The following is a 228737-nucleotide window of genomic DNA, read 5'->3' on the forward strand; positions in this document are numbered from 1 at the left end:
ATCCACGAGGCTCTTTTCGGGCCGCAGCCCTCGGTGTACGCGCACGTCGCAGAGGAATCCGGAGAGGACGGCACCGAAGGCCGGGTCGTCGGGGTGGCGTTGTGGTTCCGGAACTTCTCCACGTGGGACGGCGTGCACGGGATCTACCTCGAAGATCTGTTCGTCCGTCCCGAACACCGCGGCAAGGGACACGGACGGGCACTGCTCGCGGCGCTCGCCCACGAATGCGTGGAGCGCGGTTACACCCGCCTGAGTTGGTCGGTGCTGGACTGGAACGAGCCGTCCATCGGTTTCTACCGATCCCTCGGTGCCGTCGCGCAGGACGAGTGGACGACCTTCAGGCTCAGCGGCCCCGCCCTGCAAGCGCTCGGCAGCTGAGCCGGATCACTCGTCGACGTCGGGCGCGTACTCGTGCGCGAGCCACCGCGACGTGGGCGGGCTGAACAGCAGCACGAGCGTGGGGACCACGACGAGCGCCAGCACAGTGCCGATGACCGGCTGGTGGGAGTCCGTCAGCAGCGACCACACCACGGGCAGCAACAACAGCTGCGCGAGTATCGCCACGGCACGTCCCCAGCGCACACCGCGCACGAGCGCGATCCCGCCGGCCAGGACCCCGCCGAACAGGATGAACAGCCACAGCGCGAAGCCGTAGCCATTGGTGACCGACTGATCGTGTTCGCCCGAGGCGGCGCGGATGATCGAGTACACCGCGAATCCCATCGCGACGACGCCCTCGAGGACGACGAGCCAACCGGCGGCACGCACGGTCGACGGAACGCTGCTGCGAGGTGTTTCGAGAGGCACCCGTCCAGCGTAGTGGACCCGCCGGGCACCACTTAGGCTGATGTTCCGTGCGCGCCCTGCTGATCGTGAACCCGAATGCGACGACGACCACCCCGGCCGGTCGCGACCGCCTCGCTCACGCCCTGAGAGGCCGGCTCGCGCTGACCGTCGCGCACACGACCCACCGCGGGCACGCCGCAGAACTGGCGCGTTCGGCGCACGCCGACGGGATGGACGTCGTCGTCGCGCACGGTGGCGACGGCACCGTCAACGAGATCGTCAACGGCCTCCTCGGCCCCTCCCCCTACCGAGGCGCCGATCCGACCCTGCCGCGACTCGCGGTGGTGCCCGGCGGCTCGGCGAACGTGTTCGCGCGATCCCTGGGACTGTCCGCCGATCCACTCGAGGCCACCGAGCAGGTACTCGAGTCGTTGCAGGAGGGCAGGACCAGCCGGATCGGCCTCGGCCACTGCGACGGGCGGTGGTTCACCTTCAACGCGGGCCTCGGTCTCGACGCCCAGGTGTGCGAGGCCATAGACCTGAGCCGCGCCGAGGGCAAGAAGGTGACGACGGCGCGCTACGTGCGGCACGCGGTGGCCCGGTTCTTCGCGTCGAAGCGGGCCGAACCGGCGCTCACGCTCGAGATGCCCGGATCCGAACCTGTTTCGGGGGTGCACTATGCGTTCGTGTCGAACTCGAGTCCGTGGACCTATCTCGAGTCCCGGCCGGTGCACACGAATCCCGGCACCTCGTTCGACACCGGTTTGGGCGTGTTTGCTATGACGACGACCCGGGTACTTCCGAGCCTGCGGGTGGTGAGACAACTTCTGGCCGCCCGCGGCGAGCCGGCGTCGCCGCATCTGGTGCGTGCGGACGATGTCGCGCGCGTGCGCGCCCGGGCCTCGCGCCCGATCGGACTTCAGGTCGACGGCGACTATCTCGGACTCCGGACCGAGGTCGAGTTCGTGTCCGTGGCGTCGATCCTCGATGTCGTCGCGCCCCGCTGACGATCCCCCCAGCGGGACAGCGACAGAAAGAGAAGCACGAATTCTGTGATTGCCACTACCTTCTCGGCTCGAGGGGAGTAGAAAGAGGGATCGGCGAACTCGTAGCCCACACCAGCGTGAGCTTCCCCACGATCGTGGTCGATTCTATTGACTCCACGCTCGTTCGTGAAAGCATTCACAAGTAACCGCGCGGAAACACTCCGTGCCACAGGCGTGAACACGCATTGACCAATCAGCCGGTGCACACGCACCATCGAAGGAGAGTAGAAGCATGGACTGGCGCCACAAGGCCATCTGCCGCGACGAGGATCCGGAACTGTTCTTCCCCGTGGGAAACAGCGGCCCGGCTCTCGCGCAGATCGCGGATGCCAAGCTCGTGTGCAACCGTTGCCCCGTCACCGCCGAATGCCTCTCCTGGGCGCTCGAATCCGGCCAGGATGCCGGCGTCTGGGGCGGTATGAGCGAGGACGAGCGCCGCGCCCTCAAGCGTCGCAACGCCCGCACCCGCGCTCGTACGGCGGTCTGAGCAACTCCGATAGACGTTCGAAGGCCCGGCTCCCCTACGGGGGAGGCCGGGCCTTCTTACGTGCACGGTCGAAAGGACGATCAGGCGACCGGCACCTTGCCCAGCGGTAGTTGCAGGCGTGCATCGGTCCCGCCGACCTCGTTGGACGTCAACTCCAACGATCCGCCGAGCTCGGCAGCCACGAGGGTCCGGACGATCTGCAGACCGAGCCGGTTCGACGCCTCGAGGCTGAACCCCTCGGGAAGACCCTTCCCCTCGTCGCGGACCACGACGTCGAGCATGCGGGCCGAACGCTGGGCATTGACGGTGACCGTGCCGTTCACGCCCGGATCGAAGGCGTGCTCGACGGCGTTCTGGACGAGTTCGGTCAGCACCATGACCAGAGGCGTGGCGCGATCCGCGGGGAACACGCCGAGATTCCCCTCCCGCACCACCCGGATCTGGCTGCCGACCGTCGACACGTCGACGACGATGGGGATCAGCTGGTCGAACACACCGTCGAGATCGACCTCCTCGTCCACTGACATCGACAGCGCCTCATGGACCAGGGCGATGGATGTCACGCGACGGACCGCCTCCCCCAGGGCCTGCTGGGCTTCCGCGTTCCCGGTTCGGCGCGCCTGCAGTCGCAGCAGCGCGGCGACCGTCTGCAGGTTGTTCTTGACACGGTGGTGGATCTCGCGGATGGTCGCGTCTTTGCTCAGCAGTGCCCGGTCGCGTCGCTTGACCTCGGTGACGTCGCGGACGATCACCGCGGCGCCCCGAATCTTCCCTCCCGGGTTCAGGACCAACGCACGGATCAGAACGGTGGCCCCGAGTGCCTCGATCTCCATGCGCTGCCCCAGACGGCCCTCCACGGCCCCGCGGAGGTAGTCGGTGACGTCGCGACTCTCGAAGGGATCGGTGACCAGTGCGCGGGTCGTCTCGACGAGATCCTGACCGATCAGGTCGGAGTTCAGACCCATCCGGTGATAGGCCGACAGCGCGTTGGGGCTCGCGTAGACGACCTTGCCCTTCCGGTCGAGCCGGATGAATCCGTCGCCCGCACGCGGACTCGACTTGGTGTCCGAGCGCGCCTCGGGCGTCGGGAAAGTGCCCTCGCTGATCATCCGGTAGAGGTCGTCGGCGCATTCGAGATAGGCCGTCTCGAGCGCGCTGGCCGACCGCCGCGACACGCGGGCGGCGTCGCGGCTGAGCACCGCGACGACCCGACCGTCCCAGCGCACCGGCACGGCCTGACGGATGTTGATCCCGGCGCCCGGGGACGACTTGACGTCGACGATCTCTCCGGTTTCGAAAGCCTTACGGACGTAAGGATGTTCGTTGTCGGAGACGAGCGTGCCGACGGCGTCCTCGGGGATCACCGTCGAGGCGGTGGTGGGTCGGCACTGTGCGACGCACACGATTCCGGACGGCGCCGCGTCGACCCACAGGAGGACGTCGGCGAACGACAGGTCGGCGAGCAACTGCCACTCGCCCACGACACGTTGGAGGTGATCGACGGCCGCGCCCGGAAGATTCGTGTACCTCGCGAGCAACGAACTGAGTGTGGACACGGGAACCGCTTTCGTACTCAGGAGATACCCGCTGTCAGGAGATCACGGCGATGAGGTCGCCCTGCTGGATGACATCCCCGACCGAGACTCCGACGGAGGTCACGGTGCCCGCCGACTCGGCGAGCACGGGAATCTCCATCTTCATCGACTCGAGGATCACCAGCGTGTCGCCCTCGGCCACCACGTCACCCTCTCGCACGACGACCTCGAACACGGTCGATACCATCTCCGCGCGTACGTCTTCCGCCATCGAACACCTCGTTTCACGCTCCGGCGGCGGACCTGCCGACAGGACCACTCGACCGCACGTGAAACACTGTAATGAACGAGAAAGGAGATCCCACCATGGGTAAGCGAGGTCGCAAGAAGCGCAGCCGCAAGGGTAACGCCGCCAACCACGGCAAGCGTCCCAACGCCTGAGACGCGGACAGGGGCCGGAAAGCAGCAGCTTTCCGGCCCCTGTCACGTTCGGGGGTCTCACCCAGGACTCGGTACGAGTGAACTCGCCTACGACTCGGCGCTGTCCGTCTCGGTGATCACCACGGTGCGGCGGATCTGCAGCATGAGCCGCTCCCGCAGGCCCTCGGGTGCGTGTTCCCCGCCGCACTTGCGGCTGAGCAGCGATTTGATCTTCTCCTCGATCCCGTAGGCCTCGAGGCAGGTGCCGCACTCGTCGAGGTGCCGCTGCAGCTTCTCGCGGGAACCGGCGTCGCATTCGGAGTCGAGAAGCAGGTAGACGTCCGCGATGACCGCCGAGCAGTCGAGTCGATCGAAGTCGGGTTCGCTCACTGCGGTGCTCCCTTTCCGCTCTCGGGCTGATCCGATGTTCCGGTTGTGGCGTCCACGGCCTTCTCCCGCATGAAACCGCGATCGCGCGCCACGTCGGCCAACAGGCCCCGCAGCTGCTTGCGACCCCGGTGCAGTCTCGACATCACGGTGCCGATCGGCGTCCCCATGATCTCGGCGATCTCCTTGTAGGGGAACCCTTCGACGTCGGCGTAGTAGACGGCCATGCGGAACTCCTCGGGAAGTTCCTGCAACGCCGCCTTGATGTCGTCGTCGGGAAGCGCGTCGAGTGCCTCGACTTCCGCGGACCGCAGACCGGTCGACGAATGCTCGGCCGTGGCGGCGAGCTGCCAGTCGGTGATCTCGTCGGTCGGGTACTGCGCGGGTTGCCGCTGACGCTTCCGGTACGAGTTGATGTAGGTGTTGGTGAGGATCCGGTACAGCCAGGCCTTGAGGTTGGTGCCCTCGCGGAACGACCGGAAGGCGGAGAACGCCTTGATGTAGGTCTCCTGTACGAGGTCCTCGGCGTCGGAGGGGTTGCGGGTCATCCGCAGCGCAGCGCCGTAGAGCTGATCGAGCAGGGGAAGCGCGTCCCGCTCGAACCGCTCGGTCAGTTCTTCCACAGACTCCTCGATCACACCGATCCCTTCATCGACGCCTGTCGAGAAGGCTACCGGTCCGACGGCGTCCGGATCGGGGGGACGTCCGATGGCGTCCGGTCGAGGCGGGCACAGCACTGCCACGAATTCTCCGATCGTCGGGTCTCGGGTGGCCGGTGGATCCACCCGTCGGTGTGCAACGCCGTGCCCACCGCGCTTGTTCCCCACCTCCGGTTCTCTAGAGTGATCGGATGGCCTCGACATCCACTCCCGCGACGGTGTTGTTGAAGCGCGAGAAGGTCGCGCACCGGGTCCACGAATACGCACATGACCCGAGGTCGTCGTCCTTCGGCGCCGAAGCCGTCGAGGAACTCGGCACACACCTCGGGGTTTCCGCCGAACAGATCTTCAAGACGCTGGTGGTGTCGCTGTCCGACGGCAAGCTCGCCGTCGCGGTGATCCCGGTCCCGGCGACGCTGTCGCTCAAGGCCGCAGCCGGGGCGCTGGGCGGCGGCAAGGCCGTGATGGCCGATCACACCGCCGCCGAACGCGCGACCGGGTACGTCGTCGGCGGCATCTCCCCGCTCGGGCAGCGCAAGCGTCTGCGCACCGTGGTCGACGTCTCCGCCGAGCAGTGGGACCGGGTGCTGTGCAGCGCGGGTCGGCGAGGGCTCGAGATCGAACTGGATCCGCACGATCTGATCCGGCTGACCGGTGCCGTCGTGGCACCGATCACGGCCGGTCCGTAGGGCCCGTCCGCTCCGGCAGCGCCTACAACAGCACCATCTGATCGCCGGCGCCGTCGTCGGGTTGCAGCAGTTCGGGGCCGTTGTTGCGGATGCTGTTGACCTTCGCGGACACGCGGCGGATCTCGATCGCCGAGATCGCCTCGACGCTCGGCACGATCAGATCCGGATGGCCGAGGCTGTCGGGGTCGAGCCACGCATCCCACCGCTCCGGCGGGAGGATCAGCGGCATCCGTTCGTGCACGTTGCCGAGTTGCTCGACCGACTGAGCGGTGAGGATCGCCGTGCTCGACAGCGGCGGTGCCTTCGGGTTCCGCGGATCGCGCCACTCCGCCCACACCCCGGCCATGCAGATCCGCGAGCCGTCGGCCGGCGCCATGAAGTACGGCACCTTGCGAGGCTTGCCGTCCGGCGCGGGTTCGACCTGCCATTCGTACCAGCCGTCCATCGGGACGAGGCACCGCTTGTAGCGCAGCGACCGCGCGAAGCTCGGCTTGGTGGCGACCGATTCGGATCTCGCGTTGATCAGTGGTGCGCTTCCGCCCACCTCTTCGGCGAAGTGCGGCACGAGTCCCCATCGCATGCGGCGGATACGGCGGCGGACGGGACCGTCGGGATATTCCCCGTCGTGCCGGGCGACAACGGTGAGCACCTCGGTCGTCGGCGCGACGTTGTAGTCGGGCTCCCGCCCGTCCCGGCTGCTGTCGTCGCCGGTCTCGTCGAGTGCGTCGAGTTCGACGGCGAGCGTCGCCGGGTCGGCGGTGGAGACATACCTTCCGCACATGCCGTCGAGTGTGGCATCGCCGGGTGACGGAACCGACACCGGCGCGCACCGGGTGGGCGAGGGTGCCCGCACCGGTCCGGATGGGCGAAGATGGTCGGGTGAGTCTGTGGAGAGCACCCCGCGCCGTGTCCCCGGTTCGAGCGTCGGTGACGCTGCCGGGATCGAAGTCGATCACCAACCGTGCCCTGATCCTGGCCGCACTCGCCGACGGGCCGTCCACCCTGACCGGCGCGCTGCGCAGCCGCGACACCGACCTGATGATCGGGGCCCTGCGCACGCTCGGCACGACCGTCACCGAGCGCGACGGCGGCACCACCCTCGACGTGACCCCCGGCCCCCTGCGCGGAGGCGAGGTCGCCTGCGGATTGGCCGGCACCGTCATGCGGTTCGTACCGCCGCTGGCCGCACTGGCCGACGGCGACGTGCGGTTCGACGGCGACGAACAGGCCCGCGTCCGCCCGATGAGCACCGTGCTCGACGCCCTGCGCGCCCTCGGCGCCGACATCGACGGCGACCGGCTGCCCTTCACCGTGCACGGCCGCGGTGCGGTGCGCGGCGGTTCCGTGACCATCGACGCTTCCGCGTCCTCGCAGTTCGTCTCGGGTCTGCTGCTGTCCGGGGCCGCCTTCGACGAGGGCGTGGTGGTCCGCCACGCCGGTGAACCGGTGCCGTCGATGCCGCACATCGAGATGACGGTCGAGATGCTCCGAACGGCCGGGGTCCCCGTCGACACCTCCGAGACCGACACCTGGCGGGTGCCCCCGACGACGATCAAGGCCGTCGACGTCACCGTCGAGCCCGACCTGTCGAACGCCACGCCCTTCCTCGCGGCCGCGGCGGTCACCGGTGGTGTCGTCTCGGTGCCCCTGTGGCCCGAGTCGACCACCCAGGCCGGCGACGCGATCCGCGGCATCCTCGAGCAGATGGGCGCCGAGGTGACGTGGGCCGACGGGACGCTGACCGTGCACGGCCCGGGCGAATTGCGAGGCATCGACGTGGACCTGCACGACGTCGGCGAGCTGGCGCCGACCGTCGCGGCCCTCGCCGCGGTCGCCGCCTCGCCCTCCGACCTGCGCGGTATCGCGCACCTGCGCGGTCACGAGACCGACCGGCTGGCGGCGCTCGCCACCGAGATCGGTCGTCTCGGGGGTTCGATCACCGAGACCGAGGACGGTCTACACATCGAGCCGACGCCGCTGCACGGTGGTATCTGGCACTCCTACGCCGACCACCGGATGGCCACGGCCGGTGCGATCCTCGGGCTCGTCGTCGACGGGATCGAGGTCGAGGACATCGGCACCACTGCCAAGACGCTCCCCGATTTCGAAGGCCTGTGGGAGTCGCTGCTGACGGGGAGCGACTCCTGAGGCGGCGGGAGTACGACGAGTCCGACGTCCGGGTCCGCCCCGGGCGCGGCTCGCGGCCGCGCACGAAGGACCGCCCGGCCCACCGCAATGCCGAGGAGGGCATGGTCGTCTCCGTCGACCGCGGGCGGTGGGGTGTCGCGCTCGGCGGTGATCCCGACCGGATCGTGACGACGATGCGGGCACGCGAGCTCGGCCGGACCCCGATCGTGGTGGGCGATCAGGTGGGTGTCGTCGGCGATCTCTCCGGTCGCCCCGACACGCTCGCGCGCATCGTGCGGGTCGAGGACCGCAGCACCGTCCTGCGGCGCACGGCCGACGACACCGATCCGTTCGAGCGCATCGTCGTCGCCAATGCCGAACAGCTGCTCATCGTGGTCGCGCTCGCCGATCCCCCACCACGGACCGGACTCGTCGAACGCGCACTCGTCGCGGCCTATGCCGGCGGTCTCGCTCCCCTGCTGGGACTGACCAAGAGCGACCTCGCCGATCCCGACGAGTTCGCCGCGCACTTCGCGGATCTCGACATCCCGGTGCTGCTCGTCGGTCAGGACGACGATCTCACCGCCCTGCACGAGCGGATCGACGGTCGCGTGACCGCCCTGATCGGGCACTCGGGGGTCGGCAAGTCGACACTGGTGAACAGGCTCGTCCCCGACGCCGACCGCGCCACCGGCGAGGTCTCCGGGGTGGGCAAGGGACGTCACACCTCCACCCAGTCGGTGGCCCTGCATCTGCCCGAGGGCGGGTGGGTGGTCGACACCCCGGGCATCCGGTCGTTCGGGCTCGCGCACATCGGGCCCGACGACGTCGTCGCGGCGTTCGGGGACCTGGCCGAAGCGGTCGAGGACTGCCCGCGCGGGTGCACGCATCTCGGCCCGCCCGCCGATCCCGAATGTGCCTTCGACTCGTTGGAGGGCAAGTCGCACAACCGGGCGATGGCCGTGCGCGAACTGCTCACGGCGCTCGCGTCCAACGACCCCTGGTGAACCGACGAACCCCGGCCGACCGCACGAACCCCGGCACCTGTAGGTGCCGGGGTTCGTGCTCGTTCTCGTGACCGTCAGCGCATGCCGAGCGCGCGGCGGACGAATCCGCGCTTGCGTGTCTTCTCGATGGTGGTGGCCAGACCCACGCGGCGGCCGGTGGCCGGATCGATCTCCGGCGCTCCGCCGAAGCCCCGCTCGGAAGCGGTCTCCGGGGCGGCGTCGCGGTCGTCCTTGAGGTACTTGTCGGGCAGCGACAGCTTGGCGATGGTGCGCCAGGACTTCCAGTACTGCACCGCGAGCGGGCCGGTGGTGTACGGCAGGTCGTACTTCTCGCACAGCTCACGCACGCGCACCGCGATCTCCGCGTACCGGTTGGACGGCAGGTCGGGGTAGATGTGGTGCTCGATCTGGTAGCTCAGGTTGCCGGTCATGAAGTCCATGACCTTACCGCCGGAGATGTTCGCGGAGCCGAGCATCTGACGCAGGTACCACTCGGCACGCGTCTCGGTCTCGATGTCCTGCTTCGTGAACTTCTCCGCACCGTCCGGGAAGTGACCGCAGAAGATCACCGCGTTGGTCCAGATGTTGCGCACGAAGTTGGCCGTGGCGTTGGCCCTCATCGTGGACTTCCACGACTTGCCGGTGAGCGCCGGATAGATCACGTAGTCCTTGAGGTGCTGTTTGCCGAGCTTGGCGAGCACCTCCTTGCCGCGTGCCTTGGTGAGCTCGCGGTCGTCGCGCCCCTGGATGACCTTGCCGAGCTCGAGCAGCTGGATGGCGATGCCGTACTGGAACAGCGCTGCGAGGATGGCGTTGTACGCGACGTTGCCGAGGTAGAACGGCTTCCATCGCTGGTCGCGGGTGACGCGCAGCAGGCCGTATCCCACATCGTCGTCCATGCCGAGGATGTTGGTGTACTTGTGATGCAGGTAGTTGTGGGTGATCTTCCAGTGCGCCGACGGGTCGACGTTGTCCCACTCCCAGTTGGCCGAGTGCACCTCGGGGTCGTTCATCCAGTCCCACTGCCCGTGCATCACATTGTGCCCGAGCTCCATGTTCTCGATGATCTTCGACAGGGAGAGCATGCCCGTGCCCAGCAGCCACAGCGGACGCTTGTTCGAGCCGAGCAGCACGAGGCGCCCGCCGATCTCGAGGCCGCGCTGCAGCCGGATCGTGTTGCGGACGTACCGAGCGTCGCGCTCACCGCGGGACTCCTCGATATCGTGCCGGATGGCGTCGAGTTCGCGGCCGATGGCCTCGACGTCCGCCTCCGTCAGGTGCGCGTACTCCTTGACATCCGATATCGCCATGCGGGCTACTCTACCGTAGGTTACGGTCCCGTAGGTTAGCCGGATTCGGAGCTGTGGCGCGAATCACAGAGTGACGGAAGGTCGCCGGTGACCCGATTCACCAGGCGACGACGACGTTCTGCTACCGCATGCTCGGCATGGACCCGCAGCGCCGTGAGCAGACCCCGGTGACGTCCGGTGGACGCCTCGGTGACCACCGCGGGCGCCTCCGGGCGCCACCTGTCGAACTTGCGCTCGGAGGAGGTCTCGGGGGCGTCGTCGGCCGTCGCCTTGAGGAATCGGTCGGGCAACGCGAGCTTGTGGATCGTGCGCAGGGCGAGCCAGTACTGCCGGGCGAGCGAACCGGTCGTGTACGGCAGGTCGTACTTGCCGCACAGCGCCCGTACACGGGCGGCGATCTCCGGGTAGCGGTTGCTCGGCAAGTCCGGGAACAGGTGATGCTCGATCTGATAACTGAGATTCCCGGTGAGGAAATCCATCGCACGCCCACCGGAAATGTTTGCGCTACCGAGCAACTGGCGCAGATACCACTCTCCGCGCGTCTCGTTCTCGTAGTGCTCGGTCGTGAACTTCTCTGCGCCGTCGGGGAAGTGGCCGCAGAAGATCACGAGATACGCCCAGATGTTGCGGATCACGTTCGCGGTGAGGTTCGCCGACAACGTGCTGCGCCAGGCCGGCCCGGTGAGCGCCGGGAAGAACACCAGGTCCTTGACGACCTGCCGGCCGGCCTTCGCTGCGAATTCCTTGTTGGGCCCCGAATTCCACTGCACGGGCGGGACGCCCTCGAGTTCCTTCTTCGCCGAGAGGTCGTGCAGCGCGATCCCCCACTCGAAGGTCAGCGCGAGGACGATGTTCGCGATCGGCTGCGCGAGATTGCGCGGACGCCACTTCTCGTCGCGCGTCATCCGCAGGATGCCGAATCCCACGTCCTCGTCCATGCCCACGATGTTCGTGTAGGTGTGGTGCGCGTAGTTGTGGGCGCGCTTCCAGTGCTCGGACGGACCGGTCTGATCCCATTCCCACGATGTCGAGTGGATCTCGGGGTCGTTCATCCAGTCCCACTGCCCGTGCATCACGTTGTGCCCGAGTTCCATGTTCTCGATGATCTTCGCGAGCGACAGCGCAGCGGTACCGATGATCCAGCGCGACCGTCGACGCGAACCGAACAGCGCGCAGCGTCCGACCACCTCCAGCACACGCTGCGCACGGATGACGGAATGGATGTAGCGGGCGTCCCGCGGGCCGCGCGAATTCTCCACATCCCGTCGAATCGCGTCGAATTCGTTTGCAAGAGCAACGATGTCGTCTTCGGTCAGATGAGAGAACGCGCGGATGTCGGTGATGGCCAAGCGGGATCCTTCGGAGGTTTGCTGTCGGTGTCTACACGTCCAGTGTGCAGTCGCCGGCAGCGGCGGAGATGCAGGTCTGGACGCGTTCGCCTTCTGCGTGCTCCTTGCCGGATCGCAGATCGACGACGTGCCCCTTCTCGAGCGGCACAACACAAGTCTGACAGATTCCCATGCGGCAACCGAAAGGCATCAGCGCACCGACGCTCTCACCGGCCTCGAGAATCGTCGTGGCGCCGTCCACAGTGACGGTCTTGCCGGACTTCGCGAACGTGATCGTTCCGCCCGAGCCAGAGGTGTCGGCGCGGCTGACGGCGAAGCGCTCGAGGTGGACCTGATCCTCGATGCCCTCCGCGGCCCAGTGCGCGGTGATGTCGTCGAGCATCTGCTGGGGACCGCACGCCCAGGTCTGACGCTCGCGCCAGTCGGGGCACACCTCGTCGAGCTCCGAGAGCGCGAACTTGCCCTTCTCACGGGTGTGACGCACGTGCACGCGGAAGCGATCGTGGGTGGCGTCGAAACGCTCGAGTTCGGACCGGAACATCACGTTCTCGGCCGTCGGCGCGGAGTGGAGGTGCACAACGTCGGGCAGGTCGAGTTCGCGCTCGACCGCACGCCGGTCGAGCGTCCGCAGCATCGACATGATCGGCGTGATGCCACTGCCGGCCGTGAGGAAGAGGATCTTCGCCGGCGGCGGGTCGGGCAGGACGAAATCGCCCTTCGGGGCGGCGAGGCGCACGACGGTGCCCTCGGGAACCCCACCGACGAGGTGGCTGGACAGAAAACCCTCGGGCATCGCCTTCACGGCGATGGAGATGACCTTGTCGCCCCAGGTGGGCGAGGAGGTCAGCGAGTAGGAGCGCCAGTGCCAGCGACCGTCGACATGCAGACCGATGCCGATGTACTGGCCGGGCGCGTATCCGAAGTCGAAGCCCCAGCCGGGACGGATGACGATCGTCGCGGAATCGGGGGTCTCCTGGCGCACCGAGACGATGCGCCCGCGCAGTTCACGGGCGGACCACAGCGGGTTGACCAGATGCAGGTAGTCGTCGGGGAGCAGAGGGGTGGTCAGCCGGGCCACCGCGCCACGCAGGACGTTGGAGAGCGACTTCTCCCCTGGCGCGACGTGTGCCGCAGGCTTCTCGATCCATTCCTTCAGGCCCATCCGACCGTTTCTCCTCACTCCGGTTACGGCTCCGTAGGTTATCAGAGGTTACGGAAGCGTAGGTTGAGCAAGAGACGGTCGTCACACCTATGACGTGGCGATATGCGAGGTCAGAGCAGTTCGAGGAGGAAGGGCAGTTCCTGGGCCGCGTACCACGCCAGTTCGTGGTCCTCCGCGTCGCCGAGGACGAACTCGGCCTCCTCGTCGCCCAGTTCGGCGGCATCGACGATCTCGCGTGCCCGCGCGACGTCGGCCTCCGCCTCCTGCAGGTCGATGTGCACCGACGCGACCGCACGCATCGTGATCGGCCCGGCGAGCTTGACGACCGCATCGTCGAGATCCGGTCGCGGCTTCACCTCGTCGACGTCGGCCGCGATCACCACCCGACGCGACGCGAAGGACGGATGATCGTTCGGCTCCTCCGACCCGAGCAACCGCAGCGACGCGCGTGCCGCCTCGGCCATAGCGACCTCGGCGAGCTCCTCGTCGTCGCCCGCCGTGTAGGCCTCGCGCAGAGCGGGGGTCACCGCGAAGGCCGTCCGGCCCACCGCGTCGACCTCACCGTCGGCGACGAGGCCCTGCAACATCGCGAGCGTTGCCGGTACATAGACACGCGTCACTTCTCACCTGCCGGCATCCGTCAACTCCTCGAGAGATTCCTGGATCAGCGTCGCTGCCACGTCCACATCGGGCATCGCATCACGATCCGCATTCAAACCGTAGTAGATCTTGCCGTCGTAGGACGTCAACGCGATGCTCAGGGCCTGATTCTTCAGCAGCGGCGAGACCGGGAAGATCTCGAGCAGCCGGGCTCCGGTGAGGTAGAGCGGGTGCTGCGGACCGGGCGCATTGGTGATCATGAGGTTGAACATCCGCTGCGAGAAACCCATCGCGACCCGGGCTCCCACCGCGTGCATCGTCGCCGGGGCGAAGCCCGACAAGCGGACCATCGTCTGCGCCGCCACCCGCCGCCGCTGCCGCGAGTAGGCCTCGCCCGCATGCGCGATGTGCGACAACCGGACCACCGCGTTCGGCTCCCCCACCGGCAGATCCAGCAGGAAGGACGACACCTCACCCTGCGGGTGCACCTGGATCGTGTCGTTGTCGCCGCAGTCGTCCGGATCCTGGGTGTACACCGACATCGGGACCATCGCCCGCACCACCGTCGCCTCGGTGACCGGCTCCCCGCGGGAGAGCAGCCAGTACCGCAACGCGCCGGCGAGGACCGCGAGCACCACGTCGTTGATCGTGCAGCCGTAGCGGGAGTGGATCTTGCGGTAGGGCTCCAGATCGGAGCGCACCACGGAGAACCGACGGCTCCTCGAGATCTGCGTGTTCAGCGGAGTCTCGGGCGCCGACTGCGCTGCCGTGCGGGCGATCCGGCCGACGGCGTCGACGGTCTCGGTGAGGGTCGCCGTGAGATCGCCCACGGCCGATCGCACGGCGGCGATCCCCTCCCCCGGGCGCGCGACGAGTTCGGCGAGCGCTCCGACGAGCAGAGCGGACTCCGACGGTTCGCGTTCGGGCATCCACAATTCCTCGGGGACCTCACGCGGCACCGGCTCCTTGTCGAAGAGCACCTGGACGATGTCGAGGGCCTCCTCGCCGTCGACGAGCGCCGAATGCGACTTCGTGAACAGCGCCACCCGATCGTTCGCGAGCCCCTCGACGAGATACATCTCCCAGAGCGGTCGCGTGCGGTCGAGCGGTCGCGAGACCAGACGCGCGACGAGGTCGTGCAGCTGTTCGTCGGAGCCGGGTTTCGGCAGCGCGGAGCGCCGCACGTGGTAGGTGATGTCGAAATCGCGGTCGTCGACCCACACGGGTCGCGAGAGCCCGAATGCGACCTCACGCACCTTCTTCCGGTAACGGGGCACCTCGGGCAGTCGCTGCTCGACCAACCGCAGCACGCTCTCGTAGTCGAGACCGCCCTCGGGGGGTTCGAGGATCGCGAGCGACCCGACGTGCATCGGCGTGTTGCTCGTCTCCAGGTAGTAGTACGACGCGTCCTGCGCCGTCATCCGGCTCGTCATCGACCCCGTTCCCCCTCCTGACCCGAACCTCCCGAACATCGCCACCACGACTCGGCGCCGTCCGTGGCTCCGCTCCCGATCTCCTCGGGATCGAGATCGAAGAGTACGGCCAGTTCGCCCGGCGCGTCGTGTGAACCATCATGGTGTACGCCGACCATCCCCGCAGCGGCGGCGCCTCGCACATTGCCGACCGAATCGTCGACGAAGACGCACTCGCCGGGTTCGAGGTCCAGCAGCCGGGCGACCAGCAGGTAGCTCTCGGGGTCGGGTTTGGCGACACGTGCGTCACCCGAGAGCACCACGCGGTCGACGAACGGACCCTCGAGATCGCGCAGCCACTGCGCTCCGGGCCCACCGGGATCGTTGCTCAGCAGGGCGGTCCGCACCCCACGCGCGCGCAGGACCGTCACGGCCGCGCCGAAGGTGTCGGGGTCGCTTCCCGGCCCGACCAGGACGCCACCGACGTCGAGTACGAGTCCTCGCATCACGACACCACCGTAGGTCCTGGACGTCCTGCTCGCGCAGCGCATCCCGCGCGCGTCGAACCGGGACCGTCGCCCGGAGATGTGGCATCATGTGCGCGGTTCGTCCTCTCCCGAACCGATCCGCCGTCACGGTGTCACCGTGACGATCCGTCCTCATGCCCTTCGGGAGAGCCCATGTCGCATCACACCGGGCGCTACGTGCGCCGCCTCACCCGCCTCGAACCTCCGGTCGAGGAGAGCTGCCACCGTCCCCGCAGCCACGTCGCCCGTCGGCCCACGCCGCACGACGGACGCTCGGGACGCGCCACGCTCCGCCGCGACGGAACCGGACGTCCGGCCGAGGGCCCGAGCATCGAAGGTCCGGCCACAGAGCCGAGCGACCGACCCGCGATCGTGCTCGATCCGGGTGTCGTGCGGGTCGCGGAGACGGCGGTGCGCCTGGTCCTCGAGGTCGTCGACGGCCGCCGTCCCGCGGTGCAGTCCACCACGGTCCTCGATCCGCGTCTCGTCGCGACGATCACCGCGGGCCGGCCTCCGCGTGCCGGACGCAGCACCGCGATACTGCTGCGGACGCGGGTGCGTCCCGTCGACGCCGACACCGTGGAACTGTTCGGCAGCTACGGTCGCGGGGACCGGGTGTTCGCCTTCGCCGGCCGGATGGTGCGCAAGCGTCCCCGTCCTCGTGCTCCGCACCGCTGGACGATCACGACCCTGTGGCTCGGGTGAGCCACAGGGTCGTGGGGTGATCGTGAGTCCTCGACTCAGCGCCGATGTGAGTCTTCGACTCAGCGCGTTCAGCGTCGCCGGTTGGTCTTCGCATCGCGCCGGGCCGCGGCACGACGCTCCTTGCGAGTGCCCGCCTGCCTGGGCGCGGAGCCCGCGTCGGAACCGGCGGTCGTACGCGCGACGTGGGCGCGGCCGTCCTCGTCGGGACCGGTGTAGGTCAGACGCCGCTCGGTCTCGTCGAGACCCTTGGCCCGCAGCGCGGCCGGTGCGGGCTCCGCCTGCGCCGCCGGAGCCGGCTGTGCCTGTTGTGCCGTCGGGGCCGGCTGTGCGGGTCGCGCGGGAGCAGCCTTGGCGAGGCTCGGGGACGCCTGCGCGGCGGCCGCCGCAGAGGCCGGCGTGACCGCCACACCCGCGGACTGCTGCTGTTGCGCGGCCTCGACCTGGAGGTTGAACAGGAATCCGACCGATTCCTCCTTCAGGCCCTCGAGCATCGCGGTGAACATGTCGAAGCCCTCGCGCTGGTACTCGACGAGCGGATCACGCTGCGCCATCGCGCGCAGGCCGATGCCCTCCTTGAGGTAGTCCATCTCGTAGAGGTGCTCGCGCCACTTGCGGTCGAGAACCGACAACAGCACGCGACGCTCGAGTTCGCGCATCGCGTTCTCACCGGCAATGGCCTCGAGTTCGGCCTCGCGACGTGCGTAGGCGGCGCGGGCGTCCTCGAGAAGGACCTCGAGCAGACCGTTGCGGTCGAGGTCCTCGTTCTCGGCGACGAGCGTCTTGTGGTCGACACCCACCGGGTAGAGGGTCTTGAGCGCCGTCCACAGCTGCTCGAGATCCCAGTCCTCGACGTAGCCCTCGGCGGTCGCACCGTCGACGTAGGCGGTGATCACGTCGGTGAGCATGTGCTGCACCTGACCCTCGAGGTCCTCGCCGCGCAGGATCCGGCGACGCTCCTCGTAGATGACGGTGCGCTGCTGGTTCATCACCTCGTCGTACTTGAGGACGTTCTTGCGGATCTCGAAGTTCTGCTGCTCGACCTGCGTCTGCGCGCTCTTGATGGCCTTGGAGACCATCTTCGCCTCGATCGGCACGTCGTCGGGCAGGTTCAGTCGCGTCATGATCGACTCGAGCGCGGCGCCGTTGAAGCGTCGCATCAACTCGTCGCCGAGCGAGAGGTAGAACCGCGACTCGCCCGGATCGCCCTGACGACCGGAACGGCCACGGAGCTGGTTGTCGATACGACGCGACTCGTGCCGTTCGGTGCCGAGCACATACAGGCCACCGGCCGCTCGCACCTTTTCGGCGTCGGCCTTCGACTCGGCCTTGATCCGCTCGAGGGTCTCGTCCCAGGCCGCCTCGTACTCGTCCGGCGTGTTGACCGGGTCGAGGCCGCGCTTGCGCAGCTCGATGTCGGCGAGGATGTCGGGGTTGCCGCCGAGCACGACGTCGGTACCGCGACCGGCCATGTTCGTCGCGACCGTCACCGCGCCGGACCGGCCGGCCTGCGCGATGATCTGCGCTTCCTGCTCGTGGAACTTCGCGTTGAGCACGCTGTGCGGCACACCGCGCTTGGTGAACTGCCGCGACAGGTATTCCGACCGCTCGACGCTCGTCGTACCGATGAGGACCGGCTGGCCCTTCTCGTGACGCTCGACGACGTCGTCGACGACGGCCGCGAACTTCGCTTCCTCGGTCTTGTAGATCAGATCGCCCTGGTCGACGCGCACCATCGGGCGGTTGGTCGGGATCGGGATGACACCCAGGCTGTAGATCTGGTGGAGCTCGGCGGCCTCGGTCTCGGCCGTACCGGTCATGCCCGACAGCTTGTCGTACAGGCGGAAGTAGTTCTGCAGCGTGATCGTGGCGAGCGTCTGGTTCTCGGCCTTGATCTCGACGCCTTCCTTTGCCTCGATCGCCTGGTGCATGCCCTCGTTGTAGCGGCGGCCCGACAGGACGCGGCCGGTGAACTCGTCGACGATGACGACCTCGCCGTTGCGGACGATGTAGTCCTTGTCCTTGGCGTAGAGCTCCTTGGCCTTGATGGCGTTGTTGAGGTAGCTCACCAGCGGCGAGTTGGCCGCCTCGTACAGGTTGTCGATGCCGAGCTGGTCCTCGACGAACTCGACGCCGGCCTCGTGCACACCGACGGTCCGCTTGCGGATGTCGATCTCGTAGTGCACCTCGGGCTTGAGCAGCTTGGCGATGCGCGCGAACTCGGAGTACCACTTGCTCGACGCGTCGGCGGGACCCGAGATGATCAGCGGGGTCCGGGCCTCGTCGATGAGGATCGAATCGACCTCGTCGACGATCGCGAAGTTGTGGCCACGCTGGACGAGATCGTCGAGCGAGTGCGTCATGTTGTCGCGCAGGTAGTCGAAACCGAACTCGTTGTTGGTGCCGTAGGTGATGTCCGCGGAGTAGGCCGCGCGGCGCTGGGCCGGGGTCATGCCGGACAGGATCACGTCGGTCTCGAGTCCGAGGGAACGGTGCACGCGGCCCATCCACTCGGCGTCGCGCTTGGCGAGGTAGTCGTTCACGGTGACGACGTGGACGCCGTCGCCGGAGATCGCGTTGAGGTAGGCCGGCAGCACGCAGGTGAGGGTCTTGCCCTCACCGGTCTTCATCTCGGAGATGTTGCCGAAGTGCAGCGCCGCGCCACCCATGATCTGGACGAGATAGTGCTTCTGGCCGAGCACACGGAAGGACGCCTCCCGGGCGGTCGCGAAGGCTTCCGGAAGCAGATCGTCGAGCGTCTCGCCGTCCTGGTAGCGGCTCCGGAACTCGTCCGTCTTGGCACGGAGCTCGGCGTCGGTCAGGGCCTCGAAGTCCGGGGAGAGGGAATCGACATGCTCGGCGATGTGCTTGAGCCGCTTGACCATGCGACCTTCACCGATCCGGAGCAGCTTCGTCAGCGACAGCACTGGTGTGTTCGTCCTCAATCTCGGGTACCTGCACGGACAAGAAATCCGGCCGAGGCCTTGTCGGACCCCGGCCGGATTCCATGGTAGGCGCTGCGCGGGAGTGACCGCGATGGCGAGGTGCCTTCGGTCACTCCCTGCAGTGTCACACGAGCCTGATCAGACCGTAGTCGAAGGCGTGTCGCCGGTAGACCACGGACGGCTTGTCCGTCTCCTTGTCGTGGAACAGGTAGAAGTCGTGACCGACGAGTTCCATCTCGTAGAGGGCGTCGTCGACGGTCATCGGCGCAGCGTTGTGTTCCTTCGTCCGGACGATGCGACCGGGACCGTCCTGAGGCTCCTTCTCGCTGTCGCCGAGCGACAGGTCGGGCGAGATCGCGAGCTCGTCATCCTGGGCGAGGGCCGCGGTGGCTTCCGCCACGGACACGGGCGTCTTCTCACCGTAGGAGACCTTCCGGCGCTCCTTCGTCCGTCGCAGGCGCGATTCGAGCTTGCTGATCACAGACTCGAAGGCAGCGTAGAAGCTGTCGGCACTGGCCTCGGCGCGTACGACAGGTCCCTTTCCGCGGGCAGTGATCTCGACCCGCTGACAACTCTTCCTCTGACGCCTGTTGCGTTCGTGTTGCAACTCGACGTCGAAGATGAAGATCGTCGGATCGAAACGTTCGAGCCGAGCGAGTTTCTCGGAGACGTAGATCCGGAAGTGATCGGGGACCTCGACGTTGCGTCCTTTCACGACAACGTCGGCACGTGGGCCTTCCGTGGCTGCATCGGCCTCTGCAACGGAACCTCTGGACTTCGAAGGGGTCGTCACGCGTACCTCCCGAGTTACGGCCGGCGCAGCCCGCGCGCCGGCATGATGTATGAGCGCGAGAGCGCGCTCACCCGGAATCGGAAGAACAGGCGTTTCCACCCGTCTACCTTGTTGTTTCCGGGTCTGATGGCGACGGTAGTACGTAACGCGGAGGTGTGCCACCGTTCCCGCGCGATTTCCCATCGCGTCGCCTTCCGGTCACTCGGTGAGGTACTTTCCGGGCCCGTCCGCGGGCTCACGCGTGGGCGATCACGAGCACTCCGAGAGGGTCGAATCCGGCGCGTCGGAGTGCCCGCACCGACTCGCGCGCGGTGGTTCCGGTGGTGAGCACGTCGTCGACGACGAGGACCGGGATCGTGCGCGGCAGACCGTCGGCGCGCACCCCGACACGGCCGGCGAGGTTGCGCTGCCTGTCGGCTGCCGAGAGCCCCACCGAATCACGCACCCCGGCCGCCACACTCAGGATCGGATGCACGTGGAGGCGACGGTCGTGGGTCGCGGCGGCCCGGGCGGCACGCGTGACGGGATCGCCTCCGCGTGCCCGCGCCGCACGCGTCCGGGTGGGGGCGGGCGTCACGATCAAGGGACCCTCGGGCAGCTCGCTCCATCGGCGCAGCCGCGCGATCGCGACGGCCCACGCGAGCCCGAGCGGCTCGGCGAGATCCCGGCGGGCACGCTCCTTCGCGACGATCACCGCGCGGCGCCTGGGGCCGGTGTACGGGCCCAGGCTCCACACCGGGGTCCCGGGGTCGACGCGCGGCGCGACGGCCACGGGGTGATCGGAGAGCTCGCGTGCGCACGCCCGGCACCAGCTCGCTCCGGGAGCGGCGCACCCACCGCACCGGGCGGGCAGGACGAGATCGAGAAAGGCGGTGAGCACACCGGGAGTGTGCCCGAAGTCACCGACGCCTGGGCGTCACCGTCGGCACGCTCTAGCCGGGAAGGACCGGGATCGCCGCCATCCCGGCCAGTCCGGGTACCTCGCGCCAGTACCGGTCGCCCGCGGGATCGCGGTTGTTGAGCTGGAAGACCGTCCGGGAATCGGCGACGAACTCGCTGGCCGTCGACGCCTCCACGGCCACCACCGGAGGGGTGAGATTGCGGCTCGGGAGTGCGTCGATGCGTGAGCCGTCCACCGCGACCTGCACGACGGGCACGTCGGCCGACGCGCGGGAGACGACGATCGTGTCGGCCGTGCTCCAGTCCAAGGCGAGCGCGGGACCACCGAGACCGAAGCCGATCTCGCGCGGATTGGTGAGCGAGTACTCGCCGGTCGTGGTCGGCACGACGGTCGCGACGAAGACCCGCCCGTCGATGATCATGGCGGCGCGGACACCGTCGCGCGACAGGCGCAGTTCGGTGATGCGGTCGCCGAGACCGCGGACCGCGCCCGCCTCCACCCCGACGACGGTGACCCGCCCGGTGCCGGGTTCGCGCACCGCGCGCACCACCGAGGTCCCGTTGACGACCGCCCACACCGAATTGTTGTTGGGAGACCAGGACGGCCGGGTGATCGACTCGCCGTCGACCGCCGGCTCGGCACCGCCCTCGCTGTAGGCCCCCACCATGAGTTGCACGGCCGGTTCCGGTGCCGGTTTGCCGGTGTTCTCGACTGCGGCGACGAGCTCTCCGTCCAGCGACAGGGCGACGGACTGCAGATCGTCGGACATGCCGAAGAAGCTGCGGACCGGTGTCACGCCGGTCTCTGCGACGCTCACCAGCGCGCCGTCGAGCAGCGCGTGCAGGCCCACCGTCACGCTCGATGCGGCAAGGGGGTTCATCGATGCCACGTCGGCGGTGGTCCACCCGTTCGGGAACCGTTCGTCGAGGGGCTGGCCGTCGGCGAGGAGCTGGTACGGGCCGCTGATGTCTGCGTTGGCGAGGGTCCAGATCACCTGCGCGGCGAGCAGTTCGCGATCCTGCCGGCCCATCGAGCCGACCCCCTGGAAGTCGATGCGGATACCGCCGAGTCCGACGCCGACGTCGGTCGTGCGGCCGTCCGCCTTCGTCACCGAGCCGATGACGGTGACGTCCTCGAGGAGATTCTTGACCGCAGGCGCGAGGACCTCTTTCGGCCCTTCGACGAGCAACCCGATCAACTGCGACGCCGTCTGTTCGGGGGTACCCGTGATCCAGCGGGGGTCGGGGACGACGGCGGTGCCGGTCGGGTCGAGGAAGTACAGCGAGCGGCGCTGATAGGTGTTGAGGAAGCGCGGGCGGTCCATGATGACGCCGGCCGGCAACCGGTCGATGCGCCACTCCCCGTCCGTGCGGACCAGGGAGAACCGCGCCTCGAACTCCCCGTCGGCGGGACGGTAGATGCCGCCCTCCTCGAGGTAGCCGACGGTGCTGGCCCGCACCACGTAGGTGGCGCTGTCGCCGTCGCGTTCCTCGACGAGGACGTCGACCTTGTCGACGATCGTCGCGCTCGCCGCGTCGTCCCAGGACTCGGACATCGTGGGGGTGAGGAACTGCCGGGCCGCGCGGTGGCGGTTGGTCGGATCCGTGCTCGCCTGCAGGAAGTCGCGCAGGAGCAGGTCGGGTTCGCGACCGGGCACGGGAGCGGCGACCTCGGTGGTCGCGGGGCCGCGTTCAAGGGTTCCGATGGCCTGCGGTGACGACGAATCTGGCAGCGTGGCGCATCCCGACAGCACGAGTCCGGCCACGGTCAGGAGTACGACGAGCACGCCCGCTGCACGCGGAGTCGAGCGGCTCATGTATTGGCTCCTTCGGACGATGTGCTCGCAGGGTCGGTCGGGATCTCTCCCGTCGAAGGCCGCTCCGGGGTGTCGTCACCCGGCGGGGGCTTGCCCTGCACGGCCTTCGCGGCGCTGGGTACGAGAGGCAGGGGGCTGCGACCCACCTTACGTCCGCGTTCGCGCGGGAGGGTGAGCCGGAAGCTGGCACCTCGTCCCGGTTCGCCCCACGCTTCGAGCTTGCCGTTGTGCAGGTTGGCGTCCTCGACGCTGATCGCGAGACCGAGGCCGGTGCCGCCGGAGCGCCGGACCCGCGACGGATCGGAGCGCCAGAACCGGTTGAAGACGAGTTTCTCCTCCCCCGGTCGCAGGCCCACGCCCTGATCGCGCACGACGAAGGCCGCGGCCGCGTCGTCGGCGCGCAACCGCAGCAGGATGGGTTTGCCCTCGCCGTGATCGATCGCGTTGGCGAGCAGGTTGCGCAGGATGCGTTCGACGCGGCGCGGATCGACGTCGGCCTCGACGGACTCGTCCGGAAGGTCGACGATGAGCTCGGTGGCGGTCTCGCGGGCGAGGTGCCGCACGGTCGAGACGGCGGCACGCGCGCACATCCGCAGATCGAGTCGTTCGGAGGCGAGTTCGGCGACACCCGCGTCGTGCCGGCTGATCTCGAGCAGATCGTTGAGGAGGCTCTCGAAGCGGTCGAGTTCGGCGACGAGCAGTTCGGAGGACCGCTTGAGGACGGGGTCGAGCTCGTCGCTGCCGTCGTGGATGAGGTCGGCGGCCATACGGACGGTCGTGAGCGGGGTGCGCAGTTCGTGGCTCACATCGGAGGTGAACCGTTTCTGCAGGTTGCCGTACTCCTCGAGCTGGGTGATCTGCCGCGACAGGCTCTCGGCCATCTCGTTGAACGACATCGCCAGGCGCGCCATGTCGTCCTCACCGCGGACCGGCATGCGTTCCTTGAGCCGTCCGTCGGCGAAGCGCACGGCGATCCGGGAGGCCGACCGGATGGGCAGCACGACCTGCCGCGCGACGATCATCGAGATCGCGGCCAGCAGCACGAGCAGGACCACGGCACCGACGAGCAGGGTGCCGCGGACGAGGGCGAGGGTGCGTTCCTCACCGCCGAGCGGGAAGACGAGATACAGCTCGAGTGTCGAGATGTCGGAGTCGGTGGGGCTGCCCATGATCAGGGCCGGCCCGGTGTAGCCGTCGGGATCGGCGACCGTCGCGAACTGGTACGCGATCTGCCCGTTCTGGACGAAGGCACGCAGGTTCTGCGGGATCTGGTCGGCGGGCCCGCTCGAGGTGGGGGCCCGCGGACCGTCGCCGGGAACGATCAGGACGGGGTCGAAGGTTCCGGCGACGCCGGTGTCCTGTCCCCCGTCGCTGCCACGGCTGGTGAGGATCGCCGCGGCACCGTCGAGGCGGACCGCGAGCGAACCGGAGTCGTCGGCGCCCGCGAGTTGTCCCTCGACGAGTGCGCGCGAGCGATCCATCTCCTCGGTCGCCGCGTCGATCTTCACTTCGAGCAGTCGGTCGGTGATCTGGCTCGTGAGTACCACTCCGAGCACGAACATGACGATCAGCGACAGCGTGAGGGTCGAGGTCACGACCCGGAGCTGCAGGGATCGTCGCCAGGTGTGCGCGAGTCGGCTGCTCATCGACCGCGACCACCTCACCAGCGGCAGCGTCCTACGCGTGATACGCCGCCGAAGCCGGTAGGTTCGAATCACGGCGGTCCGGCCTTGTAGCCGACCCCCCGCACCGTGAGCACCGCCTCGGGATTCTCGGGATCCTTCTCGACCTTCGCGCGCAGACGCTGGACGTGGACGTTCACGAGCCGGGTGTCGGCGGCGTGCCGGTAGCCCCAGACCTGCTCGAGCAGGACCTCACGGGTGAACACCTGGCGCGGCTTGCGTGCGAGCGCCACGAGCAGGTCGAACTCGAGGGGCGTGAGCGAGATCGCCTCGTCGCCGCGGGTGACCTTGTGGGCGGGGACGTCGATGGTGATGTCCCCGATGTTCAGGACCTCCGCCGGTTCCTGCTCGGTGCGACGCAGCCGGGCCCGCACGCGTGCGACGAGCTCCTTCGGCTTGAACGGCTTGACGATGTAGTCGTCGGCGCCCGATTCGAGGCCGAGCACGACGTCGACGGTGTCGGACTTGGCGGTGAGCATCACGATCGGCACACCGGAATCCGCGCGGAGCACACGGCACACGTCGATGCCGTTCATGCCGGGGAGCATGAGATCGAGCAGGACGAGGTCGGGCCGGATCTCGCGCACGGCACCCAGCGCCTGAGTGCCGTCCCCCACCACGAACGGTTCGAATCCCTCGCCGCGCAGCACGATCGTGAGCATCTCGGCCAGCGCGGTGTCGTCGTCGACTACCAGAATCCTCGGCTTCATAGCCTCTATCGTGTCACCCCTCGAGCGTCGTGAAGCAGATTTGAGATGTCAACGGCGAGTTGTCGCGGGGAGGTCTGCGGGCCTGCGACCTCCCACGGAGACATCCACTGCTGCTGCGCGAGCCCGTCGTAGACCGCGCCGGTGCGCTCCTGCAGACCGGCATCGCGCTCGTAGGCGTCGCGATCGCGGTCGACCTCGGTCGCGGCGCGGTTACGGGCACGCTCGGCGGCGAGGGCGACCGGAACGCGGAGCAGCACCTGCAGATCGGGCACCGGAAGCCCGAACCGTTCGAACTCGAGACGGCGGATCCACTCCACCGCCGGGCCGGTCGCATCCTGGTTCCGGCGCGCCGCGGTGTACGCGGCGTTGGACGCGACGTACCGGTCGAGCAGCACGATGTCGTTGTCGGCGAGCAGCTTCCGCAGCTCGTCGGCAGCATCGCGTCGGTCGAGCGCCCACAGCAACGCCATCGCCTCGACGCTCGAGGCGGTGTCGCCGTGCTGCCCGCGCAACGCCTCCGCGCCCAGATCGGCGTGGATCGACTGCCCGTACCGCGGGAAGGCCAGCGTCGCGACCTTCCGTCCGGCCTCGCGCCAGGTCTCGACGAGACCGGCGGACAACGTCCGCTTGCCGGCCCCGTCGAGACCCTCGACGACGATCAGATCACCCATGTGCCCTGTGATTCCCGTCGAATCAACGGGATCAGTACCGGTAGTGCTCGGGCTTGTACGGGCCCTCGACGTCGACACCGATGTACTCGGCCTGCTCCTTGGTCAGCTTCGTGATCTGTCCACCGAGCGCCTCGACGTGGATCTTCGCGACCTTCTCGTCGAGGTGCTTGGGCAGGCGGTAGACCTCGTTGTCGTACTCGTCGGGCTTGGTCCACAGCTCGATCTGGGCGATCACCTGGTTGGCGAACGAGTTGCTCATCACGAAGGAGGGGTGGCCCGTGGCGTTGCCCAGGTTGAGCAGGCGGCCCTCCGACAGGACGATGATCGAATGGCCGTCGGCGAAGGTGAACTCGTCGACCTGCGGCTTGATGTTGATCCGCGTGACGTCGGCGGCCCGCTCGAGGCCGGCCATGTCGATCTCGTTGTCGAAGTGGCCGATGTTGCCGAGGATGGCCTGGTGCTTCATCGCCTTCATGTGCTCGAAGGTGATGATGTCCTTGTTGCCGGTCGCAGTGATGACGATGTCGGCCTGGCCGATGAAGTCCTCGACCGTCACGACGTCGTAGCCGTCCATCATGGCCTGCAGGGCGTTGATCGGGTCGACCTCGGTGACCGAGACGCGTGCGCCCTGGCCGCGCAGGGCCTCGGCGCAGCCCTTGCCGACGTCGCCGTAGCCGCACACGAGCGCGGCCTTGCCGCCGATGAGGACGTCGGTGCCGCGGTTGATGCCGTCGAGCAGCGAGTGCCGGGTGCCGTACTTGTTGTCGAACTTGCTCTTGGTGACCGAGTCGTTGACGTTGATCGCGGGGAACGCGAGCTCGCCGGCTGCGGAGAGCTGGTACAGGCGCAGGACGCCCGTGGTGGTCTCCTCCGTGACGCCCTTGACGGACTCGGCGACGGTGGTCCACTTCTTCGAGTCGGCCGCGAGCGAGCGGCGCAGCAGCTCGAGGAAGACCTTGTACTCTGCGGAGTCCTGCTCTTCGTCGCTCGGCGGGACGACGCCGGCCTTCTCGAACTGGGCGCCCTTGAGCACGAGCATCGTGGCGTCGCCGCCGTCGTCGAGGATCATGTTGGCGGGTTCGCCGGGCCAGGTGAGCATCTGCTCGGCCGCCCACCAGTACTCTTCGAGGGTCTCGCCCTTCCAGGCGAACACCGGGACGCCCTTGGGCTCCTCGGGGGTGCCGTGCGGGCCGACGACGACGGCCGCGGCGGCGTGGTCCTGGGTGGAGAAGATGTTGCACGACGCCCAGCGCACCTGCGCGCCGAGGGAGACGAGCGTTTCGATGAGCACAGCGGTCTGGACCGTCATGTGCAGCGAGCCGGAGATCCGTGCGCCCTTCAGCGGCTGCACCTCCGCGTACTCGCGACGCAGCGCCATCAGGCCCGGCATCTCGTGTTCGGCGAGCCGGATCTCCTTGCGCCCGAACTCGGCGAGGGACAGATCGGCGACCTTGAAATCGAGACCGTTGACCCGGTCGGCTACGAGCGTGGTGTCAGACACGTGCAGATGCCTCTTCCTGTCGGCAGACGATGTTGGTTCCAGGCTATACAACCTGCGCAAGAAGAGGCCCGGCAGATCGTCCCCCGACGGGATCCGTCCGCCGCACCTTCCGGTACGACGCCCGGACGTCAACCGCGTATGGCGGCCCGTTCGACGAACGGCACGAGCAGATCGGCGAGGTCGGCGGCGACATCACGCCCCGAGGCCGGGGGCATCGAGACGAAGCTCAGCGCGACCCGCACGACAGCGCGCGCGAGGATCCCCGCGTCGGATTCGGACGCCGCGATCCAGCTGTGGTGGAAGGTCTCCGTGAGGCGACCCGCGCCCCGCTCGAGGATGGGGGCGGCGTCGGTGGTGATCAACCGCAGCAGGTCGGGTTTGGCCTCCCCGCTCAGCAGCGACTGCACCAGGGGGTCGGCGGCGGACGCCTCGAAGAAGAAGGTGAATCCGTCCACGAGCGCGGCCCGCGCGTCGCCGACGTGGGCGTACACCGAATCGGCCACCGCATCGACGAACTCGTCGACCAGACGCAGCGCATATCCCTGGGCGAGCCCCTGCCGGGAGGAGAACTCCTTGTACAGGGTCTGCCGGCTGATACCGGCGGCTCGGGCGACGTCGCTCATGGTGACGGCCGACCAGTCGCGTTCGTGTAGCAGCTCGCGCATGGCGTCGAGGATCGTCGAGCGCAGCAGCACCCGACTTGCCTCGTGGAAGGGAACCCGCGCGTTCGGCATGGTGGGAACGCTCTCACGCACGGATGTGCTCGTCAAAGCAAGACGGGTAGTGATCCCCCGTGCAGCGGTTCACCGGCGGACGATCTCGACCATCTCGAAGTCGGCCTTGGCGGCGCCGCAGTCCGGGCACGACCAGTCGTCGGGGATGTCCTCCCACCGGGTGCCGGGTCCGATGCCCTCGTCGGGCCACCCTTGGGCCTCGTCGTATTCGAATCCGCAGACGAGACAACGGAACAGACGGTAGTCGGCACTCACTGGGTGTACTCCTCGAAATCGGTCTTCTCCCGGACTCCGCAGTCGGGACACGGCCAGTCGTCGGGCACGTCGGACCACGGGGTGCCGGCCGGAAAGCCCTCACGGGGAACGCCGGCGGTCTCGTCGTACACGAACTCACAGACGGGACAGCGGTAGGACGCCACGATCACTCCCCTTCCGCAGTAGTGGGATCCGATGCTCCGTAGCGGGTCAGGATCTTCTCGCGTCGACGCGGTTCGATGTTGACGCGGGTGATGTCGCCGTCGTAGTGGTCGAGCACGCGGTGGTCCATGACCTTGCGCCACAGCGGCGGGATGTAGGCGAGGGTGATCATCGTCGCGTAACCCGCGGGCAGTTGCGGTGAGATCTCCATGCTGCGCAGGGTCTGGTAGCGCCGCGTGGGGTTGGCGTGATGGTCGCTGTGCCGCTGCAGGTGGTACAGGAAGATGTTCGTCACCAGGTGGTCACTGTTCCAGCTGTGCGCGGGCGAGCAGCGCTCGTAGCGCCCCTTCGCGGTCTTCTTCCGCAGCAGACCGTAGTGCTCGAGATAGTTCACGGCCTCGAGCAACGAGAACCCGAACACCGCCTGGATCACGAGATACGGCGCGATCGACAGACCGAAGACACCGAGGAGCACCGCGTACAGCGCGACGGAGATCGCCCACGCGTTGAGGACGTCGTTGTGCACGCTCCACACCGGCTTGTCGAGCCGTTCGAGGCGNGCTGCCGACGACGCTGCGGGGCAGGAATCGCCAGAAGCTCTCCCCGAACCGGGCAGAGGCCGGATCCTCCGAGGTGGCGACCCGCACGTGGTGGCCGCGATTGTGCTCGATGTAGAAGTGCCCGTAGAACGACGGGGCGAGCGCCCACTTCGACAGTCGCCGTTCGAATTCGATCTTCTTGTGGCCGAGTTCGTGTGCCGTGTTGATACCGATGCCCGCGACCACGCCGACCGAGATCGCGAGTCCGATCTTCGACATCACGCCGAGCCCGCCGTCGATGCCGAGCCAGGACAGGTCGCCGGCCGACCAGAGGTAGCAGGCGAAGACCAGCGACGCGAACTGGAAGGGCAAGTAGAGGTAGGTGCAGTAGCGGTAGAAGCGGTCGTTCTCGAGTTGCTCGAACAACTCGTCGGGTGGGTTCTCGCCGTCGGGGCCGACGAACAGGTCGAGCAGCGGGACGAGGACGTAGACCAGCAGGGGGCCTATCCACCACAGGACCGGGGTGACGCTCTGCAGACCGAGTTCGTTACCGCCCCACACCAGGGCGGCGGCGACGAACAGCGCCGTCGGGGGCACCAGCCCCAGAAGCCACAGATGGCGTTTCCGGTCGCGCCACTGAAGGTCGGGTCGATCCACCGAATCCGCGGATGCCGTACTCATGTCGGGTCTCCTTCATCACCGTTGATGGCGCCGGGCACGCCACCGAACGGTGACGCACACCACTCATATCTTGACTCTAGGCCACTGTTCGTCCTAGGTCTAGACATATAGCAGATTTTGTAAATCTCACGAAGATGCGTCCGGAAACGACGAAGGCGAGCCCGTGCGGGCTCGCCTTCGGTTCGATTCCGTCCCTACCGGGACTCTGCTTCAGGACTCGTCGGTCGCCGATCCCGGTATCTCCCCGAGCCGGGCCCGGAAGACCTGGGTGTCCGCGGCACAACCGTGGACGGTCGGATTCCGGTCGCACGCCGACAACCACGCCGAGTCGCCGGGCCTCAGCGTCACCGACTCGCCGTCGCACTCGACGCGGGCATCGCCTGCGGTGCACAGCAGGATCTGTGGTCCGTCGGCACCGACCCCGAGGGCGTCGCCCGCGCCGAGATCGATGCGGGACAACGCGAACTCCGGTGCCGGGGTGCGGTAGCGGCGTTCGATCGGACTCTGCCCCGACCCGGTCTCCGCCGAGGCCTCCGGCACGGCTTCGAGAATCGGCACCGAGGCCGCACCGAAGTCGAGCACCCGCAGCAGTTCGGGCACGTCCACGTGCTTCGGGGTGAGACCACCGCGCAGCACGTTGTCGGAGTTCGCCATGACCTCGACACCCATGCCGTGCAGGTAGGCGTGCAGATTTCCCGCGTCGAGGTACAGGCCCTCGCCCGGCTGCAGGGTGATGCGGTTGAGCAGCAGCGAGGCGAGCACTCCGGCGTCGCCGGGATAGAAGTCCGCCAGCTGCAGGGCCGTGCGTACCTCCGGAACGAAATCGCGTTCGCCGTCCCGTCCGGCCGCGAGATAGGTGACGCAACCGTCGAGCACACGCGGCAGCAACGCTGCGAGAGCGGGCGGGGGCAACGTGATCCAGGTGGTGAACAGCGCCCGCAGACCGCTCGAATCGGGTTGGCCCGCGAGCAGTCCCACATAGGGGTCGAGTTCCGGCACGGCCAGCGCCTCGAACAGCTCCACGGTCCGTTTCGGGTCACGGAAGCCGGCCAGGGCCTCGAACCGGGTCAGCGCCACCACGAGTTCGGGCTTGTGGCTGGCGTCCTTGTAGTTGCGGACGGGCGAGTCGATCGGGATGCCGAGTGCTTCCTCACGAGCGAAGCCCTCGGCCGCCTGGCCGGCGCTGGGATGCGCCTGCAGCGACAGCGGCTCCTCCGCCGCCAGTAGCTTGAGCAGGAAGGGCAGGCGGGGACCGAACGCCCCCACCGTGCGATCACCGAGGTGTCGCTGCGGATCGGCCGACAACACGTCGAGCAGCGAGTGCTCGTCGCCGTCCGGATCCACCAGCCTGGCGGGATCGGCCGGGTGCGCACCGAGCNCCTCGGGATGATGGGACGGCACATTGCGGCCACGCAGGGTGGCGATCGCGGTCCGCGATCCCCAGGCGTACGAGCGCACCGCACCTTCGAGTCGGTGCACTATCTCCCCCCTGCCAATCCGAGATATGCGGCCGCCATCTCTGTGCGGACGGTCAACACTGCCACCTGTTCCAGCACGGTCGGAACCGTGCTCGATTCGAATTCTCCGATCACGGACATCAATTCCACATCCGGAAGTGCCGCCGTCCTGCGCTGCGCCGCCGAGCGGTCGGGGTCGGTGCTGAGCACGAACACCCGTGCCGGTGCGATCGGCGCCGGTCCGTCCAGCTCCTCGTCGTGGAAGAACGGGTCGTAGTTCTCACCGCTCGCGGTGACCACATTCGTGAGCCGGTCGCGCGCGACCAGCACGTCGCTCAGTGCCGCAGCGCCGGCGACCACACCCGCCTCCTGGAGCAGGGCCTCCGACGCGTGCCGTGCGAGCACCGTCGTCGCGGCGGAGTCTCCCGCGAACGCCACGCGACGCGACTGCATGCGCACCGCGAGCGACTTTGCGGGATTGTGGAAGACCTCGTTCGCCGGATGATTGCGCGCCGCTTCCTCGTCGGCCGTGTCGGCGACCTCGGCGAGCGGAGGGACACCGGTGATCCGGACGGCGCGCTGCAACACGCCGAGCACCGCACAGAACACCGCGACGTGCCGGGCGAGCACGTACCGGGTCTGGACCCGGACGCGCGGCGGCAACAACATCGCGCGACCGGCCGAGACCGCCCGCACCGGACCTTCGTCGGGGGCGTCGACGACGACCTCAGCGCTGCGACGCAGTCCGGCGTCGATGCTGCGCGCCAGCTCTGGATCGCCGGCGTCGTTTCCCGAGACCACCACGACATCGAGCGCGCCGACCCACGGCGGTGTGGTCGGCGCGGAGATCAGCGGTACACCGGCCTGCCCACCGAACATCGCGACGACCAGTTCCGCGGCCGAGCGGGCGCGGGCGTCGGTGCCGACGAAGACCACACTGCGGGGGTGCATGTCGGTGAGCCGGCCGAGCAGACCTTCGTCGACCGCCGCGGCGACCGCGCGGATCTGGGCGCCGCCGAGGGCCGCGCTCCTGAGGATGCCGTCGACATCGGCGGCGAGAACACCGCCCGCATCGTCGAAGTCGAACAGCGGTGAGGGTGCCGTCACGACCGCATCACCTTCCTTCCGCCGCCGCGACCTCGGCGGGCCGGCTGACAGGGCCCGGTGGGGCCACCGACCCGAGATCGGTGCTCCGCCGAACCGACACCGGCACGACCTGTCCCGGCACTTCGATTATTCCCGTTGTCCCTCCGCCTACGCACGAACGACGGAAAGGATCTCCTTCACCAATGCCTCGACCTCACCGTCCGTGCGGGCCTCCACGTTGAGCCGCAGCAACGGCTCGGTGTTGGACGCACGCAGGTTGAACCATGCGTTGTCGGGCAGGTCGACGGTGACACCGTCGAGCCGGTCGATCGATACCGCGCGGTCCTCGAACGCCGCGACGACGGCCTCGGTGCGCTCGGCAGCATCGGCGACCGTCGAGTTGATCTCGCCCGACGCCGCGTACCGGTTGTAGGAGCTCATCAACTCGGAGAGCGGACCGTCCTGCGAGGCGAGTGCGGCGAGGACGTGCAGCGCCGCGAGCATGCCGGAGTCGGCACCCCAGAAGTCGCGGAAGTAGTAGTGCGCCGAGTGTTCCCCGCCGAAGACGGCACCGGTCTCGGCCATCTGCTGCTTGATGAACGAATGCCCGACCCGGGTGCGCACCGGCTTGCCGCCCTGCTCGGCGACGAGTTCGGGCACCACGCGCGAGGTGATGAGGTTGTGGATGATCGTCGAGCCGGGTTCCTTGGCGAGTTCGCGGGCGGCGACGAGCGCCGTGACCGCGGACGGGGTGACCGGCTCGCCGCGCTCGTCGACGACGAAGCAGCGGTCGGCGTCGCCGTCGAAGGCCAGGCCCACGTCGGCACCGGACTCGACGACCAGACGCTGGAGGTCGACGAGGTTGGCGGGGTCGAGGGGGTTGGCCTCGTGGTTCGGGAAGGTGCCGTCGAGTTCGAAGTACAGCGGCACGAGATCGACGGGCAGGGCACCGAAGACGGCGGGGACGGTGTGGCCTCCCATGCCGTTGCCGGCGTCGACCGCCACCTTCAGCGGACGCATCTCCGCGAGATCGACCAGGCCGCGGACGAACGAGGCGTAGTCCTCGAGGACGTCCTGCTCGGTGATGTTGCCGCGCTCGCCGTCGTAGGCGGGCACCCCCTCGACGAGGTCGGCGGAGATCTGCGCCAGACCGGTGTCCTGACCGACGGGCTTGGCACCGGCACGGCAGAGCTTGATGCCGTTGTACTTCGCGGGATTGTGGCTGGCCGTGAACATCGCGCCGGGTGCGTCGAGCAGGCCCGACGCGAAGTAGAGCTGGTCGGTGGATGCGAGGCCGATCAGCACCACGTCGAGTCCCTGGGCGGTGACCCCGTCGGCGAAGGCCTGCGAGAGCGAGGGGGACGAGGCGCGCATGTCGTGCCCGATCACCACACGGTCCGCGCTGCCCTCACTGCGCAACAGGCGTGCGAACGACGCTCCGACCTCGCGGACGAACTCTTCGTCGATCTGCTCTCCGACGACACCCCGTACGTCGTAGGCCTTGATGACTGCTGACACCGACTCGGCAGCTCTCGCCACTGTATTAGCTCCTGAACTCGACTCGTGCGATACCGTCCTCCGCGACATCGCACTCGCTCAGCCTAGTGCGAACGGCTCAGGACGTGGGATCGGGAAGAACACGCAGGTGACCGCGTCGGCCGGTGCGTGCGGTGGGAGGCACGACGGCCCGTTGGGGTTGCTCGGCGTCGTCGTCGCTCGCGTCGGAACGGGAACGCTCCCCCAGGCCGGCCTCGCGTACGGCCTCGGCGAGGGCGGTCATATCGTCCTCGTCGGGGGTGGCCGACGAGAACGCTCCCTCGTATCGGACGAGTTCCCAGCCCTTGGGTGCCGTGATGCGCGAACCGTGCATCTCGCAGAGATCCCACGAGTGCGGTTCCGCGACGGTCGCCAGGGGACCGACAACGGCAGTGGAGTCCGAGTACACGTAGGTCAGCGTCGCAACAGCAGGGTTCTTGCACCCAGGCCGGCAGCATCGACGCAGTGTTCTCACGACTGGGAGCGTAGCGCGCCGGACGCGCCAGGACTATTCGGACACACCGAAAGGGTGGAGCGATTTTCGTGTCGTAGTGTCCATGGCATGGTCCGCGCACGACGTTCCCGCCCTGTGTCGTCCCGTGCTGTGGCACGCCGCGGCAGGGGAATCCGCGGTCCCCTGTTCCCGCAGAGCCTGCCGGCGTGGAAGACACGCGCAGAGAAATTCGACCTGCTCGTATTGGGGGCGTTCGCGCCGATCGACGCGCGCTGGCACGACCGCCTCACCAAACTCGACATCGCCGTCGACGAGGTCCCGAAGATCCGGGCACGCGACCCCGACTCGGTCAACTGGCCGGACGAGGTGGTTGCCGACGGGCCGGTGCCGCTGTCCCGGCTCGTGCCGGCGGGGATCGATCGACGAGGCGCTGCCACCCGGGCGCGGATCGTGTTGTTCCGCCGACCTCTCGAGGTGCGCGCGAAGGATCCGGACGATCTGACGGATCTGGTGCACGACGTCCTCGTGCACCAGGTGGCCACCTATCTCGGCGTCGAACCGGAAGTGGTGGATCCGACACTCGACGAGGACGACGAGGACTGAGAAACGTTCCGGATACATGACGAAGGCCGGGTTGCTCGTCCCCCACGGCCGCAACCCGGCCTTCGTCATCCGATTCGGTGTTTCACTCGGTCCCGCACTCCCCGTACCGGGCCGAACTCCTCGTCAGACTATTCCGCGCTTGAGGCGACGGCGTTCCCTCTCGGAGAGCCCGCCCCAGATACCGAACCGCTCGTCGTGAGCGAGAGCGTATTCGAGACATTCGTCCCGGACCTCACACCCCATGCAGATGCGTTTGGCCTCTCTGGTGGAGCCACCCTTCTCGGGGAAGAATGCCTCCGGATCGGTCTGCGCACAGAGCGCACGCTCCTGCCACTGCTCCTCGCCGTCCGCTGGGTCACCGAATCCCGAGATCAAACTCAGGACGGGCACCCCGACGTCCGGGTAGTCACAGACAGCCTCGACTGCAGTATCGCTTCGAGTGAGCTCGAAGCTGTCGCGCTCGCCGGCCATTGTCCCTCCTCACCTGCAGCGCCGAATCATGACCGGGGATCAACCCGCTGCCATCCTTCGAATACTCGTTCGAATGCGGGTTCACCGCAAGGGATCTCGAATTCGATTATCGAATGACATGTATGTGATTAGACACTTCGGGTGTGTCGCGGTCAAGCGGAGCGGCGTTGTTCACATATCATCGGCCGCTTTGCCGAAACGCGTTTCGGACGGTGCGCGACCGGGTAGGCGACGCACCGCTTAGGCTTGGGCCGTGAATGTGACTGTATTGGTCGGAGGTGTCGGTGGGGCGCGTTTTCTCTCAGGTTTGCGCCGGCTTCTCGATATTTCTCCGGGCGTGGAGCCGAATCCGGACGCGGCACACCGCATCACCGCGATCGTCAACGTCGGCGACGACGTGTGGATGCACGGCCTGAGGATCTGTCCGGATCTCGACACCTGCATGTACACCCTCGGCGGTGGGATCGACACCGAACGCGGCTGGGGCCGCGCCGGTGAGACCTGGAACGCCAAGGAGGAACTCGCCGCCTACGGGGCGATCCCCGACTGGTTCGGTCTCGGCGACCGCGACATCGCCACCCACCTCATCCGGACGCAGATGCTGCGGACCGGCTATCCGCTCTCCGCGATCACCGAAGCACTGTGCACGCGGTGGAAGCCGGGTGTGACCCTGCTGCCGGTCTCCGACGACCGCAGCGAGACCCACGTCGTCATCACCGATCCTGAGGACGGTGAACAGCGGGCCGTGCACTTCGAGGAATGGTGGGTCCGCCACCGCGCCCAGGTGCCCACCCACAGCTTCGCCCACATCGGCGCGGAAGAGGCAGAGCCCGCTCCCGGTGTGCTCGAGGCGATCGAGAACGCCGATGCCGTCGTTCTGGCCCCGTCGAACCCCGTCGTGAGCGTCGGAGCGATCCTCGCGATCCCCGGTATCCGTGGGGCGCTGCGCACCACGTCGGCGAAGGTCGTCGGCCTGTCCCCCGTCATCGACGGCAAGCCCCTGCGCGGCATGGCCGATGCGTGCCTGGACGTCATCGGAGTGGAGACCACCGCCGAGGCGGTCGGCCGGTACTACGGCGCCCGCTCGGGCACAGGCATTCTCGACGGCTGGCTCGTGCACTCGACCGACAACGCCGAGGTGCCAGGCGTCGAGGTCCGATCCGTTCCCCTGCTCATGACCGACACCGACGCGACGGCCGAGATGGCCCGCGCCGCCCTCGACCTCGCCGGAGTGACCCTGTGATGCCGGACGCCGTCGCCGACCCTGCAGTGCGCGACCACGCGCCGGGCGGCCCGATCGAGATCCTGCCCGTCGCCGGGCTTCCCGAATTCCGGCCCGGCGACGACCTGGCCGCAGCCGTCGCTCAGGCCGCACCGTGGCTGGCCGACGGGGACGTCCTCGTCGTCACCAGCAAAGTGGTCTCGAAGGTCGAGGGACGGATCGTGGCCGCGCCCACCGATCCCGACGCCCGCGACGCGCTCCGCCGGCGCCTGGTGAACCAGGAAGCGGTGCGCGTGCTGGCACGCAAGGGCCGCACCCTCATCACCGAGAACAAGCTCGGCATCGTGCAGGCAGCCTCCGGCATCGACGGATCCAATGTCGACAGCGCCGAACTCGCGCTGCTGCCCGAGAACCCCGATGCGAGCGCAGCGGCGCTCCGCGAACGGATCGGTGCGCTGCTCGGCGTCCGGGTCGCCGTGGTGGTCACCGACACCATGGGCCGCGCCTGGCGCAACGGCCAGACCGACGCCGCGATCGGCTCGTCCGGGCTTCCAGTCCTGCACGGCTACGCCGGCTCCCACGACTCGCAGGGCAACGAACTGCAGGTGACGTCCGTGGCGGTCGCCGACGAGATCGCCGCCGCAGGCGATCTGGTCAAGGGCAAGCTCGGCGGTGTGCCCGTCGCCGTGGTACGCGGACTCGGCCTGCCCGACGACGGATCCACCGCCCGCGCCCTGATCCGCAGCGGCGAGGACGACCTGTTCTGGCTCGGCACCGAGGAGGCTCTCGAACGCGGTCGGCGCGAGGCGCTGCTGCTGCGCCGGTCGGTGCGGCAGTTCGCCTCCGAGCCCGTCGATCCCGAGGATCTGCGCGAGGCGGTCGCCGAGGCCCTCACCGCACCCGCACCTCATCACACCCGTCCGGTCCGGTTCGTGTGGGTGCGCACCGAGCAGGTGCGCCGCCGGCTCCTCGACCGCATGCGCGACAGGTGGGCCGAGGATCTCCACGGCGACGGACTCGACCCGGTGGCCGTCGAACGCCGGATCTCCCGCGGCGCGATCCTCTACGACGCACCCGAGGTGATCGTCCCCTTCTGGGTGCCCGACGGCGCACACCACTATCCGGATGCCCGTCGCACCGCGGCCGAGTCGACGATGTTCACCGTCGCCGCCGGCGCCGCGGTGCAGGGCCTGCTCGTGTCCCTGGCCACCCGCGGGCTCGGCAGCTGCTGGATCGGTTCGACGATCTTCGCTCCCGAGGTGGTCCGCGAGGAACTCGGTCTTCCCGCCGAGTGGTCGCCGCTCGGGGCGGTCGCCGTCGGTTACCCGCTCACCGAGCCGGAACCGCGCGAACCCGCGGACCCGGGCGACGCCCTCGTGGAGCTGTAGTCGTGTCGGCGCGTTCCCTGCACGCCTCGGCGATCGACCGGCTCACCGCCTGGCGCACCGACTCGGAAGACGCCGAATCGCTGCGGCATACGATGCTGGCGTTCCTCGATTCGGCGCCCGACGGGTGCCTGCGCGAACACGTGCCCGGCCACATCACGGCGTCGTCGATCGTGCTCGACGCCGACCACCGCAACGTGTTGCTCACCCTGCATCCGCGGGTGGGGCGGTGGATCCAGCTCGGCGGTCACTGCGAGCCGTCGGACGACACGGTCGTCGACGCGGCCCTGCGCGAGGCCACCGAGGAATCCGGCATCGCCGATCTGGTGATCGATCCGGAACTGCTGTCGGCGCACACGCATCCGATCACGTGCTCCCTCGGCGTGCCCACCCGTCACCTCGACCTGCGGTTCCTGGTGACCGCACCCGTCGGTGCCCGGCCGGTGCGCAGCGACGAATCCACCGACCTGCAGTGGTGGCCCGTCGACGCGCTTCCGTCGGAGGCCGAGCACGAGACCATCGCGCACATGGTCCGGCTCGCCGCGGCCCGACGGGCCTGAGACGACGCGGCCCGACGGGCCTGAGACGACCACGCTCGTCCCGGTGGGTTGCCGGGACGAGCGTGAGGTCGGAACCGGGCCGTGAGGTCAGAACCGGACAGGGCCGAGGTCGGGGTATTTCGGGGTGATGCCGTCGCCGGAGGATACTCCGCGCAGCCGCCGGCCCACCCAGGGGACGAGGAACTCGCGCATCCACGCGCGGTCCGCGGCGCGTTCCTGGGCCCGTGTGAGGACGGGTGCCTCGTCGAACTCCACCGGTCCGAGACCGTGTGCGACGCCCAACAGATCGAGCACGCGGATCGCCATGTTGTGGTGGCCGGCCGCGGACATGTGCAGCCGGTCGAAGTCCCACATGCGCAGATCGCGGTACTCGTCGAACCGCCAGAAGTCGACGATGGTCGCCCCGTGTCGATCGGCGATCGCCCGGACGAGTTCGTTGTACACGGCCCAGCGGCCGCGCAGCATCCCGAAGACCGGCGCCCAGCTGCCGTCGTAGGCCGTCCACATCAGGATGCGGGCGCCGGTCGCGGCGAGCTTGCCGATCGCCTCGTCGTATTCCGCCGCGAGCGCGTCGAGGTCGAGCTTCGGACGCATGAGGTCGTTGCCGCCGGCATAGATCGTCACGAGATCGGGACGCATCGCCACGGCGGTGTCGAGCTGCTCGTCGATGATCGGTCGCAGCAACCGGCCCCGGATGGCGAGGTTCGCGTACGCGAAGCTCTCCGAGTGCCGCGCCAGCTCACCGGCGACGAGATCGGCCCAACCGCGCAGCCCGTTGGCACGCGCCGGATCCGGGTCGCCGACTCCCTCGGTGAACGAATCACCGAGGGCCACGTATCTTTCGAAACCCACTTCGACCTCTCGACTCACACGTCGGTACTGAACCGGATACCGCCGTCGGGGATCTTCACTCCCGGCCACACCCGGGCACCGCGCAGCAGCTCGCATCGCGCACCGATATCGGCGCCGTCACCGATCACACCGTCGCGGATCAAGGCCCGCGGACCGACCCGTACACCGAAACCGATGATGCTCCGTTCGACCACCGCACCGGCCTCGACCCGCGCACCGTCGAAGATCACCGCGCCGTCCAGGCGGGCACCCGCACCGATCTCGGCGCCGCGGCCGACGACCGTGCCCCCGATGAGCAGGGCGCCCGGGGCCACGGAGGCACCCGGATGCACGAGCGACTCGCCGCGCTGCGGCGGGAGCGCCGGGGACGGAGCGATACCGCGGACCAGATCGGCCGAGCCGCGGACGAAATCCTCCGGGGTTCCCATGTCGCGCCAATAGGCCGCGTCGACGTGCCCGAACACCTTCTTGCCCTCGGTCAGCAGCGCCGGGAACACCTCGCGCTCCACCGACACCGGACGGCCTTCGGGGATCTGCTCGATGATCTCGCGGCGGAAGACGTAGCAACCGGCGTTGATCTGATCGGTCGGCGGATCCTGAGTCTTCTCGAGGAAGGCGGTCACCCGGCCGTCCTCGTCGGTCGGCACACAGCCGAAGGCACGCGGATCGCTCACCCGCACCAGGTGCAGGGTCACGTCCGCCTCGGTCCGCACGTGGGTGTCGAGCACCGCACCGAGATCGGTGCCACCGAGCACGTCGCCGTTGAAGACCATCACGTTGTCGGCGCGCAGCCTCGGCAGCACGTTGCGGATACCGCCGCCGGTGCCGAGCGGCTCGGTCTCGGTGACGTACTCGATCTCGAGCCCGAAGTCGGAACCGTCGGCGAAGTGCTGCTCGAAGACCTCGGCCTTGAACGAGGTGCCGAGGACGACGTGTTTGATGCCTGCCTCACGGATCCGTGCGAGCAGATGGGTGAGGAAAGGCACCCCCGCGGTGGGCAGCATCGGCTTGGGTGCCGACAGCGTCAACGGGCGTAGCCGCGTGCCCTGTCCGCCGACCAGAATCACCGCATCGGTGTGCGGTGCCGACTCACTCGTCATCGTCTCCCCTGTTCACTGTCGTGCCGACCCGAATGTTCCGGTCGGTCCTCCCGTTCCGACGCTCCCGCACGGCCGCTGCGACCGCCACTCGCGATCGCACCGCGAGCCCGGCCCGCAGAGCCCACCGCAGCGGTGCCTGCCACCCGTGGGGGTGACGGTCCGCCTGGAAGCGGTAGGCACTCTCATGATGTGCCGGAAGCATCAGTTCGGGATGCCGTCCGGCCGCGTGGCCCTTGGCGTGCGTGACCACCGCGGACGGCACGTACACGTTGAGCCAGCCCGCTCGTCCGAGCCGGTCGCCCAGGTCCACGTCCTCCATGTACATGAAGTACCGCGAATCGAAGCCGTCGATCGAATCGAAGGCCGCTCGCCGTAGCAGCAGGCACGATCCGGACAGCCAGCCCACGGGGCGTTCGCTGATCTCCTCGTTCTCCTGCCGGTAGCGACGCGTCCACGGATTGGCCGGCCAGACGGTGCCGAGCAGCGCGTGACCGGCACCGGAGGCGAGGGTGGGGACGGTGCGTGCCGAGGGGTAGACGCTTCCGTCGGGTTCGTGGATCAGCGGCCCGAGCGAGCCGGCTCGCGGCCAGCGACGCGCCGCCTCGAGCAGTTCGTCGATCGAACCGGGGTGCCACCGGACGTCCGGGTTCGCGACGATCACGAACTCCGCGGACGGGTCGATCTCGGCGACCGCGCGATTGATCGCCCCGCCGTATCCGATGTTTCCCCCGGTCCGGAGCAGTCGCACGTTCTGGTGTGCCGCGTCGGCGGCCTCGGGAGCACCGTCGATCGAACCGTTGTCGGCCAGGATCACCTGCGTCGGCAGAACGGTCGCGGAGGTGAGCGAGGTGAGAAAGTTCTCGAGGTGCTCACCGGGCGAATAGGTCACCGTCACCACGGCCAGCGTCGAATCCACGCCGGTCACCTTAGCGACCTCGACGGTGTGCGACACCTCACGGGCCGTTTCCTCCCACGTCATCGCGCGGGCGGCACGGTTCCGCTACCGGCGATCGCCTCGTGCAGTGCCTCCCGCCACGGACGGAAGCGCGTCAGGCCGGCACCGATCCAGGCACTGTCGTCGAGCACCGAATAGGCCGGCCGCGGCGCGGGGCGGACGAACTCGTCGCTGCCACAGGGTTGCACCCGCTCCGGGTCGGCGCCGATCTCCTCGAAGACCGCCCGGGCGACGTCGAACCACGTCGCTTCTCCGGCGTTCGTGGCATGCAGAATCCCACCGGGGATCCGGTCACCGTGCTCGGCGAGTTCGATCAGTCCGTCGGCCAGGTCGCGCGCGTAGGTGGGGCAACCGCGTTGGTCGTCGACGACGCGCAGGGTCTCCCGCTCGCCCTCGAGTCGCCGCATGGTCGCGACGAAGTCGTTGCCGTCGCCGGTGTACACCCAGGCGGTGCGCACGACGTGCGCGGTGGGCAGCACCTCCAGCACCGCCCGTTCACCGGCGAGTTTGGTGCGGCCGTAGGCCGTGCGCGGGCCGGTCGGCGCGTCCACGCAGTAGGGCTCGGTCGCGTCGCCGGCGAAGACGTAGTCGGTGGAGACATGGACGAGACGGGCACCTTTGTCGGCACAGACGGCGGCCAACACGCCCGGGCCCGTGCCGTTCACCACAGCGGCCCGGTCCTCGTCGGTCTCGGCCGCGTCGACGGCGGTGTACGCGGCGGCGTTGATCACGACGGATCCCGGTTCGACCGCGGCGGCCACGGCCTGCGGATCGGTGATGTCCACCTCGGACGATCCGACACCGCGGATCGGTATCCCCGCCGCGGTGCCGCGGTTCACGAGATGACGGCCGAGCTGGCCACGGGCTCCGGTGACGAGAACGCTACGCACTCGGAGAAGTCTGGCACGCCGGAGTGGTGCGCGCCGGGCGAGCGTCCCCACCAGTAGCCTTCAACCGAGAGCTACATCCACAGACCCCGTACCACCCACAGGAGGAGTACCAGGTGCCGCCAGAGCCGCGTCGCCGCACCGGCCGACGTCCCGCCCCCACGGGACGTCGCACCCGCGCGGGCGATCCGACAGCTGCCGACGGCAGGTACGGGTCGGATCCCGGTCCCCGGCAGTCCCGGCGTTCCGCGCGTCGCGAGCCGCCCTCACGCAGCCCCGGAGCACCGGCGGAGGCACGGGTGTACAGCGGAAGGCCGTGGCAGATCGCCGTCGCGATCGCGGCGTGCCTCGTGCTGGTCGTCACCGGTGCGGCGTGGCGCAGCGTCGACGCGCTGCAGTCGTCGCTGGCCTCGGTCCGCGGCCTGGCCCTCGGCGACGGCGAGGACGGCGCCGTCGACATCCTGCTGGTGGGCACGGACAGCCGCACCGACGCGCACGGCAATCCTCTCTCCCAGCGCGAGCTCGACGCGTTGCGCGCCGGCGAAGAAGTAGCGAACAACACCGACACGATCATCCTGATCCGCGTGCCGAACGACGGCCGGTCGGCCACTGCGATGTCGATCCCCCGCGACACCTACGTCGAGGTGCCCGAGATCGGGATGTCGAAGATCAACGCGGCCTACGGCGCCACGAAGGCGAACCGGCGCGCCGAGCTCGTCGAAGCGGACGCCGACGCGACCGAGGCCGAACTCGAGAAGGAATCGACCCAGGCAGGCCGGGAGGCGCTCATCGAGTCGGTCGCCGACCTGACGGGTGTGACGGTGGACCACTACGCCGAGGTCGGACTCCTCGGCTTCGTGCTGCTCACCGACGCCGTCGGCGGTGTCGAGGTGTGCCTGAACGCACCGGTCGACGAGCCGCTGTCGGGTGCCCGTTTCGATGCCGGTGAGCAGACCCTGCAGGGTTCGGACGCACTGAGCTTCGTCCGCCAGCGTCACGACCTGCCGCGCGGCGATCTCGACCGGATCGTGCGGCAGCAGGTGTTCATGGCGTCGCTGGCACAGAAGGTGCTCAGCGCCAAGACGTTGTCCAACCCGTCGAAGGTGAGTCAGCTGACCGCCGCAGTGCAGCGCTCGGTGGTGCTCGACTCCGATTGGGACATCATGGCGCTGGCGACCCAGCTGCAGGGCCTCGCCGGTGGCGACGTGACCTTCTCGACGATCCCGGTGCAGGACATCAACGCGATGACCGACTACGGCGAGTCGGTCGTGCAGGTCGATCCGGACGAGGTGCGCTCCTTCGTCGCCGAGTTGATCGGCCGCGAACCGGACGGCAGCGAGACCACCTCGACCCCGGTGCCCGCTCCCGACATCGACGCGTCGACCGTTACGGTCGACGTCGCGAACGCCGGATCCGTGTCCGGCCTGGCCTCCCAGGTCTCCACGGCTCTGTCCGAGGAGGGCTACGTCGAGGGCGAGGTGGGCAACTACACCGGTTCCGGTGTGGGCACGTCGACGGTCTTCGGTGCCGATGAGGACTCCGACGAGACCCGCGCGGTGGCCGCGGCGCTCGGTGGTCTCGCCACCGAGTCCGATCCCTCGCTCCCGGCCGGCACCGTGCGGGTCGTGCTCGCCGGCGACTACACCGGCCCCGGCTCGTCGTCGTACTCCGGTTCGTCCACCGCCGCATCCGCCTCCGACATCGGCGTGAGCCCGGCCGGTGGCACCGCCACCCCGGCTCCCGCCGCACCGCCCATCGATGCGGGCTCCGACGGCCCGCGCTGCGTGAACTGACACCTGTGTGAACCGACAGTCGCGCGAACAGAATCCGAGAAGAAGGACATCGTGACCACCCTGACCGACGCACTGCTCGACCCGATCCTCGCCGAAGATCCGGCGGGTCCGCGGATCACCTGGTACGACGACGCGACCGGCGCGCGGATCGAACTGTCGGCGCTCACCCTCGCCAACTGGGCTGCCAAGACGGCCAATATGATTCGCGACCAGTTCGGAGTCCTTCCGGGAGGTCGGGTGGCGGTGCTGCTTCCCGCCCACTGGCAGAGCGCCGCGGTCCTGCTGGGCGTGTGGTGGGCAGGGGCCGAGGTCGTCCTCGACGCCGACCCGGATGCCGATCTCGCTCTCGTCACCCCCGACCGGTTGGACGAGGTCGACACGGTTGCCGAGGTCGCGGCGTTGTCGCTCGACGCCTTCGGTGCCCCCGTGCGCGACCTGCCGCCAGGGATCACGGACTATGCGACGGACGTGCGGATGCACGGCGACCAGTTCCGATCCTCCGGTGCGGGCGACGCGGTGCTCGCCGGACGTTCGCAGTCGGACGTGCTCGCTGCCGCCACGGAGTCGGCGTCGGCGGCGGGTATCGGCAGCGGCGACCGCGTGTTGTCGTCCCGGTCCTGGTCGCAGCCCGACGCTCTCGTCGCCGGACTGCTCGCGGTGCTCGCGGCCCGGGCGTCGCTTGTACAGGTGAGCAATCCCGACCCGGAGGCCACCGAACGCCGCGTCGCGAGCGAGAAGATCACGGTTCGTCTGGACGGGTGATCCCGCGCGCCGCGCGGTAGCCGCCATCGGCGAGTCCCGCCTCGATCTCGAACCTGTTGCGGGACCCCGGGTTGCGGAGTTCCTCCCACAGATAACGCACCGCGAAGCCGATGCCGTAACGGGCCCACTGGTCCGCGTGCACGGATTCGTGGCGCAGCAGCGCCCGCGTCGGTGGCCTACGGGTGAGGAAGACACCGCCGACGGTGGTGCCGCCGCGCGCGAAGCCACCGCGCATACCGCTGCAGACGAACAAGCCGAACTCGTCGTCGAAGGACACCGAGCCGCCCCAGGCCCTGCCCCACACCGTCGCGAGCGCGGTGACGAACCGCACCGACGGGACCCCGCGCGACACCCGTATCGCCCTGGCACGCTTCCGGTCCCGTCCCGACACGGCTCGAGCCTACGCCGACTCGATCGGTCCGATCCTCTGCCGACTTCGTCGGCCTGATTCTCTGCCGACTTCGTCGGCCTAGTTCTCGGCCGGTCGTCTCGAACCGCCGATTCGACGACGAACGCCCCCGAGCCGCGGAAGGACTCGGGCGCGTTCCGGTCGACCGGGAGTACCGTCGGGCGGAGGACCGACCGTCACCCCGCCATCGCCGCGACCGGCGACACCCGGCTCGCGCGCTGGGCGGGGACGAGCGAGGCGACGACGCCCGCCACACCGCCCACCAGGACGATCGCCGCGAGCTGCCACCACGGCACCGAACCTGGTGCGATGTGGCCCGGGCCGATTACCGAGGCCGTGCCGGCCGCCCCGAGCAGCAGGCCGAGCACCACGCCGAGCAGCGACGCCACGCCGGCTATGATCGACGCCTCCCGCACGAGCAGACTCCGCACACCGGCCCGCGAGAGACCCACCGAGCGCAGCATCGCGGTCTCCCGTCGCCGCTCGAGCACGGACAACGCCATCGTGTTGCCCACGCCGATCAGGGCGATCACCACGGCCACGGACAGCAGCCCGCCGACGATCAGCAGCATCGTGTCGAGGATCTTCTCGAGCATCTGCCGCATCTGCACCGCACCGACCACCTCGCTGCCCGGAACCTCGGCCGCGGCGACCCGAGACAGGTCGTCGGTAACGGCGACGAGGTCCTCGTCCGACATTCCTCGATCGAGTTTCAGCCACACGGTGTCCGCCGTGACGGGGCCGGCGACGGCGGTCAGGTCGCTCCACTCGATCATGTCGGGCATCCCCGGCTCGGTCGTGGCGACGGTCAGCTCGCGGGTGCCCACCGGGCCGCCGACGGTGATGACGGCTCCGTCGTCCACGCCCACCGACCTCGCCAGAGAGCGTTCGAGCACGATCGTCCCGGCCTCGGGCAGGCGCACGTCGGTCCGGACGGTCGAGGCCATCGCCGCGGGATCGACGCCGAGGACCGACGCCTCCGTGCCGCCGATCGTGAGGTCGACCGCCGCGAGCTCGGCGCCGCTGCTCACCCGGTCGACCGCCGTCAGCCGCTCGGTCACCTCCGGTGCGAGCCCGTCGCGTTCGGGCGCGGTCACGGCCATGTCGACGGGGAACTGCTCGTCGATCACGTCCGGCGCCCCGGCCTCGAGCGTGCCGATCCCCACGACGAGGGTCGAGGTCAACGTCACGCCGATGAACAGCGCGGTGGCCGTCGACGCGGTGCGGCGCGGATTGCGCCGGGCGTTGCCGGCGGCGAGCACCGCGAGCGGGCCACCGGCACGGGCGAGCACGTCCCCCACCGCACCGACCGCGGCGGGCACGAGACGGCGGGAGGCGAGCACCACACCGACGAACAGCAGCAGTCCACCCGGGCACGCGACGAGCACGTTCGCCATGACGACCCCGAGACCGAGCAGGGCCGTGCCCCCGACGATCGCCAGCGCGGCACAGATGCGGCGCACCCACGAATCGCGCACCGGTTCGGGGCGGGTCTCGAGGGGCTGCAGGGCCGCGAGCGCCCGCACGCGGGTCGCCGCCCGCGCGGCACCGTTCGCGGCGACCACCGTCATGCCCGTTCCCACGATCAGACCCGCGATCACCGTGGTGGCCGTCACCGAGACCGACGTGAGCGGGATCGGGGCGTCCACGGCCCGCGCCGCGGACACCACGGCCGCGGCGAGTCCGGACCCGCCGAGCACGCCGAGGACGGCCGCGACGAGGCCGACGACGAACGCCTCGCCGCGGACACTGCGGCGGACCTGGGTGGACGTCACGCCCACGCAGCGCATCAGGGCCAGTTCGCGGGTGCGCGCGGCGAGCAGGACGGAGAAGGTGTTGGCGATGACCAGGCCGGCCACGACCACCGAGATCGCCGCGAAGCACAACAGGACGTTGCGCAGCAGGGCGACGTCCCCGACGTAGTCGTCGGCGACCGCCGTGGCGCGATCGGCACCCGGCACGACGTCGACGCCCGGCACCGGCGCGAGTGCCGCTCGCACGGCGTCGGCGTCACCGACTGCACGGACCTCCCAGTCCGTCGTGTCCCCGGACCACGACCGCACCTGCGCGGCGTCGCCGAAGACCGATCCCGGGCTCAGGGCGAGCGGTGATCCGTCGAGATCGACGACACCGACGACCTCCACGGTGGTCGGGGGGACAGAACCCGTCGGGCCGGCGACGGTGATCTCGTCACCGATCGCCCGGCCGGACGACGAGCCGACGGCGACCTCACCCGGGTTCGACGGCCAGCGTCCGTCCCCGAGCTGCTGCCACCGCAGGGCGCCCTCGGGTGCGATGCTCGTCGCGGTGCCGTTCGAGGACGACCCGTCGGCTCCGATCAGCCGGACGGGACCGCTGACGTCGAGCGCCGCCGCCTCGACGCCCGGCGTCGTAGCGACCAGCGTGAGCACCTCGTCGGGTGCGACGGTGGAGTCGGCGGGAAGAGCGACTGCCGCGACCCCCTCGTACCGGGCCGCCGTGGATTTCGAGACCGACGCACTCACCGTGTCGCCGAGCACGAGGGTGGTGACGACGAACGCGACCGCGACGAAGACCGCCAGCACGGAGGCGACGTACCGCCCCCGATGGGCGCGGGCCTGGGCCAGGACGAGATGCCTCATCGGACCGGCACCACCGTTCGGGAGGTGCGCAGGTCGCGCATCGCATCGATCACCGAATCCGCTGTGGGTTGCGCGATCTCACCGGCGAGCCGGCCGTCGGCGAGCAGCACCACCCGATCGGAGTAGGAGGCCGCGACCGGATCGTGCGTCACCATCACCACGGTCTGACCGGTCTCCCGCACGCTCGACCGGAGCATCGAGAGCACCTCCCCGCCGGACTGCGAGTCGAGGTTTCCGGTGGGTTCGTCGACGAAGATCACGTCGGGCTGCGGCAGGAGCGCCCGCGCGACGGCGACGCGTTGCTGCTGACCGCCGGACATCTCGTGGGGAAGGTGGTCGAGCCGGTCGGTCAGACCGAGCCGGCCGGTCACCTCGTCGAACCACTCGGGCGTCGGGCGCGAGCCGGCCAGCCGCATCGGCAGCAGGATGTTGTCGCGGGCGGTGAGCACGGGCAGCAGATTGAACGCTTGGAAGACGAATCCGATGCGGTCGCGGCGCAGTTCGGTGAGCACCGCATCGGGGGCGGTGCTGATCTCGACGTCGGCGCGGCGGCCGTCGCCGTGGAGGATCACGCGCCCGGAATCGACACCGTCGAGACCGGCGAGGGTGTGCATGAGTGTCGACTTGCCGGATCCGGACGGTCCCATGATCGCGGTGAAGCGTCCCCGCGCGAAGGCGACGGACACCCCGTCGAGGGCACGCACCTCGGCGTCGCCGCGCCCGTAGACGCGGGCGACCCCCTGAGCCGAACATGCCGGTACGAAAGAGCTGATCGAAGTCATGCTTCGACGCTAGAAACGATGCGGCGCACGCACATCGACCCGCGAGTCGATCTTCGCCGCCCCGGTGTCCTACCCCGGGAGGACCGGTCGTCTCCGGGATGGCACCACGGTCCTACTCCCCCGAGCCGAGCAGATCGTCGGGATGCACGAGACCGGCGCGGAAGGCGAACAGCACCGCCTGCACGCGGTCGCGCGATCCCGTCTTCGCCAGCACCCGGCCCACGTGGGTCTTGACGGTCGTCTCGGAGAGCACGAACCGCTCGGCGATCTCCCCGTTGGTCAGGCCGTGTGCCATCGCGACGAGCACCTCGAGTTCGCGTGGAGTCAGATCCTCGGGCACCGCGACCGGCACCGCGCGCCGCTCCGCACCGTCGAGCAACGGCGAGACATGGTGCAGCAGTGAGCGGGTGGCGCGCGGGGCCATCACGGCGTCACCGCGGTGCACCGTCCGTACCGCGGCCAGCAGGTCCTCGGGCGGCGCGTCCTTGAGCAGGAAGCCGCTCGCACCGGCGGCGATCGCCTGGACGATGTAGTCGTCGTTGTCGAAGGTTGTGAGCACCACGACCTTCGGCGCGTCGGCCGAGCGCAGCAACGACCGCGTCGCCGAGATCCCGTCGACCCGCGGCATCTGCACGTCCATCAGCACGACGTCGGCGCGGACCCGTTCGAGTTCGGCGACGGCGGCCTCGCCGTCGGACGCCTCGACGACGACCTCGATGTCCGGCTGCGATTCGAGCACCATGCGGAAACCGGCGCGCACGAGTTGCTGGTCGTCGACGAGCCCGATACGGATGGTCGTGTCGGATCGGGTGTCGCGGGCGGGTTCGGTCACGGACGCCACCCTAGGGGGGAGACCGCCGGTGCGGGCAGTTCGGCACGGACCCGGTAGCCGCCACCGTCCCTCGGACCGGCCGCCGCGCGACCGCCGTGCAGCCGGGCCCGCTCCTCGATACCGGTCAGCCCCTGCCCACCCGGGCGGGCCTCGACGAGCGCCGCCGCTCCCCTGCCGTCGTCGACGATCTCGACGACGAGCGTGTCGGGCCGCCAGTCGAGACGGACGTGGGTGCGGGCGCGGGGACCCGCGTGCTTGAGGACATTGGTGAGCGATTCCTGCACGATCCGGTAAACCGACAGCCCCAGTCCCTCGGGCACCTCGCGGCTCTGCCCGTCGACCGAGAACTCGACCTCGAGCCCGCTCGTGCGCATCTGCTCGACGAGCGCCGGCACGTCGCCGACGCCTGGTGTGGTGGTGAACTCGCGCGGCGTGTCCTCACGGAGCACCGACAGCAACCCGCGCATGTCGGTCAACGCGCGACGCCCGGTCTCGGCGATGGTGGTCAACGCCCCTGCGGCCGCCTCCGGGTTCGTCGCGGCGGCGTAGCGACCACCGTCGGCCTGCGCGATGATCGCCGTGAGCGAGTGCGCGACGATGTCGTGCATCTCCCGGGCGATGCGGGTGCGCTCCTGGGTGGCGGCCAGTTCGGCCTCCTTGAGGCGTTCGAGTTCGAGCAACCGGTTGCGCTCGGTGAGCGAATCCATCTCGCGCAAACGCAACCCGCGGACCCGGCCGAACGCCCACACACCAGCGAGGAAGACCGCGACGAAGGTGGCCGTCACGAACGCTTCGAGCGCGGTGCGGCCGTCGTAGCCGAAATAGAGCACTCCGGCGAGTGCGCCCCCAACCACCGCGACGGGCAGCGCGGTGTTGGCGGCCCACCGCGGAGCGTAGGCGGCGAGCGCGTACACCGCGATCGGCACCGCGATCGCCGCGATCGGCAGGACCTCCGGCAGGACGAGCAGGTGCGCGTAGGCGGCGAGCGCGACGAGCGAACCCGCCACCACCGGGCGGGTCCTGCGCCAGGCCAGCGGCAGCGTGAGCGCGAGGGTGACGAACAGACCCGCCACCGATCGCGCGTCCGCCACGTGCAGGGCGACCCCGAACAGGGCGAGCACCGCGGCCAACGCCCCGTCGATCACTCCGGTGTGCCCGCGGGCCCACCGGTTCCAGCGTTCGAGCAGCGGGGTCGTCTGCACGGCGACGCTCCGTCAGCCGAGCAGCTTCTGCCGCAGCGCCTCGTCCTTCTCGAGCACCATCTGCTCGAGACCCGCCTGGAACTTCTCCATCTGCTCGCGCAGCGCCGGATCGGAGGCACCGAGGATGCGCGCGGCGAGCAGACCCGCGTTGCGGGCGCCGCCGATCGAGACAGTGGCGACGGGGACACCGGCGGGCATCTGCACGATCGACAGGAGCGAGTCCATACCGTCGAGGTACTTCAGCGGCACCGGAACGCCGATCACCGGCAGCGGGGTCGCCGAGGCGACCATGCCGGGTAGGTGGGCGGCGCCGCCGGCGCCCGCGATGATGACCTTGATCCCGCGGCCGGCGGCGTCCTTGGCGTAGTCGAGCATCCGCTGCGGCGTGCGGTGCGCCGAGACGACACCCACCTCGAAGCGGATCCCGAACTCGACCAGCGCCTCGGCCGCGGCCTGCATGGTCGGCCAGTCCGAGTCGCTGCCCATGATCAGGCCGACCTGTGCACCCTGTGCCACGTCACTCACCGATTTCTCCCGTGTGTTCGTTCCAACCGTCGGTCCACACCGCGTGCGAGAGCCAGTGCGCCGCGCGTTCCGCGCGTTCGCGCACGGCGGCGACGTACTCGGGATCGACGATCGACCCGGACGGCGCGCCGAGCACGTTGACGTGGCCGATCTTGCGGTCCTTGCGCTCACCCTTGCCGTAGAGGTGCACGTGCACGTCGGGCATCCGGGCGAACAGGTGGTGCAGTCGCTCGTCCATGCTCATCGCCGGCGCCTCGGGCGCGCCGAGCACGTTCGCCATCACTGTCACCGGCGCGATCGGGCTCGTGTCGCCGAGCGGGTAGTCGAGCACGGCGCGCAGGTGCTGTTCGAACTGGCCGGTGCGGGCACCGTCCATGCCCCAGTGACCGGAGTTGTGCGGACGCATCGCCAGTTCGTTGACGATCAGCTCACCGGAGCGCGTCTCGAACAGCTCGACCGCCATGACACCGACGACGCCGAGCTCACCGGCGATGCGCAGCGCGAGCTGCTCGGCGGCGGTGGCGACGTCCTCGGGCAGGTTCGGGGCGGGTGCGATGACGACGGCGCACTGGCCGTCGCGCTGGACGGTCTCGACGACCGGCCACGACGCGCCCTGGCCGAACGGGGACCGCGCGACCATCGCCGACAGCTCGCGCGTCCACTCGACCTTCTCCTCGGCGAGGAGCGGGACACCGGCAGCGAGCTGGTCGGCGACGACCCGCTCGAGTTCGGCGTGGTCGTCGAGAATCCACACGCCACGGCCGTCGTAGCCACCGCGTGCGGCCTTGAGCACGTACGGATCGCCGAGCGCGTCGAGGGCGGCGCGGGCATCCTCGACGGAGGTGATCTCCGCGAACTTCGGCATCGGTGCGCCGAGCTCACCGAGCCGCTTGCGCATCGCGATCTTGTCCTGGGCGTAGATCAGGGCCTGCGGGGGCGGCAGCACCGCGACGCCTTCGCGCTGCAGGACCTCGAGATGTTCGGTCGGGACACCCTCGTGATCGAAGGTCAGCGCGTGCGCGCCGGTCGCGGCGCGGCGGAGGGCGTCGAGGTCGTCATGGCTGCCGAGCACCACATTCGGGCTGACCTGCGCGGCGGGTTCGTGGGCGCTCCCGGCGAGCACGCGGAGCGTCTGGCCGAGCGCGATCGCCGCCTGATGGGTCATCCGCGCGAGCTGTCCACCACCGATCATCGTGACGACCGGCATGCCCGTCGTCAGGGTGCGGGGCGTATCGGATCTGGGGGACGATTCAGGTCTGCCTGTCACGGCTGTCCATGGTGTCACAGCATGTCGTGACGTCGTTCCGCTGCTCCCCCGCCGAGCGTCGAGGGACCTCCCACCGGCCCGCCCAGCGGTGTGGGAACGCCGACATGTGCGGTCGGGTTTCGGAAATTCACCTCTTCGTTTCGTACACTTCTCCAAGTGACAATCGTCGATGAAGCGTTGAGCAGAGTTCCCCAGCCTTTCCGGGGGCTGTTGCTCCGGCATCGCGAATTGATCAAATTCGCCATCGTCGGCGGCACCACCTTCGTGATCGACTCGGCGATCTTCTACACGCTCAAGCTCACAGTTCTGTCCGAGAAGCCGGTGACCGCCAAGATCATCGCCGGTGTCGTCGCGGTGATCTGCTCGTACATCCTCAACCGCGAATGGTCCTTCCGTAATCGCGGCGGTCGCGAGCGCGCCCACGAGGCGTTCCTGTTCTTCTTCGTCAGCGGTATCGGCGTCGTGCTCTCGTTCATCCCGCTATGGATCTCGAGTTACGTCTTCGACCTGCGCGTACCCGAGGTGAGCCTCGCGACGGAGAACATCGCCGACTTCGTCAGCGCGTACATCATCGGCAACCTGCTGCAGATGATCTTCCGCTTCTACTGCTTCAAGAAGTTCGTCTTTCCGGAGGAGATGGTCCCGGACGCCCCCCTGGGCGAGCCCAGCGAGCAGCTCGACCGCTCCTGACGGGAAGACGGTCTAGCGGGGTTCGCGCGTGCCGGTCGGCGTACAGGTGTCCCGATCGCGGGGCGCGCCGAGGAACAGCGCAAACAGTGCCGGCCGGCGTCGCTGCAGTTCGAGGCGACCGCCGTCGGCCTCCGCGAGGGCACGTGCGAGCGCCAGTCCCACCCCGGTCGACCCGCCCCCGGAGAAGCCGCGGTCGAAGACGTACGGCGCGACCTCGTCGCTAACACCCTCTCCCTCGTCGGCCACCTCGACACACACCGTGACGTCGCCGCGGGTCGCGACCTGCCGCACCGAGACCGTGCACGTGCCTCCTCCGTGCACGAGCGCGTTGTCGACCAGCACCGCCACCGCCTCACGCAACCGCGAACCGGTCACCGCCGCCCGCAACGACGGATCGCCGCGCAACACCAGTTCCCGTCCCGCCTCCTCGTAGGGACCGCGCCAGTCGGCGACGACACCGGTGAGTTCGCCGACCACCGAGACGTCGGTGCGCTGGTCGGCACTGCTGTCGCGGGACTGGCGCACGAGACCGTCGATCGCGGTGGTCAGCCGGTCCACCTGTGCCATGGCCGCCTCGGCCTCCTCCACCACGGCAGGATCCTCGTGGGTGGACAACTCGTCGAGCCGCAGCCGGATCGCGGTCATCCGGGAGCGGAGCTGATGCGAGACGTCGCCGACGAGCGCGTGCTCGCGCTGCAGGCGGTGCGAAATCTCGACGGCGGCCGAATCCAGCACGTCGGAGACGCGATCGAGTTCGGGGATACCGTGCCGCCGGGCCACCGGGCGGAAGTCGCCCTCGGCGAGACGGGCCGCCCGGTTCGCCACGTCGCGCAGCGGGTCGGCGAGTCTTCGGGCGGTCGCCACCGCGACCAGCGCCCCGGCCGCGACGGACAGCAGCACCAGCAGGCTCACCGCGGCGAGCACCTGCTGCTGCAGAGTTCGCATGCTCTCCGAGGGCACCTCGATGAGCAGCGAGCCGGACGTCCCCATCGACAACGACTCGACGATCGACGCCCCGAGCACCGGCGTGCCGATGTCCAGCCGCGCCGCGACGTTCTCGGGTGTCGGGTAGACCACGACAGCCCGCCCGTCGGTGGGGACGAGCAGACGCAGGGAACTCGTGTCGAGACCACCGACGACGAATCCGTCGGTGCCCTCCTGGGCGATGATCTCGTCGGCCATGCGTTCGAGCCGGTTCTGCAGGTCGCGGCGGGCGGTGTCCTCGACGAACAGGAACGCCGTGTAGGCCAGCGGAATGCCGAGCAACAGCGCGACGAGCAGCACGGTCGCCAGGACGGCGTTGAGGATGCGGCTGCGCACGCCGGAGACGCTAGTCGGTGTTCAGCCGGAAACCGACACCGCGCACCGTGGCGATGCGACGTTCCCCGGCCGGCCCCTCGTCGCCGATCTTGCGGCGCAACCACGACATGTGCATGTCGAGCGTCTTCGAACCGCGCAGGTCGGCGTCGCCCCACACCTCCTCGAGGATCGCGTCGCGGGAGACGACCTGCCCCGCGTGCTCGAGCAGCACACGCAGGAGCTCGTACTCCTTGTTGGCGAGCGTCACCTCGGAGCCGTCCACGAGGACACGGCGCGCGGCACGTTCGAGCCGGATCCCGGCGACGTCCACGATGTCGTCGTTCTCCGGGCCGCCGCGCCGGCGCAACAGCGCGCGCACACGCGCCATGAGCTCAGCGAGACGGAACGGTTTGCCGACGTAGTCGTCGGCGCCGGCATCGAGACCGACGACGAAGTCGACCTCGTCGGTGCGGGCGGTGAGCATGAGCACGGCCAGATCGGAGCGGCTCGCCCGGATCTGGCGACACACTTCGAGTCCGTCCATCCCAGGTAGACCGAGGTCGAGGATGAGCAGTTCGAACCTGCCCGACAGTGCCTGTTCGAGCGCGGCCGGACCGTTGTCCTCGACGGTCACGTCGTACCCTTCGCGTCCCAGCGCGCGGGACAGCGGTGCAGCGATTGCGTCGTCGTCTTCGGCGAGTAGAACGGCAGTCACCACGCCAGCGTACGGATCGCGGTTCGCTTTGTCGGGATTACCGGCGGGTCGTGTCGGCGCACCTGCGACTCGCGTCGGCGCACCTACGACTCGCGTCGGCGCACCTACGACTCGCGTCGGCGCACCTGCGACTCGCGGTCACCACCCCTTGCGGTGCTCATGCCCGTGCTCGTCGCGCCGGTAGCGGGTGGTGTGACGGTCACCGGGGCGCTGGTTCTGCGCGTCGAAGGCCTGCCGGTAGAGCAGGGCGTGCACCTGCTGGACGTCAGGGATGTCGTCGAACTCGATGGGATCGTCGGCGGCGGACACCACGACGAGCGTGCCGGTCCGGAGCATCCGGTCGACGAGGCCGTGCCGGAACTGGACGTTGCTGATCCGGCCCATCGGGATGTCGATACCCGTGTGGGTGAGCACACCGGTGCGGACGAGGACGCGCCGGTCGGTGACGATGAAGTGCGTGGTGAGCCACCCGACGAAGGGAGGGACGCACCGCCAGCCGACGAGGCCGATCCACGCCGCGGCCACGGCGAGGCCACACCAGGTCGCGGCGGCACCGTCGAGCCGCGCCTGGACGAGTCCCACCAGGAAACCGGCGACCATCGTCGACACGAGGAAGGTGGCCGTCGGCAGTACGAGAGACTTCCAGTGCGGATGCCGGTGCAGCAGCAACTCTTCCTCGGGTGCGAGGGCGTCCTCCGGGTATCCCATACCGCCCACGATGGCATATGTCGGTCTTGTACCGATGCGAGCAGTCGCAGGGTGCTCAGACCGGTCGCAGATGTGTGATGTCGCCCGCAGCGACCGCCACGGACTCTTCCCCGCCGTCGGGGCGGATCACGATCCGTCCCTGGTCGTCGACGTCGGTCGCGACGCCGTGCAGTTCGGTGTCGCCGGGCAGGATCGCACGGACGCGCTGCCCGACCGTGCCGCATCGTTCGCGGTAGGCCGCGGCGAGTTCGGTGGTGTCCCATCCCGCCCGGGCCCACGCCCGGATCCGCTCGCCGAAGCCGGCGAGCAGCGCCTGCGCGAGCGGCGTGCGATCGAGTTCGGTGGCGTCCTCGAGCAGCAGCGAGGTGGCGGTGGGGACGGGCAGTTCGTCGCGTCCGAGGGTGGCGTTGATGCCGATGCCAGCGACGACCGTGGGCACCGGCGAGGTGGCCGCGACCTCCACGAGGATCCCGGCGAGCTTGCGTCCGTCGACGAGGACGTCGTTGGGCCACTTCAGTTGTGCCGCAACGCCGGTCACGGATCGCACAGCGTCGACGGCGGCGATGCCGCACAACAGCGGGAGCCAACCGAGGTTCTGCAGGGGGCACTCGGGCAGCCGCAGCAGGACCGACACGATGACCTGCGCGCCGGGCACACCGTTCCAGGTGCGGGAGTGGCGACCGCGGCCGCCGTGCTGGAACTCGGCGAGCAGCACGCGACGGTCGTCGCCGGTCGCGGCGACGGCGAGCAGATCCGCGTTCGTCGAGGCCGTGTCGGCGACGACGTCGAGACGTGTGTAGAAACCTTCGCGCTCGACGCCGACGAGGGCATCGCGCAACGCCGCCTCGTCGAGCGGTGTGCGGAGGGCGAGGAGATCGGTCGTGGGCCGGTCGGATGCCATGTACACAGCCTAAAGTGGGCCTTCGCCACCTACCCGCCGGTAGGTCCGGAGCGGTGGTCCGGCCTTCGGGACCTCGATGCAGCGGCCTTGTATGACGATCGCTAAGCTGACTGGCCATGACCACTGTCCAGGAGCCGTCCGCGCCCGAGGCGGCGAGTACGCCCGATATCCACACCACCGCCGGCAAGCTGGCCGACCTGCGCAACCGTCAAGCACAGGCCAAGGTCCCGGTCGGTGAGGCCGCAGTCGAGAAGGTTCACGCCAAGGGCAAGCTGACCGCTCGCGAGCGCATCCAGGCGCTCCTCGACGAAGGATCGTTCGTCGAACTCGACGCCCTCGCTCGCCACCGCAGCACCAACTTCGGCCTGGCCGACAACCGTCCGCTCGGCGACGGCGTCGTCACCGGCTACGGCACGATCGACGGCCGCGACGTCTGCGTCTTCTCGCAGGACGCCACCGTCTTCGGCGGCAGCCTCGGCGAGGTCTACGGCGAGAAGATCGTCAAGGTCATGGACCTGGCCCTCAAGACCGGCCGTCCGCTGATCGGCATCAACGAAGGCGCCGGCGCGCGCATCCAGGAAGGTGTCGTCTCCCTCGGCCTCTACGGTGAGATCTTCCACCGCAACGTGCAGGCCTCCGGTGTCATCCCGCAGATCTCGCTGATCATGGGCCCCGCGGCCGGTGGTCACGTCTACTCCCCCGCTCTCACCGACTTCGTCGTGATGGTCGACCAGACCAGCCAGATGTTCGTCACCGGCCCCGACGTCATCAAGACCGTCACCGGCGAGGACGTCACGATGGAGGACCTCGGCGGCGCCCACACCCACATGGTCAAGTCGGGTGTCGCGCACTACGTCGCCGACGGCGAGCAGGACGCCCTGGACTACGTCAAGGACCTGCTGTCCTACCTGCCGAGCAACAACCAGGCCGCTGCACCGCGCCTCGCGCCGAGCGACCCGATCGAGGGTGCGATCGAGGACTCCCTCACCGCCGAGGACATCGAGCTCGACACGCTCATCCCGGATTCGCCGAACCAGCCGTACGACATGCACGAGGTCATCCGTCGTCTGCTCGACGACGACGAGTTCCTCGAGGTCCAGGCCGAGCGCGCCAAGAACATCATCGTCGGCTTCGGTCGCGTCGACGGCCGCAGCGTCGGCATCGTCGCCAACCAGCCCACGCAGTTCGCCGGCTGCCTCGACATCGACGCGTCCGAGAAGGCCGCGCGCTTCGTCCGCACCTGCGACGCGTTCAACGTGCCGATCATCACGCTCGTCGACGTTCCCGGCTTCCTGCCCGGCACCGAGCAGGAGTACAACGGCATCATCCGCCGCGGCGCCAAGCTGCTCTACGCCTACGGCGAGGCGACCGTCGGCAAGATCACGGTCATCACCCGCAAGGCCTACGGCGGCGCGTACGACGTCATGGGTTCCAAGCACATGGGTGCCGACGTCAACCTCGCGTGGCCGACCGCGCAGATCGCCGTCATGGGTGCCTCCGGCGCCGTCGGCTTCGTCTACCGCAAGCGCCTGCTCGAGGCCGCCAAGAACGGTCAGGACGTCGACGCGCTGCGCCTCGAGCTGCAGAACGAGTACGAGGACACCCTGGTGAACCCGTACGTCGCCGCCGAGCGCGGTTACGTCGACGCGGTGATCCCGCCGTCGCACACGCGCGGTCAGATCGTCTCCGCGTTGCGCCTGCTCGAGCGGAAGATGGTTTCGCTCCCGCCGAAGAAGCATGGAAACATTCCGCTGTGACGCTCGGCGGCAGGACCGGGCGCAGCTCGGTCCTGCCGCGACCGTACGGCGTAGCACGTCGCCGACGACGTGCGATGAACCCGAGAGAGGGATCGACATGACAGCGACCCGGTGGGCATCCGATGCCCGTGTGGACGCGTACCCGGGGGGTGCCCTGTGACAGCGACGGCAGAGGACAAGATCATCACCGAGTTCGAGGTCGAAGAGCAGTCGCCCGCGGTCGAGGCCACGGCCGCCGACGACGCGACCGAAGCCGCCCAGGAGAGCACCGCGGTCGCCGAGACCGCGGCCGCCATCCGCATCGTCAAGGGCAACCCCGCCGACGAGGAGATCGCGGCTCTCGTCGCCGTGCTCGCCGCTGCCGCTGCGTCGGCAGGCGACGAGGTGGTCGACACCCGCCCGCCCGAGACCTGGGGTGATCCGACGCGGATGCACCGGCAGTGGGCGCCGTTCTCGCCGTATTCGTACCCGAACCGCGGCTGACATGCCCCGGCTCGTTCTGGCCTCGGCTTCACCCGCCCGCCTCGCGGTTCTCCACGCGGCGGGCGTGAAGCCGCTGGTGCAGGTGTCGGAGGTCGACGAGGACGCACTCATCGCGTCCCTCGGCCCCGGCACGCCGCCGGCGCAGGTGGTCACCGAGCTGGCCCGCGCCAAGGCCACCGACATCCTGCCCGTTCTGCGCGAGCAGAAGCTCCGCGACGCCGTCGTCATCGGCTGCGACTCGATGCTGCTGATCGACGGCGCTCTGCAGGGCAAGCCCGGCACCGTCGAAGCGGCCCGCGAGCGCTGGCGGACGATGGCCGGCCGCAGCGGCGAGCTGCTCACGGGCCACGCCGTGCTCCGTATCCGCGACGACGAGGTCGTCGCGGAGGCCGCCGACCACAGCGGCACCGTGGTGCACTTCGGCACCCCCACCGACGAGGAACTCGAGGCCTATCTCGACAGCGGTGAGCCGCTCGAGGTGGCCGGGGCCTTCACGCTCGACGGTCACGGAGGCTGGTTCGTCGAGCGCATCGAGGGCGATCCGTCGTCGGTGATCGGCATCGGGCTCCCGCTGGTGCGGCGCCTCCTCGCCGAGGTCGGCATCTCCGTCGCACGCTTGTGGGCCGAGAACGCCGCGATCCCCGTCGAGGCGCTCGAGAACTGAGCCGTACCCGGCACTATCGAGCCGTGCCGCCGTACAGGGTCTTCTGCAACGAGCCCACCATCGCCTCGGCCTTGGTCTTCGCACGCTCGGCATCCACGCCGTGGAACATCTCGTCCACGGTCCCGCACCACAACTGCAACCACCGCTCGAACCGGGCGGGGGTCAGTCCGTGGTGTCCGTGCAGCGCCCGGTGCACCGGAACGAACGCTCCGCGATAGCGGGTCGTGCGGAAGAGGATCTGCTCCCAGAAGTCGCCGACGACCACCAGATGGTCGTCGAGTCCGACCACCGCGAGGACGTCGAAGACAGGCGCGAGCACGGGATCGTCGAGGGCCCGTTCGTAGAACCGCCGGACCAGCAGGTCGATGTGCTCCCGCGATGCGAGCTCGACCGGGGCCGGTCGGTCGCCGTGGGTGTCACTGCGGGTCACGTCCCGTCACGGTACCGCCTAGAATCGACGGCGCACCTGCCACCACAGCCTCAGGAGCCCATGTGCCCGTCGCACCCGATAGCAACCCTTCGTTCGCGGTATACGCCGATCCCAACCGTCTCGTGTCGACGGAGTGGTTGTCCGCTCATCTCGGTCATCCCGAAGTGAAGGTCGTAGAGTCCGACGAGGACGTCCTGCTCTACGACGTGGGGCACATCCCCGGTGCGGTGAAGATCGACTGGCATCTCGATCTCAACGACCCCGTCACCCGCGACTACATCGACGGCGAGCAGTTCGCCGCGCTCATGGATCGCAAGGGCATCCGCCGCACCGACACCGTGATCATCTACGGCGACAAGTCCAACTGGTGGGCCGCCTACGCACTGTGGGTCTTCACCCTCTTCGGCCACGAGGACGTCCGCCTGCTCGACGGTGGACGCGACGCGTGGATCTCCGAGAACCGCGACACCACCCTCGACATCCCCGCCGCCACGACGAGCGGTTACCCGGTCGTCGAGCGCAACGACGCCCGGATCCGCGCATTCAAGGACGATGTCCTCGCGCACCTGGGCAAGGGCCCGCTGGTCGACGTGCGGTCGCCGCAGGAGTACACCGGCGAGCGCACCCACATGCCCGACTACCCGGAGGAAGGCGCCCTGCGCGGTGGCCACATCCCCACCGCGGTGTCGATCCCGTGGGCGAAGGCAGCGGCGCCCGACGGCCGGTTCCGTGCGCGGCCCGAACTCGAGGAGATCTACGGCGACATCGACCAGGACGCCGACGTGATCGCCTACTGCCGGATCGGCGAGCGCTCGAGCCACACCTGGTTCGTCCTCACCTACCTGCTCGGATACTCGAACGTGCGCAACTACGACGGTTCGTGGACCGAGTGGGGCAACGCCGTCCGCGTGCCCATCGCCAAGGGCGACGAGCCCGGAGAAGCGCCGGCCGCATGAGCATTCCCGCCCCCCTCGCCGAGATCGTCGACGACTTCGCTGCCGTCGAAGGTCAGGACAAGCTGCAGTTGCTTCTCGAATTCAGCCGCGAGCTCCCGCCGCTTCCCGCCGAACTCGAGGAAGCGGCGATGGAGCCGGTGCCCGAGTGCCAGTCGCCGCTGTTCCTGTCCGTCGACGCATCCGACCGGTCGCAGGTGAAGCTCCACTTCAGCGCACCCGCCGAAGCCCCGACCACCCGCGGATTCGCATCGATCCTGCAGCAGGGACTCGACGGTCTCAGCGCACAGGAGATCCTCGACGTGCCCGACGACTTCTATGCCTCGCTCGGTCTCGCCGAGGCGGTCAGCCCGCTGCGGCTGCGAGGGATGAGCGCGATGCTCACGCGCATCAAGCGGCATCTCCGAACCTGACGCGGTCATGGAGTTCACCGAGCTCGCCGACTACCGGATCCCCCCGGGCGTTCTCACCGAATGGCTGCCGTGTGCGGCCGAGGACGACTGGCGCGAGGACCCTCGTCCCGCCTCGTACATCCACGAGGCGCATCTCAGGCGCACCTCGGGGGTCCGGTACGGCGGGGGCCGCGACTCCTGGCTCGGCACGGCCTTCGAGGTCCCCGGGCCCCTCGACACCGAGCGGTTCCGGCGGGCCCTGCAGCGCTGGATCGATCGGCACGAACCGCTGCGCAGCCACGCGCACCTCGACGAGGAGCAGAGCGGCGGCGGTCTGGTGCGGCGCACCGCTCCCCCCGGCCGGGTGTCGGTGCGACCCATCCGGCACGATCCCGCCGATCCCGACACCATCCACGAGCACCTGCTCGGTCTGTTCGACGACTACACGACCCCGCACTTGTGGCCGTCCTACGTCTTCGCGACGCTCGAGCGGACACCGGACGGGGATCCCGACAGCGCAGAAAGCGCGAAGGACACCGACGAGCGGTTCACAGTCTTCTTCGGCGCCGACCACTCCATCATCGACGGGTACTCGGTGGTGCTCGTGGCGCACGAGATCTCGGCGCTCTACGAGGAGGAGCGCACCGGTCGCGCCGCCGACCTGTTCCCGGTGGGCAGCTACATTGACTTCGGCGCCGCCGAACGCGACGAGTCCGCGCATCTCGACGACGACGACGAGGCCGTGCAGATCTGGCGGCGGACCCTCACCGAATGCGGCGGCGAACCGCCCGCCTTCCCCCTCCCGATCGGGGCGCGACCCGCGCACGCCACACCCCAGCAACGACTGTCGGAACGCTGGTTCGACGACGACGAGGCGAGCGCCTTCTCCGCGTGCTGCCGACGCGCCGGGACGGGATTCTTCGCCGGCGTGCTGGCGTGCTTCGGCCGGGCGACGGCCGAACTCACCGGTGCGGATCGGTTCCGGACCGTCGCGCCCGCGCACACCCGCGCCGGGCCGATCTGGGCGGGTTCGCTCGGATGGTTCGTCGGTCTGCGTCCGATCGATCTGAAACTCACGGACACAACGGATTTCGAGACCCTGGCGATGCGGGCCGGCGACGAACTGCACCGCACCCGCGCGAGCGCACGAGTGCCGTTCGCGCGGGTGGGCGAACTCCTCGGCGTGCCCATCCGTCCACGTTTCGTCGTCTCGTACATGGACGTGCGGTTCGTACCGATGGCCGCCCAGTGGCCCGAATGGAACGCTCAGGCGCTGCGCAGCCGCAGCTTCACCCACGACGTCTACGTCTGGATCAACCGCACGCCCGAGGGTGTGAACATGTCGGCGCGATTTCCAGACAATACGGTCGCGGACAAGAACGTCCCGAGCCTTCTGACGCGCACCCGCGAACTGATGCACGAGGTCGCGGTGGGTGGACCGTGGATCGCACGGCCGGAAACGGCGGCAGTCCCACCTACCGGTGAGTAGCATTGTGCGCTCGAACGGCCGCCGTAATGTATACGGGCATCCGGTTACATCGTCGATCCGAATGGCGCTTAGACTGCCCGTCGACGGAAATAACCTAACGATCGATCAACAGGAGGCTCCGTGCCCAGTCATGCCAGCGCGCAGATCACGAAGGTGCTCGTCGCGAATCGCGGCGAAATCGCTGTGCGGGTCATCCGAGCCGCCAAGGACGCGGGCTACGGCAGTGTCGCCGTCTACGCCGAACCGGACGCAGACGCACAGTTCGTGAAGCTCGCCGACGAGGCGTTCGCACTGGGCGGCAACACCTCGGCCGAGTCCTACCTGGTGTTCGACAAGATCCTCGACGCCGCGGCCAAGTCCGGCGCCGACGCCATCCACCCCGGCTACGGCTTCCTCTCCGAGAACGCCGACTTCGCCCAGGCCGTGATCGACGCCGGCCTCATCTGGATCGGCCCCTCGCCGCAGTCCATCCGCGACCTCGGCGACAAGGTCACCGCCCGCCACATCGCCGAGCGCGCCAAGGCTCCGATGGCGGCCGGCACCAAGGACCCGGTCAAGAACGCCGACGAGGTCGTCGAGTTCGCCGAGAAGTACGGCGTGCCGGTCGCGATCAAAGCCGCCTTCGGCGGTGGTGGACGCGGCATGAAGGTCGCGCAGACCATCGAGGAGATCCCCGAACTGTTCGAGTCGGCCACCCGTGAGGCCGTCGCCGCCTTCGGTCGCGGCGAGTGCTTCGTCGAGCAGTACCTCGACAAGGCCCGCCACGTCGAGGCCCAGGTCATCGCCGACCAGCACGGCAACGTCATCGTCGCCGGCACTCGCGACTGCTCGCTGCAGCGCCGCTTCCAGAAGCTCGTCGAGGAGGCCCCCGCGCCGTTCCTGACCGACGAGCAGCGCAAGCGCATCCACGACTCCGCCAAGGCCATCTGCCGCGAGGCCGGTTACTACGGCGCCGGCACGGTCGAGTACCTCGTGCAGGGCGACACCGTCTCCTTCCTCGAGGTCAACACCCGCCTGCAGGTCGAGCACCCGGTCACCGAGGAGACCGCCGGCATCGACCTCGTGCGTCAGCAGTTCCGCATCGCCAACGGCGAGAAGCTCGAGCTCACCGAGGACCCGACCCCGCGCGGCCACTCCTTCGAGTTCCGCATCAACGGTGAGGACGCCGGTCGCGGCTTCCTCCCCGCTCCCGGCCCGATCACCGTCTACAAGGAGCCCACGGGCCCCGGCGTGCGTGTCGATTCGGGTGTCGTCGCCGGCGACGTCATCGGCGGTCAGTTCGACTCGATGCTCGCCAAGCTGATCGTCACCGGTGAGACCCGCGAGCAGGCGCTGCAGCGTGCTGCCCGCGCGCTGGCCGAGTTCGAGGTCGAGGGCCTGGCCACGGTCATCCCGTTCCACCGCCACATCGTCGAGAACCCGGCGTTCGTGGGCGACGGCGAGAAGTTCGACGTCTACACCAAGTGGATCGAGAACGAGTGGGAGAACACCATCGAGCCGTACACCGGTGGTGCCCCGATCGAGGACGAGGACGAGGCCCTGCCGCGGCAGAACGTCGTCGTCGAGGTCGGCGGACGCCGCGTCGAGGTGTCGCTGCCCGGGCAGTTCTCGCTCGGCGGTAACGGCGGCGGCGCCGGCGTGATCCGCAAGAAGCCGAAGCCCCGCAAGCGCGGTGGCGGCGGCGCCGGCAAGGCGTCGGGCGACGCGGTGACCGCACCCATGCAGGGCACCGTCGTCAAGGTCGCGGTTGCCGAGGGCCAGGAGGTCGCCGAGGGCGAGCTCATCGCCGTGCTCGAGGCCATGAAGATGGAGAACCCGGTCAACGCCCACAAGGCGGGCGTCGTCACCGGCCTCGCGGTCGAGCCGGGTGCCGCGGTCACCCAGGGCACCGTGCTCACCGAGATCAAGTAGGACCCCGCCCGAGCAACGCTCGAGCAGTACGGCCGACGGTCCCCCGCATCGCTCACGATGCGGGGGACCTCGCCGTATCGGGCCCCCGTGACCGGCTCATGCGCGCGAAAAACCACTAGCCTGGAGTCATGGCCGACCGCCCCGACATCCGCATCGGCACCGCCGAGCGTGAAGAAGCCGTAGCGCTGCTCGGCGAGCACTTCGCCGCGGGCCGTCTCAGCCTGGCGGAATTCGACGAGCGGGTCGCACTCGCCACGCAGGCCACGGTGCGTGGCGACCTGATCCCCTTGTTCGCCGACCTGCCCTCGGCGCCGGCCGCGATGGCCACCACCGGGCCACGCGATCTGGCGGAACAGCTGCTCACGTTGGTTCCGTTCATCCTGGTCGCGCTGCTCGTGGTCGTCGTCTTCCGGCACCCGATCGCGCTGCTCATCGCCTTCGGTGTGCTGTTCGTCGCGGGTCGCCGGGCCTACCGGCTCCTCGGCGAGGGCCGCGGGCCGTCCTGACCTCGCGGTACCCGGCCGCGTCCTTCTGCTGTTGCAGAGATCCTGTAGCGGATATCACAGCTCTTCGAGAGGTGCCCGTGGCTGTTGCCGGTCCGACGGCACAGGTTAGTGTGGCCGGCATGCCCGAACACCCCGACGTCCGGATCGGCAACGCAGAACGCAGTGAGGCTCTCGACCTGCTCGGCGAGCACTTCGCGCTCGGCCGGCTGACGCTGTCGGAGTTCGACGAACGCAGCGCGATGGCGTCGGCGGCCGGGACGCGCGGTGATCTCGACGTGCTGTTCACCGACCTGCCCGCCCACCTCACCGATAGCTCGGCCACGACCCGGGACGATCTTCCGGTGATCATCCCGAAGAGGGATCCCGAGCGGTGGCGCGAGGTCGTGATGGGCCTGACGCCGCTGGTCGCGCTCGTGCTGTTCTTCACCTTCGACACGTGGTTGTTCTTCCTGCTGATCCCCGCCGTGGGCATCGTCCTGTTCGCCGGTCGCGACCGGGACGGGCACAGCACCGACGACGCCGACACCCACCGTGGTGAGAAGAAGAACGCCTGAACCGTGCCGTCCACGCTCCTCCGGCATCGTGCACTGCCCCTGATCCTCGCGGTCGTCGTCATCACCGCGATGCTGCTCTCCCCCGGCAGCACGGTGCCGAGCGGCCCGCCGCACGCCGACAAGGTCACACACGCGCTGATGTTCCTGGCGCTCGCGCTCTGCTCCCGCTACGCACGGATCTCCCCCGTCGTCACCGTGGTGTGGCTGGGTCTCTACGGCGTGCTGACGGAGATCCTCCAGGCCACCGTCGCGGTCCGGCGCTCCGGGTCGTTCTGGGACTGGTGCGCCGACCTTGCCGGTGTCGCGATCGGTCTCGCCGTCGCGGCGGTCGTCGGCTCACGTTCTCGCACGCGGTCGAAACCGTAAGCATCAACCCGTGATTCGTCACAAACCCTGATGCTGGTAGCCTCCTCTGCGCCGACAGTCCGACGGGGGATCGGACAGGCTGTTCACGGGGGAACGAATGTCGCAGGAACAGGTCGCGGACGCACTACCGACGGTGCTCCCGCCGTATCTCTATCTACCGTGCGCGGACGCGGTCCCGGATCCGGCCGATGCCACCGTCGACTATCGGTATCTCAGCGACGGCCGCATCGCGCTGCTCGCCTACACGGCGCTCGACCGTCTCCACTCCTGTTGCGGCGCCGGGCAACCGTGGCTGGTGCTGCCCACGCACATGCTCCCGCGACTGCGGGAGGCACAGCCGTGGGATTCGCTGCTGCTCGACGTCCCGATACCCGAAGCGGAACGTCGGCACCCGGCCTCCGGAGACGCGAGATGAGCCTGTACGTCGATCCCGACGAACTCGATCGGGCCGCAGGCATCTACACGGGTGCGGCCACCGACACCGCGGATCTCGTCGACACCTGCCCCACGAGTGTGGACGCGGGTCTCGCGACCGGTCCGCTCACCGGCATGCTGGCGCAGATCGTCACCGACCTCGCCGGCATGGTCGAGGTGCTCGGCGGAACGGGTGGCCTGCTGACGACCACAGCGCAGACGTACCGGGAAGCCGACGACGAGGCCGCCGCCGCGCTCGTCCGGACCTGGTCGGAGTGACCGTGCCGATCGACACCTTCATCGCCGGCAACCCCACCGATATCCGACGGGTCGAGGACTGGATCCGCACGACGCTGGGCACCACGATCGGGAACGTCGCCGACGCCGCAGCCCGGGCGCGCCGCATCGCCGACGACGCTTGGGAGGGCGACGCTTCCGAGACCTATCTCGGCAGGTCGAGCGAACACGTCCACGCCATCGACGATTTCCACGCGCGGACATCGAAGACCGCCGATGTCTTCGCGGGCCTGGCGGGCGAACTGTCGCGCGCCCTGTCCGACATGGCCGACATCCGCGCTCGTGCCTTGGCCGCGGGATTGCCGGTCGTATGCAACACGATCGGTAATCCTCCCCCGGGTGACGACGAAGCCGCTTTCCGGAGGACCTCGGCATATCAAGAAGCGAGTGACGCCGCCGAGGCGGTGCACGCTCGCTGGTCCGTCGCAGTCGCAACCGCCACGAACACCTGGACCGGACACCCGTGGTCCGCGTCCTTCCTCGTGAGCACCGCGCTCGACTACGTCGACAAGAACCTGCAAGGCAGGATCGCGGACCTCCTCACCATGCAGCAGCACCTCCAGACCGAGGCGATCCGTGAGATGGAGCGATTTCTCTCGCTTTCGCCGGACACACCCTACGACGAGTTACGACGTCTGTTCGGTTCTGCGCGGGAACCACTCGACGATCTGGTGGCGACCACCGGACGCCTCGACGACATGGCATCGATGTCCCGGACCGCCGGCCGGGCCGCGGGGACCATAGGTCTCGTCGCCGGTGTCGGGCTCGACTATTTCGCGGGTGGTGAGTCCCTCGAACAGGCCGTGGTATCCAACGGCCTCGGTCTCGGAGCATCGATAGCCGCCGGTTCCGCGGCAGGTGCGATGGTCGGGTCGATCGTTCCGGGCGCCGGCACGGCGTTCGGAGCGGTGGTCGGCGCAGCAGCAGGGACGGTCACCGGAATCTTCACCTCCGGCGCGGTCGACAATCTCTACGAGTCGAGCACGAAATCGATCGGTGGATCCTTCAGCGCTGGCCTGGCCGAAGTCGGAAGTGCTGCAAGCGCAACCAAAGAACTCGCCGGTGCCTCCATCGGAGGATTGGCCAGGCTGGGACGAGGAGCATTCGATGCCATCTTCTGACGACCACGGTCTCCGCACCTACGGCGACTCGCGTGCCCCTTTCGTCGTTCTCGGGACCGGAATCGTCGGTCTCGTCTTCCTGCTGCTCGTCCCGGCAGTGTTGATCGAGCAGGCAGCACAGGGGGCTCCCCTCGAACTGCCCAGGGGCTGGCCGGTGATCCTGGCGCTGAGCGCCACGATCCTCATGTATCCGGTGCTCGGCTTCCTCATGTACAGCCCTCGCACGAAGGCGGACCACATCACGGCGGACACCGGATCCACGGCACCGGCGCTGGTTCTGCGGCAGTCGTCCTGGGTGTTCCGGATCGCTTTCGTCCAGATCGGAGCGTTCACGCTCATGCTCCTCGGGCTCATCTGGCTGACGGGCGAGCCCGACGAACAGCGGCTGGACATCAACGTCGTCCTGGCCGTCCTCGCCTGCGCGTGGCAGGTCGGCTACTGCTTCCTCATCGTCCGACACAAACTACGCCCCGGTTACATCACACTCTCCGCCGAGGGAATCCGCTTCAGCGATCACGCCACGGACACCTGGATCCCCTGGGAAGCAACGGCGTCCGGAGTACTGGCCGATCCCCTCTATGTCGTCGTGCCGGCCCTACCGGCGCGTGGCGCCACCACGAGTTCGCGGGTTCCACTGCCGTGGCGGATCATCGACGACCGCAAGGACGGCGACCTACGTCCCTCATCCCGGCGCCGCCCCGGGCACACTGCCCGCATCGACCGGCGCCGGTTCGAGATCGCTCCCGAACTCCTCGACGCCGTGCTCGACCACTATCTCCGCGACCCCGACGCCCGTGCCGAACTCGCCGATCCCGACGCTGTCGCACGCCGAGTCGACGAGCTGCGCTCCTACGCACCCGGACCGCGGTGGCGACGCTACGGTCCGGTCCCCGTGCCGACCCTGAGCACGCCGGCGCCGAGGTGACGGTCAGGCGGTCACGTTCGAATCGACGAGCCGGATCCGCAGGGACTGCAGGGTGTCGTCGTCGAGACCGAGTCCGGCAGCGAAGTACTGCTCGATGGTTCCGTAGCGCGACAGCGCCTCCTCGATCGCCACCTCGAGGTACTCGCGACGCACACCGAGCAGGGGTGTGATCAGTTCCGGATCGCCGCCGAGCGATGCGAACCGGGCGAAGAAGTCGTCGAAATGCGGGAGCAGTTCGTCGTTCGTGCGCAGGTAGTCGGCAAAGACGGCTTCCTGGTCGGCGCCGGCGAACAGGAGCAGCGAGGCCGCCGCCCAGCCGGTGCGGTCCTTGCCGGCACTGCAGTGCACGAGCCCTGGAACGTCTCCGTGGGCGACGGTGCTCGCCAGGGTCCGGTACGACGCCACGGCACTCGGCAACGTGACGAACTCGCGGTAGCTCTGCCGCAGGTACTCGACAGCACGACCGTCCCCGAGTGTCTGCGCCACCAGCTCCGGGTTGGATACGAGTTCCGGCAGCGCGGCCGCGATCGATCCGCTCTGCCGGTCGGCGAGGACGTCGAGCCCGAGGTGCCGGGCACCGTCGGGGACACGATCGGGACGGCGCTGCTGTTCCTCGAGCGTGCGCAGGTCGAAAACCGTCGCGATGCTCAGGGCCTCGAGGGTCTCGACGTCGGTGTCGGTCAGGCGGCTGAGGTCCGTGGAGCGGAAGACCACCCCGGTGCGGACCACGCCGCCGAACGAACTCCGGCAACCGCCGATGTCCCTCAGGTTGACCAGCGACGGAATCGCGAAGGATTCGCCGCCGGTTACGGTCTCGTCCAGTGCATCGGCCATATCCGACAAGCTACCGTCGTCCGGCCGCGAACAGGGGGACCCGCCCCGTCATTCGTACTGCGAGGTCACCCTGTCGAGTGCGGCGACGGTCTCGTCGAGCTCGTGGGTGGTGACGACGAGCGGTGGCCGGAAGCGGATGCCACGCGTGCCCGTCCCGATCACGAGGACGTGCTCGTCGCGGTACAGCCGTCTCAGCACCTCGTCGCGGATCTCCGGAGTCGGGAGATCGACCGCGCACATCAGTCCGCGTCCCCGCGGCTCGGTGACGACCGGTCGTCGCGCGGCGATCTGCTGCAACCCCGACAGCAGGTGCGCTCCGCTCAACCGGGCGCGGTCGATCAGCCGGTCGTGCTCGACGACCTCGAGGATGCGACGGGCCCGCACCATGTCGGTGAGATTGCCGCCCCACGTCGAGTTGATCCGCGAACTCACGGCGAACACGTTGTCGGGCACCTCGTCGATACGTTCGCCGGCCATGATCCCGCACACCTGAGTCTTCTTGCCGAAGGCGACGATGTCGGGGGTGACGCCGAGCTGCTGGTAGGCCCATGCGGTGCCGGTCGTGCCGGCGCCGGTCTGCACCTCGTCGAAGATCAGCAGGGCGTCGTTCTCCCGGCACAGCTGCGCGATCGCCCGGAAGAACTCGGGACGGAAGTGGTGGTCGCCGCCTTCCCCCTGGATCGGTTCGGCGATGAAGCATGCGATGTCGTGGGCGCGTTCGGCGAAGGCTCGTCGGGCCTGCTCGAGGGCCTTCTCCTCGGCCGCGGCGACATCACGGCCCTCGACAAGATAGGGCGCGTCGATCCGCGGCCAGTCGAACTTGGGGAACCGATCGGTCTTGACCGGATCGGTGTTGGTCAGCGACAGGGTGTACCCGGTGCGGCCGTGGAAGGCCCCGGTCAGGTGCAGCACCGAACCGCCCGGGTGGGCGGACAGACCGCGGGACTCGTTGAGGCGGCTCTTCCAGTCGAACGCCACCTTGAGCGCGTTCTCCACGGCGAGCCCGCCGCCGTCGACGAAGAACAGGTGCGGGAGCGCCGGGTCGCCGAGGACGCGCACGAAGGTCTCGACGAAGCGTGCCATGGGCACGGTGTAGATGTCGGAGTTGCTGGGCTTGTTCGCCGCGACGGCGCCGAGTTCGTGCGCTGCCTCCGGATCGGTCAGCGCGGGATGGTTCATCCCGAGCGTGGACGACGCGAAGAACCCGAACATGTCGAGATAGGTCGTTCCGTCCCGGGCGTCGACGAGGCGGACTCCGCGGGAGCGGTCGAGATCGAGGACGAGGTCGAAACCGTCGGCGAGCATGTGCCGGCCGAGGATGCTGTGTACCCGGTCGGGGGCGAGATTCTCGGCACCGTCCGGGTTTCGGAATGCAGTGCTCATAACCCCACCGTACGCGAGACTCAACGGGACAAACCCGGTATCACAGCAACATTTACGGCGCAGAGGCCTATCGTTCGTAAAATGTTTGCAGAACGACGGTGCTGCGGGTGGCGACATCGGCGGTCGCCCGGATCTCCTGCAGCAACCGCTCGAGAGCGCGAGGAGACTCGACACGCACGAGGAGGATGTAGCTTTCGTCGCCTGCCACCGAATGACACGATTCGATCGCGGAGATGTGCCGGAGGCGGGCCGGCGCGTCGTCGGGTTGCGACGGATCGAGAGGGGTGATCGCCACGAACGCCGACAGCATCAGCCCGAGCGCTTCGGGATCGACGCGCGCACTGTATCCGCGGATCACGCTGCGCGCTTCGAGCCGGCGCACCCGCGACTGCACGGCCGAGACGGACAGCCCTGCCTTCTCGGCGAGCGCCGCGAGTGTCGCGCGACCGTCGGCGACCAGTTCGCGCAGCAACATCCGATCGATGTCGTCCAGCGACTCCTTCGACGAGTCGTTTCTCGAGGATTCGGGCACCAGCGCAGGGTATCCGAGCAGCAAAGGAGCTCACCGATGAATGCGACCACCGATCTCGCCGACCGCGCGGCGACCGCGCTGAGGCAGTGCGGCGCCGACGCCGTGCCCGACAGCGCCCTGCCCGCCGGCGTGACACTCGCGGTGACCAGCCCGATCGACGGCAGCGTGCTCGGGCACGTACCCGTCCACTCGGCCACCGAGGTCGATGCGACGATCACCGCGGCGGCACGGGCCTTCGAGCAGTGGCGCCACGTCCCCGCCCCGGTGCGCGGCCGCGTGGTGCGACGGCTCGGCGAACTGCTCGTCGAGCACAAGCGGCATCTCGCCGAGCTCGTCACCCTGGAGGCGGGGAAGATCCCGTCGGAGGCCGCGGGCGAGGTGCAGGAGATGATCGACGTCTGTGAGTTCGCCGTCGGTCTGTCGCGACAGCTCTACGGGCGGACGATGCCGTCCGAGCGGCCCGGGCACCGGCTCATGGAGATCTGGCATCCGCTCGGCGTGGTGGGCGTGATCTCCGCGTTCAACTTTCCCGTGGCGGTGTGGTCGTGGAACACCGCGATCGCGCTGGTGTGCGGCGACCCGGTGGTGTGGAAACCGTCGGAGACCACCCCGCTCACCGCCCTCGCCTGCGACGCGCTGCTGCGCCGCGCCGCCGCCGACGTCGGCGCCCCCGGCGGTCTCCATCACCTGCTCCTCGGCGACCACAGGGTGGGTGAGGCGCTCGTCGACGATCCCCGTATCGCCCTGGTGAGTGCGACCGGCTCCACCCGGATGGGGCGGATCGTCGGGCCGCGGGTCGCGGCGAGGTTCGGTCGCTGCCTGCTCGAACTCGGCGGCAACAACGCGGCGATCGTCGCTCCGTCCGCCGATCAGGACCTCGCCGTCCGGGGCGTCGTGTTCGCCGCAGCCGGCACGGCGGGCCAGCGCTGCACCAGCCTGCGCCGGCTGATCGTGCACCGATCGATCGCCGACGAGTTCGTCGAGCGCATCGCGGAGGCGTACTCGCGTCTGCGGGTGGGGAATCCGCTGGACGAGGGTGTCCTCGTGGGTCCGCTCATCTCCGAACGGTCCTACGAGGCGATGACCGCGGCGCTCGACCGCGCGCAGACCGACGGGGGCACGCTCGTCGTCGGCGGCGAACGGGTGGAGGTCACCGGTGGTGGCGTGTACGTCTCCCCCGCACTGGTCCGGATGCCGGCGCAGACCGAGGTGGTGCGCGAGGAGACCTTCGCCCCGATCCTGTACGTCCTCGACTACGACGACCTCGACGAGGCGATCGCCTTGCACAACGGTGTACCACAGGGCCTGTCGTCGGCGATATTCACGCTCGACCAGCGCGAGGCCGAATTGTTCCTCGCCCGATCCGACTGCGGCATCGCGAATGTCAATATCGGCACCTCGGGGGCCGAGATCGGCGGCGCCTTCGGCGGGGAGAAGCACACCGGCGGCGGGCGCGAATCCGGATCGGATGCGTGGAAGGCGTACATGCGGCGGGCGACTAACACCGTCAACTACTCGACGGAGCTGCCGCTCGCCCAGGGTGTCGAGTTCGGCTGATCCCGAACGACGTTCGTACGCCTGAACGACGACGTTCGCGGGCGGCTAGTGGTTGCGCAGTGCGTCGATCAGTTCGTCCTTCTTCATGTCGGAGTAACCGGTCATGCCCAGTTCCTTCGCACGCTTCTTCAGGTCGTCGACCGTCCAGTCGTCGTAGGAGCCGGACTTGCCACCCTTCTTCCCGACCTGCGACTTACCCTCGTTCGCAGCCGCGTTGGAGATCCGGGCCGCCTTCTCCTTGGAGGCACCGTCCTCGCGCAGGTCCTCGTACATCTTCTCGTTCTTGATCGACGGATTCGGCATCGTCTTCTCCTTTCCGTGTCCTGCGGAAGGGGTACCCGACGACACTTCACCCAATCAGAGGATCTGTGGCCTGTGACACATCCTGTGGTAGACCTGGGGCGTGTATCCAGGGAACCTGCTCGACGAACTCCGCGGGCAGCTGCCCGCCGGCGCACTGATCATCGATCCCGACATCCTCGCCGGCTACCGGCAGGACCGGGCGCAGGACCCGGACGCCGCGGTTCCCCTCGCGCTCGTACGGGCCACATCCACCGCGGACGTGCAGGCGACACTGCGGTGGGCGAACGCCCACCGGGTGCCGGTAGTGCCCCGCGGTGCCGGCACGAGTCTGTCCGGCGGGTCCGGCGGGCTCGCCGACGGGATCGTGCTCAGCACCGAGAAGATGCGGGCGATCACCGTCGACACCGCGACCCGCACCGCCGTCGCCCAGCCCGGTCTGCTCAACGTCGAGGTGAAGCAGGCCGCGGCCGAACACGGACTCTGGTATCCGCCGGATCCGTCGTCGTTCGAGATCTGCACGATCGGCGGCAACGCGGCCACCAACGCCGGTGGGCTGTGCTGCGTGAAGTACGGGGTGACGACCGACTACGTGCTCGGACTCGAGGTGGTCCTCGCCGACGGCACCGCGGTGCGACTCGGCGGTCCGCGGGTCAAGGACGTCGCGGGGCTATCGCTGACGAAGCTGTTCGTCGGCAGCGAGGGCACTCTCGGGGTCATCACCGAGGTGACCCTGCGACTCGTCCCCCCGCCGCCACCGGCGTCCACGATGGTCGCGACCTTCGCCACCGTGCAGGCCGCCGCCGACGCGGTCGTCGCGATCACCGCGGTCCTGCGACCGGCGATGCTCGAATTCATGGACAGGGCGTCGATCGGCGCGGTCGAGGACATGCTGCGCATGGGACTCGACCGCACCACCGAGGCCATGCTCATCGCACGCTCCGACGCACCCGGCAACGCGTCCGCGGAGGAGATCGAGATCATGGTGCGGGCCTGCCGCGAGGCCGGCGCCGACGACGTCTTCGCGACCGACGACCCCGAGGAGGGTGAGGCGTTCACCGTCGCCCGCCGCATGGCGATCCCGGCCGTCGAGCGCACCGGCAGCCTGTTGCTCGAGGACGTCGGGGTGCCGATCCCCGCACTGCCGGAACTGGTGAGCAGAATCGCCGATCTCGCAACCCGACACGACGTCACCGTCGCCGTGATCGCCCACGCCGGGGACGGCAACACCCACCCGCTGATCGTCTACGACCCCGCCGACGAGGACATGACGGCGCGGGCGCAGACGGTCTTCGGGAAGATCATGGATCTCGCGATCGAACTCGGCGGCACCATCACCGGTGAACACGGTGTCGGCCGGCTCAAGAAGGCCTGGCTACCCGATCAGGTGGGACCGGACGTGATGGCGTTGACCGAGCGGATCAAAGCCGCGCTCGACCCGAACGCGATCCTGAATCCCGGCGTGGTGATCTGATGACCCACACCACATCGGCTGCGGTCATAATCGTCGCGTGAACACCCGTGTGCCCCCGTCAACGACCGCCCTGCCGCTGCGCGAGACCAAGTACCGCGAGCTCGAACAGTATCCCGAGTTCGGCTCCGTCACGGCCTGGCTCCGCGACGTCGTGTCGTCGATCGTGCCCAACGCCCGCATGAGCGAATGCGAGTACTGGTCCGTCGTGTGTCTTCCCGCCGGCGAGCCGGACGACCCGCGGAAGCCGCTGGTGTCGGTGCACGCCGGCAACATGGCGGTCGCAGGGATGTTCCTCGACCTCTCCGACGGGCAGCGGAGCCTCGCCGGCTACGTCCGTGTGTCGGGGGCCGAGCTGGAGAAGGCGTCGGGTTCGACCCGCGAGCAGCTCGCGGCGGACTCCCCCGGCCTCTCCTTCATCGACGAGGGCTCCGTGGTGTCCGTGGTGTGGAGCGACGAACCCGCCGCGCGGGAGCAGTTCGAGGCGCTGCCGTGGCGGGCCCCGGCGCGGGCGCTCGTGACGGAACTGATGCGCGGCGGCCGCAACTCCTGGGCCGACGATCACTGCCGGCAGATCGCCCGGTTCGCGTACGACGACTGAGCGGGTTCACGTGCGGCGACTGAGTGGGTTCACGTGCGGCGACTGAGTGTGTCGGTCGGCGGGTAGACGATGGGATGGTGACCGACATCCTCGATCGTTTCTCCGCGCCGACCCGGGCGTGGTTCGCCGGGGCGTTCGAGTCCCCGACCCCGGCCCAGCTCGGCGCGTGGGATTCGATCTCCTCGGGAGCCCACACGCTCGTCGTCGCCCCCACCGGCTCGGGCAAGACCCTGTCGGCGTTCCTGTGGTCGCTCGACCGGCTCTCGTCCACCCCGGCCGACGAGCACGCCGCGCGCGAGCACCGCACCCGCGTGCTGTACGTCTCGCCGCTCAAGGCCCTCGCCGTCGACGTCGAGCGCAACCTGCGGTCTCCGCTCGTCGGCATCACCCAGACCGCGAAACGGCTCGGTCTGACGCCACCCGACATCACCGTCGGTGTGCGTTCCGGCGACACCTCCCAGGCCGATCGTCGCGCCATGGCGCGCACGCCACCGGACATCCTCATCACGACGCCCGAGTCGCTCTTCCTCATGCTCACCTCGTCCGCGCGGGAGAACCTCGTCGGTGTCGAGACGGTGATCGTCGACGAGGTCCACGCGGTGGCGGGGACGAAACGCGGGGCGCATCTCGCGCTGTCGCTCGAGCGTCTCGACCAGCTCCTGCGCGCGCCGGCCCAACGCATCGGGTTGTCGGCCACCGTGCGACCGCACGAGGAGGTCGGCCGGTTCCTCGCCGGTTCCGCCCCCATCCGGATCGTCGCGCCGCCCTCGGCGAAGACGTGGGATCTCGCGGTGCGCGTACCGGTCGAGGACATGACCGAACTCGGGGTTTCCGAGCCCGACGAGGAATCGTTCTCACCCACACCGCAGGCCGGGTCGATCTGGCCGCACGTCGAGGAGCAGATCGTCGATCTCATCACCGAGCACCGGTCGACGATCGTGTTCGCCAATTCCCGGCGACTGTCCGAACGTCTCACCGCCCGGCTCAACGAGATCCAGGCCGAACGCCTCGGCGAGCAGGTGGACCGCGAGGGCGCACCGCCTTCGCAGCTCGGATCGCCCACCGAGACCACCGCCGGCGCTGCACCCGTGCTCGCTCGCGCCCACCACGGGTCGGTGAGCAAGGACCAGCGCGCTCTGATCGAGGACGATCTCAAGTCGGGCCGGTTGCGGTGCGTGGTGGCGACGTCGAGTCTCGAACTCGGCATCGACATGGGTGCGGTCGATCTCGTGATCCAGGTCGAGGCTCCGCCCTCGGTGGCCAGCGGTCTGCAGCGCGTCGGTCGCGCCGGGCACCAGGTGGGCGAGACCTCACGCGGCGTGCTGTTCCCCAAGCACCGCACCGATCTCGTGCACTGCGCGGTGACCGTCGAGCGGATGGTCGAGGGACACATCGAGGCGCTGCAGGTCCCGGCGAATCCACTGGACGTGCTCGCCCAGCAGACGGTCGCGGCCACGGCCCTCGAACCCGTCGACGTCGACGACTGGTTCGACACGGTGCGGCGCAGCGGATCGTTCGCGACGCTCTCCCGCGGCGTCTACGAATCCGTCCTCGACCTGCTCGCCGGCCGCTATCCGTCCGACGAGTTCGCCGAGCTCCGTCCCCGGGTGGTATGGGACCGCACGGCCGGCACCCTCATCGGCAGGCCCGGCGCCCAACGGCTCGCCGTCACCTCCGGCGGCACGATCCCCGACCGCGGCCTGTTCACCGTGTACATGGTCGGCGAGAAGAACACGCGGGTGGGCGAACTCGACGAGGAGATGGTCTACGAGTCGCGAGTGGGTGACGTCTTCGCGCTCGGTGCCACCAGCTGGCGGATCGAGGAGATCACCTTCGACCGGGTGCTGGTCTCCCCCGCCTACGGCCGGCCCGGCCGGTTGCCCTTCTGGCACGGCGACAGTCAGGGTCGACCCGCCGAACTCGGTGCCGCGCTCGGCGCATTCCTGCGCGAGATGGGCCACGCCTCGCCGGAGGACGCCGAGACCCGCTGCCGCAAAGGTGGTCTTGACGACTACGCCACCGGAAATCTCATCCGTCTGCTCGACGAGCAGCGCACCGCCACCGGTCACCTGCCCACCGACCGAACACTCGTCGTCGAACGGTTCCGCGACGAACTCGGCGACTGGCGGCTGGTGCTGCACTCGCCGTTCGGGTTGCGAGTGCACGCACCGTGGGCGCTCGCGGTGGGCGCGCGGCTGCTCGAACGCTACGGCATCGAATCGCACCCCACCCCGTCCGACGACGGCATCATCGTCCGACTGCCCGACACCGACGACGCCCCGCCCGGCTCGGAGATCTTCGTCTTCGACACCGAGGAGATCGACGACATCGTCACCGAACAGGTCGGCGGCTCCGCGTTGTTCGCGTCCCGCTTCCGGGAGTGCGCGGCGCGGGCCCTGCTCCTGCCCCGCCGCAACCCGGGCAAGCGCGCCCCGCTGTGGCAGCAGCGCCAACGATCGGCGCAACTGCTCGACGTCGCTCGCCGCTTTCCCGACTTCCCGATCCTGCTCGAGACGGTGCGCGAGTGCCTGCAGGACGTCTACGACCTGCCTGCTCTGCGCGACATGCTCGGCAGCATCGCCCAGCGCAAGATCCGGCTGGTGGAGGTCGAGACCCCCACGGCCTCACCGTTCGCGACGTCGCTGCTGTTCTCCTATGTGGGTGAGTTCCTGTACGAGGGCGACAGCCCGCTCGCCGAACGTCGGGCCGCGGCACTGTCGCTCGACTCGACGCTGCTCGCCGAACTTCTCGGCCGGGTCGAGCTGCGCGAACTGCTCGACGCCGACGTCATCACCGAGGCCGAGCACGAACTGCAACGCCTGACCCCGCAGCGACGCGCACGCGACGCCGAGGGCGTCGCCGATCTGCTGCGTCTGCTCGGTCCGCTCACCGAGGCCGAGCTGCGCGAGCGCACCACCGACGACCCGACGTCCTGGATCGAGGATCTCGAAGCGCAACGCCGCGCGTTGCGTGTCTCGTACGCGGGTGAGCACCGATGGGCGGCGGTCGAGGACGCCTCACGCCTGCGCGACGCGCTGGGCGTGCCCCTGCCGATCGGGGTCCCGACGGTGTTCGTCGAACCGGTCCCCGACCCGCTCGGCGATCTGATCGCCCGGCACGCCCGCACCCACGGCCCGTTCACCACCGCGCAGGCCGCCGCCCGGTTCGGACTGGGCACGGCGGTCGTCGAATCCGTCCTCGGCCGGCTCGCGTCCGAGAAGCGCGTCACGGCAGGCGAATTCCGCCCGGGTGCGAGCGGATCGGAATGGTGCGACACGGAGGTGCTCCGAAGGCTGCGGCGCCGGTCGCTCGCCGCCGCCCGGCAGGACGTCGAACCCGTCAGCACCACGACCCTCGGACGATTCCTGCCCGACTGGCACCACCTCGGCACCGGCCCGGGCACGAGTGCGCTCTACGGCATCGACGGTGTCCTCACCGTCGTCGAACAACTCGCCGGGGTACCGGTGCCCGCGAGCGCCCTCGAACCGCTGATCCTCGCTCCCCGCGTGCGCGACTACACCCCGACGATGCTCGACGAACTCACCACGACCGGTGAGGTCCTGTGGTCGGGTGCCGGGTCCATCTCCGGGAAGGACGGCTGGGTGGCACTGCATCCGGCCGATCTGGCCCCGGCGAGCCTCGCTCCGGTCGACGACATCGAGCTGGGGCCGGTGCACCGGGCGATCCTCGAGTCGCTCTCGGCCGGCGGCGCGTACTTCTTCCGGCAACTCGTCGACGCCGTCACCGTCCTCCACACCACGGCGAGCGACACGACGGTCGCCGACGCCCTGTGGGAGCTGGTGTGGAGCGGGCATATCGCGGGCGACACCCTCGCCCCGCTGCGCGCCCTGATCGGCGACACCTCCCGTGCCCACCGCACCCCGCGCCGGGCGCCGCGCGCCCGGATGTACCGGGCCCGGCCCACGCTGCCGAGCCGCACCGGGCCACCGACCGTGAGCGGGCGCTGGTCGATGCTGCCCGAACGCGAGACCGACGCGACGGTCCGCGCACACACCACCGCCGAGCTGCTGCTCGAGCGGTACGGCGTGGTCACCCGCGGTGTCGTCGTCGGCGAGGGTGTGCCCGGCGGATTCGCGACGATGTACAAGGTGCTCAGCCGGTTCGAGGAGACGGGCCGGTGCCGCCGCGGTTACTTCGTCGATTCGCTGGGCGGAGCGCAGTTCTCGACACCGTCGGTCGTCGACCGTCTCCGGTCGTTCTCGGATTCGATCGAGGGCCGGCACTCGGAGACCGCGGCCGTCACCCTCGCGGCGTGCGATCCGGCCAACCCGTACGGTGCGGCACTGCCGTGGCCGAAGTCGTCGGCCGACGACGACGCGCCGCGGCACCGGCCGGGCCGCAAGGCCGGTGGACTCGTGGTGCTCGTCGACGGGGCGCTCGTGCTGTTCGTCGAACGCGGCGGACGCACGCTGCTCACCTTCGACGACGATCCGGGCCGGTTGCGCAGCGCATGCGCGTCGCTCGCTGCGAGCGTCAAACGCGGTGGTGTCGACAAGATCGTCGTCGAGAAGGTCGACGGTGAGACGATCCATGGGCACGAGTTCGCCGGATATCTTGCCGAAGCGGGATTCTCGGCGACCCCGCGCGGCTACCGGCTGAGGTTCTGACGTGCCCGAGGGAGACACCGTGTTCCGCGCCGCGCACCGCCTCCGAACGGCACTGGAGGGAAAGGTGCTCACAGAGACGGACTTCCGTGTTCCGCGTTTCGCCACGGCCGATTTCACCGGGTGCACGGTCGACGAAGTGGTCTCGCGGGGCAAGCACCTACTCGTCCGCGTCGCCGACGTCTCGATCCATTCGCACCTGAAGATGGAAGGCGAATGGCACGTCTATCCGCGCGGAACACGGTGGCGCAAGCCCGGATACAAGGCGCGCATCGTGCTCGGCACCGAGGACGTGCAGGCGGTGGGTTTCGAACTCGGCATCGTCGAGGTGCTCGCCCGTGACCGGGAGGACGACGCCGTGGGCCATCTCGGGCCGGATCTGCTCGGTCCCGATTGGGATCCCGAGCGTGCGGCGGCGAATCTCGTGCGCGACCCGGACCGTCCGATCGGGGTGGCCCTGCTCGATCAGCGCATCATGGCCGGCGTCGGGAACGTGTACCGCTCCGAATTGTGCTTCCTGCGGGGCGTCGATCCGTGGACCCCGGTCGCGCAGGCCGGGGATCCCGCTGCGTGGGTCGACCTCACGCATCGGTTGCTGGTCGCGAACCGCGACCGGACGACCCGTATCACCACCGGCGACCGTCGTCCGGGCCACAATCTGTGGGTCTACGGGCGTCGCGGGAAGCCGTGCAGACGCTGCCATACCCCGATCCGGTTCGGCGAGATCGGCACCGCGACCGATCCCGAGCGGGTGGTCTACCGGTGCCCGCGATGTCAGCCGCGCCCGGAAGGATCCCCGCCCTGATCGCCCTGTAGACACGCCGCCCTGCCGGCGTCCTCGACGAGCGCGACGCAGTGCCGGACGAGGGTGTCTCGCGACACGGCGAGGTCGCCTTCGAGGTACCTCATGAACAGGCTGGTGAGGGCGCCGACGGCACCCACGGCCACCATGTGGCGCTGTCCCTCGTCGCCACCCGGGGGTAGTTGGTCGCGGACCAGCGCGACGAAGGCCGGGGCGAGTTCGATACCGCGCCGACTGATTGTGGGTTCGCGCAGCGGGGCGAGGAGGAGCACGCGTCCCTTCGCGGGGTCGTCGACCATGAGCTCGACGAACGCCCGCACCGCGGCCTCGGCCCGGCCGAGGGTGGGGGCGGACAGTACCGCCTCGGTCAGCGCGTCGCGGGCGCGGTCGGCGACGTGGTCGTAGACCTCGCGGACGAAGGTGTCGCGGTCGGTGAAGCTCTCGTAGAAGTACCGTTCGGTGAGTTCGGCGGCCCGGCACACGGCCCTGACGTTCGCTGCCGCGCCGTCGGGCGGTCAGCCCGAAGGTGACGGATCGCCACCGTCCCACTTCTGTTTCACCCTGACGCACCCTTCCGGTAGCGGCGTCGACGAGGGCGTTCTGTGTCACGCTAGCGAGGTGTCCACGCCCTCGTACCTGTCGTCCGGACGGCGCCGCCCTCTGTCCCCGGAGTCGGCGGCCTCCCGCATCAGCGCCTACGTCTACGGCAACATCCTGGTGCTGGCCGCGCTCGTCCCCATCACGACCTCGCCCGAGTACATCGGGATCGCGATCGTGATCGGCACCGCACTCTCGACGTTCATCGCCCATGTCTTTGCGGAGTCCGTCGCCCAATCCGTTCGTTCGGGTGAACAACTCTCGCGTAGCGAACGCATCGAGGAACTCCGCGACTCCGTTCCCATCCTGTCGTCGGCGGTGTTGCCCTGTCTCGTGCTCGCCACGGCCTGGATCGGCTGGCTCGAACCCCGTACGGCCCACATCCTCGCCGAGGTCGCCGTGCTGATCCGTATCGGCTCGACCGTGTTCGTCGTGCGCCGGTTGCAGAACCGCAGACCGAATCACCGGACCGTGATAGCCGCGGTGGGAGTGGCTCTGATCGCGACGATCGTGGTCGTCGTGAAGGTCGTGCTCACGCACTGACCGTGGAAGCGGTGCCCACGCACCGAGCCCCGTCAGGCGCCGCCCGCGGCTAGGTGATGGGCACCGGCTCGAGGATCTCCGGCCGGGCCTCGGGGGCCGCCGCCCTCAGTGCGTCCGCCGATTCGTCGTCGGGTCGGTTCTGCGACTCGATCTCGGCCTCGACGCGCGCCCGGTACGTCGCGACCTCCCGGTCGATCATCGCGTCGTCCCAGCCGAGGACCGGAGCGACCAGCCGAGCCGTCTGCTCCGCGCAGTGCAGACCGCGGTGCGGGTACTCGATCGAGATGCGGGTCCGGCGCGCCAGCAGGTCCTCGAGATGCAGAGCGCCCTCGGCAGCCGCACCGTAGACCACCTCGACCTGCAGGTACTGCGGGGCATCGGTCAGCGGTTCGAGCAGTTCGGGCCGGCCCTTCGCGAGACTCAGCACGTCCTCGACGAGGGAGCCGTAGCGGTCGAGCAGATGCTTGACGCGGTAGGGATGCAGGCCGTACTGCTCGGCGAGGTGCATGGTCTGGTTGACCAGCGCGAAGTACCCGTCGGCCCCGACGAGGGGCACCTTCTCGGTGATCGACGACGCGATCCGGGCCGGGATGTCCTCGGCTGCGAGATCGACGGCGTCCTCGGCCATGACGCGGTAGGTCGTGTACTTGCCGCCCGCGATGGCCACGAGCCCCGGCGCCACCCGCGCGACGGCGTGCTCACGCGAGAGCTTCGACGTCTCGTCGCTCTCCCCCGCCAGCAACGGTCGCAGACCGGCGTAGACACCGTCGATGTCGTCGTGGGTGAGCGGGACGACGAGTACGCGGTTGACGTGGTCGAGGATGTAGTCGATGTCGGCCTTCGTCGCTGCCGGGTGCGCCAGGTCGAGATTCCAGTCGGTGTCGGTGGTGCCGATGATCCAGTGGTTGCCCCACGGGATGACGAACAGCACCGACTTCTCGGTACGCAGGATGATCGCCGAATCGCTGACGATCCGGTCGCGGGGCACGACGATGTGCACGCCCTTCGACGCGCGGACCCGGAATCGGCCGCGCTGCCGCGACAACGACTGGATCTCGTCGGTCCACACACCGGTTGCGTTGATCACCGCGTGCGCCCGCACCTCGGTGACCGAACCGTCCTCGCTGTCGCGCACCCGCACACCCGACACGCGGTCGGCCTCGCGCAGGAAACCGACGACCTGCGTCGACGTACGCACCACCGCACCGTAGTGCGCGGCCGTCCGCGCGACGGTCATGGTGTGCCGGGCGTCGTCGACGACCGTGTCGTAGTAGCGGATTCCGCCGACGAGCGAATTGCGCTTGAGACCGGGAACCATCCGCAGGGCGCCCGAGCGGGTCAGGTGCTTCTGCGCCGGAACGGACTTCGCGCCGCCGAGACGGTCGTAGAGGAAGATACCCGCCGCGACGTAGGGCCGCTCCCACACCCGATGGGTGAGCGGGAAGAGGAACTTCAACGGCCTGACCAGGTGCGGGGCCAGGGTCGTCAATGCGAGTTCGCGCTCGCGCAAGGCTTCTCGCACCAGACCGAATTCGAGCTGTTCGAGATAGCGCAGGCCGCCGTGGAACATCTTCGACGACCGGCTCGACGTGCCGGACGCGAAGTCGCGGGCCTCGACGAGAGCGACTCGCAGGCCCCGGGTTGCGGCGTCGAGCGCTGCTCCCGCCCCGACGACACCACCGCCGATGACGACGACGTCGAACTGTTCGGTGGCGAGACGACGCCAGGCGTCGGCGCGCTGTTGCGGTCCGAGGAGTTGCACACCCGATTGGTTGGTCACCGCACCTGCTCCCGTGAGTCGTCGACGTATCCCGATCAAGGGTAGTAGCTTCGGACCCGCAGCGCGCAGCGGAAGCGTTGCCGAACCGAGCCGTCCCCTTCACCCGAGGATCACCTGTGAACCAGTTCATCGCGGCGATCGACCAGGGCACCACGTCCAGCCGGTGCATCATCTTCGACCACGACGGGCGCATCGTCTCGCTCGCGCAGAAGGAACACCGCCAGTTCCTCCCGCGGTCGGGATGGGTCGAACACGACCCGGAAGAGCTGTGGCTCAACACCCGTGAAGTGGGCGCCGCAGCACTCGCCAAAGCGGATCTGCGACGCAACGACGTCGCGGCGATCGGCCTGACGAACCAGCGCGAGACCACGGTGGTGTGGGACCGCACCACCGGAAAACCGGTGTACAACGCGATCGTCTGGCAGGACACCCGCACCGACAGGCTCGTCGAGGAGCTTGCCGGCGACGCCGGGCCCGACCGCTACCGCGAGATCACCGGACTACCGCTGTCGACCTATTTCGCCGGACCGAAGGTGCGGTGGATCCTCGACAACGTCGACGGTGCCCGAGAGCGCGCCGAGGCCGGCGACCTCGCGTTCGGCACCATCGACAGCTGGATCCTGTGGAATCTCACCGGTGGTGTCGGCGACGAGGGTCAGCCCCCCGGACTGCACATCACCGATGTGACCAACGCCTCCCGGACGCTGCTGATGAATCTCGGGACACAGCAGTGGGATCCGGCGATCTGTGCCGAACTCGGCATCCCGGAGTCGATGCTGCCGGAGATCCGCAGTTCGTCGGAGGTGTACGGGCACGCCCGCGAGCGCGGACCGCTCGCCGGGGTCCCGGTCGCCGGCATCCTCGGCGACCAGCAGGCCGCGACCTTCGGCCAGGGCTGCCTGTCCCCCGGCGAGGCGAAGAACACCTACGGCACCGGCAACTTCCTGCTGCTCAACACCGGCACGACCCCGGTGCGCAGCGAGCACGGCTTGATCACCACCGTCTGTTATCGCATAGGTGACGCCCCCGCGGTCTACGCCCTCGAAGGTTCGGTGGCCGTGACCGGTTCGCTCGTGCAGTGGCTGCGCGACAATCTCGGGTTGATCCGGTCCGCCGACGAGATCGAAGCGCTCGCCACGAGCGTCCCCGACAACGGCGGGGCGTATTTCGTGCCGGCCTTCTCGGGATTGTTCGCGCCGCGCTGGCGACCCGACGCCCGCGGCGTCATCGCCGGCCTGACGCGCTTCGTCGAGAAGGGCCACCTCGCGCGGGCGGCGCTCGAGGCGACGGCCTACCAGACGCGGGAGGTCATCGAGGCGATGAACGCCGACTCCGGGGTCGACCTGCGCACCCTCAAGGTCGACGGCGGCATGGTCGCCAACGATCTGCTCATGCAATTCCAGTCCGACATCCTCGGTGTGCCGGTGGTACGACCCACCGTTTCCGAGACCACCGCACTCGGCGCCGCCTACGCGGCCGGTCTCGCCGTCGGCTTCTGGGAGGACGAGGAGGACATCCGCCGCAACTGGACCGCGGACCGCACGTGGGAGCCGGCGATGCCGGTCGACGAACGCGAGCGCCTGTTCGGCGAATGGAACAAGGCGGTCGAACGCACCTACGACTGGGCCTGAGCAGGGCGGGATCGCCGCGAATCCCGCCCCGTCCGGTGCCTAGTCCAGATCGTCGTGGCGCATCAGCTGGCGGGCGGCCTCGGTGACCGATCCGCTCAGCGACGGGTAGACCGAGAAGGTCTGCGCGAGGTCGTTGACCGACAGGTTGTTCTGCACCGCCAACGCTACGGGAAGGATGAGCTCGGACGCGGTCGGGGCGACGACCACACCGCCGATGACCACACCGGTCGCGGGACGGCAGAAGATCTTCACGAAACCGCGCCGCAGGCCGGACATCTTGGCGCGCGGGTTGGTGTTGAGCGGGAGCATGACTGTGCGGGCGGGCACCTCGCCCTTGTCGATCGTCGCCTGACTGACACCGACGGCGGCGATCTCGGGACGCGTGAACACTGCGGCCGCAACGGTTTTCAGCTTGATGGGGCTCACGCCTTCGCCGAGCGCGTGGTAGATCGCGATGCGGCCCTGCATGGCCGCGACCGACGCGAGCGGCAGCAGTCCGGTGCAGTCGCCCGCGGCGTAGATGCCGGGGACGGCGGTACGGGAGACGCGGTCGACGGGAAGGTAACCGCCCCGGTCGAGTTCGAGCCCGACCCTGTCGAGACCGAGATCCCGGGTGTTGGGCACCGAGCCGACGGTCATCAGCACATGGCTGCCCTCGACGATGCGGCCGTCGGCGAGGAGCACGCGGACGCCGTCCTCGGTGCGTTCGACCCGGTCGGCGCGGGCGTGCTTGACGAGGGTCACACCGCGCTCGGTGAGGACGTCCTCGAGCACGAGAGCCGCGTCCTCGTCCTCGTGCGGCAGGATCCGGTCGCGGCTCGACACGACGGTGACCTGCACGCCGACCTCGGTGTAAGCGGAGACGAACTCGGCGCCGGTGACACCCGAACCGACGACGACGAGGTGCTCGGGAAGCTTCTCGAGGTCGTAGAGCTGACGCCAGGTGAGGATCCGCTCACCGTCCGGCTCCGCGCCCGGCAGGACACGCGGGCTCGCGCCGGTGGCGATCAGCACGACGTCGGCGTCGAGCACCTTTTCCTCGCCGGTCAGCAGCTTGGCGCGCACCTGATGGGCGGCCATGCCGGGCTGCGCGTCGACGAGTTCGCCGTAACCGGAGAACAACTTCACCCCGGCGGCCTCGAGCTTGGTGCGGATGTCGGAGGACTGCGCGCGGGCGAGGCTCTTCACACGGCCGTGCACCTGCGGCAACGACACCTCGGCACGGTCGAGTTCGATGCCCAGGTCGGCGGCGCGGCGCATGTCGGTGCGCACGCCGGTCGAGGCGATGAAGGTCTTGGAGGGGACGCAGTCGAAGAGCACGCAGGCGCCACCGATCCCGTCCGAATCGATCAGTGACACCGTCGCGCCGTACTGGGATGCCACCAGCGCCGCCTCGTATCCTGCGGGGCCGCCGCCGATGATGACGATCCGGGTCATTGTTCTCCTCTGTATCGATTCCGAAGGGTGCCGGGTCGGGCTGCACGTGAGCGCCTGGTGGGCACACACGTGGTCTCAACGCTATGCCAATGCCCCCACCTCGCGCACAGGGACCGGTGGACCCGGCACGCAACGGCCCCCGATAACTCCTCGTCCGTCCCTGCGCCGCCCCTCCGACGACTCCGGTGGACGACGGGTTAGCCTTATCCTCGTGCCGATCTACGCCGCCTACGGGTCCAACATGCATCCGGAGCAGATGCTGACGCGCTGCCCGCATTCGCCGATGGCGGGAACCGGGTGGTTGCACGGTTGGCGACTGACCTTCGCCGGCGCCGACATCGGCTGGGAGGGCGCCCTCGCGACGGTCGTCGAGGATTCGGACGCGAAGGTGTTCGTCGTGCTCTACGACGTGCCGGAGGACGACGAACGCAGCCTCGACCGCTGGGAGGGAGCCGAACTCGGTTTCCACCGCAAGATCCGCGTGCGCGTCGACACGGCCGACGGTCCGGTCCTCGCGTGGCTGTACGTCGTCGACGGATACGAGGGCGGCCTGCCGTCGGCACGCTATCTGGGCGTGATGGCCGACGCGGCCGAGATCGCCGGGGCCCCCGCCGAATACGTTCGGGATCTGCGTACCCGCAACAGTCGCAATGTGGGTCCGGGGCGTCCCGACGGCTTCTAGACGCCGGCCTTCCTACCCTCCGGGATAGAAGGGCACCGGTCGCCGGACGCTCACCGTCACCGGGTCGCCCGCCTGCAGACCGTGCAGGGTGGTGCACAGGGCACGGACGGCGATTCCCATCCCCTCGACCCGCACTTCGCTGTGTGCGCCGCCGAATGCCGTGTCGCGCACAGTGAACGATCCGGCAGCAGGGCACTTCGTCGGCGCTGCCCCGACTTCGATCTGTTCCGGTCGCAGCAGGACGCGGCCCACGCCGTGTCCGGGTGAGACGAGCTGAACCTTCCCGAGCGGGGTCTGCGCGCAGTCGCCGAACGCCTCGGCCTCGAGTACGATCGCCTCCCCCACGAACTCGCCCACCGCGACGGATGCCGGCCTCCCGTAGACCTCCTCGGGCGAGCCCACCTGGGCGATCCGGCCGTCGAGCATCACCGCCAGCCTGTCGGCCATGGCCAAGGCCTCCGTCTGGTCGTGGGTCACGAGCACCGCCGCGACCGACTGTTCGCGCAGCAGCGTACGGACATCCGCGCGCAGACTCGCGCGCAGACCGGCGTCGAGCGCGCTGAACGGCTCGTCGAGCAGGACCACGGACGGTCGCGGTGCCAGTGCACGAGCCAGAGCGATCCGCTGCTGTTGCCCGCCGGAGAGCGCGCTCGGCTTACGGTGCCCGACTCGCGGAAGACCGACGAGATCCAGTAGCTCCTCGACCCGGCGTCGATGTTCCTCCCGCGCACCTCCGCGCCACGGCCGGTTCGCTCGCCCCAGACCGTAGCCGATGTTGCGCGCCACGTTCAGATGCGGGAACAACGCGCCTTCCTGTGGCACGAGGCCCACCCCGCGACGTTCGGGTGGCACGTCGGTCACGGTCACGTCGTCCACGGAGATCCGTCCCGACGCTGCGGGATGCAGCCCAGCCGCCACTCGCAACAGCGTGGTCTTGCCGCCACCCGACGGTCCGAGGACGGCGAGCAGATCGCCGCGCGGCACGTCGAGGGTCACATCGGTGACGACTTCGGCGGCGCCGTATCGCGCGGATACATTCTCGATGGTCAGACCGGTCACTCTTCGCCTCCACTTTCCGCGCCGACCCGGCCGCGCAACAGACGTCCCAGCACGAGCGACGGCAGTGCCGCGATGAGGACGAGGATCACCGCATAGGGTGCTGCCGAGCCGTACGCGAGGGTTTCGGTATGTCGCCACATCCCAGTCGCGAGGGTGTCGTGCCCGATGGGGACGAGCAGCAGCGTCGCAGGCAGTTCCTTGGCGATGGTCAGGAATGCCAATGCCGCACCGGCGACCACGCCGGGTGCGGCGATCGGGATCGTCACCCGCAGTCCGGTGAGCAATCGTCCGGAACCGAGAGTCGCGGACGCATCTTCGAGACCCCGGGGGATCGCGGCGATTGCCGCATGGATCGACCCCACCGCGAGAGGGAGGAACAGGACCGCGTAGGCGATCACCAGCATCGGGGTCTGCTGATACCACTGCGGGAGCAGTCGGATGCCGAAGAACACGAGCGCCAGACCGACGGTGATGCCGGGCAGCGCGAAGCCGATGTAGGCGGCGCTCTCGGTGAAGCGCGACAATCGGGAGCGCGACCGTGCGGCGTAGATGCCCACCGGAAGTGCGAGCACCGTGGTCAGCAACGCACCGAGCGCGGACACCCACAGAGTGTAGGTGGTGGCGGTCCAGATACCGGACCAGTCGACCGCGATCTGCTGTGACCTCCACAACCAGCGGGCCAGGCCCGCGACCGGAACTCCCACGCTCACGACGAGCAGAGCGGCGAGGAAGCCGATCGCCGGCCATCGCCGTGAGCCGAGCATCACGGGTTCGGCCGTGCGCGCGGTACCGGATCCGATCCGCGCGGTGGCGCCGCGGCGCGCGCTCCGTTCGGCGACCGTCAGCACCACGGCGATCGCGACCAGCACGAGGCCGAAGACAGCGGCGGGCGTGCGATCGAGAAGTCCCCGGTAACTTCCGTAGATCGCCAGGGTGAACGCTTCGTAGCGCATCAATGCGACGGCGCCGAAATCGCTGAGCGTGTAGAGCGCGACGAGCAGTCCGCCCGCCGCCGCGGTCGGCCACACCTGCCGCAAGGTGACGGTGAGGATGGCGGTCAGCCGGGACCGGCCGAGAGTGCGGGCCACTTCCTCGAGCCCCGGGTCGGCCGAGGCGAGTGCCGCCGCCACAGGCAGATAGACGTAAGGAAAGGACGCGCAGGTCAGGACGAGGGCAGCACCGACGAAACCTTCGAGCGCGGGGAACTGGGCGATCCAGACGAAGCCCGACACGTACGAGGGGATCGCCAAGGGCAGACTCAGGGCCAACGCGAACCAGCGACGGCCGGGGAGATCCGTGCGGGTCGTCAACCATGCGGCGGCGAGCCCCAGGATCAGGCATGCCACCGTGACCGTCACGGCGAGCGCGCCGCTGCGCCACACCAGTTCGAGAGTGCGTGGACGGAACACGAGCGAGACGACCCGTTCGGGTCCGTCCGCGAACGCGCGCATCACCAGGTGCGCGACGGGTGCGAGCGCGAACACGGCAACACCCAGCGCGGCCGTGGCCAGGATCGGCCGGCCGCGTCGGGTACCGACGCGCGGCGTCGCGAGGGTGATCAGATGAATTCCAGTTCCTGCAGGAGCGCCTGTGTTTCGGCCAGGGACGCCAGTTCGGCCAGTTCGATGTCGGAGGTCCCGATCTCGGAGAGCGGGCGCAGGTCGGTCTGGGTTTCGGTCCCCTCGACGACCGGATACTCCGCGGTCTCGTCGGCGAAATAGGTCTGCGACTCGGGCGAGAGCAACGCTGCCACGAACTGCTCGGCCTGCTCGCGCTGGTCGGTAGTGGCGAGCACCGCGGCGCCGGCGATGTTCACCAGGGCACCGGGATCGCCCGCGTCGAAGAAGTGGAGCTGCACGGCAAGGTTGTCGGCGCCCTTCTCGTCCGCGAGCCCGTACCAGTAGTAGTGATTGGTGAGGCCGAGGGTCACCTGGCCGGTGTCGACGCCCTCCATGAGAGGTCCGTTGCCTTCGAAGGCGACCGGTTCGTTGGCCTTGAACGCCTCGAGCCATTCGCGGGCACCGTCCTCGCCCCGGGAGACACGGAGTCCGGTCACGAACGACTGGAACGACGCATTGGTCGGCGCGAAGCCCACCTGGCCCTTCCACTTCGGGTCGAGGAGCCCGTCGATCCCGCTCGGCAGGTCCTGCGGCTGCACCTTGTCGTCGTTGTAGACCAGGACGCGAGCCCGTGCAGAGGTGGCGACCCAGGTGCCGTCCTCCGCGCGGTAGTTCTCGGGCACCTGATTCGTCACACTCGCGGGCAGCTGCTCGAGCAGACCCGAACGGTCGAGCAGACCGAGCGCGCCGGCATCCTGGCTGAAGACCACATCGGCGGGCGATGCGGCACCTTCTTCGACGAGCTTGCCCGTGATCTCCGGCGTGCCGCCGTAGACGACGTCGATCGGGAAACCGAGAGTGCCTTCGAGTTGTTCGACGAGCGGGCCCACCAGGTTCTCGCTACGCCCGGAATAGAGCGTGAGCGCCTCCCCGTTCGAAGCGTCCGGGGTGGTGTCGTCCGAGCCGCTGTCGCTGCACGCGGCGAGAACGGCGAGAACGGCGACGAGCGTGGCTGCCGTCAGCCCTGCGCCGATCCGGTGTCGAAGGGACATCGATTCCTCCTGGTATGGGTGAGCTCACACATCCTACCGTTCAGGTAAGCCTGAGCTTATTTCGGGCTGCGTCACGCAGCGCCGAGAACCAGATTCGTCATCACCCGCACACCCACGGCCAGCGCCCGCTCGTCGAGATCGAAGGTGGGCTGGTGGATGTCGAGTTCGGGCCCGACCCCCGGCCACACCCCGAGCCGCCCCATGGCGCCGGGGACGTGTTCGAGATACCACGAGAAGTCTTCTCCCCCACCGGATTGTGGGGTGTCCGCGAGGGCGTCGGGGCCGGTCGCGCGGATCGCGTCCTCGAACATGCGCGCCGACACCTCGTCGTTGACCACCGGCGGCACGCCGCGGCGATAGTTCAGTTCGTAGCTGACACCGGTGGGCGCGAGCAGACCGTGCACGATCTCGCGGACCATCGGTTCGAGCAGCTGCCAGGTGTCGTGGTCGCCGGTGCGGACGGTGCCCGCGAGCATGCCGGTGCGCGGGATCGCGTTCGGTGCCTTGCCGGCGCTGACCGCACCCCACACCATGACGGTGCCGGTGCGCGGATCGATGCGACGGCTGAGCATGCCGGGAAGACCCGTGATGACGGCACCGAGGCCGTAGACGAGATCGCCGGTCAGGTGCGGCCGGGAGGTGTGCCCACCGGGTGAGTCGAGGACGAGTTCGACAGTGTCGGCCGCCGAGGTGATCGCCCCGACCCGCATACCGACCTTGCCCGCCTCGAGACGCGGGTCGCAGTGCAAGGCGAAGATTCGCGCGACCCCGTCGAGTCCGCCCGCCGCGACGACGTCGAGCGCCCCGCCCGGCATGACCTCCTCCGCGGGCTGGAAGACCAGCCGGACACCGATCGGCAATTCGGGCATCGAGGCCAGCGCCAGACCTGCACCGAGCACGACGGTGGTGTGGGCGTCGTGCCCACACACGTGCGAGACACCGGGGACGGTGGATTCGAACGGCAGGCCGGTGGCCTCCTGCATCGGCAGGGCGTCCATGTCTGCACGCAGGGCGATGCGCGGTCCGCCGGTCGGACCGAGATCGCAGATCAGGCCGGTGCCGCGAGGCAGGACCTTCGGCTCCAGTCCGGCCGCGCGCAGGTGCTTCGCGACGAACTCGGTGGTGGCGTACTCCTGCCGGGCGAGTTCGGGATTCGCATGGATGTGACGGCGCCAGAGCGAGAGGTCCTCGGTGTGGCGGTCCAACCACTTCTCGACGTAGGGGTTCATCGACGGCCGGCCTGTTCGAGGAGCCGTGCCCGGTGGACCGGATCGGTCGCCGCGCGTACGGCGGTCGCTGCGAGCGCACGCGCTCCGTCGAGTACTGCCCGATCGGCGGACTCGGTGACACACGCGGCCGCGAATGCAGCCTGATGTGTCACCGCGCCACCGGAGTCGAGTCCGATGACCGGATGGATTCCCGGCACCACGTTCGTCACGTTTCCCATGTCGGTACTGCCCAGGGGGCGCGCTCCTTCCTCCTCGACGGGCAGCGGTCGGCGCCCGAGATCGATGATCTCCTCACGATATGCCTGCACCAGCCACGGATCGGGAGTGAGTTCGGTATAGGTCGGCGAGACCGTCCGGATCCGGTGGTTGCATCCGGTGGCCAGCGCCCCGGCGGCGAAGCAGTTGCGTGCGCGGTCGACGAGGTCGTCGAGGAGTTCGCTCGTCCCGGCCCGCAGGTAGTACAGCAGTTCGGTGTGGCTGGGCACGATGTTCGGTGCCGTCCCGCCCTGCGCGACGATGCCGTGGATCTGTTGCCCGGGATGCAGGTGCTGCCGCAGCAGTCCGACCGCGACCTGGGCGACGGTCGCAGCGTCGGCAGCGTTGAGCCCGTATTCGGGGGCCGCGGAGGCGTGCGCCTCGCGGCCGTCGTACTCGACGGCGATGTCGGCGAGGGCGAGCGACGTCGCCCCGGTGATGTCGAACGGGCCGGGATGCACCATCATCGCCGCACCGACGCCGTCGAAGACGCCGCGTTCGAGCATGAGGACCTTGCCGCCGCCGGTTTCCTCCGCGGGGGTTCCGACGACGCGGACGGTCACGTCGAGTTCGTCGGCGAGCGCAGCGAGACCGATCCCGGCGCCCACGGCCGACGCCGCGATGATGTTGTGGCCGCACGCGTGCCCGATGCCCGGCAGTGCGTCGTACTCGGCGCAGAACGCGAGGACGAGTTCGCCGCTGCCGAACCGCGCATCGAAGGCGGTGGGCAGGTCGGCGATGCCGGTGGTGACCTCGAAATCGTGGTCGCGCAGCACCTCGACGATCTTCGCGGCGCTCCGGTGTTCCTCGAACGCGAGTTCCGGTTCGGCGTGGATGGAATGCGACAGGCCGACGAGGGTGTCGGAAGCAGCCTCGATCGCCGTGGCGTAGTCGGTCGTCACGGGGTCCAGTCTGTCATGCTCACCGCGTCCCGATCGATCGGCGCGTACGACCGGTTCGTCGACTTCGCGGCGGGGCGATCAGCCGAACCGGAAGTTCGACGCGTCGGTCCGGATCTCCAGTGCCGAGATCAGCGGCGCGTGCAGACCGCGCTTGATGCCCGACAGATTCGGCCCGCGGGTGGCGGTGAGCGCCGCTGCGCGCTCGACCGCCGTTGAGAGCACGGCGTCACCGGTGACGGCCTGCTCGGCGATGCCCGCGGCCACGGCGTCCTCACCGCCGTAGCGACGGCCGGTGGTGATGGCCTCGACCGCCGTCTGGATCGGCAGGCGGGAACGGATCAGCGCGGACATCCCGACGGTGAACGGCATGTTCAGCTGCACCTCGGGCAGACACCAGTAGCCGCGGTCGCCGCGCATCACCCGGAAGTCGTGCACGAGCGCGAGCATCGCGCCGGCACCGAAGGCGTGCCCCTGCACGGCCGCGACCGTCGCCGCCGGGAAGGTGAGCAGCCGCACATAGAGGGCGTGGACGGAGTCCAGATAGCCCGGCAGATCCGGCAGGTTCGCGCCGACCCAGTCGATGTCGAGTCCGTTGCTCCAGAACTTTCCGGTCGCCGCGGTCACGAGGGCGGCGGGTCCGTCGTGCGCTTCCACCTCGTCGAGGAGGGAGTGGATCGCGGCGAGACGATCGGGGNTCGGAGACCTCCGCGTCACGGTCACCGAGATGCAGGACGAAGACGTCGCCGTCACGTTCGAGGTAAGGCATGCGCGTCAGCATACCGCGCCTACTTACCCACGAGTAACAAGCTGTGAGCGATTAGGGTCCGATGCCATGGGAGAACCCGATCACGTCTTCGACCCCACCGCGGCCGCCGACGCCGCAGCCGCCGCTCTCGCCGAACGGACGGGGGTCGCCGAACACTCCGTCGCCGTCGTCCTCGGGTCCGGCTGGCGGGCCGCAGTCGAGAGTTTCGGCATCCCCGTCGCCACGATCCCGATGAGCGAGCTGCCCGGCTTCGCACCGCCGACGGCGGCAGGGCATGCCGGTAACATCCACTCCGTGCGCGCCGGTGACAACGCCGTCCTCGTCCTCGCCGGCCGCATCCACGCCTACGAGGGGCACGACCTCGCCCGCGTCGTCCATCCCGTGCGCACGGCAGTCGCAGCGGGTGCCCGCACCGTCGTCCTCACCAATGCGGCGGGCGGCATCGATCCCGAGTTCTCCGTGGGACAACCGGTTCTCATCTCGGACCACCTCAATCTCACCGGTCGCTCGCCGCTGGTGGGTGCCCAGTTCGTCGACCTCGTCGACGCCTACTCGCCGGATCTTCGTGCACTCGCCTGCGAGATCGATCCGTCGCTGCGCGAAGGGGTCTACGCCGGTCTGCCCGGGCCGCACTACGAGACCCCGGCGGAGATCCGGATGCTGCGCACCCTCGGCGCCGACCTCGTCGGCATGTCCACGGTCCACGAGACCATCGCGGCGCGCGCGGCCGGAGCGCGCGTGCTCGCGGTCTCGCTGGTGACCAACGCCGCGGCCGGCATCACCGGCGCTCCCCTCGACCACACCGAGGTACTGGCCGCGGGTCGTGCGGCCGCGACCCGGATGGGCGATCTTCTGCGCGATCTGGCGGCCCGGCTGTGACGCTGCGATTCGGCACCGCGGGGTTGCGCGGCCCGGTCGGCGACGGACCGGACTGCATGAACGTACCCGTCGTCGTCCGCACCACCGCCGGACTCGCGGCGTGGCTCGAGGCGAACGGGCAGGGCGACGGTACCGTCGTCGTCGGCCGCGACGCCCGTACGGGCTCAGCGGAATTCCACACCGCCGCGGCAGAGGTTCTCGCCGCGGCCGGCTTCGAGGTCGTCGCGTTCGGAGAGCCGCTCCCCACCCCGGTGACCGCCTTCGCGGTACGGGCGCTGGGCGCCGTTGCGGGCGTGCAGATCACGGCATCGCACAATCCTGCCGCCGACAACGGGTACAAGGTCTATCTCGCCGACGGAGCGCAACTGGCCGCACCCGCCGATCGGGAGATCGAAACGGCGATCGACGCCGTCGGTTCCGCCGCGGACGTGCCCCGGATGCCGGTCGCGCCGTCGGGTGACGACCTCGTCGACCGCTATCTCGCCCGGGTCGCGTCGCTCCCCCGCTCACCGCACCGAGGCATGCGCATCGCCCTGACGGCACTGCACGGTGTCGGCGGCGAGACGGCAGTCGCGGCCCTGCGTTCCGCGGGATTCGACGACATCCACGTCGTGGCGTCCCAGTTCGCACCCGACCCGGCGTTTCCCACCGTCGCCTTCCCCAACCCCGAGGAACCGGGCGCAACAGAGGCTCTGCTCGCGCTGGCGGCCGAGGTCGACGCCGACATCGCCCTGGCGCTCGATCCCGATGCCGATCGTTGCGCCGTCGGTGTCCCGGGCCCGCGGGGATGGACGATGCTGCGCGGCGACGAGACCGGGGTCCTGCTCGGCGACCGGATCCTCGCGTCGTCACCGCCCGGCTCACTGGTCGCGACCACCATTGTCTCGTCGACCATGCTGGGGCGACTCGCGACCGCACGCGGCGCGCGATATGCGCAGACGCTCACGGGTTTCAAGTGGCTCGCCCGCGCCGGTGACGGCCTCGTCTACGCGTACGAGGAGGCGATCGGGCACTGCGTCGATCCGGACGCTGTGCGCGACAAGGACGGCATCGCGACCGCCGTAATGGTCGCCGACTACGCGGCCGATTTGAAGCAGGCCGGCCGGACACTGCTCGACGCACTCGACGACCTGCATCGCGAACTCGGTGTCCACGTCGGCGATCAGGTGTCGATCCGCGTCGACGACCTGCAGCGCATCGGCACCGTGATGACGCGACTGCGTGCGGAGCCGCCGACGACCCTCGCGGGTCTGGAGGTGACCGCGACCGATCTCGCCGAGAGCCCGGGACCGATGCACACCGACGCTCTCGTCTTCGAGAGTCGCGAGGACGTCGCGGGCGGGCCGAGGGTGCGCGTGGTGGTGCGCCCCTCGGGCACCGAACCGAAGCTCAAGGTCTACCTGGAGGTGGTCACGGAGCGGGACCGCCCGGCGGCGGAAGCGATACTCGACGCCCTGCGCGGATGGGCGGCCTCGCTCGGTGACGAGAACCCCTGACCCGGCCGGATCCGGCCGGGCCAGGACCCGATTCGATCAGACCTGCTGCTGCAATCAAACCTGCTGCGGCACACCGTAAGTGACGACGGTGTTCCGGTCGGCGGTGACAGCCTTCAGGTACGGACGGATCATCACCGGCCCGATGGCTCCCGAGACCGAGCCGTGCACGCCGGCGATCCGGATGGTCGTCGAGCTGCCGTCGAACTCGAAGCCCTCGACGATCGGGACGGACGTGATGCCGCCCGGCTCGAGCGGGATCTCGATCTCCTGGGACGGGATGATGTCGCCGCTGAGCGAACCACCCGCCTCCAGGCCGAGATCGAGCGAGGCACCACCTTCGTTGTCGAGCGAGAGGCCGATGGCCGCACCGTTGTCCACACCCCAGGACAGGCTCGGAGTGATGACGGTGACCGTCGCCCCCGGCAGCGCGACCGGGTAGCCGACCTGGAAACCGACCTCCACCGCCGTCCCGACGAAGTTCGCCGCATTCGGACCGGTGATCCGAACGGTAGCAATCTCGTCGTGGAAGAACTCGACACTCAGCGGTGAGCTGTCGAGCGGCGGCACCGACTGTGTCGAGGTGTCGGCCTGGATCACTTAGATCGCGTGCCCTCCGTCCAACGGGAGGATACGCGAGTTGTCGACAGCAGCCGCAGCCGTGCCGTGACTCGTCACTGCGGCGAGGACGGCGACCGCGCCCACCGAAGCCGCTCTGACACTTCCACGAATCAGATTGCGGGAGAAGATTCTTGCCATTCCGCCGACCCCATCTCCGGCTGTACCTACGCAGTGGACTTCACACGGAGCACACCGAGCGTAAGAAGAAATCGAGACCTGCGGGTTGTTTTTCGATAACGAGATGACTGCGGTCGGGTGTCACATCCGTATCGTCAGTCACACGAGTAACACACGACGCGCGGTTTATCGCGGCCCGAACTGCCTGTCCCCCGCATCGCCGAGACCCGGCACGATGTACTTGTTCTCGTTGAGACCTTCATCGACCGACGCCGTGACCAACCGGACCGGATGACCCGAGGCAGCAAGGGCCTCGACGCCCTGCGGCGCCGCGACCACACAGATCGCGGTGATATCCGTGGCACCGCGCTGGGCGAGGATGTCGAGGGTGTGCACCATCGACCCCCCGGTCGCGAGCATCGGGTCGAGCACGAAGACGGGAAGACCCGACAGGTCCTCCGGCAACGACTCCAGATAGGGCACCGGCTCGAAGGTCTTCTCGTCACGAGCGAGACCGACGAAACCGACCTGCGCCTGGGGAATCAGGGCGTGGGCCTGTTCGACCATGCCGAGGCCGGCGCGAAGAACCGGGACGAGCAGCGGAGGCTGCTGCAACCGTACCCCCGTCGTCACCGCGACCGGCGTCTTGACGTCGAACGTCTCGGTGGGCGCATCGCGCACCGCCTCGTAGACGAGCATCTGGGTGAGCCGCCTCAACGCGTGCCGGAAGGCAGCGTTGTCGCTGCGTTCGTCGCGAAGGATGGTCAGGAGCGAAGCAGCGAGCGGATGGTCGACGACGAGCGAATCCATGTCCGAAGGATAGAACGACGGAACCGATCGGCAGTCGGGTGCGTCGAACCAGGCAGGGACGGAACCCTCCGAAGGTGCCGAATCCCACATCAACGACGCGAGAGGCGACGAGGTGACCGAGAACTCCGGTAGGGACGCGATACGGATCGACACGAGTGCCGTCGGGAGGTTCGGCGACGACGCCGTCGAACTCGCCGCGCGCCTGCACGAGGCCGCCGAACGGACACGGCACGGCGACCCCTCGACGCTGAGCGCCGCACTGGGTCCGATCGGGGCACCCGTGCTCGCCGCTCTCACCGCGACCCACTCCGCGCACGTGCGCGATCTCGGCCGGCTCGGCGACCTGCTCGGCGGAATGGGAGACGCCGCGAAGGCCTCCGCGGCCGCCTACGAGCACACCACCGACGACACCGCCGCACGACTCGACTCCGTCGTGGAGTCACTGTGATCGGAGGGGATCTGCTCGTCGCTCCGCTGACCGGCCTGCTCGACGCGTTCGGCACCGCGCTGCCACCCGGCGTCGATCCGGGCGAGATGGTGCGCATCGGTGCGCAGTGGGCCGAGGAGGTACATGCGACCGGGCGCGACGCTGTCGCCGAGCTCGCCTGGGCCTGGGGTGGCCCGGCCGCCTCGCAGGCGATCGCGAGTGCCGAGCAGGTCCTCGCCGACGTCCTCGCGGCGGCCGATCGTGGGTCGGCACTGGCCGGGATCGCGCTCGAGGCGACCGTCACGGTGGTCACCGGTGCGGCCGAGATCGCTCGCCTCGTCGACTCGTTCGTCACCTTCGCCGAGCAGGCCGCACCCGCGACGTCGCTTCCACAGGGGCAGCTCGCGCTCCTCGCAGTGGCGATCGACCACCTCGTCGCCGGGCTGGACGTGCTGACACAGGTGACCGGAACGCTCGCGGAGCTGACCGATCGGGCGTCCGCACTCCTTCCACCCGAGCCCTCCGCTCCCCCGATCGACTCCGGCCACCATCCCGGCCCCGACCCGGCCGGCGACGAGCCACGTTCGCTCCACACCTTCGGTGGAGGGCTCTCGACGGGCGTGGAGGTGCGGCTTCCGGACGGCAGCGTCAGCCTGGCACCGAACGAGACCGCTGCGGCAGCGGTGCGTCACGCCCTCGCCCAGCAGGGCACCCCGTACGTGTGGGGCGGCACGAGTCCCGGCTCCGGCCTCGACTGCAGCGGACTGACGCAGTACGCCTACGCGCAGGCCGGGGTCGAACTGCCGCGGTTGGCCCACGAACAGGACGTCGGCACACGGGTGGATCCTGCGGCCGCCCTGCCCGGAGACCTCGTCGTGTGGGACGGGCACGTGGCGATGGTGGTGGGCAACGGCCTCATGGTCGAGGCGGGCGACCCCGTCTCCGTGACGCCGATGCGCACCAGCAACGGTGGAATGGCCTTCCACGGTGTCTACCGCCCGACCGCCGGCTGATTCCGGAGAATCTCCGCACCGGGCGGGAACCGGCCGGACTCGCGCTGCGTCCAACCCGATATGGACAGCACAACGACGGAACCGATCACGGCCACCGCCCACAACCGGGCCGGGACGATCTCGGTGCGCACGACGGACGGTGGACTACCCGTGGACCTTCGCATCGACCCCCGCGAGTTACGTTACGGAGCACGGCAACTGGCCGATCAGATCCTCGCCCTGAACCGGCAGGCCGCTCTCGAGGCCGCGGTGGTCCGCGGCGAACGCCTCGCCGCCGAAGGTGTCCCCCGCGAGATCCTCGACCGGATGCGGCTGCCGTCCCGCGCCGACCTGGCGGACGGACCGACCGATCGTCGTGGAAGTCTCGTTCGATGAGCGAACCGATGGTGGAGGCGATCGTCGACCGAGCCCACGTCCGGCTCGATGCGCTCGAACGCACGGTGGAGAGGCTCGGCGCGGTCCGGGGCACCGCGAGCAGTCCCGACGGACGCGTGACCGCCCGTGTGGACGGTTCGGGAGCGCTCGAAGGACTCGAGCTGGCCGAGCCGATCGGCGGCACCGACCCCCGCGAACTGGCCGCGGTGATTCTCGCGACCGTGCACGACGCCGCACGGCAGGCCGCTGCCGCGCGCGTCTCCGCGATGGACGAGCTCCGCGCGGCCCTCGACGCGAGCGACGCCGGTCCGGTCGCCGTCGGTCACCACCCGGTCACCGTCGGCGACCGTCCGGTAACGCGATGAAACCGATAGCGAGCCGCCCCCGGCTATATTCTCGGCGCCGACATGGCTAGGCTTCGCGCCATGGCTGGAGACATCGTCCCGATCGAGCTCGGTCTCACCGACGGCAACCTCGTGACGCTCTGGGCGCCGCGCTGGCGCGAAGGCGACGACGAGTGGGAGGCATTCCTCGGCCACGGCGACGATCTGTACGCCTTCCCGTCGGTCCCCGAGCTCGTCGCGTTCGTGCGTTCGGCTGCCGACAACGACCTCGTCGAGCACGAGGCGTGGCCGATCGTGTCCAAGCTTGCGGCCTCGGAGTTCGAACCCGACGAACCGCACACCTACGACCTCGTCGGCGTCCCCGAACTCGTGGCCGACGATCCGGATCCCGTGTCGGTGTCCGAGCTGCAGGACACCTTCGACATCGTGAGCATCCTCGGCGACGTCTGCGATCTCGACGTCGTGACGAAGTTCTTCGAACGCGAGGAGATCGACCTCCTGTTGCAGCACGGTGTCTCGGCCTTCCGCACGCGTGAGGGCCTCGACCTGTGGAATCGCGTCGGGACCGCGGTCGCGCAGGATTGGGACGGCGTGATCGACGCGCTCGACGCCGTGATCTCCACTCCCGACGTCGATGCTGCCGTGGTCGCCGAGATCGAATCCGAGCTCGTCGCGGTCGACGAGAACGAGGTCGAGGCCGACGACACGGTCGAGGACGTCGACGCCGACGACGAGTACGAGTTCATCGACACCGATGACGAGGACGACGGCTACGAGTTCTGGGCCCGGGTCGGCATCGATCCCGTCCGGATCATCACGACCGACGGCACCTGGTACTCGCTGCGGTGCTACGTGAACGACGACGCCGTCTTCCTCGGCCACGACGGCACGATCGACGTCTTCCCGTCCGAGCGCGCGCTGGCCCGCCACCTCGCCGACAACCACGACCACGACCTCGCGACGCTCGAGCCGTACACGGAGATCCAGCTCGCCGCCGTCGACGGATCGCTCGACGTGACGGTCACCGACGACAACGTCTATGTGCTCACCGGGATCGCCGACGACATCGCTCAGGGTGTTGCGGCCGTCGACCCCGACCAGCTCGAACTCGCGGTCGAGTTGTTCGTCGACGCAGCGAACTTCGCGGACGATGACTCGACGGAGGCCGCGCTCGCCGCGTCCACGGAACTCGGCTGGTTCGTCAACCACGTGATCGAACCCGACTCGGGACGCACGGCACCCAAGCCGCCGTTCGACACCGAATCCCTCGCCTGGCGCGAGCTCGAGCGCGAGTTCGAAGCGCGACTGCGTCGGCACTGACGCGCGTCGCGTCGGGTCGGCACTGACGGCAGCTCCACTTGGGCACTCCGGCGCGCGAAGTGGTCACAAGAGCGCGTTGTAACGCGCTCCGATGACCATTTCCCGCCCCGCGCACCCATAGAGGTATCTGCGGGTCGCGGTCTCTACCCGACGAGGACGGCGTATCCAGGCTTGATGACGTCGTCGATCAGTTCCAGTCGCTGGTCGAACGGGAGGAAGGCCGACTTCATCGCGTTGATCGTGAACCGTTCGAGGTCGACCCAGCTGTAGTCGAAGGTCTCGACGAGCCGCACCATCTCCTGCGTCATCGTGGTGTCGCTCATCAACCGGTTGTCGGTGTTGACGGTGACGCGGAAGCGCAGGCGGGCCAGCAGGTCGAAGGGATGCTCGGCGAGCGTGCGCACCGCGCCGGTCTGCACGTTCGACGACGGGCACAGTTCGAGGGGGATGCGCTTGTCGCGGATGTAGTTCGCGAGCCGGCCCAGAGTGGCGGTTCCGTCGTCGTGCACTTCGATGTCGTCGACGATGCGCACACCGTGGCCGAGTCTGTCGGTGCCGCAGAAGGCGACCGCTTCGTGGATGGACGGGAGCCCGAACGCCTCACCGGCGTGGATCGTGAAGTGCGCGTTGGCCGCGCGGGTGTACTCGAAGGCGTCGAGATGACGGCTGGGCGGGTTGCCCGCTTCGGCGCCGGCGATGTCGAATCCCGCCACGCCGCGGTCCCGGAAGCGCACGGCGAGTTCGGCGATCTCCAACGAGCGTGCAGCGTGCCGCATCGCAGTGAGCAGGCAGCGCACCCGGATGCGACGACCACCGGCGGCCACCTCCGATTCCCCGGCTCGGAAGCCTTCGAGGACGCGCTCGACGACCTCGTCCAGAGACAGTCCCTTCTCCAGGTGCTGCTCGGGCGCGAACCGCACCTCGGCGTACACCACGCCGTCGTCGGCGAGGTCGAGGACGCACTCGCGTGCGACGCGTTCGAGTCCTTCTGCCGTCTGCATCACGGCGACGGTGTGCTCGAAGGTCTCGAGATAGCGCTCGAGCGACCCACTGTCGGCGGATTCGCGGAACCAGCGGGCGAGATCCGCTTCGGTGTCCGCGGGCAACGACCACCCGCACGCGTCCGCGAGTTCGAGGACCGTCCGGGGACGGAGTCCGCCGTCCAGGTGATCGTGTAGGACCACTTTGGGTGCGGTGCGAACGAGTTCGGGAGTCAGACGGCCGTTCATGATCGGGACGGTAGTCGGCGGCGGCCGGTTCCGCTCGGTCTCCGGCCACCGAGCCCCTACGCCCGGATCCGTTCGATCACGAGCGGCTGCCGAACGGGGGCCGTGTCGGAGATTCGGACACCGCCGCGGAGGGCGGCGAGCGCGTCGGGGATACGTCCCGGGGTGTCGGTGTGCAGCGTCGCGATCGGCTGCCCCGCGCGGACGCGATCACCGAGGACCGCGTGCAGTTCGATACCGGCCCCGGGCTGCACGTCCTGACCCTGCCGTTCGCGACCGGCTCCGAGCCGCCAGGCGGCGATACCGACCTTGTACGCGTCGAGTTCGGAGACCACCCCGTCCGCGTCGGCGTGGAAGGTCTCGGTGTGGGTCGCGACCGGCAACGGCGCCGCGGGGTCGCCGCCCTGGGCGGCGATCATCGCGTTCCACCGGTCCATTGCGGTGCCGTCGCGCAGTCGGTCGGCGGGATCGACATCGTCGACACCGGCGGCGGCGAGCATCTCGCGGGCCAGGGCCAGGGTCAGCTCGACGACGTCGTCGGGTCCGCCGCCGGCGAGCACCTCGACGGCCTCCCGGACCTCGAGCGCGTTGCCCGCCGTGCGCCCGAGCGGGCTGTCCATGCGGGTGAGCAGGGCCGTCGTGGGCAGCCCTTCGTCGGTGCCGAGTTCGACCATGGTGCGCGCCAGCTCGCGGGCCTCGCCGAGTTCCTTCATGAAGGCGCCGCTGCCGACCTTCACATCGAGGACGAGGGCTCCGGTGCCCTCGGCGATCTTCTTGCTCATGATCGAGCTGGCGATGAGCGGGATCGACTCGACGGTCCCGGTGACGTCGCGCAGCGCGTAGAGCTTGCGGTCGGCGGGGGCGAGATCGGCACTCGCCGCGCACACGACCGCACCGACGGCCGGGTCGCTGAGGATCTCGGCGATCTCCGCGGTGGTCAGATCGGCCTTCCAGCCGGGGATCGCCTCGAGCTTGTCCAGGGTGCCGCCGGTGTGACCGAGACCGCGGCCCGACAATTGCGGGACCGCGACGCCGCAGGCCGCGACGAGCGGTGCGAGCGGCAGTGTGATCTTGTCCCCCACACCGCCTGTCGAGTGTTTGTCGACGGTGCGCAGGCCGAGAGCGGAGAAATCGAGACGACGACCGGAGTCGATCATGGCGGTGGTCCAGCGTGCTGTCTCGGCCCGACTCATGCCGCGGAACCAGACTGCCATCGCCAGGGCCGACATCTGGGCGTCGGAGACGATCCCGTGGGTGAACGCCTCGATGACCCAGTCGATCTCGGCGCCGGAGAGCTCGTGTCCGTCGCGCTTGCGGCGGATGACGGTGACGATGTCAGGCACGGCGGTCCTCGTTCTCCCGCACGGCCGCCAGATCGTCGGGGCCGAACGCGTCGGGGAGGAGCTCGCAGAGGCGACGCGGGCCACCCTGGGCGTCGACCTCGAGATCGGGACCGCCGTGTTCGAGGAGCACCTGCCGACACCGGCCGCACGGGGTCAGGACGTGGCCTCGGGAGTCGCAGACGGCGACGGCCCGCAGACGCCCTCCACCCTGGGCGAACAAGTTACCGACGAGTACACATTCGGCACACAGCCCCAGTCCGTGTGAGACATTTTCCACATTGCACCCGAGGACCATCCGACCGTCGACGGTGAGGCCGGCAGCCCCCACCGGGAACCCGGAGTAGGGGGCGTAGGCTCGACCCATCACCTCATGTGCTTTGGCGCGCAACATTTTCCAGTCGATGTCCGGCATGGTTCCCCATCCTGTCACGGTGGCGTGGACGACGGTAGGCGACCCCCACTGCGCCAGATCACAGTTGGAAAGGCAAACCTAACTTCGCTTTTGGGGCCTGTACGAATGGCGCAGGAGATTGGTTCCCGAGTTTGGGATGGGTCTAGAGTCGATCCAAGTCGGTTCAGGTTCACGTCGGGCCCGTACTGCGGAATCCCCCACAGGTAGGAGCAGCTCGACGCGTCCACCATTGACGTTGGAGGCACAGCACTCGATGAGCAGCACGACTGAAGCCGCCCCCGCAAAGGCGGGGCGCACACGGTCGCTTTACCGGGGAGACCCCGGCATGTGGTCCTGGGTATTGCACCGGATCACGGGCGTGGCGACATTCTTCTTCCTTTTCGTCCACGTCCTCGACACCGCACTCGTCCGGGTCAACCCCGAGACCTACGACGCGGTGATCGATACGTACAAGAACCCGATCGTCGGCCTCATGGAGCTCGGCCTGGTCGCGATGGTCCTGTACCACGCACTCAACGGCCTGCGGGTCATGCTCGTGGACTTCTGGTCGAAGGGCCCGAAGTACCAGCGCGTGATGCTCTGGACGATCCTCGCGATCTGGTTCGTGGTGATGATCCCCGCGGCCGTTCGCATCCTCTTCAACACGTTTGCGGGGCACTGACATGACCGAAGCGAAGACTCTGGGTAAGGAATACGACCGGCCCGCAGGCCTCGACAACCCGCGCACGCCGCGGCGTGCCGCGAAGAACAACTTCGAGCTCTACGCCTGGTTGTTCATGCGCCTGTCCGGCCTGGCCCTGATCATCCTGGTCCTCGGTCACCTCTTCATCATGCTGATGCTCGATGACGGCGTGCACCGCATCAACTTCGCGTTCGTCGCAGGCCGCTGGTCCAGCCCGTTCTGGCAGTTCTGGGACCTGTCGATGCTGTGGCTCGCACAGCTCCACGGCGGTAACGGTCTGCGCACCGTCATCGCGGACTACGCACGTAAGGACTCCACCCGGTTCTGGCTCAACACGATCCTCGTCGTGTCGATGATCCTGATCATGGGCCTGGGCACCTACGTGATCTTCACCTTCGACCCGAACATCACGGCGAGCTAGGGGAGCCGAACCTTCATGCAGGAACATCGTTACGACGTAGTCATCGTCGGCGCCGGCGGCGCCGGCATGCGTGCGGCCATCGAAGCCGGCCCGCGTGCGCGCACCGCAGTGCTCACGAAGCTCTACCCCACCCGCAGCCACACCGGCGCCGCTCAGGGTGGCATGTGCGCCGCCCTCGCGAACGTCGAAGAGGACAACTGGGAGTGGCACACCTTCGACACCGTCAAGGGTGGCGACTACCTGGTCGACCAGGACGCTGCGGAGATCATGGCCAAGGAGGCCATCGACGCCGTTCTCGACCTCGAGAAGATGGGTCTTCCGTTCAACCGGACGCCCGAGGGCAAGATCGACCAGCGTCGCTTCGGTGGTCACACCCGCGACCACGGTAAGGCCCCGGTCCGTCGCGCGTGCTACGCCGCCGACCGCACCGGCCACATGATTCTGCAGACGCTGTACCAGAACTGCGTCAAGCACGACGTCGAGTTCTTCAACGAGTTCTACGCGCTCGACATCACCCTCACCGAGACCGAGAACGGTCCCGTCGCGACGGGTGTCGTCGCGTACGAGCTCGCGACCGGCGAGATCCACGTCTTCCACGCCAAGGCCATCGTCTTCGCGACGGGCGGCTCGGGCCGTATGTACAAGACGACGTCGAACGCCCACACCCTCACCGGTGACGGCCTCGGCATCATCTTCCGCAAGGGCCTGCCGCTCGAGGACATGGAGTTCCACCAGTTCCATCCGACGGGCCTGGCCGGTCTCGGCATCCTCATCTCGGAGGCCGTGCGTGGCGAGGGCGGCATCCTCCGCAATGCCGACGGCGAGCGGTTCATGGAGCGCTACGCCCCCACCATCAAGGACCTCGCGCCCCGCGACATCGTCGCCCGCTCGATGGTGCTCGAGGTGCTCGAGGGTCGCGGCGCCGGACCGAACAAGGATTACGTCTACATCGACGTGACCCACCTCGGCGAGGACGTCCTCGAGGAGAAGCTCCCCGACATCACCGAGTTCTCCCGCACCTACCTCGGTGTCGACCCCGTCACCGAGCTCGTGCCCGTGTTCCCGACCTGCCACTACGTCATGGGCGGTATCCCGACCAACGTCGACGGCGAGGTCCTCCGCGACAACGAGAACGTCGTGCCCGGCCTGTACGCGGCCGGCGAGTGCGCGTGCGTGTCCGTCCACGGCGCCAACCGTCTCGGCACCAACTCGCTGCTCGACATCAACGTCTTCGGTCGTCGCGCCGGCATCGCCGCCGCGGAGTACGCCAACAGCACGAAGCACGTCGAGATGCCCGAGCAGCCGACGAAGTACGTCGACGACTGGCTCGATCTGATCCTGCACCAGGGCGGCAAGGAGCGGGTGGCCGACATCCGCACCGAGCTGCAGCAGACGATGGACAACAACGCGTCGGTGTTCCGCACCGAGGAGACGTTGACGCAGGCGCTCAACGACATCCACGAGCTGAAGAAGCGCTACAAGGAGATCACGGTCCACGACAAGGGCAAGCGCTACAACAGCGACCTGCTCGAGGCGCTGGAGCTCGGCTTCCTCCTCGAGATGGCCGAGGTCACCGTCGTCGGCGCGCTGAACCGCAAGGAATCGCGTGGCGGACACGCCCGCGAGGACTACCCGAAGCGCGACGACGAGAACTTCCTCAAGCACACCATGGCGTACAAGGTGGGCGAGGAACTGATCTCCGACATTCGCCTGGACTACAAGCCGGTGGTCCAGACCCGGTACGAGCCCATGGAGCGTAAGTACTGATGACAACCATCGAGAAGACCGACACGGGCGCGTCGACACTGCCACCCGTGCCCGAGGGCGCGACGATGGTCACCCTCAAGATCGCCCGGTTCAACCCGGAGGACGACAAGGGTCAGCACTGGGATTCGTTCCAGGTGCCGGCGCTGCCGTCCGACCGTCTGCTCAACCTGTTGGGCTACGTCAAGGGTTACCTCGACGGCACGCTCACCTTCCGTCGCAGCTGCGCCCACGGCGTGTGCGGCTCGGACGCGATGCGTGTCAACGGCGTCAACCGTCTCGCCTGCAAGATCCTCATGAAGGACATGCTGGACAAGAACGGCAAGGACGTCACGATCACGATCGAGCCGATCCGTGGCCTTCCGGTCGAGAAGGACCTCGTCGTCGACATGGAACCCTTCTTCGACGCCTACCGCGCCGTGAAGCCGTTCCTCATCGCCTCCGGCAACGAGCCGACCCGCGAGCGTATCCAGTCGCAGGCCGACCGTGCCCGGTTCGACGACACCACCAAGTGCATCCTGTGCGCGTGCTGCACCACCTCGTGCCCGGTGTACTGGAGCGACGGCAGCTACTTCGGTCCCGCCGCGATCGTCAACGCGCACCGGTTCATCTTCGATTCGCGTGACGAGGGTGCCTCCGAGCGGCTGGACATCCTCAACGACAAGGAAGGCGTGTGGCGCTGCCGCACCACCTTCAACTGCACCGACGCGTGCCCCCGTGGCATCCAGGTGACGAAGGCGATCCAGGAGGTCAAGCGCGCGCTCATGTTCGCTCGCTGATCACCTCGCACGACAGCAGGTCCGTCCCTTCGGGGACGGGCCTGCTGTCGTCGGTGCCCACTCCGCTGTGCCCACTCCGCTGTGCCCACTCCGCTGCGCCCACTCCGCTGTGCCCACTCCCCTGTGCTCCGTTGCCGGTGGCCGAACCGATGCGGATCAGCGTCCGCGTGCGAACAGGAAGCCCGCGACCCACCCGACCGCGAAGATGATGACGAGCACCAGCCACAGCGGTGCCTGCAGCGAGATCCAGAAGAGGTCGATGCTCGTACTGTTGCGGTTCTGGAGAACGAACAGCGCAGCGAGCAGGACCAGGACGGCCGCGAGCGCTCTGCGCGGAGTCACCCGGAACGCGCGTTGGGGCGCGGCGGATCGCGTCTGTTTTGCCACGCCTCCATCGTCGCCCGTCCGCGGCACGATCGGCACCCCCGAACCGAGTTTTCACCCCGGGAGTTCGCTCATTTCCTCCGGAAGCGCAGCCCGGCGAGGAGTCCACCGACCAGGCCCGCACCGAGGATTGCGGCGCCGCGGCGCGCGTCGAGACCCTCGTGCACCTCGAGGCGAGGCGTGATGACCGCCCCTGTGGGCGCGGGATGGTGTGCGAGTGCGAGGCTCGCTCGGGACGTCGCTGCGAACGCGGTGCAGAAGAGCACCAGGCGGGCCGTGAGGTTACCGAACACGAGGATGCCGAGGATCGGGCCGAAGGCGACGCCCGCCGGGCCGTTGAGCACACGTTCGAGGTAGATCGAACCCGTCTGCTTGAGCAGTTCGAAACCGATCCCGGCGATCGCACCCGCGACGAGCGCGCTGCGGAACGGAACGGGTTCGCGGGGCAGGCGAGCGATCACCCAGGTGAACACCAGACCGGTGGCGGCAGTGGCCGCCACCAGAGCCAGAATTCGCAGACCCACGCCGATGCCGACGAGATTCTCCATGTTGAGCAGCTCGACGATCCTGCGCGCGATCGGCCCGCTGCTCAGCGCCGAGAGCCCCAACGACACGGTCATCGCGAGTCCGAGACTGAGAAGTGCGCCCCCGTCGCGCAACTTCACTACGAGGAAGTTGCCCTTGTCGCGCGGGTGCTCCCACATGGCGGTGAGGGCTTCGCGAAGATTCGTGATCCAGCCCAGACCGGCATACGAGGCGGTGAGCAGGCCGATGAGGCCGACCGCGCCGCGGGATTCGATCGCCGAGTCGATCAGGCTCTGCACGGTGCCGCCGAGCTGACCGGGAATGTTCTCGGAGATGATCTGCCGGATCTGGTCGAGCAGTTCGGGTCGCCCGGCGAGCACGAAACCGGCCAGCGAGAACACGACCATGATGATCGGGACGATCGCCAGCACCGTGAAGTAGGTCAGACCGGCCGCGTAGTAGTCGCCCTTGTTCTCCTGGTACCGAACCCCGGCCCGGAGGATGCGGTCGAGCACGGGATGGGCCGCGCGTTGACGTTCGAGAAATCCCGGCTTCTCGTCGGGTTCGCCGGCCATCCGGGTGCTCCTTCGTCTAGGTCCGCGGCAGGAAACCCACCTTGTCATAGACCTGCGCCAAGGTGCGGGATGCGACCTCGCGAGCGCGGTCCGCGCCGCCCGCGAGAATGCGGTTCAGTTCGGCCGGGTCGGCCAGGTACTCGTCGACCTTGGTGCGGATCGGGGTGACGAACTCGGTGAGGACCTCTGCGGTGTCGGCCTTCAGATCGCCGTAACCCTTGCCCTCGTAGCCGGCGACGAGTTCGTCGATGCTGCGACCCGACAGCGCCGACTGGATGGTGAGCAGGTTCGACACTCCGGGCTTGTTCTCGCGGTCGAAACGGATCTCCCGCTCGTTGTCGGTCACCGCGGAGCGGATCTTCTTCGCCGACACCTTCGGATCGTCGAGGAGATTGATCAGGCCCGCGTCGGTCGCCGCGGACTTGCTCATCTTCGACGTCGGATCCTGCAGGTCGTAGATCTTCGCGGTCTCCTTCACGATCGTCGGCTCGGGGACGACGAAGGTCTTGCCGAAGCGGGAGTTGAAGCGCTGCGCGAGATCTCGCGTGAGTTCGAGGTGCTGACGCTGGTCCTCCCCCACCGGCACGTGGCTCGCGCGGTAGAGCAGGATGTCGGCGGCCATGAGGATCGGATAGGTGAACAGGCCGACGCCGGCGTGCTCGGTGCCCTGCTTGGCCGACTTGTCCTTGAACTGCGTCATCCGGCTGGCCTCACCGAAACCGGTGATGCAGCTCAGGACCCAGGCGAGCTCGGCGTGCTCGGGCACCTGGCTCTGCACGAACAGCACGGACTTCTCCGGATCGATACCGATCGCGAGCAACTGCGCCACGGAGACGAGCACTCGCTTGCGCAGCAGCTTCGGCTCGTGCGGAACGGTGATCGCGTGCAGATCGGGGATGAAGTAGAAGGCGTCGTTCTCGTCCTGCGCCGGAACCCACTGCGCCAGCGCCCCGAGGAAGTTCCCGAGGTGGAACGAATCCGAGGTGGGCTGGATGCCGGACAGCACACGGGGGCGGGCCTTCGGCTTCGTGGCGTTCTGTTCTGCAGTGCTCGACATGCCGTCGATGATTCCACGCAGGCCACGCCGCGCTGCGACCGAGGTGGGCACTTCTGCGCCGATCCGCAGAAGCGGTCAGCGATCGAAGGTCACGGTCACCGGTGCATGGTCGGACCAGCGCTGGTCGTAGCTCGCTGCGCGTTCGACGCGGGCCTCGCTCGCGCGGGCCGCCAGGCCCGGGGTCACGAGGTGGTAGTCGATGCGCCAGCCTGCGTCGGTGTCGAATGCCTTGCCGCGGTACGACCACCACGAATAGGGGCCCGCGACGTCGCCGTGGAGGTCGCGCACCACGTCGCGCCAGCCGGTCTCGAGGAGGTCGCCGACCCACGCGCGCTCCTCGGGCAGGAAGCCGGACTTCTTGACGTTGCCCTTCCAGTTCTTGATGTCTCGCTCGGTAGGGGCGATGTTCCAGTCGCCGCACACCACCATGTCGCGACCTGCGGCCGTCACCGCGGCGTACCGTTCGGCGAGGTAGGTCGCGAAGCTCTTCATGAAGTGTTCCTTCTCGTCCTGCTTCGGCGTCTGTGCTTCACCGGTCGGCAGGTAGAGGCTTCCCACCGTGACGTCGCCGAAGTCGGCCTCGATGTAGCGGCCGGCCGAGGCGAACTCGTCGACGTCGAATCCGACGCGGACGGCGTCCGCCGGGACACGCGAGAGGATCGCCACCCCGGCGCGGCCCTTGGCCGAGGACTCTGCGCCGACACAGTGCCATCCGGCCTCCAGCGCCGGGGCGATCGCGGCGTGGAACTGCTTCTCGGTGGCCCGCACCTCCTGCAGGCACACGATGTCGGCGGCCGACGAGGCGAGCCAGTCGACGAGACCCTTGGCTGCGGCTGCGCGCACGCCGTTGACGTTCACGGTGGTGATCACGAGAGGCACCGGGTCACCGTAGCCGACGCCGGCGATGCCACTGCTCCACCGTGGAAGGAGTCTGCCGTGAGAGTGGCTCACCCCACGACCGCGAGTTCCACAAGACGGAACACATTCACCAATTTCTCTCATTCAGCGGAACGTCCCGAGAGTATTAAACTAGGTGAAGTCGGTGACCCACTTCCGGTTCGGCACCTCGGCGGTGAAGTCACGATCGACCAGGTCAGGCGCCCGATCTGCCTTCCGGCCGCCGGGGATCGTAGTACGATCCCGGCGCCCACGAGTCACACCGGACAGGCCCTCGTCGCGCATCAACCGATCCACCGTGTGCTTGCCGACCTCGTGGCCCTGGTTGCGCAGGTGCACGGTCATCTTGCGGCGCCCGTACAGCCCCTCCGCGGCGCCGACGGTGCCGAGCAATGCATTCGTGACATGCGCGTCGGCGACGGTCCGTTCCGACGGCGGAGCGGTTTTCCAGTTCCGGTACGTGCGTGGGGCGACCTTGACGGGCCGCTGCCGCCCAACCGGTCCGGTCCTTGCCCGTCGTGCAGTGGATGAGCGCCGGCCGTACCTCGGGGTCGGCGAGCGCGGTGTACAGATGCCGGTATGCGGCCAGTGCGCTGTCGGATCCGACTATGTCGCGGTAACTTTCGGCGAGTAGCTGTTCCGCCCGTCCGTCGGGGCGTCGGCGAGCACGTCGACCACCACGTGAGCGGTGCCCTCGGGAAGTCGGTCCGGCTGCGCCGCCCGCTCCATCTCCGTGCGCAGGTCGAACACGGTGTGCACGCCGAGCGCAGCGACGCGGCGACACCGACGTCGCTGAGGCGGTTGAGTTCGACCGAGCGGTACAGGGCACCCCGACGAACGTGGCTGCCGTCGGAGACCGGCCATCCACCGATGTCGCGGAGATTCGGCAGGCCGTCTATCACGATGAGTTCGCCGGCGGCGCGTTTCACGTTGCGTCTCGCAATCTGTCGGGATCGGTCGTGGGGAAGCCGGGACCGCGGCTTCCCCCACGACGGTCAGTGGGCGAAGTGCGTCTTCGCCGGTCGATCGGTGTTCTTGCCTCGCAGCTCCCCGGTCACGCTGTCGAGGGCGTCCGCCAGCTTGGCTGCCAGGTCGCGACTGAAGCCTTCGCGCAGCACGATCCGCAGAACCGCGACGTCCTCGGCATCCGCGGGCATCGTGTAGGCCGGGACCTGGAATCCGCGGGCGCGCAGTTCGTGTGAGACGTCGAAGACGGTGAATCCCGGGTCGTCGACGATTTCGAAAGACAGAACGGGAATGGCGGTGCCGTCGGTGATGACATGCATGTTGTCGATCTTGGAGATCCGTTCGGAGAGCATCAGTGCGGTGTCGCGCAGGGACTCCATGATCGCGGTGTAGCCGGCGACACCGAGTCGGATGAAGTTGTAGTACTGGCCGACGACCTGGTTTCCGGGGCGCGAGAAGTTGAGGGTGAACGTCGGCATGTCTCCGCCGAGGTAGTTGACCCGGAACACCAGGCCCTCGGGCAGGTGCTCCTTCGAGCGCCAGACGACGAATCCGATGCCCGGGTAGGTCATGCCGTACTTGTGGCCGCTGACGTTGATCGACACCACACGGGGAATCCGGAAGTCCCACTGCAGTTCCGGGTGCAGGAACGGAACCACGAAGCCACCACTCGCCGCGTCCACGTGCACCGGGACGTCGGGCCCGCCTGCGGCGGCGATCTCGTCCAGCGCCTCGGCGATCTCGGCGACGGGTTCGAGCTCCCCGGTGAAGGTGGTGCCGAGGATCGCGACGACACCGATGGTGTTCTCGTCGACTGCATCCCGGACCTGTTCCGGGGTGATGACGTAGCGCCCCTTCTCCATGGGCAGGTACTTCGGTTCGACGTCGAAGTAGCGGCAGAACTTCTCCCACACGACCTGTACGTTGCTGCCGAGGATGAGGTTCGGACGGGTGGCGTCCTCTCCCGCCTCCTGACGCTTCTGCCGCCACTGCCACTTCAGGGCCAGACCTGCGAGCATCACCGCCTCGGACGATCCCACGGTCGACACACCGGTTGCCGACGCGGGATCGGCGGTGAGGTTCTCCGCGTGGAACAGGTCGGCCACCATGTTCACGCAGCGGGTCTCGATCTCCGCGGTGGCCGGGTACTCGTCCTTGTCGATCATGTTCTTGTCGAAGGTCTCGGCCATCAGACGATCGGCCTGCGGGTCCATCCAGGTGGTGACGAACGTGGCCAGGTTCAGCCGTGAACTGCCGTCGAGCATCAGCTCGTCGTGAATGAACCGGTAGGCCGCCTCGGGGTCGGTTTCGGACTTCGGAAGGCGGAGCGCGGGGACCGGGTCGGTCCCGAGCCGTCCGGTGTATGCCGGGGCGAGAGTCTCCGCGGGGGCCGAGTTGCGTTCTGACATCTGTTCCTCCACCGGGTCGAACGGACGATCCTTGGCGTGTACGGGTCGAGCGGGGGGTGGCCGGTTCGGGGTGGATCAGACCTCGATCGGGGGGTAGAGGCGTTCCATCGTGTAGCGGCGGTTGCGTCGCACGGACACGGCGCTGGCCGTGAGCGTGACGAGGAGGATGCCGGTGAGTACCGCGATCGCGATCCGCAGCCTGGAGTCGACGTGACCGGCGACGGTGGGCTGCCGGAGCCCGTTCACCGTGTAGGTCATCGGGTCGAACGGGTGGATGCACTGGAATGGTTTCGCGGTGGTCGGCACCGGATAGATGCCGCCGGCCCGGATTCCTTCACCCGGGGCACCATCCGGTACCACGGGGAATCCCCAGCGCAGCTGTTCTGTGACCAGGTAGCGGACGGTGACGGACGGCCGTACTTCTTCGAGTTCGTTCACGCACGCGATCGACGACTGCGCGAACACCGTCGTCTGCTTGTCGTTGCCGAGGACGGTCAACGAACCGGCATTGAGTCGCATCCGGCCGCACAGTGCCATCAGCAGTGCGGTTCGGACTGCACCGGCCTGGGCGGCGATGACGCTGACCCCGCCGAGGTCGATGTCGAGGTCGAGTGGGCCGAACACGTGCCCCCACGGCCCGTGCAGTTCGATGCTGCGGGCTGATACCAGGGTTCCTGCGGTGTTCGTGACGATTGGCGGCGGTGGCTGCCAACTCTCGGACTGCATGTCGACCAACTCGACCTCCGGATTCGGGTACAACGCACTGACCGATTCCGGCCACGTCACCCGGAATCGGATGTCTGTGAACGTGCGCTACTGGAGAAGGTTCTTGACCACGTTGCCGTTCTTGACGATGACGGAGAGGTGTTTCGCGGGGTCGGCCAGCAAGCTGAGATCTTCGAGTGGATTGCCGTCGACCAGCAGGACGTCCGCCCACGCGCCCTCGGCGATCGCCCCGAACGGGGCCTGCCGGTACGGATCTCGCTCGCCGGCGAGCCGGAACAATTCGGCGTTGCCCGAGGTGAGCATCCGGAGGGCGTCGGCGTTGCTGTAGTGATCGCCGAGGCGTGCTGCCATCTCACTCTGCCGGTGCGCAAGCTGAGGTTCGAGCAGGAGATCAGTGCCCCATGCGGTCTTGACGCCGTGCTTGCGCGCCCACTCGTATACGTTGTCCGTTCCCGAGCAGATCTCCTTGTCCTTGTCGGCTCGGTTCGGATCCGGGTAGTGGTGATCTCCCAACGCGAACGGCTGCATCGACAGCCAGACATCCTTCTCCGCCAGCAGGGCGATGGTCTCCTCGTCGGCGAGGTGGCCATGCTCGATCGACTTCACCCCTGCCGCGACCGCCCGGCGGATGCCCGTGACGTTGTAGACGTGCGTGGCGACGTAGGTTCCGTAGTCGGTGGCGGCGTGCACAGCCGCACGAAGTTCGGGATCGGTGAACTGGACGGTGTAGAGCGGGTCGTACATGGACGCGGCACCACCGCCGACCATCACCTTGATCTGGGATGCGCCCTTCTTGAGCTGCTCACGGACGGCGGCGAGGACGCGATCCGGCCCGTCAGCCACCCGCATGAACCCGATTTCCTCTGCGCGACTTTGATTTCCGCCGAGCGCTGTCGGACACTCGTAGACGAATCCGAAGTCGCCGTGCCCGCCGGTCTAGGAGATCGCGGCCTGCGACGGATAGATGCGAGGTCCCTCGAAGAGTCCGCGGTCGATCACCGACTTGATACTCCCGGTGTCGCCGGCCATGTCGCGCACCGCGGTGAATCCGCGGTGCAGCATGTTCTTGGCTTCGGCGAGACCGTTGAGTGCGATGTGGGATTCGGTTCCCGCCACCATGTCGACGTAGGAGTTGGCATTTCCGACCAGATGCACGTGGGCGTCACTCATGCCCGGCATCAGGACACGATTTCCACCGTCGATGACGATGGTTTCCCGGCTCGGATCTTCGCCGACAGGGGAGCTGGACACCCCCGCGATGGTCGCCCCGTCGATCAGGACGTCACCGGTGACGAGTGACGGCGACACGCCGTCGTATACACGAACGCTACGGAACAGCAAACGAGTACCAGCGTCCGATTTGGGTGGCATGGGGCCGACCGTAACACCGAGGAAGCCGTCCTGCTCGCCACGGCGCGGGCAACCCGTTCCGTGTCGACCCGAGGGGCGCGATTCGTCGAATCACACGAGGTTGTCGTGTCGACAAATGGACCGAGTGTCGTGCTGAAAGTATCTGGGATTCTAACTATCATGCGGCGCATGTTGATTCACCGGACACTGCGAATGCAGTCCTGGGGCTTCGTGATCGGCTCCGCCCTCTTCGCGCTCGGTTCGGCGCCGTATCTGTCTGCTGTCTTCGGGGGTCATGCTCGCGAACGTCTTCTTCTTCGCGGGATCCTGGTTCTTCACCGCAGCCGCGTTCCTACAGCTAACGTTGAGTCAACCGGCCACCGTCGTCGACGCCGGCCGTCCCGCGGTCCGCGCGCTGTGGCTGGCTGCCGCAGTCCAGCTACTCGGGACGATCCTGTTCAACATCAGCACCGGCTCCGCACTCCACGCCCACACCGTGAAAGGGGAGATGCACCTGGTCTGGAATCCGAACGCGGAAGGCTCCATCGCCTTCCTCGTTTCAAGCGCCCTCGCCGTACTCATTCTGTTCAGAGCCGGAACCTACTGGGCACCGAAGTCGAGGGACTGGCAGAGCGTCTGGCTCAACACCCTCGGTTCGATCGCGTTCGGCATCTCCGCAGTCGGAGCATTCGTCCTGCACCACGGGACCTCGCTCGACCCCAACTTGGCCAACGTGGGCACGTTCGTCGGCGCAGTGTGCTTCCTCCTGGCGTCTGCAGTCTTCCTCGGTCGCAGGAAATCGGCGCCGGAGCCGCTCCCGGTGTCGTGATTCCGCGGTGTCCATCCCGCTTCCGCCGCGACAGTGTTCGCCGAGCGATCATCGAGGCGACCGCAGACGTGCCCGGCAAGTACCCGTTCGAGACAACCAATCAGGCCGCACACGCGGCCTGAACCGCTCAACCCCACGAGTCAACTGAAGTGGGGGAAGTCCCTTATCCACGGTGCGATCCATGAATGCCCATACAGCTAAGCGGGGAAAGTGCATGCGCAACGCCTACAAGGTGCTTCGTCGTGACCTCACGCGTATCCGTCGGGCTCCGAAGTCGTGGGCGATCATCATCGGACTGCTGGTGCTGCCCTCGCTCTACGCCTGGGTCAACATCATCGCGTTCTGGGATCCGTATGGGAACGCGGACCACATCAAGGTCGCCGTCGTCAACCAGGACGAGGGAGCCAGTACCGAGCTGACCGGTGAAGTGAACGTCGGCGAGCAGGTGGTGGCCCAGCTCAAGTCGAACGACCAGCTCGGCTGGCAGTTCATGGATGAGGACGCGGCCATGGAATCGGTCAGGTCCGGCGAGAGCTACGCCGCGATCGTCATGCCCCCCGATTTCAGCAAGAACCTCCTCACCATCGTCACCGGCGACTTCGTCCGGCCGGAACTCGAGTACTACACCAACGAGAAGGCCAACGCGATCGCCCCGAAGATCACCGAGGTCGGTGCGTCCACGCTCGACACGCAGATCAACTCGAACTTCGTCTCCACCGTCGCACAGACCATCGCCAAGGAAGCCGAGCAGGCCGGGGTCGATGCGGGAGACTGGCTGGTCGATTCGCGCAGCCAGACGCTGACCGCGTTGGACCAGGCCCTCGCGACGGTCCAGGCCACCCGCACGACCCTGACCGAGTTGAACGGCACGCTCGAGCCCGGGGCGGCGGCGCTCACCGATGCCAGGCGAGCCCTGGAGCGGGTGGACGCGGCCATCGGGGACGTCACCGCAGCGGTCTCCGACGCGCAGGGCCTCGTCAACGAGGTCCAGGGCGACCTGGTCAAGTTCTCCGACACCCTGACCGGCGCCTACGTCTCCGGCACGGCGAACCTCACGGGCGCCACCACCCGCCTCAACGAGAGCGTCGGGCAGGTCGCGGTCGGCGCCGACGCGGCCCGGTCGGCTCTCAGCACAGCTCAGCGTGATGTGCAGGCGGTGATCACCGCAAATCAGGCGCTACTCGCCACCATGCTTCCTCTCGTCGCCGCCACCCCTGACGGGCTGCCGCTCAAGAACCAGCTGAACCAGGTGATCGGCGCGCTCGAAGCGCAGACGGTCCGCGATCAGGAGCTCCTGGCGACCCTGGAGGCCGCGCAGGCTGGTGTGTCCACGGTGGCCGATCAGACGGCCGCCGCGTCGGAGGCCATGGCCGCCGCCCAGCGTTCCTCCGGCGCGCTGCAGAGTGTGTTGTCGGGGACCTTCCCGGGGCTCAACCAGTCCATGTCGTCGCTGTCCGCGACCGTCGGGGCGTTCTCCTCGGCGCTCGATTCGCAGCGTGTGCTCGTGGGCGAGGCCGTTGGCATGCTCACCGAACTGGAATCGGTCATGGATGAGACCGGCACCGCAGTGTCGTCGCTGGACGGGAACCTCGCGGACGTGCAATCGGATCTCATCGCCCTGCAGACCGACCTCAGTGCGATCAGTGCCACGGACCTCCTCAACCAGGTGAGCACACTGACCTCGCTCGACCCGGACACGATCGCCGAATTCATGGCGGGGCCCGTGGTGGTCCACGAGAACGACCTGTTCCCGGTGCCGGCCTACGGCTCGTCGATGGCGCCCCTGTTCACCAACCTGTCGCTGTGGATCGCCGGGTTCGTGTTGATGGTGCTGTTCAAGCTCGAGGTCGACGACGAGGATGTCGAGGGCCTGACGGTGCGGCAGGCGTACTTCGGGCGCTGGCTGCTGTTCGCGGTGATGAACGTCATCCAGGCGCTGCTGGTGAGCATCGGCAATGTGGTGATCGGCGTCCAGACGGTCAACCCCGTCGTGTTCGTCGCCACGGCGGTGTTCATCGGCCTCGTCTACATGTCCATCATCTATGCGCTCTCGGTGTCCTTCGGCTACATCGGTAAGGGCATAGCCGTGTTGCTGGTGATCATGCAGATTCCCGGCGCCTCGGGAATCTATCCGATCGAGATGATGCCGGACTTCTTCCGGGCGTTGTTCCCGTTCTTCCCGTTCACGTACGGGATCGACGCGCTGCGCGAGACCATCGGCGGCTTTTACGGCTTGCACTACCTCCGGTGCATGGCCGTACTCGTACTCTTCGCCGCGCTGGCCTTCATCCTCGGGCTGTTCCTCCGCCAGCGGCTGGGCAACTTCGCTCGATTGTTCAACAGCAAGTTGGCCGATACCGGTCTGTTCCTGAGCGAGGACGTGCAGATCCTCGGCTCCCGTCACAGGCTCACCCAGTTGGTGCAGGCCCTGACCGATCGGGACAAGTTCCGGGAGGACAACGCCCGCAAGCGTCGTTGGCTGGACACCAACCACAAGGCCGCGCAGCGCGCCGCACTGTTCGCCGGCGTGATCGGGTCCGTGGTTCTCTTCGTGATCGGGTCCGTCTTCCCCGATGAGAAGGCCACAGTCCTCGGGCTGTGGGGGCTCCTGTGCCTTCTCGTTATGGGTTCGATCGTGGTGGTCGAGTACATCAACCAGAACGTCCTGTACGGCGCAGAGGTCAGCGATCTTCCAGACGATGCGTTGAAGCGAGCTCTGGCACAGGAAGATATCGCGATCAGGTCGGACGCCCGACTCGACCAGCTTGAGAAGCAGGGACAGAACGCGTGAACAACATCATCACCCTGATCCGTCATGACTTCCGTCAGGCCACCAGCAACGTGGTCGCGGCGGTGGTGCTCGTCGGCGTCATACTGATCCCCTCCTTCTTCGCGTGGTTCAACGTGTTGTCGAGCTGGGACCCGTTCGACAACGTCAACAACCTCGAGGTCGCGGTCGCCAGCGCCGACGAGGGTTTCGAGAGCGACCTGTTCCCGATGCGCGTGAACGTGGGCGACCAGGTGGTCTCGCAGCTGCGCGCCAACAGCGACATCGACTGGCAGTTCGTCTCGGAGGAAGAAGCGATCGAGGGCACCAAGTCCGAGGAGTACTACGCAGCGATCGTGCTGCCGAAGGACTTCAGCCAGAAGATGCTGACCTTCATCGCCCCCGGCGCCTCGCCGGTGGAGATCGACCTCTACGTCAACGAGAAGAAGAACGCACTCTCCTCGCTGATCACCGGCGAGGCCGCGACGGAGGTATCGACGCAGATCAACACCAGCTTTACCAAGACCCTCAACGAGGTCGGCCTGGCGCTGGTGTCGTCATTGGCCACCTATCTCGAGGGCTCCGAGACGCAGCAGACTCTGGACCGGCTGCAGGCTTCGGTGGGCGGGATCTCCACCCAGCTGAATTCGGCAGCCGGCACTGCCGACATCTTCGCAGTGGTGCTCTCGTCTGCCGACAGTCTGCTCTCCAGCGCCGGTTCGCTCGCCACCGCATCGTCCGATGCCGTGCGGGACACCTCCGGAGCGATCGGACAGGGTGCCGGTGCCGTCACCTCCGCCCGGGACGTCCTCGCATCGACGTCCGAGCGACTCTCGCAGGCCTTCAGCGCCAGCGCCGGAAGCTTCGAGGCTCTTCGTGCCGAGGTCGACCGGATCTTGGGCAACTCGCCGTCGCCGCAGTCCGTGGCGACGCTGTCGCAGGCCTCCTGGATAGTCGGGCAGCAGGCCGAGTCGTACGCCCAGCTTCGTGATCGGTTGCGGGACCAGGCATCGGCGGCAGGTCTGGACCCTGTGACCCGGGACGCTGTGAATCTTCTCGCCGATCGAGTCGCTGGCATCGTCGACCGTCAGGAGGCTCTCGAGCAGCGCCTCGACGCGGCGGCGGCCGGTCCCCAGTCGACGGGTGACGTTGCCGCGGCGCGCAGCGCAATCCTGCGGGACGTGGATGCCGTACAGGCAGCGATCGTCGGGGCGCGGGACCAGTACACCAACAGCCTGCGGCCGAAGCTCGACCGACTCGCAGGCGACCTCTCCAGAGTGGAGGGGAACTTCGCGGGTATCGGTCAGGATCTGCGAGCAGCGGAGCAGTCGCTGTCCGCCGGGGCGGGTTCGCTGAGTGCCGGCCTCTCCGACGCGGAGACCGCGGTCCGGCTGCTCGCGAGCGATCTCCGTGGGACCTCGGATATCTTTGCCGATCTCGAGGCGGCCCTCGCGCGTGCCGAGAACACCGGTGACCTCAGCAAGGTGACCGAGATCATCGGCTCGAACCCGGCGACGTTCGCCTCCCAGCTCGCCTCTCCGGTGAACCTCAAGGAAATCCCGGTGTTCAAGGTCGACAACTTCGGTTCGCAGATGGCGCCGCTGTACACGGTCCTCGGGCTCTGGGTGGGTTCGCTGCTGCTCGCGGTGCTCATCCGCACCGAGGTCTCGCGCGAGTCGCTTCCACCGCTCGATAAGCCGCTCAAGCCGTGGCAGGAGTATTTCGGCCACTACGCGATCTTCGGCGGGATGGCTCTTCTGCAGAGCACGATCCTCTTCGTGGGCCTCATCGGCTTCGTCGGGGTTCGTCCGGCGCACCCGTTCCTGTTGATCCTCGCCGGGTGGGTGATGTCGTTCGTCTTCTCGCTCATCACGTACACGCTTGTGCTTGCATTTGGCGAGGCGGGTAAGGCAATAGGGGTGCTCCTGCTGGTCGTGCAGATCTCCGCGGGTGGGGGTGCGTATCCGTTGGCGGTCCTGCCGGAGTGGTTCCAGAACATCAGCCCGTTCGTCCCGGTCTCCCATGCCACGACAGCGGTGCGCGCGGCTATCGCGGGAATTTACGATGCCGACTACTGGAAGGCGCTAGGCTTCCTGTTGCTGTTCACTCTGCCGGTCCTGCTGATCGGTTTGGTCTTGCGCCTGGCGGTGAAGAATTTCAACGATGATCTGAATTCGTCGTTGGAGGGGACCAAGCTCCTGAGCGTGTGAGCGCTCAGCACCCGACTACTGCTTCAGGAGATCAGCCACCTCATCAGAGATGGCTACTGCACGGTTAAAGATGGTTCGGTAATTGAGTGAGCGTAGATCATAACGAGAGCCTGGTGTGGTCGAGGAAGCCGTGACACAGGTCGTAGCTCGACCCGATCCGGGTCAGCCCTGCCTCGGTCGCCACACGAACCTCGTCGAGAGTATCGGGGCACAGGTTGGCCAGTTCGGTGGATTTCATGTTGCCCCAGACTTGTTCGATGGGATTGAGCTCGGGCGCATACGCCGGGAGACGTTCGACGTGGAGCCAGTCGCGCTGGGTCGCCAGCCACGCGGTCATCGCCCGGGACCGGTGGGCCATCAGTCCGTCCCAGAGCACGATGAGCTTCTCGCCGGCGAAGTGGCCACGCAGTTCGGTGAGGAACTCGATGAGTTTGTCGGTGTTGTAGGCACCGTCGGTCATGGAGAACACAAACGCACTGCGACTGCGGTCGGGCCGATAGGCCAGGACTCCGGCCATCGACAGGCGTTTCCAGGAGAACCGGTGATGCAGAACGGGTGTGTCGCCTTTCGGCGCCCAGGTTGCGCGGACCACCGGGAGCAGCGAGACGCCGCTTTCGTCCTGGAAGCAGATCCATGCACCTCGGCGCCGCGCTATTTTTTTATCCGCGGCCACTCATCTCTCGCGCCAGGCGACGATGGCGTCCTCGTCGCGTTCGACCGCGCGCCGTGCGGGCCGCCGCCGGCTCCAGCCGAGCCGGGTCCGCAGGATCGTCCAGGTCTGGGTGGGTCCGTAGGTCACGCCGGTGAGCCGCTCGATGACGATCGCGACCCGTCCCAGGGTCCACACCCCGGTGGCGAAGCCATGAGCTTGGGGTCCTTTGAGCAATTCCTCTCGGATCACTTCGATCTGGGTGTCGTCGAGGCGGGGCCGGCGTCCAGCTCGCCTGGGCCCTTCGAGTGCGTCACTGCCCCCGTCGGCCCATTGCCGATACCAGCGTGAGGCGGTCTGCTGGGTCACCTCCAGTTCGACCGCGACATCGATCTGTCGTCGTCCTGCGGCGAACATCTCCGCGGCGCGCATTCGCCGGTCACGCAACGCCTCGAAATCGCGTCGAGCGCCACGTTGCTTGGCTTTCCGGTAGTTGGGCTCCTCGCCGGAACCAGTCTTCTTCCCTGCCATTCGTCAATGATCAAGCAGCGCGGTGTGAATCAAGTGCAACGACACACCCTATTACCGAAATATCTCTACTGGGAAACACTCATGTGTTCCATTCTGCGGATTGCTCGGACTGTTCTGTGGGCCTGGAGTGACTCGCATGACACAGGCATCGACGGTCGCCGGAGCCGACGGCGGCGTGCGGAGCGTCGCCCGCGCGTTCGATCTGCTCAACGCATTCGACGCCGAGCACCCGATCCGGACGCTGCGCGAACTCGTCGGGATCACCGGGCTCCCCAAGTCGACGGTGGTGGACTGGCCGCTCTCGGATCGACCACCGAGATCACCGTCCGGGTCCGCCGTGCAGGCGAGATCGTGTGGGAGGGCACGGCACTCTCCCGGATCGACACTCCCCTCGAGTGGGAATGGCTGCGCGCCGGGGGTCTGTTCGACCACCTGCTGACCGAGCAGACGGAGCGGCAGCGCGCAACGCACCGCGATCCGGTGGGCGCGCACCGGTAGACGAGTGGATCGACGGGGCCGCCCTCCGAGGAGGACGTCCCCGTCGTCATGTCCGGTCCGCCGGAGCGACACGGGCGACGGTGCGCGCCCGCACGATCAGATGACGGAGCGGCGGGACGGAACCCTCCGCTCGACCGTTTCTCCGACCACCGTCGAGCTCGGCGCGCCGCACCCGGTACCGCTCGCGCAGCACCGCGGCGCGCAGGGCGGCGGTGACACCCGGGAAGCGACCCCGACGGCCCACCCCGACGGTGCCGAGGAGCAGGACGGCGGCCGGCAGGACTATCCAGGCGTACAGGACGGCGGCGGAGGCGATCGCCTCGGCGACGGCGTCCTCGTCGAGTGCCGCCCACACGATTCCCGCACCGACCACGACGTAGAGGGTGCCACCCAACGCCGCGGCCAGGACCGCGCCGACGTATCGGCGGAGCAACCAGCAGCGGACCGTCCACAGCACGAGGACGACGGCCGTGAACATCGTGATCGCGGACGTGACCACCACGAAGACCATGTCCGAGGAATCCAGGAAGGGCCCGGAGCCCGACTCGTCGTCGAACACCACGATCATGAGGAGCCCCGCCACCACCGTGACGACGGCCAGGACCGCAAGTTCGACGGCGAGCGCCGCGAAGGGGTGGCCGGCGACCCGCGGGTCGCCCGGTCGCAGCCTCGCCGCCGTGGCGAGCAGTTCACGTCGGCGCAGCAGCGACGCCTCCCGGCGCAGACGACGGCGGGCACCGACGCCGCGTTGGGTCGCGAGGAACAGGTCCTGGCTGAGTACCACGATCACGAAGACCGCCGGGAACAGCAGCAGCGCCGCCAGATCCACGGAGTGCGGGAGACCGTCGAGCAGCGCTGCGACGAAGGTCATCGTCGCTCCGACACCGAACACCGACCCGCACAGTTCGAGGTGCTCGAGGCGCAACGCCTCGGTCGATCGGGACGAACCCTCGGCGGCGATGACCGGCCCGAGCGACCACGCGATGAGATTGAGCGCGATGACGAGGGCGGCGAGGACCCCGAGAACAGCGGCGGCCTCGCCCATCGTGAGGGTGGTGAGCACGCCGCTGCGCACCGGCGTGGACCGGTCGTAGGCCAGTTCGTCGGTGCGGCGGGCGATCGCGTGGATCAGATTCGGCGCGAGCGCGACGGGCAGGTAGGCCAGCGCCGAGCCGAACATCAGCGCCCACACCCGGGTCCAGAAGCGCCGGCGGGCATGCGCCCCGCCGCGACCTTCGGAGTCGGTGGCAGTGGTGGTCACGGCCGTCCTCCTCCCGGGCACTACGGCGGTGATGCGACTGACAGTGGTACACGGAACGGTAGCCCGTGCCGGGAGTGCTCAGGAACACGACACGGGACGCCCGGTGCGGGCGTCCCGTGTTCGTGCTGCCGAGAAACGAGCCGAAGGTCAGGCGCGAGCCTTCTGCAGGTTCTCGTCGAGTGCGCCGAGGAACTCCTCGGTGGTCAGCCAGCCCTGCTCCGGGCCGACGAGCAGTGCGAGGTCCTTGGTCATCTGACCGGCTTCGACGGTCTTGATGACGACGTCCTCGAGCTGCTGCGCGAACTCGATGACCTCGGGGGTGTTGTCCAGCTTGCCGCGGTGCTCGAGGCCACGGGTCCAGGCGAAGATCGACGCGATCGGGTTCGTCGACGTCGGCTTGCCCTGCTGGTGCTGACGGTAGTGCCGGGTGACGGTGCCGTGTGCGGCCTCCGCCTCGACGGTCTTGCCATCCGGGGTCATCAGGACGGAGGTCATCAGCCCCAGCGAGCCGTAGCCCTGCGCGACGGTGTCGGACTGGACGTCGCCGTCGTAGTTCTTGCAGGCCCAGACGTAGCCGCCCTCCCACTTGAGGGACGATGCGACCATGTCGTCGATGAGGCGGTGCTCGTAGGTGAGACCGGCGGCGTCGAACTCCGCCTTGAACTCTTCCTCGTAGATCCGCTGGAACTCGTCCTTGAACATGCCGTCGTAGGCCTTCAGGATCGTGTTCTTGGTCGACAGGTAGACCGGGTAGTTGCGCTGCAGGCCGTACGAGAGCGAGGCGCGCGCGAAGTCCTGGATGGACTTCTTGTAGTTGTACATACCCATCACGACGCCGCCGTCCTCGGGGATCTGGCAGACCTCGTGCTGGATCGGCTCGCTGCCGTCCTCGGGCGTGAAGGTGATGGTGACGGTGCCCGGGCGGTCGACCTTGAAGTCGGTGGCGCGGTACTGATCGCCGAACGCGTGACGGCCGACGATGACGGGCTTGGTCCAGCCCGGCACCAGACGCGGCACGTTCGAGATGATGATGGGCGCGCGGAAGATGGTGCCGCCGAGGATGTTACGGATGGTGCCGTTGGGCGACCGCCACATCTTCTTCAGGCCGAACTCCTCGACACGCGCTTCGTCGGGGGTGATGGTGGCGCACTTGACACCGACGTTGTGCTTCTTGATGGCGTTCGCCGCATCGACCGTCACCTGGTCGTCGGTGGCGTCGCGGTTCTCCACGCCGAGGTCGTAGTACTCGAGATCCACGTCCAGGTACGGGTGGATCAGCTTGTCCTTGATGAACTGCCAGATGATGCGGGTCATCTCGTCGCCGTCGAGTTCGACGACCTTACCTTCAACCTTGATCTTGGACATATGCGTTTCGTGTCCTCCTAGGACGTTTCTGTAGGTCCCCAATCGACCGCACTTTGTGGGTGCGGTCGCCGTCGGCTCGCGAGCAGCGAGCATGGCCGTGTCCACGTCCTGAACCGCGGCCAAACATGACAAGCGTACTGCTATTGCCGACGACCGCAAAGCGCCTCGTCCCACCCTCACGCCCTACCGACCGGTAACTTTCCTGCTGGTCAGGGATGTTCAGAGGGTGCATAAAGACCCTGCAACGGAGAGTCGCTAGACTGCCGGGAAAGTCATGAGTGCCAGCGTCAAGCCCCGGCTTGCTGGCCGGCAACCCTCCGACCGGGGTGGGGTGCTCCGGGTGATGACACGGTCGGTGGAACCCCACCGACAAGCCTGTTGTCGGGAGGACTGAGATGATGATGTGCTGTCGCACCCAAGTCACGATCACACCTCCCATCACCGCCGGAAGGACACGATGACCGACATCCGCAGCCGGCGCTGCCGGCCCACCGCGAGCCTCGAGGCGGTCATCTCTTGACGGCGGGCACCGAGCGGCGTCGCGTCGAACTGCCCCCGGCAGACGGACGCCTCGACACCATCGACATCGGCGATCTCGCGCTCGAGAGCGGCGAGACGCTGCCGAACGTCACCGTCGCCGTGCAGAGGTGGGGCGAACTGTCCCCCGCCCGCGACAACGTGGTGCTCGTCGAACACGCCCTCACCGGCGACTCGCACGTCACCGGCCCCGCCGGACCGGACCATCCGTCCCCCGGCTGGTGGTCGGGCATGGTCGGCCCCGGTGCTCCGATCGACACCGACCGCTGGTGCGTGGTTTCGACGAACATTCTCGGCGGGTGCCGCGGCACCACCGGCCCCGGCAGCACCGCACCCGACGGCAAGGCCTGGGGATCCCGCTTCCCGCTGATCACCGTACGCGACCAGGTGGCGGCCGAGGTGGCGCTGCTCGACAGGCTCGGCATCGACGTCCTCGCCGCCGTGACCGGCGGATCGATGGGTGGCATGCGCACCCTCGAGTGGATCATCGCGTACCCGGAGCGGGTGCGAGCGTCGCTCGTCCTCGCCACCGGTGCCCGCGCGACCGCCGACCAGATCGGCACCCAGACCGCGCAGATGGCTGCCATCACGGCCGACCCCGACTGGCAGGGCGGCGACTACTACGGCACGGGGCGGCGTCCCGAAGCCGGACTCGCCATCGCCCGGACCATCGCGCACCTCACCTACCGGACCGAACTCGAACTCGACACGCGCTTCGGGAATCTACCCCAGGACGACGAGGACCCGTGGCGCGGCGGCCGGTACGCCGTGCAGAGCTATCTCGAGCACCAGGCGCGCAAGCTCGTCGCGCGTTTCGATCCCGGTACCTACGTGGTGTTGTCCGACGTGATGAACCGGCACGACGTCGGGCGCGGACGCGGCGGCGTCGAGGCCGCACTCGCGTCCACCCCGGTCCCGACGATCGTCGCCGGCGTCGACTCCGACCGCCTGTACCCGCTGCGCCTGCAGCAGGAGATCGCCGATCTGCTCCCGGGATCGGGCGACCTGCGTGTGCTCGTCTCCCGCGACGGACACGACGGATTCCTCACCGAGGCCGACGAGGTCGCGAAGCTCCTCGTCGAACTGATGAAGCTCGCCGAGGGCTAGTCGGTTCCCAGCGGGTCGATCGACGCGGCGAGCGCCACCACGATTCCGCCGACGACCATCATCGAGGCGACGTCGAACGCCTTGCCGCGTACCGCGAGGACACCGACCTTGTCCTCGTCGAGAGCCCAGCGGAACAGGCCGGCGAGGATGGTGGCGCCGCCGAAGACGAACGCTCCGCGTCGCCACCGATCGGCGATCACCAAGATCACCGCTGCCGCGATCACCAGGGTGACCGCGAGCAGCGGCAGGTTCAGACGCGTGAATCGCATAGCCTGAGCCATCTCGTCTCCCGGGGTCGTCGACCCGCTTATCGGGTCGCGAGCAGCTCGGCCCGCTCCACGACGTTGGTCAGCAGGAAGGCGCGGGTGAGCGGTCCGACGCCACCGGGGTTCGGGGACACGAAGCCCGCGACCTCGCGCACGTCCGCGGCGACGTCGCCGCGCAGTCCGTCCTCGGTGCGGGAGACACCCACGTCCAGCACAGCGGCGCCGGGCTTGACCATGTCCGCCGTCACCAGCCCGGGAACACCTGCGGCGGCGACGATGATGTCGGCGCGACGCACCTCTGCAGCGAGATCACGAGTGCCGGTGTGGCAGAGGGTGACCGTCGCGTTCTCCGAACGACGGGTCAGCAGCAGACCGATCGGGCGGCCGACGGTGACGCCACGACCGACCACCACCACGTGCGCGCCGGCGATCTCCACGTCGTAGCGGCGCAGCAGGTGGATGATGCCGCGCGGCGTGCAGGGCAGCGGAGCCTCCTTGCCGAGCACGAGCCGGCCGAGGTTGACCGGGTGCAATCCGTCGGCGTCCTTGCCCGGATCCATGCGCTCGAGCGCCGCGTTCTCGTCGAGATGCTTCGGCAGCGGGAGCTGGACTATGTAGCCGGTGCAGGCAGGGTCGGCGTTGAGCTCGTCGATCGCCTCGAACAGCTGTTCCTGGGTGATGTCGGCGGGCAGATCCTTGCGGATCGACGTGATGCCGACCTTCGCGCAGTCGTTGTGCTTACCGCGCACATAGGCCGCGGATCCCGGATCGTCGCCGACGAGGATCGTGCCGAGACCGGGCGTGACGCCCTTGGCCTTCAGCGCATCCACGCGGACCTTCAGGTCCTCGAAGATTTCGTCGCGGGTTGCTTTGCCGTCCAGGATCGTCGCAGTCACGTCGTTCATTCTTCCAGGCGCCCGTCCGGCGTCGAATCGCGGCCGGTACCGGAAACCGTCCGCGCGCCGGGAGGCAGGCAGTCCCGGGATAGTTCCGCGAAGGCTTCGGCGAGGTGCCGCTCGTACTGCTCGGGGTCGGGCATGCAAGAGTCCGAGGCCAGAAAAGACAAGGTGAGAACCTCGCCGAGCGAGGTCACGGAGTGGACGAGACCGTAGTTCCGGTTGAGCATCGGAGTACCGATCGCCTCGACGGCGGGACTGCCACCGAATCGGAGGCCCTCGACCGGCCCGCGCGGCACATTCGTCACGGTGGTGTTGGCCAGCGGCACCACGTCTCCCGTGGGCCCCACCCGCCCGCGGTGCGCTCTCCGGATCGTCATCGCCAGGTCGAACGCGGGCGATGCATCCACCGCCGCAACGGAGGCAGCCGACTCCGGACGCCGGATGCGCTGTTTCTCGAGAGCGGCCGACTCGTGGACTCGGCGGAGTCGCTCGCGCGGATCAGCCCGATCGAGGTGCAGGTCGACATACATGAGCGTGACCTTGTTCTCCGACTCCGCTCCCGCTCCGTCCCGGAGGGATCCCGGAACGATCGCCGCCGGTGAATCGGTGGGAATTTCCTCGTAGGATGCGAGGTAGGCGCGTAGTCCGCCCGAGACGACCGTCAGGATCACGTCGTTCACCGAGGTATCCGTGGCGCGCGCGACGGCACGCACCTCCGGCAACGGCATACGGACGACGCCGAGCTGCCAGGCGCTGCCGGCGTCGGTGTCGAAGCGGGTGCGGGGACGCTGCGGCCGGGGGGCGGTGATCTCCCCCGATGCGGTGAGACCACCCAGTGCTCGTCGAGCGCGACGTGCTGCGACCAGAGCCGGGAGCATCCTCGCGTACCGGAAGGGCAGCGAGACCGCCGCGCGGACCGGTCCCGGCACGGCGACGATGCGTCCTCCCGCCGAAGGGGCGGCAGCCGGATCGTCGAGCAGTGCACGAGCGATCTCGACGGCTCCGAGCCCGTCGGTCACCGAGTGGTGCAGGAGCAACGCGACGATGGTGGCGCCGTCGGGGAGGTCGTCGACACCACGGATGTCGGCCAGGACGTGCACTTCCCACGGGGGTGCGGACAGATCGAGGCAGCGTTCCTTCATCGAGGCGAGCAGCCGATGCACCTCGCTGCGTGAGGTCGGGCCGATCGTCTCGTACCGGACGTGATCGTCCGGATCGACGCCGGTCTCGACCCAGTACGGGAAGTCGAGGTTCGCCGGCACCCGGTGCAGACGGCGGGTGAGCGCCGGTGTGCGGTGCAGGCGCTGTCCGATCCAGGTGACGGCGTCCTCACGGGTGCGGATGGGAGCGTCGCCCGCTCGGGCGTCGAACACGTAGACACTCACCATGGTCGACGGCGGAGCCTCGGGGTCCGTGTCCTCCACGAAGACGTGGAGTGCGTCCCGCGCGGCCAGTCGGATTCCGCGTCGGCGTGTCATCGTGATGGTTCTCTCCCGGGTCGCCCGCTGCTGATGCCCTGTCGATTGAACCAGGTACCGCTCGGGGCCACACCCGGTCGACGATTCGCGTACACGAGCGCGGAGCGGTGTAATTCGGCCATGGCGCACCGAGTCGGATCGACGACCGGCAGTACACGAGGCCGGGCCGTGCGTCGCGTCCTGTTCGCGTTCGCAGGCGGCCTCGGCCATCTCGCACCGATGCTCCCGATCGCCGACGTCCTGCGCGGGGCCGGCCACCGCATCGGCGTGTGCGGGGAGGCGGACGCCCTCGCAGGCACCGAAGGCTTCGACGCGTACTTCCCCGAGGGGGAGACGACATCCGCTTCCGGTCGGTCCATAGGCACGCTCGCTCCTCCGGATCTCGACCACGAGTACTCGGTGATCGGCACCCACTTCGCCGGTGTGCTCGCGGCGCGACGATTCGACCTGGTCCGCGAGGTCGTCGACCGCTGGCATCCGGATCTGGTGATCTGCGACGAGATGGACTTCGGTGCGATGACGGCGGCCGAGCACGCCGCCGTTCCCCGCGTGGTGGTCGCCGTGATCGCCTCCGGAGCGCTCGTCCGGATCGACCGCATCCGTGAGCCACTGGGACGACTACGGGCCGCCCACGACCTCCCTTCCGATCACGAGTGCTCTTTCCTGTCACAGGATTTGGTCATCTCACCGTTCCCACCGTCGTTCCGTGATCCTGATGTCCCGTTGCCTCCCACAGCCGTCTCGACAGGGCCGGGCCCGTCGCTCGCATCCCGCGAACACCCTGCGATCGACTGGCTTCGAAGCGGCGAGGAGCCCCACCGCGTGTACGTCACGCTGGGTACCGTCTTCAACACCGAGTCCGGTGATCTCATCGTCCGTCTCCTCCGGGGGCTGCACCGACTACCTGCGCGCGTGCTCGTCACCGTCGGCCGGGACATCGACCCGGCCACCCTGCCGTCACCGGGCGGCAACGTCCGCATCGTGCGGTTCGTGCCCCAGTCGGCCGTGCTCCCGCACGTCGATGTCGTCGTAAACCACGGCGGATCGGGCAGCGTCATCGGTGCGCTCGCCCACGGCGTTCCGGTCGTCGCGCTTCCGATGGGCGCGGACCAGGAACTCAACGCCCGACGGCTGGTCGCGCTGGGCGCAGGGACCACGGTCGATCCCGTCACCGTAACCTCGGCGGAGATCGGAGGGATCACCCTCGACGCGCTGTCCTCGCGCTCTCTCCGCCCCGGCGCCGAACGGTTGCGCGACGAGATCGCACGATTGCCTCCCCCGGCATCCGTGCTCGCGCTGCTCGAGGATCGGATGTTCCGGTCCCGGCTGCGCTGAACCTCTCCGCTCACACGACGGAATAGCCGTTCGGCAACGCCATCCGACCGGTCAATGCCCGCAGCACGGTCGTGCCGTCGCCGAGTGCCAGAGCGATTCTCGCCGCCAACAGGGCGGACTGCTCGAGAACCTCGACGGGAGGTTCGTAGGGAACATCCGCGGCGGCGGCGATGTCGAGACCGTGGACGGCGAGTTCGAAGGTGCGTGTCGGGAGGTAGGAATGCAGCCGGATCCCCGATCCTCCGATCACCCGGATCAGACGATCCTCCCCGGTACCGAGCCGCTCGATCACCGCAGCCGACAGGGCACCGATCGTCACCACCGGGTCGTCACCGAGGTCGGCACCGGCACGCCGCCCGCGTTCGACGATGTCCTCCGCGCCGAGGACCGAGGTCAGTTCCTCGACGTGGACGTAGTACTGCTCCGCGCTCGCGAGGTCCTCGGTGTCGGCAGGACTGTCGAGATAGGTCATGACGGTCGTCAACGAGCGTGAGGTGTGTCCGATCAGTGCTCGGAGGTCCCACTCACCCAGGCCCGGACCGTCCCAGCGGCCCTCCGGCACGGCACGGACCAGTTCCGAGAAGCTGCGCACCGCCGAGACGTACGTCGCTACCGGTGACTCCATGCATCCCCCAGCGGTCGATACGTCGAACCACGACACGAGAATGAAAACACGCGTGCCCTCGCTACGCCGAGATCGGCGCTACGCGCGTGCGGGACGCCGGCGCGCCTCTGGCAAGCTGGATCGAGTGTTCAGAGTGATGTTCCACGAGCCGCGCATTCCCCCCAACACCGGCAATGCCATACGCATGGTCGCCGCGACCGGCGCGGAGCTGCACCTGGTGGAACCCCTCGGCTTCGACCTCTCCGAACCGAAGCTGCGTCGGGCGGGACTGGACTACCACGACCTCGCGTCGGTCACCGTGCACAGCGATCTGGGGGCCGCATGGGAGGCGTTGGCCCCCGAGCGGGTGTTCGCGTTCACCGCTCACGGCACGTCGAGCTACGCGGAGATCGAGTACCGGTCCGGCGACGTGCTGCTGTTCGGGCCCGAACCGACGGGCTTGTCGCCCGAGGTACTCGCCGATCCGCACATCACCGAGCAGGTCCGCATCCCCATGCTGCCCGGCCGACGCTCGTTGAATCTGTCGAATGCCGCGGCGGTCGCCTGCTACGAGGCGTGGCGGCAGCAGGGTTTCCCCGGCGCGGTCTAGTCACCGGCGACATACCGCCCGTATCCCTTCCACCGACCGGCTGACAGGAAACCGACAGGTAAGACACAGCGTCCCCACCGGATCGACGGCAACACTCGGTACCGAACCACCGAGCGAATCGTCGAAGGAGACGTCGACATGCCCCGTATCCCCGAACCCGTTTCCACACCGGCCGGACCCATCTACGAAGGACGCCTGCTCGATCGCCCCGCCGAGGACGTCGTCGACCAGGGTGCCGGTTTCGACATCACGACCCTCGTCACCCGGCGCCGGGTGCTCGGCCTCGTCGGCGCCGGAGCGGGCGCCCTGGCACTGGCCGCCTGCTCCACCGGCACCGCGAACACGATCACCACTGCCGGAACGACCGCGCCGGTGACCCCTGCAGACGAGATACCCGAAGAAACCAACGGGCCTTACCCGGCCGACGGCACGAACGGAATCAACGTGCTCGAGGAATCGGGGATCGTCCGCAGGGACATCACCTCGAGCCTCGACGGCGGGACCACCGTCGACGGTGTCCCGCTCTCGCTCACCTTCACCGTCACCGACACGGCGAACGGTGGCGTCCCGTTCGACGGGGTGGCCGTGTACGCCTGGCAGTGCGACGCGCAGGGCCGGTACTCGATGTACTCCGAAGGCGTCGAGGACCAGACCTATCTCCGAGGGATCCAGATCGCCGATACCAACGGCAAGGCGACATTCGAGACGATCGTTCCGGGCTGTTATTCCGGCCGCTGGACCCACCTCCATTTCGAGATCTACCCCGATGCCGCCTCTGCGACCGATGCGAACAACGCGATCGCGACCTCACAGGTCGCCTTCCCACAGGACATGCTCGACGCGGTGTACCGGCTCGCTACCTATCCGGGTTCGGCCGGCAATCTGGCCCGGATCGGAAACCCCGACAACGACAACGTCTTCGGGGACGGTTACGACCTGCAGATGGGGACGTTCACCGGCGACACCGAAGCGGGTTACGTCGGGACTCTGGCCGTCGCAGTCGACACGACAACCGAGCCCGCGCTCGGTGCAGGCGGGGGTGCACCGGGAGGTCCGGACGGACCCGGGAACAACAGTGTTCCATCCGCGGGTCGGCCGCCCGCCGGCGGAGGTCCCGGCGGCGGAGGNCGCAAACCGGCTCCGAAGCCTCGAACTGAGCGCGCTCCGTCCGCATACATCGACCCACCACCATCGAAGGACTCCACCATGTTGCACAATCTCACGGGCTGGCACGCCCTCATCGTCCTGGCGATCCTCCTGCTCGTCTTCGGAGCTGCCAAACTTCCCGCCCTCGCCAAGGGTGTCGGACAATCTCTGCGCATCCTCAAGGACGAAATCCGTGAGGAATCCACTCCGTCCCCGCAGGACAACGCCCCCACCGCCCTCGGCGAGCACTCGACGACCACCGTCACGAGCACCCCGGTTCCCTACCGACCCGCGTCATGACGGCCCGCACCGCCACGCGCGGCACGATGCCGCTCACCGATCACCTGCGTGAGGCACGACGGCGCGGACTTCGCGCGGCGGTGGCGCTGCTGGTCGGCGTGATCGGCGGTTTCGTCTTCGCCGATCAGGTCCTCGACCTTCTGCGCGCACCCATCGAGGAGTTGGCCCGATCCCGCCAGGCGAGCCTCAACTACGACACGATCACCGGAGCGTTCGACGTCGAACTGAAGATCGCGCTGTTCTCCGGGGTCATCGTCTCCGGTCCCGTCTGGTTGTGCGAACTGTTCGCCTTCGTCACCCCCGGACTGACCCGTCGCGAGAAGAAGTACGTGATCGGGTTCTCCGCGGCAGCCGCTCCACTGTTCGCTGGGGGGTGCGCCTTCGGTTTCCTGCTCTTCCCCCGCATGGTGAGCGTGCTCACCGGCTTCTCCTCCGACCGGGACAGCACCCTTCTCAATGCTTCCTACTACGTGGACTTCGTGATGAAGATCGTGCTGGCGACCGGGATCGCATTCGTCCTGCCGGTGGTGCTGGTGATGCTGAACTGTCTCGGGGTCGTCTCCGCGCACACCCTGCGCCGCAGCTGGCGCCTCATCGTCGTGGTCATCACCCTGTTCAGTGCTCTGGTCACGCCGTCCGCGGACGTGTTGTCGATGTTCCTGGTCGCGTTACCGATGTCGGCTCTGTTCGGCGCCGCTCTCGTGATCACCCGTCTGCACGACCGGAGGGCGGCACGTCGCGCTCTCACATCGCACGATCCCGATCTCGTCAGGGAGGAATCCACACCATGTTCGGCCTGACCCTCGAAAAACTGTTCCTCGTGGTTCTTCTGGCAGGAATCGTGATCGGCCCACAACGCCTGCCCGTCTACGCCCAGCACTTCGCCGGGACAGTCCGGGCCCTACGGCATCTCATCGACAAGACCCGCAGCGACGCCGAACGCGACATGGGAATCTCGTTGCGCCGCAACGAATGGCAATCACTCGACCTGCGTCGGTACGATCCTCGTACGATCGTGAACGACGTACTGCTCGAACCTGCCGCGCACCCGCCGGCAACACCGGCCGGCACCGACGAGATGATCGATCAGGCCCGGCACGTGCGTCCCGGCCGGAAGTATCTGGTCACCGGAACCGCGGCACACCCCCGGCGGATCCTCATCGATTCGCTCCCCCACGACGATCCCCGCCGCATCGCCGCCGAGACACGCCTCCCGACACACCCACCGGACGATCCGCCGGTGCCCGAGACGGACCCGGCACCCGGATCCGTGTCGACATGAGCCTTCGGCAGGCCGAAGGTGAGCGGCCCGGTGCCACGGCGCGCGTTCGACGACGAGAGCAGTCAGGCGTCGCTCTCCACCGGCCGACCCGAGCGGGCCCAGCCGTCGGTGCCACCCGCGACGGACACGGCGTCGACACCGCGACCGGCGAGATACTGCGCGGCCTGCAGGCTGCGGCCACCCACGGCGCAGACGACGTAGACGGTGCCCTCGGTGGGGATCTCGTCGATCCGCGCGACGAACTCGCTGAGCGGGATGTTCGTGACGCCGGGTACGCGCACCTGGGCGTATTCGTCGCGTTCACGCACGTCGATGACGGTCGCCCCGTCGGTGAGCGCGGATTCGAGTGCGGCCAGGTCGACCTCACGCATCGCTGTCGGTCCTCTCGGTGTCGGGCGTCCCGGTGGTTCCGGACGAACGTCCCCGTCGGGTGATGAGCCGGATGACCAGGTAGAGGACACCTGCACACACGAACAGGAACGCCACCCACGGTAGCGCGGCGCCGATACCGACCACCGCTGCCCCCAGCGCGGCCCACAGGCTGTTCCATCCTGCGACCAGCCCGTCCCAGAAACTGTCCTGTTCGGAGGGAAGGCGGTCGGTGGTGATGTCGACGGTGAGCGTGGACAGTTCGATCCGGTCGCCCAGCTGCCCTCGCTGCGCCTCGAGGCTGTCGAGTTCGGCCTGTCGTTCGGCCAGCGCGGTCTCTGCAGCGATCAGCGCCTCGACGTCGGCCGACGACTCGAGCAGTGCCCGCAGGCGGTCCACCGAGGCCCGTAACGCACCCACCCGGGCTTCGAGGTCGGTGTACTGCATCGTCACGTCGTCGCGGGTGGTGCTCAGGCTGGTGACACGGCCGAGTGTGCGGATCTCGTCGACGACCTCGTCGAGCCGGTCGGCGGGCACCCGCACCGTGAGCACGCTGCTCGCCTCGGGTTGTTCGGTGAGCGAGTCGACGCGTCCACCGGCTTCCTCGACGACCGTCACGACCCGGCGGCCCGTCGCCACGGGATCGCCGGCATCCATCTCGAGGTAGCCGGTGACGACCTCCTTGCGGTCGGCCTCTTCGGGTTGCGACTCGCGGAGACCGCCGTCGACGATCGCCGGTGCCGAGATCGCAGGCGCGGACGCCGAGGAGCCCTCGCCTCCACCACCCTCGTCGCAGCCGGTGACGACCAGAGCGAACAGAGCCAACGAGACCGGCCACAGGCGTTTCACACTCGGCGATGTTAGCGAAAGTCGCGTGATCTGCTCGGCATTCGCAGATCCATGGCTTCGAGATGGTCGGCGAGGAGCGTGACCACGCCCTCGGCGTTCTGGAGCCGGCCGCGGACGAGCAGGGCGGGAGCCGTGTGGGCCACGGTCCGGTAGCGCGCCCACAGACCGACCGAGCACACCACGTTCACCATTCCGGTCTCGTCCTCGAGGTTGAGGAAGGTGACACCGGCGGCTGTTGCAGGTCGCTGCCGGTGTGTCACGGCCCCGCCGACGAGGATGCGCGTCCCGTCGGGGACCTGACACAACTCCGCGGCCGGGATCACCCCGAGTTCGTCGAGCCGCTCGCGCAGAAACTGCGTCGGATAGCTGTCGGGCGAGATTCCCGTGGCCCAGACGTCGGCGGCGGCGAGTTCGAGAGCGCTCATCCCCGGCAGGGCCGGAGTCGGCACCGTCCCGATCCCGGGGAGCCGCCCGGGGCGTTGTGCCGCGGCCGGGGCCGCACCCCAGAGGGCTTCGCGGCGGGTGACGCCGAACGAGGAGAAAGCTCCTGCGGTGGCCAGCGCCTCGACCTGCGTGGTGGTGAGACCGACGCGGGCGGCGAGGTCGGCGGGCGAGGTGTACGGGCCGTGGGCACTGCGTTCGGTCACGATGCGTTCGGCGAGGTCGTCGCCGATGTGCCGCACCGTGGCCAGGCCGAGCCGGACCTCCTTCCCTTCGTTCTCGAGGGTGGCGTGCGCGAGACTCGCCGCGATGTCGGGGCCGTGGACGACCACACCATGACGGCGGGCATCGGCGACCAGCGATTGCGGCGAGTAGAAACCCATCGGCTGAGCACGCAGCAGGCCCGCACAGAACGCTGCGGGATGGTGCAGTTTGAACCATGCCGAATAGAACACCAGCGAGGCGAAGCTCTGCGAATGACTTTCGGGAAAACCGAAATTCGCGAAGGCGTAGAGCTTCTCGTAGATGCGGTCGGCGACGTCCCCCGTGATGCCGTGCAGGTCCCGCATGCCCTGATAGAGGCGTCCGCGCAGACGTTCCATCTTCTCCGTCGAGCGTTTCGATCCCATGGCGCGACGCAACCGGTCGGCCTCCGCCGCGGTGAATCCCGCGGCGTCGACGGCCATCTGCATGAGTTGTTCCTGGAAGAGCGGAACGCCGAGGGTGCGTTCGAGGGCCTTCTCGAGGCAGGGATGGTCGTAGGTGACGGGTTCGAGACCGTTGCGCCGCCGGATGTAGGGGTGCACCGAACCGCCCTGGATGGGGCCGGGCCGGATGATGGCCACCTCGATGACCAGATCGTAGAAGCAGCGCGGCTTCAACCGCGGCAGAGTGGCCATCTGCGCCCGCGACTCCACCTGGAAGACCCCCACCGAGTCGGCGCGGCACAACATCTCGTAGACCCCCGGCTCGGAGAGATCGAGGTGTGCGAGGTCGACTCGGACGCCTTCGTGTTCGTCGACGAGGTCGATCATGTAATGCAACGCGGAGAGCATGCCGAGGCCGAGCAGATCGAACTTCACGAGACCCGCTGCAGCACAGTCGTCCTTGTCCCACTGCAGGACGGTGCGCCCTTCCATCCGCGCCCATTCGACGGGGCACACGTCGGCGACGGCCCGGTCGCAGATCACCATGCCGCCCGAGTGGATGCCGAGATGCCGTGGGAGACCTTCGATCTGTTCGGCGAGATCGAGAACCGTCTCCGGGATCCGTTCGTCGGTCTCGACCCGCACCCCACCCCACCGGCCGATCAGCTTGCTCCACGCGTCCTGCTGTCCCTGCGAGTATCCGAGGGCACGGGCCATGTCGCGGACAGCGGAGCGACCGCGGTAGGTGATGACGTTCGCGACCTGCGCGGCATTGATCCGCCCGTACTTGCGGTAGACGTACTGGATCGCCTCCTCGCGCCGGTCGGATTCGATGTCGAGGTCGATGTCGGGTGGGCCGTCGCGTTCGGGCGACAGGAAGCGTTCGAACAGCAGCTTGTTGCCGACGGGATCGACGTTGGTGATGCCGATCGCGTAGCAGACCGCCGAGTTGGCGGCTGATCCTCTTCCCTGGCACAGGATGTCGTTTCGCTTGCAGAAGTCGACGATGTCGTGGACGACGAGGAAGTATCCCGGAAATCCCAGCCGGCCGACGACATCGAGTTCGTGTTCGATCTGCCGATAGGCGTCGGGGCGGCGCTCGACCGGACCGTAGCGGCGACGCGCCCCGTCGTAGGTGAGTTCGCGCAGCCAGGTGAACTCGGTGTGCCCGTCGGGAACATCGAAGGGCGGCAGTTTCGGGGCGACGAGACGCAGATCGAAGGCGCATTCACGACCGAGTTCGGCGGCACGGTGCACGACACCCGGAAAGGCCTCGAACAGCCACGTCATCTCCTCCCCCGACCGCAGGTGCCCGCCTCCGGTCGGGGGGATCCGGCCGACGGCGTCGTCGAGGCTCTGCCGGTCGGAGATCGCCGCCACGGCCATCGCCAGATGTCGCCGATGGGGATGCGCGAAGTGCGCCGCCGTGCTCGCGATGCACGGAATGCCATGTCGCGCGGCAAGTTCGAAGAGGGCTGCGTTGCGTTCGTGGTCGTCGGGATATCCGTGACGGGTGAGTTCGACGGTCACGCGGTCGGCACCGAACCGGTCGACGAGATCGAGCAATGCTGCTTCGGCGGCGGGGATCCCGCCCGTGGTGAGCGCCTGTCGCAGGTGCCCCCGGCGACAACCGGTGAGGATCTGCCAGTGCCCACCGGCGGCGTCGGTGAGCGCGTCGTAGTCGTACCTCGGGTTGTTCTTCTCCCCTCCTGCGAGGTGGGCGTCGGCGATCTGCCGCGACAGGCGTCGATAGCCCTCCTGACCGCGGGCGAGGACGAGCAGGTGCGCATCGTCGAGGCCCAGCTCGGCTCCGAAGACGGTGCGGATGCCGAGTTCGCGTGCGGCTTCGGCGAATCGCACCGCTCCGTACAGTCCGTCGTGGTCGGTCACCGCGAGGGCCTCGAGTCCGAGTCGTGCCGCCTCCTCGGCGAGTTCCTCCGGCGTGGAGGCACCGTCGAGGAAGCTGAACGCGGAGTGGGCGTGCAGTTCGGCGTAGGGCACGACCGGTCCTTCCGGACGTCGGACCCGCGCCTCGTACTCGGTGCGGGTGCGCGACCACGCCGGGCTGTCGCTCCCGTCGCCGGGATGTTCGGCATCGCGACGGGAAGTGCCGGGTCGTCCCGAGAGCACACGTTCCATCTCCGACCAGGTCGGCGGACCGTTTCCCCATCCCACTCCGGCACCTCCTCGACCGATCCAGTATCGCACATGTGTTCGAACGAGACGTTCGAACACGCGCAGTTCTCGTCGCGACACGCCGGGAGTCGGCGACGAGAACTGCACGATCGACTACAACCAGGGGGTTGCATCACGGGCCAGCAAGTGCAACCCTGGAGTTGCATTCCCATCGAAGGAGGCAATCATGACCGACGAACTCGACCGCATCGAACGCGACATCACCATCGACGCCCCCGTGGACCGGGTGTGGACACTCGTGGCCGAACCCGGCTGGTACATCAACGACAACGAGTGGACCGAGCACCGCCTCGAACACGACGGAGATCTCACCACCGTGCACGATCCGGTCCACGGCGCCTTCGTCTTCCGCACCGTGACCCTCGACGAACCGCACTACGCGGCCTTCCGCTGGCTCGCCGACCACACCGATCCCGACAGCCCGTCGACCCTCGTCGAGTTCCGGCTCACCGCCCTCGACACCGACACGACCGAATTACGCGTCACGGAAACCGGATTCGACTCCCTGCCCGGCGACGCGAGCGAACGCCGCACCCGCTTCGAGGAGAACTCCCGGGGCTGGACCACCGAACTGGAGATCGCCAAGCACCATCTCGAGAAGGACGGAAGCGTTGCCCGACGCTGAGTTCTCCGCCGACCTGCATCCCGTCTTCGCGGCCCTGGCCGACGACACCCGGTGGCGCATCCTGCAGCGACTGGGCCGATCCCCGGCGTCGGCGTCCGGGCTCGCGGCCGAGTTCACGGTCTCCCGTCAGGCCATCGCCAAGCATCTGGCGGTGCTCGAACGGTGCGGTCTCGTGACCTCCGAGCGCGCCGGACGGGAGATCCGCTTCTCCGCCGTCGGATCGCGGCTGAGCGCGGTCGGGCGTGCGATCGACGCCGTGGGGGCAGGCTGGGACCGCCGCCTGTCCGCGATCAAGAAGGCGGCCGAACGGCCTCAGTAACCCGCGTTCGGATCGACCCGGGCGATCAACTCCTCACCCGCGGCGAACCGGCGTACGTTCTCCTCGAGGGTCGGCGCGAACGTCTGCGTCAGCCGGCTGCGCGTATTGGCGATGTGCGGTGTGATCACGGCGTTGTCGAGATCCCACAGCGGATGACCGTCGGGCAACGGTTCGGGATCGGTCACGTCGAGGACCGCCCCGGCGATCGCACCGTCCCCGAGCGCCTTCACCAGCGCGTCGGTGTCGACGAGGTTGCCCCGCGCGACGTTCACAAGCCACGCCGACCCGGGCATCGCCGCGAGCGCGGCGGCGTCGACGAGATGATCGGTCTCGGCGGTCGCGGGTGCGGCGACGACGAAGTGATCGGCCATCGACCACACCTCCGACGTGCGGTCGGCCGGCAGCGTGACCTTCGCGCCGTCGACGGGACGGCCCGAACGATTGACCGCGACGACGGACGCGCCGAGGGCGTGCAGGCGCGGGATCATCGCCCGGCCGATACCGCCGCATCCGACGATGGCCACGGTCGAGCCGTGGAGGGTCCGCACCCGCGGGTCGAGAACGTCCTTGGTCCACCGCTTCGCGGCAACCGAGGCGTGGAACTGCCGCAACCCCACGAGCAGCGCTCCCACCGCGTACTCGGCCACGTTGTCGGCGTACACACCGGACGCATTCGCCCACAGCCGGCGGTCGTCGATCACGCCCGCCCGGAAGAACGGTTCGATACCCGCGTAGGTGAGCTGCACCCAGCGGACTCGGTCGGGCAGATCCGGGAATTCCTCGGCGCTGCCGTCCCACACCAGGGCGTCGGCCTCGTCCAGTTCGGAGAGGGTTCCACCGCCGGAGACGATCGCGGTGGCGAGGTGTTCGTCGTGGCCCGGTCCGAGATGAATACGCATGCCGCGACCCTAACCTCGAATCGTTCGCGGAGGGATGTCGAGAATCCGGAAGCGGCTCCGTCTCCTCCATGAACGCGGCCACAATGGGCCGTACCGCACGGAGGAGAACATCATGGCCAAGTACCTGCTGCTCAAGCATTACCGCGGCGCCCCGGCAGCGGTGAACGACGTACCCATGGATCAGTGGGAGCCGGACGAGGTGTCGGCCCACATCCGGTACATGCAGGATTTCGCCGCCCGTCTCGAGAGCACCGGCGAGTTCGTCGACGCGCAGGCGCTCTCCCCGGAGGGCACCTTCGTCCGTTACGACGGTGAGGGACGTCCCCCGGTCACCGACGGGCCGTTCCCGGAGACGAAGGATCTCATCGCCGGGTGGATGGTGATCGACGTCGACAGCTACGACCGGGCACTGGAGTTGGCCGCCGAACTGTCGGCCGCGCCGGGAGCCGGCGGGAAGCCGATCCACGAATGGCTCGAGGNATGTCCGAGCCGCCGACCGTCACGGAGTAGACGTGGACGAGGCTCTGCTGCGCACGCTCGTCCCCACCGTGATCGGCATCCTCGTCCGCCGCGGAGCGGATTTCGCAGCGGCCGAGGATGCCGTGCAGGACGCGCTCGTCGAAGCCCTGCGGGTGTGGCCGGAGGATCCGCCACGCGACCCGAAGGGCTGGCTGGTCGCGGTGGCGTGGCGCAGATTCCTCGACACCGTACGCGCCGACGCATCCCGCCGGCGCCGCGAGATCCTCGTCGACGCCGAGCCCCGGCCCGGTCCGGGCACACCGGTGGACGACACCCTCGCGTTGTACTTCCTGTGTGCCCACCCGTCGCTCACGCCCGGGTCGGCGGTCGCGCTGACCCTGCGGGCCGTCGGTGGGTTGACCACCCGGCAGATCGCGCAGGCCTATCTCGTTCCGGAAGCGACGATGGCCCAACGCATCAGCCGGGCCAAGCGCACGATCGCGGACGTCCGGCTGGATCGGCCGGGCGATGTCGCGACGGTGCTGCGGGTGCTCTATCTCGTGTTCAACGAGGGTTATTCAGGTGACGTCGACCTGGCCACCGAGGCCATCCGGCTCACGCGCCGGCTGGCAGCGGTGATCGACCACCCCGAGGTGTCGGGTCTGCTCGCGTTGATGCTGCTCCACCACGCCCGGCGAGCGGCGCGCATCCGGCCGGACGGCAGTCTCGTCCCCCTCGCCGAACAGGACCGCAGCCTGTGGGACACGCGCATGATCGCGGAGGGCGTGGAGATCCTGCAGGCCGCACTCGCCCGCGACAGGCTCGGCGAGTTCCAGGCACAGGCCGCCGTCGCCGCCCTTCACGCCGACGCACGCACTGCGGAGGAGACCGACTGGGTGCAGATCGTCGAGTGGTACGACGAGCTCCTGCGGTTCACCGACAACCCGGTGGCCCGCCTCAACCGCGCCGTCGCGGTCGGTGAGGCGGACGGACCGCAGGCCGGTCTCGCGGCGCTGGCCGAACTCGACCCCGGCTTGCCTCGGTACACGGCGGCCGCGGCATATCTCCACGAACGCGCCGGCGACACGGCCACGGCGGCCCGGCTCTACACGGAGGCCGCACACCTGGCGACCAGCGTCCCCGAGCGGGACCATCTCGTGCGGCAGGCGGCGCGCCTGCACAGCGTTTCCTGAGGGTCGCTCAGGGTTCTCCCCCACCATGAAATCCGGTGCCACGCCGGATGTGCCGAGGGTGCGGGAGAACGAGCATGGATGTCGTGAAACTCCTGGTGCGTCTGCTCGCCATACCCTTCGTGCTCTTCATCGGGTTCGTGGCGGTCATCGGTGGCCTGGCCGTCCACGCGTGGACCACGCGCGCGATCGACACCACCGGACGCGTCGACTTCGACACCGCCCTGCGCATCCCTCCCGTCGAGTCGGGCACCGTCGACGCCGACGGCACACGCGTGTTCGACCTGACCATGCAGCGCGGCACGACCGACCTCGGGCACGGCCCCGACACCCGGACGTGGGGAGTGAACGGCAGCTATCTCGGGCCCACCCTCCGCGCCGTGCGGGGTGAGAACGTGCGCGTGAACGTCACGAACGAACTCGACGAGACGAGCACGATGCACTGGCACGGCATGCACCTGCCCGCGGCGATGGACGGCGGACCGCACCAGCCGATCGAGCCGGGAACGACGTGGTCGCCGTACTGGACCGTCGATCAGCCGGCCGCGACCCTCTGGTACCACCCGCACCTGCACGGTTCCACCGCCGCGCACGTGTACCGGGGTGTCGCGGGCATGTTCCTGATCGACGAACCCGGCACGTCGCCGCTCCCCCACGACTACGGGGTCGACGACATCCCCCTCATCGTCCAGGACCGGAAGTTCGAGGGCGATCAGCTCGACGACAGCAACGCGATCTTCGCCGACGTCGGGACGCTCGGCGACGAGATCCTCGTCAACGGCACACCGCGACCGTTCCTGGACGTCGGCACCGAGACGGTCCGGCTCCGGGTGCTCAACGCGTCGAACGCGCGCGTCTACAACTTCTCGTTCGACACCGGGATGCCGTTCCTCCTCGTCGGCAGCGACGGCGGTCTGCTCGAGGAACCGCAGGCCGTCCGCAGCCTCCAGCTGTCGCCGGGTGAGCGCGCCGAGATCGTCGTCCGGCCGGAAGCAGGTTCGAGCCACGTGCTGCGCAGCACCCCACCCGAGCTGAAGGCCGGCTTCTTCCAGGACCGCTTCTCCGGTGGTGACGATCGCCTGGACGTCCTCGAACTGCGGGCGGCACCCGTGCTCGGGTCGTCGGCCGCGATCCCGGAGAAGCTGACGACCCTCCCGGAGCTCGGGCAGCCGAGCAACACCCGCCGCATCGACCTGACGTCGTCGACGACCATCAACGATCGCGAGATGGACATGAGCCGGATCGACGAGGTGATCGTCGCCGGCACCACGGAACTGTGGGAGGTGACCAACGCCAGCGGCACGATCCACAACTTCCACATCCACGACGTGCAGTTCGAGATCCTCGGCATGACCGGGATGAGTCCCGACCATCCGTCCCTGGCGGGGCGCAAGGACACCGTCTTCATCCCGCCGGCGGCGACGGTGCGGCTGCTCGTTCCGTTCGGTAGCCACACCGATCCGGCGATGCCGTACATGTACCACTGTCACCTGCTCAAACACGAGGACGCCGGGATGATGGGGCAGTTCGTGGTGGTCGGCGCCGACGAGGTGACGCAGGTGGCCGGCACGGCCCACCATGCCCACGACGGCGGGTGAACCCGGTCACGTCCGGCAGGGCGGGGAATGGATCCCCGCCCACCCCTGTTGAGGAGTGTGGATCGGCGCGTCGCGTACGCCCCGGAGCCAATGAGAAACCGCCTTCGTGGAATACCGTCCGGCTGGAGCCACGTTGCGCACCGTGCCGTGAGGCATCCGGCGCGTCGGTCCACCTTCTTCCTCCCCTGATCTCGTGCCCGTTCCGGCCGAGCAGGGTAAAGCCCTCCCACTCCACGCCAGTACAGTTGCCGATCGTCACAATCGTCAGCGGAACCGGGAGTGGGCATGAGTCGCTGGGCCGAGATCGTCGTCACCAGGAGCCGATGGGTACTGGCGATCGTGCTGCTCGTCGTGCTCTTCGCCGGCGCCTGGGGCGTCGGGATCTTCGGCAAGCTGACCGGCACGGGCTACTACGACCCGAACAGCGAGGCCGTCGAGGTCGAGCAGATCATCTACGAGAACTTCGGGTCGCAGGCCGCGGACATCATCGCGCTCTACACCGCACCCGAGGGACGCACGGTCGACGACATCCGTCCCGACATCGAAAGAACCCTCGCCGAGTTCCAGGACGCCGTCCCCGCCGAGTCGATCCAGACCTACTGGACCGCTCCGCCGCCGATGAACCAACTGCTGCTGTCGACCGACCAACGCAGCGTGGCTGCCTCGATCACGCTCGGCGCGAACTCCGGGCTCACGGCCGCGAGCTTCCCCGAAGCCCTCGACCTGCTCGAGGTGCCCGGCGTGGAATCGCAGTTCGCCGGCAACACCGTGGTCGCGATCGAGTTCACCGACACCCTGGAGAGCGATCTCGTCCGGTCCGAGCTCATCGCGGTGCCCATCACGCTGGTGCTGCTGGTGTTCATCTTCGGCGGGGTGATCGCCGCCGCGGTCCCGGTCTTCGTGGGTGTGCTCGCGATCTTCTCGTCCCTCGCCACCCTGCGCCTGCTGTCGAATTTCACCGAGGTGTCGTCGTACGCGCTGAACATCACGTCGCTGATCGGTCTGGGCCTGGCGATCGACTACGGCCTGTTCATCGTCAGCCGCTACCGCGAGGAACTCGCGGCCGGTTCGGACGTCACCTCGGCGGTCAAGCGGACGATGTCCACCGCCGGTCACACCGTGATGTTCTCCGCTGCCCTGCTGATCTGCGCGTTCGCGGGCATGCTCGTCTTCCCGCAGACGGTGCTGCGGTCGCTCGGCCTCGGTGCCATGGCCGCCGTCCTCGGTGCCGCCGTCCTGTCGCTGACCGCGGTTCCCGCCCTGCTGACGATGCTCGGCCACCGCATCAACGCGTGGACCTGGGACCGTGAGACCTCCACCCGCGCCGAAGCGCGGGCACGTCGTTTCTGGGGTGGGGTCGTCCGCAAGGTCGTGCGCCGTCCCGCCCTGATCGCGGTGGTGATCACCGGCGGTCTCCTCGTACTCGCGTCGCCCCTGTTCGAAGCACGGTTCGGGGAGATCGAATACACCGCCCTGCCCGAGGACAGCCAGGCCCGCGCAGCCACCCAGACCTTGCTCGACGAGTTCCCGAGCACCGGCAACGGCGCCACGCTCGTCCTGCGTGGTGAGAACGGACAGGCCCCGGACAGCACTGCCGTGCGCACGGTGTCCACCGAGGTCGCCAAGGTCGACGGCATCTCGCAGACCGTCATCGTCGGGCAGGAGTCCGACGTGGTGGTCCTGCAAGGCCTCTACGCTCAGGGCGTGGACGGCACCGCACGGGCGAGCGAGATCACCGGCGAACTGCGCGCCCTGGACGTGCCGGACGGCACCGACCTGCTCGTCGGCGGCGGCCGGGCTCTCGTCGACGACGCCAACCAGGCCGTCTCGGATTCGCTCCCCTGGATGATCACGATCATGGTGCTCTCGACCCTGGTGCTGCTGTTCCTGGCATTCGGGTCGGTGGCACTGCCGATCAAGGCGGTGCTCATGGCGGCACTGAGTCTCGCCGCGACCTTCGGCGTGCTGACCTGGGTGTTCCAGCTGGGCCACGGTGCTTCGTGGCTGCACGTCGTTCCCGCGGCGATGGAGCCGACCTTCGTCGTCCTCATCCTCGCCGTGGTGTTCGGCCTGTCGACCGACTACGAGGTGTTCCTCATGTCGCGCATGATGGAGGCCCGCGCGGCCGGAGCGACGACGGTAGAAGCCGTCGAGTACGGCATTGCCCGCACCGGACGTGTCGTCACCGCCGCTGCACTGCTGCTGATCGTGGTCACCGGGGCCTTCACCATCTCCGGCCTGTCGATCATGCGGTTCCTCGGCGTCGGCATGATCGTCGCGCTGATCATCGACGCAACGATCGTGCGCATGCTGCTCGTGCCGTCACTGGTCAAGCTCATGGGCGAGGCCAACTGGTGGGCACCGGCGTGGATGAAGCGCGTGCACGCGAAGGTCGGACTGGGTCACTAGACCGCAGAGCGGCGGGATCACTAGACCGCAGAGCGGCGGGATCACTGAACCGCAGAGCGGCCGGGTGGTCGGGGTGTCGCTACAGCGGCGTGATCGTCGTCGCGACGACGGGACGCGCCGGCTTGGCCGCGGCACCGCAGCTCGCCGGCCGGGCCGGTAGTTCCGAGGTCTCCACCCCGACCTGCCATGCCCGGCCGTCGCGATGACGCACGATCGGCTCGTCCCCGTCCTCGACCGTCACGGCGTCGATCGCGAACTCGTCGATCGCCTCGCGCACCGCGATCTCGGCGGCCTGCCCGGCCGCACCCCAGGTGCTGCGACCCCGCAGACCGGCCGCGTGGACCTTGCCCTTCCCGGCGTCGCGGACGGCGGCGAGACTGTCGTCCTCGTCGAGCCGCCCGTAGGTGTAACCGGTGGGCAGCATGATCATCGACGGCGCGAAACGGTGTCCGCCGGTGTGCGAGCACTCCCACACGTCCTGCCCGAACGCGGCGGTCAGAGCGGCCGCGATCGGGCGCCCCAGCACAGCGCAGCACCGGTCCCGCTTTCCGTGAGCGCACACCAGGGCGATCGGGTCCTGCACGGCCGTGCCGAAACCGGGGGCCGGACCTGCGACCACACGGGGGACGATGTCGAGCAGCTCCGCCGGCTCGGTGATCTCGAGCCGCTCGCACCAGGTGTTCTCCGGTTCGGTGCGGGCCAGCAGGACGGTCCGGGTCTCCCGCACCACGTCGCGGCCGGGTCTCCGGATGAACAGGATCCGCACGTCCGCGGCCTTCGCCCGGGCGGACAATTCGTCCGACAACTCGGCGCCGAGGGCGGTGCCGTCGAGCACGTCGCGGCCCCAGCCCGTCGGCACCTCGAGGCACACGTAGCCGGGCGCGGTGGCCGCCGTACCGGGCAGCGGCTCGTCGAGTGCGGACAGTGCGGAACAGGTGGGGGTGGAGATGGTGGTCACGCGGACATTGTGGCCCGGACACCCTCGTGACGGCCCGGCACCCCGCGGTGACCGGTCAGCCGCGGCGAAGAACCCGCTGTGCCGCACCGCCCCACATCCGCAGGAATCCCTGCGACAGGTACGCGAAACTGCCCAGCGCCAGCACCCACTTGGTGAGGCTGACGGTCGAGGCAGCCCGGACCGTCCGATCGTCGATCCGGGTGCGGTGATCCAGCAGGTACAGGCCGACGGCGTTCTCGACGTAGTCCCCCGCCGCGGCGACGACGGGCGCCGCCATCAGGATCCGACGCGTGCTCGGCAACAGCGGGCGGTGTTCGTCGAGCGATCGTGCACCGGCCCGCAATGCGATCGCGAAGGTCGCCGGATGGACCATGTCCCAGTAGTAGTGCTGCCGGTAGCGCTCGATCTCCTCAGGACCGAGATTGTCGAGGATCTTTCGGTACTTCGCGGCCGAGAAGGTGGTCTGGAGGGTGCCCACCGTCGGGGCCGTGGAGCCGAGAACCCGACCGATGTTCGCCTGGGACACGAGGAAGACTGCGGTAGCACCGATGAGGAAGCGGTCGGCCCGGGTGAGTGTCATGCTCGTGATGCTAGAGGCGGAGAATCCGCGACTCTACGGAAGGGAGACTCGTGCAGATCACCGGAGCAGTCCTGGAGGAGATCGGACGTCGACGGCGGTACGAGGAGTCCACCCCGCTCAGCGTGGACCTTCTCGAACTCGACCCACCGGGCCCGGGTGAGGCGCTGGTCGAGATCGAATGCGCCGGTGTGTGCCACTCCGATCTGTCCGTGGTCGACGGCAACCGGCCTCGTCCGGTTCCCATGCTGCTCGGGCACGAAGCGGCCGGACGCATCGTCGAACTCGGCGACGACACCACCGGATTCTCCGTCGGCGAGCGGGTCGTCATGACCTTCATGCCCCGCTGCGGTGAGTGCGAGGGCTGCGCGAGCAACGGCATCCGTCCCTGCATCCCGGGATCGGCCGCGAACGCGGCGGGAACCCTGCTGTCGGGCGCCCGGCGGCTGCACCGCGACGGGAACGACGTCCACCACCATCTGGGAGCATCGGCCTTCGCGACCCACGCCGTCGTCGACACGCGGTCGCTCGTCGGTGTCGGCGACGACGTCCCCGCCAAGGTCGCCGCGCTGATGGGTTGCGCCGTGCTGACCGGTGGCGGTGCGGTCGTCAATACTGCTCGTCCTCAGGCCGGGGACACGCTGGTCGTCGTCGGTCTCGGCGGAGTGGGGATGGCCGCGCTGCTCGTGGCGCTGGCCCACGACGACGTCGCCGTGATCGCCGTCGACACCTCCCCGGACAAGCGCGATACGGCCCGGTCGCTGGGAGCCGAACGCGTCCTCTCACCGGACGAGGCCGTCGAACAGGGCGTGAAGGCGCGGCTGGTCATCGAGGCCGCGGGGAGCGTGCCCGCGCTCGCCACGGCGGTCGCGCTCACCGGACCGGGAGGCACTACGATCACTGTCGGCCTGCCCGCCCCCGACGCCCGGCTCGAGATCTCGCCCACCGCTCTCGTCGGCGAGGGCCGCTCACTGGTGGGCAGCTACCTCGGATCCGCCGTCCCGGCCCGCGACATCCCCCGCTTCGTGGACATGTGGCGCGAGGGGCGACTGCCGGTCGAGCGACTCGTCACCGACCGTCTGCCGCTGGGTCGGATCAACGAGGCGATGGACGCCCTGGCCGACGGAACCGCCCTCCGTCAGATCCTCACCATGGACTGACCACGAGCCCTACATATCAAGCTCAGACGTCGTAGTCCACGACAGTCACTCAGATGTCGTAGTCCACGACAGTCACTCAGATGTCGTAGTCCACGACGACCGGCGCGTGATCGCTGATCCTCCGGTCCGGCGCCGGATCGCGGTCGGTCCCTGCGGAGATCGCGGTCCGGGCCAGTCGCGGCGTGGCGAGGTGGTAGTCGATCCGCCACCCGGAATCGGAGGCGAACGACTCCCCCAGCCACGACCACCACGAGTAGGGACCGTCGACCTCGGGATGATGCCGGCGGACGACGTCGACGAGCGTGCGCGGCGACAACAGTGAATCGAACCAGGCGCGTTCCTCGGGCAGGAAGCCCTCGGCCTGCCCGCGACGCCGCCAGTTGCGCACGTCGTAGCGCGTGTGGGCGACGTTGAAATCACCCATGATCAGGAACTCCCGCCCCTGGGCGCGCGCCGCGAGTCGGCTACGGGTCAGCTGCCGGGCGAAGGCCGACAGGAACCGCATCTTGCGTTGGTAGCGCATCCCACCGTCCGGTTCGTCGCGCATGCGCCCGGGCTTCTGGAGGTGCGCCGGGAGCCCGCCCTTCGGCAGGTACAGCGACGCCACGGTGATCGGTGCGTCGGCGAGATCCACCTCGACGTACCGCCCCTCGTGGGCGAATTCGGACAGTCCGCGTGCCAGCGCTCCCCGATCGAACTCGATCCGGTCGACGTGTTCCTCACCGGGAAGTCGCAGCAGTGCGGTGCCGCTCCAGGTGCGCACGGCGGCAGGTTCGTGCAGGGTCAGGATTCCGACGCCGTTGCGGCCGGGAAGGGTGCCCTCGTCGTAGGCGAGGTGGTACTTGCCGAAGACTCCCTGCGGGATCGCAGCCGCCGGGGCGCGTACCTCCTGCAGGGCCACCACGTCGGGGTTGCGCTCACGCAACCAGTCCTCGAATCCGCGGCGCTGTGCGGCGCGGATTCCGTTGATGTTGAAGGTCGCGATGCGCACGATCGTCCAGTCTAGGCAACCGTTCGATCCGTGAGGAACGGGACGACGGCCGCTGCGAAATCGCGGGCACGGTCGCGGTGGATGCTGTGCCCGCAGCCGATCTCCCGCACTGAGGCCGAAGGCAGCGCGTCGACTGCCGCCGCCAGCAGGCGCGGGTCGACCATGCTGCCGCGGCGCGCTCCGCGCAACAGCAGGGTCGGAGCGTCGAGGGACGGAAGATGCTTCCACCACACCGGATTCGGCGTGTGGAACTGGGCGACGACCGACGGCGTCATCGAGCGGTCGAAGGCGGTGACCGCGCGCGGGTTGAGCGCCATGCTGGTCGCGGCGTGCCATAACTCCGCGGGAGTCGGGCGGTGGGCCGGCACCTCCGGAACCGGATCCCCCTCCCGCAACGGCAGAGGTGTCTCCTCGAGGACAAGTCGCCGGACGAGGCCGGGATTCTGTTGCGCGACCAGCGATCCCACATGACCGCCGAGCGAGTGCCCGACGAGATCGACGGCCTCGACACCGAGGTGGGCGCACAGGCCGGCGACGTCGGCGGCGAACTCGTCGAAACGGTACGAGGGGGCCCGGCCGCTGCGTCCGTGCCCGCGCAGGTCGACGGTGATCACCCGTCGGCCCGCCTTCACCAGGTTTCCGGCGAACCGGGTCCATGTGCGCCCGTCACCCCCCATCCCGTGCACCAGCAGTACGGGCACGGAACGGGCGGCGGACCCCGCGGATTCGCGGGACGCAGCGTATTCGCGATACGCCAGGGCGACCCCGTTCGGCGCGACGGTGAGGACCGGAGATCTCATGATGCTCGAGCCTACTCAGTCGTAGACGCCCTCCACCCGCCAGCCGTCGGCACCGAAGAACACCAGCAGGGCCCGTGATTCCTCGAGCAGCACCTGCAGACGGGCGGCGCACCGGGCGGCGGCCGGATCCCACCAGTACTCGTCCACCGGCCACGGACCGGCCCATCCGATCACCGTCCAGCTGCGACTTCCCCATCGCAGCCGAGCAGGTGACCCGCTGAGCAGTCCGCGCTCGGTCACCGAGACCGGATTCCCCACGTCGTCGTCCAGCCGGATCGCGGGAGGTGTGTGCAACACCAGCGCGGGAGCCGGGGGCGGGAGCCGGCCCGGCCACGGTGCGTCCGGGTCGGAGTGCGGTATCGCCTCGTCGCCGACGGGCACGAGGACGATCCGTTCGGTGGGTCCCCGGCCGCCGCCGAGCACTCCGATCCGGACGGCGTCCCCACCGAGCAGGCCCTGCACTCGGACGAGCGCCCGACGTGCGCGTTCGTCCTCGTCGCCGACACCGCCCCAGAGCCCGAGCTGCAGCGCGCCGGCGGCCACGACCTCGACCGGTTCGAGACGTAGCAGCACGATTCCCGCCGTGGGCCGGTTCGTGTTGCGGCCGGTGAGCCATCCGTCGAGCTGCCATCGCACACGATCGGCCGTACCCTCGGGGGTGAGCGGCTCGGCGCAGCGCCAGGTGCGCGCGAGTTCCTCCCCGGCCCCGGTGCGTGCCGTCACGAGCAGTCGCGTGCATGCGACTCCCGCTGCCGCGAGCCTGGTGTGGAGCAGTTCGGCCAGTGCGCGACCGGCGAAGGCCGCGGCGTCGACCCGCTCCACCGGCGGGTCGCAGGGCTGCTCGACCGTCAGGTCCGGAGGGATCGGCCGCCCCGACGGGGGACGTTCCGGCAGGCCCCGTGCGCTCCGGTGCGCAGCGACGACGTCCGCGTCGAAGCGTGACGCAACATCGATCGGGGACAACGCGGCGAACGCTCCGATGGTGCGGATACCGAGACGGCGCAACAGATCCACCGTGTCGGCCCGCCGAGGAGCCGCCAGCGCCGGTTCCACCGCGAGATACGAGACCGGCAGCGGCGCCAGGAACTCGGCGCCCCTCCCCGTCGGGACCAGCGCGTTCCGGCGCGCGGCGAGGACCGCTGTGGACAACTCGTCGGCGACACCGACCTGGCATTCCACGCCGTTCGCCGCGACCGCGTCGATCAGGACCTCCGCGGCGGCCTCCTCCGAACCGAACCACCGGACTGCACCGCGCGCGGCGAGGACCACCAGACCCGGGCGCAGCACCTCCACGCCCGGGGCCACCGCATCGATTGCGGCCACCACCACCTCGAACGTCCGCGCTTCCAGGTCGGGATCCGAGCGGGCCACATGCAGTTCCGGGCAGCGTGCCTGCGCCTCACGTCGTCTCAGGCCGCGCCGGACACCCGCGGCCCGCGCCGAGGCCGAGCAGGCGACGACACGATTCGCCGAGACCACCGCCACCGGGACGGTCGCGGGCAACTCCGCGGCGGTGGCGGCGGCGACGGCGGGCCAGTCTGGGCACCAGAGGGCCACGACCCGCGCGGGCGCCCGTCGAGAGGACGAGTCGTTCACCGGACCGCTTTACGGAAATGCCCGTCCTCCAGCCGATTTCGCTCCTCACTCGCCCATTCGACGGCACTGCGGCCGGCGCACACCTCCACGCGGGTGGCGCGCGGAGGAAACGCACGCCCGTGCGCCTGGACCGACAAGCGGGTCGCGCACAGCCGGTCCCGGCCGGGACCGTCCACACCCCGATAACCGTCGACCCGCGCCTCCAGTCGCACGTGTGCACCCTCCCAGCGACCGTCCGTGACCACGAGGACGGACTGCTTGCTCCGCGCCCGGGCGGCGACCGCACGAGCGCGGGACGGCGGCACCGATGCCCCACCGAGCCCCAACACCACCAGGTCGATCCCGTCGAGCAGCACCGCGGCGATCTCCACGGGATCCGGTCCGGGATCGGGGATCACAGCCAACCGGTGCAGACGGGCTCCCATCTCCGCGGCGGCGAGCAGACCCAGCCGGCGCTGACCGATCACGGCGGCGTATCCGCCCGAGGCAGTCACGGACGCGAGCATCCCGAGGAGAAGGGAGGTGGCCCCCGAGACCGAGACGACGCTGCCACGCACCAATCCGCCCTGGGGCAACAGTTCCGCGAGCGGAGCCGGGACGGGCAGGATGCGGTCGGGGGGGGCCTCGACCCGGCCTCGCGCGACGGACTGGACCTCGCCCCGCGCCGGCACTGCCGCGATCCGACGTCGCAACGCTTCGATCCGCTCCGCGCGACCCGCTTCCTCGTCGTCCACCGGAAATTCGGCCACCTCGCCCACTGTCACCCCTGTCATCCGCCTGCCGCCTGACACACACGACCGGCCGACCACGGGGAAGTCGTGGCCCGGCTCGCACTCTATTCGAACATACTTTCGATCCCCATCAAGTAGAACCGACCCGAATCCTTCCCGTCAAGCCGGGAGCACCGCCCCCGACGGTGACTACAGTGCAGCTCACACGTTTTTCGGCCGGGGCGAACACCTCCGATCGACTACTCTCGATCGAGTGGCGGAGCAGGCATGGGCAGGACGGGCCGTAGGACCGGATCACTTGGTGGCCGGTCGATATCGGCTCGACTCCAAGCTCGGCGGTGGCGGCATGGGTGCCGTCTGGCTCGCCCGCGACAACCGTCTGGGCCGCGACGTCGCCGTCAAGCAGGTGATCTCCACCGCAGACCTCGATCCCGACGAGGCCGAGGATCTTCGCCGCCGCGCGCTCCGAGAGGGCCGGGCCGCCGCCCAACTCGCCCACGAGCACGCCATCTCGATGTACGACATGGCTCTGCACTACGGCGAACCGTGGCTCGTCATGGAGCACTTGCCGTCCCGCAGCCTGGCGCAGGTGATGAACGTCGTCGACACTCTCCCGCCGTACGTGGTGGCGCAGATCGGCGCGAACGTCGCCGACGCCCTCACCGCCGCGCACGCCGCCGGGATCGTCCACCGCGACGTCAAGCCCGGCAACATCCTCATCGCTGAACGCGGCCGCGACGCCGGCATCGTGAAGATCAGCGACTTCGGCATCGCTCGCGCGAAGGGCGACAACGACCCCGACGGCGTGATCATCGGCACCCCCGCCTATTTCGCACCCGAGGTCGCGCGCGGCAACGATCCCACCGAGGCCAGCGACGTCTTCTCGCTCGGCGCCACCCTCTACACCGCGGTGGAGGGGCAACCGCCCTTCGGCTTCGAGACCGACTCGATCGCGTTGCTGCACCGGGTCGCGCGGGCGGAGATCATCATGCCCACGCACACCGGTCCGCTCACCGAGCCCCTGCTCGAGATGCTCCAGCCCGATCCGGCGCGACGCCCGACGATGGCGCAGGCGCGCGATCTCCTCGCCCGCGTGGTCCTCGGACCGAGCGGATCGGCGGCGGCCCTGCGCGGCCGTCCCATCCAGAACGAGGACGGCACGATCCCGTCGTGGGCACAGCGTTCCGCGCACTTCGCCGAACCCGCACGCCCCCGTGGTTCCTTCGTCGACCGCCCCCTCGGTGCCGCGACGCAGGCCACCGGTGGTCCGAAGAAGTCGGCGAAGGGTTTCGCCCCGGCGGATCTGCTCGACCGCCTGCTCCCGAAGGGCCCCGTGCCCGACAACCCGCAGGACCGCATCGTCGCCTATGCACCCCTGGCGATGGCGGCGATGATCGCGGTGATCCTGGTGGCGTTGCTCGTCGCCGTCATCATCGCGCTGGTCGTCTGATCTGCGCCGGCTGCGCAGTCCTCGTCGATGATTTCGCTCGCGAGCGACGAGAACTGCACGCCGCCGGCATCGGCACGACGAGCACCGGTCACGCTCAGTCGATGCGGCGGCGGTGTGCCCAACGGGTCAGCGCGTTGCGGTTCGACTGCTGCGTCTTGCGCAACACGTTCGACGCGTGCGTCTCGACGGTCTTCACCGAGATCACGAGTTCCTCGGCGATCTCACGGTAGGTGTAGCCGCGAGCGAGCAGGCGCAGCACCTCGAGTTCCCGCGGCGTCAGCGAGTCGAGCTCGGGATCGAGGGGCGGTTCCGGCGCGGCCGACCGGCCGGTGAACGAGTCGAGCACGAAACCGGCCAGACGCGGACTGAACACGGCGTCTCCCCCTGCGACCCGCCGGACGGCGTCGGCCAGATCCGGACCGGAAATCGTCTTCGTCACGTACCCGCGGGCGCCGGCGCGGATGACGGCAATGACGTCCTCGGCCGCGTCGGACACGCTGAGCGCCAGGCAGACCGGCCCGTCCGGGATCCGCTGGAGGACGGCGACGCCGCCGCCGTCGGGCATGTGGACGTCGAGGAGCACGACATCCGGCTTGGTCGCCTCGATCCCGGCGACGGCCTCGGCGACTCCCCCGGCCTCGCCGACGATCTCCATGTCGGCCTCGCGCCCCAGTTCGGCGCGCACTCCGGAGCGGAAGACCGCATGGTCGTCCACCAGGAAGACACGATAGGGACGGTTGTTCTCGGTGGCATCGGACGATGTCGCCGGAATCGAAGTCACTGTGTCTGCTCCTCGGGATGGGGGTCGTTCACCCCCCACTCTAAGGTCGACTCGGTGTCCTGTTCGCGTTCGGTCTCCGTCCGGCCGGCGCGCGGTGCATGGATGCGCACCTCGGTTCCCTTTCCGGGACTCGACTTCACGACCGTCCGGCCGCCGCGACGTTCGATGCGCGCCCGGATCGACTTGGCCAGACCCTGCCGATCGGCCGGCACCTCGTCGGGATCGAATCCGACGCCGCGATCGCGCACGAACACGCTCACCTGATGCGGTTCCACCTCCGCGAAGAGGTCGACGCTGTCCACCCCGGCGTGCTTGGCGGCGTTGACGAGAGCCTCGCGGGTCGCGCCGAGCACGGCGGTCGCGGCCTCGGGGGTCAGATCGCTGTCATCCGGCGCGACGTCACCGACGATGACGGGTTGAACGGACAGACCGTACTGGTCCTCCACCTCACCGGCGATGGTGCGCAGCGTCTCGGCGAGCGAGGTGCTCGGCGTCTCGTCCCCACCGAACAGCCAGCGGCGCAGTTCGCGTTCCTGGCTGCGCGCCAGTCGCACGACCTCTTGCTGGTCGCCGGCCTGCTTCTGGATGAGCGCGAGGGTCTGGAGTACCGAGTCGTGCAGGTGCGACGCGATCTCCTCGCGCTCCTCGTTGCGCACCCGGGCGGCACGCTCGGTCTCGAGGGCACGCCACATCCGGATCCACAGCGGCACCGACAGCAGGGCGGCACCGACCAGCGTGACCACCACGGCGACCAGCGACGAGCGCAGCGCCGCGACGTCGACCTGCGCGATGACCATCACTCCGAGTCCGGTGACGACGAGGGTCAGGCCGCCGAGTACGCGGGCCCATGTGAGGACCGTCGGATGTGCGGGCAGACCGAGTACCGATCGGGGGCCTTCGACGTCGAATTCACGCCATACGAGCGCCGCACCGACGACCACCACGACGATCGGCAGCACCACCCCGGCGGCACCACCACTGAACAGCCACGAAAGACCCACCGCCAGGCCGATACCCATGAAGGCGAGGCCGATGGCTCGGCGCCGTTCGGGGCCGGTGGGGCGATCGGTGTCGGAGCCCGGGGGCACGAACATCCACAGCAAGCCGTAGGCCGCGATCCCGAACCCGCCGAGGGCGGCGAGCACTGTGAACGCGACCCGCACCTTGGTGGCGTCGATGCCGAGATGGTCGGCGATACCGCCGGCCACACCGCCCACGATGCGACCGCCCACCCGTCGTTCGAGGCGGGGAACGGTCACGGGTAATCCAGGTACCGGTTGCACACCTCGATACTGGCACGGAGATCGCCGGCCCGGCATCGGGGACGAACCCTGATGTCCGGGTTCCGATCGGGCCCTCGGAAATCAGGGTTGGTCCCTGATGTGCCGCGCGCGGAAGCCCAGCAGGATGGGTGCCATGGACACGAGGAGCTTTCAGGACCAGGTGGCGGACATGTGGCGGACCCGCCCCGTGCGTCTGCCGAAGGAGGGGCACATCGCGGGTGTGTGCTCGGGTATCGGAGTGCGCTACGGCGTCGATCCCGTGCTGATCCGTGTCGTCTTCGTCGCGTCGGCGCTGTTCGGCGGTGGCGGTCTCGTCCTCTATCTGGCCGCCTGGCTGATGTTCCCCCGTCACGGCGACCAGGTATCCTCGCTCGAATCGCTCGTCGGGCGGGGTGCGAGCTCGGACTCGACCACCAAGGTCGTCGTACTCCTCGTGGCCCTGGCGATCGCGGCGGGTGCCATCGGTCCGGTGGGTGCGGGTTCGGGCGGTTCCGGATTCATCGGAACGCTCCTGCTGCTCGGCGGTTGGTGGCTGCTCTATCAGCGGCGTCCCGAACCGCCGGTGCTGCCGGCGCCCGAGGGAACCTCCTTCCCCACCCAGGCGGCCTTTCCTCAGCCTCCGGTGACGAACGCGTACTGCTCCCCGTGGGGCGCACACACCGGTGCATGGCACATGCAGGCGGGTCCGGCGGCCACGACGACACCGGGCGGAGAGGCAGCCGGCACAAAGACAACCAGCACAGCGGCAACCCCGCCTGCGCAGACCACCGACGCGACGGAGGTCCTGAGCACCACCGACGCCTCGGACACCCCTGCTTCGGGCACCGATTCCACAGCGCCCACCGAGACGACTGAGAGGAAGACGTCCCCGATGCCCGACCTACGCAAGGACACCGACCGCAAGGACACCGACCGCAAGGACACCGACCTTCCGCTCCCGGATGTCGACGCGCTCTCCCCCCACCGTTCGGCACCGCCGGCATGGGATCCCCTCGGGGTCGCCCCGTTCGCATGGGATCTGCCCGAACCGGCACCGAAGCACGAACCTGCGATCGTCACGAATCGACGCTCGCGCCTGACCACGACGGTTCTCGGACTGGCCGTGATCGCCGCTGCGGTGACCGGCGCGCTCGGTGCCGCCGCCGACCTGGCCTGGGTGACCCCCGCCCGGGTGGGTGCCGCGGCCCTCGCGGTCGTCGGTCTGGGCCTGCTGATCGGCGCGTTCCTGCACCGCGGGCACGGACTGCTCGTCGTCACCGGCCCCCTCCTCGGATTCGTCGTCCTCGCCTCGATCGCCGGCCCGGTCGACACCTCCAACTGGGGCGACCGGACCTGGGCTCCGACCAGTACCGATCAGCTCGAGTCCGAATACAGCTTCCAGTTCGGGGCGATGACCCTCGATCTGCGGGGACTCGAACTCACCGAGGACCGCACGGTGCAGGTCGACGGCCGGTTCGGCAGCGTCGAGGTGCTGTTGCCGGAGAACCTGGACGTCCGCGCCGACTGCACGGTCGGTCCCGGTGAGATCAGGGGATGCCCCGCCCCCGGCATCGACGGTGGTGCCGACGGAGTCGACGACGGGCCGGTCCTGGACCTGAACGCGAACATGGAATTCGGATCTCTGGAGGTGCGTCGTGGCTGATCACGAAACCGGAACACACACCGAGGATCGGACCGAGCGCACCCGCAAGGGACCGTCGCTCCTGCTCCTGCTCGCCGCACTGGCAGCGCTGGTCGTGAGCGGATGGGCCATGATCGGGCCGTTCTCCGTCGAGTTCCTCGCCGCCGTCGACCTCGGATGGGTCCTGGTGGGCGCGGCCCTGCTGATCGGAGCGGTGCTGGTCTTCCTCCCCAACCGCCGGAGATAACCACCCCCACCTACGCGACGTCCCCCGGACCTGACCGGTCCGGGGGNTTACGGCGAGCGGAAATCACTCCCACTCGATCGTTCCCGGGGGCTTGCTCGTCACGTCGAGCACCACTCGGTTGACCTCCGTCACCTCATTGGTGATACGAGTGGAGATCCGCTCGAGGGTCTCGTAGGGCAGGCGCGTCCAGTCGGCGGTCATCGCGTCCTCGCTGGAGACCGGACGCAGCACGATCGGGTGTCCGTAGGTGCGGCCGTCGCCCTGCACGCCCACGCTGCGGACGTCGGCGAGCAGCACGACCGGGCACTGCCAGATCTGTCCGTCGAGGCCGGCGGAGGTGAGTTCCTCGCGGGCGATCGAGTCGGCGCGGCGCAGGATCTCGAGGCGTTCGCGGGTGACCTCACCGATGATGCGGATGCCGAGGCCGGGGCCGGGGAACGGCTGGCGGCCGACGATCTCCTCGGGCAGACCGAGCTGACGTCCGACCGCGCGCACCTCGTCCTTGAACAGCAGGCGCAGCGGCTCGACGAGCTCGAACTCGAGGTCCTCGGGAAGTCCACCGACGTTGTGGTGGCTCTTGATGTTCGCGGTGCCGGAACCGCCGCCGGACTCCACGACGTCCGGGTACAGGGTGCCCTGCACGAGGAACTTCACGGTCTCGCCCTTGTCGGCACCCTCGCCGAGCACCTCGGAGACCGCGCCCTCGAAGGAACGGATGAACTCGCGGCCGATGATCTTGCGCTTGGTCTCGGGGTCGGTGACGCCGGCGAGCTCGCGCAGGAAGGTCTCGGACGCGTCGACGGTGACCAGACGGGCACCCGTCGCGGCGACGAAGTCCTTCTCGACCTGCTGCCGTTCGCCCTCGCGCATGAGGCCGTGGTCGACGAACACACAGGTCAGGCGGTCGCCGATGGCGCGCTGCACCAGCGCGGCCGCCACGGCGGAGTCGACGCCGCCGGACAGGCCGCAGATGGCACGACCGTCGCCGATCTGCTCGCGGACCTGCTCGACGAGCGCGTCGGCGATGTTCGCTGCAGTCCAGTCGCCCGGGATTCCGGCGATGTCGTGCAGGAACCGGCTCAGCACCTGCTGGCCGTGGGGCGAGTGCAGCACCTCGGGGTGGTACTGGACACCGGCGAGGCGACGGGCGCGGTCCTCGAACGCCGCGACCGGGGCACCGGCGCTGGTCGCCGTGACCTCGAAGCCCTCGGGGGCCTCGGTGACGCCGTCGCCGTGGCTCATCCAGACGGGCTGCGTCTCGGGCAGACCGTCGTGCAGCACACCTCCGGAGACCGACAGCTCGGTGCGGCCGTACTCGCGCGAGCCGGTGTGCGCGACCGTGCCGCCGAGCGCCTGCGCCATCGCCTGGAAGCCGTAGCAGATGCCGAAGACGGGGACGTCGAGATCGAACAGCGTGGGATCGAGACGCGGTGCGCCCTCCTCGTACACGCTGGCGGGGCCACCGGACAGCACCACCGCGCGCGGGTTCTTCGCCGCGATCTCCTCGACACCGGCCGTGTGGGGCACGACCTCCGAGTAGACGTTGGCCTCACGAACGCGCCGAGCGATCAGCTGCGCGTACTGAGCTCCGAAATCGACGACGACGACCGGTCTGGACTGCTGGCTTTGCGACGACACCCGAACAGTCTAAGCGGCCGCGCCGGGTGTTCCCGACGCGGCCGCTCATCCGATCACTTCCGGGTCGCTACGCGACGCCGCTGTGCTTGACCTCGACGACCGGCAGTCGCAACGCACCGGGTGCGTCGACGGGCACCACGGGGTTCTTCGGTTCGATCGGCGCGATACGACGGTAGGGCTGTCCCTGCTCGGGACGCTGGTCGTCCTCACCCTTGTTGGGCCACAACGACGCAGCGCGTTCAGCCTGCGCCGCGATGGTGAGCGAGGGGTTCACACCGAGGTTCGCGGAGACCGCGGCGCCGTCGACGACGCTCAGCGTCGGGTAGCCGTGGACGCGGTGGTACGGATCGATGACCCCGTGGTCGCGATCGGATCCGATCACGGCGCCACCGAGGAAGTGTGCGGTGAGCGGAATGTTGAAGATCTCACCCCACGTGCCGCCCGCGACACCGTCGATCTTCTCGGCGATGCGGCGCGTGGCCTCGTTGCCGGCCGGGATCCAGGTGGGATTCGGCTGCCCGTGGCCCTGTTTGCTCGTGACCTTGCGGCGGCCCAACACACCCTTGGTCGTGTAGGTGGTGATGGAGTTGTCGAGGTTCTGCATCACCAGCGCGATGATGGTGCGCTCGCTCCACCGGTGCACCGAGAGCATCCGCAGCATCTTCACGGGGTTCCGCACGACCTGCCCGAGGAACTTCACCCAGCGCGGGGTGCGTCCGTCGCCGTCGGTCATGAGGGTCTGCAGCAAGCCCATCGCGTTCGATCCCTTGCCGTACCGCACGGGTTCGATGTGCGTGTCGGGGGTGGGGTGGAACGACGACGTGATCGCGACGCCCTCGGTGAGCTTCAGATCGGGATCGATCCGCATCTTCCCGGCGCCGACGATCGATTCGGAGTTGGTGCGGGTCAGTTCGCCGACCTTGTCGGACAGTTCGGGCAGCGCACCGGTGTCCTTGAGGTGGTGCAGCAGGTGCTGCGTGCCCCACGTTCCGGCGGCAAGGACGACGTGCGCGGCCGAGTAGGTGCGCCGCCGCTTGCGGACCCACGCGCCGGTGCGTTCGGTGATCACGTCCCAGGTGCCGTCGGCGGCCTGACGGAGATCGGTGACGGTGGTCAGCGGGACGATCTCGGCTCCCGCCCGCTCGGCGAGACCCAGATAGTTCTTCACGAGGGTGTTCTTGGCACCGTGGCGGCATCCCGTCATGCACTCACCGCACTCGATGCAGCCGGTGCGGTCGGGACCCACGCCACCGAAGTAGGGATCGGCGACCGTGCGGCCGGGTTCGCCGAAGAACACGCCCACGGGCGTCTGGATGAAGGTCTCGCCGACGCCCATGTCGTCGGCCACCGACTTGATCACCTTGTCGGCGTCGGTCATCCGGCCGTACTGCACCACGCCGAGCATCCGCTTCGCCTGGTCGTAGTACGGGCTCAGTTCGTCCTGCCAGTCGGTGATGTGCGCCCACTGGCGGTCCTCGAAGAACGGCGCCGGAGGCTTGTACAGGGTGTTCGCGTAGTTCAGCGACCCGCCGCCCACGCCGGCACCGGCGAGGATCAGGCAGTCGCGCAGCAGGTGCACGCGCTGAATGCCGAAGCAGCCGAGCTTGGGCGCCCAGAGGAAGCGGCGCAGGTCCCAGCTGGTCTTCGCGAAGTCGGCGTCGGCGTAGCGGCGACCGGCCTCGAGAACGCCGACCTTGTAGCCCTTCTCCACGAGGCGCAACGCCGTGACGCTCCCACCGAAACCCGATCCGACGATCAGGACGTCGTAGTCCGTGACCCGTTGCTTACCCATGGAACCTCCAGCGGCGAGAGTTGTTACCGGCAAGTATGCACTTCGGCGGTGTGACTACAGGCACAGCCCCGACTCTACCCGTTACGTGGAGTTGCATGAAAACGAAGTGTGAGAAAAATCGATGGCCGGTCACCGCGTCCTGCGACGCTGTGACCGGCCATCGGGATGTACCGGGAAGGTCCTTATCCGCGGACCGACAGACCGACCTTCTGGAATTCCTTCAGATCGGAGTATCCGGCCTTCGCCATCGATCGACGCAGGCCGCCCACAAGATTGAGCGAACCGGAGGGGTCATCGGACGGGCCGAACAGCACCCGACCGAGGCCCGGTCGCCCGTGCTCGGCGACCCGGACCGCAGCGCCGCGCGGCATCGACGGATGCCCGGCCACGGACGGCCAGTACCAGCCCTTACCCGCGGCCTCCTCGGCGAGAGCCAGGGGCGCGCCGAGCACTACCGCGTCGGCGCCGCACGCGATCGCCTTCGCGAGGTCGCCGGCGTTCTCGATGTCGCCGTCGGCGAGCACGTGGACGTAACGGCCCCCGGTCTCGTCGAGGTAGTCGCGCCGGGCCGCAGCGGCGTCGGCGATGGCCGTGGCCATCGGGATGCCGATACCGAGCGAGGAGGACGTGGTGGTCGCCTGCTTCGTGGAGCCGAAGCCGACGATGACACCGGCCGCACCCGTGCGCATCAGATGCAGCGCGGTGCGGTGGTCGCTGACACCGCCGGCGATGACCGGCACGTCGAGCTCCGAGATGAACGTCTTGAGGTTCAGCGGCTCGTCCTCACCGTGGGCCACATGCTCGGCCGAGATGATGGTGCCCTGGACGACGAGGAGATCGATGCCCGCCTTCACGAGCTCGGGCGTGAGAGCGCGCGCATTCTGCGGGCTGACGCGGACCGCGGTGGTCACCCCGGCATCCCGCACCTGTGCGACGGCCGCGGCCAGCAGATCGCCCTGCAGCGGAGCCGTGTGCAGTTCCTGCAGGTAACGGACGGCTGCGCGCGGATCCGTGCTCGCGATCTCCGCGAGACGGGTGACGACGGCGTCGACATCGGCATGACGACCCCACAGGCCCTCGCCGTTGATGACACCGAGACCGCCGGCCTTGCCCAGCTCGATCGCGAAGGTGGGCGACACCAGCGCGTCGGTGGGGTGCGCCAGCACCGGGATGTCGAAACGGTAGGCGTCGATCTGCCAGGCCGTCGACACCTCCTTCGACGACCGCGTCCGGCGCGACGGGACGATGTCGACGTCGCCCAGCTCGTACGTACGTCGGGCCGTGCGACCCATGCCGATTTCAACGAGGTCGCGCACGCGCGCCCCTTTCTCCTCTTGGACGATGCTCCCGTCCTAATCGGAACGGGACCCTGCTGCGAACGCGAAAACTACCGGACCACGTAGTTCGGCGCCTCGGCAGTGATCGTGATGTCGTGCGGGTGGCTCTCCTTGAGGCCGGCGGCGGTGATCTGCACGAACTGCGCCTCCTGCAGTTGCTCGATCGTCGTCGCGCCGGCGTAACCCATCGCTGCGCGCAGGCCACCGATGAGCTGGTGCGTGACCTGCTGCAGCGGGCCGCGGAACGGCACGCGTCCCTCGATGCCCTCGGGCACGAGCTTGTCCTCGGAGAGCACGTCGTCCTGGAAGTAGCGGTCCTTCGAGTACGACTTGGCCTCGCCGCGGCTCTGCATCGCGCCCAGCGAGCCCATGCCGCGGTAGCTCTTGAACTGCTTGCCGTTCACCAGGATCAGCTCACCCGGGGACTCCGTGGTGCCGGCGAGCAGCGAACCGAGCATCGCGGTGGACGCACCGGCTGCCAGAGCCTTGGCGACGTCGCCGGAGAACTGCATACCGCCGTCGGCGATGACCGGCACGCCGTGGGCGCGCGCCACCGTGGACGCCTCGAGGATCGCCGTGATCTGCGGCGCGCCGACACCCGCGACGACACGCGTGGTGCAGATCGAGCCGGGGCCGATACCGACCTTGACCGCGTCGACGCCGGCGTTGATGAGCGCCTCGGTGCCCTCGCGGGTCGCGACGTTGCCGCCGATGATCTGCACGCGGTCGCCGACCTCGCTCTTGAGCTTCGAGATCATCGACAGCACGTTGGCCGAGTGGCCGTGGGCGCTGTCGACGACGAGAACGTCGGCTCCGGCATCGACCAGCGTCATGGCGCGGGTCCAGGAGTCGTCGCCGACGCCCACGGCGGCACCGACGAGCAGACGGCCGTCGCGGTCCTTCGTGGCGTTGGGGTGCTGCTCGGTCTTGACGAAGTCCTTGACGGTGATCAGGCCGGTGAGCTTGCCCTGACCGTCGACGATCGGCAGCTTCTCGATCTTGTGGCGACGCAGGAGACCGAGCGCGGCCTCAGCGGTGACGCCTTCGCGGGCCGTGACCAGCGGAGCCTTTGTCATGACCTCGGCGACCGGGCGGTTCTGGTCGACCTCGAAGCGCATGTCGCGGTTGGTGATGATGCCGACGAGCTGACCCTCGTCGTCGGTGACCGGCAGACCCGAGATGCGGAATCGCGCGCACTTCGCGTCGACCTCGGCCAGCGTGTCGGTCGGCTTGCAGGTGACGGGATCGGTGACCATGCCGGCCTCCGACCGCTTGACGGTCTCGACCTGCGCGGCCTGCACCTCGGTGGGCATGTTGCGGTGCAGCACGCCCATACCACCGGCCCGGGCCATCGCGATGGCCATGCGGGACTCGGTGACGGTGTCCATCGCGGAGCTGACCAGCGGGATCCGCAGGCGGATCTCGCGGGTGAGCTGACTCGACGTGTCGACCTGACTCGGGACGACGTCGGAAGCCGCGGGAAGCAGCAGCACGTCGTCGAAGGTCAGACCCAGCATTGCGACCTTGTTCGGGTCGTCACCGCCGGTGTGCACGCGCCCTCCGGTACTACTCATGCGGTTCGGACCCTCCGTGACAGTCGATGGGAGCGGACGGCAGAACCGTCCGACAGCAGGAATGAATGAAGGCTGTGCGCGCTCGTCGCACCGACGGGCGGTTGGAGAGCGGCACGCACCCCTTCATGTTATCTGTTCGGGGAACAAGCTCGGCTCCCACCCTGTTCCCCGGTGTTCGTCACATCACCCCGTGTGATTTCACGGCGTGTCCCCTGGCGACCGCTGGCGCAGACCCCCTCGGTCTGCGTACCGTGGAGTCGTGCGTGATCAGTTGCCTCCCGGACTCCCACCGGACCCGTTCGCAGGAGACCCCGACGATCCGTCCGCAGCGCTGGACGCGATCGAGCCGGGCCAGCCCCTGGATCCTGCGGAGCGGCTCGCGGTGGAAGAGGACCTCGCAGACCTGGCCGTCTACGAGGCGCTGTTGGCTCCCCGCGGCGTCCGCGGACTCGTGGTGTGCTGCGAGGACTGCCACCAGGACCACTACCACGACTGGGACATGCTGCGGGCGAACCTGCTGCAGCTGCTCGTCGACGGCACCGTCAGACCGCACGAGCCCGCCTTCGATCCGTCCCCCGACGCCTACGTCACCTGGGACTACTGCCGCGGCTACGCGGACGCGTCCATGAACGAGGCTCTTCCCGTCGACCCCTACGGTCTGGATTCCTGACCGACTGTTCCCCACGCGGACCACGCATCACGTCACTTCCACGAACGACCCGGGCCCGACAGCACATGCTGCCGGGCCCGNTTCTAGCCGCCTTCCGAAGTGGTCACGGACGCCGGAGCGAAATCTGCTCCCGGTCCGTCCTGCGTCGACCGCGGCGACGATGCCGTCGTCGTCGGAGCGGGAGTCGGGGAAGAAGCCGAGGTCGACGGAGGAGTCTCGCTGGGCACCGACGGACCCGGCGTGCTCGACGGGGGCGGTGGCGCGGTCTGCGACGGCGTCGTGGTGTTCGAAACCGGAGGCGGCGCTTGCAGGATGGTCGGATCCACCGTCGTGGAAGTGGGCGGCACGGTCGTGCCGGTTTCCGCACCGGTCGTCGGGGCAGGCTGCTGCCCATCCGTGCCGGGCGTCGTGACCGGCGGGGGCACGACGGCACCGGGAACCACCGGCACCTCGGGTGCCACCGGCGCTGCCGGCGGCGGAGGCACCTGCGGCACCAACCGGCCGAGTTCCTCGGCGAGGCGTTGCACCCAGTCGCCGAGCGCATCGCGCTCCTCCGCGTCCCGGACGTCGCCCGAACGGGACTCCGCGGACGTCAGCAACTCGCGTGCTTCCTCCGTGTTGCCCTCGGCGATGAGTTGTTCGGCACGCTCCAGGGTCGATGTGGTGTCGATCCGGGCCTCGGTGGATTGCGCCTGCTCACTGAACACGACCTGCTTGACGCCCCACAACGGGTCGCCGGGCTCGGCGCCGTAGGACACGGCGGTCGCGCTGCCGACGGCGATGGCGACGAGCGCTGCTGCACCTGCGAGCGGACGGAGCAACCGGAGTTGCCCCTTCGATCGCGGGCGCAGAGGGGTGACCTCCGGGGCCCGAGCGAGCGTTTCCCGTGTTCCCAGTTCCCGGTGGACGGCGGCGACCACTTCGTCGAGGTCGGGGCCGGCGGGCATCGGTTCGGCGAGGATCTCTGCACGCCAGTCGGCGAGCAGAGTGGCGAGTTCGTACTCCTCGTTGTCCTTCGTCTCGACGAGCCCGTTACCGGAGATCGCATCGATCAGCGCGTCGTCACGACGCACGGCGGCGAGGTCCACGGAGGTTTCGTCGTCGGGAAACTCGTCGTCGAAGCCGTCGCCCGAGAAACGCCCCCTACCCATTCCGCTCACCTGCTCTCGTGACTTCCTTCTTGAGTCTCGCGATGGCCCGGTGCTGGGCCACCCTGATCGCTCCTGCAGTACTACCCACTGCTGCGGCCGTCTCCTCGGCCGACAATCCCATGACGAGACGGAGGATGAGGATCTCGCGCTGCTTCTCCGGGAGGATGCCCAGCAGCTGCTTCATCTGCCGGCCCGCCTCGGAGTTGATCGCGTATTCCTCGGGGCTGTCGTCGAGCGACATCACCTCCGGCACATCCGCCACGGGTTCCGCGCGGTTGCGCGCCGCACTGCGGTGCGCGTCGGCGACCTTGTGAGCAGCGATCCCGTACACGAACGCCATGAAGGGGCGGCCTTGGTCCTGATATCTCGGCAAAGCGGTCATCACGGCCAGGCACACCTCCTGTGCAACGTCGTCTGCAGAGAGCTGGCCGCGCTCTGCAGATCCGACCCGTGCGCGGCAGTACCGCACGACGAGGGGCCGGACACTTGCAAGAACCTGAGCGAGAGCCGCCCGGTCGCCTTGCGCAGCCGCAGCAACCGCGGAGTCCAACTCCTCACCCATAACAGTCATCGATTGCGCAAGTCCTGGCGTTACAGACGGCACCACCCCCCCGGGCGGGCTTCCACCTGACCGTGGAACACCCCCAGAGTAACTACAACGACCGACCGGTCCGGTCACCCCCCGCGCGCGACTGGAACTCAGCAGGCAGACAAGGTCACGAAGCGACCCCCACGCCCCCTGATCACGGTCGCGCAGAAGTCACGGACGCGACCCGCATCGAGGTCACGGACGCGACCCGCATCGAGATCACGGACGCGACCCGCGTCTCTCCCTGCCCCCAGCCCGTCGAGGAGCATCGCCGCGGCCCATTGCAACGGAATGAGTTCGTGTTCCTCCGCGCGCGCGAGGACGTCGGCGGCCAGATCCATAGCCGGACCATGGTCGGGCAGTCCGGTCAAAGAGGCCGACCGCACGAGGTCCGACTTCACGGAGTGCCGGATCGATCCGAAGCCGTCCGCGAGTTCCACCGCGCGGTCCGCCCGGCTGCGCGCACGGGTGAAGTCGCCTGCCGCGAGAGCGGATTCGGCCCCGACCCATGCGAGACGGATCCGCTGTCGCACGAAGGCCTTTTCCCCCGCTTCCGATTCGGCAGCGTCGAGAGCGGCTGCGCATCGGTCGAGCAGCGACCCGCACACCGCGAGACGGCCCCGCCCGAGCGCATCGGCCGCCAACCCCGTGGCGGCGTCACACCATGCAGCGACAACATCGACGTCGCGCCGTGCGGCGACAGTGCCGACGTCGCGCCGTGCGGCGACAGTGTTCCCGGAGCTGGTTCGCAGCGACCCCGCCTCCGCGAGAGCACGTCCGTCCAGGACGGCGGCCGCGCGATGTCCGCCCAACTGACGGAGAAGGGAGGCCTCGGTGCTCGCTCCGAACGACGACCACACTCCTCCGGTTCCACGCACTCGGGCCAGCTCGGCCCGCGCGGCGGCGTAACGTCCCTGCCCACCGAGCGCGACGGCCCGCAACCAGTTCTGTTCGGGTCCGTGCGCGGCAGGGAGCGGATGTGCCCCCGGGGACGAGCCGAAGGCCGCGGCGACCAGGATCGCGTGGCGGTCGGACGGTGTCGGTGCCGTGTGCCGGCGGGCGTCGGAATGTGCCATCGCGGAATCATCGCACCAGCGGATACCGACGATACGCGGGGCTCCGGGCCGACGCCGGGCATTTGTCGGAGAGAAATTATCACCGTGAGCGCAAATAGTCTCGATGATTGGAACGCAGGGACGCACAGAAGACATTTCCGAACATTTTGTTAAACATCGAGTTAAAACATGCGTGGTGCATGTATGGTGCCGCCCCGGACCTCCGAGGCCGCGTCGGAGCCCGCATCCGGCCGCCGAAAGGCCGGGTTACCAGCGAGTAAGGGACCTTTTGCCCACGTCGGGAGCATAAGATACCCCGGATCACCCCCGCCCGCAGCGCACAGGCACGACTCCTCACGAAAGTAAATATTTCCGCGGTTAAATCTTGGCTGTTCGGTTATGGACTATCCCACTCATCGAAAACGTTGACGACGAATCGATACAGATCCTACGGTGAGTTTGTTTGATTCGGATCACAGCGGGAATCCCGATGTGTCCACGGTCCGCTCGCACCATTCACGCGAGCTTGCTGCAAAGGAGTGCCACATGCCCGCACCACACACACTGCCCGGCCCCAACGCGGACCTCTGGGATTGGCAGATGCACGGTAAGTGTCGTGGTGTGGACTCCTCGGTGTTCTTCCACCCCGACGGAGAGCGCGGTCGTGCCCGCGCCCAGCGGGAGAACCGCGCGAAGGAGTTGTGCCGCACCTGCCCCGTGCTGGCCCGTTGCCGCGACCACGCCCTCGCCGTCGCCGAGCCGTACGGCATCTGGGGCGGCATGTCGGAGACCGAGCGGGAGATGTACACGAGGCAACAACGGCGGAAGGTCGCTGTGTGAGGCGGTCACCCGCCCCGTGACGACACCGTCACGGTCGTGACCATGTCAACACCGTCACGGTCGTGATCATGTCGACACGACCGTGACGGTACGACCGGGAGGCCGGTTGGAGGAGTTGCGTCGATACGACGAAGGCCCCGCAGGGAATGCGAACATTCCTTGCGGGGCCTCGCTGTATTCGTGCCGTCCGGAACGACTTTCACGTCCGGCTCGACCTACGGACCCGCCGGGCGGCGGGTCCGCGGCCCTGACCGGTCGCTCAGTGCGCGTGACCGTGGCCGTGCCCGGCCTCGGCCTCTTCCTCCGGCTTGTCGACGACGGCGCTCTCGGTGGTGAGCACCATGCGTGCGACCGAGGCGGCGTTGACGACGGCGGAACGCGTCACCTTCACCGGGTCGACGACGCCCTCGGCGACGAGGTCGCCGTAGGAGAGGGTCGCGGCGTTGAAGCCCTTACCCGTCTCCTCGACCTTGCTCACGACCACCGCACCGTCGATGCCGGCGTTCGTGGCGATCCAGTACAGCGGCGCGGTGAGCGCGGTGCGCAGCGCGGCGACGCCCGTGGCGGCGTCGCCGGAGAGGGACGCCTGGAGCTCTTCGAGCGAGCGTGCGGCCTGTACGAGAGCCGACCCGCCACCGGGGACGATGCCCTCCTCGATGGCCGCCTTCGCGGCGTTGACTGCGTCCTCGACGCGGAACTTGCGCTCCTTGAGGTCCGTTTCGGTCGCCGCACCCACACGGATGACGGCGACGCCACCGGCGAGCTTCGCGAGGCGCTCTTCGAGCTTTTCGCGGTCCCAGTCGGACTCGGTGGCCTCGATCTCACGACGCAGCTGAGCGGCGCGCGCCTCGATGTCCTCGGCGGTACCGGCACCGTCGACGATCGTGGTGCTGTCCTTCGTGACGACGACGCGGCGGGCCGAGCCGAGCAGGTCGAGTCCGGCCTCCTTGAGGGACAGACCCAGATCGGAGTTGATGACCGTACCCGCGGTGACAACGGCGAGGTCTTCGAGGAAGGCCTTCCGGCGATCACCGAAGTACGGAGCCTTGACGGCAACGGCCTTGAGGGTCTTGCGGATCGCGTTGACCACCAGGGTCGACAGCGGCTCGCCCTCGATGTCCTCGGCGATGATCAGGACCGGCTTGCCGGACTCTGCGATCTTCTCGAGGAGCGGGAGGAAGTCGGGAAGCGAGCTGATCTTCTCGCGGTACAGCAGGACGAGCGCGTCCTCGAGGACGGCTTCCTGCGCGTCGATGTCCGTGATGAAGTAGGGCGACAGGAAGCCCTTGTCGAACTGCACGCCCTCGGTGACGACCAGTTCGGTGCTCAGGGTGGAGGATTCCTCGACGGTGACGACACCGTTCTTCCCGACGCGGGTCAGCGCCTCGCCGACCATCTCACCGATCTCCTCGTCGCGCGAGGACACGGTGGCGACCTGCGCGATGGCGGTCTTGCCCTCGACGGGAGTGGCGGCAGCGAGCAGAGCCTCGCTCACCTTGTCCGCACCCTGGGCGATACCGGCACCGAGCGCGATCGGATTGGCGCCTGCGGCAACGTTCTTCAGGCCGGCCTTGACGAGCGCCTGGGCGAGAACGGTCGCGGTGGTGGTGCCGTCACCCGCGACATCGTTGGTCTTGGTCGCGACACTCTTGACGAGCTGGGCGCCGAGGTTCTCGAACGGATCCTCCAGCTCGATCTCACGGGCGATGCTCACACCGTCGTTCGTGACGGTGGGACCACCGAAGGCCTTGGCGAGCACGACGTGCCGGCCACGCGGGCCGAGCGTCACCTTGACGGCGTCGGCCAGCTGGTCGACACCGCGCTCGAGAGCCCGCCGCGCGGTCTCGTTGAACTCGATTTGCTTGGACATGTTCTGCGACTACTCCTGGACTCGGATGTTCCCCAACGTATTCCGCCCCGGGTCCGAAACGGGACACCGGGGCGGAATGCAAGCGGCCTACTTGGCGACGACAGCCAGGACGTCGCGCGCAGACAGGATCAGGTACTCCTCGCCGGCGTACTTGATCTCGGTTCCGCCGTACTTGCTGTAGATGACGACGTCGCCTTCCTTGACGTCCAGCGGGATGCGCTTGTCGCCATCTTCGTCCCAGCGGCCGGGGCCGACGGCGACGACGGTGCCCTCCTGGGGCTTCTCCTTCGCCGTGTCCGGGATGACCAGGCCGGAGGCAGTCGTCGTCTCGGCCTCGTTGGCCTGGACGAGGATCTTGTCCTCGAGCGGCTTGATGTTCACGCTCGCCACGATGAGCCCTCCACTTTCAGGGGTAATGGGGTCCGAGAACCGGTGTTCTCGGACACGGGTGTGTTCAGTCATCACGGTGACTCCGCACGCGTCCCGTCGTCGCGGGTGCCGGGCCGGCGCTCGGTGTCACTAGCACTCTATACACGAGAGTGCCAGCGCTCAAGGGCAACGGGTGCAAACACGCCGACCTGCGTGGAACCCGACGTCATGTTACGGTTGAATAACGGAAACCCATGAGCGTGATCGTTCGGTGACCTCAGCCGAGGTAGGCCCTGGACGCCTGGTCGTCGATCACGCACGGAAGGTGAACAATGCCCACGTCGCTCGGCATCTCCGTCGGCGCCTCCGGCGCCGGCTCGGCCCTGCGCGTCGATGCTGCACACGCGCCCACAACGGAGTTCCGCAGACTCGCCTCCGAGTCGCAGCCCGGGCGCGATCTCGGGGATCTCGTCTTCGACGCCGTCTCGCTCACGTCTCCTCGCGGAACCGCCCGCGGAGCCGACAGTCCCGCCATCATCACGGTCGCGTACCGCACCGAGGAACAGGCGCACGAGATCCGCACGGCCGCCGAGCGGACGGGCCACATGGTCCGCCTCGTTCCGGAGACCACCGCCGCCCTCGAGTGTCTCTACACAGTGGGGGTCCGTCGCGAACCCGGCGCGATCGCGCTCGTGGACATCGGAGCCACCGGCACGACCGTCTCCGTCCTCGACCGCGAGACCGGCACCCTGCTGCGGTCCGCACGTACCGAGACCGTCGGCGGCGACGCCCTGACCGCACGTGTGCTCGATCATGTCCGCAACGCCACCGAGCGGATGCGCACCCGGAGGCAGATCGACCCCGGCCTGCTGGCGGCCCGGTGCCAGGGCGCCCAGGAGGCACTCTCCTCGGCGACGACGACCCGCATCGACATCGCCGAGGCCGGTCCCGACGCGACGGTCACCCTCACCCGAGCGGAACTGGACGAACTGACGACCGATCTCGCCGACGAAGCGGCGGCGTTCACGCGGCGCATCTGCTCGAGCACCGATCCGGTCCCCGAGACCATGGCCCTCATCGGGGGCGCGGCCGCGTCCCCCGTCCTCGCCGCGGCGATCTCGGCGGAGTTCGACGGCGAGATCGTCACCGTCCCCGAACCGGGAGCGGCTGCCGCGATCGGTGCGGCACTGTCGGCCGATTCCCCGTCCTCGGTCGGATACACCGTGGTCGGCGCCCTGTCGCGCACCGGCAACCGGTCCTCGGGTCGTGTCTCCGGTGCGGTCGCCGGGCTCCTGGTGCTCAGTGCGATCATGGCCGGCTTCGCCACCCAGCACTTCACCGAACGCGACAGCAGCGACGCCCAGGTGTCGCCGCGTTTCACGAGCGGCGACGTCCCCACGCAGGAGGCCGGTCCCGGCGAGTCGGCCGTCCCGTCCCACGACCCGCCGCCCGAACCCGTGACGTCCCGGAGCACCCGGGACGCACCCGCGCCGACGACGGTTCCCTGGCCGTTGCCGACCGTCGAGCACACCGTTCCGTCGACCCAAGATCCATGGCCCACTGTGCCCGAGTCGTCGAGCACCACCGTGACGCCCACGCCGATCGATCAGGTGCCGACCCCCGGGTCGACAGCGGAGGAAGAGTCCGACCCGGACCGACCGTTCACGTCGCCGGATTCCGAGACCGCACCGAGGCCCGATCCCGACTCCACGGCTCCGGACACGACCGCTCCGGACACCACGGCTCCCGACACGACGGCTCCCGACACGACGGCTCCCGACACCACCGAGCCGACCACACCGCCGGAGACGACGAGCCCTGCGCCCACCGATCCGGAGACGACCGAACCGAGCACCGGTGTGAGCCCGACACCCCCGTCGACCACCTCGCCGACCGAGACGCCGTCCGCGTCGTCCACCGGCGCATATCCGAACGACCTGTCCTCCACGATCGCGTCCGTCACGGAGGAGGGCACGACCGTGCCGTCCACCGGTCAGACCACGACGGGGGAAACGACCACCGCGGAGACCACCACCGGATCCGGGACCTCGGAGATCGCCCCCACCTAGGCAGCGCGCCCTCCTCGGGTGGGGGTCGGTCGGGAAAGGTCAGGCCACGACCTGCGACACCGACACCGACAGGCCCGGATCCGTCGCAGCGCCCAGCGAGGACGGCTGCGCCCCCGCGGCGATGAGATGCGCGCCCAGCGACGCGATCATGACGCCGTTGTCGGTGCACAGCTTCGGCCGCGGCACGCGCAGGGTAATACCCGCAGCAGTGCACCGTTCCTCGGCGAGTGCGCGCAACCGGCTGTTGGCGGTCGCTCCACCACCGAGGACGAGCGTGTCGACACCGAGATCCTGGGCGGCCCGCACAGCTTTCATGGTGAGAACGTCCGCCACCGCCTCCTGGAAGCTCGCGGCGACATCGGCGACCGGCACCGGCTCGCCCTCACGTTCCTTCGCTTCGACGAAGCGGGCCACCGCGGTCTTGAGACCGGAGAACGAGAAGTCGTGACGCGCGTCGCGCGGACCGGTCATACCCCGCGGAAAGACGACCGCGGAGGGGTCGCCCTGGCGGGCCAGCCTGTCGACCTCGGGACCGCCCGGATAACCGAGCCCCAGCAGTCGCGCGACCTTGTCGAAGGCCTCCCCGGCGGCGTCGTCGACGGTGGTGCCGAGTTCGACGATGGGTTTGCCGAGATGTTCGACGTGCAGCAGGTGGGTGTGACCACCGGAGACGAGCAGCGCCACGCAGGGCGGCATCGGTCCGTGCTCGAGGGTGTCGACCGCGACGTGGCCCGCGAGGTGGTTGATCGCGAAGAACGGCACGTTCCACGCTGCCGCGTAGGCCTTGGCAGCGGCGACACCGACGAGAAGTGCTCCCGCGAGACCCGGCCCGATGGTTACGCACACCGCGTCCGGCTTCTCGATCCCGGCCTCGTCGAGGGCGCGCCGCATCGTCGGCACCATGGCTTCGAGGTGGGCGCGGGATGCGATCTCCGGCACCACACCACCGAAGCGGGCGTGCTCGTCCACGCTCGACGCCACGGCGTCGGCCATCAGCTCGAGGGTGCCGTCACCCACCCAGCGGACGATGCCGACACCGGTCTCGTCGCACGAACTCTCGATGCCCATCACGACGGGGCGCTCGGGCAGCTCGAATCGGGGGCTGGTGGTGCTCACGCCGGTGACTCCTCTCGCGGATCCGGACGACGCATCGTGTACGCGTCCGCGCCGCTCGGCTGGTAGTAACGCTTCCTGGTTCCGACGATCTCGAAGCCCTCGCGCCGGTACAGGGCGATCGCCGCGTCGTTGTCGGTGCGCACCTCGAGGAAGACCGGCCCTCCCCAGCGGTCGGCGACGGCCAGCAACTCCCCCAGGAGGGCTCCGCCGATCCCCCGGCGGCGCGCCACGGGGTCCACACCGATGGTGTGCACCTCGGATTCGGGTTCGATGGCCGTACCGAGTCGCGCGAGTCCCGCGTAACCGATCAGCCGGCCCTGCGGGTCGCGGGCCGCGAAGTAGCGGTTGTGGGGCGAGGCCAGCTCCGAACGGAAGGCGTCGGCGCTCCACGGGTCGTCGCCGGGGAACAGGATCTGTTCGAGTTCGGCGCAGCGGGGTGCATCCTCGGGGCGCAGTGCGTCGATGACGACCGCGTTCTCTGCGGCCGTATTCTCCTCGGGTGTGGCGTTCATGCTCGGCGATTCGCGGTCTCCACCGCGTCGGGGCGGCGCAGGTACAGGGGCACGAGCGGCTCCGGTTCGGCGCCCGCGCGCAGGGCGTCGGCCGCGACTGTCACCAGGCCCGCCGGGGACGGCGTCTGCACGTCCACCGCCGGAAGGTCGAACAGCGCGACGTGCGACGACGAGCCCGCCACCCGCACCGACGGCTCGGCGGGCACGTCGGCGGGCTTGCGCACCTCGGGTCCTTCGACGCGGCGGCCGCCGGAATAGCGTGCCCAGTAGATCTCGCGACGACGGGCGTCGGTGACGACGAGCAGATCGTCGTCCGTACCGTGTTCCCGGTGGACGTCCGCGGCGATCGCGTCGAGGCTGCACACCCCGTGCACGGGGATGCCGAGCGCATCACCGAAGGCCGCAGCAGTGGCCATGCCGACGCGGAGACCCGTGAACGGGCCGGGTCCGATGCCGACGACGATCGCGTCGAGATCGGTGGGGGCAGCGCCGGCCTCGGCGAGGCATTCGAGGATCTGCGGAGTGAGGACTTCGGCGTGCGCTCGCGGATTGTCGAGCACGCGCGCAGCGACCGTCTCGGGTCGGGCATCGTCCCGACCGCGGTCGAGACGGACGACTCCCGAGGTCACGGCGGGGGTGGCGGTATCGACAGCGAGCACGAGCACGATGTACCAGCTTACCCCGCGCGACCTGCCCGGTCGGTGTGCAGTGACGGAAGCCACCGGCATGCGGACTGCCGGTGGCTCAGCCGATCCATTCCCACGAGGCACGGCGGACATCGGTGCCCGGGTCGCGCCGGAGCCGGACCCTCAGATGCCGTTCGGCGAGCTGTTCGACCAAGCCACCGCCCCATTCGACCACCACGACGGTGTCGGTCAGGTCGGTGTCGAGGTCGAGCGCGTCGAGTTCGTCGAGGGCGTTCGGTCCGTCGCCGAGACGGTAGGCGTCGACGTGGACGAGCCCGACCGGTTCGCGTCCCTCCGGACTACCGGGACGGTGTTCGCGGGCGATGACGAAGGTCGGGGAGGTCACGCGTCCCTCCACCCCGAGGCCGGCGGCGATTCCGCGGGTCAGTGACGTCTTTCCCGCGCCGAGCGGCCCGTCGAGCACGACGAGGTCCCCGGCCCGCAGCTCGGCTGCAAGCCTGCGCCCGAACGCCTCGGTGTCCTCCACGGTCGGCAGTTCGATGGTCTGCTCCCCCACCTGCGGCCCACTCGATTGCGAATCACCCAATTGCGATCTGCCTTCCGTTCACTCCCTGCGTGAAACTCCGCTGGATCAGACGATCGAGGGCACGGTCGACCACCTCGGGGAACTCCAGCTGCACGAGGTGCCCGGCACCACGTACCCGCTTGAGTTCGACATCGGGCAGCTGCTCCGCCAGCGCCTCGGAACTCGCGTACGGGATGACCATGTCGGCGTCGCCGGACAGCACCAGCACGGGCACGGTGCCCAGGACCGGAAGCGCCGCGGACTCGTCGTGCAGTTCGAGGGTGCGGAGGAAGTTGACGATGGTGAGCACCGACGTCTCGTCGAGCATCCGGTCGGACAACTTCACCAGGCGGGGGCTCACGACCGTGCCGTAGGACGCCGCACGCAGGATCGGCGTCACGACGGCACGGGCCGCGCCGCGCGCGAACTGCACGAATCCCGGTGCGGTACGCGCCGCGTACCGGAACGCGTCGATCACCGGGTTCTCGAGATTGCGTCCGATACCGGTCTTGCTGAGCCCTGCCGCGGTGGTCGCCAGCAGACCGACGCCCACGATGCGTTCACCGAACAGGTCGGGCCGCTGGGAGGCGAGCGCGATCGCGGTCATGCCGCCCATCGAGTGGCCCACCACCACCACCGGACCGGTGGGCGCGACTTCGTCGATCACCCGGCCCAGGTCGCGGCCGAGCTGCGCGATGGTGCACGTCGCGGCACCGGAGAAACCGGATTCGCCGTGACCACGCTGGTCGTAGAAGACGGCACGCACGTCACGCCCCCACTGTTCGCGCAGGTGGCGGTACTGCATATGCCAGGCCTGCATGCGCAGGCAGTAGCCGTGGACGAACACGACGGTGAGCCGAGCCAGGGCCGAGCCGCTCTCGCGGACCACGAGCGGGACACCGTCCTCGGTGGTCACGATGCGGCGCGGGAGCCGGAGGATCTCGTCGAAGTCCTCGTTCTGATAGATCTCATGGGCGGGCGCGCCCGCGGTCTTGACCGCGTACAGTCCCGCCGACGATGCGAGCGTCGCAAGGCTCGCACCGAGGAGTCCCATCCTGTTCACGAGTGACATGACGTCACGCTCCCTTCGCTCCGACATAGGTCCGGACGGTCCGTCCGCCGATGCCGGTCACGATCTCGTAGTTGATCGTGCCCAGCTTGTCCGCCCAGTCCTGGGCGTTCGGCTCTCCGTGACGCCCGTCACCGAAGAACAACACCTCGTCGCCCTCGCTTACTCCTGCCCCATCGGGGCCGAGGTCGACGACGACCTGATCCATGCACACGCGCCCGATCTGCGGGCACCGGCGCCCGCCGAGCTGCACCTCGATGCGCCCGCTGAGATTGCGGCGGATCCCGTCCGCATATCCCATGGGCAGCAGCGCCACCGTCGTATCCGCGGGAGCAGTCCAGGTGTGCCCGTAGGACACCCCGTCTCCCGCCTTCACCTTCTTCACCAGCACCACCCTCGCCCGCACGGTCATCACCGGCCGGAAGCCCAGGTCGCCGAGTTCCGGGATCGGTGTCAACCCGTACATCGCAATTCCGGGCCGAACCATGTCGAATCGCAGGTCGGGACGGGTGACGGTGGCCGCGGAATTCGACAGGTGCACCACTTCGGGAGCCAGATGGTGCCGCCGCAGATCCGCGACGGCCTCGCTCAGCCGGTCGCGCTGCTCGGCGTTGCCCGGATGCTCGGGTTCGTCGCCGTGGGCGAGGTGCGAAAAGGCTCCACGCAGCCGCACGACACCTTCGGCCTGTGCCCGGCCCAGGTCGCGCACCATGTCGTCCCACTCGTCGACGGCGACACCGTTGCGGTTGAGGCCGGTGTCGACCTTGACCGTGACGGTCGCGGTGACCCCGACCTGCCGCGCCGCCTCGACGACGGCCGCTAGATGCCGCGGCGAGGACACGCCCAGTTCGATCCCGGCCTCGACGGCGGGAGCGAAATCGGAGTCGGCGGTGTGCAGCCACGACAGGATCGGAGCCTCGATACCCGCGGCGCGGAGTTCGAGGGCCTCGCCGAGCGTCGTCACACCCAGTTCGCGGGCGCCTGCGGCGAGCGCGGCACGCGCGACCGGCACGGCCCCGTGGTTGTAGGCGTCGGCTTTGACGACGGCCATGACCGCAGCGGGACCCGCGTACTCCCGGAGCGCTCGTACGTTCTCCGCCACGGCATCGAGATCGATGAGGGCTTCGGCTTGGGGAAGGACGGTACGTGCAGGTCGCGGGGTGCGTTGGGTCGTGGTCACGTCTGTCGATCCTGCCACTGCGCCGTCGGACGTCGACGTCGTGTCCCCGTGTACCACGTCACGATTCGGCAATGTGGGTGCGCAACAGACGAATCGAGTCGCCGAGTCGCGAGAGGATCGCGCTCGCCGAGGTCGGCGCCGCTCCAGGGGACTCGGGGTCCTGCGCGGCCAGGTTCGCGGCGAGGGCGTGGGCCCGAGCACCGGCCGCCGCGGCCAGGTCCACCGGCATGCCCGACGAGAGCAACGACCCGATGACACCGGCCAACACGTCCCCGGCACCCGCGGTCGACGCCCACGAACCGCCCGCATCGTTGACGAAGACGTGCCCGTCGGGCCGTGCCACGAGCGTCGCGCGCCCCTTGAGCAGCACGTGCACTCCCCAGTCGGCGGCGAGGGAACGTACCGCCGCGACCCGGTCCGGTTCGGGGCGGTTCCCGGTCAGGCGTGCGAACTCGCCGGCGTGCGGGGTGAGCAGGGTGTGCGCGGACCGGCCCCGCACGAGACCGGGTTCGCGGGCGAGGAGCGTGAGTCCGTCGGCGTCGACGAGCACCGGCAGGTCGGTGGCGAGGATGTCGCGCAGGTTCGCGCAGGCCTCATCGTCGGTACCGGCACCCGGCCCCACGACCCAGGCCTGCACCCGCCCGGTCTCGGCCACCGAGGGCGACACGACGACCTCGGGGAACCGCGCGAGCACCTCGGAGGCACCCGACCCGGCGTAGCGCACCATGCCGGAGGTCGCGGCGACGGCCGCTCCCGTGCACAGCACACCCGCCCCCGGATACCGGGCGCTGCCGGCACGGACACCCACCACACCCTGGGAGTACTTGTCGTCCTCGGCGCCGGGCACCGGCCAGATCGCGCCGATCTCGGACGGTTCCGCCGCGACCAGCCCGGCCTCCGGGAGTGTGAGTCCGATGTCGACGAGTTCGACGCGACCGCAGCGCGTGGCGCCGAGTGCATGGACCGGCTTGTAGGCGCCGAAGGTGACGGTCACCGCGGCCCTGATCGCCGGTCCGTCGACGGCACCGGTATCGGGGCCGACACCGCTCGGGATGTCGACGGCGATGATCGGCGCGGTGATCTCGTCCACGAGCGCGGCCGCCGCCGGTCGCAGCGGGCCGCGCCCGGAGATGCCGACGATGCCGTCGAGCACGAGGTCCGGGTCGCCGAGGTGCTCTGGAGTCGCCGGGACGATCCGCCCGCCGGCCTTCCGCAGTGCCCGCAGACCCGCGGGGTGCGCCCGGTCGGGGTCGAGCAGCAGTGCAGTGACGGACACGCCCCGCCGGCGCAGGAAGGTTCCCGCCCACAGCGCGTCGCCGCCGTTGTCGCCGGACCCGACGAGCAGGCTCACCCGCCGACCGGCGATCCCACCGGTGCGTTCACGCAGTTCGGAAGCCACGACCCGCGCGAGTCCGTAGGCCGCGCGCCGCATGAGGGTTCCCTCGGGGAGAGACTCCAGCAGCGGCGCCTCCGCCGCGCGGACCACGTCGGACGGGTGAAAACTGCGCATCGTCCCTCCTGCACCGGCGGGTGGGTCGCTATTCGACGGTGACCGACTTGGCGAGGTTGCGGGGCTTGTCGACGTCGTAACCACGGGCCTGCGCGACCTCCGCGGCGAAGACCTGCAACGGCACCGTCGACAACAACGGCTGCAGCAGCGACGCCGACGACGGGATCTCGACGAGGTGATCGGCGAACGGCCGGACCGTCTCGTCGCCCTCCTCGGCGATGACGACGGTGACGGCCCCGCGGGCCTGGATCTCGCGGATGTTGCTGAGCAGCTTGCTGTGCAGCACGGCGCGGCCCTTCGGCGACGGCATCACGACGATGACGGGCAGCCCGTCCTCGATCAGCGCGATCGGGCCGTGCTTGAGCTCACCGGCCGCAAAACCCTCGGCGTGCATGTACGCCAGCTCCTTGAGCTTGAGCGCACCCTCGAGCGCGACCGGGTAGCCCACGTGCCGACCCAGGAACAGCACGGCCGGCGAGGCCGACAGCTCCCGCGCCAGCGCCCGCACCGGCTCCATGCCGGTCAGCAGCTCGGCGATCTTCTCCGGCATCGCCGCCAGATCCTGGTACTCGCGGGCCACCTCGTCGGGATACTTCGTGCCGCGCGCCTGCGCCAGCGCCAGACCCACGAGGTAGTTCGCGGCCATCTGCGCCAGGAACGCCTTCGTCGACGCCACACCGATCTCCGGGCCGGTGCGGGTGTAGAGCACCGCGTCGGCCTCCCGCGGGATCTGCGCGCCGTTGGTGTTGCACACCGCCAGCACCCGCGCCTTCTGATCCTTGGCGTGCCGGACCGCTTCGAGGGTGTCGGCGGTCTCCCCGGACTGCGAGATCGCCACGACCAGCGTGGACCGGTCGAGCACCGGATCGCGGTAGCGGAACTCCGAGGCCAGCTCGACCTCGACGGGCAGGCGGGTCCAGTGCTCGATCGCGTACTTGGCGACCAGGCCCGAGTGGTACGAGCTGCCGCAGGCGACGACGAACACCTTGTCGATGTCGCGCAGTTCCTGATCGGACAGGCGCTGCTCGTCGAGCACGATGCACCCGTCGACGAAGTGACCGCGCAGGGTGTCGGCGACCGCGGCCGGCTGCTCCTCGATCTCCTTGAGCATGAAGTAGTCGTGGCCGCCCTTCTCGGCGGCGGCGAGATCCCAGTCGATGGTGAACGGACGCGTCGCCACGTCGGTGTTGCCGTCGAAGTCGGTGACCTCGTAGGAGTTGTTCGTGATCACCACGACCTGGTCCTGACCGAGCTCGACCGCCTCCCGGGTGAACTCGATGAACGCCGCGACGTCCGAGGCGATGAACATCTCACCGTCGCCGACCCCGACGACCAGCGGCGTCGACCGGCGCGCCGCGACGATCGTGCCCGGATGATCGGCGTGGGCGAAGACCAGTGTGAACGCACCCTGCAGCCGGCGCAGCACACTGCGGGCGCTGTCGACGAAGTTGCCCGCCGTCGGACCCTCGGCGTAGGCGCGGGCCACCAGATGCACCGCGACCTCGGTGTCGGTGTCGCTGGCCAGCTCCACACCCGACTTCTCGAGCTCCTCACGCAGCGGCGCGAAGTTCTCGATGATGCCGTTGTGCACCACCGCGACCTTGCCGGTCGCGTCGCGATGCGGATGCGCATTGCGGTCGGTGGGACGACCGTGGGTGGCCCACCGGGTATGCCCCATCCCCGCGGTACCGGCGAAGTGCTCCTCGCCGATCTCGGCGAGCTCGGCCTCCAGATTGACCAGCCGCCCCGCCTTCCGCTCGACGGCCAGACCACCCTTGCCGTCGAGGATGGCGATTCCCGCCGAGTCGTAACCCCGGTACTCCATCCGCCGCAGCGCTTCCACCACGACGTCGAGAGCACGACGGTGCCCGACATAGCCCACGATTCCGCACATGCCTAGCAGGGTACTGGTCGACCCCCGCTCGGGAACAACACACCGGTGAGCCCGTACACCTGCATCGGGGCACGCCGTCCGGTACGCACCGACCCCGGCGGGCAGCGCCATCCGCTAACGTTCAGGCCGTGGCGGCGAACCCCAAGAAACTGGCTCAGGAACTCTCCCGGCGCGGCCCGCACTCGGTGCTGCGCGGCGACCTGGCGCTCGCCGGTCAGCCGGGTGTCGTGTACACCCCCGCGGAAGGCTTCGACCTGCCCGCGATCGCGTTCGGGCACGGCTGGCTCACCGGGGTCACGAAGTACACGAAGCTCTTCGAGCACCTCGCGTCCTGGGGAATCGTGGTGGGCGCACCCAACACCGAACGCGGACCGGTGCCGTCGACGATCGGCTTGTCGACCGACCTGCTCACCACCCTCGACATCTGCACCGGCGTGCGTCTCGGTACCGGGCGGATCAGTGTCCATCCGTCGAAGCTCGCGCTGGTGGGCCACGGCTCGGGTGCCGGGGCGGCGGTGCTCGCCGCTGCGAGGCGTGAGGTCGCGGCCGTCGCCGCGCTCTACCCCTCGCCCGTCTCCCCCGCTGCCTCCGAAGCCGCGGGCCGCGTGCGGGCACCGGGCCTCGTCCTCGTCGGCGAGAAGAGCATCGGGTCGATGACCAGCGACGCCGTCGCGGTCGCCCGGGGCTGGGGCAGCGACGACGTGCAGCTGCGGGTCGTCGAGAAGGCGAACGACGAAGGACTCGTCGAGGGGCGCCGCCTGCTCGGAGCGCTCGGCGTCGGTGGTGCCGAGCGTCGCACCCAGGAACGCACTCGTGCGCTGCTCACCGGCTTCCTGCTGCACCGTCTCACGGGCGACAAGACGTACGCGATCTTCTCCGACCTCACCACGGAGCTGCCCGGCTCCACGGTGATCTCCGACCCCGACGTCGTCGATCGCGATCTCGGCACGCAGGTCAACCTGCTCCTCGGGCGCTGACGTTCCGTCGTTCGCGTCACAGCGGTCCGGCTTCCGCGAGCACGACTCCTGCACCGCCCTCGTCGTTCTCGTCCTGCCGGCGGTCGGCCTCGACCGGTCCTGGGGTGTGTTCGCGTCTGCGTTCGCCCGGGCGGATCCCGGGAACCGTCAGCAGTGCACCTTGATTCGGCGGGTCGCTCGGTCCGTGCTGCGTCGACCCGTCGTCGACGACGGGAGCCACCGTCCCGGACCGGATACGCCCGCGGTCGCCGCCCCGGCATCATCGGCGACGCGTTCGGTGGTCGTCGCCAGGTCGGTGACGCTGCCGGCGATCCGGCGGACGGCCTCCTCACATGCCCCGAGCACCACGTCGACGGCGTCCCGGACCGCCGGGACCAGACGTTCCTCCATCCATCTCCGGCACTCGGCGGCAGGGTCGGACACGTCGCCACCGGGCGGGTCGCCCAGGTTGCCACCGGGCGGGTCGCCCAGGTTGCCACCGGGCGGGTCGCCCACGTCGCCACCGGGCGGGTTGCCGAACCAGCGGGCATGCTCCTCCGGGCTCGGTCCGTGCGGGCCACCGCTCGCTCCGGCGACGATCGTGTCGATCTCGTCCCTCGTGCGACCGTCGACGGTGCCTTCCGCGAGTTCCCCGACGACGCGGGCCTTCTCACGCAACGCTGCGGCGATCGCGGTGGCCGCCGATTCCAGCGCGACCGCGAGATCGGTCAGCGACGCACACAGCGCCACTCCGGAACGGACGGTGGCCGTCAGCTCGGCGCGAGCCCGGTCGGCGGCGGATCCGTCCCACGACTCGTCGAGTTGCTGCAGGAGGCGACGCTGTTCGTCGGTCCGGCGACCGAGCGAGGTCGCGAGCGAGCGCGTCGTGGCGGCGTCGTCGGCGAGGGCGGGCAACGAGAGGGTTCGTTCCTCGTCGTAGCGTGCCCGGACGCCCGCGACGCAACAGCCGGATTCGAGCCCGAGAGCATGCAGGGACTGCACGAGGTCGGTCAGACGGGCCAGGCCGGGCGCTCCCGCGTCGAGGATGTCGCCTGCGCTCTCGGGAGGGGTCCTCACGGCTACCGGGTCCCTGCGTCGCCGAACCCGACGCTGTCGAGTTCGGCACCGGTCACAGCGGTGAGGGCGATGCCGGTCGCGTCGTCCTGGTGCCGGTATCTGTCTGCCGCCGCGCGCAATGCGTCGGCCTGCGCCTGCACGGTCGCCGCCCAGCTCTCACACGTCGCACGCATCCTGCGATATCCGGTCTCGACGCGAACGCCGGCCGACCGGTGCGTCGATCCGGCACCGGAGCCGTCGAAGACGAGACCGCCGAAGCCACGACGGATCTCGTCGTCGGCGTCCTCGGCGACCTCCTCGAGTCGTGCCGCGACGGCTCGCACCGCGTCGCCGTCGACCTGGATCGTGCTGTGCTGTGTGTCCATGTCCGCCCTTCACCCACCGAACCCTCTCGAAGGGTTAGGACGCAGCGCAGGACGATCCGGTTCCACCGCAGCGTGACTGCGAGCGGAAACCGGCAGCGAAGGGCAGGGACCGCGCAGGTCAGACGGCGCCGACGACTCCCGCGAGACGGTCGGCGACCGCCCGGGCGTGATCGTCGTCGGCGGCTTCGACCATGACGCGTACGAGCTGCTCGGTGCCCGACGGACGCAGCAGCACCCGGCCGGTCTCACCGAGTTCGCGCTCGGCCTCCGCGACCGCGTCCGCCACCGCAGGATCGCTCGCGACGGCGACCTTGTCGTGGACCCGGACGTTCACGAGGACCTGCGGAAGCGATGTCATCACCGAGGCGAGCTTCGCGAGCGGCAGACCCGTCGTGGCGATCCGCTCCATCAGGCGCAGGCCCGTGAGCACGCCGTCGCCGGTCGTACCGTGCGCGGGCAGGACGATGTGGCCGGACTGCTCACCGCCGAGGCCGTAGCCACCGCGGCGGAGCTCCTCGAGCACGTAGCGGTCGCCCACGCCGACGGTGCGCACCTGGATCCCCGCCGCGCGCATCGCGAGATGCAGACCGAGATTGCTCATCACCGTGGCGACGAGGGTGTCGTCGGGAAGTTCACCGGCTTCGTGCATGCCGAGAGCGAGGATCGCCATGATCGCGTCACCGTCGACCACCGTGCCGGTCGCATCGACGGCGAGGCAGCGGTCGGCGTCGCCGTCGTGCGCGAGACCGAGGTCGGCGCCGTGCTCGAGCACGGCCTGCTGCAGCACGGACAGGTGCGTGGATCCGCAGCCGTCGTTGATGTTCAGTCCGTCGGGTTCGGCGTTGATCGCGATGACCGTGGCACCTGCGGCCGCGTAGGCGGCCGGGCCGGCCTGCGAGGCGGCGCCGTGCGCGCAGTCGACCACTACGGTCGTACCGGTGAGCGGCTGGTGCACGGCCGTCGCGAGATGCGCGAGATAACGGTCGAGGGCGTCGGACACGACGCGCACCCGGCCGATACCGGAGCCGGTGGGGCGTGCGGCGCTCTCGGCGTCGCCGTGCAGCACCGCTTCGATCCGGTCCTCGACCTCGTCGTCGAGCTTGTGCCCGCCGGCTGCGAAGATCTTGATGCCGTTGTCGGGCATCGGATTGTGCGACGCGGAGATCATCACGCCGAGGTCGGCGCCGTAGTCACCCGTGAGGTACGCGACCGCTGGGGTGGGCAGTACGCCCACCGACACCACGTCGACTCCGGCTGCGGTGAGTCCGGCCGTGACGGCCGCCTCGAGCATCTCCCCGCTCGCGCGTGGATCTCGACCCACGACCGCGACCGGTCGCCGCTCGGCACCCTGCGGGGCCAGGACCGCTGCCGCAGCGCCTGCCAGGCGTACTGCCAGCTCCAATGTGAGCTCGGCGTTGGCCAAGCCCCGGACTCCGTCGGTGCCGAACAACCGACCCATGTACACAGCCTCCCAGTCGTGTGCGGCCCCCGCCGCGGGTGTCGATAGAGGACAGAATGCACGAAAGCAGGCGCCGGTAGGAGATGTCTACCGACGCCTGCTCTCGTGATGGAACAGGTGCCGACTCTGACGAAATCAGCGTCGGCGGCACATCAGCGCTTGGAGTACTGCGATGCCTTACGGGCCTTCTTCAGGCCGTACTTCTTGCGCTCGACGGCACGCGGGTCACGCGTGAGGAAGCCGGCACGCTTGAGCGCGGGGCGATCCTCGGGGGTGACCTCGGTGAGTGCACGCGCGATGGCGAGACGCAGCGCGCCGGCCTGGCCGGACGGACCGCCGCCGTGCAGGCGCGCGTGGATGTCGAACGACTCGGTGCGCTCGACCGTCACCAGGGGCGACTTCACGAGCTGCTGGTGCACCTTGTTCGGGAAGTAGTCCTCGATGGTGCGGCCGTTGAGGGTGAAGTTGCCGGTGCCGGGCACGAGGCGGACGCGGACGACAGCCTCCTTACGGCGACCGACGGTCTGGACCGGACGGTCGAACACGATCGGGGCAGCAGGTGCCTCGACGACGTCCTCGACGTACTCGTCTGCAGCGACCTCGACGTTCTCGACGTACTCTTCGGGGTTCACGTTCTGTTCCTCGGGCGTCGTCACTGTGCCACCTGCTTGATCTCGAACGGCACCGGCTGCTGCGCGGCGTGGGGGTGGTTCGGGCCCGCGTAGACCTTCAGCTTCTTCGCGATGGCGCGACCGAGCTTGTTCTTCGGGAGCATGCCGGTGACGGCCTTCTCCACGAGGCGGTCGGGGTTCTTCTCGAGAACCTCGCCGACGGAACGAGCCCGCAGACCGCCCGGGTGACCGGAGTGGCTGTAGAGGAACTTGTCGGTCCGCTTGTTGCCGGAGACGGCAACCTTGTCGGCGTTGATGATGACGACGAAGTCACCACCGTCGACGTGCGGCGCGAATGTGGGCTTGTGCTTGCCGCGGAGCAGGTTTGCCGCCTGCACCGCGAGGCGGCCGAGCACCACGTCGGTGGCGTCGATGACGTGCCACTGATGGGTCACGTCGCCGGCCTTCGGTGTGTACGTAGACACAGATCTTCCTCGTCTATCGTTTCGCTGCTGGCCTGCATGCCGACGGTTGCCACGCCCGGCGGCCAGTTGGGACCCGGGAGAGGTGTTCGTCGCACCACAGGGCACGACGACGTGCGACACGCCGAGGGGACACTCTACCGGGCGGACGCCGGGCCGGTCAAAGCGCCGCAGCAGCCCTGCCCTTGCGCACCCTCCGCTGGAGCACCCCGGAAGCAGCAGCACGTCCCGGCGGCCTCTCCACCACCGGGACGTGACAGCGCCGGATCGGTCCGGATCCGGCAGACCCGGATCAGCCCGGGAAGCGCTGCTGGTTCAGTCGCTCGACCTCCTGCATGTTGTCGTTACCGGTCGAGACCACCCGACCGATGTCGTGCAGCACCTGGATGAGGCCGGCCTCGGCCTCGTTCCAGCGCGCCTGCGTGGCGGCGTAGCGCTCCTGCGCCCCACTGTCCCAGGTGGCGATGAGGGGCGCCACCTGCCCCTCGATGCGGTCGAGCGTCGCCTCGATCGCCTTCTGACCGGACACGAGCTGGGCGTGCAGGTCGGCGACGCCGGCGAAGTTCTGATAGATCTCGGACACGGATCGTTCTCCTTGTTCTCGAATGTGTGCCGGAGGGCTGTGTGCCGGAGCGACCGGCGATCAGTTGAACGACCCGTTGAGCACCGAACCGCCATCGGGGTCGATCGCCGACAAGGACTGGGCCTGCTGGTCCTCGGCAGCGGCGTACGACCGTCCACTGGTGCGCACGGCTTCTGCCAGTTCGTCCAGGGCGTTCGACAGCTTGGTGTGGTTGACGTTCCAGCGCTCCATGATTCCGGCGAACTGTTCCGCCGAGCGGCTCCGCCAGACCGACGGCGCGGACTGCACCACGCCCGTCAGACGACCGAGGATCGCGTCGAGTTCGGCGCGGGAGTCCTGGAGTTGTCCCGCGACGACCTCCATGGTCGCTACATCGGTGGTGAGGTGATTCGAATTGCCGGTCGGTTGGGTCAACGGCGTACTCCTTCGCTCGTGCGTGGATCATCCGGCTCGGTGTCGAGCCGGTCCTGGCTCCTACATCTGGTTGGACGCACCCGATCCGGTATCGGTTCCGCGCCTTCCGAAATTCGTGGACCTTCTTTTCTCACCCGCCCCGGAGGGTGTGGACGGCCTGCTCGCATTCACTCCGGATACGGGTCCATTCCCCCTCGAGGTACTGGCATCCCACGGAGACCTGAAGTCCGGGGAAGACCAGGACCGACCACCGCACCACCGAGTAGTCGTCGGGAACTTCGGTGTACGCCACGACCTTGCGGTCGGCGAAGGTCGTGTCGGTGTCGAGGTCACGGATGACAGGTGCACGTTCGGCGGCCCGCTCCGCCAACGCGGAGGCGACCGAGCGCTCGTCGATCCCGTCGGGAAGATCGCGGTACACGACCAGGATCCGGCGATCGGTTCCGCCGACCGGTATCAGTTCCGCGCGCCCCTCGGGCACGGTCGCGGGGTCGCGGACGCGCCAGCCCTCCGGCAGGTCGAGGTGCAGCGGACCGGCGTCGATCCGCGTCGACGGGGAGGGACCGGCGTCGGCGGCCGACTCGGGCTCACGAGCGTCGGTCGGCGGCTCCTCTGCAGCAACGACTTCCGGCGGAGCCGGGACCTCCGCGTCTCCACCTTCTCCGGTGAGAAGCGGCCACAGGAAGATCGCAGCGGCGAGCAGGAACGGAATCACCGCCCCGGCGACGACCAGCGCGGGCACCGTGCCGGCCCGCCCGCCACGAGGGGGATCCGGGCGTGCGCGCACCTCGCTGAGCCACGGCAGTGTCCTGTCGGGTCCGTCGGTCGTCGGAGCGATGGCCGGGGCTCTCGCGGTCCCTCCGGTTCCGGCCGGTGGCGCCGGAGGGCCGGTCACGGCGCTGAGCATCTCCGAGGCCGCGACGGGCAGGACCCGCCGACTCGAACCCACGAGATCAACTGCGAGAGAGAAGGATTCGACACCGGACGGTTCGCCCGGGCCGCCGGTCACCACCACGACCTCCGGCCCAGCCCCGCCGCACACCGAGGTCAGCAGGTTCTCGAGTCGCATCGCGGCGTCCGGGGAGTGCACCGACAGACCCGGATCGCGTGCGAGTCGTTCGACGGTCGGCCCGTCGGGTCCCGGCGGAGCGATGCTCACGGCGGTGACTCCCCCGGCGGCGAATTCGAGCACCGCACACCGCTCGTGCGGCGCAGGATCGGCGGCGCGCGCGGCGGCCACCGCGGCCGGAAGCAGGATCGTATCGCCTGCGACCTGCCGCACGGCGGTCCGGAAGAGATCGCGGCGCCGCTCGTTCCACCAGGTCGGGTGTATCGCGCACGCCACCCCGCCGATGTCCGGTGCACCCACGGTCGCTGCGGCGTAGGAGACGAGCCCGCTCAGCAGTTCTCCGAGTTCGGTTTCCCCTTCGACCGCGGCCGCATCCACGAGTTCCGTGACATCCATGAGTCCTGCGACGCCGGCCGGCTCCGACGGTTCCTCCGCTGCCGCTCCGTAGACCCGTCGGTCGCCGAGATCCGCGGCGAGAGCGGGCACGCTGCGCGTGGTTCCGGGCCATCCGATGTGGACGGATCCGGGTGTCAGCGTGAACGCGACCGCGACGACCGTCTCGTCCCGGAGCGCCATCACACCTCCGGCGCCCACGCGGTCTGGACGAGCGCCGTGCCGTCGCGTCGTACGAGTGTGCCGCGGCCCGGCGGCACCGGCGACGGACGGACCGCGCCGACGAGCGCTCCCTCGTCGCGGCTACCGCTCATGATCAGACCCGGAGTCGACAACTCCCGCAGACGCCCGAGGATCGGTTCGTACATCGCGCGTCCGGCACCACCCGAGCGACGCGCGACCACCAGGTGCAGGCCAATGTCGCGTCCCTGCGGGAGATAGTCGAGCAACGGCAGCAGCGGATTCTGGCCAGAGGTGGCGACCATGTCGTAGTCGTCGATCACCACGAACACTTCGGGTCCGGTCCACCACGATCGATCGCGCAGCTGTTGTTGCGTCGTGCCGGGGCCCGGCAGCCGGCGCTCGAAGATGCCGGCGAGTTCGCGGACCATGGCTGCGAGGACCGTTGCCGACGCAGCGTATCCCCCGAGATGGTCGCCGCCCACGACACCGAGCAGCGTGCGGCGGTAGTCGCCGACGATGATCCTGGTCTGCGCACCGCTGCCGGCTTCGACCAGTCCGCGGCACAGCCCTCGCAGCAGATTGGTCTTGCCGCACTCCGAGTCGCCGAAGATCAGCAGGTGCGGATGGTCGGTGAAATCCACCGATACGGGCGCGAGTTCGGATTCGTCGATGCCGATCGGGACGGAGAGCCGGGCCGCCGGGGACGCGTCGGCCGGTGGCGGCCACCCTGAGGGCAGAGCTGTGAGAAGGTCGGGCCGGTCGATGCGTTCGGGCAGCATGCGCACCGGTGGCGCCGAACGCCCCGGCGTGGCAGCACGGACGGCCTCGACCGCCGCTGCGACGCCGACCGCGAGATCGGCCGGATCGGAGCTTCCGTCCACCCGCGGCAGCGCCCCCAGGATGTGCAGGCCATCGCGGTCGATACCGCGTCCCGGCCGCCCTTCCGGCACCATCGCCGCTCTCTTTCGGCCGTACTCGGAGTCGGACGGGTCGCCGAGGCGGAGTTCGAGCCGCGTACCCAGCAGGTCGCGCATGGCGGGCCTCACGTCACCCCAGCGTGGGGCGCTGAGCACCACGTGGATGCCGTAGGACAGACCCTGGGCGGCGAGGATCCCGATCGTCTGTTCCAGTGCCTCGAAGTCCTGCCGGATGCTCGGCCAACCGTCGACGACGAGAAAGACGTCGCCGAACGGATCGTCGGTGGCCGGTGCGACCGCGTCGGCGCGCATCCGCCGCAGCTGAGCTATGGACTCGATGCCGTTCTCGGCGAAGGACCGTTCGCGACGACGCAGCAGCGACATCATCTCCGCGACCGTGCGGCGCACCCGGTCGGTGTCGTGCCGCCCCGCGACGGAACCGACGTGCGGCAGGCCGGCCAGACCGGACAACGTGCCACCACCGAAATCGAGACCGTAGAACTGCACCTGCTCGGCGTTGTGCGTGAGGGCCATCGACAGGACGAGGCTGCGCAGCAGTGTGGACTTCCCGGACTGCGGGCCGCCGACCACCACGACGTTGCCGGCCGACCCGGACAGGTCGACCACCAGCGGGTCGCGGCGTTGCTCGAACGGCCGGTCGACGACACCGACGACGGTGCGCAAGGTTGCGTGACGCGGCACGTCGCCGGTGAGCACCGACCTGGGCAGCAGCATGTCGAGCGACGGGGAGTCGTCGAGCGGAGGAAGCCACACCTCGTGCGCCGGTGTTCCGTGCCCCCGCATCCGGTCGACGACCACCTCGAGCACGCTCCGGCCGTCGCCCGCGGGAAGAACCGGGAGCGGCTCCGTGACCGGGGCGGGCGGACCGGCGTCGACCGGCACCGCCCGCGCGGTGAAGAGCCGGGGCCGGGACGTGCCGGCCGGCACCGCCGATCGGGTGCGCCGGGTGGGGCGGCCGGGCTCGTACGGCCCCGAGACGTACGCCGCGGAGAACCGCTGGATGTCGGCGGAATCGGTCCGCAGATATCCGGCGCCGGGTGTCGACGGCAGGTGGTAGGCGTCGGGAACGCCGAGAACGCTCCGCGATTCGTTTGCGGAGAAGGTCTTCAGGCCGATGCGGTACGACAAGTGGCTGTCGAGACCGCGGAGGCGACCCTCGTCGAGTCGTTGGCTGGCGAGCAGCAGGTGCATGTGCAGCGACCGGCCCAGGCGTCCGATCGCCGCGAAGAGGTCGGCGAATTCGGGCTGTTGAGAGAGCAGTTCGGAGAACTCGTCGACCACGATGAACAGCGCGGGCAGCGGGTCGAGCGGTGCACCTGCCGCCCTGGCCTTCTCGTAGTCGCCGACGTTGGCGAAGTTGCCTGCGGTCCGGAGCAGTTCCTGGCGGCGGTTCATCTCGCCTTCGAGGGCGTCCTTCATGCGGTCGACCATCGCGATCTCGTCGGCGAGGTTGGTGATCACCGCCGCGACGTGCGAGATCCGGTCCAGACCGAGGAAGGTCGCGCCGCCCTTGAAGTCCACGAGGACCAGGTTGAGTGCCTCCGGCGGGTGCGTCGCCACGAGACCGAGGACCAGCGTCCGCAGGAACTCGCTCTTTCCCGATCCGGTTGCGCCGATGCACAGTCCGTGCGGTCCCATCCCGTTCTCGGCGGCCTCCTTGAGGTCGAGTTCGACAGGCGCACCGTCGATGCCGACACCGATCGGTACCCGCAGGCGGTCGCGCCCGCGGCGTGGCACCCATACCTGCGCGGGGTCGAAGCGGGCCACGTCCCCGAGGCCCAGCAGCTCCTGCCAGCTCGACGGCCGGTCGTCGCCGGCGCTCTCGTCCACCGCTCCGCTCGTCACCCGGTACGGCGCGAGCAGTCTGGCCAACGTCTGTGCCTGCGGAGTCCCGATGCCGTCGGCATCGGCGAAGATGTCGACGTCGGTGCCGGTGGCGACCCCGACCCGTCCTTCCTCGACCACCAGGCGCAGGCCGCGCGTCGCGCTGAGCCGCGTGGCGTAGCCGGAGAGGTCGAGCACGGTCACTGCGTCGAGACCGTCGTCGAGCACCCCCGAACCCGATCCCGTGACCCCGCCGTCGACGACCACGACGAGGTGCACGGCACCCTCGGTGGCCGGGGCGTTCCGGACGAATCTGCTGCGACCGGCGAGGACCGCCGCGAGATCGGTCTCGAGTTCGAACAGCGAACCGAACACCGTGCGTGCACTGCCCGCACCGTCGCGCAGGACCGGGTTCTGCGCATGCGGCAGCCACTTGATCCATTCCCATTCCGCAGCGGTGTCGGGCCCGCACACGACGGCGACCTGCAGTGTGTCGGGACCGTGGAAGGTGCACGCCTGCGCGAGCATCCCCCGAGCGAGCGAGCGCGCCGCGCTGCGATCGCCCTCGAGGCCGATCGCCGCGAAACCCCGCAGCGACACAGCCGTGGGCAGCGCCTGCACCACCGAGTGCGCGCGCACGAACCTGCGCAGCGACAGGGCGGCGACGGGTTCGAGATCCTCGACCGGCCCGGTGTCCGGAGGCACGAGTCGGGTCGCGAGTCGCTGCCCGCCGCGCCCCACCCTGAGGTGACCGAAGTCGGGATCGGTGCTGCGCCGCTCCCACATCCGGACGGTGCCGGCGAGGGTCCACAGCAGGGCCGGGTCGGGATGCGACCATTCGAGCGCCCGACGTTGTTCGTGCGCCGTCTCGGTGACCTCGCGCCGGAGCTGGTCGAGATAGCGCAGATAGTCCTTGCGGTCCTCGTTCGCCTCGGCGGTCTTCGTTCCCCCGCTGCGACCACCGTTGGCGAGCATGCCCACCAGGGACACGACCATCATGAGCGGGAAGATCATCGCCATGGGGCTGCGTGCGGCGCCGGTGGTGAACATCAGCGCGACCATCCCGATCATCGCCGCGACCATCACGAGCGGGAGCAGTCTGGTCACCAGATTGCCGGGCGTGGCCCGGGGAATGTCCGGTGGCGGTTGGACACTCACCTCGCCGCTGGGAGCGCGCGGTGCCTCCCGCCGTGCTCTGCGTACGAAACGCACGGTACTCACGTTCGTCACCCCCCCGGAACGCCGTCGGCCGCCCCCTACGGCCCCACGGTCGTGGAAGACTAACCCATGGCTGCGACCTTCCGTGCTCCTGTTCGCCCCTCGGCCCCTCGACGGACAACTCGGGCACGACACCGGTCGGGACGATGTCGTATGGTCTGCGTCGTTCGGACTGCAGTGACGGGGGGAACCGAGGCCGATGACATCTGTGCGTGCGCGATCCGAGACCCCGGGGCAGGTGGGCGCCCCGGATCTGTGCCGGATCACCGTGCTCGCCCGCCACACCGAGGTCGATCTCGCACTGCCCCTCGACGTTCCGGTGGCGCTGCTGCTCCCGGGGATCGTGAATCTCGTCGCCGGCCACCGGCCCGACAACGACTTCGACGCGACACCCGAACGCACGGAACCCGACGGCTGGGCGCTCGCCCGGATCGGTCGGGCCCCGCTGTCCGGTGCGCTGAGTCTCGACGAGCACGGCGTCCGCGACGGGGAGATCCTCGTCCTGGAGGACGCCGGATCCCCCGCTCCTCCACCGTTGTTCGACGACGTCATGTACAGCGTCGCGGCCTCGGACCGGACCACGACGCCGTGGGGTGCGGGCCCGTCGGGTCTCATCGCGGCCGTCCTGGGTCCGGTCGCCCTCGCCGCGGGCTGCGTACCGTTGCTGTTCCTGCCCGACGGCGCGAGCCGTCTCGCCCTCGGAGCCGTGTGCGCCGCGCTGCCTCTCCTGGTGCTGCTCGCCGCAGGCATCCTCGCCCGGCTCCACGACGATCGACGGACCGCGACCGCGCTGCTGTGGTGCGCCTTCCCGCTCGCAGCGACGGCCGGGGCGCTGCTCGTTCCCGGCGAATCGCCGGCGCCGCGTCTCGTCCTCGCCGCGGCACTGACCGGTGCGGTCGCAGTGCTCGCCGTGCGTGCCACCCGCATCGGCCTCGCACCGTGCACGGCGGTCGCCGCGACCGCCGCGGTCGTCGTCGTGACGGCCACCCTCGCATCGACCACCGAACTCGAGGCGCGCGCCCTCGGAGCCGGAACGGTGGTGGTGGCGCTGCTGCTCGCCGGCACGGCACCACGCCTCGCGGCGATGCTCGCGAAACTCCCCATCCCCCCGGTCCCTGCTCCGGGCGCTCCGCTCGAACCGGAGACCCCCGAGAGCAGCGTGTCCGGGTTGCCGTCACAGGCGGAGCTCGAGCACCGTGCGAATCGGGCACGGAGCGCGCTCACCGGAATCGTCCACGCCGTCGTCCTACTCACGGCGGGCGGAGCGTGGTGCGCCGCGTTCCCGTTCGACGGAGACGTGTCCGTGCCCGCGGTAGCACTGGCCGTGGCGTCGGCCGTGGTCCTGGTCTTCCGAGGCCGCACCTACACCGCGACCGCGCAGGCGGCTCCCCTCGTGGCCGGTGGCGCGGTACTGCTGCTCGGGCTGCTCGTCGGTGCGGCAGCGAGCGGAGCGTTGCCGCCGTGGGCGGTGTTCGCATCCGCTACGGGTCTCGCGTGTGCCGGTTTCCTCTTCGGTGTGGTCGCGCCGCGACGGACGTTCACCCCGGTACAACGCCGGATCGCCGAGATCGCGGAGTACGCGACCATCGCCACCGTCGTGCCGTTGGCCTGCTGGGTCGCCGGTGTGTACGCGGCGATCCGCGGACTGTGACGGTGCGGCTGTCACACCGGTTCGCGGTCCTGGCCCTCGCCGCCCTGATAGCGACCACTACTCCGGGTCTCGCGACCGCCGCGCCCCCGGTACCCGATCCGGCGCAACTGCCCGCCGGCGCGACGCCTGCGCCTCCCGAGGCCACCGAGATGCGGGTGCTGTGCGCAGAACTGCCGGATGCTCCCGACGGACCGCAGATCCCTCGGGCACAACGCATCCTCGACTTCGCGTCCGTGTGGCCGATCACCCGGGGAGCGGGGCAGGTGGTCGCCGTCATCGACACCGGGGTCCATCCGCATCCGCGGTTGCCGGCCCCGAGGCCGGGTGGCGACTACGTGTCCACGGGTGACGGCACCGAGGACTGCGACGCGCACGGCACCCTCGTCGCCGGCCTGATCGCGGCGCGGCCGACACCCGGATCAGGTTTCGCCGGTGGCGCACCCGACGTGGGGATCATCGCCATCCGCCAGTCGAGCGGCCATTTCTCCGACCGCTCCCGATCGGACGACGATGCCGCGCGCAACGCCTCCGGATACGGCGACGTACGGACCCTCGCGGCGGCCGTCCGGCAGGCGGTGGATCTCGGCGCCACCGTCGTCAACATCTCCGAGGTCGCCTGCCGGACGGTCGCCGAAGGCCTCGTCGACGGTCCGCTGGGAGCGGCAGTGCAGTACGCGACGGATGTACACGACGCGGTCGTCGTCGCGGCGGCCGGCAACACCGACACCTGCCGCGAAGGCAATCCGCGCTCGGCGGATCCGGCCGATCCCGGTGCGGATCCGTGGGATTCGGTCGTCACCCTGGCATCACCGGCCTGGTACGACGAGTACGTCCTCACCGTCGGCGCGGTCGAGGACGACGGCACACCGGCCGGGTACAGTCTGCCCGGGCCGTGGGTCGACGTCGCCGCTCCCGGGAGCGGGCTCGTCTCACTCAATCCCGGCACCGACGGTCTGGCCGACCTGATCCCCGGCCCCCAGGGCGGCAGACCGGTGTCCGGGACGAGTTTCGCCGCGCCGCTCGTCGCGGCGACGGTCGCGCTGGTGCGCTCGCGGTACCCGCAGTTGTCCGCCCGAGAGGTGATGACGCGCATCGAGAGCACCGCCCACTCCCCCGCAGAAGGATGGAATCCGCAGGTGGGCCACGGGGTCGTCGACCCGCTCGCCGCCGTCACCGCGCCGCTGCCGGCCGGGCGCGCGGNCCGATGCCGGCGGTTGCCGTCGCCGAGCCGACTCCTCCCCCGGTACCGGATCACCGGCCGCGCACCATCGCACTGATCTCGGCTGCGGCCGTGATCGCCGCGACCGCCCTCGTTCTCGTCCTCACTGCACCGGCACGACGACTCGCCCGATCACGGACCTGAATCAGTTGCCTGCCCCGACGGGGACCGCCTCCGGGTCGGCGGCGACACCGTCGTGTGCGAGCAGCGCCTGTTCCCGGCCGAGCGCGGGTCCCGGAGCGAGCAACTGCAGGATGGGCCACGGGACCCGGGCGGGTGGATCCGTGAAGCCGAGTGCCGCAGCGGCGTCCGCATCGGTGATGCCGTACCGCACGCCGGTGTCGGCGACGTAGAACAACGAACCGAGACGGTCGGTGTCCGAGGTCAGCGAGGTGGTCTGCACGTATCTGCCGCGGCCCGGCGGGATGTGGATCGCGTCGACCTGCGGTCCGGCATCGTCCGCCTGGGCCGGGACCACCGGCACGGCGTCCTTGTCGGTGGGCAGGGCCGTCCCCGCGGACAACCGCAGAGTCGAGCGGTGCCGGTCGTTCTCGCCTGTGCCGGGCTGCCAGGTGGAGCACGCCACAGGCCTCTCCCCCGGATCGACGATGCGCGGGACGACCTCGGGAAAGGTGTCGACCGGCAGTTCGTGCACGACCGGCGCGGCTGCGAGGACGTCGGGTGGAATCACCGGAATCTCGGGTGCTCCTTGCGAATCCGAGAAGTGGATGAGATGTGCGGTGGCCCGCGAGACCTCCTGCACACCGTTCTCGAGCACTACGTGGAAACTCTGCCCGTCCGGTTCGGACACCGCGACGACCGACCCGACTCGCACACCCGGGATCGACATGCCCGGGACACCTCCGGCGCCGGTGATGTGGGGTGCCGCCAGCTTCGGCGATTCCGGCACGGCGGCGAGCAGTCCGGGACTCGCGGGGCGCGCACGGGAGACGTCGATGCCCAGCAGGCGCACGAGCGACCGGTCGTTCGGGTCGATTTCGGCGCGTCTGCCCTCGTAGAGCAAGTGGTATCTGCCGTCCGCGGCCACGAGGAGCGCTTCGTCGTCGGCGAGCACCGAGCCTGCCCGGTGGTCGGGTGTGCCGGCGAGCACGGCGGTGGTCGAGGACTGCAGACCGTTCGGGTCGGCGACGTCGCACACCGTCCACGGCACCTCCTCTGCATCATGGACCAGGGAGGACGGCGCACCCGGGATCCCCACCAGCGGTCCGCGTGGTCGTGTCGTCAGTTCCTCGTCGGCTACGACCGCCGGTTCGGTGGGCGATCCGAGGATCAGCCGGGCCGACGCGAGATTCAGGACGGGATGGAAGGTCGTGCCGATCGCGACGTAGAGCGCACCGGAGTCGCGTCCGACGACGACGGAAGCATCACCGATCCGGTCCTGGGGGCGGAACAGGGCAAGGGCGGCACAGCCTCCCAGCACGACACACGCGACGACGACTCCGACGACGAACGCCCGGAACTGGGAACGCATGGGATCGTGGATCATTCGTACGTCGCCCCGCACCAACGCATGATCCATGCGTCGTGCCAGGAAACGGTATCCACTGACCTGCCATCGCGTGGTCGGTTGCGCTGCCATCGATCTCCCCCCGTACGGCACGCTCTCTGGCGCAACACAGTACAGTCCAGTCGGGCGTCCACCACAGGCGCTCCGCGCGGTCAGGGGGAAGGTCGGCACCGCGCCGGAATCATTGCCGGCCGTCGTTCGGGGGGGGATCGATGCAACGAACCGTCTTCGAGTCGGGGGATTCACGGGTCAGCACAGCGCCCACCGGTGCACGGGTCAGCACAGCGCCCACCGGTGCACGGATCAGCACAGCAGCAGGTGATGCGAGAAGCCGTGTCGCCGTGCGGCTCGTGGGTGCCCAGTGCGTCGCCGCCCTCGTATGGACGCTGGCGGTGGTGTCGGGGGCGTCCGTGTGGGTGGCCTGCGCGATCGCCGTGCCACCGGCCGCGCTGTGCCTCGTGCGGATCGGCGGACGCGGCACAGCCGAATGGATCGCGACCGTTCTGCGCCGACGCCCGGACGACGTCTCCGTCTCGGGTGTCCTCCGCGACTTCCACGTCGGGTCGGCAGTCCCGGTGGGGGTGCTATGGGACGGCCCGTACGCGACCGTGGTTCTCGAACCGTTCTCACCGGCCGGTGCGATCACCCGACTCGGGCGCGACAGCGAGGAGACGGGGCGAACGCTCCCCCTCGACGCGATCGCCGCCTGCCTGTACCGGCACGACGTCGTCCTGGACGGGATCGATGTCGTGGTGCAGGGGCGCCGGGTTCGCGACTCGACCCCCGCGGGGCAGGCCTACGCACAGTTGCTGGGCCCGCTTCCCGCCGCGGCCGAACGCACGGTGCGGGTGGTGCTCCGACTCGACGTCACGTCCTGCGCGGCCGCTGCCGCCCGTCGGGGCGGAGGCTCCGAGGGTGCCGCCCGGACCGTCGTCGCGGCGGCGCGGCGCGTGATCCGCGCGCTCGGCGACGCCGGGTACGGTGCGCGACTGCTCACCGCGAGCGAGATCGAACAGGCCGCGCTGCGCATCTCCCACGGGGTCCCGGCGACGGAGTGGGCCCCGACGCGCCGGCACGTCGCCCTGGCCTCCGCGTTCGACTCGGGCGGCGCCTTCGACCCACGTCGGATCGACCGCCGCCACACGGCGGCGATCTGGTCGCATCCAACTTTGGCGTCGACACTGGTCCTCCGGTTGCGACCGGGTGATGACGGGTCGGTTCGGGTCGGGGCGCTGGCACGGTTCACCACGCGCGAGGCGGACGTCCCCTCGGTGGCCGGACTGTTCCCGGCGTACGGACGTCACGCCGAACTCCTCACAGCGGCATTGCCCCTCGGGGTTCCGCAACTGGAAGACCGGGTTCCCTTGCGCGAATCGCGTAGCGGGGAACTCGACGCCCTCGCTCTTCCGGCCGGTGGGTGTGGGCAGCTCATCGGATCGGACGACGCCGGTCGCGCCGTCACCGCGCGTCTCACCGGTCCCGGAGTCCGCTCGGTCCACATCGCGGGCGAGTTGTATCTCGCCCAGCAGGTGGTCTTCCGCGCCGTCGCGGTGGGGGCGCGGGTCGTCGTCCACACCGACCGGTCCGGTGCGTGGCGCGGCCTGGTCGGATCCGCGGCCGGACCCGACCGGCTGCGTCTGGCGGGCGAGTACGCGGGCGACCACGATTTCGACACGGTCGTCTACGACGGCGTCCCGCCCACCTCGTCCATGCCGCACGCGACCGCGATCCACGTGCACATCCACCCGGACGGATGGCCGCGCGAGCGCCCCACGGTGTCGTTGCTCCAACCCGGAGCGGCCGGGGGCCGTGTGGTGCTCACGGTAGGCGGCGAACGCACGCCTCTCACCCTCGTGACGATCGCGGCGGAGAGCACCCATCTCGGCCGGTCGCGCATGCCGGATCCGGCGCCTCAGCCGGGATAGCGGTCGAGGGCGGTTCCGGCGCGGACGGTGCGGGCCCACCAGGCGATCTGGTCGAGCATGCGTTCCGCGCCGTCGATCGCGGCCTCGTCCGTGGTGGTGCCGTCGGCCGCGAAGGCGTGCTTGACGCGGTGGAAGCTCACCGACTGCCGCACCGGCACCATGTGGACCTCGACGACGACCTGCCGCAACTGCTCGACCGCGCGCAATCCGCCGGACAGGCCACCGTAGGAGACGAATCCGACCGACTTGGTGCGCCATTCGTGCTTGACGGTGTCGATGGCCGTCTTCAGCGCGGCGGGATAGCCGTGGTTGTACTCGGAGGTCACCACCACGAAGGCGTCCGCAGCACCGATGCGACCGGTGAAGGCGTCGGCGTCGGGACCGCCCGAGAGGTCGTGCGGGAGCGGAGTCTCGGCGAGATCGAGAACGCCGACGTCGAACTCGGGCCGACGCCGTGCGGTGGCCGCGAACCAGTCTGCGACGACCGGCGCGATGCGACCGGCGCGGACACTCGCGACGACGACCTCGAGGCGGATCGGATCGTTCGGTGCAGCCGTGGTCATAGGGTCGATCGTAGGTGCGGTGCGGTCGAGAGCCCGTGCGCGAGCAGTGCGGCGAGTTCCCGGTAGGCACGTGCGTCCTCGAGACCGGTCGCCTCGGCCACCTGTCGTTGCTGGATGCGGACCATGACCGAGGCGACGACGTCAGCGACGAAGGCCGCGTGGACGTCGCGCAGTTCGCCGGCCGCAACTCCCTCGGAGATGAGCTGGCGGACGCGGTCGGCGGCGAACCGGGTGTTGCGTTCGTAGACCTCGCGCGCGACCGGCGTGTGGGCGATGTCCTCCATGAACCGCGTGGAGGCGGGTTCGAGTTCGCGCCCCACGGCCTCGAGATAGGCGCCGATGCGAGCCTGGGCGTCCGCGGCCCGCGCGACGTCGGCCTCCACCCGGTCGGCGGCACCCTTGAAGAAGTGGACGGTCGCCGCGTAGACGAGCCGGTCCTTGTTCTCCGCGAGTGCGTAGAGCGTCGATTTCGAGCAGCGCAGACGCGCGGCGATGTCGTCGAGGGTCAGGTGCGCGAAGCCTTCTGCCAGGAACAACGCGACCAGATCGTCGAACAGTTGCGCCTGCCGGGCGGTGGGCCGCCGGCTACCGACTCTTGCCATACCGAGAACAGTACTGCAGTATCGTCCTCAGTACTATTCTTGGTCCCCAGTCTTCCAGGAGGAACCACCGTGCCCGTCGAGCGTCTGCTTCCCACCCGCGAGGCCTACGACCTGATCGACCTCACCCGCGACGTCGCCGACAAGGTGCTCGCCCCGCGCGTCGACGAGCACGAGCGCAAGGAGACCTTCCCCGAGGGCGTCTTCCCCGCACTCGGCGCCGCAGGGCTGCTGAGCCTGCCGTACCCCGAGGAGTTCGGCGGCGGCGACCAACCCTACGAGGTCTACCTGCAGGTCCTCGAGGAACTCGGCGCCCGCTGGGCTGCCGTGGCGGTTGCGGTGAGCGTGCACGGACTGTCGTGCTTCGCGCTCGCCACCCACGGCACCGACGAACAGAAGAACAAGTGGCTCCCGGAGATGCTGGGAGGCAACACCATCGGCGCGTACAGCCTCTCCGAGCCGCAGGCCGGATCCGACGCCGCGGCCCTCGCGTGCCGTGCGAAGCCCGTCGACGGCGGCTACCGCATCACCGGCTCGAAGGCGTGGATCACCAACGGCGGCAAGGCCGACTTCTACACCCTGTTCGCCCGCACAGCCGACACCGGCAGCAAGGGCATCTCGTGCTTCCTCGTGCCCGCCGGCACCGAGGGCCTGTCCTTCGGCAAGCCCGAGGAGAAGATGGGCCTGCACGCCATCCCCACCACCTCCGCCCACTACGACGACGCCTTCGTCCCGGCCGAGCGCCGGATCGGCGCCGAGGGACAGGGACTGCCGATCGCGTTCAGCGCACTGGATTCCGGACGCCTGGGGATCGCCGCCGTCGCGACGGGTCTGGCCCAGGCCGCCCTCGACGAGGCGACGGCCTACGCCAAGGAACGGCAGGCCTTCGGCAAGCGCATCATCGACCACCAGGGCCTCGGCTTCGTTCTCGCCGACATGGCCGCCGCCGTCGACTCGGCCCGCGCCACCTATCTCGACGCTGCCCGGCGCAAGGACGCCGGCCTGCCCTACTCGCGGCAGGCGTCGGTGGCCAAGCTCGTCGCGACGGATGCCGCCATGAAGGTCACGACCGACGCTGTGCAGGTACTCGGTGGATACGGCTACACCCGCGACTTCCCGGTCGAGCGCTTCATGCGCGACGCGAAGATCACGCAGATCTTCGAGGGCACCAATCAGATTCAGCGACTCGTGATCGCGCGGTCCCTCGCGGGGTGAACGATCACAAGCCGGAAGCGACAGGGGTTTTCGCGGCGAAAGATCGCTAGAGTGCCTTCATGCCGGACGCCCTGGAGCGGCTCACTCCACAGCAACGCCACCTGCTGACGCAGCGGTTCGGCCGCATCGTCGTGGTCTCCGACATGAGTTGGGGACTGGTGTCGACCACTGTCCTCGAGGTCGACACCGACGACGGGCTGCTGGTCGTGAAGGCGGGCGGAACTCCGGATCGGCACATCGGCCGCGAGATCAGCGCGCACGAGCGGTGGACCGCTCCGTGGGTACGGTGCGGTCGGGCCGCCCGCATGGTGTTCGCAGACCGCGCGACGAAACTCGTCGTGACGGAATACCTTCCGGGGCGGCTCGTCCTGGGCACCGCCGCGTCGTCCCGTCTCGACGTCTACGAACAGGCCGGCGCGCTGCTCGCCCAGTTCCATCGCCAGGAGCATGTGGTGGACGAGGGGTACGAGCGATCGGCGAACACGAAGACGCTGCGGTGGCTCGCGGCGCCGCACCGTATCGGTCCCGACGTCGCCGACCGATTGCGCTCGATGGTCGAGGGATGGCCGACACCGACGGCCACCCTGGTGCCCACCCACGGCGACTGGCAGAGCCGCAACTGGCTCGCCGACGACATCGGTGTGGTGAAGGTGATCGACTTCGGGCGTGCCGGGATGCGCCCGGCGGGTGAGGACTTCGAGCGGCTCGCGGTACGCGAGTTCCTCCGGGTCCCCGGTGCCGAGCAGGCCTTCCTGCGTGGCTACGGCGAGGATCCCCGTGAGGAGGACGCCTGGTTCCGCCGACGTGTCCGCGCGGCGGTCGCGGTCGCGGTGTGGGCCTTCCATGTGGGCGACGACTGCTACGAGGCCGAGGGCCACCGCATGATCGCCGAGGCGCTCGGCCGCTTCCCGGTTCGCTCGGTGCGCTCATCAGCAACGTCCTCGAGTTCCTGGACTGGCTGATCCGACGAGCATGTGAGAACGCCTGAGGGGGTGAGGTCGCGGACCTCACCCCCCGGGTGTCTTTTCGAGCGCAGCGCTCTCGGCTCAGGCGCCGATGGCCTCGCCGAGCACGGGCCACGACTCGTGCAGGGCCTCCTGCCAGTAGCCCCAGGTGTGGGTACCGTCGGGCCGGACCGAGTAGGTCGCCTCGACCCCGGCTGCGTCCAGCGCACCGCGCAGTCGCGTCGTGCAATCGTTCACGCCGGCCTCGATGAGCCCGAGCAGAGCCACATCGGGAAGGACGGCGACACCGTCCTGCTCCCATGCCTTCAATTCGTACGGACCCGGGACACCGCTGCTCGTGGAGACGTACACGGCCTTGCCGCGCAGCTTCTCGGCGTTGAGCACGACGTCCTGTTCGGTCCAGTGCTCACCGGCGACCGGTCCCCACATGTTCTCGACCTCGCCCCCGCCGAACGCGACGACGATCTCCGCATAGCGCGAACCGATATCCGACGCGGTCTCGGCGCATCCACTGTACGAACCCACCGCCTGGTAGAGATCGGGCGCCTGCTGGGCGAGCGCCAGCGCCGACGTCGCCGACATCGACACACCGGCGATCGCGTTGCGGCCGCTCGCACCGAGTGTCTCGTCGACCACGGAGGGGATCTCCTCGGTGAGGAAGGTCGTCCACTTGTTGCGTCCGAGAACGGGATCGTCCTCGAGCCAGTCGGTGTAGTAGCTGAACGCGCCACCGACCGGAGTGACGACGTTGACGTTCTTGTCGCCGAAGAACTCCACGATGTCGGTCTGCTCGCGCCAGGTCGCCCGGTCCAGTCCCCCACCGGCACCGTTGAGCAGGTAGAAGACCGGTCGCGGCGCGCTCGTGTCGGCCGGTCGCAGCACCTGCAGCTCGATGGTGCGTTCCATCGACGGCGAGTACACGAACAGCGACCAATCGCGGTCGGTGTGCTTCTCGATGCGTTCGACAGTCGCGCTCTGCGACCGGGTCTCGCCGGTCGCGGCGGCCGGGAGATCCTCGGCGTGGGCGACCGCGGCACCGGACAGGACCAGCGACGAGACGGCGAGCGCCCCGATCGTCCCCATCAACGCAAACCGTCGTGCGCGCACATTCGTTCCCTTCATCCGCAACAGCCGGGCGTGATGGGCCCGCGCATCTCCCGCGTCGCAGCGTTGCGCGCGGCGAGTTCCTCGTCAGCAGGGTAGTCGACGCGAACCAGTGACAGGCCGTGGGCCGGTGCCACCGCGACGGACGCCGCACGTTCGCGTTCGTCGAGCAGGGCCGTCATCCACTCGACGCTGCGACGCCCCTCCCCCACGGCCAGGGCCCCGCCGACGAGGCTGCGCACCATCGACCAGCAGAAGGCGTCGGCGCTGACATAGGCGGTGAGGATGTCACCTTCGCGGGTCCAGTCGTATCGCTGCAGTTCACGTACGGTCGTCGCACCCTCCCGCCGCTTGCAGAAGGCGGCGAAGTCGTGCAGGCCGAGCAGCGACTGCGACGCGCGTTGCATCGCATCGAGATCGACGGCCTTCGGCCACGCGACGGTGTCGCGGGCACGCAGCGGCTCGGCGCCGTACACCGCTGTGGTGAGGCGGTATTCGTAGTGGCGCCGGATCGCCGAGAAACGCGCGTCGAAATGTTCGGGGGCGACGGAGATCCCGGTGACCCGCACGTCGCGGGGCAGGAACCGTGCGAGACGGCGGACCCAGCGCGACGGATCGTCGGGCAGCACCGCGGAGGGGACGTCGACGTGGGCGACCTGCCCGGAAGCGTGCACGCCGGCGTCGGTGCGACCGGCGACGGTGAGCAGCACGGGGGTGCGGACGATCGCGGAGAGCTTTTCCTCGATCTCCCCGCACACCGTGCGACGTCCGGGCTGCCGTGCCCAGCCGGAGAAGTCGGTGCCGTCGTACGCGATGTCGAGTCGCAGTCGGGTTGTCTCGTGAGNTGGCCTCGTCCGCCTCGGGTGCGTCGGCAGCCGTGGCGTTGGTGTCCTCGACACCCTCGACGACGGCGTCGGCGTTCGCGACCTCGGCGTCGGTGGCCTCGGCCTCGACGGCCTGGACCGCGTTGTCCTCGGCGGGTGCCTGCGAGGCGGCGACGCGGCGAGCGCGGTCGGCCTCGGAGGTGACGGTCTTCTCGCGCACCAGCTCGATGATGGCCATGGGGGCGTTGTCGCCCTTGCGCGGCATCGTCTTGATGATGCGGGTGTAACCGCCGTTGCGGTCCTCGAAGGAGGGACCGATCTCCGCGAACAGCGAGTGGACGACGTCCTTGTTGCGGATGACCTTCAGCACCTCACGACGCGAGGCCAGCGTGCCGGCCTTGGCGTGCGTGACGAGCTTCTCGGCGTACGGGCGCAGGGCCTTGGCCTTGGCCTCGGTGGTGGTGATGCGGCCGTGCTCGAAGAGCGCGGTGGCCAGGTTGGCCATGAGCGCCTTCTGATGCGAGGCCGATCCGCCGAAGCGGGCGCCCTTCTTGGGCTTGGGCATGATTTTCTCCTAGTAACGGACCGTGAGCTGCTACAGCTGCTCGGTCTCGGCGTAGTCCTCGTTGCCGTCGTTGTCACCGAAGGAGCCGGCCTCGGTATCGCTCCAGGTACCGGTCGCGGCGGCGTAGCCGGCGACGGTGCTGGGGTCGAACGATGCCGGGCTGTCCTTGAGGGACAGGCCGAGCGAGTGCAGCTTGACCTTGACCTCGTCGATGGACTTCTGGCCGAAGTTGCGGATGTCGAGCAGGTCGGATTCCGTCCGTGCCACGAGCTCGCCGACGGTGTGGACACCTTCGCGCTTGAGGCAGTTGTAGGACCGGACCGTGAGGTCGAGGTCCTCGATCGGAAGTCCGAAGGAGGCGATGTGGTCGGCCTCGGCGGGCGAGGGACCGATCTCGATGCCTTCTGCTTCGACGTTCAGCTCACGAGCCAGACCGAAGAGCTCCACGAGGGTCTTGCCCGCCGAGGCGAGCGCGTCCCGCGCGCTGATCGAGTTCTTGGTCTCCACGTCGAGAATGAGCCGATCGAAGTCGGTGCGCTGCTCGACGCGGGTCGCTTCCACCTTGTACGTCACCTTGAGCACCGGCGAGTAGATCGAGTCGACCGGAATACGGCCGATCTCGGCGCCGGACGCCTTGTTCTGCACGGCAGGAACGTAGCCGCGACCGCGCTCGACGACGAGCTCGATCTCCAGCTTGCCCTTGTCGTTCAGGGTGGCGATGTGCAGATCCGGGTTGTGGATGGTGACACCGGCCGGGGGCACGATGTCGCCGGCCGTGACCGTGCCCGGCCCCTGCTTGCGGACATACATGGTGACCGGCTCGTCCTCTTCGGAGCTCACCACGAGACCCTTGAGGTTCAGGATGATGTCGGTGACATCCTCCTTCACCCCGGGAACGGTGGTGAACTCGTGGAGAACGCCGTCGATGCGGATGCTGGTGACAGCGGCGCCCGGGATCGACGAGAGCAGGGTGCGACGAAGCGAGTTGCCGAGGGTGTACCCGAAGCCAGGCTCGAGCGGCTCGATGACGAACTTCGAGCGGTTTTCAGCGATGACCTCTTCGGTCAGTGCGGGTCGCTGAGAGATGAGCATCTGTTGCCTCCTTGTGGGCGTCCGCCATATGACGCCCTAGTGGAATGGAGCGGTGTCCTCCCGCCCGGACGGACCCGAGGACACCACGACACCGAGGTGTCTTACTTCGAGTAGTACTCGACGATCAGCTGTTCCTGCAGCGGGATGTCGATCTGCGCGCGCTCGGGGAGCTGGTGGACCAGCACTCGCAGACGCGGGCCGACGACCTGCAGCCAACCCGGAACCGGGCGCTCGCCCTGGGTCTCGCGGGCGACCTGGAAGGGCAGCGTGCTCAGCGACTTCTCGCGGACATCGATGATGTCGTACTGCGAGACGCGGTAGCTGGGGATGTCGACCTTCTTGCCGTTGACCAGGAAGTGGCCGTGGCTCACCAGCTGGCGGGCCTGACGACGCGTGCGGGCGAGGCCGGCACGGTAGACGACGTTGTCCAGGCGCGACTCGAGGATGACCAGCAGAACCTCACCGGTCTTCCCGGGGCGGCTTGCGGCCTCTTCGTAGTAGCGACGGAACTGCTTCTCCATGACGCCGTACGAGAAGCGGGCCTTCTGCTTCTCCTGCAGCTGGAGCAGGTACTCGCTCTCCTTGATCCGCGCGCGGCCGTGCTGGCCGGGCGGGTAGGGGCGACGCTCGAAGGCCTGATCGCCTCCGACCAGGTCGACACGGAGACGACGCGACTTACGGGTAACGGGACCGGTATAACGAGCCATTTTTCTTTACCTTCCTTTCCCGTTAGACGCGACGCCGCTTGGGCGGACGGCAACCGTTGTGGGGCTGCGGGGTGACATCGGAGATGGTGCCGACCTCGAGGCCTGCGGCCTGGAGGGAACGGATCGCCGTCTCGCGGCCCGAGCCCGGGCCCTTGACGAAGACGTCGACCTTCTTGACACCGTGTTCCTGCGCCTTGCGGGCGGCGTTCTCGGCGGCGAGCTGTGCGGCGAACGGGGTCGACTTGCGCGAACCCTTGAAGCCGACGTGGCCGGAGGACGCCCAGGAGATCACGTTGCCCTGCGGGTCCGTGATGGACACGATGGTGTTGTTGAACGTGCTCTTGATGTGAGCGGCACCGTGCGGAACGTTCTTCTTGTCCCTGCGCCGTGCCTTCTGGGTCTTCTTCGGACCGGTGCTGCGTGACTTGGGAGGCATTACTTCTTCTTTCCTGCGACGGTGCGCTTCGGACCCTTGCGGGTGCGGGCGTTGGTCTTGGTGCGCTGTCCACGCACGGGCAGACCACGACGGTGTCGCAGGCCCTGGTAGCAGCCGATCTCGATCTTGCGGCGGATGTCCGCCTGAACCTCGCGACGGAGGTCACCCTCGACCTTGTAGCTCTCCTCGATGTACTCGCGGAGCTTGGCGAGGTCCTCGTCCGTCAGATCCTTGCTGCGCAGGTCCGGGTTGACACCCGTGGCCTCGAGGATCTCCTGGGAGCGGGTACGGCCGATGCCGTAGATGTACGTGAGTGCGATCTCCATCCGCTTTTCGCGGGGAAGATCGACACCTGCGAGACGTGCCATGTGGCATTCCTATTCGGTGTGCGGAGGTCTGCTCCCAGCCCGTCCCCTGCGTCGAAGAACTGTGTGATTCAAAAACACAGTGGGGCCCCGGCCTCCGTACCGGGGGTTGATCGCGCAGCTCCTCGACGGATCGAGGATCGTAACCACGCGACTGGTGCTGGAAGGTCTTCGTGCTTGTTGCCAAGCAGATCTTCGAGACGAAGGTGGATCTAGCCCTGACGCTGCTTGTGACGCAGGTTCTCGCAGATCACCATGACCCGACCGTTACGGCGGATCACCTTGCACTTCTCGCAGATCTTCTTGACGCTAGGCTGAACCTTCACGTAAGTCCGATCTCCTGTATGTGCGCCGCCGGACACGGCAGAGCCGGCCCGGCGACATGATTCTCCCCGACCGTGTAGCCGGGGAAGCTTCGTTACTTGTAGCGGTAGACGATGCGTCCACGCGTGAGGTCGTAGGGAGAAAGCTCCACGACAACGCGGTCCTCGGGAAGGATACGAATGTAGTGCTGACGCATCTTTCCGCTGATGTGGGCGAGAACCTTGTGCCCGTTCTCCAGCTCGATGCGGAACATCGCATTGGGCAGCGGTTCGATTACCCGGCCCTCGACCTCGATTGCCCCGTCTTTCTTAGCCATATCCTCCGCGATCCGTTGTTCGGCGTTGTGGTTGCATCGGCATCCGTTACCGTGACGCTCGGCAACTCCGGGACCGGACACGAACCGAAATTCGAAGGAATTCGACACGGGACCGATCGGAGCGCAGCGCGCACCACCGATCAATGGTACGGGAAGTTGACCGTCCAGGACAAATGAGCTCCGGCACACTCGTGCCCACGACCAGGAGGAGGACCGCACGTGCGGGCGTTGATCCAGCGGGTGACCACGGCGGCGGTGGCGGTCGACGGAGCCGAGGTGGCTCGCATCACGCCGGCCGAAGACGGTCACGGTCTGCTCGTGCTGGTCGGCGTCACGCACGACGACGACGAGACCAAGGCCGCGACGCTCGCCCGGAAGGTGTGGACGATGCGCATCCTCGAGGACGAGCGATCCGCCTCCGACGTCGACGCCCCGATCCTGGTGGTCAGCCAGTTCACGCTCATGGCCGACACGAGGAAGAGCAGGCGTCCGTCGTGGTCGGCCGCCGCTCCCCGCCCGATCGCCGAACCTCTCGTCGATGCGTTCGCGAACGCTCTACGAGATCTCGGCGCGACGGTGGAGACCGGGAAGTTCGGGGCCCACATGGAGGTGAGCCTCGTCAACGACGGACCGGTCACGCTCCTCGTCGACGTATGACGCCGCGGAGTACGACCGCTCGCGTCACTCCGGCCGGACGGTGAGGATACGGGGGCCGTCCTCGGTGACCGCTACCGTGTGCTCCCAGTGCGCGGCCCGGCTGCCGTCGACGGTCACCACCGTCCACTCGTCGTCGAGGACCTCGGTTTCGTAGGTACCGAGGGTGAGCATCGGCTCGACGGCGAGCACCGATCCGACGACGAGCTTCGGGCCCTTGCCCGGCTTGCCTTCGTTGGGGAGGAACGGATCCATGTGCATCTCGCGCCCGATACCGTGACCGCCGTAGCCGTCGACGATGCCGTACAAGCGGCCGTGCACCTTCTCGGCGGCATGCGTGCCTTGCTCGATCGCATGCGACACGTCGGTCAGGCGGTTGCCCGGGAGCATCGCCGCGATACCGGCCTCGAGCGACAGACGGGTGGCCTCGCTCAGGTCGATGTCGGCCTGCGACAGCTCCCCGATCCCGAAGGTCCATGCCGAGTCGCCGTGCCAGCCGTCGAGGATCGCGCCGCAGTCGATCGACACGAGGTCGCCCTCGGCGAGCACCACCGACACCGACGGGATGCCGTGGACGACGACCTCGTTGACCGACGAACAGATCGAACCGGTGAAGCCGTGGTAGCCCAGGAAGGACGGAACGGCCCCCGCATCGCGGATGACCGATTCCGCCACCTGGTCGAGTTCCAGGGTGCTCACGCCCGGCTTGGCGGCCTCGCGCACTGCGACGAGTGCGGCACCGACCACGGCTCCCGCCGCCGCCATCGCGTCGAGTTCACCCGAGGTGCGGAACGGAACCACTGAGCGCTTGCGCCCGAAACCCATGTCGAACTACCCGTCTACTTTCCGAGTGCGGACAGAGCCCGCGAATTGATCTCCTCGACCTCACCGATCGCGTCGACCGTGATGATCGAGTCGGCGTAGTAGTCGAGCAGCGGGGCCGTCTCCTCACGGTAGACCCGGAGACGGTTGCGGATCACGTCTTCGGTGTCGTCGGCGCGACCGCGGGCGAGCATGCGCTCGACCACGACGTCCTCGTCGATGACGAAGGACAGCACGCCGTCGAGCTCGACACCGAGATCCTTCAGGATGTTCTCGAGTTCCTTGGCCTGCTCCACGCTGCGCGGGAAGCCGTCGAGGAGGAAGCCGTTGGCGGCGTCGGGCTCGGCCAGACGCTCACGCACCATGTTGTTGGTGATCTCGGCGGGAACGAGCTCCCCCGCGTCGATGTACTTCTTGGCCTCGACGCCGAGCGGGGTGCCCTGCCCGATGTTCGCGCGGAAAAGATCGCCCGTCGAGATGGCGGGGACGCCGAGCTTCTCGGACAGAATCGCGGCCTGTGTGCCCTTGCCGGCACCGGGAGGACCGAGCAGTACAAGTCTCACTTGAGGAACCCTTCGTAGTTGCGCTGCATCAGTTGACTTTCGATCTGCTTGACAGTGTCCAGCGCGACACTGACGAGAATGAGAACCGCGGCGCCACCGAAGATGCTCGAGGCCGTCTGGCTGCCGGACAGGAAGAAGTTCGGCAGCGTCGCGATGAGACCGAGGTAGATCGAGCCCGGAACCGTGATGCGGTTGAGCACGAAACTGAGATATTCGGCGGTCGGGCGACCGGGGCGGATGCCCGGGATGAAGCCGCCGTATTTCTTCATCTCGTCGGCCCGCTCCTCCGGATTGAAGGTGATGGCGACGTAGAAGAAGACGAAGAACACGATCAGGGCGAAGTAGATCGCGATGTAGACCGGGTTGTTCGGATTGACCAGGTACTCGTTGATGATCCGCTGCCACCAACTCGGATCCGGGTTTGTCGTGGCACCGGTGAGCTGCGCGACGAGATTGGGCAGGTACAGCAGCGACGACGCGAAGATGACGGGGATGATGCCCGCCTGGTTGACCTTCAGCGGCAGGTAGGTCGACGAACCGCCGTACATACGACGGCCGACCATGCGCTTGGCGTACTGCACCGGGATCCGGCGCTGACCCTGCTCGATGAACACGACACCCGTGATCAGGGCCAGGGCCACGACGCAGACGATCGCGAAGACGAGGCCGCCGCGGGATTCGAGGATCATGCGACCCTCGCTCGGCAGCGCGGCCGCGATACCGGCGAAGATCAGCAGCGACATGCCGTTGCCGACACCGCGTTCGGTGATGAGCTCACCGAACCACATGACGACGGCGGCACCGGCGGTCATCACCAGCACGATGACGACCATCCCGAAGATGCTGTCGTCGGCGAGGATCGGCTCCGAGCAGCCCTGCAGCAGCTGCCCTCGGGCGGCGAGCGCGACGATGCCGGTGGCCTGCAGGACGGCGAGCGCGACGGCGAGATAACGCGTGTACTGCGTCATCTTGGCCTGGCCGGACTGGCCCTCCTTGCGCAGTTCCTCGAAGCGTGGAATGACCACGGTGAGCAGCTGGACGATGATGCTCGCGGTGATGAACGGCATGATGCCGATCGCGAAGACCGACAACTGCAGTAGCGCGCCGCCGGAGAACAGATTGATCAGCGAGTAGATGCCGGCCTGCTCGCTGCCGGCGAGCTGATCGACACAGGCCTGGACGTTGCCGTAGTCGACGCCCGGGGACGGCACGGTAGCACCGAGGCGGTACAGCGCCACGAGCCCGAGGGCGATGAGAATCTTCCGCCTCAGGTCCGGTGTCCTGAGGGCCGAGACGAAGGCGGAAAGCAAAGATCCTCCTGGCGGGCCGATCGGGGACGACGGATCGAGAGGGATCCGTCGGACGGTAGACAACTCTGAAACTCTAACAGTGGGCCCCGATGAGAGGCGTAGCCCGGTAGCCTATGTCACCGCTGCGAACGCAGCTTGGGACACCGGTGCGAACGCGCGAACGGCCGCGGTGCAGGTATCTGCACCGCGGCCGTTCGACAGCCGTGACTCACACGCGAAAGTACAGGTCAGGCCTGGACGGTCGCGCTGCCACCGGCTGCAGCGATCTTCTCCTGAGCGGAGGCCGAGAACTTGTCGGCGGTGACCTGCACGGCCACCGTCAGCTCGCCTTCGCCGAGGACCTTGACGAGCTGGTTCTTGCGAACCAGACCCTTCGCCACGAGGTCCGCGACACCGATCTGTCCACCCTCGGGGAACACGCGAGCGATGTCCCCGACGTTGACGATCTGGTACTCGGTACGGAATGCGTTCTTGAAGCCCTTGAGCTTCGGCAGACGCATGTGGATGGGCATCTGGCCACCCTCGAAGGCCGGCGACACGTTCTTGCGTGCCTTCGTGCCCTTCGTACCGCGGCCGGCGGTCTTGCCCTTCGAACCCTCACCGCGTCCGACGCGGGTCTTGTCCGTCTTCGCACCCGGAGCCGGGCGCAGGTGATGCAGCTTGATGGTCATTCTCAGACCTCCTCAACGGTGACGAGGTGACGCACCACGTTGATGAGGCCACGATTCTGCGCATTGTCCTCGCGGACGACGGACTGGCGGATCTTCCGCAGACCGAGGGTCCGGAGGCTGTCGCGCTGATTCGACTTGGCCCCGATGGTGCTCTTGATCTGGGTGATCTTCAGCTCTGCCATTACTTCACGCTCCCAGCAGCCTGTGCACGTGCGCGCAGCATGCCGGCGGGGGCAACTTCCTCGAGGGTGAGGCCACGGCGAGCCGCGACTTCCTCGGGACGCTGCAGACCCTTGAGGGCCGCAACCGTCGCGTGCACCACATTGATGGCGTTGTCGGAGCCGAGCGACTTCGACAGGATGTCGTGGACACCCGCACACTCCAGCACCGCGCGCACAGCGCCACCGGCGATGACACCGGTACCGGGGGAAGCCGGACGCAGCAGGACGACACCGGCTGCAGCCTCTCCCTGGACGGGGTGGGTGATGGTTCCGCCGATGAGCGGGACGCGGAAGAAGTTCTTGCGAGCTTCCTCGACACCCTTCTGGATGGCCGCGGGAACTTCCTTGGCCTTGCCGTAGCCGACGCCGACCAGGCCGTTGCCGTCGCCCACGATCACCAGAGCGGTGAAGCTGAAGCGACGACCGCCCTTGACGACCTTCGACACACGGTTGATCGAGACGACACGCTCGATGTAGTTCGACTTCTCGGCAGCGTTGCCGCCGCGCGAGTCGCGGTCGCGGCGGTCGCGACCGCCACGGTTGTCACCGCTGTTGGGGTTCTGTCCGGCGGGGCCGTTGCCGCCGTCACGCCGCTGACGTCCCGGCATCAGGCGTTCCTTCCGTTCGAGAAAATGGTCATCAGAACTTCAACCCGCTTTCGCGAGCCGCGTCCGCGAGGGCCGCGATGCGTCCGCTGTAGGTGTGGCCACCGCGGTCGAAGACCACGGCTTCCACGCCGGCAGCCTTCGCGCGCTCGGCGATCAGCTGACCGACCTTCGCGCCGCGAGCCTTCTTGTCGCCCTCGAGAGCGCGCACATCGGGTTCGATGGACGACGCTGCGGCGAGAGTGGTGCCCGTCAGGTCGTCGACCAGCTGCACGTGCAGGTGGCGCGAGGACCGGTTGACGACGAGGCGGGGACGCTCGGCGGTGCCGGAGATCTTCTTGCGGAGGCGGAAGTGACGACGCGTCTTCGAAAGGCGACGCGTGGTGGAGGCGTCCTTGCCGCGCGGGATGCGCTTGGCCTTCTGGTTCTCGGTCTGGCTCATGATCACTTACCCGTCTTTCCGACCTTGCGACGGACCTGTTCACCCTCGTAGCGGATGCCCTTGCCCTTGTAGGGGTCGGACTTGCGCAGCCGGCGGATGTTGGCCGCGATCTGGCCGACCTTCTGCTTGTCGATGCCCGAGATCGAGAAGCGCGTGGGGTTCTCGACGGCGAACGTGATGCCCTCGGGCGCCTCGATCAGCACGGGGTGGCTGTAGCCGAGCGAGAACTCGAGGTCCTTGCCCTTGAGGGCCACGCGGTAGCCGACGCCGTGGATCTCCATCTTGGTGGTGTAACCCTCGGTGACACCGACGATGAGGTTCTGCACGAGCGTCCGCGACAGGCCGTGCAGCGCGCGGCTGCGACGCTCGTCGTTCGGGCGCGTGACGTTGATTGCCCCGTCCTCACCCTTGGCGACGGCGATCGGCTCGGCGATCGTCAGGGACAGGTTGCCCTTGGGGCCCTTGACTGCAACATCCTGGCCGTCGATGGTGATCTCGACGCCCGAAGGAACTGCAACGGGGAGTTTTCCGATTCGCGACATTGTGGTGGCCTCCCTTTACCAGACGTAGGCGAGGACTTCCCCGCCCACTCCCTGCTTGGCCGCCTGGCGATCGGTGAGCAGGCCGGAGGACGTGGAGATGATCGCCACGCCGAGGCCGCCCAGGACCTTGGGCAGGTTGGTGGATTTCGCGTACACGCGCAGGCCGGGCTTCGACACGCGGCGCACGCCGGCAAGGCTGCGCTCACGGGAAGGTCCGTACTTGAGGTCGACGATGAGGGTCTTGCCCACCTCGGCGTCCTCGGTGCGGTAGTCGGAGATGTAGCCCTCGCGCTTGAGGATCTCGGCGATGTTCACCTTGATCTTCGAGGACGGGAGCTTGACCTCGTCGTGGTACGCCGTGTTGGCGTTACGCAGACGCGTCAAGAAGTCTGCGATGGGGTCGGTCATGGTCATGGCTGACCTGTTCACCTTTCTCGATGCGGTTCCCATGCAACGCCGGAACATGCCGGCCGTGGGCCTACATCGAAACTCGGTTTCGATAGCGGATTCGTCGACGGATCGGCGACGAACCCATGACAGCGTGACAGTGGGCGGAGAACTTCTCGGTCCTCCGCCCACCGCTCACGTCACCAGGAGCTCTTGTGAACTCCCGGAAGTTCTCCGCGGTGTGCCATCTCGCGAAGGCAGATGCGGCAGAGTCCGAACTTGCGGAAGACCGAGTGCGGGCGCCCGCAGCGCTGGCAGCGGGTGTAGGCGCGCACCGCGAACTTCGGCTTCTTGTTGGCCTTGTTGACCAGTGCCTTCTTAGCCATGGGCTCAGTTCTCCTTGAACGGGAAGCCGAGGTGCTTGAGCAGGGCACGGCCTTCTTCGTTGTTGGTAGCGGTGGTCACGACAGTGATGTCCATGCCGCGCGGGCGATCGATCTTGTCCACGTCGATCTCGTGGAACATCGACTGCTCGTTCAGGCCGAACGTGTAGTTGCCGTTGCCGTCGAACTGGTTGCCGTTGAGGCCGCGGAAGTCCCGGATACGGGGAAGCGCGATGGACACGAGACGGTCCAGGAACTCCCACATGCGGTCGCCGCGCAGCGTGACGCGCGCACCGATCGGCATGCCCTCGCGCAGCTTGAACTGTGCGATGGACTTGCGGGCCTTACGGATCTCCGGCTTCTGACCGGTGATGAGCGCGAGGTCGTTGACGGCTCCGTTGATGAGCTTCGCGTCGCGGGCGGCGTCGCCGACACCCATGTTGACGACGACCTTCACGACGCCGGGGATCTGCATGACGTTCGCGTAGTCGAACTCCGCGTTCAGCGCGTCCTTGATCTCGGCGCGGTAGCGGGCCTTCAGGCGCGGCTGGGTCTTGTTCTCGGTGGAAGTCATGTCAGAGGTCCTTCCCGTTCTTCCGGGAAATCCGAACGCGCTTGCCGGTTTCCTCATCGGTGCGGTAGCCCACGCGGGTGGGGTTTCCGTCCGAGTCGACGACCGCAACGTTGGAAACGTGGATCGGGGCCTCCTGCGTCACGATGCCGCCGGAGGAGGCGCCACGCTCGTTCGCAGAGACGGCGGTGTGCTTCTTGATACGGTTCACGCCCTCGACGAGGACCTTGCCGGTCGCCGGGTAGGCCGCGATGACCTTGCCCTTGGCGCCCTTGTCCTTGCCCGAGATGACGAGCACGGTGTCACCCTTGTGCACCTTCATCACAGCACCTCCGGAGCGAGCGAGACGATCTTCATGAACCGCTTGTCGCGGAGCTCGCGACCGACGGGTCCGAAGATGCGGGTGCCGCGAGGATCGTTGTCGCCCTTGATGATGACGGCAGCGTTCTCGTCGAACTTGATGTAGGAACCGTCCGGACGGCGGCGCTCCTTGGCGGTGCGCACGATCACGGCCTTGACGACATCGCCACGCTTGACGTTGCCGCCGGGGATCGCGTCCTTGACGGTGGCGACGATGACGTCACCGATTCCGGCGTAGCGACGGGACGAGCCACCGAGAACGCGGATGCAGAGGATCTCCTTGGCACCCGTGTTGTCGGCGACGCGCAGTCGCGACTCCTGCTGGATCACTTACTTCTCCTTGACCTGGATTGGTGTGTACGTCAGATTTCCGACCTGGACGTACGCGGTCGTCGGTTGCCTGCGGCGCACGCGCGAATCACACACGGGTCCCGTAAGCAACCCGTCCAGAGTAGGCCATATACCGTACGCAGGGCAAATTCGCGAATTGTGATGTCACTCCCCACCCCGGAACCGGGCGTGTCGCAGCGACGTCCACCGCTCCCCCACGCGAGGGCTGCACCTACTACCCGACGCACAGCACCCCACCGCCCGCGGTGCGGGTGGTGGGGTGCTGCATGTTCTCGGTCCTGTCGAGGACGAGGAGGCCTTACTTGGCCTTCTCGAGCACCTCGACCAGACGCCAGCGCTTCGACGCGGACAGCGGACGGGTCTCCATCAGCTGCACGCGGTCGCCGATGCCGGCCAGACCGTTCTCGTCGTGCGCCTTCACCTTGGTCGTACGGCGGATGATCTTGCCGTACAGCGGGTGCTTCACCCGGTCCTCGAGCTCGACGACGATGGTCTTCTCCATCTTGTCCGAGACGACGTAACCGATGCGGACCTTACGGCTCGCGCGCTGTTCCTGGTTGCTCACTGCCTTTTCCTCACTCATGCCACGTCACCCGCATTCGGGCCGGTGGCCAGTCCGAGCTCGCGCTCGCGCAGCACCGTGTAGATACGGGCGATCTCGTTGCGCACCACGCGGAGCCGACGGTTGTTGTCCAGCTGGCCGGTGGCCATCTGGAAGCGGAGGTTGAACAGCTCTTCCTTGGCTTCGCGGAGCTTGTCGGTCAGCTCTTCGTCGCTCAGCTCGCGGAGTTCCGCGGCGGGGGTACCGGTAGCCATCAGAACTGCTCCTCCCTCGTCACGATGCGGCACTTGCAGGGGAGCTTGTGCATCGCGCGACGCAGAGCCTCGCGCGCAATCTCCTCGTTGGGGTAGCTCATCTCGAACAGCACGCGACCGGGCTTGACGTTCGCGACCCACCACTCCGGCGAACCCTTACCGGAACCCATGCGGGTCTCGGCAGGCTTCTTGGTGAGGGGGCGATCCGGGAAGATGTTGATCCAGATCTTGCCGCCACGCTTGATGTGCCGGGTCATGGCGATACGAGCGGACTCGATCTGCCGGTTGGTGATGTAGGCCGGCTCGAGAGCCTGGATGCCGTAGTCACCGAAGGCCACCTGGGTTCCGCCCTTGGCGGCACCCGTACGGCTCGGATGGTGCTGCTTGCGGTGTTTGACCCGCCGGGGGATCAACATTGCGTCAGCCCTCCTTGTTCTCGGTCGAGGCAGGAGCGTCGCTCGATGCGGCGCGGCCGGCCTCGGTGCTCGTCGCGGTGGTGCCCGACGCGCCGGAACGACGCGGGCGGCTCGGACGCTCACGACGCGGCCGGTCGGCGGGAGCAGCTGCAGCAGCAGCGAGCTCACGACGGCCACCGACGATGTCGCCCTTGTAGATCCAGACCTTCACGCCGATGCGGCCGAAGGTGGTCCGTGCCTCGTAGAGGCCGTAATCGATGTCCGCGCGCAGCGTGTGCAGCGGGACGCGACCTTCGCGGTAGAACTCCGAACGCGACATCTCGGCGCCACCGAGGCGGCCCGAGCACTGCACGCGGATGCCCTTGACGTTCGGCTGACGCATGGCCGACTGGATGGCCTTGCGCATCGCACGACGGAAGGCGACACGGTTCGAGAGCTGCTCGGCGACGCCCTGCGCCACGAGCTGAGCCTCGGACTCCGAGTTCTTGACCTCGAGGATGTTCAGCTGGACCTGCTTACCGGTCAGCTTCTCGAGCTCGGCGCGGATGCGATCGGCCTCGGCGCCGCGGCGTCCGATGACGATCCCGGGACGAGCGGTGTGGATGTCCACACGCACACGGTCGCGGGTGCGCTCGATCTCGACCTTCGCGATGCCGGCGCGTTCGAGGCCGGAGGCCAGGAACTTGCGGATCGCGACATCTTCCTTGACGTAGTCCGCGTACTGCTTGTCCGCGTACCAACGAGACTTCCAGTCGGTGGTGACGCCCAGACGGAAGCCGTGCGGGTTGATCTTCTGGCCCACTACTGAGCTCCCTTCCGGCGGTTACGAGTCGAGGCCGACCCGACGCTTTCCACGATCACGGTGATGTGGCTCGACCGCTTGCGGATGCGGAACGCACGGCCCTGGGCACGCGGCTGGAACCGCTTCAGGGTCGCACCCTCGTCCACGTACGCAGTCGCGACGACGAGCGTGCTGGGGTCGAGGTTGTAGTTGTTCTGCGCGTTCGCAGCGGCCGACGCGATCACTTTGGCGACCGGCTCGGCCGCGGCCTGCGGCGCGAACTTGAGGATGGCCAGGGCCTCCTCGACGGACTTACCGCGAACGATGTCGACGACGCGGCGCGCCTTCATCGGGGTCACGCGCACGTGGCGCGCAACAGCCCGAGCGCTGTTGGTGGTGGTTTCAGTGCTCATCGACGCTTGCTCTTCCGGTCGTCCTTGATGTGGCCCTTGAACGTACGGGTCGGCGCGAACTCACCGAGCTTGTGACCGACCATGGACTCCGAGACGAACACCGGCACGTGCTTGCGTCCATCGTGGACAGCGAACGTATGACCGATGAAGTCGGGCAGAATCGTGGAACGGCGCGACCAGGTCTTGATGACCTGCTTGGTGCCCTTCTCGTTCTGCGTGTCCACCTTCGCCAGGAGGTGGTCGTCGACGAACGGGCCCTTCTTGAGGCTGCGTGGCATTCTCTAACTCCCTCCTTGACTAGCGCTTCTTGCCGGTACGGCGACGACGGACGATGAGCTTGTCGGACGCCTTGTTCTTGCGGGTGCGGCCCTCGGGCTTGCCCCACGGGCTGACCGGGTGGCGACCACCCGAGGTCTTGCCCTCGCCACCACCGTGCGGGTGGTCGACCGGGTTCATCACGACACCACGGACGGTCGGGCGCTTGCCCTTCCAGCGCATACGGCCGGCCTTGCCCCAGTTGATGTTCGACTGCTCGGCGTTGCCGACCTCGCCGACGGTGGCGCGGCAGCGCACGTCGACGCGACGGATCTCGCCGGAGGGCATACGCAGCGTGGCGTAGGTGCCTTCCTTACCGAGGAGCTGGATGCTCGCACCGGCGGAGCGGGCCATCTTGGCGCCGCCACCCGGACGCAGCTCGACCGCGTGGATGGTCGTACCCGTCGGGATGTTGCGCAGCGGCAGGTTGTTGCCGGGCTTGATGTCGGCGTTGGGGCCCGACTCGACGGGAGCACCCTGCACGAGGCCCTTGGGGGCGATGATGTAGCGCTTCTCGCCGTCCACGTAGTGGAGCAGCGCGATGCGCGCGGTGCGGTTGGGGTCGTACTCGATGTGAGCGACCTTGGCCGGCACGCCGTCCTTGTCGTTGCGACGGAAATCGATCAGGCGGTAGGCGCGCTTGTGTCCGCCACCCTTGTGACGGGTGGTGATGCGGCCGTGCGCGTTACGTCCACCGCGACCGTGCAGCGGGCGGATCAGCGACTTCTCGGGCGTCGACCGAGTGATCTCGGCGAAGTCCGACACGCTGGCGCCACGGCGGCCCGGCGTAGTCGGCTTGTACTTACGGATTGCCATGAGTCTTCTCGTCCTCTATCTCTCGAGAGTTCCGATCGCTAGGCGACCGGGCCTCCGAAGATCTCGATGGGCTTGCTGTCGGCCGTGAGGGTCACGAGCGCGCGCTTGGTGTTCTTGCGCTTGCCGTAACCGAACCGGGTCCGCTTGCGCTTGCCCTGACGGTTGGCGGTGTTGACGCTGCTCACCTTGACGCCGAAGACCTTCTCGACGGCAATCTTGATCTGCGTCTTGTTCGAGTCCGGGTGGACCAGGAAGGTGTAGGTGCCCTCTTCCATCAGCCCGTAGGACTTCTCGGAGACGACGGGAGCCAGCAGGATGTCGCGAGGATCGGCGATCGTGCTCACTTGCTCTCCTCCTTCACTTCCTGGCCGGACTCGGCCGGCCCGTGGATGAACGTGTTGAGCGCCTCGACGCTGAACACGACGTCATCGCTGTAGAGCACGTCGTAGGTGTTCAGCTGATCCGGCGCGAGCGCGTGGACGTTGGGAAGGTTCTGAACCGACTTCCACGCCGCCACGTCTTCACGGCCGACGACGAGCAGGACCTTCTTGCGGTCGCTGATCTCGCCCAGGAACGTGCGAGCACTCTTCGTCGACGGGGTCTGACCCGCGACGAGTTCGGTGATCACGTGGATGCGCTCGTTGCGCGCCCGGTCGGAGAGGGCTCCGCGCAGGGCGGCGGCCTTCATCTTCTTGGGGGTGCGCTGGCTGTAGTCGCGCGGCTGCGGGCCGTGGACGGCGCCACCGCCGGCGAACTGCGGCGCACGGGTCGAGCCCTGACGTGCGCGGCCGGTGCCCTTCTGGCGGTACGGCTTCTTGCCACCGCCGCGGACCTCGCCGCGGGTCTTGGTGGCGTGCGTTCCCTGGCGGGCCGCGGCGAGCTGCGCGGTGACGACCTGGTGCAGCAGCGCGATGTTCGCGGGAGCGTCGAAGATCTCGGCGGGGAGATCGACGGAGCCGGAGGTCTGGCCACCGGGGGCCTTGACGTCCAGGGTCAGCTTGGTTGCGGTCTCGGTGCTGGTCATGCCCGTGCACCACCCTTCACTGCGGTCTTGACGATCACGAGGCCGCCCTTGCGACCCGGGATCGCGCCCTTGATCAGCAGCAGACCGTTCTCGGCGTCCACCTTGTGGACCGAGAGGTTCTGCGTCGTGATGCGGTCGGAGCCCATACGGCCGGACATGCGCGTGCCCTTGAACACGCGGCCCGGGGTGGCGCAACCACCGATGGAGCCCGGACGACGGTGCACGGCCTGCGTACCGTGCGACGCACCCTGGCCGGCGAAGCCGTGACGCTTCATGGTGCCGGCGAAGCCCTTGCCCTTCGAGGTGCCGGTGACGTCGACGTAGGCGCCGTCCTCGAACACCTCGGCGGTGAGTTCCTGGCCGACCTCGTACTCGGAGGCGTCCTCGATCCGGAGCTCGACCAGGTGACGGCGCGGCGTGACGCCGGCCTTCTCGAACTGGCCGCGAACCGGCTTGTTGACCTTGCGCGGCGCGATGGCACCGTAGGCGAGCTGCACGGCGTTGTAGCCGTCGCGCTCCTCGGTGCGGATCTGCGTGACCACGTTCGGTCCGGCCTTGACGACGGTGACCGGGACAACCCGGTTGTTCTCGTCGAAGACCTGGGTCATGCCGAGCTTGGTGCCCAGGATTCCCTTGATCTGGTTAGTCATGTGTTGTCTCCGCTGCGTCTTTCACAAGCTCGCTGTAATCGAATGTCACTGAATGTTGACGTCGACACTCGCCGGGAGATCGATGCGCATGAGCGCGTCGACGGTCTTCGGCGTCGGGTCGAGGATGTCGATGAGCCGCTTGTGCGTCCGCATCTCGAAGTGCTCGCGCGAGTCCTTGTACTTGTGCGGCGAGCGGATGACGCAGTACACGTTCTTTTCAGTGGGCAACGGCACCGGGCCGACCACGCGGGCACCCGTACGGGTCACCGTCTCGACGATCTTGCGCGCAGATGCGTCGATCGCCTCGTGGTCATAGGCCTTGAGCCTGATGCGGATCTTCTGTCCCGCCACGCTTAGTGTCCTTTTCTTGCCGCGTTTCGTGATCCCCGGCGGAGCCGGAAACCACCTCGTCTGCACAGTTCCCCGGGGAACGGCGACCGAGAACAGCGCTCGAAACACAGTGCGAGCCGGACGTATCCGATCCGCTTGCCGCTGTTCATCTGTCATTGTTCTCCGGCCCACGCGGTCGGGCGTGTCGGCCCGCCGCTCATTCCCCGGCGTCGATGCTCGAAGGCTTCGACACCGCAAGGAACGGAACCGGCTGCGCTCCACAGGAGCACACAGGGGTACTGCTTCCGTCTTGCATGTGGCCGCGACCAGGCCGTGAGGCTCGATCCGCGACTGTCACGTCTTTCCCGATCCGAGCCGCGAAACATCCATGGCCCGGTCAAGGCAACCCGACCAGTATGCAGGAGCACGGCCGAGAGTTCAACTCACGACGGTGCGTGATGTACACCTCGGCAATACGCCGTGCGGTCGGATCCGCGTGGTCGAACCTAGCCGATGAGGTTCATCGGCAGGGTCCGAACCGGAGCGGCCGCCCCGATCGTATTCGTCGGGTCGGGACCGGGGCCCGGCTGCACCTGCGCGACCTCGGGGACCCGTGCGCCGGCGGCGACGAGCTGCGGCTCGTCGCGCCAGATCGGCAGTGCCTCCTGCAGTTCGAGCCCGATGCCGATGAGATGTTCGTCCTGCCACGGCCGCGCACCGAGCTGCACACCGACCGGCATCCCCGTCGCGGCGGAGTACCCGGCGGGCAGGGTCACCACGGGGGCACCGGAGTAGTTCGCCCATCGCACGGGGCCCGTCACTCCGGCCGTGACACTGATGCCGAGGAACTCCTGGCGTCGTGCGCCGTCGACGGAGGCGCCGGGCAGCATGATCGCGTCGAGATCCTGGTCGACGAACATCCGGTTGTAGTCGCTCTGGTACCGCAGACGGTCGCGTTCGAAGGTGAGGTAGTCGCCCACCGGCACGGCCAGCGAGGCCACCGCCGTGCCCGCGGCCACCGCGTTCTCGGGGCGATACAGGCCGAGCCGGTCGGTGAACTGCTGGTGGTAGGCACCCATCTCGACCTGGTCGCCGGTCGCGAGGGATTCCGGCAGGGACGGCATCGTCACCGGGACCGTGACCGCACCGAGCGATTCCGCCACCCGTGCCGCGTCGTCGACGACGCGCTGCACCGCCTCGGGGGGTGCGGGATTCGTGTTCACGGGCAGTCCGATCCGCACGCCGGCGAGGGGACTCGCTCCCCCGGCGGCCGTCACCGGATAACCGCCCTCGGGAACGTCGGGGCCGAGTGCCGTGATCGGGTCGGCCGGATCCGCGCCCGCGAGCACGGTCATCATCAGGGACGCGTCGGCGACGCTGCGGCCCATCGGACCCACGTGGTCGCGGGTCCAGGTCAGCGGGATCATGCCGTGCGAGGTGATGCGCCCGTAGGTCGGCTTGATCGACGAGACACCGCAGGCGCTCGCCGGGAACCGGACCGAACCGCCGGTGTCGCTACCGATCGCGAGGGGCGCGAACCGCGCGGCGAGCACGGCCGCGCTGCCGCCGGACGATCCGCCGGGCGACATCTCGGTGTTCCACGGATTGCCCACCTGAGGGGTGGCGACACCGATCGCGAACTCGTCGGTGTGCGCGTGCCCCATGAGCACCGCACCGGCGTCCTCGAGTCGACGCCACACACCCGAGTGCCCGGCCGCGATGTTGCCCTCGAGGACGCGACTCGACGCGGTGAGCGGAAGCCCGGACACCGCGAAGATGTCCTTGAGAGCGATCGGGAGCCCGCACACGAGCGGCGCCGGGGCCCGATCGCGGCGCGCACGGGCGAGGCGCTCCCCCGCCGCCTCGGCCGCCGCGTAGGCCACTTCGGGGTAGAGCCGGATCCACGCACCGATCGCTCCGTCGTACGAGCGCGTGCGGTCCAGACAGGCATCGAGCAGTTCGCGCGGGTGCAGTTCGCCGGCGTGCAGCAGCGCTGCCGCCTCGACCGCACTCATCCTCGCGGGATCGGTGACGGTGTCGGGTGGAGGAAGCCTGCGTGGCGGAGCCGCACGACCGCTCCCCGCGGTCGCACCCCACGCGAACAATCCGCCGGCGGCCCCTCCCAGTAACCGTCGGCGTGATACTCCGGTGCTCACCCGCCAACCGAACCATCCAGTGCGTTGCGAGCCAGGTTAGGGCACGGTAGGTGTGCCACATGTCACCTCCGGCTGTGATGCTACCGAGACCGTGAAGTGACAAGGCGGATCATGTACTAGGAGAAGGCGCGCAGCTGGGGGACGGATGCGGTCGCCTCGCACGAACGGTTGCTGCAGGCGTTGCGCACCGGTGACGTCGAGGCCGCCGGACGCGAGACGCGCGAACACTTCACCGACGGGGCCCATCGACTCGTCGAACACCTCGACGATCTCGGCGTCTGGTCCTGACCGGCCGGCGTGGACACCCCAAGGGGCAGGGCGTCGGCGCCGACGCGCATGTCCGTCCGCCCCTCCCGGGACCGTTCGCCCCGGTACGATTCCGACGGTGACGGACCGACCCGTCCCCGACGGGGACCGAGATCTACGGCGGGGTGTGATGTGAGCGATCACGACCAGGCAGTTCTCGTGGAGGACGTCCACAAGTCGTTCGGCGACGTCCACGCACTCGACGGGATCAGCTTCTCTGCACCGCCGGGCCGTGTCCTCGGCATCCTCGGCCCCAACGGCGCCGGCAAGACCACGATGGTCAAGGTGCTGTCGACGCTGTTGCGCCCCACCTCGGGTCGCGCCGTGGTCGCCGGGCACGACGTGGTCGCCGACGCCGCGGCGGTCCGGCGTTCGATCATGATGACCGGCCAGTTCGCAGCACTCGACGACACTCTCACCGGCCGGGAGAACCTGATCCTGTTCGGGCGCCTGATGGGCCTGGACAAGAAGTCCGCTACCCGGCGCGCCGACGATCTGCTCCGGGAATTCGATCTCGTCGACGCCGGTCGCCGTCCAGTGAAGGGCTACTCCGGCGGTATGCGTCGACGGGTCGACATCGCGTGCGGCCTCGTGGTCCGGCCCAAGGTGGTCTTCCTCGACGAGCCGACCACCGGTCTCGACCCGCGCAGCCGGCAGGGTGTGTGGTCGCTGGTGGCAGCGCTCAAGGAGCAGGGCATCACGGTGCTGCTGACCACGCAGTACCTCGAAGAGGCCGACGTGCTGAGCGACAACATCATCGTCATCGACAAGGGCACCGTGATCGCGGAGGGCACCGCGAACCAGCTGAAGTCCTCCGCCGGTGGCACCCACTGCGAGATCGTTCCGGTGGACCCGCGGGCGATCCCCGAGATCCTGCACGTCCTGGACGGTCTCCTCCCCCAGGACGTGCTCGTGGGCACGGTCCCCGACACGGATCGGGTGTCCGTCCCGGCGCCCGACGGCGCCGCGACCCTCACCGAGGTGCTGCGGCGCATCGAACCCCTGGGCATCGAACTCGCCGACATCGGCCTGCGACGTCCTTCGCTCGACGACGTCTTCCTCCGCCTCACCAGGCACTCCGCATCCGCTCCCGACGGCAGCGACCCGGCGGACGGTGGCCTCACGGACGGCGGCCCGGCAGCACTTCCCGACCCGGAGCGGGCGGAGCCTGCGTCGGCAGGTGAGCGGCCGTGACGGCCCGCACCGACGAGACGGTCCGCGGGACGGAGACCCCCACGGTCTCGTTCACCGACTCCTCGTCCACCCTTCCCGCACGCCGGGGAGGCGTCCACCGCCGGATCACGCCGTCGGGGGTCGAGCAGTGGTGGGTGCTGACGCTCCGGTCGTTGCGCACGATGGCGCGGTACGGCGAGCTGGTCCTCGCGGTCCTGGCACCGTTCGTCTTCGGTCTCGGTTTCTATCTGCCGCTCAAATTCGTCATGCAGTTGCAGGGCATCGACTACGCGCAATTCCTGATGCCCATCATCGTGCTGCAGTCGATGGCCTTCACCGCCATCTCGGCGGCGCAGCTGGCAGCGCAGGAGGGCACGACCGGCGTGACCTCGCGTCTGCAGACGCTGCCCGTCGCCCCGGCGGCGCCCCTGGCCTCACGGATGACGGCGAGCATGGTGCGGTCGGTCATCTCCTTGGCCGCCGCGATCGGATTCGGTTATTTCATCGGTTTCCGTTTCTCCGCCGGCCCCGGGCAGGCAGTGTTGTTCTGCGCGACCGCACTGATCATCAGCCTGTTGTTGTGCCTGGGCGCCGACGCGATCGGATGTCTGTCCCGGAGCCCCGAGGCGACAGCGCAGGCGCTGACCCTGCCGCAGCTGATCCTCGGGATGCTCTCGTGCGGTTTCGTGCCCGAGGAGGGATTTCCCGAGTGGATCAGACCGTTCGTCCGCAACCAGCCGATCTCGCAGTTCTCCTTCGCGATGCGCGATATGGCCCAGGACGGGGTGACCTGGGAAGTCTTCCGGCCGAGCCTGTTCTGGATGATCGGGCTGGCCGTGATCTGCATCCCGGGCGCCGTGTGGGCCGCGACGAGGCGGGAGTGAATCGATGAGCGAGACCGTCGAGACACAGCAGGCGCGGGCCCGATC

Annotated in this window: 229 protein-coding genes, 14 pseudogenes and 1 riboswitch (2 of these 244 cut by a window edge); of the genes and pseudogenes, 85 read left to right on the plus strand and 158 right to left on the minus strand. The window is 68.7% G+C overall.

All coding sequences use genetic code 11. The annotated features are described in order from the left end of the window. Positions 1-378, plus strand: the 3' portion of a protein-coding gene (locus QR64_RS07755; RefSeq protein ID WP_006550239.1) for a GNAT family N-acetyltransferase. Its footprint begins 108 nt before the window's first position; the window shows 378 of its 486 coding nt (coding positions 109-486); its start codon lies beyond the left edge, outside the window; the stop codon is at positions 376-378. A gap of 6 nt (positions 379-384) precedes the next feature. Here the strand turns inward: QR64_RS07755 and QR64_RS07760 are convergent, their stop codons facing one another. After that, positions 385-807: a hypothetical protein gene (locus tag QR64_RS07760; protein WP_024101488.1), complete on the minus strand. Its 423-nt coding sequence runs from the start codon at positions 805-807 to the stop codon at positions 385-387. A gap of 47 nt (positions 808-854) precedes the next feature. On the opposite strand from QR64_RS07760, the gene QR64_RS07765 reads away from it, so the two are divergent. After that, positions 855-1793 carry a diacylglycerol/lipid kinase family protein gene (locus QR64_RS07765; RefSeq protein WP_039584794.1) on the plus strand — a complete coding sequence of 313 codons (939 nt, stop codon included), beginning with the start codon at positions 855-857 and terminating at the stop codon, positions 1791-1793. A gap of 271 nt (positions 1794-2064) precedes the next feature. After that, positions 2065-2319: a WhiB family transcriptional regulator gene (locus tag QR64_RS07770; protein ID WP_006550236.1), complete on the plus strand. Its 255-nt coding sequence runs from the start codon at positions 2065-2067 to the stop codon at positions 2317-2319. Between the two features lie 80 nt (positions 2320-2399). Here QR64_RS07770 and QR64_RS07775 read toward each other — a convergent pair whose 3' ends face one another. Together QR64_RS07775 and QR64_RS07780 are read right to left on the minus strand one after the other, a co-directional pair. Next, on the minus strand, positions 2400-3875 hold the full coding sequence (locus QR64_RS07775) for a sensor histidine kinase (protein WP_039584795.1): 1476 nt from the start codon (positions 3873-3875) through the stop codon (positions 2400-2402). A gap of 34 nt (positions 3876-3909) precedes the next feature. Continuing rightward, entirely contained in the window at positions 3910-4125 is a 216-nt protein-coding gene (locus tag QR64_RS07780) for a biotin/lipoyl-binding carrier protein (protein WP_006550234.1), read from the minus strand. A gap of 95 nt (positions 4126-4220) precedes the next feature. Here QR64_RS07780 and QR64_RS28830 point away from each other — a divergent pair, with 95 nt between their 5' ends. After that, on the plus strand, positions 4221-4295 hold the full coding sequence (locus tag QR64_RS28830; protein WP_022597109.1) for a 50S ribosomal protein bL37: 75 nt from the start codon (positions 4221-4223) through the stop codon (positions 4293-4295). 87 nt (positions 4296-4382) lie between these two features. Here QR64_RS28830 and rsrA read toward each other — a convergent pair whose 3' ends face one another. After that, positions 4383-4664 (minus strand): mycothiol system anti-sigma-R factor, encoded by a 282-nt coding sequence (gene rsrA, locus QR64_RS07785; protein ID WP_006550233.1) that lies wholly within the window; start codon positions 4662-4664, stop codon positions 4383-4385. Continuing rightward, positions 4661-5305: a sigma-70 family RNA polymerase sigma factor gene (locus tag QR64_RS07790; RefSeq protein WP_371683125.1), complete on the minus strand. Its 645-nt coding sequence runs from the start codon at positions 5303-5305 to the stop codon at positions 4661-4663. The genes rsrA and QR64_RS07790 overlap by 4 nt, the downstream gene beginning before the upstream one ends. Before the next feature lie 206 nt (positions 5306-5511). Between QR64_RS07790 and ybaK the strand changes: the two genes are divergently transcribed. Beyond that, a complete protein-coding gene (gene ybaK, locus QR64_RS07795; RefSeq protein WP_039584796.1) occupies positions 5512-6009 on the plus strand; it encodes a Cys-tRNA(Pro) deacylase in 498 nt (165 codons plus the stop codon). Between the two features lie 22 nt (positions 6010-6031). Here ybaK and QR64_RS07800 read toward each other — a convergent pair whose 3' ends face one another. Then, a complete protein-coding gene (locus QR64_RS07800) occupies positions 6032-6790 on the minus strand; it encodes an SOS response-associated peptidase (RefSeq protein ID WP_039584797.1) in 759 nt (252 codons plus the stop codon). A gap of 80 nt (positions 6791-6870) precedes the next feature. Between QR64_RS07800 and aroA the strand changes: the two genes are divergently transcribed. Next, the gene (aroA, locus tag QR64_RS07805) at positions 6871-8157 is read left to right on the plus strand and encodes a 3-phosphoshikimate 1-carboxyvinyltransferase (protein WP_039584906.1); all 1287 of its coding nucleotides are present in this window, start codon (positions 6871-6873) and stop codon (positions 8155-8157) included. Then, positions 8124-9143 carry a ribosome small subunit-dependent GTPase A gene (gene rsgA, locus QR64_RS07810; RefSeq protein WP_006550228.1) on the plus strand — a complete coding sequence of 340 codons (1020 nt, stop codon included), beginning with the start codon at positions 8124-8126 and terminating at the stop codon, positions 9141-9143. The genes aroA and rsgA overlap by 34 nt, the downstream gene beginning before the upstream one ends. A 74-nt stretch (positions 9144-9217) precedes the next feature. Here rsgA and QR64_RS07815 read toward each other — a convergent pair whose 3' ends face one another. The 6 genes from QR64_RS07815 to QR64_RS07840 all read right to left on the minus strand — a co-directional run bounded on the left by QR64_RS07815 (position 9218) and on the right by QR64_RS07840 (position 15482). Next, positions 9218-10453 carry a fatty acid desaturase family protein gene (locus QR64_RS07815; protein WP_024101492.1) on the minus strand — a complete coding sequence of 412 codons (1236 nt, stop codon included), beginning with the start codon at positions 10451-10453 and terminating at the stop codon, positions 9218-9220. 35 nt (positions 10454-10488) lie between these two features. Then, complete coding sequence (locus tag QR64_RS07820) at positions 10489-11802, minus strand: fatty acid desaturase family protein (RefSeq protein WP_039584798.1); 1314 nt, start codon at positions 11800-11802, stop codon at positions 10489-10491. 31 nt (positions 11803-11833) lie between these two features. Further along, positions 11834-12964, minus strand: a complete 1131-nt coding sequence (locus QR64_RS07825; protein ID WP_039584799.1) for a ferredoxin reductase — start codon at positions 12962-12964, stop codon at positions 11834-11836. 110 nt (positions 12965-13074) lie between these two features. After that, on the minus strand, positions 13075-13584 hold the full coding sequence (locus QR64_RS07830; protein WP_006550224.1) for a DUF6912 family protein: 510 nt from the start codon (positions 13582-13584) through the stop codon (positions 13075-13077). A gap of 3 nt (positions 13585-13587) precedes the next feature. Further along, the gene (locus tag QR64_RS07835) at positions 13588-14997 is read right to left on the minus strand and encodes a WS/DGAT/MGAT family O-acyltransferase (RefSeq protein WP_026061398.1); all 1410 of its coding nucleotides are present in this window, start codon (positions 14995-14997) and stop codon (positions 13588-13590) included. Then, positions 14994-15482, minus strand: a complete 489-nt coding sequence (locus tag QR64_RS07840) for an HAD-IA family hydrolase (RefSeq protein ID WP_024101497.1) — start codon at positions 15480-15482, stop codon at positions 14994-14996. The genes QR64_RS07835 and QR64_RS07840 overlap by 4 nt, the downstream gene beginning before the upstream one ends. 174 nt (positions 15483-15656) lie before the next feature. On the opposite strand from QR64_RS07840, the gene QR64_RS07845 reads away from it, so the two are divergent. Then, positions 15657-16208 (plus strand): Rv3235 family protein, encoded by a 552-nt coding sequence (locus QR64_RS07845; RefSeq protein WP_006550222.1) that lies wholly within the window; start codon positions 15657-15659, stop codon positions 16206-16208. A 68-nt stretch (positions 16209-16276) separates the two neighbouring features. Here QR64_RS07845 and secA read toward each other — a convergent pair whose 3' ends face one another. The 18 genes and pseudogenes from secA to QR64_RS07925 form a co-directional block, all read right to left on the minus strand. Next, entirely contained in the window at positions 16277-19090 is a 2814-nt protein-coding gene (secA, locus tag QR64_RS07850; RefSeq protein ID WP_052227251.1) for a preprotein translocase subunit SecA, read from the minus strand. 184 nt (positions 19091-19274) lie between these two features. After that, positions 19275-19943: a ribosome hibernation-promoting factor, HPF/YfiA family gene (hpf, locus tag QR64_RS07855; RefSeq protein WP_024101500.1), complete on the minus strand. Its 669-nt coding sequence runs from the start codon at positions 19941-19943 to the stop codon at positions 19275-19277. 235 nt (positions 19944-20178) lie between these two features. Further along, entirely contained in the window at positions 20179-20823 is a 645-nt protein-coding gene (locus QR64_RS07860) for a ComF family protein (protein WP_039584801.1), read from the minus strand. 52 nt (positions 20824-20875) lie between these two features. Further along, on the minus strand, positions 20876-22660 hold the full coding sequence (lpqB, locus tag QR64_RS07865; protein WP_039584802.1) for an MtrAB system accessory lipoprotein LpqB: 1785 nt from the start codon (positions 22658-22660) through the stop codon (positions 20876-20878). Beyond that, entirely contained in the window at positions 22657-24306 is a 1650-nt protein-coding gene (mtrB, locus tag QR64_RS07870; protein ID WP_019288499.1) for an MtrAB system histidine kinase MtrB, read from the minus strand. The genes lpqB and mtrB overlap by 4 nt, the downstream gene beginning before the upstream one ends. Positions 24307-24374: 68 nt before the next feature. After that, positions 24375-25052: an MtrAB system response regulator MtrA gene (gene mtrA, locus QR64_RS07875; RefSeq protein WP_024101503.1), complete on the minus strand. Its 678-nt coding sequence runs from the start codon at positions 25050-25052 to the stop codon at positions 24375-24377. Positions 25053-25057: 5 nt separating this feature from the next. Then, positions 25058-25723, minus strand: a complete 666-nt coding sequence (locus tag QR64_RS07880; RefSeq protein WP_039584803.1) for a dTMP kinase — start codon at positions 25721-25723, stop codon at positions 25058-25060. 31 nt (positions 25724-25754) lie between these two features. After that, positions 25755-27224 carry an adenosylhomocysteinase gene (gene ahcY, locus QR64_RS07885; RefSeq protein ID WP_039584804.1) on the minus strand — a complete coding sequence of 490 codons (1470 nt, stop codon included), beginning with the start codon at positions 27222-27224 and terminating at the stop codon, positions 25755-25757. Between the two features lie 128 nt (positions 27225-27352). Beyond that, a complete protein-coding gene (locus QR64_RS07890) occupies positions 27353-27958 on the minus strand; it encodes a TetR/AcrR family transcriptional regulator (protein ID WP_039584805.1) in 606 nt (201 codons plus the stop codon). 69 nt (positions 27959-28027) lie between these two features. Then, positions 28028-28213 carry a rubredoxin gene (locus QR64_RS07895; RefSeq protein WP_039584806.1) on the minus strand — a complete coding sequence of 62 codons (186 nt, stop codon included), beginning with the start codon at positions 28211-28213 and terminating at the stop codon, positions 28028-28030. Then, complete coding sequence (locus QR64_RS07900) at positions 28210-28377, minus strand: rubredoxin (protein ID WP_006550211.1); 168 nt, start codon at positions 28375-28377, stop codon at positions 28210-28212. The genes QR64_RS07895 and QR64_RS07900 overlap by 4 nt, the downstream gene beginning before the upstream one ends. A 2-nt stretch (positions 28378-28379) precedes the next feature. Further along, positions 28380-28934, minus strand: a pseudogene (locus QR64_RS27680) (fatty acid desaturase); the annotation flags it as partial. 1 nt (position 28935) lies between these two features. Continuing rightward, positions 28936-29595, minus strand: a pseudogene (locus QR64_RS27685) (fatty acid desaturase); the annotation flags it as partial. Between the two features lie 210 nt (positions 29596-29805). Next, the coding region (gene manA / locus QR64_RS07910) for a mannose-6-phosphate isomerase, class I (protein WP_235367054.1) at positions 29806-30973 on the minus strand (1168 nt) is incomplete at its 5' end. Between the two features lies 1 nt (position 30974). After that, positions 30975-31074, minus strand: a pseudogene (locus tag QR64_RS27690) (hypothetical protein); the annotation flags it as partial. Then, the gene (locus QR64_RS07915; RefSeq protein WP_033097092.1) at positions 31074-32159 is read right to left on the minus strand and encodes a hypothetical protein; all 1086 of its coding nucleotides are present in this window, start codon (positions 32157-32159) and stop codon (positions 31074-31076) included. The pseudogene QR64_RS27690 and the gene QR64_RS07915, both read right to left, overlap by 1 nt. A gap of 147 nt (positions 32160-32306) precedes the next feature. Next, positions 32307-33677: a phosphomannomutase/phosphoglucomutase gene (locus tag QR64_RS07920; protein ID WP_019288507.1), complete on the minus strand. Its 1371-nt coding sequence runs from the start codon at positions 33675-33677 to the stop codon at positions 32307-32309. Positions 33678-33753: 76 nt separating this feature from the next. Then, positions 33754-34149, minus strand: coding sequence for a DUF3499 domain-containing protein (locus QR64_RS07925; protein ID WP_200886490.1), 396 nt, complete (start codon positions 34147-34149; stop codon positions 33754-33756). An 87-nt stretch (positions 34150-34236) separates the two neighbouring features. On the opposite strand from QR64_RS07925, the gene QR64_RS07930 reads away from it, so the two are divergent. Beyond that, positions 34237-34731, plus strand: coding sequence for a metallopeptidase family protein (locus tag QR64_RS07930; RefSeq protein WP_033097091.1), 495 nt, complete (start codon positions 34237-34239; stop codon positions 34729-34731). 123 nt (positions 34732-34854) lie between these two features. Here QR64_RS07930 and QR64_RS07935 read toward each other — a convergent pair whose 3' ends face one another. Next, positions 34855-35121, minus strand: coding sequence for a WhiB family transcriptional regulator (locus tag QR64_RS07935; RefSeq protein ID WP_167414258.1), 267 nt, complete (start codon positions 35119-35121; stop codon positions 34855-34857). A gap of 334 nt (positions 35122-35455) precedes the next feature. Here QR64_RS07935 and cofD point away from each other — a divergent pair, with 334 nt between their 5' ends. From cofD to QR64_RS07950, 3 genes are read left to right on the plus strand one after another with little or no spacing between them, the layout of a single operon-like run. Then, on the plus strand, positions 35456-36445 hold the full coding sequence (gene cofD, locus QR64_RS07940) for a 2-phospho-L-lactate transferase (protein WP_072740421.1): 990 nt from the start codon (positions 35456-35458) through the stop codon (positions 36443-36445). Beyond that, a complete protein-coding gene (locus tag QR64_RS07945) occupies positions 36445-37812 on the plus strand; it encodes a coenzyme F420-0:L-glutamate ligase (protein ID WP_039584812.1) in 1368 nt (455 codons plus the stop codon). Before cofD ends, QR64_RS07945 begins: the two co-directional genes overlap by 1 nt. Before the next feature lie 2 nt (positions 37813-37814). Then, on the plus strand, positions 37815-38369 hold the full coding sequence (locus QR64_RS07950; protein ID WP_039584813.1) for an NUDIX hydrolase: 555 nt from the start codon (positions 37815-37817) through the stop codon (positions 38367-38369). An 87-nt stretch (positions 38370-38456) separates the two neighbouring features. On the opposite strand, the gene QR64_RS07955 is transcribed toward QR64_RS07950, so the two are convergent. The 4 genes from QR64_RS07955 to rfbD are packed head-to-tail and all read right to left on the minus strand — an operon-like array spanning position 38457 to position 42166. Then, positions 38457-39221: an SGNH/GDSL hydrolase family protein gene (locus tag QR64_RS07955; protein ID WP_039584814.1), complete on the minus strand. Its 765-nt coding sequence runs from the start codon at positions 39219-39221 to the stop codon at positions 38457-38459. A 14-nt stretch (positions 39222-39235) separates the two neighbouring features. Then, a complete protein-coding gene (locus tag QR64_RS07960; RefSeq protein WP_006550199.1) occupies positions 39236-40321 on the minus strand; it encodes a sugar phosphate nucleotidyltransferase in 1086 nt (361 codons plus the stop codon). Beyond that, the gene (locus QR64_RS07965; protein ID WP_052227252.1) at positions 40311-41237 is read right to left on the minus strand and encodes a glycosyltransferase family 2 protein; all 927 of its coding nucleotides are present in this window, start codon (positions 41235-41237) and stop codon (positions 40311-40313) included. Before QR64_RS07965 ends, QR64_RS07960 begins: the two co-directional genes overlap by 11 nt. A gap of 59 nt (positions 41238-41296) precedes the next feature. After that, complete coding sequence (gene rfbD, locus QR64_RS07970) at positions 41297-42166, minus strand: dTDP-4-dehydrorhamnose reductase (RefSeq protein WP_039584816.1); 870 nt, start codon at positions 42164-42166, stop codon at positions 41297-41299. A 296-nt stretch (positions 42167-42462) separates the two neighbouring features. Here rfbD and QR64_RS07975 point away from each other — a divergent pair, with 296 nt between their 5' ends. Both QR64_RS07975 and QR64_RS07980 read left to right on the plus strand, forming a co-directional pair. Continuing rightward, positions 42463-43956, plus strand: a complete 1494-nt coding sequence (locus QR64_RS07975) for an LCP family protein (RefSeq protein WP_006550196.1) — start codon at positions 42463-42465, stop codon at positions 43954-43956. A 51-nt stretch (positions 43957-44007) separates the two neighbouring features. Further along, positions 44008-44718: a TIGR03089 family protein gene (locus tag QR64_RS07980; RefSeq protein WP_006550195.1), complete on the plus strand. Its 711-nt coding sequence runs from the start codon at positions 44008-44010 to the stop codon at positions 44716-44718. On the opposite strand, the gene QR64_RS07985 is transcribed toward QR64_RS07980, so the two are convergent. The 7 genes from QR64_RS07985 to QR64_RS08015 form a co-directional block, all read right to left on the minus strand. Further along, entirely contained in the window at positions 44696-45109 is a 414-nt protein-coding gene (locus QR64_RS07985; protein WP_230826279.1) for a hypothetical protein, read from the minus strand. The genes QR64_RS07980 and QR64_RS07985 overlap by 23 nt on opposite strands. Before the next feature lie 194 nt (positions 45110-45303). Beyond that, positions 45304-47748 (minus strand): FtsX-like permease family protein, encoded by a 2445-nt coding sequence (locus tag QR64_RS07990; RefSeq protein WP_039584818.1) that lies wholly within the window; start codon positions 47746-47748, stop codon positions 45304-45306. Next, positions 47745-48530, minus strand: coding sequence for an ABC transporter ATP-binding protein (locus tag QR64_RS07995; protein WP_052227242.1), 786 nt, complete (start codon positions 48528-48530; stop codon positions 47745-47747). The genes QR64_RS07990 and QR64_RS07995 overlap by 4 nt, the downstream gene beginning before the upstream one ends. Before the next feature lie 112 nt (positions 48531-48642). Beyond that, positions 48643-49371: a response regulator transcription factor gene (locus QR64_RS08000; RefSeq protein ID WP_006550191.1), complete on the minus strand. Its 729-nt coding sequence runs from the start codon at positions 49369-49371 to the stop codon at positions 48643-48645. Next, positions 49359-50564, minus strand: coding sequence for a sensor histidine kinase (locus QR64_RS08005; RefSeq protein ID WP_039584819.1), 1206 nt, complete (start codon positions 50562-50564; stop codon positions 49359-49361). Before QR64_RS08005 ends, QR64_RS08000 begins: the two co-directional genes overlap by 13 nt. Positions 50565-50576: 12 nt before the next feature. Beyond that, complete coding sequence (gene purE, locus QR64_RS08010; protein WP_019288515.1) at positions 50577-51089, minus strand: 5-(carboxyamino)imidazole ribonucleotide mutase; 513 nt, start codon at positions 51087-51089, stop codon at positions 50577-50579. Further along, a complete protein-coding gene (locus QR64_RS08015) occupies positions 51082-52356 on the minus strand; it encodes a 5-(carboxyamino)imidazole ribonucleotide synthase (protein WP_037216084.1) in 1275 nt (424 codons plus the stop codon). Before QR64_RS08015 ends, purE begins: the two co-directional genes overlap by 8 nt. Positions 52357-52512: 156 nt before the next feature. Between QR64_RS08015 and QR64_RS08020 the strand changes: the two genes are divergently transcribed. After that, entirely contained in the window at positions 52513-53046 is a 534-nt protein-coding gene (locus tag QR64_RS08020; RefSeq protein ID WP_024101520.1) for a GtrA family protein, read from the plus strand. Positions 53047-53058: 12 nt separating this feature from the next. Here the strand turns inward: QR64_RS08020 and QR64_RS08025 are convergent, their stop codons facing one another. From QR64_RS08025 to QR64_RS08040, 4 genes are all read right to left on the minus strand, one after another. Next, the gene (locus QR64_RS08025) at positions 53059-54366 is read right to left on the minus strand and encodes a sensor histidine kinase (protein ID WP_006550186.1); all 1308 of its coding nucleotides are present in this window, start codon (positions 54364-54366) and stop codon (positions 53059-53061) included. A 10-nt stretch (positions 54367-54376) separates the two neighbouring features. Further along, positions 54377-55060, minus strand: coding sequence for a response regulator transcription factor (locus QR64_RS08030; RefSeq protein WP_024101522.1), 684 nt, complete (start codon positions 55058-55060; stop codon positions 54377-54379). Between the two features lie 138 nt (positions 55061-55198). Next, positions 55199-55768, minus strand: coding sequence for a PH domain-containing protein (locus tag QR64_RS08035; protein WP_039584821.1), 570 nt, complete (start codon positions 55766-55768; stop codon positions 55199-55201). Between the two features lie 55 nt (positions 55769-55823). Beyond that, positions 55824-56669, minus strand: a complete 846-nt coding sequence (locus QR64_RS08040; protein WP_019288519.1) for a biotin--[acetyl-CoA-carboxylase] ligase — start codon at positions 56667-56669, stop codon at positions 55824-55826. Positions 56670-56785: 116 nt separating this feature from the next. On the opposite strand from QR64_RS08040, the gene QR64_RS08045 reads away from it, so the two are divergent. From QR64_RS08045 to QR64_RS08055, 3 genes are all read left to right on the plus strand, one after another. Then, a complete protein-coding gene (locus QR64_RS08045; protein ID WP_019288520.1) occupies positions 56786-58426 on the plus strand; it encodes an acyl-CoA carboxylase subunit beta in 1641 nt (546 codons plus the stop codon). A gap of 156 nt (positions 58427-58582) precedes the next feature. Then, complete coding sequence (locus tag QR64_RS08050) at positions 58583-58909, plus strand: acyl-CoA carboxylase subunit epsilon (protein WP_016696115.1); 327 nt, start codon at positions 58583-58585, stop codon at positions 58907-58909. Position 58910: 1 nt separating this feature from the next. Then, entirely contained in the window at positions 58911-59573 is a 663-nt protein-coding gene (locus tag QR64_RS08055; RefSeq protein ID WP_039584823.1) for a Maf family protein, read from the plus strand. Between the two features lie 13 nt (positions 59574-59586). Here the strand turns inward: QR64_RS08055 and QR64_RS08060 are convergent, their stop codons facing one another. Further along, entirely contained in the window at positions 59587-60003 is a 417-nt protein-coding gene (locus QR64_RS08060; protein WP_039584824.1) for a group III truncated hemoglobin, read from the minus strand. Positions 60004-60065: 62 nt separating this feature from the next. Between QR64_RS08060 and QR64_RS08065 the strand changes: the two genes are divergently transcribed. From QR64_RS08065 to QR64_RS08115, 11 genes are all read left to right on the plus strand, one after another. After that, complete coding sequence (locus QR64_RS08065; protein WP_024101525.1) at positions 60066-60959, plus strand: sulfurtransferase; 894 nt, start codon at positions 60066-60068, stop codon at positions 60957-60959. Further along, positions 60956-61369 carry a SufE family protein gene (locus tag QR64_RS08070; protein WP_006550177.1) on the plus strand — a complete coding sequence of 138 codons (414 nt, stop codon included), beginning with the start codon at positions 60956-60958 and terminating at the stop codon, positions 61367-61369. Before QR64_RS08065 ends, QR64_RS08070 begins: the two co-directional genes overlap by 4 nt. 7 nt (positions 61370-61376) lie before the next feature. After that, a complete protein-coding gene (locus QR64_RS08075; protein ID WP_019288523.1) occupies positions 61377-62837 on the plus strand; it encodes a condensation domain-containing protein in 1461 nt (486 codons plus the stop codon). 120 nt (positions 62838-62957) lie between these two features. Continuing rightward, a complete protein-coding gene (locus tag QR64_RS08080) occupies positions 62958-64748 on the plus strand; it encodes an acetyl/propionyl/methylcrotonyl-CoA carboxylase subunit alpha (RefSeq protein ID WP_039584825.1) in 1791 nt (596 codons plus the stop codon). A gap of 128 nt (positions 64749-64876) precedes the next feature. Beyond that, entirely contained in the window at positions 64877-65254 is a 378-nt protein-coding gene (locus tag QR64_RS08085; RefSeq protein ID WP_039584826.1) for a DUF1707 domain-containing protein, read from the plus strand. A gap of 119 nt (positions 65255-65373) precedes the next feature. Next, on the plus strand, positions 65374-65808 hold the full coding sequence (locus QR64_RS08090; RefSeq protein ID WP_039584911.1) for a DUF1707 domain-containing protein: 435 nt from the start codon (positions 65374-65376) through the stop codon (positions 65806-65808). A gap of 3 nt (positions 65809-65811) precedes the next feature. Continuing rightward, complete coding sequence (locus QR64_RS08095; protein ID WP_039584827.1) at positions 65812-66174, plus strand: VanZ family protein; 363 nt, start codon at positions 65812-65814, stop codon at positions 66172-66174. Between the two features lie 97 nt (positions 66175-66271). Beyond that, a complete protein-coding gene (locus QR64_RS08100) occupies positions 66272-66589 on the plus strand; it encodes an SAV_915 family protein (protein WP_006550171.1) in 318 nt (105 codons plus the stop codon). Then, positions 66586-66867: a hypothetical protein gene (locus QR64_RS08105; RefSeq protein ID WP_006550170.1), complete on the plus strand. Its 282-nt coding sequence runs from the start codon at positions 66586-66588 to the stop codon at positions 66865-66867. Before QR64_RS08100 ends, QR64_RS08105 begins: the two co-directional genes overlap by 4 nt. Before the next feature lie 2 nt (positions 66868-66869). Next, a complete protein-coding gene (locus QR64_RS08110; protein ID WP_200358333.1) occupies positions 66870-68006 on the plus strand; it encodes a hypothetical protein in 1137 nt (378 codons plus the stop codon). Further along, complete coding sequence (locus QR64_RS08115; RefSeq protein ID WP_006550167.1) at positions 67993-68931, plus strand: hypothetical protein; 939 nt, start codon at positions 67993-67995, stop codon at positions 68929-68931. Before QR64_RS08110 ends, QR64_RS08115 begins: the two co-directional genes overlap by 14 nt. Positions 68932-68934: 3 nt before the next feature. Here QR64_RS08115 and QR64_RS08120 read toward each other — a convergent pair whose 3' ends face one another. The 3 genes from QR64_RS08120 to QR64_RS08130 form a co-directional block, all read right to left on the minus strand. Further along, entirely contained in the window at positions 68935-69765 is an 831-nt protein-coding gene (locus QR64_RS08120; protein ID WP_006550166.1) for a tyrosine-protein phosphatase, read from the minus strand. Positions 69766-69813: 48 nt separating this feature from the next. Continuing rightward, a complete protein-coding gene (gene lat / locus QR64_RS08125; RefSeq protein WP_006550165.1) occupies positions 69814-71148 on the minus strand; it encodes an L-lysine 6-transaminase in 1335 nt (444 codons plus the stop codon). Positions 71149-71215: 67 nt separating this feature from the next. Next, a complete protein-coding gene (locus QR64_RS08130; protein WP_016934244.1) occupies positions 71216-71680 on the minus strand; it encodes an Lrp/AsnC family transcriptional regulator in 465 nt (154 codons plus the stop codon). 36 nt (positions 71681-71716) lie between these two features. Here QR64_RS08130 and QR64_RS08135 point away from each other — a divergent pair, with 36 nt between their 5' ends. Further along, entirely contained in the window at positions 71717-73237 is a 1521-nt protein-coding gene (locus QR64_RS08135) for an aldehyde dehydrogenase family protein (protein ID WP_039584829.1), read from the plus strand. A gap of 45 nt (positions 73238-73282) precedes the next feature. Here the strand turns inward: QR64_RS08135 and QR64_RS08140 are convergent, their stop codons facing one another. Further along, the gene (locus tag QR64_RS08140) at positions 73283-73540 is read right to left on the minus strand and encodes a Rho termination factor N-terminal domain-containing protein (protein WP_006550162.1); all 258 of its coding nucleotides are present in this window, start codon (positions 73538-73540) and stop codon (positions 73283-73285) included. A gap of 100 nt (positions 73541-73640) precedes the next feature. On the opposite strand from QR64_RS08140, the gene QR64_RS08145 reads away from it, so the two are divergent. The 4 genes from QR64_RS08145 (at position 73641) to QR64_RS08160 (ending at position 81039) form a co-directional block, all read left to right on the plus strand. Then, positions 73641-75011, plus strand: coding sequence for an FAD-binding oxidoreductase (locus tag QR64_RS08145; protein ID WP_039584830.1), 1371 nt, complete (start codon positions 73641-73643; stop codon positions 75009-75011). A 37-nt stretch (positions 75012-75048) separates the two neighbouring features. Beyond that, positions 75049-75609, plus strand: coding sequence for a hypothetical protein (locus tag QR64_RS08150; protein ID WP_006550159.1), 561 nt, complete (start codon positions 75049-75051; stop codon positions 75607-75609). Between the two features lie 74 nt (positions 75610-75683). After that, positions 75684-80237, plus strand: a complete 4554-nt coding sequence (locus QR64_RS08155; protein WP_039584831.1) for an ATP-dependent helicase — start codon at positions 75684-75686, stop codon at positions 80235-80237. A 1-nt stretch (position 80238) separates the two neighbouring features. After that, the gene (locus tag QR64_RS08160; RefSeq protein ID WP_039584832.1) at positions 80239-81039 is read left to right on the plus strand and encodes a DNA-formamidopyrimidine glycosylase family protein; all 801 of its coding nucleotides are present in this window, start codon (positions 80239-80241) and stop codon (positions 81037-81039) included. Here the strand turns inward: QR64_RS08160 and QR64_RS08165 are convergent. Then, positions 81009-81548, minus strand: a pseudogene (locus QR64_RS08165) (TetR/AcrR family transcriptional regulator); the annotation flags it as partial. The gene QR64_RS08160 and the pseudogene QR64_RS08165 overlap by 31 nt on opposite strands. Before the next feature lie 106 nt (positions 81549-81654). Between QR64_RS08165 and QR64_RS08170 the strand changes: the two are divergent. Next, complete coding sequence (locus tag QR64_RS08170) at positions 81655-82176, plus strand: hypothetical protein (protein ID WP_039584833.1); 522 nt, start codon at positions 81655-81657, stop codon at positions 82174-82176. A gap of 49 nt (positions 82177-82225) precedes the next feature. Here the strand turns inward: QR64_RS08170 and glpD are convergent, their stop codons facing one another. Next, positions 82226-83956, minus strand: coding sequence for a glycerol-3-phosphate dehydrogenase (gene glpD / locus QR64_RS08175; RefSeq protein WP_039584835.1), 1731 nt, complete (start codon positions 83954-83956; stop codon positions 82226-82228). 116 nt (positions 83957-84072) lie between these two features. On the opposite strand from glpD, the gene glpK reads away from it, so the two are divergent. After that, positions 84073-85587, plus strand: a complete 1515-nt coding sequence (gene glpK / locus QR64_RS08180) for a glycerol kinase GlpK (protein WP_006550153.1) — start codon at positions 84073-84075, stop codon at positions 85585-85587. 39 nt (positions 85588-85626) lie between these two features. Here glpK and QR64_RS08185 read toward each other — a convergent pair whose 3' ends face one another. Next, the gene (locus QR64_RS08185; protein WP_006550152.1) at positions 85627-87024 is read right to left on the minus strand and encodes an NAD(P)H-quinone dehydrogenase; all 1398 of its coding nucleotides are present in this window, start codon (positions 87022-87024) and stop codon (positions 85627-85629) included. Between the two features lie 211 nt (positions 87025-87235). Here QR64_RS08185 and QR64_RS08190 point away from each other — a divergent pair, with 211 nt between their 5' ends. Then, entirely contained in the window at positions 87236-87706 is a 471-nt protein-coding gene (locus QR64_RS08190) for a gamma-glutamylcyclotransferase (RefSeq protein WP_006550151.1), read from the plus strand. Between the two features lie 12 nt (positions 87707-87718). On the opposite strand, the gene QR64_RS08195 is transcribed toward QR64_RS08190, so the two are convergent. From QR64_RS08195 to QR64_RS08220, 6 genes are all read right to left on the minus strand, one after another. Next, the gene (locus tag QR64_RS08195) at positions 87719-88765 is read right to left on the minus strand and encodes an ABC transporter ATP-binding protein (protein ID WP_006550150.1); all 1047 of its coding nucleotides are present in this window, start codon (positions 88763-88765) and stop codon (positions 87719-87721) included. Then, entirely contained in the window at positions 88762-90216 is a 1455-nt protein-coding gene (locus QR64_RS08200; protein ID WP_200360225.1) for an ABC transporter permease, read from the minus strand. Before QR64_RS08200 ends, QR64_RS08195 begins: the two co-directional genes overlap by 4 nt. A 107-nt stretch (positions 90217-90323) precedes the next feature. Further along, positions 90324-91376: an iron ABC transporter substrate-binding protein gene (locus QR64_RS08205; protein WP_039584837.1), complete on the minus strand. Its 1053-nt coding sequence runs from the start codon at positions 91374-91376 to the stop codon at positions 90324-90326. A 71-nt stretch (positions 91377-91447) separates the two neighbouring features. Then, a complete protein-coding gene (locus QR64_RS08210; protein WP_006550147.1) occupies positions 91448-92605 on the minus strand; it encodes a M20 family metallopeptidase in 1158 nt (385 codons plus the stop codon). Then, positions 92602-93762, minus strand: a complete 1161-nt coding sequence (locus tag QR64_RS08215) for a M20 family metallopeptidase (RefSeq protein ID WP_006550146.1) — start codon at positions 93760-93762, stop codon at positions 92602-92604. Before QR64_RS08215 ends, QR64_RS08210 begins: the two co-directional genes overlap by 4 nt. A gap of 78 nt (positions 93763-93840) precedes the next feature. Then, a partial coding sequence (locus QR64_RS08220; protein WP_235367055.1) for an enoyl-CoA hydratase/isomerase family protein occupies positions 93841-94456 on the minus strand: 616 nt, incomplete at its 5' end. Between the two features lie 138 nt (positions 94457-94594). Here QR64_RS08220 and QR64_RS08225 point away from each other — a divergent pair. Further along, on the plus strand, positions 94595-95407 hold the full coding sequence (locus tag QR64_RS08225) for a purine-nucleoside phosphorylase (protein WP_006550143.1): 813 nt from the start codon (positions 94595-94597) through the stop codon (positions 95405-95407). Next, positions 95404-96903 carry a phospho-sugar mutase gene (locus tag QR64_RS08230; RefSeq protein ID WP_052227243.1) on the plus strand — a complete coding sequence of 500 codons (1500 nt, stop codon included), beginning with the start codon at positions 95404-95406 and terminating at the stop codon, positions 96901-96903. The genes QR64_RS08225 and QR64_RS08230 overlap by 4 nt, the downstream gene beginning before the upstream one ends. A gap of 54 nt (positions 96904-96957) precedes the next feature. Here the strand turns inward: QR64_RS08230 and QR64_RS08235 are convergent. Both QR64_RS08235 and upp read right to left on the minus strand, forming a co-directional pair. Then, positions 96958-97605 (minus strand): annotated as a pseudogene (locus QR64_RS08235) (MspA family porin). 219 nt (positions 97606-97824) lie between these two features. After that, positions 97825-98448 carry a uracil phosphoribosyltransferase gene (gene upp, locus QR64_RS08240; RefSeq protein WP_024101551.1) on the minus strand — a complete coding sequence of 208 codons (624 nt, stop codon included), beginning with the start codon at positions 98446-98448 and terminating at the stop codon, positions 97825-97827. 112 nt (positions 98449-98560) lie between these two features. Here upp and QR64_RS08245 point away from each other — a divergent pair, with 112 nt between their 5' ends. Genes QR64_RS08245 through QR64_RS08265 form a run of 5 tightly spaced genes read left to right on the plus strand, consistent with a single transcriptional unit; the run spans position 98561 to position 101927 of the window. Beyond that, positions 98561-98896 (plus strand): type VII secretion target, encoded by a 336-nt coding sequence (locus QR64_RS08245; RefSeq protein WP_006550137.1) that lies wholly within the window; start codon positions 98561-98563, stop codon positions 98894-98896. Then, a complete protein-coding gene (locus QR64_RS08250) occupies positions 98893-99888 on the plus strand; it encodes a C40 family peptidase (protein ID WP_039584839.1) in 996 nt (331 codons plus the stop codon). Before QR64_RS08245 ends, QR64_RS08250 begins: the two co-directional genes overlap by 4 nt. A 60-nt stretch (positions 99889-99948) precedes the next feature. Beyond that, entirely contained in the window at positions 99949-100263 is a 315-nt protein-coding gene (locus QR64_RS08255; protein ID WP_006550134.1) for a hypothetical protein, read from the plus strand. Further along, positions 100260-100628 (plus strand): YbaB/EbfC family nucleoid-associated protein, encoded by a 369-nt coding sequence (locus QR64_RS08260; protein WP_006550133.1) that lies wholly within the window; start codon positions 100260-100262, stop codon positions 100626-100628. Before QR64_RS08255 ends, QR64_RS08260 begins: the two co-directional genes overlap by 4 nt. Positions 100629-100688: 60 nt before the next feature. Further along, on the plus strand, positions 100689-101927 hold the full coding sequence (locus QR64_RS08265) for a hypothetical protein (protein ID WP_039584840.1): 1239 nt from the start codon (positions 100689-100691) through the stop codon (positions 101925-101927). Between the two features lie 143 nt (positions 101928-102070). Here QR64_RS08265 and QR64_RS08270 read toward each other — a convergent pair whose 3' ends face one another. From QR64_RS08270 to QR64_RS08280, 3 genes are read right to left on the minus strand one after another with little or no spacing between them, the layout of a single operon-like run. Beyond that, a complete protein-coding gene (locus QR64_RS08270) occupies positions 102071-103156 on the minus strand; it encodes an adenosine deaminase (RefSeq protein ID WP_006550131.1) in 1086 nt (361 codons plus the stop codon). 56 nt (positions 103157-103212) lie between these two features. Further along, complete coding sequence (locus QR64_RS08275) at positions 103213-104496, minus strand: thymidine phosphorylase (protein ID WP_039584841.1); 1284 nt, start codon at positions 104494-104496, stop codon at positions 103213-103215. Continuing rightward, the gene (locus QR64_RS08280; protein ID WP_006550129.1) at positions 104489-104908 is read right to left on the minus strand and encodes a cytidine deaminase; all 420 of its coding nucleotides are present in this window, start codon (positions 104906-104908) and stop codon (positions 104489-104491) included. Before QR64_RS08280 ends, QR64_RS08275 begins: the two co-directional genes overlap by 8 nt. A 253-nt stretch (positions 104909-105161) precedes the next feature. On the opposite strand from QR64_RS08280, the gene sdhC reads away from it, so the two are divergent. Genes sdhC through QR64_RS08300 form a run of 4 tightly spaced genes read left to right on the plus strand, consistent with a single transcriptional unit; the run spans position 105162 to position 108554 of the window. Beyond that, positions 105162-105569, plus strand: coding sequence for a succinate dehydrogenase, cytochrome b556 subunit (sdhC, locus tag QR64_RS08285; RefSeq protein ID WP_071935442.1), 408 nt, complete (start codon positions 105162-105164; stop codon positions 105567-105569). Between the two features lies 1 nt (position 105570). Then, entirely contained in the window at positions 105571-106011 is a 441-nt protein-coding gene (locus QR64_RS08290; protein WP_006550127.1) for a succinate dehydrogenase hydrophobic membrane anchor subunit, read from the plus strand. 15 nt (positions 106012-106026) lie between these two features. Further along, the gene (gene sdhA, locus QR64_RS08295) at positions 106027-107778 is read left to right on the plus strand and encodes a succinate dehydrogenase flavoprotein subunit (protein ID WP_024101557.1); all 1752 of its coding nucleotides are present in this window, start codon (positions 106027-106029) and stop codon (positions 107776-107778) included. Continuing rightward, the gene (locus QR64_RS08300) at positions 107778-108554 is read left to right on the plus strand and encodes a succinate dehydrogenase iron-sulfur subunit (RefSeq protein WP_006550125.1); all 777 of its coding nucleotides are present in this window, start codon (positions 107778-107780) and stop codon (positions 108552-108554) included. Before sdhA ends, QR64_RS08300 begins: the two co-directional genes overlap by 1 nt. A 156-nt stretch (positions 108555-108710) precedes the next feature. Here the strand turns inward: QR64_RS08300 and QR64_RS08305 are convergent, their stop codons facing one another. From QR64_RS08305 to QR64_RS08350, 10 genes and pseudogenes are all read right to left on the minus strand, one after another. Next, positions 108711-108941, minus strand: coding sequence for a LapA family protein (locus QR64_RS08305; protein ID WP_231414000.1), 231 nt, complete (start codon positions 108939-108941; stop codon positions 108711-108713). Positions 108942-109009: 68 nt separating this feature from the next. Beyond that, a complete protein-coding gene (locus QR64_RS08310) occupies positions 109010-110038 on the minus strand; it encodes a YhjD/YihY/BrkB family envelope integrity protein (protein WP_039584843.1) in 1029 nt (342 codons plus the stop codon). Between the two features lie 16 nt (positions 110039-110054). Next, complete coding sequence (gene trpS, locus QR64_RS08315; RefSeq protein WP_026061260.1) at positions 110055-111095, minus strand: tryptophan--tRNA ligase; 1041 nt, start codon at positions 111093-111095, stop codon at positions 110055-110057. A 75-nt stretch (positions 111096-111170) separates the two neighbouring features. After that, positions 111171-111974, minus strand: coding sequence for an exodeoxyribonuclease III (locus QR64_RS08320; protein ID WP_019288552.1), 804 nt, complete (start codon positions 111972-111974; stop codon positions 111171-111173). Between the two features lie 150 nt (positions 111975-112124). Continuing rightward, on the minus strand, positions 112125-112385 hold the full coding sequence (locus tag QR64_RS08325; RefSeq protein WP_052227244.1) for an IS3 family transposase: 261 nt from the start codon (positions 112383-112385) through the stop codon (positions 112125-112127). 151 nt (positions 112386-112536) lie between these two features. Continuing rightward, positions 112537-112860: pseudogene (locus tag QR64_RS28835) on the minus strand (hypothetical protein); the annotation flags it as partial. Beyond that, positions 112826-112921: pseudogene (locus QR64_RS28840) on the minus strand (protein-tyrosine-phosphatase); the annotation flags it as partial. The pseudogenes QR64_RS28840 and QR64_RS28835, both read right to left, overlap by 35 nt. Before the next feature lie 66 nt (positions 112922-112987). Next, a complete protein-coding gene (locus QR64_RS08335; protein WP_039584918.1) occupies positions 112988-114367 on the minus strand; it encodes a glutamate decarboxylase in 1380 nt (459 codons plus the stop codon). Positions 114368-114442: 75 nt separating this feature from the next. Continuing rightward, positions 114443-114697, minus strand: a pseudogene (locus QR64_RS08340) (hypothetical protein); the annotation flags it as partial. A 483-nt stretch (positions 114698-115180) separates the two neighbouring features. Next, positions 115181-116464, minus strand: a pseudogene (locus tag QR64_RS08350) (amidohydrolase family protein). 168 nt (positions 116465-116632) lie between these two features. Here QR64_RS08350 and QR64_RS08355 point away from each other — a divergent pair. From QR64_RS08355 to QR64_RS08365, 3 genes and pseudogenes are all read left to right on the plus strand, one after another. Then, positions 116633-117272: pseudogene (locus QR64_RS08355) on the plus strand (hypothetical protein). A 214-nt stretch (positions 117273-117486) separates the two neighbouring features. Then, complete coding sequence (locus QR64_RS08360) at positions 117487-120063, plus strand: YhgE/Pip domain-containing protein (RefSeq protein WP_039584846.1); 2577 nt, start codon at positions 117487-117489, stop codon at positions 120061-120063. Continuing rightward, positions 120060-122249 (plus strand): YhgE/Pip domain-containing protein, encoded by a 2190-nt coding sequence (locus QR64_RS08365; RefSeq protein ID WP_039584847.1) that lies wholly within the window; start codon positions 120060-120062, stop codon positions 122247-122249. The genes QR64_RS08360 and QR64_RS08365 overlap by 4 nt, the downstream gene beginning before the upstream one ends. Before the next feature lie 97 nt (positions 122250-122346). Here the strand turns inward: QR64_RS08365 and QR64_RS08370 are convergent, their stop codons facing one another. Both QR64_RS08370 and QR64_RS08375 read right to left on the minus strand, forming a co-directional pair. Then, positions 122347-122922: an IS630 family transposase gene (locus QR64_RS08370; RefSeq protein ID WP_197483277.1), complete on the minus strand. Its 576-nt coding sequence runs from the start codon at positions 122920-122922 to the stop codon at positions 122347-122349. After that, positions 122923-123429, minus strand: a complete 507-nt coding sequence (locus QR64_RS08375) for a winged helix-turn-helix domain-containing protein (RefSeq protein ID WP_200358362.1) — start codon at positions 123427-123429, stop codon at positions 122923-122925. A 136-nt stretch (positions 123430-123565) separates the two neighbouring features. Here QR64_RS08375 and QR64_RS25720 point away from each other — a divergent pair. Together QR64_RS25720 and QR64_RS25725 are read left to right on the plus strand one after the other, a co-directional pair. Next, a pseudogene (locus tag QR64_RS25720) lies at positions 123566-123667 on the plus strand (IclR family transcriptional regulator); the annotation flags it as partial. A gap of 113 nt (positions 123668-123780) precedes the next feature. After that, a complete protein-coding gene (locus tag QR64_RS25725) occupies positions 123781-123927 on the plus strand; it encodes a hypothetical protein (RefSeq protein ID WP_200360280.1) in 147 nt (48 codons plus the stop codon). Between the two features lie 46 nt (positions 123928-123973). Here the strand turns inward: QR64_RS25725 and QR64_RS08380 are convergent, their stop codons facing one another. Both QR64_RS08380 and QR64_RS08385 read right to left on the minus strand, forming a co-directional pair. After that, positions 123974-125188 carry a hypothetical protein gene (locus QR64_RS08380; protein ID WP_039584848.1) on the minus strand — a complete coding sequence of 405 codons (1215 nt, stop codon included), beginning with the start codon at positions 125186-125188 and terminating at the stop codon, positions 123974-123976. A 147-nt stretch (positions 125189-125335) separates the two neighbouring features. After that, complete coding sequence (locus QR64_RS08385; RefSeq protein WP_039584849.1) at positions 125336-126553, minus strand: NADP-dependent isocitrate dehydrogenase; 1218 nt, start codon at positions 126551-126553, stop codon at positions 125336-125338. Between the two features lie 270 nt (positions 126554-126823). Beyond that, positions 126824-126935, plus strand: a riboswitch (SAM riboswitch). A 134-nt stretch (positions 126936-127069) separates the two neighbouring features. Here QR64_RS08385 and metX point away from each other — a divergent pair. Continuing rightward, on the plus strand, positions 127070-128197 hold the full coding sequence (gene metX, locus QR64_RS08390; RefSeq protein WP_024101561.1) for a homoserine O-acetyltransferase MetX: 1128 nt from the start codon (positions 127070-127072) through the stop codon (positions 128195-128197). Here the strand turns inward: metX and QR64_RS08395 are convergent. From QR64_RS08395 to QR64_RS08405, 3 genes are read right to left on the minus strand one after another with little or no spacing between them, the layout of a single operon-like run. Continuing rightward, positions 128194-128478, minus strand: a complete 285-nt coding sequence (locus QR64_RS08395) for a DUF3017 domain-containing protein (protein ID WP_033097065.1) — start codon at positions 128476-128478, stop codon at positions 128194-128196. The two genes, metX and QR64_RS08395, sit on opposite strands and share 4 nt — an antisense overlap. Positions 128479-128504: 26 nt before the next feature. Beyond that, the gene (locus tag QR64_RS08400; RefSeq protein WP_006550113.1) at positions 128505-129359 is read right to left on the minus strand and encodes a bifunctional methylenetetrahydrofolate dehydrogenase/methenyltetrahydrofolate cyclohydrolase; all 855 of its coding nucleotides are present in this window, start codon (positions 129357-129359) and stop codon (positions 128505-128507) included. Between the two features lie 5 nt (positions 129360-129364). Continuing rightward, complete coding sequence (locus QR64_RS08405; protein ID WP_039584851.1) at positions 129365-130840, minus strand: wax ester/triacylglycerol synthase domain-containing protein; 1476 nt, start codon at positions 130838-130840, stop codon at positions 129365-129367. A gap of 120 nt (positions 130841-130960) precedes the next feature. On the opposite strand from QR64_RS08405, the gene QR64_RS08410 reads away from it, so the two are divergent. Next, a complete protein-coding gene (locus tag QR64_RS08410; RefSeq protein ID WP_052227245.1) occupies positions 130961-132175 on the plus strand; it encodes a glycosyltransferase in 1215 nt (404 codons plus the stop codon). 10 nt (positions 132176-132185) lie between these two features. Here QR64_RS08410 and QR64_RS08415 read toward each other — a convergent pair whose 3' ends face one another. Further along, positions 132186-132800 (minus strand): maleylpyruvate isomerase N-terminal domain-containing protein, encoded by a 615-nt coding sequence (locus QR64_RS08415; RefSeq protein ID WP_039584853.1) that lies wholly within the window; start codon positions 132798-132800, stop codon positions 132186-132188. 124 nt (positions 132801-132924) lie between these two features. Between QR64_RS08415 and QR64_RS08420 the strand changes: the two genes are divergently transcribed. The 5 genes from QR64_RS08420 (at position 132925) to QR64_RS08435 (ending at position 136117) form a co-directional block, all read left to right on the plus strand. Next, complete coding sequence (locus tag QR64_RS08420) at positions 132925-133389, plus strand: tRNA (cytidine(34)-2'-O)-methyltransferase (RefSeq protein WP_006550110.1); 465 nt, start codon at positions 132925-132927, stop codon at positions 133387-133389. A 138-nt stretch (positions 133390-133527) separates the two neighbouring features. Further along, a partial coding sequence (locus tag QR64_RS08425; RefSeq protein WP_235367056.1) for an intradiol ring-cleavage dioxygenase occupies positions 133528-134516 on the plus strand: 989 nt, incomplete at its 3' end. A gap of 79 nt (positions 134517-134595) precedes the next feature. Continuing rightward, entirely contained in the window at positions 134596-134835 is a 240-nt protein-coding gene (locus QR64_RS27310) for a twin-arginine translocase TatA/TatE family subunit (protein ID WP_006550108.1), read from the plus strand. After that, complete coding sequence (gene tatC / locus QR64_RS08430) at positions 134832-135635, plus strand: twin-arginine translocase subunit TatC (protein WP_006550107.1); 804 nt, start codon at positions 134832-134834, stop codon at positions 135633-135635. The genes QR64_RS27310 and tatC overlap by 4 nt, the downstream gene beginning before the upstream one ends. Then, positions 135623-136117 carry a hypothetical protein gene (locus QR64_RS08435; RefSeq protein ID WP_006550106.1) on the plus strand — a complete coding sequence of 165 codons (495 nt, stop codon included), beginning with the start codon at positions 135623-135625 and terminating at the stop codon, positions 136115-136117. The genes tatC and QR64_RS08435 overlap by 13 nt, the downstream gene beginning before the upstream one ends. A 62-nt stretch (positions 136118-136179) precedes the next feature. Here QR64_RS08435 and QR64_RS08440 read toward each other — a convergent pair whose 3' ends face one another. From QR64_RS08440 to QR64_RS08450, 3 genes are read right to left on the minus strand one after another with little or no spacing between them, the layout of a single operon-like run. Continuing rightward, positions 136180-136488, minus strand: coding sequence for a rhodanese-like domain-containing protein (locus QR64_RS08440; protein ID WP_006550105.1), 309 nt, complete (start codon positions 136486-136488; stop codon positions 136180-136182). Next, entirely contained in the window at positions 136481-137335 is an 855-nt protein-coding gene (locus tag QR64_RS08445; RefSeq protein ID WP_039584855.1) for a DUF4349 domain-containing protein, read from the minus strand. Before QR64_RS08445 ends, QR64_RS08440 begins: the two co-directional genes overlap by 8 nt. A gap of 11 nt (positions 137336-137346) precedes the next feature. After that, on the minus strand, positions 137347-140598 hold the full coding sequence (locus QR64_RS08450; protein ID WP_039584922.1) for an error-prone DNA polymerase: 3252 nt from the start codon (positions 140596-140598) through the stop codon (positions 137347-137349). A 187-nt stretch (positions 140599-140785) separates the two neighbouring features. On the opposite strand from QR64_RS08450, the gene QR64_RS08455 reads away from it, so the two are divergent. Next, on the plus strand, positions 140786-141244 hold the full coding sequence (locus QR64_RS08455; protein ID WP_006550101.1) for a hypothetical protein: 459 nt from the start codon (positions 140786-140788) through the stop codon (positions 141242-141244). Next, entirely contained in the window at positions 141231-141563 is a 333-nt protein-coding gene (locus QR64_RS08460; protein WP_006550100.1) for an ArsR/SmtB family transcription factor, read from the plus strand. The genes QR64_RS08455 and QR64_RS08460 overlap by 14 nt, the downstream gene beginning before the upstream one ends. Here the strand turns inward: QR64_RS08460 and QR64_RS08465 are convergent. Next, positions 141557-142462, minus strand: coding sequence for a D-isomer specific 2-hydroxyacid dehydrogenase family protein (locus QR64_RS08465; RefSeq protein ID WP_006550098.1), 906 nt, complete (start codon positions 142460-142462; stop codon positions 141557-141559). The genes QR64_RS08460 and QR64_RS08465 overlap by 7 nt on opposite strands. A gap of 112 nt (positions 142463-142574) precedes the next feature. Between QR64_RS08465 and QR64_RS25730 the strand changes: the two genes are divergently transcribed. From QR64_RS25730 to QR64_RS08480, 4 genes are all read left to right on the plus strand, one after another. Beyond that, a partial coding sequence (locus QR64_RS25730) for a YciI family protein (protein ID WP_235367057.1) occupies positions 142575-142941 on the plus strand: 367 nt, incomplete at its 3' end. 33 nt (positions 142942-142974) lie between these two features. Continuing rightward, positions 142975-144114, plus strand: a complete 1140-nt coding sequence (locus QR64_RS08470; protein ID WP_006550096.1) for an RNA polymerase sigma factor — start codon at positions 142975-142977, stop codon at positions 144112-144114. A gap of 74 nt (positions 144115-144188) precedes the next feature. Further along, positions 144189-145709: a multicopper oxidase family protein gene (locus QR64_RS08475; RefSeq protein WP_039584856.1), complete on the plus strand. Its 1521-nt coding sequence runs from the start codon at positions 144189-144191 to the stop codon at positions 145707-145709. Between the two features lie 285 nt (positions 145710-145994). After that, positions 145995-148118, plus strand: coding sequence for an MMPL family transporter (locus tag QR64_RS08480; RefSeq protein ID WP_006550094.1), 2124 nt, complete (start codon positions 145995-145997; stop codon positions 148116-148118). Between the two features lie 79 nt (positions 148119-148197). On the opposite strand, the gene QR64_RS08485 is transcribed toward QR64_RS08480, so the two are convergent. Continuing rightward, positions 148198-149076: a sucrase ferredoxin gene (locus QR64_RS08485; RefSeq protein WP_039584857.1), complete on the minus strand. Its 879-nt coding sequence runs from the start codon at positions 149074-149076 to the stop codon at positions 148198-148200. A gap of 55 nt (positions 149077-149131) precedes the next feature. Continuing rightward, positions 149132-149656, minus strand: a complete 525-nt coding sequence (locus QR64_RS08490; protein WP_039584858.1) for a hypothetical protein — start codon at positions 149654-149656, stop codon at positions 149132-149134. A gap of 50 nt (positions 149657-149706) precedes the next feature. On the opposite strand from QR64_RS08490, the gene QR64_RS08495 reads away from it, so the two are divergent. Then, entirely contained in the window at positions 149707-150813 is a 1107-nt protein-coding gene (locus QR64_RS08495; RefSeq protein ID WP_039584859.1) for an alcohol dehydrogenase catalytic domain-containing protein, read from the plus strand. A 76-nt stretch (positions 150814-150889) separates the two neighbouring features. Here QR64_RS08495 and QR64_RS08500 read toward each other — a convergent pair whose 3' ends face one another. From QR64_RS08500 to QR64_RS08515, 4 genes are read right to left on the minus strand one after another with little or no spacing between them, the layout of a single operon-like run. Then, positions 150890-151804, minus strand: a complete 915-nt coding sequence (locus tag QR64_RS08500; protein ID WP_006550090.1) for an exodeoxyribonuclease III — start codon at positions 151802-151804, stop codon at positions 150890-150892. Between the two features lie 11 nt (positions 151805-151815). Continuing rightward, positions 151816-152604 carry an alpha/beta fold hydrolase gene (locus tag QR64_RS08505; RefSeq protein WP_019288571.1) on the minus strand — a complete coding sequence of 263 codons (789 nt, stop codon included), beginning with the start codon at positions 152602-152604 and terminating at the stop codon, positions 151816-151818. Between the two features lie 15 nt (positions 152605-152619). Further along, positions 152620-154200 carry a DNA polymerase Y family protein gene (locus QR64_RS08510; protein ID WP_037216093.1) on the minus strand — a complete coding sequence of 527 codons (1581 nt, stop codon included), beginning with the start codon at positions 154198-154200 and terminating at the stop codon, positions 152620-152622. Further along, positions 154197-154958 (minus strand): hypothetical protein, encoded by a 762-nt coding sequence (locus QR64_RS08515; RefSeq protein ID WP_039584860.1) that lies wholly within the window; start codon positions 154956-154958, stop codon positions 154197-154199. The genes QR64_RS08510 and QR64_RS08515 overlap by 4 nt, the downstream gene beginning before the upstream one ends. A 274-nt stretch (positions 154959-155232) precedes the next feature. On the opposite strand from QR64_RS08515, the gene QR64_RS08520 reads away from it, so the two are divergent. Further along, a complete protein-coding gene (locus QR64_RS08520; RefSeq protein ID WP_019288573.1) occupies positions 155233-156381 on the plus strand; it encodes a serine/threonine-protein kinase in 1149 nt (382 codons plus the stop codon). A gap of 94 nt (positions 156382-156475) precedes the next feature. On the opposite strand, the gene QR64_RS08525 is transcribed toward QR64_RS08520, so the two are convergent. Then, positions 156476-157162 (minus strand): response regulator, encoded by a 687-nt coding sequence (locus tag QR64_RS08525; RefSeq protein ID WP_006550085.1) that lies wholly within the window; start codon positions 157160-157162, stop codon positions 156476-156478. Beyond that, positions 157159-158481, minus strand: a complete 1323-nt coding sequence (locus tag QR64_RS08530; protein ID WP_051121489.1) for an ATP-binding protein — start codon at positions 158479-158481, stop codon at positions 157159-157161. The genes QR64_RS08525 and QR64_RS08530 overlap by 4 nt, the downstream gene beginning before the upstream one ends. A gap of 97 nt (positions 158482-158578) precedes the next feature. Between QR64_RS08530 and QR64_RS08535 the strand changes: the two genes are divergently transcribed. Both QR64_RS08535 and QR64_RS08540 read left to right on the plus strand, forming a co-directional pair. Further along, positions 158579-160087: a PspC domain-containing protein gene (locus QR64_RS08535; protein ID WP_052227246.1), complete on the plus strand. Its 1509-nt coding sequence runs from the start codon at positions 158579-158581 to the stop codon at positions 160085-160087. Continuing rightward, a complete protein-coding gene (locus tag QR64_RS08540) occupies positions 160080-160313 on the plus strand; it encodes a hypothetical protein (RefSeq protein WP_006550082.1) in 234 nt (77 codons plus the stop codon). The genes QR64_RS08535 and QR64_RS08540 overlap by 8 nt, the downstream gene beginning before the upstream one ends. A gap of 63 nt (positions 160314-160376) precedes the next feature. Here QR64_RS08540 and guaA read toward each other — a convergent pair whose 3' ends face one another. The 4 genes from guaA to guaB form a co-directional block, all read right to left on the minus strand. After that, entirely contained in the window at positions 160377-161951 is a 1575-nt protein-coding gene (guaA, locus tag QR64_RS08545) for a glutamine-hydrolyzing GMP synthase (RefSeq protein ID WP_039584863.1), read from the minus strand. 67 nt (positions 161952-162018) lie between these two features. Then, the gene (locus tag QR64_RS08550) at positions 162019-163743 is read right to left on the minus strand and encodes a GMC oxidoreductase (protein WP_024101588.1); all 1725 of its coding nucleotides are present in this window, start codon (positions 163741-163743) and stop codon (positions 162019-162021) included. A 182-nt stretch (positions 163744-163925) separates the two neighbouring features. Further along, complete coding sequence (locus tag QR64_RS08555) at positions 163926-165059, minus strand: GuaB3 family IMP dehydrogenase-related protein (protein WP_039584864.1); 1134 nt, start codon at positions 165057-165059, stop codon at positions 163926-163928. Positions 165060-165130: 71 nt separating this feature from the next. Further along, entirely contained in the window at positions 165131-166654 is a 1524-nt protein-coding gene (guaB, locus tag QR64_RS08560; RefSeq protein WP_033097050.1) for an IMP dehydrogenase, read from the minus strand. Positions 166655-166913: 259 nt separating this feature from the next. On the opposite strand from guaB, the gene QR64_RS08565 reads away from it, so the two are divergent. Then, on the plus strand, positions 166914-167324 hold the full coding sequence (locus tag QR64_RS08565; RefSeq protein ID WP_006550077.1) for a DUF5319 domain-containing protein: 411 nt from the start codon (positions 166914-166916) through the stop codon (positions 167322-167324). Positions 167325-167407: 83 nt separating this feature from the next. Here QR64_RS08565 and QR64_RS08570 read toward each other — a convergent pair whose 3' ends face one another. From QR64_RS08570 to QR64_RS08580, 3 genes are all read right to left on the minus strand, one after another. After that, positions 167408-168475 carry an anti-sigma-D factor RsdA gene (locus tag QR64_RS08570; protein ID WP_039584866.1) on the minus strand — a complete coding sequence of 356 codons (1068 nt, stop codon included), beginning with the start codon at positions 168473-168475 and terminating at the stop codon, positions 167408-167410. Then, positions 168468-169046 carry a sigma-70 family RNA polymerase sigma factor gene (locus tag QR64_RS08575; RefSeq protein WP_019288580.1) on the minus strand — a complete coding sequence of 193 codons (579 nt, stop codon included), beginning with the start codon at positions 169044-169046 and terminating at the stop codon, positions 168468-168470. The genes QR64_RS08570 and QR64_RS08575 overlap by 8 nt, the downstream gene beginning before the upstream one ends. A 128-nt stretch (positions 169047-169174) precedes the next feature. Beyond that, entirely contained in the window at positions 169175-170140 is a 966-nt protein-coding gene (locus QR64_RS08580) for a hypothetical protein (RefSeq protein WP_052227247.1), read from the minus strand. Positions 170141-170665: 525 nt separating this feature from the next. On the opposite strand from QR64_RS08580, the gene QR64_RS08585 reads away from it, so the two are divergent. After that, the gene (locus QR64_RS08585; protein WP_039584868.1) at positions 170666-170959 is read left to right on the plus strand and encodes a WhiB family transcriptional regulator; all 294 of its coding nucleotides are present in this window, start codon (positions 170666-170668) and stop codon (positions 170957-170959) included. Between the two features lie 259 nt (positions 170960-171218). Here the strand turns inward: QR64_RS08585 and groL are convergent, their stop codons facing one another. Both groL and groES read right to left on the minus strand, forming a co-directional pair. Continuing rightward, positions 171219-172829 (minus strand): chaperonin GroEL, encoded by a 1611-nt coding sequence (groL, locus tag QR64_RS08590; RefSeq protein ID WP_006550072.1) that lies wholly within the window; start codon positions 172827-172829, stop codon positions 171219-171221. A gap of 87 nt (positions 172830-172916) precedes the next feature. Beyond that, the gene (groES, locus tag QR64_RS08595; protein WP_006550071.1) at positions 172917-173219 is read right to left on the minus strand and encodes a co-chaperone GroES; all 303 of its coding nucleotides are present in this window, start codon (positions 173217-173219) and stop codon (positions 172917-172919) included. 311 nt (positions 173220-173530) lie between these two features. Between groES and QR64_RS08600 the strand changes: the two genes are divergently transcribed. Next, a complete protein-coding gene (locus QR64_RS08600) occupies positions 173531-175267 on the plus strand; it encodes an Hsp70 family protein (protein ID WP_039584870.1) in 1737 nt (578 codons plus the stop codon). Between the two features lie 39 nt (positions 175268-175306). On the opposite strand, the gene tsaD is transcribed toward QR64_RS08600, so the two are convergent. The 8 genes from tsaD to glmS all read right to left on the minus strand — a co-directional run bounded on the left by tsaD (position 175307) and on the right by glmS (position 183760). Continuing rightward, on the minus strand, positions 175307-176335 hold the full coding sequence (tsaD, locus tag QR64_RS08605) for a tRNA (adenosine(37)-N6)-threonylcarbamoyltransferase complex transferase subunit TsaD (RefSeq protein ID WP_039584924.1): 1029 nt from the start codon (positions 176333-176335) through the stop codon (positions 175307-175309). A 44-nt stretch (positions 176336-176379) separates the two neighbouring features. Beyond that, positions 176380-176895 (minus strand): ribosomal protein S18-alanine N-acetyltransferase, encoded by a 516-nt coding sequence (gene rimI / locus QR64_RS08610; RefSeq protein ID WP_006550067.1) that lies wholly within the window; start codon positions 176893-176895, stop codon positions 176380-176382. Then, complete coding sequence (tsaB, locus tag QR64_RS08615; RefSeq protein WP_006550066.1) at positions 176892-177560, minus strand: tRNA (adenosine(37)-N6)-threonylcarbamoyltransferase complex dimerization subunit type 1 TsaB; 669 nt, start codon at positions 177558-177560, stop codon at positions 176892-176894. Before tsaB ends, rimI begins: the two co-directional genes overlap by 4 nt. A gap of 79 nt (positions 177561-177639) precedes the next feature. Next, entirely contained in the window at positions 177640-178098 is a 459-nt protein-coding gene (gene tsaE, locus QR64_RS08620; protein WP_006550065.1) for a tRNA (adenosine(37)-N6)-threonylcarbamoyltransferase complex ATPase subunit type 1 TsaE, read from the minus strand. A gap of 22 nt (positions 178099-178120) precedes the next feature. Beyond that, on the minus strand, positions 178121-179179 hold the full coding sequence (locus tag QR64_RS08625; protein ID WP_006550064.1) for an alpha/beta fold hydrolase: 1059 nt from the start codon (positions 179177-179179) through the stop codon (positions 178121-178123). A gap of 4 nt (positions 179180-179183) precedes the next feature. Further along, on the minus strand, positions 179184-180356 hold the full coding sequence (gene alr, locus QR64_RS08630) for an alanine racemase (RefSeq protein WP_039584927.1): 1173 nt from the start codon (positions 180354-180356) through the stop codon (positions 179184-179186). A 58-nt stretch (positions 180357-180414) separates the two neighbouring features. Then, complete coding sequence (locus QR64_RS08635; protein WP_039584872.1) at positions 180415-181866, minus strand: bifunctional ADP-dependent NAD(P)H-hydrate dehydratase/NAD(P)H-hydrate epimerase; 1452 nt, start codon at positions 181864-181866, stop codon at positions 180415-180417. A gap of 28 nt (positions 181867-181894) precedes the next feature. Next, positions 181895-183760 carry a glutamine--fructose-6-phosphate transaminase (isomerizing) gene (glmS, locus tag QR64_RS08640; protein ID WP_006550061.1) on the minus strand — a complete coding sequence of 622 codons (1866 nt, stop codon included), beginning with the start codon at positions 183758-183760 and terminating at the stop codon, positions 181895-181897. A gap of 128 nt (positions 183761-183888) precedes the next feature. On the opposite strand from glmS, the gene QR64_RS08645 reads away from it, so the two are divergent. Next, complete coding sequence (locus tag QR64_RS08645; RefSeq protein WP_019288586.1) at positions 183889-184737, plus strand: hypothetical protein; 849 nt, start codon at positions 183889-183891, stop codon at positions 184735-184737. A 147-nt stretch (positions 184738-184884) separates the two neighbouring features. Here QR64_RS08645 and QR64_RS08650 read toward each other — a convergent pair whose 3' ends face one another. The 9 genes from QR64_RS08650 to QR64_RS08690 all read right to left on the minus strand — a co-directional run bounded on the left by QR64_RS08650 (position 184885) and on the right by QR64_RS08690 (position 195335). Then, positions 184885-185793, minus strand: coding sequence for a WXG100 family type VII secretion target (locus tag QR64_RS08650; protein ID WP_235367058.1), 909 nt, complete (start codon positions 185791-185793; stop codon positions 184885-184887). Between the two features lie 2 nt (positions 185794-185795). Beyond that, a complete protein-coding gene (locus QR64_RS08655; protein WP_039584873.1) occupies positions 185796-186158 on the minus strand; it encodes a hypothetical protein in 363 nt (120 codons plus the stop codon). A 118-nt stretch (positions 186159-186276) separates the two neighbouring features. Continuing rightward, positions 186277-187617: a phosphoglucosamine mutase gene (gene glmM, locus QR64_RS08660; protein WP_039584874.1), complete on the minus strand. Its 1341-nt coding sequence runs from the start codon at positions 187615-187617 to the stop codon at positions 186277-186279. A gap of 152 nt (positions 187618-187769) precedes the next feature. After that, a complete protein-coding gene (gene rpsI, locus QR64_RS08665) occupies positions 187770-188273 on the minus strand; it encodes a 30S ribosomal protein S9 (protein WP_006550056.1) in 504 nt (167 codons plus the stop codon). Continuing rightward, on the minus strand, positions 188270-188713 hold the full coding sequence (rplM, locus tag QR64_RS08670) for a 50S ribosomal protein L13 (protein WP_006550055.1): 444 nt from the start codon (positions 188711-188713) through the stop codon (positions 188270-188272). The genes rpsI and rplM overlap by 4 nt, the downstream gene beginning before the upstream one ends. A 289-nt stretch (positions 188714-189002) precedes the next feature. After that, a complete protein-coding gene (locus QR64_RS08675) occupies positions 189003-189293 on the minus strand; it encodes a WXG100 family type VII secretion target (RefSeq protein WP_016690931.1) in 291 nt (96 codons plus the stop codon). A gap of 60 nt (positions 189294-189353) precedes the next feature. After that, entirely contained in the window at positions 189354-189707 is a 354-nt protein-coding gene (locus QR64_RS08680; protein WP_019288588.1) for a WXG100 family type VII secretion target, read from the minus strand. Positions 189708-189837: 130 nt separating this feature from the next. Beyond that, positions 189838-191352, minus strand: coding sequence for a type VII secretion-associated protein (locus tag QR64_RS08685; protein ID WP_231913197.1), 1515 nt, complete (start codon positions 191350-191352; stop codon positions 189838-189840). Further along, a complete protein-coding gene (locus tag QR64_RS08690; protein WP_039584928.1) occupies positions 191352-195335 on the minus strand; it encodes a type VII secretion protein EccC in 3984 nt (1327 codons plus the stop codon). The genes QR64_RS08685 and QR64_RS08690 overlap by 1 nt, the downstream gene beginning before the upstream one ends. A 196-nt stretch (positions 195336-195531) precedes the next feature. Here QR64_RS08690 and eccD point away from each other — a divergent pair, with 196 nt between their 5' ends. The 3 genes and pseudogenes from eccD to QR64_RS28845 all read left to right on the plus strand — a co-directional run. Further along, complete coding sequence (eccD, locus tag QR64_RS08695; RefSeq protein ID WP_235367060.1) at positions 195532-196983, plus strand: type VII secretion integral membrane protein EccD; 1452 nt, start codon at positions 195532-195534, stop codon at positions 196981-196983. Next, positions 196980-198183, plus strand: a 1204-nt coding sequence (mycP, locus tag QR64_RS08700; RefSeq protein WP_152640938.1) for a type VII secretion-associated serine protease mycosin, incomplete at its 3' end; no start/stop codon positions are given. The genes eccD and mycP, both read left to right, overlap by 4 nt. A 1-nt stretch (position 198184) precedes the next feature. Beyond that, positions 198185-198346, plus strand: a pseudogene (locus QR64_RS28845) (type VII secretion-associated serine protease); the annotation flags it as partial. 1 nt (position 198347) lies between these two features. Here QR64_RS28845 and eccB read toward each other — a convergent pair. Then, a complete protein-coding gene (gene eccB / locus QR64_RS08705; RefSeq protein WP_039584876.1) occupies positions 198348-199802 on the minus strand; it encodes a type VII secretion protein EccB in 1455 nt (484 codons plus the stop codon). 269 nt (positions 199803-200071) lie between these two features. On the opposite strand from eccB, the gene eccE reads away from it, so the two are divergent. Then, complete coding sequence (gene eccE, locus QR64_RS08710; RefSeq protein ID WP_235367062.1) at positions 200072-201655, plus strand: type VII secretion protein EccE; 1584 nt, start codon at positions 200072-200074, stop codon at positions 201653-201655. Here eccE and QR64_RS08715 read toward each other — a convergent pair. Next, positions 201643-202218 carry an NADPH-dependent FMN reductase gene (locus QR64_RS08715; protein WP_039584877.1) on the minus strand — a complete coding sequence of 192 codons (576 nt, stop codon included), beginning with the start codon at positions 202216-202218 and terminating at the stop codon, positions 201643-201645. The genes eccE and QR64_RS08715 overlap by 13 nt on opposite strands. After that, positions 202215-202820 carry a TetR/AcrR family transcriptional regulator gene (locus QR64_RS08720; RefSeq protein ID WP_006550047.1) on the minus strand — a complete coding sequence of 202 codons (606 nt, stop codon included), beginning with the start codon at positions 202818-202820 and terminating at the stop codon, positions 202215-202217. The genes QR64_RS08715 and QR64_RS08720 overlap by 4 nt, the downstream gene beginning before the upstream one ends. A gap of 69 nt (positions 202821-202889) precedes the next feature. On the opposite strand from QR64_RS08720, the gene QR64_RS08725 reads away from it, so the two are divergent. Both QR64_RS08725 and QR64_RS08730 read left to right on the plus strand, forming a co-directional pair. Further along, positions 202890-204032 carry an acyl-CoA dehydrogenase family protein gene (locus tag QR64_RS08725; protein WP_033096996.1) on the plus strand — a complete coding sequence of 381 codons (1143 nt, stop codon included), beginning with the start codon at positions 202890-202892 and terminating at the stop codon, positions 204030-204032. A 59-nt stretch (positions 204033-204091) separates the two neighbouring features. Beyond that, entirely contained in the window at positions 204092-204994 is a 903-nt protein-coding gene (locus tag QR64_RS08730; RefSeq protein WP_039584879.1) for a phosphotransferase family protein, read from the plus strand. A gap of 84 nt (positions 204995-205078) precedes the next feature. On the opposite strand, the gene QR64_RS08735 is transcribed toward QR64_RS08730, so the two are convergent. The 9 genes and pseudogenes from QR64_RS08735 to infA form a co-directional block, all read right to left on the minus strand. Continuing rightward, positions 205079-206080 (minus strand): alpha/beta hydrolase, encoded by a 1002-nt coding sequence (locus tag QR64_RS08735; RefSeq protein WP_024101616.1) that lies wholly within the window; start codon positions 206078-206080, stop codon positions 205079-205081. Between the two features lie 35 nt (positions 206081-206115). Further along, the coding region (truA, locus tag QR64_RS08740; protein WP_235367064.1) for a tRNA pseudouridine(38-40) synthase TruA at positions 206116-206945 on the minus strand (830 nt) is incomplete at its 5' end. A 1-nt stretch (position 206946) separates the two neighbouring features. Next, a pseudogene (rplQ, locus tag QR64_RS25735) lies at positions 206947-207490 on the minus strand (50S ribosomal protein L17); the annotation flags it as partial. Between the two features lie 30 nt (positions 207491-207520). Then, positions 207521-208582: a DNA-directed RNA polymerase subunit alpha gene (locus tag QR64_RS08750; protein ID WP_039584881.1), complete on the minus strand. Its 1062-nt coding sequence runs from the start codon at positions 208580-208582 to the stop codon at positions 207521-207523. Between the two features lie 101 nt (positions 208583-208683). Beyond that, positions 208684-209289, minus strand: a complete 606-nt coding sequence (gene rpsD, locus QR64_RS08755; protein ID WP_006554584.1) for a 30S ribosomal protein S4 — start codon at positions 209287-209289, stop codon at positions 208684-208686. 22 nt (positions 209290-209311) lie between these two features. After that, positions 209312-209725, minus strand: coding sequence for a 30S ribosomal protein S11 (gene rpsK, locus QR64_RS08760; protein WP_006554585.1), 414 nt, complete (start codon positions 209723-209725; stop codon positions 209312-209314). Further along, on the minus strand, positions 209725-210093 hold the full coding sequence (gene rpsM / locus QR64_RS08765; RefSeq protein ID WP_006554586.1) for a 30S ribosomal protein S13: 369 nt from the start codon (positions 210091-210093) through the stop codon (positions 209725-209727). Before rpsM ends, rpsK begins: the two co-directional genes overlap by 1 nt. 209 nt (positions 210094-210302) lie before the next feature. Beyond that, on the minus strand, positions 210303-210416 hold the full coding sequence (rpmJ, locus tag QR64_RS08770; protein WP_003938068.1) for a 50S ribosomal protein L36: 114 nt from the start codon (positions 210414-210416) through the stop codon (positions 210303-210305). 92 nt (positions 210417-210508) lie between these two features. Beyond that, on the minus strand, positions 210509-210730 hold the full coding sequence (infA, locus tag QR64_RS08775) for a translation initiation factor IF-1 (protein WP_006554587.1): 222 nt from the start codon (positions 210728-210730) through the stop codon (positions 210509-210511). A gap of 219 nt (positions 210731-210949) precedes the next feature. Between infA and dtd the strand changes: the two genes are divergently transcribed. Beyond that, positions 210950-211387, plus strand: coding sequence for a D-aminoacyl-tRNA deacylase (gene dtd / locus QR64_RS08780; RefSeq protein WP_033096992.1), 438 nt, complete (start codon positions 210950-210952; stop codon positions 211385-211387). Positions 211388-211411: 24 nt separating this feature from the next. On the opposite strand, the gene map is transcribed toward dtd, so the two are convergent. The 25 genes from map to QR64_RS08905 form a co-directional block, all read right to left on the minus strand. Continuing rightward, positions 211412-212209, minus strand: coding sequence for a type I methionyl aminopeptidase (gene map / locus QR64_RS08785; protein ID WP_006554589.1), 798 nt, complete (start codon positions 212207-212209; stop codon positions 211412-211414). 14 nt (positions 212210-212223) lie between these two features. Continuing rightward, positions 212224-212769 carry an adenylate kinase gene (locus QR64_RS08790; RefSeq protein WP_006554590.1) on the minus strand — a complete coding sequence of 182 codons (546 nt, stop codon included), beginning with the start codon at positions 212767-212769 and terminating at the stop codon, positions 212224-212226. Further along, positions 212766-214079 carry a preprotein translocase subunit SecY gene (gene secY, locus QR64_RS08795; RefSeq protein WP_006554591.1) on the minus strand — a complete coding sequence of 438 codons (1314 nt, stop codon included), beginning with the start codon at positions 214077-214079 and terminating at the stop codon, positions 212766-212768. Before secY ends, QR64_RS08790 begins: the two co-directional genes overlap by 4 nt. Positions 214080-214306: 227 nt before the next feature. Further along, entirely contained in the window at positions 214307-214750 is a 444-nt protein-coding gene (gene rplO / locus QR64_RS08800; RefSeq protein ID WP_006554592.1) for a 50S ribosomal protein L15, read from the minus strand. A 2-nt stretch (positions 214751-214752) separates the two neighbouring features. Continuing rightward, positions 214753-214932 carry a 50S ribosomal protein L30 gene (gene rpmD / locus QR64_RS08805; protein WP_006554593.1) on the minus strand — a complete coding sequence of 60 codons (180 nt, stop codon included), beginning with the start codon at positions 214930-214932 and terminating at the stop codon, positions 214753-214755. Next, on the minus strand, positions 214932-215579 hold the full coding sequence (gene rpsE / locus QR64_RS08810) for a 30S ribosomal protein S5 (protein WP_006554594.1): 648 nt from the start codon (positions 215577-215579) through the stop codon (positions 214932-214934). Before rpsE ends, rpmD begins: the two co-directional genes overlap by 1 nt. Before the next feature lie 31 nt (positions 215580-215610). Continuing rightward, positions 215611-216018: a 50S ribosomal protein L18 gene (gene rplR / locus QR64_RS08815; RefSeq protein WP_006554595.1), complete on the minus strand. Its 408-nt coding sequence runs from the start codon at positions 216016-216018 to the stop codon at positions 215611-215613. A 2-nt stretch (positions 216019-216020) separates the two neighbouring features. Beyond that, positions 216021-216560 (minus strand): 50S ribosomal protein L6, encoded by a 540-nt coding sequence (rplF, locus tag QR64_RS08820; protein WP_006554596.1) that lies wholly within the window; start codon positions 216558-216560, stop codon positions 216021-216023. 15 nt (positions 216561-216575) lie between these two features. Next, positions 216576-216974, minus strand: a complete 399-nt coding sequence (gene rpsH / locus QR64_RS08825) for a 30S ribosomal protein S8 (RefSeq protein WP_006554597.1) — start codon at positions 216972-216974, stop codon at positions 216576-216578. A gap of 173 nt (positions 216975-217147) precedes the next feature. Then, entirely contained in the window at positions 217148-217333 is a 186-nt protein-coding gene (locus tag QR64_RS08830) for a type Z 30S ribosomal protein S14 (RefSeq protein WP_006554598.1), read from the minus strand. Positions 217334-217337: 4 nt separating this feature from the next. Next, positions 217338-217904, minus strand: a complete 567-nt coding sequence (gene rplE, locus QR64_RS08835) for a 50S ribosomal protein L5 (RefSeq protein WP_006554599.1) — start codon at positions 217902-217904, stop codon at positions 217338-217340. Position 217905: 1 nt separating this feature from the next. Then, positions 217906-218223, minus strand: coding sequence for a 50S ribosomal protein L24 (gene rplX / locus QR64_RS08840; protein ID WP_006554600.1), 318 nt, complete (start codon positions 218221-218223; stop codon positions 217906-217908). After that, a complete protein-coding gene (gene rplN / locus QR64_RS08845) occupies positions 218223-218591 on the minus strand; it encodes a 50S ribosomal protein L14 (protein WP_006554601.1) in 369 nt (122 codons plus the stop codon). The genes rplX and rplN overlap by 1 nt, the downstream gene beginning before the upstream one ends. A gap of 319 nt (positions 218592-218910) precedes the next feature. Next, on the minus strand, positions 218911-219195 hold the full coding sequence (rpsQ, locus tag QR64_RS08850) for a 30S ribosomal protein S17 (protein ID WP_024101619.1): 285 nt from the start codon (positions 219193-219195) through the stop codon (positions 218911-218913). Continuing rightward, a complete protein-coding gene (gene rpmC, locus QR64_RS08855; protein WP_006554603.1) occupies positions 219192-219428 on the minus strand; it encodes a 50S ribosomal protein L29 in 237 nt (78 codons plus the stop codon). Before rpmC ends, rpsQ begins: the two co-directional genes overlap by 4 nt. Then, a complete protein-coding gene (gene rplP, locus QR64_RS08860) occupies positions 219428-219844 on the minus strand; it encodes a 50S ribosomal protein L16 (protein ID WP_006554604.1) in 417 nt (138 codons plus the stop codon). The genes rpmC and rplP overlap by 1 nt, the downstream gene beginning before the upstream one ends. Before the next feature lie 4 nt (positions 219845-219848). Beyond that, positions 219849-220646, minus strand: coding sequence for a 30S ribosomal protein S3 (gene rpsC, locus QR64_RS08865; RefSeq protein ID WP_006554605.1), 798 nt, complete (start codon positions 220644-220646; stop codon positions 219849-219851). Next, positions 220646-221038 carry a 50S ribosomal protein L22 gene (rplV, locus tag QR64_RS08870; protein WP_006554606.1) on the minus strand — a complete coding sequence of 131 codons (393 nt, stop codon included), beginning with the start codon at positions 221036-221038 and terminating at the stop codon, positions 220646-220648. The genes rpsC and rplV overlap by 1 nt, the downstream gene beginning before the upstream one ends. Next, entirely contained in the window at positions 221035-221316 is a 282-nt protein-coding gene (gene rpsS / locus QR64_RS08875) for a 30S ribosomal protein S19 (protein WP_003938088.1), read from the minus strand. Before rpsS ends, rplV begins: the two co-directional genes overlap by 4 nt. 19 nt (positions 221317-221335) lie before the next feature. Continuing rightward, complete coding sequence (gene rplB / locus QR64_RS08880) at positions 221336-222169, minus strand: 50S ribosomal protein L2 (protein ID WP_006554607.1); 834 nt, start codon at positions 222167-222169, stop codon at positions 221336-221338. 38 nt (positions 222170-222207) lie between these two features. Then, entirely contained in the window at positions 222208-222513 is a 306-nt protein-coding gene (gene rplW / locus QR64_RS08885) for a 50S ribosomal protein L23 (RefSeq protein ID WP_006554608.1), read from the minus strand. Continuing rightward, positions 222510-223193, minus strand: a complete 684-nt coding sequence (gene rplD, locus QR64_RS08890) for a 50S ribosomal protein L4 (RefSeq protein WP_039584884.1) — start codon at positions 223191-223193, stop codon at positions 222510-222512. The genes rplW and rplD overlap by 4 nt, the downstream gene beginning before the upstream one ends. After that, positions 223190-223843, minus strand: a complete 654-nt coding sequence (gene rplC / locus QR64_RS08895) for a 50S ribosomal protein L3 (protein ID WP_006554610.1) — start codon at positions 223841-223843, stop codon at positions 223190-223192. Before rplC ends, rplD begins: the two co-directional genes overlap by 4 nt. Before the next feature lie 45 nt (positions 223844-223888). Continuing rightward, entirely contained in the window at positions 223889-224194 is a 306-nt protein-coding gene (rpsJ, locus tag QR64_RS08900; RefSeq protein WP_003938093.1) for a 30S ribosomal protein S10, read from the minus strand. Between the two features lie 485 nt (positions 224195-224679). Beyond that, positions 224680-226188, minus strand: coding sequence for an amidase (locus tag QR64_RS08905; protein ID WP_039584893.1), 1509 nt, complete (start codon positions 226186-226188; stop codon positions 224680-224682). Between the two features lie 282 nt (positions 226189-226470). Between QR64_RS08905 and QR64_RS08910 the strand changes: the two are divergent. The 4 genes and pseudogenes from QR64_RS08910 to QR64_RS08925 all read left to right on the plus strand — a co-directional run. Further along, positions 226471-226617, plus strand: a pseudogene (locus QR64_RS08910) (GntR family transcriptional regulator); the annotation flags it as partial. A gap of 150 nt (positions 226618-226767) precedes the next feature. Continuing rightward, positions 226768-227829, plus strand: a complete 1062-nt coding sequence (locus tag QR64_RS08915; RefSeq protein ID WP_039584895.1) for a daunorubicin resistance protein DrrA family ABC transporter ATP-binding protein — start codon at positions 226768-226770, stop codon at positions 227827-227829. Beyond that, entirely contained in the window at positions 227826-228692 is an 867-nt protein-coding gene (locus QR64_RS08920; protein ID WP_019288604.1) for an ABC transporter permease, read from the plus strand. The genes QR64_RS08915 and QR64_RS08920 overlap by 4 nt, the downstream gene beginning before the upstream one ends. Positions 228693-228696: 4 nt before the next feature. Continuing rightward, positions 228697-228737, plus strand: the 5' end (the start) of a protein-coding gene (locus QR64_RS08925) for an ABC transporter permease (RefSeq protein WP_039584896.1). Its footprint extends 841 nt past the window's final position; the window shows 41 of its 882 coding nt (coding positions 1-41); its start codon is at positions 228697-228699; the stop codon falls past the right edge of the window.

The organism is Rhodococcus sp. Chr-9 (assembly GCF_000801125.1).
Classification (GTDB): Bacteria; Actinomycetota; Actinomycetes; order Mycobacteriales; family Mycobacteriaceae; genus Rhodococcus; species Rhodococcus pyridinivorans.

Excerpts from the sequence above, each read along its gene's own strand:
- QR64_RS07770 (WP_006550236.1), top strand. The coding sequence starts at position 2,065 with ATGGACTGGCGCCACAAGGCCATCTGCCGCGACGAGGATCCGGAACTG.
- QR64_RS07780 (WP_006550234.1), bottom strand. The coding sequence starts at position 4,125 with ATGGCGGAAGACGTACGCGCGGAGATGGTATCGACCGTGTTCGAGGTC.
- ybaK (WP_039584796.1), top strand. The coding sequence starts at position 5,512 with ATGGCCTCGACATCCACTCCCGCGACGGTGTTGTTGAAGCGCGAGAAG.
- QR64_RS07800 (WP_039584797.1), bottom strand. The coding sequence starts at position 6,790 with ATGTGCGGAAGGTATGTCTCCACCGCCGACCCGGCGACGCTCGCCGTC.
- aroA (WP_039584906.1), top strand. The coding sequence starts at position 6,871 with ATGGGCGAAGATGGTCGGGTGAGTCTGTGGAGAGCACCCCGCGCCGTG.
- QR64_RS07815 (WP_024101492.1), bottom strand. The coding sequence starts at position 10,453 with ATGGCGATATCGGATGTCAAGGAGTACGCGCACCTGACGGAGGCGGAC.
- QR64_RS07825 (WP_039584799.1), bottom strand. The coding sequence starts at position 12,964 with ATGGGCCTGAAGGAATGGATCGAGAAGCCTGCGGCACACGTCGCGCCA.
- QR64_RS07835 (WP_026061398.1), bottom strand. The coding sequence starts at position 14,997 with ATGACGAGCCGGATGACGGCGCAGGACGCGTCGTACTACTACCTGGAG.
- QR64_RS07840 (WP_024101497.1), bottom strand. The coding sequence starts at position 15,482 with ATGCGAGGACTCGTACTCGACGTCGGTGGCGTCCTGGTCGGGCCGGGA.
- QR64_RS07845 (WP_006550222.1), top strand. The coding sequence starts at position 15,657 with ATGTCGCATCACACCGGGCGCTACGTGCGCCGCCTCACCCGCCTCGAA.
- secA (WP_052227251.1), bottom strand. The coding sequence starts at position 19,090 with ATGGTCAAGCGGCTCAAGCACATCGCCGAGCATGTCGATTCCCTCTCC.
- lpqB (WP_039584802.1), bottom strand. The coding sequence starts at position 22,660 with ATGAGCCGCTCGACTCCGCGTGCAGCGGGCGTGCTCGTCGTACTCCTG.
- mtrB (WP_019288499.1), bottom strand. The coding sequence starts at position 24,306 with ATGAGCAGCCGACTCGCGCACACCTGGCGACGATCCCTGCAGCTCCGG.
- mtrA (WP_024101503.1), bottom strand. The coding sequence starts at position 25,052 with ATGAAGCCGAGGATTCTGGTAGTCGACGACGACACCGCGCTGGCCGAG.
- QR64_RS07880 (WP_039584803.1), bottom strand. The coding sequence starts at position 25,723 with ATGGGTGATCTGATCGTCGTCGAGGGTCTCGACGGGGCCGGCAAGCGG.
- QR64_RS07890 (WP_039584805.1), bottom strand. The coding sequence starts at position 27,958 with ATGCCGAACGCGCGGGTTCCCTTCCACGAGGCAAGTCGGGTGCTGCTG.
- QR64_RS07930 (WP_033097091.1), top strand. The coding sequence starts at position 34,237 with ATGGTCCGCGCACGACGTTCCCGCCCTGTGTCGTCCCGTGCTGTGGCA.
- QR64_RS07945 (WP_039584812.1), top strand. The coding sequence starts at position 36,445 with ATGCCGGACGCCGTCGCCGACCCTGCAGTGCGCGACCACGCGCCGGGC.
- QR64_RS07960 (WP_006550199.1), bottom strand. The coding sequence starts at position 40,321 with ATGACGAGTGAGTCGGCACCGCACACCGATGCGGTGATTCTGGTCGGC.
- QR64_RS07990 (WP_039584818.1), bottom strand. The coding sequence starts at position 47,748 with ATGAGGCATCTCGTCCTGGCCCAGGCCCGCGCCCATCGGGGGCGGTAC.
- QR64_RS07995 (WP_052227242.1), bottom strand. The coding sequence starts at position 48,530 with ATGACTTCGATCAGCTCTTTCGTACCGGCATGTTCGGCTCAGGGGGTC.
- QR64_RS08035 (WP_039584821.1), bottom strand. The coding sequence starts at position 55,768 with ATGGGATACCCGGAGGACGCCCTCGCACCCGAGGAAGAGTTGCTGCTG.
- QR64_RS08040 (WP_019288519.1), bottom strand. The coding sequence starts at position 56,669 with ATGGCATCCGACCGGCCCACGACCGATCTCCTCGCCCTCCGCACACCG.
- QR64_RS08045 (WP_019288520.1), top strand. The coding sequence starts at position 56,786 with ATGACCACTGTCCAGGAGCCGTCCGCGCCCGAGGCGGCGAGTACGCCC.
- QR64_RS08055 (WP_039584823.1), top strand. The coding sequence starts at position 58,911 with ATGCCCCGGCTCGTTCTGGCCTCGGCTTCACCCGCCCGCCTCGCGGTT.
- QR64_RS08070 (WP_006550177.1), top strand. The coding sequence starts at position 60,956 with ATGAGCATTCCCGCCCCCCTCGCCGAGATCGTCGACGACTTCGCTGCC.
- QR64_RS08075 (WP_019288523.1), top strand. The coding sequence starts at position 61,377 with ATGGAGTTCACCGAGCTCGCCGACTACCGGATCCCCCCGGGCGTTCTC.
- QR64_RS08085 (WP_039584826.1), top strand. The coding sequence starts at position 64,877 with ATGGCCGACCGCCCCGACATCCGCATCGGCACCGCCGAGCGTGAAGAA.
- QR64_RS08090 (WP_039584911.1), top strand. The coding sequence starts at position 65,374 with ATGCCCGAACACCCCGACGTCCGGATCGGCAACGCAGAACGCAGTGAG.
- QR64_RS08100 (WP_006550171.1), top strand. The coding sequence starts at position 66,272 with ATGTCGCAGGAACAGGTCGCGGACGCACTACCGACGGTGCTCCCGCCG.
- QR64_RS08105 (WP_006550170.1), top strand. The coding sequence starts at position 66,586 with ATGAGCCTGTACGTCGATCCCGACGAACTCGATCGGGCCGCAGGCATC.
- QR64_RS08115 (WP_006550167.1), top strand. The coding sequence starts at position 67,993 with ATGCCATCTTCTGACGACCACGGTCTCCGCACCTACGGCGACTCGCGT.
- QR64_RS08120 (WP_006550166.1), bottom strand. The coding sequence starts at position 69,765 with ATGGCCGATGCACTGGACGAGACCGTAACCGGCGGCGAATCCTTCGCG.
- lat (WP_006550165.1), bottom strand. The coding sequence starts at position 71,148 with ATGAGCACTGCATTCCGAAACCCGGACGGTGCCGAGAATCTCGCCCCC.
- QR64_RS08135 (WP_039584829.1), top strand. The coding sequence starts at position 71,717 with ATGAATGCGACCACCGATCTCGCCGACCGCGCGGCGACCGCGCTGAGG.
- QR64_RS08140 (WP_006550162.1), bottom strand. The coding sequence starts at position 73,540 with ATGCCGAATCCGTCGATCAAGAACGAGAAGATGTACGAGGACCTGCGC.
- QR64_RS08155 (WP_039584831.1), top strand. The coding sequence starts at position 75,684 with ATGGTGACCGACATCCTCGATCGTTTCTCCGCGCCGACCCGGGCGTGG.
- QR64_RS08185 (WP_006550152.1), bottom strand. The coding sequence starts at position 87,024 with ATGACCCGGATCGTCATCATCGGCGGCGGCCCCGCAGGATACGAGGCG.
- QR64_RS08200 (WP_200360225.1), bottom strand. The coding sequence starts at position 90,216 with ATGCGCGCGTTCGCGGACGGACCCGAACGGGTCGTCTCGCTCGTGTTC.
- QR64_RS08205 (WP_039584837.1), bottom strand. The coding sequence starts at position 91,376 with ATGTCCCTTCGACACCGGATCGGCGCAGGGCTGACGGCAGCCACGCTC.
- QR64_RS08210 (WP_006550147.1), bottom strand. The coding sequence starts at position 92,605 with ATGAACCCCTACGTCGAGAAGTGGTTGGACCGCCACACCGAGGACCTC.
- QR64_RS08225 (WP_006550143.1), top strand. The coding sequence starts at position 94,595 with ATGGGAGAACCCGATCACGTCTTCGACCCCACCGCGGCCGCCGACGCC.
- upp (WP_024101551.1), bottom strand. The coding sequence starts at position 98,448 with ATGGATTCGCTCGTCGTCGACCATCCGCTCGCTGCTTCGCTCCTGACC.
- QR64_RS08255 (WP_006550134.1), top strand. The coding sequence starts at position 99,949 with ATGGACAGCACAACGACGGAACCGATCACGGCCACCGCCCACAACCGG.
- QR64_RS08260 (WP_006550133.1), top strand. The coding sequence starts at position 100,260 with ATGAGCGAACCGATGGTGGAGGCGATCGTCGACCGAGCCCACGTCCGG.
- QR64_RS08265 (WP_039584840.1), top strand. The coding sequence starts at position 100,689 with ATGGCTGGAGACATCGTCCCGATCGAGCTCGGTCTCACCGACGGCAAC.
- QR64_RS08270 (WP_006550131.1), bottom strand. The coding sequence starts at position 103,156 with ATGAACGGCCGTCTGACTCCCGAACTCGTTCGCACCGCACCCAAAGTG.
- QR64_RS08280 (WP_006550129.1), bottom strand. The coding sequence starts at position 104,908 with ATGCCGGACATCGACTGGAAAATGTTGCGCGCCAAAGCACATGAGGTG.
- sdhC (WP_071935442.1), top strand. The coding sequence starts at position 105,162 with ATGAGCAGCACGACTGAAGCCGCCCCCGCAAAGGCGGGGCGCACACGG.
- QR64_RS08290 (WP_006550127.1), top strand. The coding sequence starts at position 105,571 with ATGACCGAAGCGAAGACTCTGGGTAAGGAATACGACCGGCCCGCAGGC.
- sdhA (WP_024101557.1), top strand. The coding sequence starts at position 106,027 with ATGCAGGAACATCGTTACGACGTAGTCATCGTCGGCGCCGGCGGCGCC.
- QR64_RS08300 (WP_006550125.1), top strand. The coding sequence starts at position 107,778 with ATGACAACCATCGAGAAGACCGACACGGGCGCGTCGACACTGCCACCC.
- QR64_RS08310 (WP_039584843.1), bottom strand. The coding sequence starts at position 110,038 with ATGGCCGGCGAACCCGACGAGAAGCCGGGATTTCTCGAACGTCAACGC.
- trpS (WP_026061260.1), bottom strand. The coding sequence starts at position 111,095 with ATGTCGAGCACTGCAGAACAGAACGCCACGAAGCCGAAGGCCCGCCCC.
- QR64_RS08335 (WP_039584918.1), bottom strand. The coding sequence starts at position 114,367 with ATGTCAGAACGCAACTCGGCCCCCGCGGAGACTCTCGCCCCGGCATAC.
- QR64_RS08360 (WP_039584846.1), top strand. The coding sequence starts at position 117,487 with ATGCGCAACGCCTACAAGGTGCTTCGTCGTGACCTCACGCGTATCCGT.
- QR64_RS08375 (WP_200358362.1), bottom strand. The coding sequence starts at position 123,429 with ATGGCAGGGAAGAAGACTGGTTCCGGCGAGGAGCCCAACTACCGGAAA.
- QR64_RS08385 (WP_039584849.1), bottom strand. The coding sequence starts at position 126,553 with ATGTCCAAGATCAAGGTTGAAGGTAAGGTCGTCGAACTCGACGGCGAC.
- QR64_RS08395 (WP_033097065.1), bottom strand. The coding sequence starts at position 128,478 with ATGGCTCAGGCTATGCGATTCACGCGTCTGAACCTGCCGCTGCTCGCG.
- QR64_RS08405 (WP_039584851.1), bottom strand. The coding sequence starts at position 130,840 with ATGACACGCCGACGCGGAATCCGACTGGCCGCGCGGGACGCACTCCAC.
- QR64_RS08410 (WP_052227245.1), top strand. The coding sequence starts at position 130,961 with ATGGCGCACCGAGTCGGATCGACGACCGGCAGTACACGAGGCCGGGCC.
- QR64_RS08415 (WP_039584853.1), bottom strand. The coding sequence starts at position 132,800 with ATGGAGTCACCGGTAGCGACGTACGTCTCGGCGGTGCGCAGCTTCTCG.
- QR64_RS27310 (WP_006550108.1), top strand. The coding sequence starts at position 134,596 with ATGTTGCACAATCTCACGGGCTGGCACGCCCTCATCGTCCTGGCGATC.
- tatC (WP_006550107.1), top strand. The coding sequence starts at position 134,832 with ATGACGGCCCGCACCGCCACGCGCGGCACGATGCCGCTCACCGATCAC.
- QR64_RS08435 (WP_006550106.1), top strand. The coding sequence starts at position 135,623 with ATGTTCGGCCTGACCCTCGAAAAACTGTTCCTCGTGGTTCTTCTGGCA.
- QR64_RS08440 (WP_006550105.1), bottom strand. The coding sequence starts at position 136,488 with ATGCGTGAGGTCGACCTGGCCGCACTCGAATCCGCGCTCACCGACGGG.
- QR64_RS08455 (WP_006550101.1), top strand. The coding sequence starts at position 140,786 with ATGACCGACGAACTCGACCGCATCGAACGCGACATCACCATCGACGCC.
- QR64_RS08465 (WP_006550098.1), bottom strand. The coding sequence starts at position 142,462 with ATGCGTATTCATCTCGGACCGGGCCACGACGAACACCTCGCCACCGCG.
- QR64_RS08475 (WP_039584856.1), top strand. The coding sequence starts at position 144,189 with ATGGATGTCGTGAAACTCCTGGTGCGTCTGCTCGCCATACCCTTCGTG.
- QR64_RS08480 (WP_006550094.1), top strand. The coding sequence starts at position 145,995 with ATGAGTCGCTGGGCCGAGATCGTCGTCACCAGGAGCCGATGGGTACTG.
- QR64_RS08490 (WP_039584858.1), bottom strand. The coding sequence starts at position 149,656 with ATGACACTCACCCGGGCCGACCGCTTCCTCATCGGTGCTACCGCAGTC.
- QR64_RS08505 (WP_019288571.1), bottom strand. The coding sequence starts at position 152,604 with ATGAGATCTCCGGTCCTCACCGTCGCGCCGAACGGGGTCGCCCTGGCG.
- QR64_RS08530 (WP_051121489.1), bottom strand. The coding sequence starts at position 158,481 with ATGCCGGGCCGGCGATCTCCGTGCCAGTATCGAGGTGTGCAACCGGTA.
- QR64_RS08535 (WP_052227246.1), top strand. The coding sequence starts at position 158,579 with ATGGACACGAGGAGCTTTCAGGACCAGGTGGCGGACATGTGGCGGACC.
- QR64_RS08550 (WP_024101588.1), bottom strand. The coding sequence starts at position 163,743 with ATGGGTAAGCAACGGGTCACGGACTACGACGTCCTGATCGTCGGATCG.
- guaB (WP_033097050.1), bottom strand. The coding sequence starts at position 166,654 with ATGAGTAGTACCGGAGGGCGCGTGCACACCGGCGGTGACGACCCGAAC.
- QR64_RS08570 (WP_039584866.1), bottom strand. The coding sequence starts at position 168,475 with ATGGGTAGGGGGCGTTTCTCGGGCGACGGCTTCGACGACGAGTTTCCC.
- QR64_RS08575 (WP_019288580.1), bottom strand. The coding sequence starts at position 169,046 with ATGACTGTTATGGGTGAGGAGTTGGACTCCGCGGTTGCTGCGGCTGCG.
- QR64_RS08580 (WP_052227247.1), bottom strand. The coding sequence starts at position 170,140 with ATGGCACATTCCGACGCCCGCCGGCACACGGCACCGACACCGTCCGAC.
- QR64_RS08585 (WP_039584868.1), top strand. The coding sequence starts at position 170,666 with ATGCCCGCACCACACACACTGCCCGGCCCCAACGCGGACCTCTGGGAT.
- groL (WP_006550072.1), bottom strand. The coding sequence starts at position 172,829 with ATGTCCAAGCAAATCGAGTTCAACGAGACCGCGCGGCGGGCTCTCGAG.
- QR64_RS08600 (WP_039584870.1), top strand. The coding sequence starts at position 173,531 with ATGCCCACGTCGCTCGGCATCTCCGTCGGCGCCTCCGGCGCCGGCTCG.
- tsaD (WP_039584924.1), bottom strand. The coding sequence starts at position 176,335 with ATGGGCATCGAGAGTTCGTGCGACGAGACCGGTGTCGGCATCGTCCGC.
- rimI (WP_006550067.1), bottom strand. The coding sequence starts at position 176,895 with ATGAACGCCACACCCGAGGAGAATACGGCCGCAGAGAACGCGGTCGTC.
- QR64_RS08625 (WP_006550064.1), bottom strand. The coding sequence starts at position 179,179 with ATGTCACTCGTGAACAGGATGGGACTCCTCGGTGCGAGCCTTGCGACG.
- QR64_RS08635 (WP_039584872.1), bottom strand. The coding sequence starts at position 181,866 with ATGCGCAGTTTTCACCCGTCCGACGTGGTCCGCGCGGCGGAGGCGCCG.
- glmS (WP_006550061.1), bottom strand. The coding sequence starts at position 183,760 with ATGTGCGGAATCGTGGGCTATGTCGGGCACCGTCGTGCTCTCGACGTC.
- QR64_RS08655 (WP_039584873.1), bottom strand. The coding sequence starts at position 186,158 with ATGGACACACAGCACAGCACGATCCAGGTCGACGGCGACGCGGTGCGA.
- glmM (WP_039584874.1), bottom strand. The coding sequence starts at position 187,617 with ATGGGTCGGTTGTTCGGCACCGACGGAGTCCGGGGCTTGGCCAACGCC.
- QR64_RS08685 (WP_231913197.1), bottom strand. The coding sequence starts at position 191,352 with ATGGCGCTCCGGGACGAGACGGTCGTCGCGGTCGCGTTCACGCTGACA.
- eccD (WP_235367060.1), top strand. The coding sequence starts at position 195,532 with ATGACATCTGTGCGTGCGCGATCCGAGACCCCGGGGCAGGTGGGCGCC.
- eccB (WP_039584876.1), bottom strand. The coding sequence starts at position 199,802 with ATGGCAGCGCAACCGACCACGCGATGGCAGGTCAGTGGATACCGTTTC.
- QR64_RS08715 (WP_039584877.1), bottom strand. The coding sequence starts at position 202,218 with ATGACCACGGCTGCACCGAACGATCCGATCCGCCTCGAGGTCGTCGTC.
- QR64_RS08720 (WP_006550047.1), bottom strand. The coding sequence starts at position 202,820 with ATGGCAAGAGTCGGTAGCCGGCGGCCCACCGCCCGGCAGGCGCAACTG.
- QR64_RS08730 (WP_039584879.1), top strand. The coding sequence starts at position 204,092 with ATGCCGGACGCCCTGGAGCGGCTCACTCCACAGCAACGCCACCTGCTG.
- QR64_RS08735 (WP_024101616.1), bottom strand. The coding sequence starts at position 206,080 with ATGGGGACGATCGGGGCGCTCGCCGTCTCGTCGCTGGTCCTGTCCGGT.
- QR64_RS08750 (WP_039584881.1), bottom strand. The coding sequence starts at position 208,582 with ATGCTCATCTCTCAGCGACCCGCACTGACCGAAGAGGTCATCGCTGAA.
- rpsD (WP_006554584.1), bottom strand. The coding sequence starts at position 209,289 with ATGGCTCGTTATACCGGTCCCGTTACCCGTAAGTCGCGTCGTCTCCGT.
- rpsK (WP_006554585.1), bottom strand. The coding sequence starts at position 209,725 with ATGCCTCCCAAGTCACGCAGCACCGGTCCGAAGAAGACCCAGAAGGCA.
- rpsM (WP_006554586.1), bottom strand. The coding sequence starts at position 210,093 with ATGGCACGTCTCGCAGGTGTCGATCTTCCCCGCGAAAAGCGGATGGAG.
- infA (WP_006554587.1), bottom strand. The coding sequence starts at position 210,730 with ATGGCTAAGAAAGACGGGGCAATCGAGGTCGAGGGCCGGGTAATCGAA.
- map (WP_006554589.1), bottom strand. The coding sequence starts at position 212,209 with ATGGGTTTCGGGCGCAAGCGCTCAGTGGTTCCGTTCCGCACCTCGGGT.
- rplO (WP_006554592.1), bottom strand. The coding sequence starts at position 214,750 with ATGACCATCAAGCTGCATCACCTGCGCCCGGCTCCGGGTGCGAAGACG.
- rpmD (WP_006554593.1), bottom strand. The coding sequence starts at position 214,932 with ATGGCAGAGCTGAAGATCACCCAGATCAAGAGCACCATCGGGGCCAAG.
- rpsE (WP_006554594.1), bottom strand. The coding sequence starts at position 215,579 with ATGCCGGGACGTCAGCGGCGTGACGGCGGCAACGGCCCCGCCGGACAG.
- rplR (WP_006554595.1), bottom strand. The coding sequence starts at position 216,018 with ATGAGCCAGACCGAGAACCAGAAGGCCAAGCGCATCCCGCGCGGCAAG.
- rplF (WP_006554596.1), bottom strand. The coding sequence starts at position 216,560 with ATGTCGCGAATCGGAAAACTCCCCGTTGCAGTTCCTTCGGGCGTCGAG.
- rpsH (WP_006554597.1), bottom strand. The coding sequence starts at position 216,974 with ATGACCATGACCGACCCCATCGCAGACTTCTTGACGCGTCTGCGTAAC.
- QR64_RS08830 (WP_006554598.1), bottom strand. The coding sequence starts at position 217,333 with ATGGCTAAGAAGGCACTGGTCAACAAGGCCAACAAGAAGCCGAAGTTC.
- rplE (WP_006554599.1), bottom strand. The coding sequence starts at position 217,904 with ATGACTTCCACCGAGAACAAGACCCAGCCGCGCCTGAAGGCCCGCTAC.
- rplX (WP_006554600.1), bottom strand. The coding sequence starts at position 218,223 with ATGAAGGTGCACAAGGGTGACACCGTGCTCGTCATCTCGGGCAAGGAC.
- rpsQ (WP_024101619.1), bottom strand. The coding sequence starts at position 219,195 with ATGAGTGAGGAAAAGGCAGTGAGCAACCAGGAACAGCGCGCGAGCCGT.
- rpmC (WP_006554603.1), bottom strand. The coding sequence starts at position 219,428 with ATGGCTACCGGTACCCCCGCCGCGGAACTCCGCGAGCTGAGCGACGAA.
- rplP (WP_006554604.1), bottom strand. The coding sequence starts at position 219,844 with ATGTTGATCCCCCGGCGGGTCAAACACCGCAAGCAGCACCATCCGAGC.
- rplV (WP_006554606.1), bottom strand. The coding sequence starts at position 221,038 with ATGAGCACTGAAACCACCACCAACAGCGCTCGGGCTGTTGCGCGCCAC.
- rpsS (WP_003938088.1), bottom strand. The coding sequence starts at position 221,316 with ATGCCACGCAGCCTCAAGAAGGGCCCGTTCGTCGACGACCACCTCCTG.
- rplB (WP_006554607.1), bottom strand. The coding sequence starts at position 222,169 with ATGGCAATCCGTAAGTACAAGCCGACTACGCCGGGCCGCCGTGGCGCC.
- rplD (WP_039584884.1), bottom strand. The coding sequence starts at position 223,193 with ATGACCAGCACCGAGACCGCAACCAAGCTGACCCTGGACGTCAAGGCC.
- rplC (WP_006554610.1), bottom strand. The coding sequence starts at position 223,843 with ATGACTAACCAGATCAAGGGAATCCTGGGCACCAAGCTCGGCATGACC.
- QR64_RS08905 (WP_039584893.1), bottom strand. The coding sequence starts at position 226,188 with ATGAGTGCGGTCGAGGCGGCAGCGCTGCTGCACGCCGGCGAACTGCAC.